This is a genomic window from Chryseobacterium gwangjuense (assembly GCF_021311115.1).
GTDB classification, from domain to species: Bacteria; Bacteroidota; Bacteroidia; order Flavobacteriales; family Weeksellaceae; genus Chryseobacterium; species Chryseobacterium gwangjuense.
Map to the genome: position 1 here is coordinate 1 of NZ_JAJTNP010000002.1, position 230,686 is coordinate 230,686.

General features: G+C 34.6%; 213 protein-coding genes, 2 tRNA genes, 1 pseudogene and 1 riboswitch (1 of these 217 cut by a window edge). Of the genes and pseudogenes, 93 read left to right on the top strand and 123 right to left on the bottom strand.

Going from position 1 to position 230,686, the window contains the following annotated elements; translation table 11 throughout:
* Positions 1 to 413 precede the first annotated feature (413 nt).
* The 18 genes from LV842_RS03415 to LV842_RS03500 form a co-directional block, all read right to left on the bottom strand.
* Complete coding sequence (locus LV842_RS03415) at positions 414 to 1,100, bottom strand: hypothetical protein (RefSeq protein WP_233110061.1); 687 nt, start codon at positions 1,098 to 1,100, stop codon at positions 414 to 416.
* A 6-nt stretch (positions 1,101 to 1,106) separates the two neighbouring features.
* Positions 1,107 to 1,967 carry a dTDP-4-dehydrorhamnose reductase gene (gene rfbD, locus LV842_RS03420; protein ID WP_233110062.1) on the bottom strand — a complete coding sequence of 287 codons (861 nt, stop codon included), beginning with the start codon at positions 1,965 to 1,967 and terminating at the stop codon, positions 1,107 to 1,109.
* Positions 1,968 to 1,974: 7 nt separating this feature from the next.
* Positions 1,975 to 2,460, bottom strand: coding sequence for an acyl-CoA thioesterase (locus LV842_RS03425; protein WP_233110063.1), 486 nt, complete (start codon positions 2,458 to 2,460; stop codon positions 1,975 to 1,977).
* A 69-nt stretch (positions 2,461 to 2,529) separates the two neighbouring features.
* Positions 2,530 to 3,033 (bottom strand): OmpH family outer membrane protein, encoded by a 504-nt coding sequence (locus LV842_RS03430; protein ID WP_233110064.1) that lies wholly within the window; start codon positions 3,031 to 3,033, stop codon positions 2,530 to 2,532.
* Positions 3,034 to 3,124: 91 nt separating this feature from the next.
* Positions 3,125 to 3,664, bottom strand: a complete 540-nt coding sequence (locus LV842_RS03435; protein WP_233110065.1) for an OmpH family outer membrane protein — start codon at positions 3,662 to 3,664, stop codon at positions 3,125 to 3,127.
* A 4-nt stretch (positions 3,665 to 3,668) separates the two neighbouring features.
* The gene (bamA, locus tag LV842_RS03440; RefSeq protein ID WP_233110066.1) at positions 3,669 to 6,206 is read right to left on the bottom strand and encodes an outer membrane protein assembly factor BamA; all 2,538 of its coding nucleotides are present in this window, start codon (positions 6,204 to 6,206) and stop codon (positions 3,669 to 3,671) included.
* Positions 6,207 to 6,236: 30 nt separating this feature from the next.
* Positions 6,237 to 6,986 carry a polyprenyl diphosphate synthase gene (uppS, locus tag LV842_RS03445; RefSeq protein ID WP_233110067.1) on the bottom strand — a complete coding sequence of 250 codons (750 nt, stop codon included), beginning with the start codon at positions 6,984 to 6,986 and terminating at the stop codon, positions 6,237 to 6,239.
* A 7-nt stretch (positions 6,987 to 6,993) separates the two neighbouring features.
* Positions 6,994 to 7,887, bottom strand: a complete 894-nt coding sequence (gene porG, locus LV842_RS03450) for a type IX secretion system protein PorG (RefSeq protein WP_233110068.1) — start codon at positions 7,885 to 7,887, stop codon at positions 6,994 to 6,996.
* A gap of 209 nt (positions 7,888 to 8,096) precedes the next feature.
* On the bottom strand, positions 8,097 to 10,586 hold the full coding sequence (locus LV842_RS03455; protein WP_233110069.1) for a polysaccharide biosynthesis tyrosine autokinase: 2,490 nt from the start codon (positions 10,584 to 10,586) through the stop codon (positions 8,097 to 8,099).
* 2 nt (positions 10,587 to 10,588) lie between these two features.
* Complete coding sequence (locus LV842_RS03460) at positions 10,589 to 11,449, bottom strand: polysaccharide biosynthesis/export family protein (protein ID WP_233110070.1); 861 nt, start codon at positions 11,447 to 11,449, stop codon at positions 10,589 to 10,591.
* 29 nt (positions 11,450 to 11,478) lie between these two features.
* Complete coding sequence (locus LV842_RS03465) at positions 11,479 to 12,606, bottom strand: glycosyltransferase family 4 protein (RefSeq protein WP_233110071.1); 1,128 nt, start codon at positions 12,604 to 12,606, stop codon at positions 11,479 to 11,481.
* A 97-nt stretch (positions 12,607 to 12,703) separates the two neighbouring features.
* Positions 12,704 to 13,705: a glycosyltransferase family 2 protein gene (locus tag LV842_RS03470; protein WP_233110072.1), complete on the bottom strand. Its 1,002-nt coding sequence runs from the start codon at positions 13,703 to 13,705 to the stop codon at positions 12,704 to 12,706.
* Between the two features lie 3 nt (positions 13,706 to 13,708).
* On the bottom strand, positions 13,709 to 14,779 hold the full coding sequence (locus tag LV842_RS03475; protein WP_233110073.1) for a formimidoylglutamase: 1,071 nt from the start codon (positions 14,777 to 14,779) through the stop codon (positions 13,709 to 13,711).
* Between the two features lie 157 nt (positions 14,780 to 14,936).
* Entirely contained in the window at positions 14,937 to 17,498 is a 2,562-nt protein-coding gene (topA, locus tag LV842_RS03480) for a type I DNA topoisomerase (protein ID WP_233110074.1), read from the bottom strand.
* Positions 17,499 to 17,546: 48 nt separating this feature from the next.
* Positions 17,547 to 18,701: a hypothetical protein gene (locus LV842_RS03485; protein WP_233110075.1), complete on the bottom strand. Its 1,155-nt coding sequence runs from the start codon at positions 18,699 to 18,701 to the stop codon at positions 17,547 to 17,549.
* Positions 18,702 to 18,846: 145 nt separating this feature from the next.
* Positions 18,847 to 22,101, bottom strand: coding sequence for a T9SS type A sorting domain-containing protein (locus LV842_RS03490; RefSeq protein ID WP_233110076.1), 3,255 nt, complete (start codon positions 22,099 to 22,101; stop codon positions 18,847 to 18,849).
* A gap of 416 nt (positions 22,102 to 22,517) precedes the next feature.
* Positions 22,518 to 23,657 carry an EpsG family protein gene (locus LV842_RS03495; protein ID WP_233110077.1) on the bottom strand — a complete coding sequence of 380 codons (1,140 nt, stop codon included), beginning with the start codon at positions 23,655 to 23,657 and terminating at the stop codon, positions 22,518 to 22,520.
* The gene (locus LV842_RS03500; RefSeq protein WP_233110078.1) at positions 23,654 to 24,646 is read right to left on the bottom strand and encodes a hypothetical protein; all 993 of its coding nucleotides are present in this window, start codon (positions 24,644 to 24,646) and stop codon (positions 23,654 to 23,656) included. Before LV842_RS03500 ends, LV842_RS03495 begins: the two co-directional genes overlap by 4 nt.
* A 190-nt stretch (positions 24,647 to 24,836) precedes the next feature.
* Between LV842_RS03500 and LV842_RS03505 the strand changes: the two genes are divergently transcribed.
* From LV842_RS03505 to LV842_RS03615, 23 genes are all read left to right on the top strand, one after another.
* Positions 24,837 to 28,490: an MMPL family transporter gene (locus LV842_RS03505; RefSeq protein ID WP_233110079.1), complete on the top strand. Its 3,654-nt coding sequence runs from the start codon at positions 24,837 to 24,839 to the stop codon at positions 28,488 to 28,490.
* 42 nt (positions 28,491 to 28,532) lie between these two features.
* A complete protein-coding gene (locus LV842_RS03510) occupies positions 28,533 to 29,447 on the top strand; it encodes a dialkylrecorsinol condensing enzyme DarA (RefSeq protein WP_233110080.1) in 915 nt (304 codons plus the stop codon).
* Position 29,448: 1 nt separating this feature from the next.
* Entirely contained in the window at positions 29,449 to 30,588 is a 1,140-nt protein-coding gene (locus LV842_RS03515; RefSeq protein WP_233110081.1) for a beta-ketoacyl-ACP synthase III, read from the top strand.
* Positions 30,588 to 31,019: a hypothetical protein gene (locus tag LV842_RS03520; RefSeq protein WP_233110082.1), complete on the top strand. Its 432-nt coding sequence runs from the start codon at positions 30,588 to 30,590 to the stop codon at positions 31,017 to 31,019. Before LV842_RS03515 ends, LV842_RS03520 begins: the two co-directional genes overlap by 1 nt.
* Before the next feature lie 5 nt (positions 31,020 to 31,024).
* On the top strand, positions 31,025 to 31,468 hold the full coding sequence (locus tag LV842_RS03525; protein WP_233110083.1) for an ABC transporter permease: 444 nt from the start codon (positions 31,025 to 31,027) through the stop codon (positions 31,466 to 31,468).
* A gap of 4 nt (positions 31,469 to 31,472) precedes the next feature.
* Complete coding sequence (locus tag LV842_RS03530; protein ID WP_233110084.1) at positions 31,473 to 31,877, top strand: hypothetical protein; 405 nt, start codon at positions 31,473 to 31,475, stop codon at positions 31,875 to 31,877.
* A 103-nt stretch (positions 31,878 to 31,980) separates the two neighbouring features.
* Positions 31,981 to 32,976: a BtrH N-terminal domain-containing protein gene (locus tag LV842_RS03535; protein WP_233110085.1), complete on the top strand. Its 996-nt coding sequence runs from the start codon at positions 31,981 to 31,983 to the stop codon at positions 32,974 to 32,976.
* Positions 32,977 to 33,732 carry an ABC transporter ATP-binding protein gene (locus tag LV842_RS03540; protein WP_233110086.1) on the top strand — a complete coding sequence of 252 codons (756 nt, stop codon included), beginning with the start codon at positions 32,977 to 32,979 and terminating at the stop codon, positions 33,730 to 33,732. It abuts the gene before it with no gap.
* Positions 33,719 to 34,990: an ABC transporter permease gene (locus tag LV842_RS03545; protein WP_233110087.1), complete on the top strand. Its 1,272-nt coding sequence runs from the start codon at positions 33,719 to 33,721 to the stop codon at positions 34,988 to 34,990. Before LV842_RS03540 ends, LV842_RS03545 begins: the two co-directional genes overlap by 14 nt.
* 76 nt (positions 34,991 to 35,066) lie before the next feature.
* Positions 35,067 to 35,489 carry an acyl-CoA thioesterase gene (locus tag LV842_RS03550; protein ID WP_225688151.1) on the top strand — a complete coding sequence of 141 codons (423 nt, stop codon included), beginning with the start codon at positions 35,067 to 35,069 and terminating at the stop codon, positions 35,487 to 35,489.
* The gene (locus tag LV842_RS03555; protein WP_233110088.1) at positions 35,489 to 36,661 is read left to right on the top strand and encodes a beta-ketoacyl synthase N-terminal-like domain-containing protein; all 1,173 of its coding nucleotides are present in this window, start codon (positions 35,489 to 35,491) and stop codon (positions 36,659 to 36,661) included. The genes LV842_RS03550 and LV842_RS03555 overlap by 1 nt, the downstream gene beginning before the upstream one ends.
* Before the next feature lie 10 nt (positions 36,662 to 36,671).
* Positions 36,672 to 37,211, top strand: coding sequence for a 3-oxoacyl-ACP synthase (locus LV842_RS03560; protein WP_233110089.1), 540 nt, complete (start codon positions 36,672 to 36,674; stop codon positions 37,209 to 37,211).
* Between the two features lie 37 nt (positions 37,212 to 37,248).
* A complete protein-coding gene (locus LV842_RS03565) occupies positions 37,249 to 37,809 on the top strand; it encodes a hypothetical protein (RefSeq protein ID WP_233110090.1) in 561 nt (186 codons plus the stop codon).
* Between the two features lie 60 nt (positions 37,810 to 37,869).
* On the top strand, positions 37,870 to 38,127 hold the full coding sequence (locus LV842_RS03570) for a phosphopantetheine-binding protein (RefSeq protein WP_233110091.1): 258 nt from the start codon (positions 37,870 to 37,872) through the stop codon (positions 38,125 to 38,127).
* A gap of 78 nt (positions 38,128 to 38,205) precedes the next feature.
* Complete coding sequence (locus tag LV842_RS03575; protein WP_233110092.1) at positions 38,206 to 39,405, top strand: beta-ketoacyl-[acyl-carrier-protein] synthase family protein; 1,200 nt, start codon at positions 38,206 to 38,208, stop codon at positions 39,403 to 39,405.
* The gene (locus tag LV842_RS03580) at positions 39,402 to 40,463 is read left to right on the top strand and encodes a beta-ketoacyl synthase N-terminal-like domain-containing protein (protein WP_233110093.1); all 1,062 of its coding nucleotides are present in this window, start codon (positions 39,402 to 39,404) and stop codon (positions 40,461 to 40,463) included. The genes LV842_RS03575 and LV842_RS03580 overlap by 4 nt, the downstream gene beginning before the upstream one ends.
* Before the next feature lie 220 nt (positions 40,464 to 40,683).
* A complete protein-coding gene (locus LV842_RS03585; RefSeq protein WP_233110094.1) occupies positions 40,684 to 41,439 on the top strand; it encodes a polysaccharide deacetylase family protein in 756 nt (251 codons plus the stop codon).
* Positions 41,432 to 42,058 carry a LolA family protein gene (locus tag LV842_RS03590; RefSeq protein WP_233110095.1) on the top strand — a complete coding sequence of 209 codons (627 nt, stop codon included), beginning with the start codon at positions 41,432 to 41,434 and terminating at the stop codon, positions 42,056 to 42,058. The genes LV842_RS03585 and LV842_RS03590 overlap by 8 nt, the downstream gene beginning before the upstream one ends.
* Complete coding sequence (locus tag LV842_RS03595; protein WP_233110096.1) at positions 42,024 to 42,659, top strand: hypothetical protein; 636 nt, start codon at positions 42,024 to 42,026, stop codon at positions 42,657 to 42,659. Before LV842_RS03590 ends, LV842_RS03595 begins: the two co-directional genes overlap by 35 nt.
* 6 nt (positions 42,660 to 42,665) lie before the next feature.
* Positions 42,666 to 43,268 carry an outer membrane beta-barrel protein gene (locus LV842_RS03600; RefSeq protein ID WP_233110097.1) on the top strand — a complete coding sequence of 201 codons (603 nt, stop codon included), beginning with the start codon at positions 42,666 to 42,668 and terminating at the stop codon, positions 43,266 to 43,268.
* A gap of 3 nt (positions 43,269 to 43,271) precedes the next feature.
* Complete coding sequence (locus LV842_RS03605; RefSeq protein WP_233110098.1) at positions 43,272 to 43,649, top strand: 3-hydroxyacyl-ACP dehydratase; 378 nt, start codon at positions 43,272 to 43,274, stop codon at positions 43,647 to 43,649.
* Positions 43,649 to 44,125, top strand: coding sequence for a hypothetical protein (locus tag LV842_RS03610; RefSeq protein WP_233110099.1), 477 nt, complete (start codon positions 43,649 to 43,651; stop codon positions 44,123 to 44,125). Before LV842_RS03605 ends, LV842_RS03610 begins: the two co-directional genes overlap by 1 nt.
* Positions 44,126 to 44,129: 4 nt before the next feature.
* The gene (locus LV842_RS03615) at positions 44,130 to 45,302 is read left to right on the top strand and encodes a DUF2062 domain-containing protein (protein WP_233110100.1); all 1,173 of its coding nucleotides are present in this window, start codon (positions 44,130 to 44,132) and stop codon (positions 45,300 to 45,302) included.
* Between the two features lie 66 nt (positions 45,303 to 45,368).
* Here LV842_RS03615 and LV842_RS03620 read toward each other — a convergent pair whose 3' ends face one another.
* From LV842_RS03620 to LV842_RS03650, 7 genes are all read right to left on the bottom strand, one after another.
* The gene (locus tag LV842_RS03620) at positions 45,369 to 47,087 is read right to left on the bottom strand and encodes a C45 family autoproteolytic acyltransferase/hydolase (protein ID WP_233110644.1); all 1,719 of its coding nucleotides are present in this window, start codon (positions 47,085 to 47,087) and stop codon (positions 45,369 to 45,371) included.
* Between the two features lie 37 nt (positions 47,088 to 47,124).
* Positions 47,125 to 48,663, bottom strand: a complete 1,539-nt coding sequence (locus LV842_RS03625; RefSeq protein WP_233110101.1) for a phytoene desaturase family protein — start codon at positions 48,661 to 48,663, stop codon at positions 47,125 to 47,127.
* Between the two features lie 133 nt (positions 48,664 to 48,796).
* Complete coding sequence (locus LV842_RS03630) at positions 48,797 to 49,681, bottom strand: LpxL/LpxP family acyltransferase (protein WP_233110102.1); 885 nt, start codon at positions 49,679 to 49,681, stop codon at positions 48,797 to 48,799.
* A 110-nt stretch (positions 49,682 to 49,791) separates the two neighbouring features.
* Positions 49,792 to 50,046, bottom strand: a complete 255-nt coding sequence (locus LV842_RS03635; protein ID WP_233110103.1) for an acyl carrier protein — start codon at positions 50,044 to 50,046, stop codon at positions 49,792 to 49,794.
* A gap of 4 nt (positions 50,047 to 50,050) precedes the next feature.
* Entirely contained in the window at positions 50,051 to 51,271 is a 1,221-nt protein-coding gene (locus LV842_RS03640) for a beta-ketoacyl-[acyl-carrier-protein] synthase family protein (protein WP_233110104.1), read from the bottom strand.
* A 10-nt stretch (positions 51,272 to 51,281) separates the two neighbouring features.
* Complete coding sequence (fabG, locus tag LV842_RS03645) at positions 51,282 to 52,013, bottom strand: 3-oxoacyl-ACP reductase FabG (protein WP_233110105.1); 732 nt, start codon at positions 52,011 to 52,013, stop codon at positions 51,282 to 51,284.
* A gap of 52 nt (positions 52,014 to 52,065) precedes the next feature.
* On the bottom strand, positions 52,066 to 53,586 hold the full coding sequence (locus LV842_RS03650) for an HAL/PAL/TAL family ammonia-lyase (protein WP_233110106.1): 1,521 nt from the start codon (positions 53,584 to 53,586) through the stop codon (positions 52,066 to 52,068).
* 97 nt (positions 53,587 to 53,683) lie between these two features.
* Here LV842_RS03650 and LV842_RS03655 point away from each other — a divergent pair, with 97 nt between their 5' ends.
* Entirely contained in the window at positions 53,684 to 54,940 is a 1,257-nt protein-coding gene (locus LV842_RS03655) for an NAD(P)/FAD-dependent oxidoreductase (protein ID WP_233110107.1), read from the top strand.
* Positions 54,941 to 54,975: 35 nt separating this feature from the next.
* Here the strand turns inward: LV842_RS03655 and LV842_RS03660 are convergent, their stop codons facing one another.
* Together LV842_RS03660 and LV842_RS03665 are read right to left on the bottom strand one after the other, a co-directional pair.
* A complete protein-coding gene (locus tag LV842_RS03660; RefSeq protein WP_233110108.1) occupies positions 54,976 to 55,587 on the bottom strand; it encodes a hypothetical protein in 612 nt (203 codons plus the stop codon).
* Between the two features lie 92 nt (positions 55,588 to 55,679).
* On the bottom strand, positions 55,680 to 56,972 hold the full coding sequence (locus LV842_RS03665; protein ID WP_233110109.1) for a phenylacetate--CoA ligase family protein: 1,293 nt from the start codon (positions 56,970 to 56,972) through the stop codon (positions 55,680 to 55,682).
* A gap of 257 nt (positions 56,973 to 57,229) precedes the next feature.
* Between LV842_RS03665 and ileS the strand changes: the two genes are divergently transcribed.
* The 7 genes from ileS to trpS all read left to right on the top strand — a co-directional run bounded on the left by ileS (position 57,230) and on the right by trpS (position 64,155).
* A complete protein-coding gene (gene ileS, locus LV842_RS03670; protein ID WP_233110110.1) occupies positions 57,230 to 60,625 on the top strand; it encodes an isoleucine--tRNA ligase in 3,396 nt (1,131 codons plus the stop codon).
* Positions 60,626 to 60,684: 59 nt separating this feature from the next.
* On the top strand, positions 60,685 to 61,065 hold the full coding sequence (locus tag LV842_RS03675; RefSeq protein WP_039369928.1) for a TraR/DksA family transcriptional regulator: 381 nt from the start codon (positions 60,685 to 60,687) through the stop codon (positions 61,063 to 61,065).
* An 81-nt stretch (positions 61,066 to 61,146) separates the two neighbouring features.
* A complete protein-coding gene (locus LV842_RS03680; protein WP_233110111.1) occupies positions 61,147 to 61,392 on the top strand; it encodes a DUF6576 domain-containing protein in 246 nt (81 codons plus the stop codon).
* A 19-nt stretch (positions 61,393 to 61,411) separates the two neighbouring features.
* Positions 61,412 to 61,603, top strand: a complete 192-nt coding sequence (locus LV842_RS03685; RefSeq protein WP_233110112.1) for a DUF2683 family protein — start codon at positions 61,412 to 61,414, stop codon at positions 61,601 to 61,603.
* Complete coding sequence (locus LV842_RS03690) at positions 61,603 to 62,241, top strand: lipoprotein signal peptidase (RefSeq protein ID WP_233110113.1); 639 nt, start codon at positions 61,603 to 61,605, stop codon at positions 62,239 to 62,241. The genes LV842_RS03685 and LV842_RS03690 overlap by 1 nt, the downstream gene beginning before the upstream one ends.
* Positions 62,242 to 62,256: 15 nt before the next feature.
* Positions 62,257 to 62,901, top strand: coding sequence for a SanA/YdcF family protein (locus LV842_RS03695; RefSeq protein ID WP_233110114.1), 645 nt, complete (start codon positions 62,257 to 62,259; stop codon positions 62,899 to 62,901).
* A 285-nt stretch (positions 62,902 to 63,186) separates the two neighbouring features.
* Positions 63,187 to 64,155: a tryptophan--tRNA ligase gene (gene trpS, locus LV842_RS03700; RefSeq protein ID WP_233110115.1), complete on the top strand. Its 969-nt coding sequence runs from the start codon at positions 63,187 to 63,189 to the stop codon at positions 64,153 to 64,155.
* 54 nt (positions 64,156 to 64,209) lie between these two features.
* Here the strand turns inward: trpS and LV842_RS03705 are convergent, their stop codons facing one another.
* The 5 genes from LV842_RS03705 to LV842_RS03725 all read right to left on the bottom strand — a co-directional run bounded on the left by LV842_RS03705 (position 64,210) and on the right by LV842_RS03725 (position 68,928).
* The gene (locus LV842_RS03705) at positions 64,210 to 64,905 is read right to left on the bottom strand and encodes a YjjG family noncanonical pyrimidine nucleotidase (protein WP_233110116.1); all 696 of its coding nucleotides are present in this window, start codon (positions 64,903 to 64,905) and stop codon (positions 64,210 to 64,212) included.
* Between the two features lie 205 nt (positions 64,906 to 65,110).
* Positions 65,111 to 65,701, bottom strand: a complete 591-nt coding sequence (locus LV842_RS03710) for an RNA polymerase sigma factor (RefSeq protein ID WP_233110117.1) — start codon at positions 65,699 to 65,701, stop codon at positions 65,111 to 65,113.
* A 199-nt stretch (positions 65,702 to 65,900) separates the two neighbouring features.
* The gene (locus LV842_RS03715) at positions 65,901 to 66,392 is read right to left on the bottom strand and encodes a hypothetical protein (protein WP_233110118.1); all 492 of its coding nucleotides are present in this window, start codon (positions 66,390 to 66,392) and stop codon (positions 65,901 to 65,903) included.
* A gap of 82 nt (positions 66,393 to 66,474) precedes the next feature.
* Complete coding sequence (gene metK, locus LV842_RS03720; protein WP_233110119.1) at positions 66,475 to 67,755, bottom strand: methionine adenosyltransferase; 1,281 nt, start codon at positions 67,753 to 67,755, stop codon at positions 66,475 to 66,477.
* 222 nt (positions 67,756 to 67,977) lie between these two features.
* Positions 67,978 to 68,928, bottom strand: a complete 951-nt coding sequence (locus LV842_RS03725; RefSeq protein WP_233110120.1) for a LysR substrate-binding domain-containing protein — start codon at positions 68,926 to 68,928, stop codon at positions 67,978 to 67,980.
* Between the two features lie 135 nt (positions 68,929 to 69,063).
* On the opposite strand from LV842_RS03725, the gene LV842_RS03730 reads away from it, so the two are divergent.
* The 5 genes from LV842_RS03730 (at position 69,064) to LV842_RS03750 (ending at position 73,336) form a co-directional block, all read left to right on the top strand.
* A complete protein-coding gene (locus LV842_RS03730) occupies positions 69,064 to 70,551 on the top strand; it encodes a catalase (protein WP_233110121.1) in 1,488 nt (495 codons plus the stop codon).
* Between the two features lie 121 nt (positions 70,552 to 70,672).
* Complete coding sequence (locus LV842_RS03735) at positions 70,673 to 71,440, top strand: enoyl-CoA hydratase/isomerase family protein (RefSeq protein ID WP_233110122.1); 768 nt, start codon at positions 70,673 to 70,675, stop codon at positions 71,438 to 71,440.
* Between the two features lie 39 nt (positions 71,441 to 71,479).
* Positions 71,480 to 71,902: a deoxycytidylate deaminase gene (locus LV842_RS03740; protein ID WP_100377782.1), complete on the top strand. Its 423-nt coding sequence runs from the start codon at positions 71,480 to 71,482 to the stop codon at positions 71,900 to 71,902.
* Between the two features lie 7 nt (positions 71,903 to 71,909).
* Entirely contained in the window at positions 71,910 to 72,824 is a 915-nt protein-coding gene (gene xerD, locus LV842_RS03745; protein ID WP_233110123.1) for a site-specific tyrosine recombinase XerD, read from the top strand.
* On the top strand, positions 72,821 to 73,336 hold the full coding sequence (locus tag LV842_RS03750; RefSeq protein WP_233110124.1) for an NUDIX hydrolase: 516 nt from the start codon (positions 72,821 to 72,823) through the stop codon (positions 73,334 to 73,336). Before xerD ends, LV842_RS03750 begins: the two co-directional genes overlap by 4 nt.
* A 39-nt stretch (positions 73,337 to 73,375) precedes the next feature.
* On the opposite strand, the gene LV842_RS03755 is transcribed toward LV842_RS03750, so the two are convergent.
* The 4 genes from LV842_RS03755 to LV842_RS03770 all read right to left on the bottom strand — a co-directional run bounded on the left by LV842_RS03755 (position 73,376) and on the right by LV842_RS03770 (position 77,915).
* On the bottom strand, positions 73,376 to 73,828 hold the full coding sequence (locus tag LV842_RS03755) for a heme-binding domain-containing protein (RefSeq protein ID WP_317207293.1): 453 nt from the start codon (positions 73,826 to 73,828) through the stop codon (positions 73,376 to 73,378).
* Positions 73,829 to 73,839: 11 nt separating this feature from the next.
* A complete protein-coding gene (locus LV842_RS03760) occupies positions 73,840 to 75,606 on the bottom strand; it encodes an Ig-like domain-containing protein (RefSeq protein ID WP_233110126.1) in 1,767 nt (588 codons plus the stop codon).
* Between the two features lie 25 nt (positions 75,607 to 75,631).
* The gene (locus tag LV842_RS03765) at positions 75,632 to 76,891 is read right to left on the bottom strand and encodes a serine hydrolase domain-containing protein (RefSeq protein ID WP_233110127.1); all 1,260 of its coding nucleotides are present in this window, start codon (positions 76,889 to 76,891) and stop codon (positions 75,632 to 75,634) included.
* Positions 76,892 to 76,985: 94 nt separating this feature from the next.
* Positions 76,986 to 77,915 carry a 2-hydroxyacid dehydrogenase gene (locus LV842_RS03770; protein WP_233110128.1) on the bottom strand — a complete coding sequence of 310 codons (930 nt, stop codon included), beginning with the start codon at positions 77,913 to 77,915 and terminating at the stop codon, positions 76,986 to 76,988.
* 97 nt (positions 77,916 to 78,012) lie between these two features.
* Here LV842_RS03770 and LV842_RS03775 point away from each other — a divergent pair, with 97 nt between their 5' ends.
* Positions 78,013 to 78,369: a hypothetical protein gene (locus LV842_RS03775; protein WP_233110129.1), complete on the top strand. Its 357-nt coding sequence runs from the start codon at positions 78,013 to 78,015 to the stop codon at positions 78,367 to 78,369.
* Here the strand turns inward: LV842_RS03775 and LV842_RS03780 are convergent.
* From LV842_RS03780 to LV842_RS03795, 4 genes are all read right to left on the bottom strand, one after another.
* Positions 78,366 to 78,884, bottom strand: a complete 519-nt coding sequence (locus LV842_RS03780; RefSeq protein WP_233110130.1) for an acyl-CoA thioesterase — start codon at positions 78,882 to 78,884, stop codon at positions 78,366 to 78,368. The two genes, LV842_RS03775 and LV842_RS03780, sit on opposite strands and share 4 nt — an antisense overlap.
* Positions 78,872 to 79,630, bottom strand: coding sequence for an HU domain-containing protein (locus LV842_RS03785; protein ID WP_233110131.1), 759 nt, complete (start codon positions 79,628 to 79,630; stop codon positions 78,872 to 78,874). Before LV842_RS03785 ends, LV842_RS03780 begins: the two co-directional genes overlap by 13 nt.
* Positions 79,631 to 79,941: 311 nt before the next feature.
* On the bottom strand, positions 79,942 to 82,047 hold the full coding sequence (locus LV842_RS03790) for a TonB-dependent receptor (RefSeq protein WP_233110132.1): 2,106 nt from the start codon (positions 82,045 to 82,047) through the stop codon (positions 79,942 to 79,944).
* A gap of 188 nt (positions 82,048 to 82,235) precedes the next feature.
* Complete coding sequence (locus LV842_RS03795; protein WP_233110133.1) at positions 82,236 to 83,027, bottom strand: WG repeat-containing protein; 792 nt, start codon at positions 83,025 to 83,027, stop codon at positions 82,236 to 82,238.
* Positions 83,028 to 83,379: 352 nt separating this feature from the next.
* Between LV842_RS03795 and LV842_RS03800 the strand changes: the two genes are divergently transcribed.
* Together LV842_RS03800 and LV842_RS03805 are read left to right on the top strand one after the other, a co-directional pair.
* The gene (locus LV842_RS03800; RefSeq protein ID WP_233110134.1) at positions 83,380 to 86,163 is read left to right on the top strand and encodes a bifunctional aconitate hydratase 2/2-methylisocitrate dehydratase; all 2,784 of its coding nucleotides are present in this window, start codon (positions 83,380 to 83,382) and stop codon (positions 86,161 to 86,163) included.
* A 307-nt stretch (positions 86,164 to 86,470) separates the two neighbouring features.
* On the top strand, positions 86,471 to 88,741 hold the full coding sequence (locus LV842_RS03805; protein ID WP_233110135.1) for an aconitate hydratase: 2,271 nt from the start codon (positions 86,471 to 86,473) through the stop codon (positions 88,739 to 88,741).
* A gap of 55 nt (positions 88,742 to 88,796) precedes the next feature.
* On the opposite strand, the gene LV842_RS03810 is transcribed toward LV842_RS03805, so the two are convergent.
* Together LV842_RS03810 and LV842_RS03815 are read right to left on the bottom strand one after the other, a co-directional pair.
* Positions 88,797 to 89,483 (bottom strand): LytR/AlgR family response regulator transcription factor, encoded by a 687-nt coding sequence (locus LV842_RS03810; protein WP_233110136.1) that lies wholly within the window; start codon positions 89,481 to 89,483, stop codon positions 88,797 to 88,799.
* Positions 89,476 to 90,486, bottom strand: coding sequence for a sensor histidine kinase (locus tag LV842_RS03815; RefSeq protein ID WP_233110137.1), 1,011 nt, complete (start codon positions 90,484 to 90,486; stop codon positions 89,476 to 89,478). Before LV842_RS03815 ends, LV842_RS03810 begins: the two co-directional genes overlap by 8 nt.
* 160 nt (positions 90,487 to 90,646) lie before the next feature.
* Here LV842_RS03815 and LV842_RS03820 point away from each other — a divergent pair, with 160 nt between their 5' ends.
* Positions 90,647 to 91,486: a DUF5694 domain-containing protein gene (locus tag LV842_RS03820; RefSeq protein WP_233110138.1), complete on the top strand. Its 840-nt coding sequence runs from the start codon at positions 90,647 to 90,649 to the stop codon at positions 91,484 to 91,486.
* Positions 91,487 to 91,552: 66 nt separating this feature from the next.
* On the top strand, positions 91,553 to 93,691 hold the full coding sequence (locus tag LV842_RS03825) for an outer membrane beta-barrel protein (protein ID WP_233110139.1): 2,139 nt from the start codon (positions 91,553 to 91,555) through the stop codon (positions 93,689 to 93,691).
* Positions 93,692 to 93,755: 64 nt separating this feature from the next.
* On the opposite strand, the gene LV842_RS03830 is transcribed toward LV842_RS03825, so the two are convergent.
* From LV842_RS03830 to LV842_RS03890, 13 genes are all read right to left on the bottom strand, one after another.
* Positions 93,756 to 94,466, bottom strand: a complete 711-nt coding sequence (locus tag LV842_RS03830) for a HesA/MoeB/ThiF family protein (protein WP_233110140.1) — start codon at positions 94,464 to 94,466, stop codon at positions 93,756 to 93,758.
* Between the two features lie 146 nt (positions 94,467 to 94,612).
* Positions 94,613 to 95,731, bottom strand: coding sequence for a 2-iminoacetate synthase ThiH (gene thiH, locus LV842_RS03835; protein ID WP_233110141.1), 1,119 nt, complete (start codon positions 95,729 to 95,731; stop codon positions 94,613 to 94,615).
* An 11-nt stretch (positions 95,732 to 95,742) separates the two neighbouring features.
* A complete protein-coding gene (locus tag LV842_RS03840) occupies positions 95,743 to 96,519 on the bottom strand; it encodes a thiazole synthase (protein ID WP_233110142.1) in 777 nt (258 codons plus the stop codon).
* Between the two features lie 43 nt (positions 96,520 to 96,562).
* The gene (locus tag LV842_RS03845) at positions 96,563 to 97,177 is read right to left on the bottom strand and encodes a thiamine phosphate synthase (protein WP_233110143.1); all 615 of its coding nucleotides are present in this window, start codon (positions 97,175 to 97,177) and stop codon (positions 96,563 to 96,565) included.
* Between the two features lie 3 nt (positions 97,178 to 97,180).
* Entirely contained in the window at positions 97,181 to 97,918 is a 738-nt protein-coding gene (locus LV842_RS03850; protein ID WP_233110144.1) for a hydroxymethylpyrimidine/phosphomethylpyrimidine kinase, read from the bottom strand.
* On the bottom strand, positions 97,894 to 98,478 hold the full coding sequence (locus LV842_RS03855; RefSeq protein WP_233110145.1) for a thiamine phosphate synthase: 585 nt from the start codon (positions 98,476 to 98,478) through the stop codon (positions 97,894 to 97,896). Before LV842_RS03855 ends, LV842_RS03850 begins: the two co-directional genes overlap by 25 nt.
* Positions 98,475 to 100,286, bottom strand: coding sequence for a phosphomethylpyrimidine synthase ThiC (gene thiC / locus LV842_RS03860; RefSeq protein WP_233110146.1), 1,812 nt, complete (start codon positions 100,284 to 100,286; stop codon positions 98,475 to 98,477). The genes LV842_RS03855 and thiC overlap by 4 nt, the downstream gene beginning before the upstream one ends.
* Positions 100,287 to 100,311: 25 nt before the next feature.
* On the bottom strand, positions 100,312 to 100,518 hold the full coding sequence (gene thiS / locus LV842_RS03865; RefSeq protein WP_233110147.1) for a sulfur carrier protein ThiS: 207 nt from the start codon (positions 100,516 to 100,518) through the stop codon (positions 100,312 to 100,314).
* 57 nt (positions 100,519 to 100,575) lie between these two features.
* Positions 100,576 to 100,675: riboswitch (TPP riboswitch) on the bottom strand.
* Between the two features lie 104 nt (positions 100,676 to 100,779).
* The gene (locus tag LV842_RS03870) at positions 100,780 to 102,849 is read right to left on the bottom strand and encodes an Ig-like domain-containing protein (RefSeq protein ID WP_233110148.1); all 2,070 of its coding nucleotides are present in this window, start codon (positions 102,847 to 102,849) and stop codon (positions 100,780 to 100,782) included.
* A gap of 118 nt (positions 102,850 to 102,967) precedes the next feature.
* Positions 102,968 to 103,648 (bottom strand): RluA family pseudouridine synthase, encoded by a 681-nt coding sequence (locus LV842_RS03875; protein WP_233110645.1) that lies wholly within the window; start codon positions 103,646 to 103,648, stop codon positions 102,968 to 102,970.
* Entirely contained in the window at positions 103,649 to 103,972 is a 324-nt protein-coding gene (locus LV842_RS03880) for a hypothetical protein (protein WP_233110149.1), read from the bottom strand.
* Between the two features lie 3 nt (positions 103,973 to 103,975).
* On the bottom strand, positions 103,976 to 104,791 hold the full coding sequence (gene panB, locus LV842_RS03885; protein ID WP_233110150.1) for a 3-methyl-2-oxobutanoate hydroxymethyltransferase: 816 nt from the start codon (positions 104,789 to 104,791) through the stop codon (positions 103,976 to 103,978).
* A 63-nt stretch (positions 104,792 to 104,854) separates the two neighbouring features.
* Positions 104,855 to 105,568 (bottom strand): Crp/Fnr family transcriptional regulator, encoded by a 714-nt coding sequence (locus LV842_RS03890; protein ID WP_233110151.1) that lies wholly within the window; start codon positions 105,566 to 105,568, stop codon positions 104,855 to 104,857.
* A gap of 90 nt (positions 105,569 to 105,658) precedes the next feature.
* Between LV842_RS03890 and LV842_RS03895 the strand changes: the two genes are divergently transcribed.
* The 9 genes from LV842_RS03895 to LV842_RS03935 all read left to right on the top strand — a co-directional run bounded on the left by LV842_RS03895 (position 105,659) and on the right by LV842_RS03935 (position 115,310).
* Positions 105,659 to 108,037: a heavy metal translocating P-type ATPase gene (locus tag LV842_RS03895; protein ID WP_233110152.1), complete on the top strand. Its 2,379-nt coding sequence runs from the start codon at positions 105,659 to 105,661 to the stop codon at positions 108,035 to 108,037.
* A 109-nt stretch (positions 108,038 to 108,146) separates the two neighbouring features.
* Positions 108,147 to 108,341, top strand: a complete 195-nt coding sequence (gene ccoS / locus LV842_RS03900) for a cbb3-type cytochrome oxidase assembly protein CcoS (protein ID WP_233110153.1) — start codon at positions 108,147 to 108,149, stop codon at positions 108,339 to 108,341.
* A 30-nt stretch (positions 108,342 to 108,371) separates the two neighbouring features.
* A complete protein-coding gene (ccoN, locus tag LV842_RS03905) occupies positions 108,372 to 110,633 on the top strand; it encodes a cytochrome-c oxidase, cbb3-type subunit I (protein WP_233110154.1) in 2,262 nt (753 codons plus the stop codon).
* Positions 110,634 to 110,650: 17 nt separating this feature from the next.
* A complete protein-coding gene (locus tag LV842_RS03910) occupies positions 110,651 to 110,848 on the top strand; it encodes a cbb3-type cytochrome oxidase subunit 3 (RefSeq protein ID WP_039370054.1) in 198 nt (65 codons plus the stop codon).
* A 10-nt stretch (positions 110,849 to 110,858) separates the two neighbouring features.
* On the top strand, positions 110,859 to 111,740 hold the full coding sequence (locus tag LV842_RS03915; protein ID WP_233110155.1) for a cbb3-type cytochrome c oxidase N-terminal domain-containing protein: 882 nt from the start codon (positions 110,859 to 110,861) through the stop codon (positions 111,738 to 111,740).
* Positions 111,741 to 111,834: 94 nt separating this feature from the next.
* On the top strand, positions 111,835 to 113,289 hold the full coding sequence (gene ccoG / locus LV842_RS03920) for a cytochrome c oxidase accessory protein CcoG (RefSeq protein WP_233110156.1): 1,455 nt from the start codon (positions 111,835 to 111,837) through the stop codon (positions 113,287 to 113,289).
* A gap of 8 nt (positions 113,290 to 113,297) precedes the next feature.
* Complete coding sequence (locus LV842_RS03925) at positions 113,298 to 113,750, top strand: FixH family protein (RefSeq protein WP_233110157.1); 453 nt, start codon at positions 113,298 to 113,300, stop codon at positions 113,748 to 113,750.
* Positions 113,741 to 114,508 carry a sulfite exporter TauE/SafE family protein gene (locus LV842_RS03930; RefSeq protein ID WP_233110158.1) on the top strand — a complete coding sequence of 256 codons (768 nt, stop codon included), beginning with the start codon at positions 113,741 to 113,743 and terminating at the stop codon, positions 114,506 to 114,508. The genes LV842_RS03925 and LV842_RS03930 overlap by 10 nt, the downstream gene beginning before the upstream one ends.
* Positions 114,509 to 114,530: 22 nt before the next feature.
* Entirely contained in the window at positions 114,531 to 115,310 is a 780-nt protein-coding gene (locus tag LV842_RS03935) for a hypothetical protein (protein ID WP_233110159.1), read from the top strand.
* A 56-nt stretch (positions 115,311 to 115,366) separates the two neighbouring features.
* Here LV842_RS03935 and serS read toward each other — a convergent pair whose 3' ends face one another.
* The 11 genes from serS to LV842_RS03990 form a co-directional block, all read right to left on the bottom strand.
* A complete protein-coding gene (gene serS / locus LV842_RS03940; protein WP_233110160.1) occupies positions 115,367 to 116,635 on the bottom strand; it encodes a serine--tRNA ligase in 1,269 nt (422 codons plus the stop codon).
* Between the two features lie 95 nt (positions 116,636 to 116,730).
* A complete protein-coding gene (locus LV842_RS03945) occupies positions 116,731 to 117,237 on the bottom strand; it encodes a hypothetical protein (protein WP_233110161.1) in 507 nt (168 codons plus the stop codon).
* Between the two features lie 33 nt (positions 117,238 to 117,270).
* The gene (asnB, locus tag LV842_RS03950) at positions 117,271 to 119,172 is read right to left on the bottom strand and encodes an asparagine synthase (glutamine-hydrolyzing) (RefSeq protein WP_233110162.1); all 1,902 of its coding nucleotides are present in this window, start codon (positions 119,170 to 119,172) and stop codon (positions 117,271 to 117,273) included.
* Positions 119,173 to 119,235: 63 nt separating this feature from the next.
* Positions 119,236 to 120,489, bottom strand: a complete 1,254-nt coding sequence (locus LV842_RS03955; protein ID WP_233110163.1) for an MATE family efflux transporter — start codon at positions 120,487 to 120,489, stop codon at positions 119,236 to 119,238.
* 5 nt (positions 120,490 to 120,494) lie between these two features.
* Positions 120,495 to 121,625 (bottom strand): glycosyltransferase, encoded by a 1,131-nt coding sequence (locus LV842_RS03960; RefSeq protein WP_233110164.1) that lies wholly within the window; start codon positions 121,623 to 121,625, stop codon positions 120,495 to 120,497.
* A gap of 86 nt (positions 121,626 to 121,711) precedes the next feature.
* Positions 121,712 to 122,200 (bottom strand): hypothetical protein, encoded by a 489-nt coding sequence (locus LV842_RS03965; RefSeq protein WP_233110165.1) that lies wholly within the window; start codon positions 122,198 to 122,200, stop codon positions 121,712 to 121,714.
* A 24-nt stretch (positions 122,201 to 122,224) separates the two neighbouring features.
* Positions 122,225 to 123,385 (bottom strand): hypothetical protein, encoded by a 1,161-nt coding sequence (locus LV842_RS03970; protein WP_233110166.1) that lies wholly within the window; start codon positions 123,383 to 123,385, stop codon positions 122,225 to 122,227.
* A gap of 14 nt (positions 123,386 to 123,399) precedes the next feature.
* On the bottom strand, positions 123,400 to 124,185 hold the full coding sequence (locus LV842_RS03975) for a (Fe-S)-binding protein (protein WP_233110167.1): 786 nt from the start codon (positions 124,183 to 124,185) through the stop codon (positions 123,400 to 123,402).
* Between the two features lie 84 nt (positions 124,186 to 124,269).
* Positions 124,270 to 125,595 (bottom strand): (Fe-S)-binding protein, encoded by a 1,326-nt coding sequence (locus LV842_RS03980; protein ID WP_233110168.1) that lies wholly within the window; start codon positions 125,593 to 125,595, stop codon positions 124,270 to 124,272.
* Between the two features lie 8 nt (positions 125,596 to 125,603).
* Entirely contained in the window at positions 125,604 to 126,554 is a 951-nt protein-coding gene (locus tag LV842_RS03985; RefSeq protein ID WP_233110169.1) for an MlaD family protein, read from the bottom strand.
* Positions 126,555 to 126,681: 127 nt separating this feature from the next.
* Positions 126,682 to 128,823: a peptidylprolyl isomerase gene (locus LV842_RS03990; protein ID WP_233110170.1), complete on the bottom strand. Its 2,142-nt coding sequence runs from the start codon at positions 128,821 to 128,823 to the stop codon at positions 126,682 to 126,684.
* A 259-nt stretch (positions 128,824 to 129,082) separates the two neighbouring features.
* Between LV842_RS03990 and lon the strand changes: the two genes are divergently transcribed.
* The 3 genes from lon (at position 129,083) to LV842_RS04005 (ending at position 133,239) form a co-directional block, all read left to right on the top strand.
* Positions 129,083 to 131,488, top strand: a complete 2,406-nt coding sequence (gene lon, locus LV842_RS03995) for an endopeptidase La (protein WP_233110171.1) — start codon at positions 129,083 to 129,085, stop codon at positions 131,486 to 131,488.
* Between the two features lie 131 nt (positions 131,489 to 131,619).
* Positions 131,620 to 132,726, top strand: a complete 1,107-nt coding sequence (locus LV842_RS04000; protein WP_233110172.1) for an AI-2E family transporter — start codon at positions 131,620 to 131,622, stop codon at positions 132,724 to 132,726.
* 135 nt (positions 132,727 to 132,861) lie between these two features.
* Positions 132,862 to 133,239: a DoxX family protein gene (locus LV842_RS04005; RefSeq protein WP_233110173.1), complete on the top strand. Its 378-nt coding sequence runs from the start codon at positions 132,862 to 132,864 to the stop codon at positions 133,237 to 133,239.
* Between the two features lie 100 nt (positions 133,240 to 133,339).
* Here the strand turns inward: LV842_RS04005 and LV842_RS04010 are convergent, their stop codons facing one another.
* A complete protein-coding gene (locus LV842_RS04010) occupies positions 133,340 to 134,698 on the bottom strand; it encodes an acyl-CoA dehydrogenase family protein (RefSeq protein ID WP_233110174.1) in 1,359 nt (452 codons plus the stop codon).
* Between the two features lie 206 nt (positions 134,699 to 134,904).
* Here LV842_RS04010 and LV842_RS04015 point away from each other — a divergent pair, with 206 nt between their 5' ends.
* From LV842_RS04015 to LV842_RS04065, 11 genes are all read left to right on the top strand, one after another.
* Complete coding sequence (locus LV842_RS04015; RefSeq protein ID WP_233110175.1) at positions 134,905 to 135,813, top strand: DUF4349 domain-containing protein; 909 nt, start codon at positions 134,905 to 134,907, stop codon at positions 135,811 to 135,813.
* A gap of 156 nt (positions 135,814 to 135,969) precedes the next feature.
* On the top strand, positions 135,970 to 136,845 hold the full coding sequence (locus LV842_RS04020; RefSeq protein WP_233110176.1) for a TraB/GumN family protein: 876 nt from the start codon (positions 135,970 to 135,972) through the stop codon (positions 136,843 to 136,845).
* Positions 136,846 to 136,864: 19 nt separating this feature from the next.
* Positions 136,865 to 137,374 carry an RNA polymerase sigma factor gene (locus LV842_RS04025; protein ID WP_233110177.1) on the top strand — a complete coding sequence of 170 codons (510 nt, stop codon included), beginning with the start codon at positions 136,865 to 136,867 and terminating at the stop codon, positions 137,372 to 137,374.
* Positions 137,364 to 137,969: a hypothetical protein gene (locus tag LV842_RS04030; protein WP_233110178.1), complete on the top strand. Its 606-nt coding sequence runs from the start codon at positions 137,364 to 137,366 to the stop codon at positions 137,967 to 137,969. Before LV842_RS04025 ends, LV842_RS04030 begins: the two co-directional genes overlap by 11 nt.
* Before the next feature lie 193 nt (positions 137,970 to 138,162).
* Positions 138,163 to 139,803 carry a glucose-6-phosphate isomerase gene (pgi, locus tag LV842_RS04035; RefSeq protein ID WP_233110179.1) on the top strand — a complete coding sequence of 547 codons (1,641 nt, stop codon included), beginning with the start codon at positions 138,163 to 138,165 and terminating at the stop codon, positions 139,801 to 139,803.
* Positions 139,804 to 139,833: 30 nt separating this feature from the next.
* A complete protein-coding gene (locus tag LV842_RS04040) occupies positions 139,834 to 140,718 on the top strand; it encodes a bifunctional 5,10-methylenetetrahydrofolate dehydrogenase/5,10-methenyltetrahydrofolate cyclohydrolase (RefSeq protein ID WP_233110180.1) in 885 nt (294 codons plus the stop codon).
* Between the two features lie 7 nt (positions 140,719 to 140,725).
* Positions 140,726 to 141,355 (top strand): 7-carboxy-7-deazaguanine synthase QueE, encoded by a 630-nt coding sequence (locus LV842_RS04045; RefSeq protein ID WP_233110181.1) that lies wholly within the window; start codon positions 140,726 to 140,728, stop codon positions 141,353 to 141,355.
* Positions 141,356 to 141,391: 36 nt separating this feature from the next.
* On the top strand, positions 141,392 to 142,762 hold the full coding sequence (locus LV842_RS04050) for an exopolysaccharide biosynthesis polyprenyl glycosylphosphotransferase (protein ID WP_233110182.1): 1,371 nt from the start codon (positions 141,392 to 141,394) through the stop codon (positions 142,760 to 142,762).
* 107 nt (positions 142,763 to 142,869) lie between these two features.
* Positions 142,870 to 143,622: an MlaE family ABC transporter permease gene (locus tag LV842_RS04055; protein ID WP_233110183.1), complete on the top strand. Its 753-nt coding sequence runs from the start codon at positions 142,870 to 142,872 to the stop codon at positions 143,620 to 143,622.
* Positions 143,622 to 144,437, top strand: a complete 816-nt coding sequence (locus tag LV842_RS04060; protein ID WP_233110184.1) for an ABC transporter ATP-binding protein — start codon at positions 143,622 to 143,624, stop codon at positions 144,435 to 144,437. The genes LV842_RS04055 and LV842_RS04060 overlap by 1 nt, the downstream gene beginning before the upstream one ends.
* Positions 144,421 to 145,032 (top strand): outer membrane beta-barrel protein, encoded by a 612-nt coding sequence (locus LV842_RS04065; RefSeq protein ID WP_233110185.1) that lies wholly within the window; start codon positions 144,421 to 144,423, stop codon positions 145,030 to 145,032. The genes LV842_RS04060 and LV842_RS04065 overlap by 17 nt, the downstream gene beginning before the upstream one ends.
* A gap of 39 nt (positions 145,033 to 145,071) precedes the next feature.
* Here LV842_RS04065 and LV842_RS04070 read toward each other — a convergent pair whose 3' ends face one another.
* Together LV842_RS04070 and LV842_RS04075 are read right to left on the bottom strand one after the other, a co-directional pair.
* Positions 145,072 to 145,383 carry a hypothetical protein gene (locus LV842_RS04070; protein WP_233110186.1) on the bottom strand — a complete coding sequence of 104 codons (312 nt, stop codon included), beginning with the start codon at positions 145,381 to 145,383 and terminating at the stop codon, positions 145,072 to 145,074.
* 97 nt (positions 145,384 to 145,480) lie between these two features.
* Complete coding sequence (locus LV842_RS04075; protein WP_233110187.1) at positions 145,481 to 146,287, bottom strand: M48 family metallopeptidase; 807 nt, start codon at positions 146,285 to 146,287, stop codon at positions 145,481 to 145,483.
* A gap of 111 nt (positions 146,288 to 146,398) precedes the next feature.
* Between LV842_RS04075 and LV842_RS04080 the strand changes: the two genes are divergently transcribed.
* Positions 146,399 to 146,950, top strand: a complete 552-nt coding sequence (locus tag LV842_RS04080; RefSeq protein ID WP_233110188.1) for a DUF4251 domain-containing protein — start codon at positions 146,399 to 146,401, stop codon at positions 146,948 to 146,950.
* 42 nt (positions 146,951 to 146,992) lie between these two features.
* Here the strand turns inward: LV842_RS04080 and meaB are convergent, their stop codons facing one another.
* Complete coding sequence (gene meaB, locus LV842_RS04085) at positions 146,993 to 148,006, bottom strand: methylmalonyl Co-A mutase-associated GTPase MeaB (protein WP_233110189.1); 1,014 nt, start codon at positions 148,004 to 148,006, stop codon at positions 146,993 to 146,995.
* Between the two features lie 206 nt (positions 148,007 to 148,212).
* On the opposite strand from meaB, the gene LV842_RS04090 reads away from it, so the two are divergent.
* Together LV842_RS04090 and LV842_RS04095 are read left to right on the top strand one after the other, a co-directional pair.
* Positions 148,213 to 148,506 carry a c-type cytochrome gene (locus tag LV842_RS04090; protein ID WP_233110190.1) on the top strand — a complete coding sequence of 98 codons (294 nt, stop codon included), beginning with the start codon at positions 148,213 to 148,215 and terminating at the stop codon, positions 148,504 to 148,506.
* A 22-nt stretch (positions 148,507 to 148,528) separates the two neighbouring features.
* Positions 148,529 to 148,819: a cytochrome C gene (locus tag LV842_RS04095; protein ID WP_233110191.1), complete on the top strand. Its 291-nt coding sequence runs from the start codon at positions 148,529 to 148,531 to the stop codon at positions 148,817 to 148,819.
* 14 nt (positions 148,820 to 148,833) lie between these two features.
* Here LV842_RS04095 and LV842_RS04100 read toward each other — a convergent pair whose 3' ends face one another.
* The 12 genes from LV842_RS04100 to LV842_RS04155 all read right to left on the bottom strand — a co-directional run bounded on the left by LV842_RS04100 (position 148,834) and on the right by LV842_RS04155 (position 163,575).
* On the bottom strand, positions 148,834 to 149,832 hold the full coding sequence (locus LV842_RS04100; RefSeq protein WP_233110192.1) for an enolase C-terminal domain-like protein: 999 nt from the start codon (positions 149,830 to 149,832) through the stop codon (positions 148,834 to 148,836).
* A 24-nt stretch (positions 149,833 to 149,856) separates the two neighbouring features.
* Entirely contained in the window at positions 149,857 to 150,372 is a 516-nt protein-coding gene (locus LV842_RS04105) for a tetratricopeptide repeat protein (protein WP_233110193.1), read from the bottom strand.
* Complete coding sequence (gene prfH, locus LV842_RS04110; protein WP_233110194.1) at positions 150,359 to 151,057, bottom strand: peptide chain release factor H; 699 nt, start codon at positions 151,055 to 151,057, stop codon at positions 150,359 to 150,361. The genes LV842_RS04105 and prfH overlap by 14 nt, the downstream gene beginning before the upstream one ends.
* Entirely contained in the window at positions 151,036 to 151,623 is a 588-nt protein-coding gene (locus LV842_RS04115; protein ID WP_233110195.1) for a hypothetical protein, read from the bottom strand. Before LV842_RS04115 ends, prfH begins: the two co-directional genes overlap by 22 nt.
* Positions 151,624 to 151,629: 6 nt before the next feature.
* On the bottom strand, positions 151,630 to 152,175 hold the full coding sequence (locus tag LV842_RS04120) for a nucleotidyltransferase domain-containing protein (protein ID WP_233110196.1): 546 nt from the start codon (positions 152,173 to 152,175) through the stop codon (positions 151,630 to 151,632).
* A gap of 187 nt (positions 152,176 to 152,362) precedes the next feature.
* Positions 152,363 to 153,754 carry an RtcB family protein gene (locus LV842_RS04125; protein ID WP_233110197.1) on the bottom strand — a complete coding sequence of 464 codons (1,392 nt, stop codon included), beginning with the start codon at positions 153,752 to 153,754 and terminating at the stop codon, positions 152,363 to 152,365.
* 11 nt (positions 153,755 to 153,765) lie between these two features.
* Positions 153,766 to 154,509, bottom strand: coding sequence for a hypothetical protein (locus tag LV842_RS04130; protein WP_233110198.1), 744 nt, complete (start codon positions 154,507 to 154,509; stop codon positions 153,766 to 153,768).
* A gap of 538 nt (positions 154,510 to 155,047) precedes the next feature.
* Positions 155,048 to 157,168, bottom strand: coding sequence for a methylmalonyl-CoA mutase (gene scpA, locus LV842_RS04135; protein WP_233110199.1), 2,121 nt, complete (start codon positions 157,166 to 157,168; stop codon positions 155,048 to 155,050).
* 125 nt (positions 157,169 to 157,293) lie between these two features.
* Entirely contained in the window at positions 157,294 to 159,405 is a 2,112-nt protein-coding gene (locus tag LV842_RS04140) for a prolyl oligopeptidase family serine peptidase (protein WP_394801197.1), read from the bottom strand.
* A gap of 88 nt (positions 159,406 to 159,493) precedes the next feature.
* A complete protein-coding gene (locus tag LV842_RS04145) occupies positions 159,494 to 160,177 on the bottom strand; it encodes a hypothetical protein (RefSeq protein WP_233110200.1) in 684 nt (227 codons plus the stop codon).
* Positions 160,178 to 160,252: 75 nt separating this feature from the next.
* Positions 160,253 to 161,338, bottom strand: a complete 1,086-nt coding sequence (prfA, locus tag LV842_RS04150) for a peptide chain release factor 1 (protein ID WP_233110201.1) — start codon at positions 161,336 to 161,338, stop codon at positions 160,253 to 160,255.
* Between the two features lie 161 nt (positions 161,339 to 161,499).
* Positions 161,500 to 163,575, bottom strand: a complete 2,076-nt coding sequence (locus LV842_RS04155; RefSeq protein ID WP_233110202.1) for a T9SS type A sorting domain-containing protein — start codon at positions 163,573 to 163,575, stop codon at positions 161,500 to 161,502.
* Positions 163,576 to 163,738: 163 nt separating this feature from the next.
* On the opposite strand from LV842_RS04155, the gene LV842_RS04160 reads away from it, so the two are divergent.
* On the top strand, positions 163,739 to 164,608 hold the full coding sequence (locus tag LV842_RS04160) for a helix-turn-helix domain-containing protein (RefSeq protein ID WP_233110203.1): 870 nt from the start codon (positions 163,739 to 163,741) through the stop codon (positions 164,606 to 164,608).
* 97 nt (positions 164,609 to 164,705) lie between these two features.
* Here LV842_RS04160 and LV842_RS04165 read toward each other — a convergent pair whose 3' ends face one another.
* Together LV842_RS04165 and LV842_RS04170 are read right to left on the bottom strand one after the other, a co-directional pair.
* The gene (locus LV842_RS04165) at positions 164,706 to 164,984 is read right to left on the bottom strand and encodes a hypothetical protein (protein ID WP_233110204.1); all 279 of its coding nucleotides are present in this window, start codon (positions 164,982 to 164,984) and stop codon (positions 164,706 to 164,708) included.
* Between the two features lie 93 nt (positions 164,985 to 165,077).
* Complete coding sequence (locus LV842_RS04170; protein WP_233110205.1) at positions 165,078 to 166,685, bottom strand: fumarate hydratase; 1,608 nt, start codon at positions 166,683 to 166,685, stop codon at positions 165,078 to 165,080.
* Positions 166,686 to 166,896: 211 nt separating this feature from the next.
* On the opposite strand from LV842_RS04170, the gene fumC reads away from it, so the two are divergent.
* Positions 166,897 to 168,291 carry a class II fumarate hydratase gene (gene fumC, locus LV842_RS04175; protein ID WP_233110206.1) on the top strand — a complete coding sequence of 465 codons (1,395 nt, stop codon included), beginning with the start codon at positions 166,897 to 166,899 and terminating at the stop codon, positions 168,289 to 168,291.
* Positions 168,292 to 168,455: 164 nt separating this feature from the next.
* Here fumC and LV842_RS04180 read toward each other — a convergent pair whose 3' ends face one another.
* From LV842_RS04180 to LV842_RS04235, 12 genes are all read right to left on the bottom strand, one after another.
* A complete protein-coding gene (locus tag LV842_RS04180) occupies positions 168,456 to 169,496 on the bottom strand; it encodes a porin family protein (protein ID WP_233110207.1) in 1,041 nt (346 codons plus the stop codon).
* A 29-nt stretch (positions 169,497 to 169,525) separates the two neighbouring features.
* Positions 169,526 to 170,155 (bottom strand): hypothetical protein, encoded by a 630-nt coding sequence (locus tag LV842_RS04185; RefSeq protein WP_233110208.1) that lies wholly within the window; start codon positions 170,153 to 170,155, stop codon positions 169,526 to 169,528.
* On the bottom strand, positions 170,136 to 170,702 hold the full coding sequence (locus tag LV842_RS04190; RefSeq protein ID WP_233110209.1) for an RNA polymerase sigma factor: 567 nt from the start codon (positions 170,700 to 170,702) through the stop codon (positions 170,136 to 170,138). The genes LV842_RS04185 and LV842_RS04190 overlap by 20 nt, the downstream gene beginning before the upstream one ends.
* Before the next feature lie 152 nt (positions 170,703 to 170,854).
* The gene (locus LV842_RS04195; protein WP_233110210.1) at positions 170,855 to 171,793 is read right to left on the bottom strand and encodes a Dyp-type peroxidase; all 939 of its coding nucleotides are present in this window, start codon (positions 171,791 to 171,793) and stop codon (positions 170,855 to 170,857) included.
* Between the two features lie 15 nt (positions 171,794 to 171,808).
* Positions 171,809 to 172,531 (bottom strand): ABC transporter ATP-binding protein, encoded by a 723-nt coding sequence (locus LV842_RS04200; RefSeq protein WP_233110211.1) that lies wholly within the window; start codon positions 172,529 to 172,531, stop codon positions 171,809 to 171,811.
* A 1-nt stretch (position 172,532) separates the two neighbouring features.
* Positions 172,533 to 173,999: a DUF5687 family protein gene (locus LV842_RS04205; protein ID WP_233110212.1), complete on the bottom strand. Its 1,467-nt coding sequence runs from the start codon at positions 173,997 to 173,999 to the stop codon at positions 172,533 to 172,535.
* Positions 174,000 to 174,122: 123 nt separating this feature from the next.
* On the bottom strand, positions 174,123 to 175,772 hold the full coding sequence (locus LV842_RS04210; protein ID WP_233110213.1) for a DNA repair protein RecN: 1,650 nt from the start codon (positions 175,770 to 175,772) through the stop codon (positions 174,123 to 174,125).
* A 70-nt stretch (positions 175,773 to 175,842) separates the two neighbouring features.
* Positions 175,843 to 176,751, bottom strand: a complete 909-nt coding sequence (gene porD / locus LV842_RS04215; RefSeq protein WP_233110214.1) for a type IX secretion system protein PorD — start codon at positions 176,749 to 176,751, stop codon at positions 175,843 to 175,845.
* Positions 176,752 to 176,787: 36 nt separating this feature from the next.
* Positions 176,788 to 177,990 (bottom strand): bifunctional phosphopantothenoylcysteine decarboxylase/phosphopantothenate--cysteine ligase CoaBC, encoded by a 1,203-nt coding sequence (gene coaBC / locus LV842_RS04220; RefSeq protein ID WP_233110215.1) that lies wholly within the window; start codon positions 177,988 to 177,990, stop codon positions 176,788 to 176,790.
* 123 nt (positions 177,991 to 178,113) lie between these two features.
* Complete coding sequence (locus LV842_RS04225; protein WP_039370228.1) at positions 178,114 to 178,437, bottom strand: DNA-directed RNA polymerase subunit omega; 324 nt, start codon at positions 178,435 to 178,437, stop codon at positions 178,114 to 178,116.
* Positions 178,438 to 178,478: 41 nt separating this feature from the next.
* Entirely contained in the window at positions 178,479 to 179,474 is a 996-nt protein-coding gene (locus LV842_RS04230) for an outer membrane protein assembly factor BamD (protein WP_233110216.1), read from the bottom strand.
* A gap of 102 nt (positions 179,475 to 179,576) precedes the next feature.
* A complete protein-coding gene (locus LV842_RS04235; RefSeq protein ID WP_233110217.1) occupies positions 179,577 to 180,206 on the bottom strand; it encodes a TetR/AcrR family transcriptional regulator in 630 nt (209 codons plus the stop codon).
* Between the two features lie 97 nt (positions 180,207 to 180,303).
* Here LV842_RS04235 and LV842_RS04240 point away from each other — a divergent pair, with 97 nt between their 5' ends.
* From LV842_RS04240 to LV842_RS04255, 4 genes are read left to right on the top strand one after another with little or no spacing between them, the layout of a single operon-like run.
* Positions 180,304 to 180,930: a TatD family hydrolase gene (locus tag LV842_RS04240; RefSeq protein WP_233110218.1), complete on the top strand. Its 627-nt coding sequence runs from the start codon at positions 180,304 to 180,306 to the stop codon at positions 180,928 to 180,930.
* Positions 180,923 to 181,648, top strand: a complete 726-nt coding sequence (locus LV842_RS04245) for a tRNA threonylcarbamoyladenosine dehydratase (protein ID WP_233110219.1) — start codon at positions 180,923 to 180,925, stop codon at positions 181,646 to 181,648. The genes LV842_RS04240 and LV842_RS04245 overlap by 8 nt, the downstream gene beginning before the upstream one ends.
* A 51-nt stretch (positions 181,649 to 181,699) precedes the next feature.
* The gene (rnpA, locus tag LV842_RS04250) at positions 181,700 to 182,074 is read left to right on the top strand and encodes a ribonuclease P protein component (protein WP_233110220.1); all 375 of its coding nucleotides are present in this window, start codon (positions 181,700 to 181,702) and stop codon (positions 182,072 to 182,074) included.
* Between the two features lie 53 nt (positions 182,075 to 182,127).
* Positions 182,128 to 182,730: a DUF4126 domain-containing protein gene (locus LV842_RS04255; RefSeq protein WP_233110221.1), complete on the top strand. Its 603-nt coding sequence runs from the start codon at positions 182,128 to 182,130 to the stop codon at positions 182,728 to 182,730.
* 83 nt (positions 182,731 to 182,813) lie between these two features.
* On the opposite strand, the gene LV842_RS04260 is transcribed toward LV842_RS04255, so the two are convergent.
* From LV842_RS04260 to LV842_RS04320, 13 genes are all read right to left on the bottom strand, one after another.
* Positions 182,814 to 183,008, bottom strand: a complete 195-nt coding sequence (locus LV842_RS04260; RefSeq protein ID WP_233110222.1) for a hypothetical protein — start codon at positions 183,006 to 183,008, stop codon at positions 182,814 to 182,816.
* A gap of 8 nt (positions 183,009 to 183,016) precedes the next feature.
* A complete protein-coding gene (locus tag LV842_RS04265) occupies positions 183,017 to 184,972 on the bottom strand; it encodes a tetratricopeptide repeat protein (protein ID WP_233110223.1) in 1,956 nt (651 codons plus the stop codon).
* Position 184,973: 1 nt separating this feature from the next.
* On the bottom strand, positions 184,974 to 185,528 hold the full coding sequence (locus LV842_RS04270; protein WP_233110224.1) for an LptE family protein: 555 nt from the start codon (positions 185,526 to 185,528) through the stop codon (positions 184,974 to 184,976).
* Positions 185,518 to 186,225, bottom strand: a complete 708-nt coding sequence (locus LV842_RS04275) for a hypothetical protein (RefSeq protein WP_233110225.1) — start codon at positions 186,223 to 186,225, stop codon at positions 185,518 to 185,520. The genes LV842_RS04270 and LV842_RS04275 overlap by 11 nt, the downstream gene beginning before the upstream one ends.
* Before the next feature lie 17 nt (positions 186,226 to 186,242).
* Positions 186,243 to 187,526 (bottom strand): sigma-54 interaction domain-containing protein, encoded by a 1,284-nt coding sequence (locus LV842_RS04280; protein ID WP_233110226.1) that lies wholly within the window; start codon positions 187,524 to 187,526, stop codon positions 186,243 to 186,245.
* A gap of 76 nt (positions 187,527 to 187,602) precedes the next feature.
* Positions 187,603 to 188,031 carry a hypothetical protein gene (locus LV842_RS04285; RefSeq protein ID WP_233110227.1) on the bottom strand — a complete coding sequence of 143 codons (429 nt, stop codon included), beginning with the start codon at positions 188,029 to 188,031 and terminating at the stop codon, positions 187,603 to 187,605.
* 62 nt (positions 188,032 to 188,093) lie between these two features.
* The gene (gene miaB / locus LV842_RS04290) at positions 188,094 to 189,530 is read right to left on the bottom strand and encodes a tRNA (N6-isopentenyl adenosine(37)-C2)-methylthiotransferase MiaB (RefSeq protein ID WP_233110647.1); all 1,437 of its coding nucleotides are present in this window, start codon (positions 189,528 to 189,530) and stop codon (positions 188,094 to 188,096) included.
* Positions 189,531 to 189,676: 146 nt separating this feature from the next.
* On the bottom strand, positions 189,677 to 190,402 hold the full coding sequence (locus tag LV842_RS04295) for a hypothetical protein (RefSeq protein ID WP_233110228.1): 726 nt from the start codon (positions 190,400 to 190,402) through the stop codon (positions 189,677 to 189,679).
* A gap of 91 nt (positions 190,403 to 190,493) precedes the next feature.
* On the bottom strand, positions 190,494 to 190,979 hold the full coding sequence (locus LV842_RS04300) for an energy transducer TonB (RefSeq protein ID WP_233110229.1): 486 nt from the start codon (positions 190,977 to 190,979) through the stop codon (positions 190,494 to 190,496).
* A gap of 111 nt (positions 190,980 to 191,090) precedes the next feature.
* Positions 191,091 to 192,290 (bottom strand): diaminopimelate decarboxylase, encoded by a 1,200-nt coding sequence (gene lysA, locus LV842_RS04305; protein ID WP_233110230.1) that lies wholly within the window; start codon positions 192,288 to 192,290, stop codon positions 191,091 to 191,093.
* A gap of 233 nt (positions 192,291 to 192,523) precedes the next feature.
* Complete coding sequence (locus LV842_RS04310) at positions 192,524 to 192,715, bottom strand: DUF5808 domain-containing protein (protein WP_233110231.1); 192 nt, start codon at positions 192,713 to 192,715, stop codon at positions 192,524 to 192,526.
* Positions 192,716 to 192,732: 17 nt separating this feature from the next.
* Positions 192,733 to 193,956 (bottom strand): 3'-5' exonuclease, encoded by a 1,224-nt coding sequence (locus LV842_RS04315; RefSeq protein WP_233110232.1) that lies wholly within the window; start codon positions 193,954 to 193,956, stop codon positions 192,733 to 192,735.
* Positions 193,957 to 194,106: 150 nt separating this feature from the next.
* Positions 194,107 to 195,633, bottom strand: coding sequence for a helicase HerA-like domain-containing protein (locus LV842_RS04320; protein WP_233110233.1), 1,527 nt, complete (start codon positions 195,631 to 195,633; stop codon positions 194,107 to 194,109).
* A gap of 266 nt (positions 195,634 to 195,899) precedes the next feature.
* On the opposite strand from LV842_RS04320, the gene LV842_RS04325 reads away from it, so the two are divergent.
* Together LV842_RS04325 and LV842_RS04330 are read left to right on the top strand one after the other, a co-directional pair.
* A complete protein-coding gene (locus tag LV842_RS04325; protein WP_233110234.1) occupies positions 195,900 to 197,309 on the top strand; it encodes an MBL fold metallo-hydrolase in 1,410 nt (469 codons plus the stop codon).
* A gap of 10 nt (positions 197,310 to 197,319) precedes the next feature.
* A complete protein-coding gene (locus LV842_RS04330; RefSeq protein ID WP_233110235.1) occupies positions 197,320 to 197,619 on the top strand; it encodes a thioredoxin family protein in 300 nt (99 codons plus the stop codon).
* Positions 197,620 to 197,891: 272 nt separating this feature from the next.
* On the opposite strand, the gene LV842_RS04335 is transcribed toward LV842_RS04330, so the two are convergent.
* Complete coding sequence (locus LV842_RS04335) at positions 197,892 to 198,644, bottom strand: nitrilase family protein (RefSeq protein ID WP_233110236.1); 753 nt, start codon at positions 198,642 to 198,644, stop codon at positions 197,892 to 197,894.
* A 102-nt stretch (positions 198,645 to 198,746) separates the two neighbouring features.
* On the opposite strand from LV842_RS04335, the gene LV842_RS04340 reads away from it, so the two are divergent.
* The 5 genes from LV842_RS04340 (at position 198,747) to LV842_RS04360 (ending at position 203,825) form a co-directional block, all read left to right on the top strand.
* Positions 198,747 to 199,187 (top strand): DUF6646 family protein, encoded by a 441-nt coding sequence (locus LV842_RS04340; protein ID WP_233110237.1) that lies wholly within the window; start codon positions 198,747 to 198,749, stop codon positions 199,185 to 199,187.
* Between the two features lie 104 nt (positions 199,188 to 199,291).
* Positions 199,292 to 200,638: an RIP metalloprotease RseP gene (rseP, locus tag LV842_RS04345; RefSeq protein ID WP_233110238.1), complete on the top strand. Its 1,347-nt coding sequence runs from the start codon at positions 199,292 to 199,294 to the stop codon at positions 200,636 to 200,638.
* 81 nt (positions 200,639 to 200,719) lie between these two features.
* Positions 200,720 to 200,796: transfer RNA gene (locus LV842_RS04350), tRNA-Asn, on the top strand.
* Positions 200,797 to 201,001: 205 nt separating this feature from the next.
* Positions 201,002 to 201,078 (top strand) — tRNA-Asn (locus LV842_RS04355).
* A 218-nt stretch (positions 201,079 to 201,296) separates the two neighbouring features.
* Positions 201,297 to 203,825, top strand: coding sequence for a DUF5686 family protein (locus LV842_RS04360; protein WP_233110239.1), 2,529 nt, complete (start codon positions 201,297 to 201,299; stop codon positions 203,823 to 203,825).
* 414 nt (positions 203,826 to 204,239) lie between these two features.
* Here the strand turns inward: LV842_RS04360 and rpmA are convergent, their stop codons facing one another.
* Both rpmA and rplU read right to left on the bottom strand, forming a co-directional pair.
* Positions 204,240 to 204,497: a 50S ribosomal protein L27 gene (gene rpmA, locus LV842_RS04365; RefSeq protein ID WP_027387413.1), complete on the bottom strand. Its 258-nt coding sequence runs from the start codon at positions 204,495 to 204,497 to the stop codon at positions 204,240 to 204,242.
* 33 nt (positions 204,498 to 204,530) lie between these two features.
* Positions 204,531 to 204,902, bottom strand: a pseudogene (gene rplU / locus LV842_RS04370) (50S ribosomal protein L21); the annotation flags it as partial.
* Between the two features lie 181 nt (positions 204,903 to 205,083).
* Between rplU and LV842_RS04375 the strand changes: the two are divergent.
* The 6 genes from LV842_RS04375 (at position 205,084) to LV842_RS04400 (ending at position 210,989) form a co-directional block, all read left to right on the top strand.
* Positions 205,084 to 205,971: a neutral zinc metallopeptidase gene (locus LV842_RS04375; RefSeq protein ID WP_233110240.1), complete on the top strand. Its 888-nt coding sequence runs from the start codon at positions 205,084 to 205,086 to the stop codon at positions 205,969 to 205,971.
* A 110-nt stretch (positions 205,972 to 206,081) separates the two neighbouring features.
* Positions 206,082 to 207,179: an acyltransferase family protein gene (locus LV842_RS04380; RefSeq protein ID WP_233110241.1), complete on the top strand. Its 1,098-nt coding sequence runs from the start codon at positions 206,082 to 206,084 to the stop codon at positions 207,177 to 207,179.
* 68 nt (positions 207,180 to 207,247) lie between these two features.
* On the top strand, positions 207,248 to 207,829 hold the full coding sequence (gene miaE, locus LV842_RS04385; protein WP_233110242.1) for a tRNA-(ms[2]io[6]A)-hydroxylase: 582 nt from the start codon (positions 207,248 to 207,250) through the stop codon (positions 207,827 to 207,829).
* A 10-nt stretch (positions 207,830 to 207,839) separates the two neighbouring features.
* Entirely contained in the window at positions 207,840 to 208,457 is a 618-nt protein-coding gene (locus LV842_RS04390; protein WP_233110243.1) for a DUF502 domain-containing protein, read from the top strand.
* A 287-nt stretch (positions 208,458 to 208,744) separates the two neighbouring features.
* Positions 208,745 to 209,830, top strand: a complete 1,086-nt coding sequence (locus LV842_RS04395) for an FAD-dependent oxidoreductase (RefSeq protein WP_233110244.1) — start codon at positions 208,745 to 208,747, stop codon at positions 209,828 to 209,830.
* A 1-nt stretch (position 209,831) separates the two neighbouring features.
* Complete coding sequence (locus tag LV842_RS04400; protein WP_233110245.1) at positions 209,832 to 210,989, top strand: pyridoxal phosphate-dependent aminotransferase; 1,158 nt, start codon at positions 209,832 to 209,834, stop codon at positions 210,987 to 210,989.
* Between the two features lie 39 nt (positions 210,990 to 211,028).
* Here LV842_RS04400 and LV842_RS04405 read toward each other — a convergent pair whose 3' ends face one another.
* On the bottom strand, positions 211,029 to 212,240 hold the full coding sequence (locus LV842_RS04405) for a PQQ-dependent sugar dehydrogenase (RefSeq protein ID WP_233110246.1): 1,212 nt from the start codon (positions 212,238 to 212,240) through the stop codon (positions 211,029 to 211,031).
* A gap of 112 nt (positions 212,241 to 212,352) precedes the next feature.
* On the opposite strand from LV842_RS04405, the gene LV842_RS04410 reads away from it, so the two are divergent.
* The 3 genes from LV842_RS04410 to uvrB all read left to right on the top strand — a co-directional run bounded on the left by LV842_RS04410 (position 212,353) and on the right by uvrB (position 216,607).
* Complete coding sequence (locus LV842_RS04410) at positions 212,353 to 212,724, top strand: BlaI/MecI/CopY family transcriptional regulator (RefSeq protein ID WP_233110247.1); 372 nt, start codon at positions 212,353 to 212,355, stop codon at positions 212,722 to 212,724.
* Positions 212,725 to 212,726: 2 nt separating this feature from the next.
* Positions 212,727 to 214,550: a M56 family metallopeptidase gene (locus LV842_RS04415; RefSeq protein ID WP_233110248.1), complete on the top strand. Its 1,824-nt coding sequence runs from the start codon at positions 212,727 to 212,729 to the stop codon at positions 214,548 to 214,550.
* A 65-nt stretch (positions 214,551 to 214,615) separates the two neighbouring features.
* Positions 214,616 to 216,607, top strand: coding sequence for an excinuclease ABC subunit UvrB (uvrB, locus tag LV842_RS04420; RefSeq protein ID WP_233110249.1), 1,992 nt, complete (start codon positions 214,616 to 214,618; stop codon positions 216,605 to 216,607).
* A gap of 287 nt (positions 216,608 to 216,894) precedes the next feature.
* On the opposite strand, the gene LV842_RS04425 is transcribed toward uvrB, so the two are convergent.
* The 4 genes from LV842_RS04425 to LV842_RS04440 all read right to left on the bottom strand — a co-directional run bounded on the left by LV842_RS04425 (position 216,895) and on the right by LV842_RS04440 (position 219,776).
* Entirely contained in the window at positions 216,895 to 217,149 is a 255-nt protein-coding gene (locus LV842_RS04425; protein ID WP_233110648.1) for a DUF3820 family protein, read from the bottom strand.
* Between the two features lie 11 nt (positions 217,150 to 217,160).
* The gene (locus LV842_RS04430; RefSeq protein ID WP_233110250.1) at positions 217,161 to 218,249 is read right to left on the bottom strand and encodes an AI-2E family transporter; all 1,089 of its coding nucleotides are present in this window, start codon (positions 218,247 to 218,249) and stop codon (positions 217,161 to 217,163) included.
* Entirely contained in the window at positions 218,249 to 218,986 is a 738-nt protein-coding gene (locus LV842_RS04435; protein WP_233110251.1) for a beta-carotene 15,15'-monooxygenase, read from the bottom strand. The genes LV842_RS04430 and LV842_RS04435 overlap by 1 nt, the downstream gene beginning before the upstream one ends.
* A 67-nt stretch (positions 218,987 to 219,053) precedes the next feature.
* Positions 219,054 to 219,776 carry a hypothetical protein gene (locus tag LV842_RS04440; protein WP_233110252.1) on the bottom strand — a complete coding sequence of 241 codons (723 nt, stop codon included), beginning with the start codon at positions 219,774 to 219,776 and terminating at the stop codon, positions 219,054 to 219,056.
* 47 nt (positions 219,777 to 219,823) lie between these two features.
* Between LV842_RS04440 and LV842_RS04445 the strand changes: the two genes are divergently transcribed.
* Both LV842_RS04445 and LV842_RS04450 read left to right on the top strand, forming a co-directional pair.
* Positions 219,824 to 220,801, top strand: a complete 978-nt coding sequence (locus LV842_RS04445; protein WP_233110253.1) for an aminodeoxychorismate synthase component I — start codon at positions 219,824 to 219,826, stop codon at positions 220,799 to 220,801.
* On the top strand, positions 220,785 to 221,411 hold the full coding sequence (locus tag LV842_RS04450) for an aminotransferase class IV (RefSeq protein WP_233110254.1): 627 nt from the start codon (positions 220,785 to 220,787) through the stop codon (positions 221,409 to 221,411). Before LV842_RS04445 ends, LV842_RS04450 begins: the two co-directional genes overlap by 17 nt.
* 76 nt (positions 221,412 to 221,487) lie before the next feature.
* Here LV842_RS04450 and menD read toward each other — a convergent pair whose 3' ends face one another.
* Positions 221,488 to 223,164, bottom strand: coding sequence for a 2-succinyl-5-enolpyruvyl-6-hydroxy-3-cyclohexene-1-carboxylic-acid synthase (gene menD, locus LV842_RS04455; protein WP_233110255.1), 1,677 nt, complete (start codon positions 223,162 to 223,164; stop codon positions 221,488 to 221,490).
* An 84-nt stretch (positions 223,165 to 223,248) separates the two neighbouring features.
* On the opposite strand from menD, the gene LV842_RS04460 reads away from it, so the two are divergent.
* Positions 223,249 to 224,199 carry an isopenicillin N synthase family dioxygenase gene (locus tag LV842_RS04460; RefSeq protein ID WP_233110256.1) on the top strand — a complete coding sequence of 317 codons (951 nt, stop codon included), beginning with the start codon at positions 223,249 to 223,251 and terminating at the stop codon, positions 224,197 to 224,199.
* A 200-nt stretch (positions 224,200 to 224,399) separates the two neighbouring features.
* The gene (locus LV842_RS04465) at positions 224,400 to 224,567 is read left to right on the top strand and encodes a bacteriocin-like protein (RefSeq protein WP_233110257.1); all 168 of its coding nucleotides are present in this window, start codon (positions 224,400 to 224,402) and stop codon (positions 224,565 to 224,567) included.
* A gap of 187 nt (positions 224,568 to 224,754) precedes the next feature.
* Here the strand turns inward: LV842_RS04465 and LV842_RS04470 are convergent, their stop codons facing one another.
* From LV842_RS04470 to LV842_RS04490, 5 genes are all read right to left on the bottom strand, one after another.
* Positions 224,755 to 226,059, bottom strand: a complete 1,305-nt coding sequence (locus LV842_RS04470; RefSeq protein ID WP_233110258.1) for an HlyD family secretion protein — start codon at positions 226,057 to 226,059, stop codon at positions 224,755 to 224,757.
* On the bottom strand, positions 226,049 to 228,241 hold the full coding sequence (locus tag LV842_RS04475) for a peptidase domain-containing ABC transporter (RefSeq protein ID WP_233110259.1): 2,193 nt from the start codon (positions 228,239 to 228,241) through the stop codon (positions 226,049 to 226,051). The genes LV842_RS04470 and LV842_RS04475 overlap by 11 nt, the downstream gene beginning before the upstream one ends.
* A 96-nt stretch (positions 228,242 to 228,337) precedes the next feature.
* Positions 228,338 to 228,493 carry a bacteriocin-like protein gene (locus LV842_RS04480; protein ID WP_233110260.1) on the bottom strand — a complete coding sequence of 52 codons (156 nt, stop codon included), beginning with the start codon at positions 228,491 to 228,493 and terminating at the stop codon, positions 228,338 to 228,340.
* Positions 228,494 to 228,588: 95 nt separating this feature from the next.
* A complete protein-coding gene (locus LV842_RS04485; RefSeq protein WP_233110261.1) occupies positions 228,589 to 230,100 on the bottom strand; it encodes a vitamin K epoxide reductase family protein in 1,512 nt (503 codons plus the stop codon).
* A 181-nt stretch (positions 230,101 to 230,281) separates the two neighbouring features.
* Positions 230,282 to 230,686, bottom strand: partial view of a PA0069 family radical SAM protein gene (locus LV842_RS04490; RefSeq protein ID WP_233110262.1) — the 3' end only. The gene runs 639 nt beyond the window's last position; 405 of the gene's 1,044 nt are visible here — the last part of the coding sequence; its start codon lies off the right edge, out of view — the gene reads right to left on this strand; its stop codon occupies positions 230,282 to 230,284.

Below are 230,686 nucleotides of genomic sequence, written 5' to 3' on the forward strand. Positions count from 1 at the left end.
GAAAATTTTAAAGTTTTTTTTATTAACCTTAACCCCTCTCTAAACCTTCAATCTCACTCCTGCGCTTCCCGTTTTACCGGACTGCAAAGATACAAAAAATTTTAACTCACGCAACTTTTATTTTAAAAAGTTTTGATTGTTTTTTTCTGTACTTTCAAAAGTGATTTCTTAATCTCTATGCCCATTCAAAGGCTCTTCTGCGCTTACTGAGATACTCTCGTTTTCAGTGGGGCAAAGATAGAACAACTATCCATTACAATCCAAACTTTATTAACCTTTAATTTACTTTTAATTCATATTTAATCCTAACTAACTGAACCTTCGAGTGAAAAATTTTAAAAGATTTTTGGAAAGAGGCTATATATAGAAATAAAGAGACTTTACTACAGTCTATATAAAATAAAAAGCAAAGTTTAATTACTTTGCTTTTGTTCTTGATAGATGGTACTTAAAAATTCTGCGTAAGATTTTTCTAATCCTATAATATCTCCACTTTTTAGATTTAATCCTCCTCTTCCTGATTCGTCAGGTTTTATTTTTGCTGAAGAAATCTGAAAGTATTGATTCCCGTCACCAGATTTAGGTTGTAATTTTATAGTAGAACCTAAAATCTTCTTTGTGGAAATCACGTATACTTCTTCTTGTTTAGGTTTTAAAATGAAAAAACTTCTGGGTGAAAGAATAAAATCTTTTTTATTGATACTTATTTTTTGTTCTTTATCTGATGATGCGAATAAATAAATATTCTCGGTCTGATTTAAAAGCTTATCTCTTGGGATAAAATATAAATTCAGTCTATAATTAGATGGGTTGAATTGCTGAGCAGAACCATCGACATTTTCAAAAGGTTTTAATGAAAAAGCATTGGCCCCAATCTCTTTGGTTTTTTTATACACTGATGAAAATATAACTGCATCATCTTTTGAAAAACCCTGAACTTCTATTTCACCCAAATACACTGCATCCTTTATTTCCTCATTTATTTTAAATAAAAGTTGATCAGTGTTATCGTTCGTTTTCTCAACCTTAGTAAGGAATACATTTTGTGCAACCAAAGATTGGGTTAAAAAAGCAAAAACAAGTATTATTACATTCTTCATTCTATATTATTTTGAAAGAATTTCAACACATTCTTCTAAACTGTTCTCCCAATGTTTAGGCTCAATTCCATATACTCTTTCAATTTTGTCAAGAGACATCGTACTTCTCTTTGGTCTTTTTGCTGGAGTTGGGTATTGTTCGGTTGTAAGCGCATTTAGTTTGATGTTTGATTTTGAAAATTCTGCAATTTTTTTTGCAAAATCAAACCAGGTCGTTTCCGGGTAGTTTGAAAAATGGAAAACTCCAAATGTTTTGTTTGAGGCACCAATAATTGTCATGATTGCTTCAGCCAAATCATTCGCATTCGTTGGCTGACCAAATTGATCTGCAACGATCCCCAATTCGTCTTTTTGAGAAAACAAGTTCAGCATTGTTTTTACAAAGTTTTTATTAAACTCTGAGTACAGCCAAGAAGTTCTTAGAATAATTGTTTTAGGGTTAAGATCCAAAGCCAACTCCTCTCCTTTTAACTTCGATTCTCCATAAACTCCGATAGGATTCGTAAAATCATCTTCAGCATAATCCAAGTTAGTTTCTCCATCGAAGACATAGTCTGTGGAAACATGAATAAGAATGGTCTTAAAGTCAGCACAAACTTCTGCTAAATTTGCAACACCTTCTGCATTTACGGCAAATGCTTTCTCAGGTTCTTTTTCTGCAAGATCTACTGCTGTATATGCGGAAGCATTTATACAAAAATCAGGTTTGTTATCGTAAAAGAAACTCTGTACCTGATCATTGTTTGTAACATCTAAATTTTGTGAATCGGTAAAGATAAATTCGTATTTATTCTCAAAATTCTCTGCAATCTTTTTGATACAGTTTCCTAATTGACCGTTACTTCCTACTACTACTATTTTTTTCATCTTTATATTATGAGTTTTTTGCGTTTTGGGATCTTAGAAATTTAACTCTGGACTGAAAATCTTTTTGTTCCAAATCTACATGGTATTTACTAAACAGATCCACCAGTTCTTGAGGCTGTACCTCTGAACGTCTTGTTTTTACATTAAAATAGATTACGGAAAGCCAGAAAACAGCATAGATTGTTTTTCCGTCTTCACTTTTCATCAACATTTCCACTTTCGAAGTTCTATCTTGAATTTCTATGGTTTTACTTGTAATAACAACAATTGTATTATACTTTACTTCTTTCAAATAGGCGATTTCATTCTGAATTGTAACCCAAGTACAACCTGTTTTCTTAGTATAGTCTTCGTAAGTAAAGCCATAAAAATCCTCAACATGATCTTCTCTTGCATTCAGCATGTAATCTAAGTATCTTACATTATTAAGATGACCAAGAGGATCACAATCTATAAAACGGATTTTAACCGTTTTTGATACTTCTTTTCCCATTGTGCAAAAATAGAAAAACCACCTCGAATAGAGGTGGTTGATTTTATAAATCTTTGTTAATTTCCAAAATTATTTAAGACCTAATTCTTTTTTAACATCAGCAGTGATATCTGGTCCGTTTTTGTAGATAAGAGCAGATGAATTAGCATCTAGTACAAAATCAATTGTGTTTGCTTTTGCTACTTTTTCAATAGCAGCATTCAATTTTTTCTCAATTGGATCATACAATGCATCTTGCTTAGCCTGGCTGTCTTTCATTGCTTTATCCTGCATTTGAGCAATTTCTTCTTGCAATTTCTGTAGTTCTCCCTCTCTTGCTTTGTTTTCTTCAGCCGTTTTTTTAGGAGCTTCTTCTGTATATTGCTTTACTTTTACTTGTCCAGCATCTCCTTTCTTTTTAATTTCAGCTTGTTTAGTATCAATGAATGCTTTTAAATCAGCATCTGCTTTAGTTTTCTCAGGCATCGCATTAAGAACAGCTGCAACATTTAAAGTAGCTGACTTTTGAGCTTTTGCCATACCTACAGACACAACCATCATTATTGCTGCAAATAATACACTTAATTTTTTCATAATTGGTAAATAAATAATTTAATTTTTAAGATTGCAAATTTCTATAAAAGTTAATTTCAAAACAAATTTAATTATACTTTTTAAGGAAATTCTAATTCTTTTTCTCTTTTCCTGTTGTTCCTTTTAATAAAATATCTAAGACTTTATCGGTATAGTCATATCTTTTCTGAAGGAAAATAACGTTAACGTCATTACTTTTATCAAGAACTATGCCCAATCCATTTTTTTCAGACATCGTCTTGATTGCATTCCAAATCTGATCCTGAAAAGGCTGAACAAGACTTGCTCTTAGCTTACTGATCTCTCCGTTAGTACCAAAACGCAAACTGGTTGTTGTTTTAATATTCTTATCAAGATCTGTCACTTCTTTTTCTCTAAGCTTTAATTGATCTCCTATTAGCAAAACTTTTTCGTTTTCAAAAGCAGATCTTTTTTTCTCATACTCTGCCTGTAAGTTTTGAAGATCCGTCTGCCAAGTATCAATTTGTGAATTTAATCTTGCTTCGGCCTCTTTGTATTGAGGAAACTTATCCAAGATAGCTTCTGTATCAACAACACCTACTTTTTGGGCATTTGAGATTCCGAAACATATCAGAAAGAAAATGGTGAAAATTGTCTTAAAGTTCTTCATATTGTTATAAAGATTGGTTCATCAAGAAATGGGTCTTCCAACCGGAAGGTTCTGTAGCATTGATTGTTTTATCAAATCCATAAGCAAAATCAAATCCAATAAGACCAAATGCTCCCATATATACTCTAACACCTACCCCTACTGATCTTTTCAACTGGAAAGGATTATACTTGTTCCAAGAGTTCCATACGTTACCTCCTTCAGCAAAAGTAAGTGCATAGATCTTAGCTGTTTGACTCATTGAAATCGGATATCTCAATTCTAAAGTAAATCTATTGTAGATAGTTCCTCCTCCTCTTTGAGTAATATCTTCGGAAGTACCTCCATAAGTAGATGCATTTTCATATCCTCTTAATGGAATAAGCTCTCTACCATCGTATCTACCTCCGAATAAACCTGTACCTCCTACATAGTATCTTTCGAAAGGCGGTGCTCCAAGTTCTTTGTTATATCCATCCATAAAGCCCATCTCAGCAGAAGATCTTAACACAAGCTTTCCTACAATTTCGTTATAAATATCTGCTTTGAATTTTACTTTATAAAATTCCATCCACTTATATTTATCTACAGGATCCATTGTTGAATAATCTTTATTACTGAACAATGAATAAGGAGGTGTAAATTTCGCCGTAAGTTCTACATTGGAACCTACCGTCGGGAAAATCGGATCAATACCCGCAGAGTTTCTACTTAATCCCAAGTTTATACTAAAGTTATTTGCATTTCCATAGTATTCGGTGCTATCACCAAATTCAAAAGGATAATTGCTAAACTTATATTTTTGAAACTGTAAACCTGTGTACAACGAGAAATAATCATCCGGCCAGTTCAATAATCTATTCAATCCTACTGAAGCAGAGAAAATATTTAATTTCTGATCATTTCCGTAACCATCATTATATTTTACTCTGGAAGTATTCAAACTTACTGAAAGTGCAGTCGGTTTTGTTCCGAATAACCATGGCTCAGTGAATGAAATCCCATAATTCTGGAAGTATTGTCCTGCTTGTGCCTGGATAGACAACGTTTGTCCGTCTCCTTGAGGTACCGGTCTAAAGTCTTTTAACTTAAGGAAATTCTTTAACGAGAAGTTATTGAACGTTAATCCTAATGTTCCGATAAAGCTATTTCCTCCGTATCCGGCTTGTAGCTGAACCTGTGAAGATCCTTTTTCCACAAGTTTCCATCCGATATCAACAGTATTATCCTGTGCATTTGGCTGAATATCTTGTCCTACTTGTTGAGGGTCAAAGAATGACATCCCTGCAAGGTCAAAATAAGTTCTCTTAATATCTGATTTTTTGAAAAGCTCTCCCGGTTTTGTTCTTAATGCTCTAAGAATAACATGGTCATGAGTCGTTACGTTTCCGCTCCAAGTTACTTTATTCCAAGTAGCCTTTTCACCTTCGTTGATACGAATTTCAAGGTTAATTTTGTCTCCATCAACAGATTTTTCCACAGGAGTTACATTTGAGAATAAGTATCCGTTATTCATGTAAATAGACTTGATATCAGAATCATCTTCTTTACCTCCGTCTTCTCCTACTTTTTTGTTGAATCCTACTGCATCGTAAATATCTCCTTTTTTGTAACCTAAAAGCCTCTGTAAATACTCTGTTGCAAATACTGTGTTTCCAGTGAAAGTAATATCTCCAATGTAATATTGTTTACCTTCACTTAGTTTTACGTTAATTTGATAGTTATCTCTTTTGTTTCTCCAAACAGAGTCTGAAACAATGGCAGCATCTCTGTATCCTAGAGAGTTATAATAACTAATAAGATTTTGCTTATCTTCCTGATATTTTTCTTCAACAAATTTTGAAGATTTTAAAATACCTCCAATCCCAAATCTTTTCTGTTTCGTTTCTTTGAATCCTTTGTTTCTTAACTTAGAATCAGTGATATTCTGATTACCTTCAAATTCGATATGATCGATCTTGATTCTTTTGCCTTTATCAACTTCAATCGTCCAGTCTACCAAAGCAGGATCACTTGCATTTACTTTATCCTGAATGGTAATCTTAGCATCTGCAAATCCTTTTTTAACGTAATCTTTCGGAATATTTGTTTTTAAGCTTGAAACCAAATTTTGTGTAATTTTAGTTCCAGGCTTTAAATTATTGTCTTTAGCAAGTTTTTCATTTTTAGACTTACCAATTCCTTTTCCAGTAAATTTTACTTCACCAAGCTCTTTTAAATCCTCCAAGTAAAATTTCAAAACAACTGTTTCTCCTTCAATACTCTCAATATACACTTCTACTTCAGAAAATGATTGAGTATCCCAAAGTTTTTTAACAGCTGTACTGATTTTCTGTCCCGGAATATCTACAGATTCTCCTTTCGTTAAACCCGTAAATCTTAAAATTTGAGCTGGTGTATATTTTTTCACCCCATCAACGACGATATCTTTTAATGTATATGTCCCTGCTTGATTTTCTGCATGTACAGAAGCGTTTACTTTTGTACTATCCTGCGGTGTTACTTGTCCATAAAAATGTGCAGAAGCAGCAAACATTATGATGGGTAATAATCTAAACTTCATTTTATCGTAGTCTTTCTTTTCTTAATTCTTTTACTGAATCTTTATTTGTTCTCCGGTTTTTCCGTACCTCCTTTCTTTGTTTTGGTAATCTAAAATACACTGAAAGAAAATATCTTTTGTGAAGTCTGGCCAAAGTATATTTAAAAACTGTAGCTCTGCATAAGCAATCTGCCACAGTAGAAAATTACTGACTCTAACTTCTCCACTTGTTCTTATCATTAAATCAACCGGGGGAAAATCTTTTGTATATAAATAACTCTCAAATGTTTTTTCATCGATCTTCTCTGCATCCAACTTTCCGTCTTTTACATCTGAGCTGATTTCTTTTACCGCATTCAAAATCTCATTCTGAGAACCGTAACTAATTGCCAGTATCAGATTACCTTTTGAGTTATTTTTGGTGAGTTCCACCACTCTCAGTAATTGATCTTTTACAAGTGACGGCAGTTTTTCTAAATTCCCAATGACATGCATTCTTAACCCTTTGCTAAAAATCTCTTCAGCTTCAAGCAATAAAGTTTCCATAAGTAAATTCATTAATGTATTTACTTCATCATCTGGTCGGTTCCAGTTTTCTGAGGAAAAAGTATAAAGGGTTAAATAAGGAATATTAATTTCGTTACAAGCATTAATAGCATTTCTTACCGCATCAATGGCATTCTTGTGACCAAATGTTCTTTCTTCTCCCCGAGATTTCGCCCATCTTCCGTTTCCATCCATAATGATGGCAACATGTTGTGGCAGATTTTCGGGATCTATTTTATCTTTTAACAACGACATATTTTGATTAATCACAATAACACGGGGGTCTTCCAAAAGAATAGGTAAGTCCTAAACTAAAAGTATTTAACCAATCTCTTGAATCTCCGTCTCCTATATTTCTAGTTCCTTTGTATGCAGCTTCTCTTTCTTTTGAAACAATGTAATAATTCCCAGTTCCTAATAATGAACCTCCACTTGAAGGATCTAAAATATCAGAATTATAAGTTGACTTTACATCTTTCGGTAAAATTTTGCTATAATCTAGCTGGTCTGTTAATGTAAGTCTGAATGTTGCTTCAGCAAAAATAGCCCAGTTGTGATTGAATTTATATTTCAAACCAACCCCAAACGGAACATTCATTGATGTTTTTTTACCTGTAGAGTATACTGCTGTAGTAGTAAAATCTTCTTCATTAATCGGCGCTTGTGCTACTCCGTCTGCATCTCTTTTGAAATCATGTACTAAAGTAGCTTTCGGAGCATTATACATAATTGCTCCAATTCCCGCAAAAATATATGGGCTCAACATTCCCATCTGCTCATTATTCACCGGGAAAAAATTATATTCAAAGCTTAAGCTCGCTTCATAGATATCATTTTTACCGAAGGCATTTCTGTTTCTTCTATATTCTTCCTTAGCAGCTTTATCGCTAAACTGAACCTGATTGTATCCCAAATCTAATCTTACCGTCTGATAAGGGTTAAAATTAAATCTATATAATAAACCACCATAAAACGGAACTCCCCAATCAGAAACTCTATCCATATTCAACGGTTTTTGTAAAATATAATTGGTATTTCCTACATCTCCTACCAGGTTACTCATTCCTAGTCGAATTCCCAATTCATTTCTTTGTGCCTTCATGCTTACCATTGTTCCTATAACGGTAAGAAAGCTAAACAATAATTTTTTATTCATAAAAGAATATGGATTTATGGTTATTTTAAAAATTAATTTTTGCAAATATAAAACATTTTTATATTAATGATATTCTTAATGTTTAGTTAAAAATAAACAAAAAAACATAATTTGTTATAAAGTAAACGGTAAAGTCATTAAAATATTTCTTTTTCTGCATAAACAGGAAATTCATTTCAACAATTTCAGTTTTACAGTTGGCTAAAATATTACTTCTTTCCTAATATTTGTTGAATTTTATTTCTTATTCTTATTAATAGTGGTTCTTTGTAATTTTTATCCTCATCAAAATAGCCGTAACCGTAGCCATAACCATAGCCGTAACCATAGCCATAACCTTGTCTTGGATTATAATCATTATAAACAAGCCCCAGATTTCCAACTTCCTGATTATGGTATTTTTCAGTAATCATCTTGAGCATATATTTTTCGGTGTATTCATGACGAACGACGTAAATATTAGCGTCTGAATGCTTCATCAATTCATAAGAATCGGCCACCAATCCTACCGGTGGAGAATCTATAATGATAAAATCATACATTTCTTTAAGCTTTTCAAGGAATTCTATGTTCTTTGCGCTCATCAGAAGCTCTGAAGGATTGGGAGGTATAGGTCCTGAAGTTGCCACATCTAAATTAGGAATCTTCGTATTATTAATAATCTGATCTATCGAAACCTCTCCAGTAAGATAGTTCGAAATCCCATATTTATTGTCAATGTTGAAATCACCAAAAATCTTAGGTTTTCTCAAATCCATTCCCAATAAAATAGTTTTTTTGTCACTTAACCCTAAAACAGAGGCTAAATTAATTGAAACATAGGTCTTTCCTTCTCCACCAATGGAAGAGGTAATCAAAATAATTTTACTTTTTTCGCCTTCATTCAACAAAAATCTGACATTTGCCCTTATTCCTCTAAATGCTTCTGAAACAGAAGACTTCGGAGACTGCAGAACGGTAAGCATATTCTCGTTATTGTTATTCCCGATTACACCCAGTAACGGTATTTTTGTAACCCCTAAAAGCTCTTTAATATTTCTGACTTTATTATCTAAAACTTCTCCAATAAAAATAAATAACAATGGTAAGAACAATAATCCTCCTATAATTCCGAATTCGGTTCCTTTTTTATTGGGTCCTACCGGTGACTGTCCCAGGTTTTTAGCCGGGTCAATTACCGTAATATCAGACTGGTTGGTCGCCACTTTCATTTGCGCCTCATTTTGTCTTCCCAGCAAGCTATTGTAAGTAGCTTCAATCATGTTATACCCTCTTTCGGCATCAAGATATTTTCTCTGCTTTTCAGGGTACGAAACAAGATCAGTATTAGCTTCTGCTACTTCATTATTAATTTTATTAATTTCATCGTAGTAATGAGTATAATAATTTCTTAACGAGTTTGACGAACCTAATTTAGCTTCATTAATAAGCCTGTTAATTTCTCTCATCGGCTCAGAATTCGGCTTATAAATAGTCGCCATCTCCCTTCTTTTAAGGTATAATGCTTTTAATTCCGATACGGAAGCATTAAAGAATCCATCTTCAAATCCTGCTGCATTGGTACTGATCATCCTTTCAAAATTCTGATTATCGATCGTATTTTTGATAGAATTCAGAGAGTTTACTTTACTTAGAAGATCTGCTTTTTTAGCTTCCAGGTCTTTTATCTTATTCAAAGATTTTTCGTCTCTGTCTTTGATGTCATATAGTTTTTCAGAAGTTTTTAAGTAATTCAGTACTAAAGCACTTGAATCAAGTTTTTTTCTGATCCCGTTTAAGCTATTCTGCAGATATACATCTGTGTTTTTATTAATGATATTTTTATCTGCCAGTCTTTTCTTTTGAAGCTCTGCTACAGATTTATTCAAGAAATTCACGGTTCCATTTAGATTAAACCCTGTTTTTGTAATAATCATAATGGTATTGATTTCTTTATCAAAATCAACATTAATGGTCGAAACGATACCATTTACCGTTTGGTTTACCGTCTCCAAATTTACAATGATGTTATCCAGCTTTATAGTCGGCGTAACAGGATTGGATACTAACTTAAATCTTAAGTTAGGTGTCGTAAACCATTCATTTAATTTTATTGTTTTATTTGCAGGTTTTGGAAATTCTGCAACATTTTGAAATCCTTCTATCTCATAATTATATAAGTTTCCGGAATGTCCTTCTTCAGGCAAAACCACTTCGTATGTGTTATTTCCTTTAGGTAATAAAGTAATTGGATAATTAACCTGCTGCAAATGTTTTTTATCTACCTCTAAAAAAACCGGAGAGTCATTTTTATCCAGATAAGTAGATTTTAAAGTCCCTTTTGTAGAAAAATTTACAAAAAGCCCTAATTCTTTCACCAAAAACTCATTATGAGATCGTGATAAAAGCATTTTTTTCAGATAAATTCCATCCTGATTACCACCTTGTCCCCAGATAAAATTGATCGACTGGTTAGGTGTAAAATAACTTGCCGTATTATTGGAAACACTTAAAGATAAATTGGATGCATAAATATTTTGTGCATAATATTTACTATACACCCAGGAAAGAGTATATCCAAGGAAAAACATCAGGATAAACCAATACCAGTTTTTTATGATTCTTCTTATGAAATTTTCAATATCAAATAAAGAAAAAGCTCCGCTCCTATCTTTCGAGGAATCATTTTTCGCCAGACTAATATATTTTTCAGGAATCATGATTACAGTGTTTTTACAAGTAGGTAGATCGATAAAGCAGTTGTGATAAGAGAAACGCCCGTAGTTAAAGTCTGTACAGGATCTTTTCCAAAGCCATTCAAGCTTTTTGCTCTTGTATTAAGATAAATCTCATCACCATTTTGAACATAATAATAAGGGGAATTCATCACATCTTCACGGGTAAGGTCTATTTTAGCAATTTTGATCCCTTCCGGAAGTTTTCTATGAATGACAATACTTTTTCTGTCAACGGTTCTGTTAAGCCCCCCATTCATAGCAAGAGCTTCGGTAATGGTAAGGGTGTTTTTATGCGCCACTTTCTCTCCTGTAACTCCTGTAGTTTCCACATCTCCAAGAATATAGTAAGTAATACCATCTGTGTTGAGTCGAACTTCAGATTTCCCATCCTGAAAATTTTCATTTACCTTCACCTGAATCTCCTCAGTTACCTCTTCAATCGTTCTTCCTTCCGCTTTTATATAACCAATTCCGAAAATATTGATATCTCCTTTTGAATCTACTTTAAGCCCGTTAAAATAAAAATTCAGGTTACCACCAGTTCTTCCCGCATTACCACTTATGTTCGTCATTGCATTATTGACAACCTGTCCGGAAGTACTGCCACCCGAAGTATTATAGGTCGAGTAAAACTGAGCAGCATCCCCTTTAGGAGTAGTGATAATATTAAGATTAAGGATGTCATTTTTTGTAATTCTATACACCGGTATATTGTATGGAACAAGCCCTTCTTCATTAATGACCAAACTCTCATTTGGCTGCATATATCTTACTTCTTTTGTGGTGATACAAGAAGTCATTACCAGGGATAGTAACAAAAGGAATAAATTTTTATAATTCTTCATCAGATTTAAGTTGTTTGCAAAAATAAAAATTAAAAGTATTGCTTTTTATTATTTCTTAAATAGAATATAAGATTTGGTAAATATGCACCAATAAACCCTAACAACAAAACAATTACCAATAAAAGGTTCACATTTATATGTCTCAAGAAATTAGCTACCACTATTATAAAAAGATAATACGAAATAATATAAAAAGTAGACCTTCGATGAGTAAGACCCAGCTGAATCAGTTTATGATGAATATGGTTCTTATCTGCTTTGAATAAAGATTTCCCATGAATTAATCTTATAATCATCACATTCAAAGTATCTACAATCGGTAAAATAAGGATGGCAACAGCAATAGCCGGAGCTGCAGGCAAATGATAACGGGGAACGTACGGATCCGACTTATCAATAAAAATATCAATAAAACAAACGCTAGTAAAAGCAAGCAAAAAGCCTAACAACATTGACCCTGTATCTCCCATAAATATCTTAGTGGCCCTATAATTTGACAAATTATAATACAAAAATGCCAAAACAGACCCGACAATGACCGCTGAAAACACAACCAAAGGATAATTATATTCCCCCAAACGATAATAACTGATCCCGAAAAGAGCACTGCATATCAAAGAATAGCCTCCCGCTAATCCATCAATTCCGTCTATGAGATTGAATGCATTAATCAGTACAATAAACGTAAGAATGCTGAATACAACACTCACATAATAATTAATTTCATACACTCCACATATCCCGAAAAGGCTTCGGATTCTGATATCCGAACCTATGACTACCAATGATGAAACCACAATTTGTGCAACAAGTTTCTTATAGGCTCTCATCACCACAATATCGTCCATTATCCCTACATAAAGCAGGATCACCAACGATGCAAATAAAAACTTATAGAGTTCAAAAAGTTCATAGGCAAAAATAGAGGCACATACTCCGATAGAATAAAAGATAGCAGCTCCTCCAAGGTTCGGAATCTTTCTCAAATGAGAGCTTCTAACCCCCGGTTCATCCATTAAATTCTTTCTTTTGGAAATTTTTATGATGGTAGGAACGGAAAAAAGTGTGATTAAAAAAGAAAACAAGAAGCCCAATCCTATTTTTATGTAAAAAATAGAAATACCTTTTTCTACTAAGAACAGCTCAAAACTCTGCATTCTTTATTGTTCAGGCATTTAAAGTGCTTTGGAGAAGTTGACAAAAGACACCTTATTACATTCAGGATCTTTCAATTACCTCTACCTGCATTTGTGTTTATATTAATTTTCTTATCAGTTTTTTCTGGTCTGCAAAAAAAAGCAGATAAAAAATTCTCTTCCTTATAGACAAAGATAAAATATAATTCTTATCAAAACGACTGTAAATCAATATATCTTTAATTTTAATGTTCCTTTTTTTCCTGAAAACATCAAGCTTAGCACTCATTTCGTAAAATAACTTTTCATCTTTTACAAAAGCAAGATAGGCTAAGAAGGTATAAACTCCCTCCAAAATCTGAAAGTTTTTGAGTTCTTTACGCATGTGAGAATAAGCAGATCTTTCAAAAGCTACCTCCGCATCTTCAACAGCCTGAAGAATATCCAAGCCTTTTTCATTATGTGTTTTCGAGATGGAATTTTCACGTTCAAGATACTGATAATGGAAATGCTGGGTCTGAGCAATCGTTTTACATTCTAAAAGCAATTGTGGAATCAGTTGAATATCCTCAAAAGAAACTCCTTTTTTAAATCTTTTGGTCGCGAAAAGATCTTTCTTAAATAATTTGTTACAGGCAAAATAACTAATATCCGAAAACACTGAAAAATGAGTTTCAAGATCTATTTTTTCAGGCATATTGGGAATCTGCGTCAGTTTCTGAATAACATTTCCTTTCTCATCTACTTTCTGAATATTACAGATTACCATTTCAGCTTCGTGTTTTTCAGCAAGGCAAAACATTTCTTCAAACATGGTTTCTGAGACAGAATCGTCACTATCCACAAAACCAATATATTCTCCGGTTGCGTTGTCAATTCCGACATTACGTGCATCGCTTAATCCTCCGTTACTTTTATGAAAAGCTTTGATTTTATCCGGGAATTTCTCTGAAAAATCATTAATAATCCTCTCAGAACCATCTTTACTTCCGTCATTCACTACCAGAATTTCAATATTTTGATACGTCTGATTAATCAAAGAATCAAGGCATTTTGTCAAATAATTTTCGACATTATAAACCGGGACAATGATGGAAACTTTTGAGGGAACGCTTCTCATATCTTAAATTTTCGTCAGTCGCTCATTCAGCCAGCCTCTTTTGGCCTCGTCGAAATCTTTTCTCGAGCAAGGAATACAGTTTTCTATATTTTCATCCTCACCGAAATACCAAAGATTGCTAAAAGTATCACGTTTGAAAGCATATTGTCTGTCATCTACCAATACATAAAACACCTCGTAATGCCTTTCTTTTGGATGTGATTTTTGAATATTAATCCCTTCAATCAGATACCAGATCATTTGGGCAAGAAGCTGATGATTCAATTGATTTTCAGAATAAATATTATAATTAAAAATTCCTACGGATTTTAGGTTTTCACTGAGACCTATTTCCTTCATATAAGCGCAAATTTCTCTTCGGTTCAACCCATTGACTTGCGGATTCATAGAAAAAGGTTCGCTGAAACTTTCGATGGCATCACAATTTACCGTTACCAAATCTGCTTTTCTGAAGAAAGGTTCGGTTTTTTCCGTAGAATTCATCATTTCTGCCAAGCGGATGATATCAAACTCCACTTCTTTGATCAGTCTCACAGAATCAACTTCATTCAGATGCTTTTGATAGCCTAAATGATGATAATTTTTAATGGCAAAATTCTTAGCTCCGAACATTTTACTTAAAAAAGTATGTTCATTGATCATTTCTCCTTGCTTCAAAGAAATAATATTGCTGATCTGAGTATAATTAATGCTTTTTGTATGGAAATTTAAAGCCGAAAAAAGCGAAAAAGCAAAATCATTAGAACCACCTACAATAACCGGGATTGCTCTTTTGTAGTGACAAGCCGACAAGACTTCCTGTAAAATATAATGAGAATCCTGAACTGATTTTCCCGAAACCAAATCTCCTAAATCCACAATAGGAATTTCAAAATCCAGTTGTGACAGTTTGTAAAATTCTTTTCTGATTCCTGTGAAATCCTGTACTTCTGCATCTCCATTCGCTCCTCTGTAATCCGAAACAAACAAAATAACAATACTGTCTTCTTTTATTTCTTTTGTGATACGATTTCCGATTTGCCAGCTTTCAGTTTTGAAATTTCTTGGTGAAATGATAAAGTCTTCAAAGTTCATGTATAATCCGCATTAGTTCCACAAACTTACAAAAAACCTCATCAACTTAAAGTCATGTCGTATTTTTATTGTTAAAAACACAGTATTGACTTAAGCTTAAATCAATAATTCATTGCAAATAAAAAAGCACGGATTAAAAAATCCATGCTTTTCAAATTTATTTCTTTTTAGCAACTGTTTTCTTCACCGTTGTCGCCTTTTTAGTTGTTGTAGCTTTTTTTGCAGCCGGTTTCTTTTTCTCTGCAAACGCTTTTGGATCCTGATCGGTAATCCATTTTTTAACCTCATCTAAAGAAAGCTCTTTCAATTCATCTGCTTCATATTTCGTATCATCTGCTTTCTTCGGAATTTTGAACATCGCTTTTCCGAATTTGATGAAAGGACCCCATCTTCCGTTTTCAATAGAAATTTTTTCTTTTTCCCATTGCTGGATATATCTGTTGGCTTCTTTTTCCAGTTTAGCATCGATCAATTCGTTGATATCGCTTTGAGAAAGATTTTCAAAATCATATCTCTTCGGCACATTTACAAAGATGCTTTGATATTTGATAAAAGGTCCGAATCTTCCCGTTCCTTTTGTTACAGGCTCTCCTTTGTACGTAGCAATCGGCGCATCTGCAATTTTCTTTTCATTGATGATTTCTTCTGCACGTTTCTGATCTACTGAAAGCGGATCTTCACCTTTTGGAATACTGATGTACGTTTCACCCCACTTTACATAAGGTCCGAATCTTCCGACACCAACAGCAACTGATTGCCCGTCAACTTCATTTAAATCAAATGGAAGCCTGAACAATTCTAATGCTTCTTCAAAAGTAATGGTTGCAATATTCTGACCAGCCATTAAGGATGCAAAAACCGGCTTTTCTTCATCATCCGTTTCTCCAATCTGGATCATTGCTCCGAATCTTCCAATTCTCGCATGAACATTTTTACCTGTTTTCGGATCAACTCCTAAAAGTCTGTCTCCTGTTGCTCTTTCTGCATGTTCTTCTACCTCTTCAATTCTCGGATGGAATTTTGAGTAGAAACCCGTCATCATTTCTTTCCATTTCTGATCACCATTTGCAATTTCGTCGAAACTTTCTTCAACTCTTGCAGTAAAACCGTAATCTAAGATTTCTTTGAAGTTATCTGTTAAGAAATCACTTACTACTTCACCTGTATCCGTAGGAACAAATTTATTTTTATCCCCTCCGAATTTCTCGTCAAGGATTTCTTTTTTAATTCTATCTTTTGCTAAAGACATTTTCACCACTTCTCTTGTCTGTGGATCGATCTCTCTTTTGTCAACATATTCACGATTCTGGATCGTCTGAATCGTTGGTGCGTAAGTCGATGGACGACCAATTCCCAATTCTTCCAGTTTTCTCACCAAACCAGCTTCCGTATATCTAGCACTTGGTCTTGTGAATTTTTCTGTTGCCGTGATTTTTTTATAGCTTAAAACCTCTCCAACAGTCACTTTCGGAAGTAATTTATCATTGTTCTCCTCATCATCCTCTTCCGTTTTTACGATTCCGTAAGCTTTTAGAAAACCATCAAAAATGATCACTTCACCCTGCGCTTCAAAATGCTGATGAAGTTTTGCATTACCAATTTCAATAACCGTCTTCTCTATTTTAGCATTTGCCATCTGAGAAGCTAAAGTTCTTCTGTAAATTAATTGATATAATCTGTTTAATTGAGCATCTCCGATACTTGTTACCGCAAAATCAGTCGGACGGATCGCTTCGTGAGCTTCCTGTGCCGATGCAGATTTCGTAGTATAGTTTCTTGGTGAAGAATATTCTGCTCCGTATTCTGAAGTAATTTGCTTTTTTGCTCCTTCAATTGCTTCCTGAGATAGGTTTACCGAGTCTGTTCTCATATAGGTAATGTACCCTTCTTCATACAGTCTTTGTGCAAGACGCATTGTATTGGTCACATTATATCCTAATCTTGAAGAAGCTTCCTGCTGTAAAGTCGAAGTTGTAAATGGTGCAGACGCAGAACGTGTTCCTGGTCTTGTTTCAACATTTAAAACTTTGAATTCGGTAGTTTTTGCTAATTCTAAGAATTTTTCTGCCTCTTCTTCTTTTTCGAAGTCTTTTTTAAGTTTTGCAGCAATTTCCTGCTCCGTTTTATTTAAGAAAATCCCATCAAGCTTGAAACTTGCCTTTGGAGTAAACTCACGGATTTCTTTTTCTCTCTCAACAATTAATCTCACTGCAACCGACTGTACTCTTCCAGCTGACAATCCCGGTTTTACTTTTTTCCAAAGAACCGGAGACATTTCAAAACCTACAATTCTATCCAATACTCTTCTTGCCTGCTGTGCATTGACTAAGTTTTGGTCTATGTCTCTAGGATTTTCGATTGATTTTAGAATGGCATTTTTAGTAATTTCGTGAAAAACAATTCTTTTTCTGTTTTCCGGCTTTAGTTTCAGTTCTTCCGCCAAGTGCCATGCAATAGCCTCTCCTTCGCGGTCTTCATCGGAAGCCAGCCAAACCATTTCGGCTTTTTTCACAGCGGCTTTCAATTCTGTTACCAGCTTCTTTTTATCTGCAGAAACTTCGTAATCGGGAGTAAAGGTTCCAAGATCAATCCCCATTCCTTTTTTAGGTAGATCCCGGATATGACCGAAACTTGATTTTACTTCGAAATCTTTACCTAAATATTTCTGAATAGTTTTTGCTTTTGCCGGTGACTCGACGATTACTAAATTTTTCGACATTCTAAAAATTTTTTGCAAAAGTAAAGCTTTTTTATTATATCGGTCAGCTTAGAGCATTTTATTTAATAATTCCAGCGGAGCAATGCAGGTTCTATAGATGAATCCTTCGAACGTAAAACCCCTTCCGGACATTTCAATACGATAGATTAATGAGAAAACAATAATCAGCAGAGTAATGTAAAATTTTTTATTGACAATGATTCCTTCTGAAGCGTATGCAGAATCAGTTTTCTTTAAAAACAGTGTAAAAAGAATGATCATAAAAATCATGTGAATATACATCCATCTTCCCCAATCAATAGCGAGATAAAAAAGAGGTAAAGTGAAAAGAAAAGCACCTGTTAACAAAATAGACAATACCTTTCGTGCTTTTAGATATTTTAAATAAAACGCCAAATGAAAAACGCTGATTCCCAAGCTCAGAAAGTACAATTTATATTCATTAAAATGTGCTGATATATATTGTCTTTCATTTATATGCCAAAAAAAGATGCCTTTGGTAAAAATAACCCCTCTATCTTTCAAAATACTTAATGACTGCCCTTCATTGATTTCTTTTCCAAAAAGTATCAACAAAGCTGCCGGAATAAAAACGGCAAGACAATATTTCAAATATCTTACAGGTTCTATTTTCCCAGTTTTCAGATATAATGTTATCAAAAAATAGGGGATAAAAAATAAGGTAACTTCATGAAACAATGTAGCCACAAAAAGAGCAATACAAAATCCCCACTCCCGGTTTCTCGTAAGCTTTTCATGATCTATCAGATAGACAAAAACGGTAAATAGCAGGAAGATAATAAATTCTTTTTTCCCCACATAGTCTACACAATTAAACAACCCTACAAAACCTATTGAAGACAATAAAAGAGAAAGGTATAAAAAGGTGGTTTCTTTATACTGTATAAGTTTAAAGTAATAATAAAAAAACAATGAGATAATAACCGCCTGAAAGCAATACACTAAAACATTCAACTTTAACCCCGTAATATCCTGCAAAAGGAAAAAGAAACTTCCGGACAAGCCTCTCCTTTTAAACCCTCCATCCTGATAATTAACCAGCCAGTCTCCCAAAATATATCCATCGGAACGAATGTTGTGCAGAAAAGTAAAAACCAACGTATACACCGCTGTTGCAACAACAAGAAAATAAATAAAAATTTTAGTATTGAAATGCGATACGATTTTGTCTAGCTTTATCATGATTCTACATGCTATGGGAATTTCCACAAAAAAAAAGAAACATATAGAATTTTATTTTTTAACCATACATTCCTATCAATCAAAAGTATGAATTTAAAAACATTTTAATACTATATGTTTCTCTCGAAATAGATCAGATGCTAAACTATCTTTTAATAATCTTCGTTATTGTTTCGTCATTATTAATTTTAACTAAATAAACACCAACTGAAAGACCGGAAAGATCTGCTTGATTATTTTTAAACTGACCAGACAGAACCAGCTGTCCCGCTGCATTATATATTTGAAATTGATACAACTTCCCTGAAGTTCCTTTTATATACAAAACATTACGAACAGGATTTGGATACAAAATCGGTTTATCATTTTGCGTATCTACTTCAATTGTTGCTAAGCTTGGAGGATTATTGAGTCCTGCAGTTACAGGATCTTTAGGAATCACTCCTAATTCTTCTCCATTCTGATCATATTTTACTTTCACACATCTGCAATTCATCCCAAAGTAAGGATCATTATTATCATGAAAAGCAATCATACGATTAGCGCTTGATGCTGCATCAAAAAGAATATTAACCGCTCTCCCAATATAGTTTGAATTGAGCACACCCGACCATATTCCCGGATATTGAAAGTTGTTTATATTAAATGTTCCCTGAGCGGTTTGATTCCCCATTACACTTCTAAAACCTCTGGATCCTGAATTTGGATAATTCCCAAGCGGATAATTAGCATCACTATACATATAACCTATGGTAGTAGAAGTACTATTCCTAACCCGAGTTCCTAAATAATCAGTCATCACATTATAACCTGTCGCTACATTTTTATCTTTTTTATACCATGGAGAAATACCAAAATCCTTATTGCTTACTATGGTAACCCCTGTGAAATCCGGAATTCTCCATCCTTCAGGACAAGGGTCAAAAGGGGATTTTTCACCACCTCTACCCCATCGATCTGCCGCAAGATTCGGTTCTGTAGCCAACCAGTCTGTTCCGTTTGTATAGTTCGGTACAGCTGAGTTAAAAGGCGCAAAACTACTCGGAATCATATACACCAAAGGATGTCCCACTGAATAAGAAAGCACTTTTGCAATTTTCTGCGAAGGTCTATCAGCAGGCAAAACATTAGCATTCGATGCATCCGAATAAGTATTATAAGGTACAATATAATTACCGGCAAGATCATTATAAACTGCAGGAGTAAGAGTAGTATAAGCCACACTTCCATTGCTTGCCACATTTCCTAAAAAAACATTATAGTTCGATCTGTTATCGGCATTTTGGAATGAAGGAATCGGATCCTTCCTCCCCCACTGATATTGCAGCCCTGTTGACGCTCTAATTTTTGTAAGTTCGGCTGCAGTTGGAGTAAGAGGGTCTACAACCTGAGGAAACGCTTCAGTCGCTCCCAGATTCCTATCCATAAATTCCGTTTTCAGAATATCACCTTTAGAAACATAGTTTACATAGTTAGTTGCAGTAGCATCCGGCAATTCAGTAGCATAATTATAGCTTCCCACTGCCGTATCTGTCACCCAAATATGCCATGACCAATAAACAGGATTTGTAATACTTCCGTTATGCAATGTTACGACTGCATTACCACTCTGATTGGGGTTAATTTCAACAACAATTTTTGAATTATTCAATCCCGCAACTGATCCCGGAGAAGGGTTCGTTACACTTACCGTATTAATCAGTGAGGTATTGGTTGACCAAAGGACATTCGCTTTTAAATTATTAAAGTTCGCAGCATTTAAAATAGCTTCATTTCCTAATAATTGACTTTGTACAGAGAATGCTTTACTTACAGGGATTTCAATACTAGACGAAGATGTACTCTTTACAATTTGATAGGTATTCGGATTATTTAAACCTTCTCTATATTCTGTAGTTGTACTGAAATACTCCGTTGGAAAATCATAATCATCAATTACATATAAAGGATCTTTTATACATCTACAGGCATTAGCATCTGAGGTTTTTACCGCAGACATCGGCTTATACCAATATCTTCCTTTAATAGTAGGCTTGGAAGGATCTGGAACATCGTTCTGGTATAGATCAGGAACCATAAATAATGATCTCGCACCTACAGCCGGAGTCGTATCAAAATGCCTTACCATTGTTGCTGTCCATAATCCCACCTGATGCTGGTCTGTATATTGACCTCCTTGTAAATCCACTGCCAATTGACCGGTTCCAGGAAAAACACCCATATTAAATCCTCCTACATTAGAGAAATCAAAACCTAAATTGGGATATACTTTTGCCCCTTGTAAAAATGATGGAACATTCACATCAGTAGGCTTAATAATATGATATTCGTTTGATTCGAATATATTTCTCCCTAATGAAGTTCGTACTCCGAAAGGAGAAAAATCTACACGAATATCGTCTACGTAAGATGCAGAAGCCAAATTCGCCGATAGCATTGAAGGGATTCTCCATCCATTCGGACAAGGATCAAATGATGATTTATCTTTATAGACCGCTGCATTATCCGGATTGTTATAATCTGCTATTATTTTCCCTTCAGCATTATCAGACCACAAATTAAGTTCAGGTAGTTTATTATCTGTTATTGTGGAAGATCTCCCAAACCAGTTCACCATTAAGTTCGTATTGTTATTGTAATAAGCAGGTCCGGAATTATCATCCTTATTTACATAGATTAAACTTAACGGATTTTTTACAGCAAGCTGAATATTATTATTTACCGTAGCATTTGAAAACAAAACAAACTGTCGGAAATTGTCAAAATTCGTAGCATTATTAAAGTTTTTCGCTCCTCTGTGTCGAACCCGACCTATCGAACCCGAAACTTCATAAAAATCACCACCTTTCATTACCAAAGGAGGAATAGGATCTTTTCTTCCCCATTGATAAAGTAAGCCTCCGTTTCGATTCCATTCGGTTCCTGTTATAGAACCGCTTATAGCTCCTAAATTCCGATCCATCCATTTCCATTCCGAATCAGGAATTACTTCCACAGTTCCGTCATTTCTTTTTCTTTTAACTCCTGGAAAACTTTTGTACGACGACCCGTTACTAGGATCTTCTGTAACCCAGACATGCCAGGACCAAAAAATCTCCCCATTTATTCTAAATGCAATGACAGCATTTCCTTCTCTTGATTTATTAATCGGAATCTTAATTTTCGCATCTTCTCCAGATCCAATGATTTCCAGACTGTAATTTGTATTTGCTTTTACCAGACCATGAATATCTTCCCACAAAACATCTGCCGTCACAGTACCGGAAGGCAATCCCGTTGCACCCAAAAATCCATTAGTCTGCCAAACAGCATACGCTTTTTTTACAGGAATATAAATACCTTCATAAGAAGAGCGAGGATCAAAAACATAACTATTGGGTGCTTTTGTCCAGTCTTTCAATAAGGTGTTAAAATATTGATTTTTTTGTTGTTTTAATTTTCCTGTTTCCTCCTTAAATTCTTTTGATATTTCAACCTTTAAAGAGTCCTTTTTTACATTAGAAAAACACAAAACAGGTAATAAACACAGTATATGCAGAGACGTTCTCGAACTTATTATTCTCCTAAAAGTGAATTTTACAAAACCGTAAATCATAAATGATAAAAATTATTAATAATTAAAAATTAATACATTTAAATTAAATAAAAAATAAACATATTTAGTTACTAATAAATTATTCATCATTTTTGTGTCGATGCAAAAATATAATAATATTACACAGAAACAATTAATTTATGATTAATTTTAATTCAACTACACAGAATAAAAAAAGCGATGCATTCCGCATCGCCCTATTTAAAGCAAAAAGTATATACTTATGGTAACAAATGATTTCGATACAGATCTATCGTAAATTTACCGTTCACAATATTTTTAAAACTTGAGAATACAATAAAATTAAACATGACTAAAGCAATAATAAAGGTATAGATTGTCTTCTTCGTATTCTCAGAAGCTACATACATTGCATTGGGAATAATGATATACGAAAACCCAATAAATGCACCCGCCAAACGCGAAGAGAAAATAGGGTTGTTTCTAAAAATAAAGTAAAAACAGATTCCGACAACCGCATAGTTTCTATGGTATTCGTAATACGGAAACTTCTCTTTCATGTCAGAATCGAAGAAGAAAAGGAAAAAGGTAAGAATAATCATCATCACCTCTGGAATCCCGAATCCACCATTCAACCTTTGCACAGATTCATCAATATATCCATTGAAACCTTCCACCAGTTCACTTTGAGAAGCAATACTCGTTAAAAAATCCCCGAAAACACGATATACCTCAAAAGGTGAAAGTATTACAGAAACAATAATAAGTATCAACATCCAGGTTTTGTTCAAAGGAACACGAACCAGCCAGTACATTGGCAAGAACAAATAGCAGACATTATGAATTCCCGCTCCTATATAAATAAACAACAGATAGTACAAGAGTTTCCGCTGTTTAATAAACTTAATGGCAAAATAGACAATAAACGAACCTAAACACTGTCTGATCTGTCCACTCTCTCCAATAAAAAAGCCGGGAATGAACATAAACAACATAAAGGTAAACGGATAAAAAGTATTATCCTCAATATAATCGATCTTAAAAATTATCGTAAAGATGGCAATTACAAACGTAAGCATGTAAAAAGGAGCCTCGAAAACATTAAGTAAAATCTTATTAATCAATACAAACAACCATTCCAACTCCATTGGCTGTGGTCCATCCATATTGAGGGCTTTCATAAAAATGCTTATATAATCTTTTGTTCCGGAATAAATATAGATTCCCCGGTAACTTCCATAATCTGGCCCTACCTGATCTCTAAGCCCCGCAACAATCATAAGGTAAACACCCAAAATCCAAAGCCATTTTTTATCAACCCTCTTGGAAAACACTTCCTGAAAGCTGAAAATCATCATATAAATGATCGCAATAATATAATATGGATGCAATAAACTCATGAAGTGGTTTTATAGTTTTTAAACTCATGAGAAGCCATAACAAAGCCGGTCAAGAGTAAGGGTATAAAAAGTCTGGTCTCCCAAAAAATTCCAACAAAAGCAATCATCAATAGATAAGGAGATGAAAAAAGAATATATTTTTTTAAAATAATTTGCTGATCTGAAGTACAAAGTGTGAATGTAAAATACAAACCCAAAACACCGAAGCATAAGCCTAACAAATTAAAAGGACTTGTAAAATTATTGACTAAATAAACTCCTTCCGCAAAAGAAGCATCTTGAGGGATGAAAAACTTCAATCCAAAATAAGGCAGCACAAAGACAATGACAAGAAGTACTATTTCTTTAGCATAAGCAAAATCCAACTTTCTTATATTCATAAAAAGTGCAGTAAAAAACGCAATATTCAAACAAGCTGTTTCTCTTATAAAAGTTGAGATAAAAACCACGGTAAGCAATCCTAAAAAATCAATATTCTTTTTATAATGGAAATATCTTAGACTTAACAAGACTCCGAAAAGATAAAAGAAAAATGCAATAATATCACAATTTGTAGGTACATATTGTGTAATTACGATAAAAAAAACAGCTACCAAATGGACGAGTCTTCTTATTTTACTCTCCTGAAAAAAAGCAACAGGTTTCAATTTAAAAATTAAATGCAAAACAGCAGAAGACAAAATAAAGAACAGACTGTTAATGATAAAAACACTATGATAAAAAAGGCTTCCGTGTTTCAGCAAAAAAGTTTTTAATTCAGGAAAGCCGCTCATGATTCGGGTAAGAATTCCAGCACTATGAACACTCAAATAATTAGGAATCACACGATAAGCATACACCGAAGAAAACATAAAATCCGGTGCTTTTTCCCACATTTTCATATTCACATAAGAAGATTCAAAGCCATAATATGACATGAATAGAAGAAGAAACGGGAAAATTATGACAAATAAAAAGTCATTTACTTTTTCATCAAATAGTTTCTGCATACAAAACAGTTCCTCAAATTAGAATAATTTTGTTTCAAAAAGTCTCTTTACAAAGACATTATTTGCAAAAGTATAAGTTTTTTTCATTCGGGCTAGAAATATTTTATTGATTTTCAAGTCAAAGTTTATCCCTAAATATTTTGAACTCCCCCCTAAAAATTTAAATTTGCAAACTTGATTTTATAATGTAATGCATCGTTTCTTCATATTTTTATATTATCTCATTTCAAAAAATAAGATTCTTTCTGTACTTTTTGCAACAGGAATAGCTGTTTTATGCATTTTCTTTGCCTCAAAAATCAATTTCGAGGAAGACATTAATCAGATAATACCCAAAAATGAGAAGTCGGATCTTACTGCAAAAGTTCTGAAGCAACTCAATTTTTCAGATAAAATCATCGTCATTATTGAAAACAAGTCTAAGGAAGACAGTTTTCAGCTTTCAGAAACAGCAGATACTTTTTTAAATAAAATAGAACCTTTACAAAAATACATTGGTTCGGTCCAGGGGAAAGTAAATGACAATGAAATTTCAGAAACTTTCGATTTCGTCAATCAAAACCTCCCTCTATTCTTAAATGAAAATGACTACAAAGAGATTGAAAGAAAACTTCAGAAAGACAGCATTGCCAAACAGGTTGAAAACAATTATGTCTCTTTAGTTTCGCCTACGAGCTTAGTGACCAAAGAATTCATTAAAAAAGATCCGCTTGGAATCACTTTTCTGGGCATCAAAAAACTCAATGCTTTAAATATCAGTAAAGATTTTAAGCTTGAAGACAGTTATATCGTTACCAAAGACGGAAAAAATCTTCTACTTTTCATCGATCCGAAAAATAAAAGCAATGACACAAAAAACAATGAAGTTTTTATTAATCAGCTGAATGAAATAAAAGACAACCTCAACAAACAATTCAAAGGGAAAACGGAAATCAGCTATTTTGGCTCTCCTGTGATTGCGGTTGCGAACGCCCAACAAATCAAGAAAGACATTCAAAATACGGTCATTATTTCAATGACAGTTCTTTTGCTTTTATTGATTTATTATTTCAGAAACGTTTTCACCCCAATCATTGTTTTTCTGCCCACGGTTTTCTCAGTTTTATTAGCTCTGTTGATTTTATACTTTATTAAAGATAAAATTTCTGCAATATCTTTAAGTGTCGGAGCCATATTAATAGGAATCACCATCGATTATGCGCTCCATATTTTAACGCATTACAAACACAACAATAACATTGAAGAGCTTTACAAAGAAATCACACAACCTATTATTCTGAGTAGCGCTACTACAGCAGTTTCGTTTCTGTGCCTTGTTTTTGTACGTTCGGAAGCTTTGAAAGACTTAGGTCTTTTCGCCGCAATTACAGTTATTTTATCCTCAATCACAGCTTTGATAATTGTTCCTCAATTATACACGCCAAAAACAAAAGAAAAAGCTACAAATACCAACTTCATAGATAAAATCGGGTCTTATCCTTATGAAAAAAACAAACCTCTGATTATCGGATGTTCGATTATTATTTTGGTCTGTCTTTTCGGCTTCAGACATGTTGGTTTTAACGAAGATATTGGCGATCTCAATTATATTCCAAAAGATCTAAAAATAAGTGAAGCGAAACTGGAAAAACTTTCAGACATTACTTCAAAATCAATTTACACGATTTCCTATGGAAATTCTGAGAGTGAAGCATTGACCAGAAACTCACAACTCAGCCAGTTTTTAGAAAAAGAAAAAAAAGACGGGAAAATTTTAAGCTACAATTCTCTTGGAAATGTTGTTTTATCAGAAAAAGATCAGAAGAAAAAAATAGAAGAATGGCAAAAATTCTGGAATACCAACAGAAAAAACCAGACGATTTCCGAATTGGTTAATAATGGAAACAATTTCGGATTCAATAGTTCTGCATTTGATCAGTTTAATGAAAACCTAAACAAAAACTACTCTACTCTAACCTTAAAAGACTACGAAAAAGTAAAAGCATTACAGATCTCCGAGTTTTTAAGCAATGAAAACGGTTTTTACACCGTATCGAATGTCGTAAAAGTTAATGAAAAGAAAAGAGATGCTTTTATTAAAGATGTTGAAAAAAATCATGATGCTTTGGCAATTGACCGTCAACAGATGAATGAAAACTTTTTAGGATTGTTAAAAAAAGATTTTAACACCCTGATTAATTATTCTCTTTTGGCCATTGTTTTAACGATTATTGTTTTCTTCAGAAATTTTGAACTGACTCTTTTAACAATGTTCCCCATTGTTTTAACAGGAGTTGTGACTGCAGGGATTTTGTATTTCTTAGGATTAGAACTCAACATTTTCAGTACGGTTGTTTGCACCTTGGTTTTCGGAGTCGGAGACGACTTCAGTATATTCTTAACGCAAGCCATGCAAAAGGAACATACAACAGGGAAAAATGAGCTCCCTACCTACAGAACATCTATTATTCTAGCGGTTTTCACGACAATTTTATCCATCGGTTCTTTAATTTTCGCAAAACATCCTGCGTTACATTCATTAGCTTTGGTTGCATTAATCGGGATGTTTTCCGTCATTATCATCACCTCAACATTATACCCGTTTTGGTTTAGACTGTTGATCACAAACAGAGCAAAGAAAGGGCTTTCACCAATAACCATCAGATTATTCGTACGTTCGGTATTATCATTTTTATATTACGGATTGGGCGGACTTTTCTTTTCTTTCTTCGGACATTTCTTCGTAAAAAAAGCAAAAGGAAAAACATTAGACAGCATCAAAAAAGTGATTGCTTTATTTTTGAAATCAGTATTGCATGTTACTCCGTTTGTTAAGAAAACGGTCATTAAAAACCCGAATGAGAATTTCAGCAAACCTGCCGTCATCATTGCAAATCATACTTCTTTTCTAGATACATTAGCATTGGCCATGGTCACCCACAAGATTGTTTATTTAGTGAATGACTGGGTTTATGACTCACCGATTTTCGGGAAACTGGTAAAAGCTTTAGGTTTCTTCCCGGTTTCCAGAGGCATTGAAAACGGAATGGATAAACTGAAAGAAAAAATAGATGAAGGATATTCTTTGATGATTTTCCCAGAGGCAGAACGTTCTTATACCAATGATGTGAAAAGATTCCACAAAGGAGCATTTTATATTGCTGAAGAATTTGGGCTAGACGTTGTCCCTGTTTACATCCACGGAAATTCGGAAGTATTGCCAAAAGGAGATTTTGTTATTTATGATGGAGCCATTTCGGTGAAAGTAGGTGAAAGAATTCACAAAGACGATTTCAGTTTTGGGAAAACCTATTCAGAAAGAACAAAAAAAATAAACGCCTATTTCAGAAATGAATTTGCAAAGCTCAGAAACGAACTGGAGGGTGAAAACTATTTCAAAAAGAAATTATTTTTAAGCTTTCTATATAAAGATGCTGAAGTAGTGAAGGAAGTAAAAGAAGATTTTAATAAAAACAAATCGGTTTATTTTGAATTGAATAAACACCTTCCAAGTGATAAAAACATTTTGCATATTTCCGATGATTATGGACAAAAAGATGTTTTACTTGCATTACAACAGGCAGCAAGAAGCATATTCAGTTTTAATACCAATGCAGAGAAACGTGAAGTTGCGAAACATAATTATATTGTAAAACAAAGGAAAATCAAATACATTACCGATTTTTCAGAAATCAATAAAGAAGTTGACACCCTTTTGATCTCCACGGACTCTTTTAACCTCAACAATCTGAAAGTGTTTCCTTCAAAAATCATTTTTATCAATCAAGAAAATATTTCTTTTAACCATACAGATTACATAGTAGAATTCAGCTCACTATCAATAAAAATATATAGACATACATAATATACCATTGAAAAACATATTTTTGTAAATAATAACAAACGCATGAAGAAGAATATACTTGTAATATATTATACTCAGACAGGTCAACTCGAAGATATTGTAAAAAACATAGCCCGTCCTTTTGAAGAAAAAAAAGACGAATACCATGTTACTTATTACAATATCAAAATGAAGGAAGACTTTCCTTTTCCATGGCCAAATGACGTATTTTTCAACACTTTTCCTGAGTCTTATTTACAAATTCCAAGTGAAATCCTTCCTCCCTCTGATGATGTGCTGAATAAAAAATATGATCTTATTATTTTTGGATATCAGGTTTGGTATTTAACGCCTTCCATCCCTATCATTTCATTCTTAAAAAGTGGTTATGCAGAACAAATCCTAAAAGACACTCCCGTTGTTACCGTTTCCGGCACAAGAAATATGTGGATGTTCTCTCAGGAAAAACTGAAAGTATATTTAAAAAATATGAAAGCCAAGTTGGTCGGAAATATTGCTTTGGTAGATAGACATGACAATTATACAAGTGTATTGACCGTTGTTCGATGGATGATCGGCGGACAAAAAGAAAAATCAGGAATACTTCCCGCAGCCGGAGTTTCGGATCAAGAAATAAATGATTCTGTGAAATATGGAAAAATTATTGAAACCCATTTCAGAAATAATGATTTTGAAGGTCTGCAGCCTGATCTTGTGAAAAACGGAGCAATAGAAATAAGACCTTTCTTAGTGCGGGTAGAAAAGGTAGGAAACAAAATTTTCACCATTTGGTCAAACCTTATTATAAAGAAAAAAGAAAAACGACCACTGCTTATCAAATTCTTTAAGGTATATTTGATGGCAGCGATATGGATTATCTCACCCGTCGTTTTAGTGTTACATTTATTAACAACACCCATTTTTTGGTTCAAAAGACAGAAAGAAAAAAAATATTTACAAGGAATTAATTTAAAGTAGAATGTACGACGTATTTATAACAAAAGCATCAAAATACCTACCCAACGAACCCGTTTCAAATGATGAAATGGAAACTTATCTTGGGTATATAAATGGTGCAAAATCTAAAGCAAAAGCAATTATTTTAAGAAATAACAAAATTACCACAAGATATTATGCTTTAGACAAAGAAGGAAACCCTACTCATACGAATGCACAATTGACGGCAAAGGCAATTGAAGGACTTTTTGACGAAAAATTCAAGAAGGAAGACATGAAACTATTATCCGTGGGAACTACTTCTCCGGATCAGATTCAGCCTTCACACGCTTCCATGGTTCACGGTGAACTCAACATCGGAAAATCTATTGAAATTAATACCGCAACAGGACTTTGTAATTCGGGAATGAATGCTTTGAACTACGGATTCCTTTCCATTAAAGCCGGAGTTCAGGAACAAGCCGTTTGTGCAGGTTCTGAAAGAATGTCTTCTTGGATGACCGCAGATAAATTCAACCATGAAGCAGAAAATCTAATTTTATTAGAAGAAAGACCCATCATCGCTTTCAAAAGAGAGTTTTTGAGATGGATGCTTTCCGACGGAGCAGGAGCTTTCTTATTGGAAAACAAACCAAGAGAAAATGAAACCAATCTAAAAGTAGAATGGATCGATTTCTATTCTTACGCTCATGAAATCGAAGCTTGTATGTATGCAGGTTGCGAAAAACAGGAAGACGGAAGCTTACAATCTTGGGCAGATTACCCTTCTGATGAATGGCTGAAACAATCTATTTTTGCTTTAAAACAAGACACAAAAATCTTAGACAAATATATTCTGGTAAAAGGTGCAGAAAGTTTAAGAGCATCTTTTGACAAACATCAGCTGGAACCGGAATCTATTGATCATGTTTTAGCGCACATCTCATCAGGATACTTTAAAGAAGGATTGAAAGACGAGTTTGCAAAAGTAGGATTGGATTTCCCTTGGGAAAAATGGTATTACAACCTTTCAGACATCGGGAACATTGGTGCAGGTTCTATTTTTGTGGCTTTGGAAGAATTAATGAATTCAGGAAAACTGAAAAAAGGAGAAAAAGTACTCCTTTGCGTTCCTGAAAGTGGAAGATTCGCATACTCTTGCGCTTTATTAACGGTTTGCTAATGGAAAACAAATTACCAACAACTGACCAGAATTTCGTGGAGAGCTTAATTCCTCAGCGATTTCCTTTCGTAATGGTAAACAGCATTACAGAATATTCCGAAAATCATTTGATTTCCGGATTTCAGATAAAAGAGGAAAACATTTTTGTTCAGAATGGGGTTTTTCAGGCTTCCGGATTGGTAGAACATCAGGCTCAGAGTGTGGCTTTACACACCGGCTACAAGTTCTATTTATTAGGAAAAGAAGCTCCGACAGGTTATATAGGTGCAATCAAAACCTTTGAAGCAGAAGCCCTGCCAAAAGTTGGAGACACGCTGAAAACAGAAGTGAAGATTCTGAATGAAATAATGGGAGTAACATTAGTAGATATAGTTACAAAGCTTAATGATACACTCATTGCAAGCTCCCAAATGAAAACAGTTGTAAAATAATTGTCATGGAAATCAAGGAAGAAAACATTATCAATATACACAATTTTCTCCCGCATCGCGAACCGATGCTGATGGCAGATTATATTCTGGAATTGACCAAAGAAAAAGTGATTACTTCCTTTGAAATAAAAGAAGACAATGTTTTTGTTCATAACAATGAATTCGTTGAAGCAGGCTTGATTGAAAATTTAGCACAAACCTGTTCATCCATTCTGGGACAAAGTTTCTTCGAAAATCCTGAAGCAGATACAAAAGTAATTGGTTTCATTACCAACATCAAGAAAATTGAAGTTTTTGCATTACCGAAAGTGGGTGATAAAATCATTTCAAAAGCTTCATTGATTTCTCAGTTTGAAAACATCTGTAACATCTTTTGTGAGACATTCAATAATGAAGAACTGCTGATAAGAGCTGAAATTAATTTGTTTATTCAAGAAGTAAAACACTAAACCGATGAAAAAACAAGACCTTCCTCAAGACGAAAGCAATCTAAAATCAGCGAACATGACTGAAGTCTTGTATGTAACTGATGAAAATAACAACTACACGACTGCAAACAGCACTGGTTGGGACGTTAAAAAAGCAGCTTTGGACGAATCTTTAGCCTTGATTAACGAAAGAATTGAAGAAGCCAAACAAAACGTTGCTAATAATATCGTAAGTCCTATTATTTATTTCATGGAACTGAATAAAATGGATCTGCAGGTTTTGGCTGCCTATGTCGGAATGTGGCAATGGCGTGTAAAAAGACACGGAAAACCGAAAATATTTAAAACACTAAGCGAATCCGCTCTGAAAAAATATGCCGATGCTTTCGGAATTTCAGTGGATGAATTAAAAAACTTCGACGGAAAATAATTTATCTTAAAGTAAACGTAAAATTTGTCATTCTGAGGAACGAAGAATCTCTACAACAATTAAGACCTAAATTATCTCCTGAGATAAATAGATAAAAGCTCAAATGGAACTTAATTTTGAACATCACCAAACAGCACATTGCGAAAATGGTGTTGCCTCCAATTTATTATTGAACAAAGGACTAAAACTCAGCGAACCTATGATCTTCGGAATCGGTTCCGGATTGTTCTTTGTCTACTTACCCTTTTTAAAAGTCAATTTTGCTCCGGGGTTTAGTTATCGTCCAATGCCCGGCGCAATTTTCAGCAAAGCAGCAAAAAGACTGGGAATTAAAATCAAAAGAGAAAAATTCTCAAGCCCTGCTGAAGCACAGAAAGCCCTAGAAAGAAATTTAAATCAGAATATACCAACAGGTTTACAGGTGGGAGTTTTTAACCTGACCTACTTCCCTGAAGAATATAAATTTCATTTCAACGCCCACAATTTGGTTGTGTATGGAAAAGAAGACGGAAAATTCCTGATCAGCGATCCTGTGATGGATTATACCACAACCCTTACCGAAGCCGAGCTGGAAAAGGTGAGATATGCGAAAGGTGCCCTTCCTCCAAAAGGTCATATGTACTACCCTACTTACATTCCAGAAAATGTAAACTTAGAAGAAGCTATTAAAAAGGGAATCAAAGATACCTGTAAAAACATGCTAGCTCCTGTCCCTCTAATTGGGGTAAAAGCCATGAGATGGGTGGCAAGAAGTATCCCGAAATGGGCTGAGAAAAAAGGCACGAAAGTAACGAATCATTACCTTGGTCAGTTAATCAGAATGCAGGAAGAAATCGGAACCGGTGGTGGTGGTTTTAGATTTATCTATGGAGCATTTTTACAGGAAGCTGCGGTAATTCTTAAAAATGATCAGCTAAATGAGCTTTCTAAAGAAATTACTGCTATTGGTGATCTTTGGAGAGATTTTGCAGTGGATATTGCAAGAGTTTATAAGAACAGAAACTCAAAAAGTGATATTTACAACCAGCTTTCAAAAACAATGCTTCATATTGCAGATTTGGAAGAAGCTTTCTATAAAAAACTGAGAAAAGCGATCTAAATGGAGAACTTTATTGAGATTAAAAACTTATACAAAAAATATAAAAATGCAGAAGAATTTTCTGTAAATGATATCTCGTTGAATATTGAGAAAGACGAAATTTACGGAATTCTTGGTCCAAACGGAGCAGGAAAAACAACGTTAATTTCTATGCTTTCAGGGTTGATAAAACCCACTTCTGGGAGTTTTAAAATCAATGGACTATCTCCTCAGAAAGATGGTTTTAAACTAAGACAGATCATCGGGATCGTTCCGCAGGAATACGCTTTATATCCTACTTTAACAGCCAAAGAAAACTTAATGTATTTCGGAAGTTTATATGGTTTAAGCCACAAAAAATTAAGAAATACGATTGATGAATCCTTAGAAATTATGGGGTTATCAAAATTCGCAGATAAAAAAGTGGAACAGTTTTCAGGAGGAATGAAGCGTCGTTGCAATTTGATTGCAGGAACCCTTCACAACCCTAAAGTTTTGTTTTTGGATGAACCAACAGTAGGTGTTGATGTTCAGTCTAAAAAAGCAATTATTGACCATCTTTTGGATTTAAATAAAAAAGGAACCTGTATCATTTATACATCCCATCACCTTTCAGAAGCAGAAGAATTCTGTACAAAAATCGCCATTATCGACCATGGAAAAATTCATGCAGTCGGAACTCCCGAAGAATTGGTAAACAGAGTGGCCAATGCTGAAAATTTAGAAGATGTTTTCATTTCATTAACCGGAAAAGAATTAAGAGATGTTGTTGTATAAACTATGGAGAAGCTTCGTTAAAGAAGTCCTTTTACTGAAAAGAGATATCGGAGGAATCGTGATCATTTTCGTGATGCCTTTACTGCTGATCATTACCATTACACTGATTCAGGATTCTACTTTCAAAAATTTGGAAGGCTCAAAAATCCCGATCATTTTCATTGATAACGACAAATCTGAAGTTTCAAAAAATATAAAACAGGAACTGGAAAGCAGTAAAACATTCCAGTTGCTGACCAATTATAATGAAAAATCTGCTCAGAATGCAGTTTTCTCAGGCGATTATCAGATGGCCATTGTCATCCCTCAAAATTTAACGAAAGATTTAAATTCAAATATCGATGCCAAAGTTCAGGCGATTGTAAGTTCATTTGGATTGGAGGAAAATACAGACCAAAAAGTTCCGATGCCTGCTGTAAAAGCAAAGGAAATTCACTTATATTTTGATCCTGCAACCAACGCCGGATTCAAAAACTCTGTAATGAATTCCGTGAACAAAATGGTTTTTGAAATCGAGAACAAAAAGATTTACAAAGCTTTTCAGGATCAATTGGGAACCACAGAAAATCTTGAAGAAAATAAAAATTTAATCAGCTTTAAAGAAATCACTCCAAAAAAAGGAGAAATGGATATAATGCCGAATTCCGTTCAACATAACGTTCCGGCTTGGGCATTATTTGCAATATTTTTTATCGTTGTTCCTTTATCCATTAATTTAGTTAAAGAAAAAAGCCAGGGAACAAGTGTAAGAGCTAGAATCAGCCCTACTCCTTATTTCATCCATATTTTAGGAAAAACATTTACCTATCTTATTATCTGTATCATTCAGTTTTTACTGATGGTCGCAGTAGGAGTTTATCTTTTCCCTTATATGGATTTACCACAGTTTGATGTCACAGGAAAAATGTTCCAGCTTATTGTGGTGACTTTATTCTCCGGTTTGGCCGCGATTGGTTTCGGAGTTCTACTGGGAACCATTGCCGATACACAGGAACAGTCTGCACCGTTTGGAGCAACATCCGTTGTAGTTTTAGCTGCGATTGGTGGAATCTGGGTTCCGGTATTTTTAATGCCTGAATTCATGCAGCATGTTGCCAAATTCTCTCCGATGAATTGGGGGCTTAATGCTTATTACGACATTATTTTAAGAAACAGTGGAATTAGTGGAATTGCAAAAGAATTAACATTCTTATTTTTATTCTATCTTGCCATGGTAGGGATTTCATTAATTTACGAAAGAAAACTCCATAGTGTTTAAGTATTGATGAAAAACATTTATCCTGGGAGTTTCTTGACGTCCTATAAAAACAATAAAAATACCGGAAGAAAACAAAATGCAGTCTAAAGAAAATTTAACTTGTACAGAAGTCGTTCGTGTAAGGTTCAATGAAACAGATCCTTTGGGAATTGTTTGGCATGGACATTATATTGTGTATTTCGAAGACGGTAGAGAAGCTTTCGGCAGACAACATGGTTTAACCTATCTTGATATTCAAAAAGCAGGATTTGTAACTCCGATTGTAAAAAGTACCTGTGAACATTTTCTTCCTTTAAAATATGGTGAAACGTTCAAGATTGTGACCACTTTTGTGAATTCCAATTCAGCAAAATTAATTTACAGATACGAGCTTTTTAACGAAGAAAATAAATTGGTATGCTCAGGAGAAACCATTCAGGTGTTCTTAGATTCAGACAATAATTTATGTTTATATAACCCTGAATTTTTTCAGGCCTGGAAAGATAAAATGGGATTATAATGAAGAGAGAAATTTATATTACAGATTATAACTGCATCACGCCTTTAGGCTTTGATGTTCCTTCAAATTGGAATGCTCTTTTGGATGGAAAATCAGGCGTAGCTTTACATAAAATCATAGAAAATCAGGAGCCATTTTATGCTTCTATGATTGATTCTGAAAAACTGGAAAACGAGTTTAACAAATTCTTCGACTCCACTCAGAATGACAATATGGTTTTCACAAGACTTGAAAAAATGTTTTTATTAAGCCTGAAGCCTTTGATTGAAAGACACGTCATTTCAGATGAAACGGCTTTTATTTTATCTACAACGAAAGGAAATGTCAGCTTATTAAAAAATCAAAAAACTTTGCCGGAAGGAGTTTTCCTTTCCAGTTTAGCTCAAAAGATCGCTGACTTTTTCGGATTTAAAACCAAACCTATTGTGGTTTCCAATGCATGTGTTTCGGGAGTAATGGCAATTGCCGTTGCTAAAAACATGATTCAGGCAGGAAAATATAAAGATGCTTTTGTAATTGCCGGAGATGAAATTTCAGAATTTGTGATTTCAGGGTTCAATTCTTTTCAGGCGATTGGAACAGAGATCTGTAAACCTTACGACAAAACCCGTGACGGAATTAATATCGGTGAAGCAACAGCTGCGGTTTATATTACCCGTCATTACGAGGAACAAAGTGACGAAGCAATCTCACAAAACGAAAAATTTAGTTTTAAAGTATTGGGAGACTCATCAATTAATGATGCCAATCATATTTCCGGCCCGTCAAGAACCGGTGACGGATTATTTGCAAGCATCCAGAATGCAATGATAGAAGCTAATGTTCCGACAGAAAAAATTGACTTTATTTCTGCCCACGGAACAGCAACAATATATAACGACGAAATGGAAGCCATCGCTTTCAACAGAATGGAATTACAGAATGTTCCTTTAAATAGCATGAAAGGTTATTACGGACATTGCTTGGGAGCATCAGGATTGTTGGAAAGTATTATTTCTATGGAAAGCGCAAGAAATAATATGTTAATTCCATCGAAAAATTTCAAAGAAACGGGAACATCTCAACCTTTGAATATTATCAAAGAAAACCAACCGGCAGGAATCAAATATATTTTGAAAACAGCTTCAGGTTTTGGAGGGTGTAATGCAGCAATTGTTTTAGAAAAATGTTAAGATGAAACCGATGAAAAAAACAGACATTTGCACCATAGAAAACTCAAAAATTATTCTCAACAATAAAATTATTTTTGAAACTCAGACCGAAAACTTTTCAGACTTTGCAAAAGAAGCTTATAAAAGTTTAGAGCTAAATTATCCTAAGTTTCACAAAATGGATAGCTTAAGCAAACTTGCTTTTCTTGCCTCTGAAATGATTTTAAAAGATGAAGACCACAGCAGGACAGCTTTGGTTTTCGCCAACAGATCATCAAGTTTAGACACCGACTTTAAGTACCAAGAAAGTATCAATTCTCAGGAAAATTATTTCCCGAGCCCTGCGGTTTTTGTGTACACTTTGCCTAACATTTGTGTAGGTGAAATCAGTATTAAACACAAAATGCAGACAGAGAATGCTTTTTTTGTGTTGGATGAATTTGATGAACAATTTTTAAACGATTACTCAGAACAGATTTTACAGTCAGGAAAGGCTGATAAAGTATTGTGTGGCTGGGTAGAGCTTTATCAAGATAATTATAATGCTTTCGTATATTTGCTAAACAGATAAAAATAAACATTTAAATCTATATAAAATTTCACAAAATATGAAACATCTCTTTTTATTGCTAACTTTTATACTAGGATTTACAAGCTGTGCTCAAAAAGTTAAAATTGAGAATTTCAATTTAATAAGTTATGATATTAACTCATCTAATAAAGTTGAATTTAAATCATATTCTACTATAGATAAAAATGGGAAACTAAATGTTTATATCAATGGTTATAAAGGAGAGACTTACTATTCTTATCAATTGAATGATGAAGAAATTACAATAATAAATCAATTAGATAAAGACAATCTTGAATACTTTATTTCAAAAAAGCAATTGGAACCCAATCATTTTTATGCAGGAGACAGAGATTATATTTCATTTCAAAAAAAGAAAAAGAAAAAAGAAATATGCTTTATCCTTCCTTTAATGAGCCAAGAGTTTCAAGGAATTTTGAAAATGCTTGAAGACAAAATTTACTCGCAGCAAAATACTGCAGAAATTTCAAAATTTAATATTGATTTCAATCAATTAGAAAAAAATATTTTAAAACAAAATCAAATTGACAATTATCTACCACAAAAAACATTACCTCCTCCCCCAATGTCAAGATAATAACTTTTGAATTATGGAAGGATAAGTAATTGTTTTGTGGTAACTATTATAATAAAATTTATGGAAAACTTAAGAGAAGAATTAAAACACAAAATCATCGAAGTTCTTAACCTTGAAGACGTTGCAGTAGAAGAAATCAAAGATACAGATCCTTTATTCGGAGGAGGTCTTGGATTGGATTCTATCGACGCTCTTGAATTGATCGTTCTACTTGATAAAGAATACGGAATCAAATTAGCCGATCCTAAAAAAGGAAAAGAGATTTTCGCTTCTATCGAGACTATGGCGAAATTCATTGAAGAAAACAGAACGAAATAAAATAATTTACCGATGTATCAATGTAACAGTCTAGCAATTGGTAAACTGTTATATTGATACATTGTTACATTTTGCAAAATGGGTCAAAAAATTGCCATAACAGGAATGGGCATCATTTCCTCCATCGGAAACAATGTGGAGGAAAATTTGAGTTCGTTAAAATCCGGAAAACATGGAATTTCAGACATTCAGTTGTTTGAAACACGTCACGCCGGAACTATAAAAACGGGCGAAATCAAATGGTCTAATGAAGAGCTTGTACAGAAACTTCAGTTACATGAAGATAATAATGCTACAAGAACCTCTTTATTAGGAATGGTTGCCGCAAAAGAAGCCGTAGAAAGTGCTGGAATAACCGACATTAATGGATATAAAACAGGTTTGATTTCCTCAACAAGTGTTGGCGGAATGGATATTACCGAAAAATATTTCTACAGCTACGAAGACTTTCCTGAAAAACAAAAATATATTGACGCTCATGATGCAGGAAATTCATCATTGCTGATTGCAGATTATTTGGGTTTAAAAGGAATGGTTTCTACCATCAGTACAGCCTGTTCTTCTGCAGCCAATGCGATTATGATGGGTGCAAAATTGATTAAGAACGGAGTTTTAGACCGTGTAATTGTCGGCGGAACAGATTCTCTTTCAAAATTTACTTTGAATGGTTTCAATACGTTGATGATTCTTACCGACTCATACAACACGCCTTTCGATAACGACAGAAAAGGTTTGAATTTAGGGGAAGCAGCTGCTTTCATTATTTTGGAATCTGATGAAGTCGTGAAAAAGGAAAATAAAAAAGTTCTCGGTTATCTTTCTGGGTATGGAAACGCCAACGATGCTCATCACCAAACCGCTTCTTCAGAAAACGGACAAGGAGCCTATTTAGCGATGGAAAAAGCATTGAAAGTTTCTGGTTTAGATAAAGAAAATATCGATTATATCAATGTTCACGGAACGGCAACTCCCAATAATGATTTATCGGAAGGAATTGCCATGATCAGAATTTTTGGAGAAAACAATGTTCCGGAATTCAGTTCTACGAAAGCATTTACAGGTCATACCTTAGCCGCTGCTGCTGGAATTGAAGCGGTGTATTCTTTATTGGCCATTCAAAACAATCTTATTTTCCCGAATCTGAATTTTAAAACAAAAATGGAGGAATTTGATTTGACGCCGGTAACTGAACTCAAAGAGAAAAACATTAACCACGTTCTTTCCAATTCATTTGGTTTTGGAGGAAACTGTTCAACTTTAATTTTCTCAAAATCATGAGTGTAGTTTACATCAACAGTGCAGCCTGTATCTCGGTTCAGGACACTTTAAATGATAATTTCTTTCAAAATTTACAGCCTATACATTCACCTCAGATTGTAAAAGCTATCGAACCCAATTACAAAGAATTCATCCCTCCTGCAGCCAGCAGAAGAATGTCTAAAACTGTAAAAATGAGTTCTGTGGCTTCGCATTATGCTTTGAAAGAAGCTGGAATCGAAAATCCTGATGCGATTATTGTAGGAACAGGAATGGGATGTTCCCAGGATTCTGAAAAGTTTTTAAAAAATGTGATTGATAACAATGAAGAGTTTTTAACTCCGACTTATTTTATTCAATCTACACACAATACCGTTGCAGGGCAAATTGCTTTAGGTTTGCAATGTCATGCTTACAATTTCACTTATGTAAATACTTCTTCGTCTCTGGAATTCTCTTTTTTAGATGCAAAACTGCAGATTAATGATGACGAAGCAGAAAATGTCTTGGTAGGTTCAACTGACGAACAAACCGACAGAACAATGGAATTGTATCAATTAAACAAAACCATTAAAGAAGAAAAAAATCTTCCCTTTGATTATCTGAACTCAACAACAGACGGTGTAATTTGGGGAGAAGGAGCCAGTTTTTTTGTTTTAGGAAAAGAGAAAACGGAAAGTTCTTATGCTCAACTGAAAGATATTCAAATCAGCAGCAGATTAGATTTAGATGAAACTCAATCATTTGTTGAAGAATTTTTAGCTAAAAATAAGTTAACTGCGAATGATATTGATGCTGTAATTTTAGGTTTCAGCGGAGATGCAAAATCTGATGTGTATTATACAAAAACAATGGATTTATTTCAAAATTCAGCTTTATTGTATTACAAACATTTAAGTGGAGAATTCAATGCAGCGAGTGGTTTTTCAACATTTATGGCTTGTCATATTCTTAAAAACCAGGGAATTCCGGAAGTCATGATGATTAATTCTTTAAAGAAAGAAGAAATTAAAAGCATTCTGCTTTATAATCATTTGGGAGGGAATGATCACAGCTTGGTTTTGTTGGAAAAAGCTTAGTTTGTTTAAAATATTCCAATTGTCATTCTGATGAAGGAAGAATCTCTTAATAATCTTAACTCCTTAAGCTAAAACTTAATGGTTATAATTGAAACATTAAGAGCTATTTAGAGATTAAGAATAGTAAGCTTAGATTCTTCATTTCGCTTCGCTGCATTCAGAATGACAGAATGAAAACATATTGAGAGTAATATAGACCAAAACTCAAAAACAATAAAAGATGAAACATTATTTATTTATCCTATTTTATCTTTTCTGTAACGTTTTTATTTATGCGTTTCACGGTACTTTTTGGGTCTATTTTTTCTGTTTTCTTGGCTTTACTGCCATTCTGACATGGGGTTCATTTGATATTACATTAGGCTATTTTATCAACAGCGTTACTCATAAAAGAACAAGGGTCAAAGAAGTTGCTCTGACTTTCGATGACGGACCGACAGAATTCACTCCGAAGTTTTTAGATCTATTAAAAGAAAACAATGTAAAAGCCACCTTTTTCTGTATTGGCAAACAGATTGAAAAATATCCTGAAACCTTTCAACGAATCATTGCTGAAGGTCATACTATTGGGAATCACACCTATTCACATTCCAACACTACAGGATTTTTATCCGCTTCAAAAGTGGTTGAGGAAATTGAGAAATGTGATGAAGTGATATTGAAACATGGTAATCTAAAAACCGATTTATACCGTCCTCCTTTCGGAGTTACCAATCCAAGTATTGCAAAAGCCATCAAAAAAACTCATAAAAAAAGTATCGGCTGGAATGTCCGTTCTTTAGACACCATTACAGAGGATGAGAAAAAAATTTATAAAAAGGTTACCAAAGGACTCAAAAAGGGGAGCATCATTCTTCTGCACGACACTTCAGAAAAAACGTATAATGTGTTGGTGGATTTATTAGTATTTTTGGAACGTGAAAACTACTCAACGTTTGCGGTTGATTCAATGATTAAAAAACAAAAAAATGATTAAAAATATTGCTTTCCTCGCCTATTTATTGGTTTCAGGTTTCTTTTTTGCACAAAATACGGCAATGTCGGGAGCTGAAGCTAAAGCATTTGTCAATAAGGTCTCATCGGAAACTAAAGAAATAAAAACCTTACAAAGTGATTTTACTCAAACCAAGAAAATGGATTTTTTGGATAAGAGCATTGTAACCTACGGGAAAATGTCCTTAAAAACTCCGAATATCCTGGCTTGGAAATATACAAAACCGTATCAGTACAGCATTGTTTTTAAGGATAATAAAATCTTCATCAACGATCAAGGGAAGAAATCTTCAGTTGATGCTAAAAGCAAAACTTTTGAAAAAATCAATAAACTGATTGTAGGGAGCTCAAACGGACAAATGTTCAACGATCCTGAATTTTCGGTGTCTTATTTGAAAAATGCTAATTTCAACATTGCAAAATTCACCCCAAAATCAGCTCAATTACTGAAATATATCAAGCAAATTGAATTGAGTTTTCCGAAAGGACAATCCACCGTTTCGCAGGTAAATATGACGGAAGCTTCAGGAGATACAACAAATATTGTTTTCAAAAACACAAAAATCAATGCGCCGATCGCTGCTTCAGAATTCAGTTTATAGTCTGATTCTGCTATTGTTTGTATCCTGTAAAACTTACACACTTACAGACGTAAAATCTATTTCCAATTCTGAAAAATCGGTTGAAAATTTATACTTTTCATCCAATGACGATTATGTTTATAAATGTCAAATGGATATTTATAAAAATCACGTCAGCGGAATTTTAATTATTAAAAAAATCAACGAAACGACGCATCGTGTTGTCATGACTTCGGATTTTGGAAACAAACTCATTGATTTTGAAATTTCAGATAATGATTTCAAACTGAATTATGTTCTTCCGGATCTGGATAAAAAAATTGTCATTAATTTCTTAAAAAACGACTTTCAACAACTTTTAAAAAGACAATACCCTGTATCTGAAAGTTTTGAAAATGAAAATTCGAAGATCTACCTTTCTAAAATTGATAAAAAGGGTTATTATTTATTTTTTAACAAAGAAAATGGCTTACTGAAGCAAATCATCTATACGAAAAACAATAAGGAAAAAATCGATTTTACTTTTGATGCAAAAAAACATATCTTCGCGGATAGTTTAAATCTTCAACATAAAGATTTCAAAATCAATATAAAACTATTTCAAATAACCGAAACGGAATAACTTATCATGAAAAAATTATCACTTATACTGATCATTCTTATTTCAAGTTTATCATTTGCACAGGTGACTTTTAACCCTGGAATACGTGCAGGAGCAAATTTTGCAAAATTTACCCAATCTGATAGTGGTATTTATAACTGGTTTGATGAAAATTCCGGATCACATTCTTCAGGTTCCAAAGAAGAAACAGATTTTATTACTGATTTCTATATCGGATTTCAGGGAAATATAAGATTTGCAAAATTTTATGCCTTGCAACCTGAATTGAATTATTCAAGACAAGGAAGTAAAATAAAAGTGGATAATAAAACATATGAACCTAAACTTTCCTATTTCTCTTTCCAGATTGTTAACAAATTTTATTTTGACAACTTCAATATCCACGTTGGTCCATCGATAGACTTTGTATTGGCAAATAAAAATTTTGAACCTTCAAACAATGTAGATTTAGGCTTTTTATTAGGAGCAGGCTATGATATTACTCCTAACTTCGGTATTGAAGCCAGAGTAAAAAAAGGAATTATAGAAGTAGCTTACAGCGGTGATGAAAACAGAACGAATGTTTTGCTTCAGGCAGGAGTTTACTATACATTTAATATGAAAAAATAATTTATGCAGACCATTCTTACAGACTTTTATACCTTAGAATCATACGATAAGACGGAAAACGGAAGTTATACAGCCCATATTAATCTGAATAAGGATCATGACATTTTCAAGGGTCATTTCCCTGGAAATCCTGTAACTCCGGGAGTTTGTATGATGCAGATTGTAAAAGAGCTGACAGAAGAATTCACAGGTAAGAAATTATTTTTAAAGTCAGCTTCCAATGTAAAGTTTATGGCCATTATTAATCCTTTTGAAACTCCTGAATTAACTCTTCAACTTGATATTTCTGAAAACGAGGAGGAAGTAAAAGTGAAAAATACAACTTCTTTTGGCGAGACAATTGCATTAAAAATGTCAGTAAACTATAAAAATCTGATCTAATGAAACTTATCATATCATTGCTAACAGCATTTCTTGTTTTTTTTCAAAGTGATCTTGAAACCTTGAGAAACAGCTATTCTAAAGCTAATTTGTCTACTACCAATTTAGAAGCTTTTGTAAATACTGCTGAAAAACAAACCGGTTCTGATGCTGTAACTAAAGGTTATAAGGCAGCAGCTCAGATCATGGAAGCGAAAATCGCTAAAAAGAATAGAAAATCTCTGGTAAAATCCGGTGCTACCAATTTAGAAAGTATTATAAAGGCTAATCCTAATAATGTTGAACTACGTTTGATCAGACTAAGCGTTCAGGAAAACATTCCGAAAATCGTAGGATACAGAGGTAGTTTAAAAGATGATAAAGCCTTCATCCTCAACAATTATGGTAAGCAAAATATTGCCTTAAAAAACTATATTAAAAATTTTGCATCACAATCTAAAACCATTTCGGCAGAAGAAAGAGCAACTTTAAAATAAAACAATGACCCTCTCTGAAGTACAAAATGCAATTTCCGAAAAGAAAATCTGCGTTTTAATACCTACTTACAACAATGAAAAAACTCTGAAGAGAGTAATTGACGGTGTTTTAGAATACACAGAAAATATCATTGTCGTAAATGATGGCTCTACCGATTCTACCGCTCAGATTTTACAGAATTATCCGACTATTGAAGTTATTTCTTTATCTGAAAATAAAGGAAAAGGAAACGGACTGAAAACAGGATTTAAAAAAGCTAAAAAATCAGGTTTTGATTATGTGATAACGATCGACTCTGACGGACAGCATTATCCGGATGACATTCCTGTTTTTGTAGAAGCTTTATTAAAGGAAAACGAGGATGTTTTACTCATCGGAAACAGAAATATGTCTCAGGACGGAATTCCTAAAAAAAGCAGTTTCGGAAACCGTTTTTCTAATTTCTGGTTCTGGTTTGAAACAGGAATTAAACTTGAAGATACCCAATCCGGGTATAGATTATATCCGTTACACAGAATTCCAAAGAAATATTTCACTCCAAAATTTGAGTTTGAAATCGAAATTATTGTTAGGACAGCTTGGAGACACGTTCCCGTAAAAAACGTTCCGATTAAAGTTTTGTATGACCCTGCGGAAAGGGTTTCTCATTTCAGACCTTTCAAGGATTTCACGAGGATCAGCATTCTGAATACGATTTTGGTGACGATTACCTTGCTGTATATTATTCCGCGAAACTTTATCAATAATTTCAAAAAAAAAAGCTTTAAAAGATTTATAAAAGAAGATGTGTTGGAAAGTGACGGAACCAATCGCACAAAGGCATTTTCCGTTGCTCTCGGTGTTTTTATCGGGTTTTCTCCGTTTTGGGGATTTCAGACTTTATTGGTCATTTCTTTAGCCGTTCTTTTCAAACTTAATAAAGTACTGGCTTTTGTGGCTTCCAATGTGAGTTTACCTCCGTTTATTCCGTTTGTTATTGCTGCTTCCTTGTTTTTAGGAGCTCCTTTTGTGAGCGGAGATAGTAATGTTTTTAGTCAGGATCTGAACTTTGACTTGGTGAAAAACAATCTCCTTCAGTATGTAATCGGAAGTATGATTTTAGCGAGCACAACGTCTTTACTTTCAGGTATTGCTACATTTCTGTTTTTGAATAAAGTAAATCCTGAGAATAACTGATTTTTCTAACTTCGTTACTAGTTTCTAGGATTCGGCGGCGGCAAAGCCGCCGCCGAATCCTAGAAACTACCTCAACTTCTTCAACGTTTTCTTCAAATACTTCTCCACATTTTCTTTATCCGGAACGGTTGTAATTTCTTTAGACAATACCTTTTCAAACTCAACTTTGGCTTTTTGATATTCTTTTTTGTTAAAATAATATTTCCCAGCCTGATAATACACCAGCCAAAAGTCAGGATTTAGAGATTGATAAAAAGGTAAAAAGTCATCAGTAAGAAGAATACCTTTATTATGAATAGCATCATTAATTTTCGAGCTCATATTTTTATAATACTCATAATTTTCATATTCCTCAGAATCCACAAAAGGATCTTTGGTAATATTTAATTCTGATCTTGAAAATGTACCATTCTGTGTTCTTTTTTCCGAGAAGATCTCATTCAGATCATAACAGACAAATTCGCCTAATTGATACGGATTGGAAGATACCCAAACCAATTTTTTCTGAGGCGAAAAAATCACTGCGTGATGTGCCAAAAGCTGATTGATTGCTTTCTCGTTACCATAACCAATACTTTCACCTTTCAACCCGGATTTATCTCTTAAAATCGAAACCATTTTCTCAGGATTCAGCTTCTTATTTTCCTGTAAAAGTTCCTGCAATTTCTCGTACCTATATTCGGAATGGCTGTCTATAATATGTTTCTGGTTTCTTTTATCATCTTTGTAAGCATCAGATTGAAAATGATTGGTACAAAAAACCCGGCTTGTATTTTCCACTTTGTATACCCCAAAATTATTCGGAGATACTTCAATAATCACAGCATTTTTATCATTAGCGCTTCCAACCAAAATTGATTCCGAAACAAAAACTTTTCTCTTTTTAGCAATTGCAATAGCTTCATCTATATTTCTTGCATATTGTAAAATCTCTCGTGTCACCAAAGAAATTGGTGTTTTCGCCGTTAATGGAATTTTAGATTTTCCGGCATTGATGGTCACTGTAATTCCTTCTTTATTCATTCCGGAAACCACTCCGATCATTCCTGGCCAACTTACAGATAAATAGGGAATTCCGACTTCCGGTTCTACAAATTCCACCAGTTTATTTTTAGCAAAATCATCCCCTACGTAAAAGTCAAAATTTCTTCCGATGAGCAAGTCTCCATCTTCCGTATTTTCATTCCAAACGGCAAGAGACGTGCAACCCACCATCATCAAATCCTGCATAGCATGACCAATATCGTGAGCTCCATGCAGATACAAACTTCTCAGATATTTAGGTGCAATAAAATCATATTTATCAGATGAATACTGAGATAATCCGTACAATTCTGCCTGAAAATCATTTCTGACATTCAGATACATTTTCCGGTTGTACCATTTCAGGAAGTTTCTCAACAGGTATTGTTTAAATTTTGAAGGAACAAATCCTTCCACTTTAGAGAAAAAAATTTCTTCCTGTTTCTGCATTAGACTTTGGGTTAAAGCCCCATTATTATAACCCAGCTGCAAAGGATTCCCTTTAATATACAACTCCCAAAGCTGCTGTTTGTTTTTCGTTAAATAATTTTGATTGAAACTAAAAGTAGAATCGTTGATCTTATTCACTTTCGGAATTTCAAGTGAATATTGTTTGACATCTGGAGTATGTTTGATTGATTTTCGAACACCACAAGACGTGAAGCTAGCAATAAAAAGAATACTAAATAAAAATCGCCAAATGTCATTCTGACGATAGGAAGAATCTCTATGAATTAATTTAGATTCTTCACTACATTTCATTCCGCTCAGAATGACAGGTTGCAAAGTTATTTTGCTATTATTCCTCACTTTTATTTTTATTAATCATTTGTGTCAAGCTATTATCAATTCTATCTTTTCCTAAAATTTCAGCACAGGTATTGAATGCACCAATAGTACAGCCTAAAATTCCGTGCATATTAACAGACTGGCCCGTGAGAAAGAGATTATCGATCTTTGTACGGGGGGAAACCATTGTTTTTAAAGGATTTTCGGAGGTTTTGACATATCCGTACATATTTCCGTCAAAACTACCAATATAATCACGGTAAGATAGTGGCGAAGAAGTATACACCTTTTTTATAGACTCTCTCAAACCGGGAATTTTTCGTTCGAGAGCAGCAATCATTTTTTCTGCTTTTTCAAGCTTGAATTGTTCATACAGTTTTCCTCTTTCATGTTCGTCTGCAACTGTATTGAACGTCTTTTCCCATTCTTTTACCTCATCAAAATCCATATAAGAAATCGCGGTTAAACTTTCTGCAAATTCAGGATGATGTTTAGAAGGCGTTGTGGAAAGCATATAGGTTTCCGGCCAGGAATTTTTATCGTAACGATAGGCATTCCAAACCAACTCTTCAGATGAATAATGATAAATATTATAATCATTGTTCGGAACTGAATTCGGTTTCAGCACCAAATACACACTGAAACAAGAAGAAACAGGTTCCCAGCTCAGAACACGATTCAAAAAAGATTTTTTCAGCCTTTCTTTTCCAATTAATGGGATCAGTGATCGAATTTCTATGTTTGAAATAAATTTTTTCGCAGAATATTCTTTTCCTGATCTTGTTTTTACGGAAGTTAATCTATTCTCTTCGTTAAAATTCATTTCAGAAACTTCAGAATGACGATGAATTTCAGCTCCATATTCACGAAGCTTTTTCACCAAAAGTTTTGAAATCTGGCTTCCTCCTTTTGTACATTTATAAGCACTCTGTATATAGGAATTAACCGTCAATGCATGCACATAAAAAGGAGTGTTTTCAGAATCTCCGGCATAAAGAAAATTGGAGCCCAGCAATACCGCCTGCAATTTTTTATTCGAAGTTATGGATTCTATAAATCTTCTTGTATTTAAATGGAGGATTTCTTCGTTGTAATTATCTTTTCCTACGACATTATATCTAGGAAAATAATTGCAAATTTCCTGGATTTCCTGACAATAAATTTCTAAATTCTGTCTTTCTTCAGGAAAATACTGGGCCAGTTGATGGACGAAGTTTTCATAACCTTGCGCATGAGGATATTCTGTTTCATCTTCTCCAAAGGTGATTTTATCATACCCATCTTCATTCATTTTATAGAGCTGAAGTTCATCCATAATTTCCAGATAAGAGAAAAAATGGTTTAGATTCTGACCTTCTGAAAGTCCTCCAATATAATGGACACCGGTATCAAAGATTAATTTATCTCGTGAAAACGTCTGTAAATTCCCTCCAAACTGATTATTTTTTTCCAGCACACACACTTTCTGCCCTTCTTTAGCCAGAATAAGAGCCGAAACAAGACCTCCCAATCCACTTCCGATTACAAGTATGTCAAATTCTTTTTTCAAAGGAGAAAAGCTGTGTTTTTATGATTGGGGAATTATTCTAAAATTAAAAGCTAATTATTTTAAAAATACGGCTTTAATTCCTCAATTATGTTAATGGTTAAGTTTTTAAATTTGTGGAGGTAAAAGTATGGAATTAATCTATATCATCCCAAAAATCAAAGTAATTGAACCATTGCAAAGGATATTTTTCCAGCATAGATTCAAGATTTTGGGTATAAGAGTTTAAAAGTCCTTGTGCATCACGCTTTTTAACATTTTGTGCCACTCTTGCATATAAGTGATAATGAAGATTCTTTTCTTTCATTACATAAACATATACAACCGGAACTCCCAGTCTGGAAGCAATAAGAAACGGACCTGCCGGAAACTTCGCCGTTTTTCCAAGCAACTCCCCTTCCAGATATTTTGAACCTTCAAAATAACGATCTCCGGTAAAACAGATCAGTTCGTTTTTAGATAAGGCTTCATTGATATCGAAAATATGCGACATATCTTCTTTCACATAGATGAACTTGATAGAACTCTTATTAACAGCTACACTTTCAAGATATTCTTTAATAACGGTGACTTCCTGATCTGTAGTCACTAAATTAATCTGACAATCAAAGTCAATATCTGCAAAAAAGCGTTCGGCAATTTCAAAATTTCCGATATGGGCACTTATTAGAACTCCTCCTTTTTTTTCTGCTAAAAGATTTTTAAGATTTTCAACTCCGTCAAATTCGTACGTAAATTTTTCTCTGAGACCTGCAGAAATTGCCGTTTTATCGATCAATACCTTACCAAATGTAAAATAGCTTTTGAAAACAGAAAATTTTGTTTTCCATGAGCTATAATTCAGCCTTTTATGGAAATAATAAGAAATATATCGGTTGCTTTTTTTCAGAAATAAAAAATAGTAGGCAGCAACGAAATATAAAACTAGATATGAACTTCGGATCCCGATATTTCTAATGCACCAAACGAATATTTTATATCCTAAAATAGTGCCTTTAGATTTACCTTTCCATTTGTTCATAGTTCTAATTTAGCAATGCATCAGTCTAACAATGTAACAATATTTTAAACATTGATAAACGGATGCATCGCTATATTGTTACATTGTTAGAGTAGATTTTTAATCGATAGTTATGCGTTTTTTTCAGCGATTTTATTTTCAATTATCGTGTAGAAATCATCAAATGTTACCATCTGCTTAAAGTCTGCTTCCCCTAATTTCACACCGAAATTAGACTCTATAACAACCACAAGATCAATATAATCCAAACTATCTAAGCCAAGGGTTTTCTTAAGATTAGCATCGTTGCTGATCTCATCCCCATCTACTTCAAATTCATTAATCAAAAAATCATTTGCTATAGCAATAATTTTTTCTCTTTCCATGTTTTTAATCAAATTTTTTAACTATTAATGCGGAGTTGGTTCCCCCAAATCCGAAAGAATTCGACAAAAATACATCAATTTTTTGACTTTTTGTTTTTGGGATCAGATTTATCTTTTGAGCGTCTTCGTCTGGAGTTTCCAGATTAATATTCGGAGCGATGAAATCATTCTGCATCATCAGAATGGAGTAAATCACTTCACTTGCACCTGCCATCCAACATTCATGTCCTGTCATCGATTTTGTAGAACTGACCGGAACTTCGCTTCCGAAGATTTCATAAATCGCTCTTGCTTCATTGGTATCTCCGATCGGAGTAGAAGTTGCATGAGCATTAATATAGTCTATATTTTCGGCTTCTAATCCTGATTGTTTCAAAGCTCTGTTCATCGCTAAAGCCGGCCCATCAACATTCGGTGTTGAGATATGACCTCCGTTTGAGGAGAATCCATATCCTACGATCTCTGCCAAGATCGGAACTCCTCTTCTTTGAGCAGATTCTAAACTTTCAACAATTAAAGTCGCTGCTCCTCCGCTCGGAATAAGCCCGTCTCTGGCTGAATCGAAAGGTCTTGACGCTTTTGTCGGTTCATCTTCTCTCACTGAAAAAACGCCTAAGCCGTCAAAACTTGCCATTGAATATTTATTAGTTTCCTGAGCTCCTCCACAAACAATCATATCCTGAAAACCATTCTTAATCATCATATAAGCCAATCCAAGGGAATGTGATCCGCTTGCACAAGCCGCGCTGATGGTAAGATTGATTCCTCTCAACTTAAATATCGTTGAAAGATTCATCGTAACCGTAGAGTTCATCGATTTGAAGATCGCTCCTGAACCCATCAATGTTGTATCTTTCTTTTCTCTGGCAATGTCGATAGATTCTACCACAGCCTGAGAAACACTGTCGTTTCCGTATAAAATCCCAACTTCATTGTCATCTAGGAAATCCTGATCCAGGTTTGCCTGTTTAAGTGCATCAATTGTCGCAAGATAAGCGTATTCGCTTTCTTCTCCCATGCTTACACGTTGCCTTCTGTTCAAAAGATTTTTTAAATCCGGTTTCGGAACGACTCCCGTAAGCCCCGATCTGAACCCAAATTCTTTTCTTTCTTTATCTAAAATAATTCCGGATTTACCTTGATATAGGGATTCTCTGACTTCTTCCAGAGAAGTTCCGATGCAAGAATAAATTCCCATTCCGGTAATTACAACCCTATTTTCCATTTACTGATGATTATGAATAAATTCCACCATTAATATTAATTACTTCTCCCGTAATGTAAGAAGCTTTTCTTGACGCCAGAAATGCAACTAAATCTGCCACTTCTTCGGCTTCTCCAAATCTGTTTGCAGGAATCATGGCTTTTAATTCATCTTCATTAAAATCCTGTGTCATATCTGTTCTGATAAATCCAGGTGCCACTGCATTTACTGTAATATTTCTCTTTGCCACTTCCTGAGCCAACGCTTTTGTAGCTCCAACCAAAGCTCCTTTTGCTGCCGAATAATTGGTTTGTCCAGCTGTTCCTTTCACTCCTGAAACTGAAACCATATTGATAATTCTGCCATATTTGTTACGCAATAATTTCTGAATGAAGAAATTGGTAACGTTATAAAAACCATTTAAACTTGTATTGATCACAGAATTCCAGTCTTCACTCGGCATCCACATAAATAATCCGTCTCTTGTGATTCCCGCATTATTTACAATAACCTCAACCACAAAACTTGGATTTCTTTCCTGCCATTCTGTTAAAACCTTTTGAGTTTCTTCAGCATTTCCGACATCGAATTTCAGAATTTCTCCGGTTGCTCCCAGTTCTTCAATTGTAGTCAAAGTTTGTTTTGCTGCAGCTTCATTAGAAGTGTAGTTGATAAGGATATGATAATTTTTTTCTTCTGCGAGTTTTAAACAGATTGCTCTTCCGATTCCTCTGGAGCCTCCTGTTACAATAGCACATTTCATGGTGTTTTATTTCTTAATTTATATAGTATTGACAAGTAAACCATGTCAATAATTACATGTTTTTAAAATATTTTTTTACTTCTTCCAGATATGGATACATGATCATATCTTCTGAAAAAGCAGGAATGATCTTTCTAATATCATCATACAACGCTTTCGTTGCCGAAGAAACTTTATCCTGATAGCCCAGATATTCAATCGCCTGAACAATTGTGATGGCCTCAATAGAAAGAACTTCAAATGCATTCTCAATCACCTTTCTGCAAATTACCGCCGCATTTGTTCCCATGCTCACAATATCCTGATTGTCATTATTATTAGGAATACTATGAACATACATTGAATTTGACAACATTTGACTTTCTGCCGTAGTAGAAGTTGCTGTAAACTGAACTCCCTGCATCCCGAAATTAAAGCCTAATTTACCTAAATTTACAAAAGGTGGCAAAATCTCATTGATCTTAGCATTCAAAAGATAATTTAGCTGTCTTTCAGCCAACATGGTCAGTTTAGTAACCACAATTTTTAACTTATCCATTTCCAAAGAAATATAGTCTCCGTGGAAATTTCCTCCATGATACACATGCTGATCTTCAACATTAATAATAGGATTATCATTTGCTGAGTTGATCTCATCTTCAAGAACTTTCTCGGTAAATTCCAATGTATCCAAAACAGGCCCTAAGATCTGTGGAACACATCGTATTGAGTAATATTCCTGAACTTTATCTTTAAAAACTTTATCCTGTTCTTCAAAGTGAGTATAAAGATGTTCTTCTCTTTTTCTCACCAATTTACTGTCTGATAAATGATTTCTCATTTTCTCAGCAATTTTTTGCTGACCGGCATGTCTTTTTGTCCCGTTTAACGCTGCTGACAAGTGATCATCATAAGCAAGAACAATTTCGTTAATCGCACAAGAGAGTTTGATCGAAATATCTGTCAATTGATTGGCTTTGTAAGCATTCACAGCACCAATTCCGGACATTACGGAAGTTCCGTTCATTAAAGCCAAACCTTCACGAATCTCTACATGAATAGGTTCAAGCCCTTCGATAGCAAAAATTTCTTTTGTTGATCTTCTTTCTCCTTTATAAAAAACTTCACCTTCCCCGATCAGAACTAAAGCTAGATGAGCCAATTGTACTAAATCTCCACTCGCTCCTACTCCTCCGTGCTCGAAAATAAGTGGTGTAATATTTCTGTTAATAAGTTCTTGAAGCAAGTTCACCACAGAAATATGTACTCCGGAATTTCCCAATGATAAGGTATTCAATCTCGCCAGCATAGCAGCTTTCACCTCATCTTCCGGCAAAGGATTTCCAATTCCTGAAGAATGGCTTCTGATCAAATTATACTGCAATTGATGTGTATCATCATCATTGATTTTGAATTGAGCCATCGGTCCGAAACCGGTATTCACCCCATATATTACTTTATTTTTAGAAAAATCTTTCAGAAACTGAAAGCTTGCTTCAACTCTCTGCAAAACAGTTTCATTAAGCTCTATTGTTTCTTTTTCGATAATAATCTTCTGAAAATCCCTCAGTTCTAAAAAGTTATTTATTTTCATCAATTAAAAGTAATAATATATAATTTTGTAATATGTAATTAATTGTCACTAATTTTGCGGCAAAGATAGAAGTAATTATCAAAATAAAAAATCAAAGATGAACAAAGAATTTGTTGACGTTCTCGTAATCGGAGCTGGACCTTCCGGATGCGTATCTTCTTCATACTTAAAGAAGAACAATGTCAGCGTGAAAGTTGTTGAAAAAACAAAATTTCCCAGACTGGTTGTAGGTGAAAGCTTAATTCCTAGAGTAATGGATCATTTTGATGAGGCCGGACTTTTTCCTGCTTTGGATAAAATGGGATTTGAGAAAAAACTTGGAGCAAGATTTTTAAGAGGTGATGAAGTCTGCATTTTTGATTTTAGTGATAAATTCGGAGAAGGTTGGGATTGGACTTGGCAGGTTCCTAGAGCTGATTTTGATAATACATTGGCACAGGAAGTGATCAACAAAGGTATTGATCTGGAATTTGAAGCTGAAGTTATTGATATTCAATTTAACGGAACAGATTCTATAACCACCGTAAAAAATAAGAACGGAGAAACTAAAGAAATTCATGCAAAATTCGTTATTGATTCCAGTGGTTACGGAAGAGTTCTCCCTAGATTATTAGATTTAGAAAAGCCTTCGAAACTATCTCCACATTCCGCCATTTTCGCTCATGTAGAAGACATCAACAGAGAAGAAGGAGAAGAAGGGACATTGATTTCTTTTGATATTATTGAGACCGAAGTCTGGCTTTGGGTCATTCCTTTCTCAAACGGAAATACAAGCTTAGGAATTGTAGGACCAACTGATTACATTGAGAAATTAATCGAAAACGGAGATGCAACAGAAGCGCTGAGAAAAGCAATTTCTCTTTCCGAATATTATGTAAAACGTTTCGGAAATGTAGATTTCCTTTTTGAACCGAGACATTTGAAAGATTATTCTTGCTCAGTAAAAAGCTTGTTCGGAGACGGATTTGCCTTGACAGGAAATGCTTCAGAATTTCTGGATCCTGTTTTCTCTTCAGGAATGGCATTTGCAACAGAATCCGGAATGTTAGCAGCAAAATTGGCTTTACGACAACTCAATGGAGAAAAAATCGACTGGCAAAAAGAATACACCGATTATATTTTATACGGCGTAGATGTTTTCACTACCTATGTAAAAGAATGGTACACCGGAAATCTTCAGGAACTGTTTTTCCATCAACCGGAAAATCCTGAGGTAAAGAAGAAAATATGCGCTGTTTTAGCAGGATATGTATGGAACAAAGACAATCCTTTTGTAAAAAAACATGATACTGTCATCAAAAATCTAGCGAATCTCATTAAGCTGGAAAAACTTGAACAGCAAAATCAACAATAAAAAAAGCGGTCTGAGATTCAGACCGCTTTTTTTATTTATTTTCTCAAAGCTCTTTTGTATTCTTTTCCCATCAATCTTTTTCCGGTAGCTTCAAATGCTCCTGCGATTCTTCCATACTCCATTACAAAATCTTTATTTTGTGGTTTCCCTAAAATTTTATCCGCTTTTAGTTCTAACACGACTTTTGAAGGATCGTTCGTTTCCACAAATTTCATAATAGATGTCAGTTTTGCTTCCTGCCCCATGATTCCACCGTGCCATCCCGCATAGATCCATTGTGCATCAATTATTAATGTATATTTTGCAGGAAGCTCATTTTCAAAAACTATTTTTGATTTACTGTTTGCACCCTTCATAAAATATTTCAAATATTCTGAACTTTTAAATCTATCCCATTCTTCACTCCATTTCTGCCAATCTGTTTCAGTTTTTCCAGATCTTGCTAAAATATCTTTTTTCCTATTTTGAAGGTATTGCTCCTCTGTTAGATTCTCTACTTGATAAAGAGTATGATCAAATTTTAATTGTACATTAATTTCAGTTTCATCTTTTATAAAGTCAAAACTACCAGAAGTGATAGCCATCTCGTTCTGAGCAAAAGTTATCATCGAAATTGCTGTAAAGAACAATAAAAATAATTTTTTCATATTTTATTTAAATTTCCGCAAATATAAGACACCCCTATCAATAAAGGATTAAATCAACAACAATATTTCCTTTTTTGTTGAATAATTTTAACTTACCTCAAATCAACAAAAGTAATTGGCTTACGACTATTAGGATGAAAAACAGTTTTAGATAAAATATCAAAATTGATTACCTCAATTTTCGGACTTACTCTAAGCTTTGCGCGAAAATGATCTCTGACTTCGTTTACAAAATTCTCATCATTATTTTCTGTGCTCAACTTAATAATAATCTCATCCAAGCCTATCTCGTTAGTCTGAATAACAATCTGATAACATGAAATTCCGTTAAAATCATTCAGAATATCATTCATCGCAGGCGGATACAAAGTTGTTCCTTTATATTTGATCATCTGCTGTTTCCTTCCGATTACAGGACCTAAACGCATTGTATTTCTTCCACATTGGCAAGGTTCATAATGCGCCTTTACAATATCTCCCGTTTTAAATCTCAGTAAAGGAATCGCCTCAACTCCTAAAGTTGTTATCGTTAATTCTCCACTTTCTCCTTCCTGAACAGGCTTTTCTTCATCATCCAGAATTTCCGTAATGATCAGTTCTGGATGATGATGGCCTCCATGCTGAAATTCACATTCGGTAAAAGCGGTACTCATTTCTGTGGAAGCATACGTTGAGAATAATTTAATATTCCACTTTTCTTTAATTTTCTGGGAAAGAATATTATCTGTAAAATCCTGATTTTTGATGCTCTCCCCGATACAAACGGCACCGTAAACACTGGAATTTTTATAATCCAAACCATGCTTTTCAGCATAATCAATCATTTTTAACAAAAATGACGGAACGGTAATCAAATATTTTGGTTTATATCTGAAAATAGAATCCCATTGCAATTCCGGAATTCCAGGCCCCATTCTCACAACACTCGCTCCCATTTTTCTTAAGCCAAGAAAATAAGCAAGCCCAGCCATAAATCTTTTATCGATGGTGGTAATCATCTGCACAACATCTCCTTTTTGAATTCCTGCACACGCAAAAGAAATAGCCTCATTGTAAGCCAACCTTTCCAGATCATGATCAGACAACCCAAACGTTACAGGATCTCCCAATGTTCCTGAAGTTGTGCTGTAGTCAACAATTTTATCGGGAGTGATACAGAAAAAAACATTATTATTCTGCTGAATGTCATTCTTAACCGTTGTCGGAATTTTTTGCAAATCTTCCAAGGTTTGAATCTCAGCAATATTGATCTTATTTTCCTTGAAAAGTTTCTGATAGAAAGGAGAATGAGTTTCAAGATAAACCAACAGCTCCTGAAGTTTTTGCTCCTGAAACGTTTTAATTTCTTTACTCGTTGCTCTTTCGATAGATGGATAGAATTCCAATTGTTTTCTTTTTTAAACAACAAATGTATTTAATTAAATTAAAAGAGTAAAGCATTAAAAAATGTAAAATTCAATTGAATAAAAAGCTTCAAAAACGAATAATTCGAAATACACAATTCATAAAAAATTAATCTTTGCATTTATATTTCTGAAATTGAACTTTTTAATAGATGATATCAAAATAAAACATATATTATAAACCGACAAATTTTAGTAAATTTGCCAACTTAATTAATCAACGATATTGAGATATTACAATGAGCCAATTTAAAGAATACAAAAACCTCAACCTTATTGACGTAGCAGAGAATGTAGCGGAATTCTGGAAACAGAACAAAACTTTCAATAAGAGTGTTGAGATTCGTGAGGGGCAACCTGAGTTTGTTTTTTATGAAGGTCCGCCTTCAGCAAACGGTATGCCTGGAATTCACCACGTAATGGCCAGAGCGTTGAAGGATATTTTCTGTCGTTATCAAACCCAGAACGGAAAGCAGGTTTTCCGTAAAGCGGGTTGGGATACACATGGACTTCCGGTAGAGCTTGGTGTGGAAAAAGAATTAGGAATCACTAAAGAAGATATTGGCAAAAAGATTTCAATTGAAGATTATAACAAAGCATGTCGTGAAGCAGTAATGCGCTACACAGACGTTTGGAACAACCTTACTGAGAAAATCGGGTATTGGGTAGATCTTGACGATCCGTATATCACGTACAAGTCAAAATATATGGAGACGGTTTGGTGGTTGCTAAAGCAATTGTATGATAAAGAGTTATTGTACAAAGGTTATACAATCCAACCTTATTCTCCAAAAGCAGGAACAGGTCTTTCTTCACACGAATTGAATCAGCCGGGAACGTATCGTGATGTTTCGGACACTACGATTGTGGCTCAGTTTAAAGTAAAGAAAGCATCTTCTGAATTATTTAATGATGTTGACGGAGATGTGAGCATCTTGGCTTGGACGACTACGCCTTGGACATTGCCATCAAACACAGCTTTGACGGTTGGAAGAGATATTGAATACGTTTTGGTTAAAACTTTTAATCAATATACATTCGAGCCAGTAACAGTTGTTTTATCAAGCGTTCTTTTACCTAAAGTTTTCGGTAAGAAATATTTTGAAGGAACAGATGAAGATTTTGCGAATTATGCAGCAGAAAATAAAACCATTCCTTTTAAAATTTTAAAAGAATTTACCGGAGAAAAATTAGTTGGAACTCAGTATGAGCAATTAGTTCCTTGGTTTACGCCAAACGACAATCCTGAAAATGCTTTCAGAGTGATTTTAGGAGATTTCGTAACTACAGAAGACGGTACAGGTATCGTTCACACCGCTCCTACTTTTGGTGCTGATGATGCGAGAGTGGCTAAAATGGCTCAGCCTGAGATTCCACCGATGTTGGTAAAAGATGAAAACGACAATCTTGTTCCGCTGGTAGATCTTCAGGGAAGATTCATCAAAGGAGACAATGTTCCTGAATTATTCTCAGGAAAATATATCAAGAACGAATATTACGATGAAGGAACTGCACCTGAAAAATCTTGGGATGTAGAATTGGCTATCTTGTTGAAAACAGAAAACAAAGCCTTTAAAGTAGAGAAATATGTACACAGCTATCCGCACTGTTGGAGAACTGACAAACCAGTATTATACTATCCGTTGGATTCTTGGTTTGTTAAGATGACTGCTGTAAAAGACAGATTGGTGAACCTAAACAAAGACATCAACTGGAAGCCAAAAGCTACAGGTGAAGGACGTTTCGCTAACTGGCTGGAAAATGTAAACGACTGGAACCTTTCCCGTTCAAGATATTGGGGAATTCCTTTGCCAATCTGGAGAACAGACGATCTGAAGGAAGAAAAAATCATCGGTTCTGTAGAAGAATTATACAACGAAATTGAAAAATCGATTGAAGCAGGATTTATGAAAGAAAATCCGTTCAAAGGTTTTGTGATCGGAAATATGTCAGAGCAGAATTACTCTTTGGTTGACTTACACAAAAATGTAGTTGACAAAGTAATCTTGGTTTCAGATTCAGGAAGAGAAATGAAGCGTGAGAGCGACTTGATCGACGTTTGGTTCGATTCAGGTTCTATGCCTTATGCACAGTTACATTATCCTTTCGAGAACAAAGAATTAATCGACAATAATAAAGCATTCCCTGCAGATTTCATCGCGGAAGGAGTAGACCAGACTCGTGGTTGGTTCTACACACTTCACGCAATCGGAACCGCAGTTTTTGATTCGGTTGCTTATAAAAATGTAATGAGTAACGGACTTGTTTTGGATAAAAACGGTCAGAAAATGTCAAAACGTTTAGGAAATGCAGTTGATCCGTTTGAAACGCTTTCAGTGTACGGACCGGATGCAACGCGTTGGTATATGATTTCGAATGCCAATCCTTGGGAAAACCTGAAATTTGACATCGAAGGAATAGATGAAGTAAGAAGAAAATTCTTCGGAACATTGTACAATACGTACTCATTCTTTGCTTTGTATGCGAATGTTGACGGATTCAATTATACTGAAAAAGAAGTAGAAAACAGACCTGAAATCGACCGATGGATCTTATCTGAATTAAATTTATTAATTAAGGAAGTTAAAGCATTCTACGAAGATTACGAACCAACAAGAGTAGCAAGAGCGATCAATACTTTCGTGAATGATAACTTGAGTAACTGGTACGTAAGATTATGCAGAAGACGTTTCTGGAAAGGAGAGTACTCAGATGATAAAATCTCTGCTTACCAGACTTTGTATACTTGTTTGGAAACCGTTGCTAAATTATCAGCACCGATTGCTCCGTTCTTTATGGATCAGTTATATCAGGATTTAAATAGGGTGACTGGTAAAGAAAACTGTGAATCTGTTCACTTAACAGACTTCCCGGTTGCTGATGAAAGCTTGATCGATGCTGATTTGGTTGAAAAAACTCATTTAGCACAGAACATCACAAGTATGGTTTTCTCTTTAAGAAAGAAAGAAAACGTAAAAGTTCGTCAGCCTTTACAAAAAGTATTGGTTCCTGTAATGGATTCTAAAGCAGAAGAGCAAATCCTGGCTGTTGCAGAATTAATCAAACAGGAAGTCAACGTAAAAGAACTACAATTAATCAATGCTGAAGAAGCATCTCACTTAATTGTAAAACAGATAAAACCGAATTTCAAAGCACTTGGTCCTAAATTAGGAAAAGACATGAAAACGGTGGGAGGAGCGATCGCAAATTTTGATGCAGAACAGATTTCAACCCTTGAAAAAGAAGGAAAAATAGACATTCAGGGATACGAAATCACCCTTGATGATGTAGAAATTTCTACAAAAGACATTCCTGGATGGACAGTAACTTCTGACGGAAAAACAACTGTGGCATTAGATTTGACATTAACAGACGAGTTAAAATCTGAAGGTATTGCAAGAGAGTTCATTAACAGAGTCCAAAACTTGAGAAAAGACAAAGATTTTGAACTGACGGACAGAATACAAATTTCGATTGAAGAAAATTCACCATTCTTGGAGGATATCAAGAAAAATGAGGAATATATTTCTGCAGAAGTCTTGTCAAATAAAATAGAAATTGTATCTTCACTTTCAAATTTTAACGAAATCGAAATAGATGAAGTTAATTTCAAAGTAAATGTTGAAAAAAATTAACATATAGTTATTGTTTTTTAAATTCCATTTCATAATTTTATTAAAAAAGAGAAACGAACATGTCAGACGAAAGAGTAAGATACAGTGATGCTGATTTACAAGAATTTAAAGCGGTCATTAAAGAAAAAATAGAAAAAGCAGAGAACGATTTAAAACTAATCAGAGAGAGTTTCATCAATGATCAAAATAACGGAACAGATGATACTTCTCCTACTTTCAAAGCATTTGAAGAAGGTGCAGAAACCTTGAGTAAAGAACAGAATTCTATTTTAGCAGGAAGACAAGAAAAATTCGTGCGTGATCTTAAGAATGCTTTAATAAGAATTGAAAATAAAACATACGGTATTTGCAGAGTGACGGGTAAATTAATTCCTAAAGAAAGACTTTTAGCTGTTCCTCATGCAACACTGAGCATCGAAGCGAAAAATATGCAAAAATAACCATAAAGGTTAGTGAAAATAAATTTGGGTTTATATTGTATTCATAGGATACTTTATAAACCTAATTTTTAATATACACTCATGAGTCAATTATTAGTATTAGGAATTATCTTCATCGGAATCCTTGCTTTTTTCAATCGGGAATGGATTAAAAACAGGTTCTTTCCAGATAAAAAACGAAGTTATACAATTGATGACCAATTCAATTCCGACAAACGTGATCGGGAGAAAGAAATTGACAGCCTTTTGAGTAAAATGGGTAAAAACGGAATCAACGATTTGTCTGCAAAAGACAGAAAACGACTTGACGAATTATCCAAAAAATAAAATTTTAAATTATTACAAAGTGGAATCAATAATCGTACACACCAAAAATGCAATGGAATTGAGCGCACTGAAAAGCGTCTTAAAGGAAATGAATATCAAATTCGAGAAATTCCATACCAAAAATACACACCACAACAACAAGACCATCAAAAACATCGTTGATAAGAAAAACGAAAAAATAGGAAAACCTTTTAAACCCAAAGGACAATAATGAAGAAGATAGCATTTGTAACCTTACTTATTTTATTAATAGATCAGATTTCAAAATTTTATGTAAAAACACATTTTGAATTAAATGACTTTAAAGATGTTTTTCCTGGATTCAAAATAACCTTTGTAGAAAACCCGGGAATGGCTTACGGTTTTCATTTTGGAGGAATTATCGGTAAATATTTTCTGGTTATTGTAAGAATTTGCCTGATTGGAGGAATGGTCTATTTATTCAAAAAATGGCTACAAAAAGGAGAATCCAATTATCTGCTGATTCCAATGGCAATGATTTTTGCAGGCGCCATCGGAAATTTAATTGACGGAATGTTCTATGGAATGATTTTCGACAGCGGTACTGTTTTCGACGAAAGTACAGGAAGATGGATTGGTTATGGCGGAGTTTCTAAATTTGTTCCTTTCGGACATGGGTATTCAACTTTCATGAAAGGTTGTGTGGTAGATATGCTTCATTTTCCTTTAGTAGACTGGAATGTTCCTGAAAGCTGGCCATTGATCGGAGGAAAACATATTGAATTCTTTAAATACATTTTCAATGTTGCAGATTCAGCGATTACAGTAGGAGCAGCTTTGTTATTAATTTTCAGAAAAAAGGCGTTTCCGAATGGTTTAGAATTTTAGAACCGAATACACTCAATGAAAAAAATTATTAAAACAATATTTAAATCTTTCCTGCTTCTTCTTGTCGCAGGAATTATTTTTATCGCCTGGGCGAATTACAGCATCAAAAAAGACAGCGCCACCTTTGTTTCCTACGCCATTGCAGATATTCCACAGACCAAAACAGCCCTTCTTTTGGGAACCGGAAAAAATCTAAGCAACGGAATGCCCAATGCTTATTTCTACAACAGAATACAGGCAACCGCAGATCTATACAAAAGCGGAAAAATACAATATATCATTGTAAGTGGCGACAACGGCACAAAAGATTATAACGAACCGGAAGATATGCAAATGGAGCTTATTAAAAACGGGGTTCCTCAGGACAGAATCATTTTGGATCATGCAGGTTTCAGAACACTGGATTCTGTAGTGAGAGCGAAGGAAATTTTTGGACAAACCAATTTGATTATTGTTTCGCAAAAGTTTCATAATGAAAGAGCTGTTTTCTTGGCTCAACAAAACGGAATCAAAGCTTTTGGATATAACGCCGCAGATGTCAACAAATATGCAGGTTTTAAAACCAATATACGGGAATATTTCGCTAAAGCTAAAGCTTATTGGGATTTGATTTTAGGGGTTCAACCTAAATTTGGAGGAGAGAAAATTTTGATTCCTTAATTTCATATAGACTTTTTCAACGCAAAGTTTTAATTTAACTAATTAAAAACTTTAAGTAAGCAAAGATTGATCAACAAGTTGATTTGATGAAGCTATGTTTCAAGCTTAGTGTAACAAATTGAGTTGTCCTTGTTTTCTAAAAAGAATGAGCTGAAAAATAAAGCCGTTGCATTTAAATTAACCCTTAAATAAGGATAAAACACAATCATCTATTAAAATCCGTGGAATCTGCTGGAGAAATCCCTAAATTTGCAATTCATTAATTTTTAAAATAAATTTTAAACAATGTCAAGAATTCTTACCGGCATTCAAGCCACCGGAACACCACACCTTGGAAACTTGTTGGGTGCAATTATTCCTGCAATTGAACTATCAAAACAGGAAGGAAACGAATCATTTTTATTTATCGCCAATCTGCATTCATTAACGCAGATTAAAGATGCAAAAGTACTTAAACAGAATACCTACGAGATTGCTGCGGCTTGGCTTGCTTGTGGATTAGATACTGAAAAAACATTTTTTTACAGACAGAGTGATATCCCTGAGACCTGTGAACTTTCTTGGCATTTATCATGTTTTTTTCCTTATCAGAGATTAACGTTAGCACATTCATTTAAAGATAAGGCAGACCGACTTCAGGATGTAAATGCAGGTTTGTTTACCTACCCGGTTTTAATGGCTGCAGATATTTTATTGTATGATGCGGAGATTGTACCTGTAGGGAAAGACCAGCTTCAACACTTGGAAATTGCCCGTGATGTCGCTTCAAGATTCAATAATCAGATGGGAGAAGTTTTTGTTCTGCCTCAATCTGAGCTTCAGGAAGACACCAAATATGTTCCCGGAACAGACGGGCGCAAAATGTCTAAATCGATGGGAAATATCATCAATATTTTCTTACCTGAAAAAGAACTGAAAAAGCAGGTCATGAGCATTGAATCAGATTCTAAATCATTGGAAGAACCTAAAGATCCTGAAACTGACAAAACATTTGCGATCTATCAACTGATTGCAACACCAGAACAAACTGAAGAGCTAAGAGCAAAATATTTAGCAGGAAACTTCGGTTACGGTCACGCTAAAAAAGAATTGTTGGATTTAATCCTTGCAAGGTTCGAAAAGGAAAGAGAGTTATTCTCTTACTACATGAACAATCTTGATGAATTGGAAGCCAAACTTCAGAATGGAGCAGAAAAAACAAGAGTCATTGCGACTACTACTATTAAAAGAGTAAGAGAAAGTTTAGGAATTTAGTATTTTTTACTTGTAAATATAGTTTCGGCGGCACCTTTGGTGCCGCCGAAACTCTTATAAATAGTCTTTAATCTGTAAAAGGTGTTTAATTACTTTCAATCCCTCTTCTTCTTTATTTTCATTCAAAACATCAAAGAAAATCACATCCAATCCGAAGTTTTGTGCGCCCACAACATCTGCAATCCAATCATCTCCGATTAAAATACTGTTTTCTTTTGCAGCATCAGAAAGACTTAATGAATATTCAAAAATTTCCGGACGAGGCTTTCTTACACCAACTGTATCTGCACTGGTAATTGTTTGAAAGTATTTATCAATTCCTGATAAAATACACTTTCTTTCCGTCACTTCTTTAAAACCGTTGGAAATAATATGTAAAGTATAATTTTTAGCTTTAAGATACTCTAAAATATATTCTGCACCTTCCACAAGCTCATTATGATTAAGAATTCTATCTAAGAAATGTTCTTCAAAATACATCGCCAATTCTTCATCATCCACATTGAAATGATGAAAGGTATCGTAGAAACGATGATTTCTCAGATATTCCTTATCGATAATTCCATCCCTGATTTTCTCCCAGAGACTTTCATTGATTTCGTGATAAACAGAGTGGAATTCTTCAAAATCTATATTGTATTTTAACGAGATTTCTTCTTTTTCAAAAAGGTCTTTAATTGTTAAATAAGCATTCTTGCGGTGATCCCAAATCGTATTGTCTAGATCAAAAAAAATGTGCTGAATTTTCATACAGCACAAAATTACTTATTTTAATTTTTGGAAATCGGATAATTTTTAGTCTTTGTCTTAACGATTTCCACACTCTTGGAATAGTTAAGCAAAAACTCAATCGTTTCTTTTTTTGGTTTCAAAGCTTTCACTTTTAAGGAATCATTTTTTTTCATAGGCGAACAAAAGTATTTTCCTTAAAACGAGAATTTTATTAAATTATTATCTATCTCGTCAAGATTATGTTATTTTCTTCCATGATTTTTCTCAGGTTAATTAATGCATAACGTACTCTTCCTAATGTTGTATTGATACTCATATCAGTATGATCCGCAATTTCTTTGAAGCTGAGACCGTCAAAAAACCTTAATTTAATGACTTCCTGCTGGTTTTGAGGAAGGAATTGAAGCATTCTTAAAAGATCTTCCTGGATTTGATTGGTCACCAATTGGTCTTCAATATTTTCAGAAGGTTCTCTTAATAAATCAAATATAGAATATTCATCGGTTTCAAAAGTAGTTTCCGAAACTTTGATGTTTTTTGATTTTGCTCTGAAATGATCAATAATAAGATTATGAGCAATTCTTTTTGCCCAAAGAATGAACTTTCCTTCTTCGTTATAGCGTCCTTCCTTCAGCATGACAATAATTTTCATGAAAGTATCCTGAAAAACATCATTGGCTAAATCTTCATCATTAATTTTGTAAAAAATGAATGTATAGAGTTCTCTCTGATGACGATGGATAAGCGTTGATAATGCGCCTTCGTCTCCTTTCTGATAAAGGGAAATTAGTAAACTATCCGATTTTGATTTCATAACTTCTTCTCAATAATAAAAAATTTGTAGACAAGTATATATCCAGATATTTAATCTGGCTTTAACTATAAATACAAAACAGTTTTTTAGAGTAAAGTCGAATCAATAGGCAGTACAATTTTTATATGGTGTAAATATAATAATTTTTTAATAACTGTTAACCTATTATTAATTTTTTATCAAAAAAATTTAAAAATAATCAATTAAACATATCACGAATGAATACAGTAGGGATATTTAGTGTAAAATTAATATTTAACCCCTCCATTTTTTTACCGTTTAATCTTGCATTACCTATAGGAAATGCATACCCTCCTGTAAGATCCAGAATCCCAAAAAGAGAAATTCCAACCTTTGGAGCAAGATATTTATTCGTTCCTTCCGCTCCAATAAGGAAATAATATGAGTGATAAAAATCTACATTTTTTTCAAAATTTAACAAAACATCAGCTGAAAGTTTTGGCATTACAGCAAATTGAGAATTTGCAGAACCCATTAACGCAGAACCTCCCAAACGGTAAATAACATCATCATTCTTCAGAAATAGTAATTTACCTCCTACTTCCCCAAAACTTTGGTTTTGGTAAACATACCCTACATTAATCATCTTATGCATAGTATATTGTGCTTTAGCAAATATGCTTACAAAAAACACCGAAAGTATTGTAATCGCAGTTCTCACATTCATCATCTTAAATCTATTTATGGTGTAAAATTAAAAAAAACTGCCTTACCCGAAGATAAAGCAGCCTATATTATTATTTAAAACAAAATTAAATTCCGAAAGAAGCTTTAATTTCGTCTACTTTGTCTAATTTCTCCCAAGTAAAGAATTCTAAACCTGTAAGAGTCAATTCGTTTTTCTGTCCTTTATTGAAGGTTTTATCAGCTACATAGCTTTCTCTTCCCATGTGTCCGTAAGAAGCAGTATCCTGATAAATCGGGTTTCTTAGCTTTAAGTTCTGTTCGATTGCATAAGGTCTTAAATCGAAGATAGTAGAAACTTTTTTAGCAATATCACCATCATGAAGATCTACTTTTGCAGTTCCGTAAGTATTGATGTATAAACCACAAGGTTCAGCAACACCAATTGCGTAAGAAACCTGTACTAAAACCTCATCAGCAATACCGGCAGCTACTAAGTTTTTAGCGATGTGCCTTGTTGCATAAGCAGCACTTCTGTCTACTTTTGAAGGATCTTTTCCAGAGAAAGCACCACCACCGTGAGCTCCTTTTCCTCCGTAGGTATCAACAATAATTTTTCTTCCTGTAAGACCTGTATCTCCATGAGGACCACCGATTACAAATTTACCCGTCGGGTTGATATGATATTTAATCTGATCGTTGAATAATACTTTAATTTCTTCAGGCTGTTGAGCAACTACTCTCGGAATCAAAATATTTTTGATGTCTTCGCGAATTTTGTTCAACATTTCTTCTTCAGAACCAAAATCATCATGCTGAGTAGAAACTACGATAGAATCTATTCTGATTGGTTTGTGATCATCAGAATATTCAATAGTAACCTGGCTTTTTGCATCAGGACGAAGATATTTGATTTCAGAGTCTTCTCTTCTGATTGTTGAAAGTTCTTTAAGAATAGTATGTGCTAAATCCAGCGCCAAAGGCATATAGTTTGCTGTTTCGTTCGTAGCGTAACCAAACATCATTCCCTGATCTCCTGCACCTTGAGCATTTGCTTTTGCTTCAAAAGATTCATCTACAACAGCTCTGTCAACCCCTTGATTGATATCCGGAGACTGTTCGTGAATTGCAGAAATAACTCCACAAGAATCACCATTGAACATATATTCTCCTTTTGTATACCCAATTCCGTTGATCACTTCTCTTGCAATGGTTTGAACATCAAGATAAGCATCTGATTTTACTTCCCCAGCAAGAACTACCTGCCCGGTTGTAACAAGCGTTTCACAAGCTACTTTTGAGTTTTTATCGTATGCTAAGAAATGATCGATTAATGCATCGGAAATCTGATCGGCAATTTTATCCGGATGTCCTTCTGAAACGGATTCAGATGTAAATAAATAAGACATATTTTTCTATATTGTATTTAGATTAAAAAAATCGAAGAAAAATAAGATGCCCAGAAAGCCTAAAAAAGAATACTGTTTTAGCATTTTTTTATAGAGGTTGCAATCAGGTCAAATTTCTCCTCGTCTGTAAACATTTGCAAATTTAAGCACTATTTTTTTAATACTCAAACCTTTTGTTTATTAATTATAATTTTCTTGAAATTAATGGTTTATCCCGCAAAACTATTGTGGCTTTATGCTTACAAATTCTTTAGGACTTTCATTATAATTCAGCTTTTTCTCTAAAGATGTTTTGATAGAATGTGATAATTCATCAATAATTTTTTGCTTGAATGTCGGTTTATAATAAATAATACTGATTTCTCTGTAAGGGAAAGGCTTTTTGAACCTGAAAACATTCTTTTTCTGTTCTTCAGAAAGCTGGCTTAAAGCCAATTCCGGCAAAATACTGATTCCTCCCACTTTGTCTACCATATGTACCAACGTTTGAATATTGGACGCCAGGAAATCCAGATTTTTAGGTTTCAGGGTATTTTCCTTAAGATGGCAAATATTCTCGAATTGATTTCTCAAACAGTTTCCTTCTTCAAGAAGCCAAACCTTTTCCACATTTAATTCCTCAGGAACTACATATGAATTCTTTTTATTAGCCTCCGTATTCGAGCTGTAAATCATCAACTCTTCATTGAACAGAAAATCCTGATAAAACTCGTCGGCAGAATCGTAAGGTGTCGAAATAATTCCGGCATCAAGCTCTCCTGCTTTCAATGCTTTCACAATATTATCTGTGGTCATTTCTTTTACATTCATCTGGATTTTCGGGTTTTCTTCCAAAAATTTGAAAATCTCAGTAGGTAAAATAAAAGAAGAAACTGTAGGAATAATTCCTAAATTGATCGTTCCTCCTAAAATATTATTTAAAAGATTGGCTTTATTTTTTAATTCATTGACAGATTCTATAATCACCTTTGCCTGATCAATAATCTGAAGTCCCACATCTGTCGTACGAATAGGGTGAGTCGTTCTGTCGAAAACTTTAACATCCAGTTCGTCCTCAAATTTCTGTATCATTGCACTTAACGTCGGCTGTGTAATGAAGCATGCTTGAGCTGCTTTACCAAAATGTTTATACTTATCTACTGCGATAAGATACTCCAGTTGCTGAATGTTCATTGTGATTAATATTATCTATTACAAAGATATAATGTTTTTGCTATTAGCAATTAAAAATTGAAAGTAAATTTGATAATCACTACCTTTACATCTTTCTATTTACAATAAGAAGTTTCTCATTCTAAAGATAAATTTATGGATTCTAAAAAAATAACGTTAAGCAACGGTTCCCCATATTTTGAACATCAAGATTCGCAAACGGTAGGACCTAGAGGACCTGTATTGTTACAAGATTTCATTCTTCAGGAAAACCTTGCTCACTTTGTAAGAGAGAGAATTCCTGAAAGAATAGTTCATGCAAAAGGAAGCGGAGCATATGGAAAATTTACCGTTACTCATGATATCAGCCAATATACTAAAGCAAAGTTATTTTCTGCTGTTGGAAATTCATGCAAAATGTTTGCTCGTTTTTCTACAGTAGGAGGAGAAAAAGGAAGTGCTGATACTGCAAGAGACCCAAGAGGTTTTGCTTTAAAATTTTATACAGAAGACGGAAATTGGGATTTAGTAGGAAATAATACTCCTGTTTTCTTTATAAAGGATGCCAAGAAATTTCCGGACTTCATTCATACTCAAAAAAGAGTTCCCAAAACTAACTTAAAAAGTGCCACAATGATGTGGGATTTCTGGAGTTTAAATCCCGAATCTCTTCATCAGGTTCTTATCTTGATGTCCGACAGAGGAACGCCTTACGGCTACAGACACATGCATGGTTTTGGCTCTCATACTTTCTCTATGATTAATGAGAAAAATGAGCGAGTATGGGTAAAATTCCATTTAAAAACCAAACAAGGAATTAAGAACTTCTCTAATGAAGACACTGTAAGTATGGCCGGCAAAAACCCTGATTTTGCTCAGGAAGATCTTTGCAACGCAATTGAAAATGGTGATTTCCCGAAATGGACGATGTACATACAGGTAATGACTGAAGAACAGGCAAGAGATTTTAGATGGAATCCTTTTGATATCACAAAAGTCTGGTTCCAGAAAGATTTTCCACTTATTGAAGTCGGAGAAATGGAACTGAATGAAATTCCTGTCAATTATTTCGCTCATGTAGAACAGTCTACTTTTTCACCAAGCAATCTGATTAACGGAATCAGTTTTTCCCCTGATAAAATGCTTCAGGGAAGATTATTCTCTTATCCGGATGCTCATAGATACAGAGTCGGCGTAAATGCTCATCAACTGGAAGTAAACAGATGCCCTTTTGCGGTTAATAATTATCAGCGTGACGGCTTCATGGCAGATTCCAGCAACTATCAGGATAGGCCTAATTATTTCCCTAATAGTTTTGATGATAGCAAACCGGATTCATCTTATAAAAATTTCGAATACGAACTGGACAGCGCTCATGTTGCCAGCTACAACAGGAATGAAAATGATGATGATCATTATACACAACCCGGATTATTATATTCAAAAGCGATGTCAGCAGAAGACAGAGAAAATCTAGTCAATAATATTGTTGCCAGCATGAAAGAAATAAGCGGTTCCAAGAAAGACGAGATCATCAATCGACAGTTATGTCATTTTTTCAGAGCCAATATTGAATTAGGCATGAAAGTTGCGTCTCAGTTAAGTGTAAATATCGACGCAAACATGATGAATCATTCCAAATAGATTACCAATAAAAGGTTTTAGATTAAAAATAAATCAACATAAAAGGAAAAAAGTGAATATTTTTTCCTTTTTTCTGCAAAAAAATTATAATTTGCAGGAGATAATATCATAAGGTTAAAAAATGAACTACGAAAACATATTATTACAAGCAGAAGAGAAAATATCAATTATCACTATAAACAGACCTGAAAGTTTAAATGCATTAAATGCAAAAACCATTCAGGAGATTAGTAGTGCATTAGACCAGTTAAATTCTGATGCATCTTGCAGAGCAATTATCATTACCGGAAGTGGAGAAAAATCATTTGTAGCCGGTGCAGATATTAAAGAATTCAGTGATTTCGGACTGGAAAAAGCTGAAGAATTAGCAAGAAACGGACACAATTCATTGTTCAATAAAATAGAAAACTTGTCTAAGCCAGTAATTGCAGCAGTGAATGGATTTGCCTTAGGCGGAGGTCTGGAACTGGCAATGGCTTGTCATATCAGATATGCATCGGAAAATGCAAAATTAGGACTTCCTGAAGTAACGTTAGGATTAATTCCAGGTTACGGGGGAACTCAAAGACTTCCAAAATTAGTAGGAAAAGGTTTAGCTAATGAAATTATTTTCTCTGCTAAAATGATTCCAGCGCAAAGAGCTAAAGAAATAGGACTTGTCAATGAGGTTTTCCCTATTGAAGAGCTTATAACAAAAACCAAAGAATTGGCAAAAACCATTGCTAATAATTCACCAATGGCCATATCAAAAGCAATACACGCAGTAAATTTATCTGACACCGACAAAGGTTTTGAGGCTGAAATCAAATCTTTCGGAGAGCTTTTTGAAATGGAAGATAAAAAAGAAGGCGTTTCTGCTTTTATAGAGAAAAGAAAACCTACCTTTTAATATATAAATAAGATTATTTCGAAAATATAATGTTGATGTATGAATAAGTTTGATAAAGCTTATCTAAAAATGGCTCAGGAATGGGCAAAACTTTCCTACTGCAAAAGAAAGCAGGTAGGTGCTCTTATTGTAAAAGACAGAATGATTATTTCTGATGGATACAACGGTACTCCGTCAGGATTTGAAAACTGCTGTGAAAATGAAGAGGGTAAAACACATTGGTATGTGCTGCATGCTGAAGCTAATGCAATATTAAAATTGGCAGCATCCACACAGTCCGCAAAAGGAGCAACATTATATTTAACCCTTTCACCATGCAAAGAATGTAGTAAACTCATCTTGCAGGCAGGGATTACAAGATTAGTATATATCAATGAATATTCTGATGACGATGGAATATCATTTTTAAAAAACCATAATATTGAGATAGAACAGATATCAGATGTTGAACTAAAAAAATAAAACACAAATGACTTGGCAGGAAAAAATTAAGGATTTTGAAATTTTTCTTCGGTTCGAGAGGAATTTTTCAGAAAACACCCTCGACGCCTATATACGGGACATAAGGAAATTAAAAGAATACAGTGAAGAAAGTCTTGATAATATTGGTCCGGATGTGATCAGCTATGAACATATTCAGCAATATATATTTTTACTTTCAAAACAAAAATTCAGTGAAAGATCTCAAGCAAGATGGATCTCTTCTATTAAAGCATTTTTCAAATATTTAGTTGAAGATGAAATAAGAGAAGATAATCCTGCGACATTACTGGAAGGTCCAAAATTAGGATTATATCTTCCGGATACGCTTAGTCTTCCAGACATCAATAAAATCATTAATGCCATAGAAGTTTCGACAGATCTTGGCAAAAGAAATCAATGCATCATTGAGGTTTTGTATGGTTGTGGATTACGGGTTTCTGAATTGATTGAATTAAAAATTTCCAACATTAATTTTAATGAAAAATTCATCAAGGTAACAGGAAAAGGAGATAAAACCAGGCTTGTTCCATTAGCAGACTATACTTCTGAATTACTAAAAAGCTATATTCAGGACGTACGTTCTAAAAACAAGATCAATAAAAAACATGAAGATTGCCTGTTCTTAAACAGCAGGGGAACTTCTATGTCAAGAGTTATTGTATTTCTTATTATCAAAGAGCTTACGGATAAAGCAGGAGTCAACAAAAAGATCTCTCCTCACACTTTTAGACATTCGTTCGCCACTCATCTTTTGCAAAACGGAGCCGATCTTCGTTATATACAGGAAATGTTGGGACATTCGAGTATTACAACGACTGAGATTTACACTCATTTGAAAACGGAAGAACTTCGTGATGTTATATTAAATTACCATCCAAGAAATATTAATATTACACAATGATGCTATTGAAATATTGTCCTAACTGTGGCAAAGAATCGTTACAATGGGATAATGAAAAAAAATGGAGTTGCCTTGAATGTAATTTCACCTTATACAACAACGTAGCAGGAGCTGTAGCGGTCATTATAAGATGTGGTGATGAAGTCTATCTTACAAGGCGAAACAGAGATCCCAAAAAAGGAAAACTAGATTTGGCTGGAGGATTTGTAGATCCTAAAGAAAGTTCAGAAGAAACCTGTAAAAGAGAGCTTTTTGAGGAATTACAATTAAACATTGATATTTCAAATTTAAAATATCTTACAAGCCTTCCCAATGTTTATCAATACAAAGAGATTGATTACAATACAATCGATCTTTTTTATGAATATAAGGTCTCAGAAAAGTTCGAAGCTAATCTTGAACTATCTGAAATTTCAGAAGCCGTCTGGATTCCTTTGAAAGAATTAAATCTGGAAGACATTGCTTTTGATTCCCAGAAAATATTTTTTGAAAAATATCTACAAACTATTTAAAAAAATAAAATCGCAGAGTTGTCTGCGATTTTTTGTTTATTAATAAGATTTATTTTTAATCATTTCTTCAAAATACCTTACCAGTAACGTTCTTTCTGCTTCCGATAAGTTAGCCTCTTTATGATACACCATATATCCCGGCAAAGGCATTGTTTTACTTTGAATCGTCTGTATTGCTTTATCCAGCATACTTTTTTTCAAGTCTTTATTATAGGTTTCCCAGACAGAAAAATTTAAGTGTTCTCTTCCTTCGTTCACATGGCTTTTAACAGACCACGAAATCGGCGCGAAGTAAGCATATTTAGGATACACCGTTTCGTTAGAGTGGCAATCATAACACGCAGATTTGATAAGGACACTTATTTTAGACGGCGTTTTTTTAACCTCAACAAAATTCATCGAACTTTTTACAGCCACATTTGTTTTATCAATCGGTATAAACTGAATGAGAACAAATACAATCAACAGCCAAAACAATATTTTCTTTACCATTGTCATGCTTCTTATTTTACAGGTGTTAAAATCCCTCTATCAGATTGAATGCTCTTATTAGAATTAGATGGTATTATACTACTATTCGTTCTATTAAGATCAGAATTCTTAGTTTCTGGTGCCCCATTTTTATTGGTAGAGTTTTTAGGAGTATCCAATGTTCTTGTATCTTTCAGGTCCCAATCTTCATTAGAATCCCACAATGGCCTCACCACAGATTGCTTAAAATACACATAAGAATCTTCCGCAAAAATATCTTTATCCAGATCAGCTTCGTCCCAATATTTGTTTCCGTTATTATCTACCAAAATCCTTGTAATATACTCTCCTGGTTTCAAAATATCAAATTTTACAAAATCTCCTTTTGTATATTTTTGATAGACCACCTTATCAGAAGAATCCAACAATTGAATCCAGTAATCAGCAACAGGTGCATTAGTAAGTCTGAATGTTAAGCTTCCATAATTTTCAACCTTATCCGCTTCAAAATCGAAACGGTAGGGATCTGCTATTTTATCATAGTATGAAGAAATCGTTTTACTCGGAACTGTCAGTTGATATTTTTTTCCGGGTTCAAAATTTGAGGTTACTAAAATCTGATACGGATTCGTTTCCGAAATTTTTGCAGTAAATTCCTGAGTGGTTAAACTATCCTTTTTCAACGTCCATTTCTCAGGATTAATTGTATCGATGATATAGTTTGAGGTAATGACAAGATCAGACTTCGGAGCTAGAAGAGCATTTCCGTTAGAAATGGTCATTTTATTTTTTGTATTGTATCTATAGAACAAAGAAGCCGTGAGAGCACTATCTTTGATCCCTGCGTCATAACTGAATTTTAAATTTTCATTGGCAGTCTGTCCAATATCACTTTTCACCGCATCGAACCAAACTTTTGCCGTATCGGATTTTGGAGTGTGAGTAACTTTTATGCCTTTAAGCTTATCATTCAAAGAAAGAATTTTTACGTTTTCAGGATGCCCTTCAAAAGTCATTGTAACTCCACCCGGCATTTCTTTCGTTTCAAGATACTTCAATGTTTTTTTAGAAGGATAAACTTTCATATTCAAACCAGAGATTGATTTTGAAACATCTACAACTTCTTTTTGAAAACCTATTTTTTCTTTACCCTTATCGTAAACCGAATTTCCATTTTCATCTTCAAAAGCTACAATTTTATACTTTCCGGGAGAAAGATAATTAAGCTCGTAATATCCATCATCATCCACTTTAGTGATATAATAAGGCTTTTGTCTGTAGTTCATGGTATCTTTTACCTGAAAAAGACCAACTACCATTTTATTGTCACCATTGCTTTTTTTAGTAGCAAGAGCATCTTTTATCTCACCGCTGATGTATAAATCATCAATCTTTTCTCCGGTTGAAAAAGCAAAATTGTAATATTTTAAAACATTATTTTCATTATTATCTGCAATCGAATTTCCAAAATTGAAATTATACGTTGTATTCGCCTGCAAAGTATCCGTCCACTGAATCAAAAGAAATTTGTTCGCAATATTAGAAGGAATAATTCTCTTAATATTTTTGATGGGCGGCGAAATAATCAGGTTTTTGTTGATGTCCTTTAAAGTAATATATTCATCAAAATCGAGTCTCAGTTCCTTTAAATCTCTAGAAACATTTACTCTTGTTGTATCAATATTTGAACTTAAAAACTTCGGTGCCAAAGAATCTTTCGGACCACCTATAGGAGACCCCAATCTTGCACAAGAATGCAAAAGAAAAGCAGCAACGAACAATAAAAAAATTTTCTTCATGAAGACGTTTGAACAAAAATAAACATTATTCTCCAAAAACCTCATTTCCTCCGTTTAAAGAATCTTTATTCTCATTCATTACCGTATGCAATTTTGCTTTTTGCTGCGGAAAATCTTCAAATAATCCCGATAAAGCCAACGCTGTATATACTCTCCCTGAATACTTATTACCAATCGCTACAATCGTTACTTTAGATTTCAGTAAATGAGCAAAAACAGAATTGGTTCCGTGCCACCAACCGTTGTGATAGGTCAATTTTTCTCCGTTATCAAAAATCTTCATTCTAAACCCTAAGCCGTAATTATTCATCCCGAATTTTTCATTACTGTAAGGTTCAAAAACCATTTTCATCAATTCAGGTTTTAAGAAATTTTTCGAGAACATGGCTTTTGAGAAGTTAAAAAGATCTCTTGGAGTAGTATATACATTTTTATCTCCATAAATAAGATCTAGTCGATCTAAAGGATATAATTTATTTCCTCCGTAATAAAACGACTGAGATGCCGTAGGAATATCTTTCTCCTGAAAAATATACGTATTGTTCATTTTCAACGGAGCAAAGACCATTTCTTTCATTGCCTGAGGAAAAGGCGTTTTAGTTACTTTCTCAACCAGTAATGCCAATAAAGCAAAATTAGTATTACAATACATAAATCCTGTATCCGTATCTCTTGCCAGATCTGGTTTGTATTTAATAAGCATATTCAGCACATCCTGATTCGTAATAAACGTTTTAGAGAGTTCTGCCGGTTCCGGTTTTATTTTTGTGATAAAGTATTCATATTTTGGCAGACCGCTTCTCTGATCCAATAAAGTCTGAACGGTAACATTCGGATATGGAAATCCAGGGAAAAATTGAGTTAAGTGATCTGTCAATTTTATTTTTCCAGCTTCGACCAATTTCATCATTGCCATTGCCGTCAATGTTTTTGAAACCGAAGCAACATGCAAAGGCGTATTTTTATCAATAGGCATTTGATTGCCTTCTCTTCCAAAGCCTCTATAGTTTTCGTAAAGTATATCGTCTCCTTTTGCAACCAAAATTCCTCCGCTCAAATTCCCCTTTTCCCAAACTTTTTGATAGTACTGATCAATATATTGAGTAATTGTATTTTTATCAGAAAGCATACCATCTTCCTTGGTAAAAACGTGATCCAAATCTACCTTTCCATAATTAGGCAGATTGGAAGTATAAACAGCCTCAGATTGGCTTTCTTCTTTCTTTTTACAAGCTGTAATACAAAAAAATACGGTGGAAATAAGTACAAAACTAAGCTTCTTCATGAATTTCTAAAATGAGCGGCAATTTAATAAAACCGTAAGAAAATATTAAATATCAGGTATATATTAAGACTTATTTAACATAATTGAAGATCGGTTATAAAAATGAAGCTACAATTTTATCCACAATTACCTGCGCCAGTTTCTCTTTACTTTGATGCGTCCATCCTGCAATATGTGGCGTCACAATTGCCTTTTCTGAGTCTAATAAATAGTGTAATGTTTCATTTTCAGCTTCTATATTCTCGAAAGAAGATTTTTCGTACTCCAATACATCAAGACAAGCTCCTTTTACTTTCCCTGACTGTATCGCATCAACTAAACTTTTAGTTTCTACATTTTTCCCTCTTGCTGTATTTACAAAATAGAAGTCATTTTTCATTTCGCCAATAAATGCTGAATCAATAAGGTAATGCGTTTCGGAAGTCAATGGAATATGCAAACTTAAAACCTCAGCTTTTTCTTTCAATTCTTCCAAAGAAACCTGAGTTGCATATTCATCAGAAAGACCAGGAAGTATATCATGGAAAATCACTTTACATCCAAAACCGGAAAGTCTTTTTGCCGTTGCTTTCCCCATATTTCCATAACCGATTAAGCCTACCGTTTTACCCAAAAGTTCATCTCCTCTATTCTCTTCACGCAGCCAGATTCCGTTTTTCACTTCTTGTGAAGCAATAAAAAGACGGTTCATTAAAATCAAAAGCATTCCAACAACATGTTCCGCTACAGAATCTCGGTTTCCTTCAGGAGAATTAATCAGTTGTATTCCCAGTTTTTCAGCCACAGGAATATCAATATTTTCCATTCCCGCTCCTACTCTTGCAATGAATTTAAGATTTTTTGCCTTTTCTAAAAAGTTTTTATCTAAAGGAATTCTGCTTCTGATAATCACCCCATCATAATTTTCAATTTTACCGCAAACCTCATCATAAGAGGATGTAAAATCTTCTTCCAGAATACAATTTTTAGCTAAAAGCTGTTCAGTGATAAGCGGATGATTTTTATCGAGGAGCAAAATTCTCATGAAAGACATAATTCTTTTATATTTGTTGATGCAAAGGTAAGTTTCGGAGATTTAGAAACCTCTTTTGTAAGATAGAATTTTTCAATTTTTTCATCTTATGAAGTTACATAAGCTTATTTTCGGGACTTCCGTATTGTTGTTATTAGGTTATAGCATTTTTTTAGCCATTAAATTTCCCTCAATTGAAGAAATCATTCCCATTCACTATTCTTCTGAAGGTGCAGACGGATTTGGAAGTAAGTTGTTTTTATGGCTGGAAGTCGGAATTAATGCAATGATATTATTCTTCATCGGATTAATTATATGGTATCCACAAAAAGCATTTGGAGAAACTGCTGATTATCTGGAAACCTCCAGAGAAGATGCAATAAAAAACCGACAAATTATTTTGTCGGTACTATCTTTAATCATTGTTTTGATTTTATGCGGAGTCTCTTTGAAGCAGATTCTTTAAGATTCCTGAAACAATTTTTTCAATTCTACAGATTCCGCTGGCTTCATTCTTCCGGAAAGAATCAATGAAAGTTCTTTTCTTCTTAATGCTGCTGCAAAACGCTCTTTTTCAAGCTCAGTTTCGGGCTCCATTGCAGGAATTGGAATAGGTCTGTTGAATTCGTCTACAGCAACAAATGTGTAAATCCCTTTATTGGTTTGTATTTTTTTCTGATTGATCGGATCATCCAACCAAACATCAACATAAATCTCCATTGATGTAGAAAAAGCTCTTGAAACTTTCGATTCCATCACAACGATTCCACCTTCCGGAATAGGATAATCAAACGAAACATGGTTTACCGATGCTGTTACTACTCTTCTTTCGCAATGTCTGGTCGCAGAAATTGAAGCACACCTGTCCATTCTTGCCAATAATTCTCCACCAAAAAGATTTCTCAGCTGATTGGTATCATTGGGAAGTACAATATTCGTCATCACTGTCAGAGATTCTGACGCCTTTTTTACTTTTGCCATTTCGATTTATGTTTTGGAGCTGTTGTCTTATTCGGTTTTACAACAGTCGATTTTATGATAGAATCTTTTCTTAAAGAATCCTTTTTTAAGGTATCTGAAACTTTTAACGTCGCAGAATCTTTTTTTACAGGAACTACTTTTTCTATTCTCTTGGTTTTAGTCTGCACAGAAATACTGTCGAACGACTTTTTCCCGAAAATAAGCTCTTGCTGAGAATACCCTGCATAAGCAATTCCCAATACAGGAACAGCGAAAAGGAAAATCCAAAGAATCGATTTATTGAATTTATAATCCTTTTTAGATTCTGTAGGTTTTTCTTTCTTTTCAGAGTTTTTAATATCTGATATTCTGATTTCTTCTAATCCGTAAAAATCCGGGCGATCATTTTCTAAACGGTTTCCGCTAAAAGTAATCTGATCATCATGGATGAAAAGCTTCCCAAGGTTCTGGATTTCCAGCATATGATCTGCCTGAAGTTTTTTCTTCCAAAAATCGGTCTGAATTTTCAAATCGCTCTTGGATGCTCCTAATGGCATTTGTTTCTGAGCAGCAATAAAAGCAGCCAGTTCCTCAGACTGGATTTCATAATCCGGAGTAAAAGCGATCTGACTTGCAGGAGGAAGAATACTTCCGTTATCAGAATTGATAATTGCTTTTGAATTTTCTAAAGAAAACACACCAAAGCCCGGAACAACAACGCTTCCGAACTGTTTTAAATATTCTAAAATGTATGCTGAAATATTCATTTGGTGGCAAATTTATAACTTTTCCCTGACTTCTTGAAGCATTTTTCATTATAAAAAAACTTTCTCAAAAAGCGTATTTTTTTGAATTTACTAATCAATTCTCATCATTACACTTATTATATATCAATTTTAGCTGAAAAATAGCATTTTACACATCGTAAAAACAAAATCCTTTTGAATTTTCAATTTTATGTTTTTCACAATTTTTAAGCATAATATTGATTAAAATAAAAAAAAGACCGCCGAAGCAGTCTTCAAAAATCTAACTTTTACTTTTTACTATATAATGATTTTAAATATAGTCTGATTGATTACTTGATTTTCCAGCTTATCCCAAACATAAAATTGGTTCCTGCCTGTGAAAAATAATACGGACTTCCATCCCAAACTGCACCATTATTCACATATTTTTTATTGAAGATATTATTCACCAATAACTTTAAGGCAACTTCATTATGTGCAATTGTAAATTGATATTGAGCATTGAAATCCGTTAAAAGATAATCTTTCAACTGCAAATTCTTATCTTCGGAATTATCAAGATATTGTTTTCCTACATATTGATTCATTAAAGCAAACTGGAAGTTTTTTGTAGGATTAAATTTCAGCCCCAAGTTTGCAATGATATCCGGAGAGAAAGAAATCTGGGTATTTCCAAGATTTTTTACTTCCGTTTCATTTTCGGTTTTAAAATCTAAATTTCTGTTATTGCTGAAACTTACATTTCCTGTTACCTCCCATTTTTTCGAAAGTTTTGCCAAAGCTCCTAATTCAATTCCGCTTCTGTAGCTTTTCCCTGAATTGGTTCTGATAAAAGCTCCCACGTTATTCAATTCGCCATTCAAGACCAATTGGTTAACGTAGTACATATAATATAAATTCGCTGTAAACGACACAATTCCAAATTGTTTTTCAATACCAGCTTCAAAATCGTGAAGCTTTTCTGCTTTCACATCATTGTTCGCCAACAAATCGTCTCTGTTGGGTTCACGATGCGCATGTGCGTAAGAAGCAAAGATTTTCCCGTTACCGATTTTATAATTAGCTCCAACTTTTGGATTGAAGAATAGCCAGTTTTTATCCAGATTTGCTCCTTCATCGTCCCCAGCTGTGATGATTTTCGTATCATAATCTACATTTCTCAGCTGAAGATCTCCAAAGAATTCAAAATTATGAACTCTTACCAAAGCTTTCGCAAAACCTGAAACTTCACTTTTCACAGAACGGCTTCTGTAATATTCGTGCTCGTCAATCTGAGGAAGAAAAACTCCGGTTACATTTCCGTAATGTCTTCCGTAATATTGATTGGCAACTGCTCCGAAGTTTACATCAACAATTCCCAATTTCCCGTACAATGTGGAAACCATTCCATAAAAATCGTTATTCAACCATTTTTTTCTAATGAAATCCGAATATTGTTCACCTCCAACATCCGGTAAGCTATATCTTGCGAAAGGATCTCCCTGCTTGTAGTTTTCGTAGTACCCTTTACCTTTTGTATAGTGTAAGGTCGTTTCTAAATTCCATTTCTCATTGAACTTTTGTTCCCAAAGCATTTGATAATGGTTTTGTCTGTAATTATCGGTTTCATTATCATAAAACCCGACAATATTTTCCCAGTTTGAATCATAAATAGCTCCAGACGGATTAAATTTAGGATTCGTTTCCCAGGTTGCTCTGTCGATTCCGTTCCAAGCTTGGTATGTTTTCTCTTTTCCACCGAAAGCCATTAAACGAATTCTTGTTTTTCCTTCTTCATACAAAGCCGTGAAATTGTAAGAATTCAGTTTTGAAAACGCCCTGTCAATATATCCGTCAGAATTGATATGAGTATATCTTCCCATCAAAGAAAGCTTATTGCCCCAGAATTTTCCGGAACCGATCTCTGCAGAATATTTATAGGTATTGAATGAACCATAACTATCATCTGTTTTGAAATAGAATTTTTCTTCAGGATCTTTTGAAAGTACATTAATACTTGCTCCAAAAGCTGCAGATCCATTATTAGAAGTTCCAACCCCTCTCTGAATTAAAATTTGCGATGCAGAACTTGTCAAATCCGGAACATTCACAAAAAAAGTTCCCTGACTTTCAGAATCGTTGTACGGAACACCGTTCATCATAACATTGATTGCACTTCCTGAGACACCACGAATTCTAAATCCTGTGTATCCAACACCATTTCCGGCATCCGAAGTAGAGATAATAGACGTTTGATTTTTTAGTAAAATAGGCAGATCCTGACCAAGATTTTTGCTGTCTAAATCTTTCTGAACATTAATAATTTCCTTGGCAACGGGAAGTCTTTTGGTAAAATTAACAGCCTCAATTTCCTTTATTTTCAAGGAATCGGAATTTTGTGCTTGCAAAAAAGCGAAAGAGCCAACAGTAAGCCCTAAAAAAAATAATCCTTTCATTCTATAAATCTTTAAAATTTAATGAATAAAAGGGGATTGATAAGATATTATACAGTTCCGACTCTGAAGTCGAATTCCCTAAACAGCATTACCCGTTCTAGGTTCGTTGGGTATAATCTCAGCCTGTTACAGCACCCCTTTATTTCGACTGCAAAAGTATGGTTTTTTCTGTTTATGAACAGATTATTTCAATATTTTTTGTTTCTGACGTCTACATAGTAATAACTTTTGCCGTCTTTAGACACCTCAAACATCCCTCCCAACTTCCAGCTGTAATTCAGTTTAATATCTTCATATTCAAAAGGAATAATGATTTTATTCTCTTTGTTTATCACTCCGAATTTATTATTGGCAACAGCTACCATCATAGGATTATCAAGATCATTTCCTTCCAGAACATACAGCATTTCATATTGAGGGACAATTTGGAACTTAAACGTAACTTTGGAATTTTTATACAGGTTATTATCTCCCAATCCGAAAAGATATTTGTCTTTATAGACTCCGTATTTTTGTTTTACATACGTATTTTTACATTTTCCTAAATCCAAATCTTTATACTGATATACTTTTTTCCCGAAAACATCTATTCGATAAGCAATTTGTGCTTTTTCTACCGTTGCATATTCATTCGTTCCGTATTTCCTTACTTTTTCATTTGGGGAATTAAGCAGATTACAGTCTTCGGAAAAGAACATTCCGATATAAAATTCTGAAGGAATTACATATTGTCCTTTTTGATTTACATAACCCACTTTGCCATTTTGTTTTTTGGGAATAAGTAACGGAATATCTCCGTACAAGGATACCAAATCAGGTCGGGTCGGGTTCATTCTGGCAAATTGTGCAGTTCCCGGAAATTGCGTTTCATTGTTTGATGCAGCATAATTAGACTGCGAGAAAGCAATACTAAACAGCAATACTGCAAAGAGTTGATAAATATTTTTCATGGTATGTTTTTGTACTACGAAAATACGCATATTTTTTTAACATTCTGATAAAGATTAAAATCCTCAGAATCAAATGAAAGTCAAAATATAATAGATTCTTTAAAAAACATATTTATAAAGAATCTAAATAATTTAATTCTCATAAAATATTAAAAATTCGTAATTTTGGGAACATTTTTAAGTGTTTGATAATATAAAAACGTTATAAAGAAATAATTTTTGACATAAACGTTATAAAAACAATATTCTTTAAGCATGTTTTGATCTAATATTATCCAACTCCTTAATAAAAATAACACAGATTATAACTAGTTCATCGCTAAAAATAAGAGATGAAACTCTGCTATAATCTGACTTTAAGATTGAAAAGACTTCTATTATTATGAATATGTATCAGGATTACATCCAAGAAATTGCAGAAAGAAAAAACCAAGGGCTTCATCCAAAGCCAATTGACAGTGCAGAATTATTAAGTGAAATCATTTCACAAATTAAAGATACAGCTAATGAACACAGGGCTGATTCTCTTAATTTTTTCATTTATAACACATTACCTGGAACTACAAGTGCTGCAGGTGTAAAAGCTCAGTTTTTAAAAGAAATTATTCTTGGTGAATCTGTAGTAGAAGAAATAACGCCTGCTTTTGCCTTTGAATTGTTATCTCACATGAAAGGAGGTAAATCTATTGAGGTATTGCTGGATTTAGCTTTAGGAAATGACATTGCTATTTCTAAAGAAGCGGCGAATGTTCTTAAAACTCAGGTTTTCCTTTATGAAGCGGATACAAACCGTTTGAAGGAAGCATTCAATAGCGGCAACGAAATCGCAAAAGAAATTCTTGAAAGCTATGCAAAAGCTGAATTCTTCACAAAACTTCCTGAAGTGGCTGAAGAAATTAAAGTGGTTACTTTCATCGCTGGTGAAGGAGATATTTCTACGGATTTACTTTCTCCAGGTAATCAGGCTCACTCAAGATCAGACCGTGAATTGCATGGTCAGTGTATGATTACTCCTCAAGCTCAGCAGGAAATCAAAGCACTTCAGGCACAACATCCTGATGCAAGCGTAATGCTTATTGCTGAAAAAGGAACAATGGGTGTAGGTTCATCAAGAATGTCAGGAGTAAACAACGTAGCTCTTTGGACAGGTAAACAAGCAAGCCCATATATTCCATTTGTAAACATTGCTCCAATTGTAGGAGGAACCAACGGTATTTCTCCGATTTTCCTTACGACTGTAGATGTAACGGGAGGAATTGGCGTTGACCTTAAAAACTGGGTTAAAAAACTAGACGAAAACGGAAATCCAATCCGTAACGAAAATGGAGATATTGTTCTTCAAGAAGCTTATTCTGTAGCAACAGGAACCGTTCTTACCATCAATACTAAGACAAAAAAATTATATAACGGAGAAGAAGAGTTAATTGATCTTACGAAATCATTTACTCCTCAAAAAATGGAATTTATCAAAGCTGGAGGATCTTATGCTATTGTATTTGGTAAAAAACTTCAAACATTCGCAGCTCAGCTTTTAGGGATTGAAGCTCCGGTTGTTTTTGCTCCGTCAAAAGAAATTTCTCACGAAGGACAAGGTTTGACTGCCGTTGAAAAAATCTTCAACAGAAATGCAGTAGGAACCACTCCTGGAAAAGTTTTACATGCAGGATCTGACGTTCGTGTACAGGTAAACATTGTTGGTTCTCAGGACACGACAGGTCTAATGACTTCTCAGGAATTGGAATCTATGGCGGCAACAGTAATTTCTCCGATTGTTGATGGTGCTTACCAATCAGGATGTCACACTGCTTCAGTTTGGGATAAAAAAGCTCAGACCAACATTCCTAAATTAATGAAATTCATGAACGATTTCGGTTTGATCACAGCTCGTGATCCGAAAGGTGAATATCACTCAATGACTGACGTTATTCACAAAGTTCTTAACGATATCACAGTAGATGAATGGGCGATCATCATCGGAGGTGACTCTCACACAAGAATGTCTAAAGGAGTTGCTTTCGGAGCAGATTCTGGAACAGTTGCTCTTGCTTTAGCTACAGGGGAAGCATCAATGCCAATCCCTGAATCTGTAAAAGTAACCTTCAAAGGAGAAATGAAAGAACACATGGATTTCCGTGATGTTGTTCATGCAACTCAAGCTCAGATGTTGAAGCAATTCGGAGGAGAAAACGTATTCCAGGGTAGAATCATTGAGGTTCACATCGGAACACTTCCTGCGGATCAGGCATTCACATTTACAGACTGGACAGCCGAAATGAAGGCAAAAGCTTCTATCAATATTTCTGAAGACAATACATTAATTGAATCATTGGAAATTGCAAAAGGTAGAATCCAGATCATGATTGATAAAGGTATGGATAACCACAATCAGGTTCTTCAAGGATTAATTGACAAAGCTAATAAGAGAATTGCAGAAATTAAATCTGGTGAAAAACCGGCTTTAACTCCAGATGCAAATGCTAAATATTATGCTGAAGTAGTTGTAGATCTTGACGTAATCGTTGAACCTATGATTGCTGACCCAGATGTAAATAACGACGATGTTTCTAAGAGATATACTCACGATACCATCAGAGATCTTTCGTATTACGGAGGTGAGAAAAAAGTAGATTTAGGGTTCGTTGGATCTTGTATGGTTCACAAAGGAGACTTAAAAATCGTTTCTCAAATGCTTAGAAATATTGAAAAACAAAATGGTAAAGTAGAATTCAGTGCACCTCTTGTAGTGGCAGCACCTACTTATAACATCATTGATGAGTTAAAAGCAGAAGGAGACTGGGAATTGTTAGAAAAATATTCAGCTTTCGAATTTGATGATAACGCTCCTAAAGGTGAAGCTCGTACAGAATACAAAAACGTAATGTACCTGGAGCGTCCGGGATGTAACCTTTGTATGGGTAACCAGGAAAAAGCTGCAAAAGGAGACACCGTTTTAGCGACTTCTACCCGTCTTTTCCAAGGAAGAGTAGTTGAAGATTCTGAACGTAAAAAAGGAGAATCTCTATTGGCTTCAACTCCGGTTGTTGTACTTTCTGCGATCATTGGAAGAATTCCTAATATCGATGAGTATAAAGCAGCAGTTGAAGGGATCGACCTTACGACTTTTGTACCATCAATTAAGGAATTGACAAGCACAAGTGCTCATTAATTAAAATTCAATAATAAGTCGCAAGACTGTTTTAATTTATAATTGAAAGATTCTAATCCAAATGGATTAGAATCTTTCTTTTTTGTTTAGAACAATTCCATTTAAGGTCTGTAAAGATTATTTTGACATAGATCAACGATCAAAATTTTATTTTTCCTTAACTTCATAGGTATAAAAAATAGCAGTCATTCATTATATTTATCCTTTACATAAAGCATAGGAATAGATTTTGATGTATTCGGTTAGATAAAATTTCCCACTTAAATGATGGGAAAACCTATTAAAAAGAATAAAAACTAAATTAGATATGACTTTTGATATTGATATGATCAAAAAAGTGTACGAGCGTTACCCTGAAAGAATTGCTGCAGCAAGACAAATCGTGGGAAAACCTCTTACCCTTTCAGAAAAAATCCTTTACACTCACCTTTGGGAAGGAAATGCAACACAGGCATATGAAAGAGGAAACTCTTATGTCGATTTCGCTCCGGACAGAGTTGCCATGCAGGATGCAACTGCTCAAATGGCACTTTTACAATTCATGCAGGCCGGAAAAACTAAGGTGGCCGTTCCTTCAACGGCTCATGCCGATCACTTGATTCAAGCAAAGGTAGGAGCTGATAAAGATCTACAGGAAGGTATTAACAAAAACTCGGAAGTGTTCAATTTTTTGAGTTCCGTTTGTGATAAATACGGAATCGGTTTCTGGAAACCGGGAGCCGGAATCATTCACCAGGTTGTGTTAGAAAATTATGCTTTCCCGGGAGGGATGATGATCGGTACAGACTCTCACACGGTAAATGCAGGAGGTTTAGGAATGGTAGCTATCGGTGTAGGTGGTGCTGATGCAGTAGATGTAATGGCAGGAATGGCTTGGGAACTTAAAATGCCTAAACTAATTGGGGTAAAACTAACAGGCAAAATGTCCGGCTGGACTTCTGCAAAAGACGTTATCTTAAAAGTAGCAGGAATTCTTACCGTAAAAGGAGGAACAGGATGTATCGTAGAATATTTCGGAGAAGGGGCACAATCCCTTTCAGCAACCGGTAAAGGAACAATCTGTAATATGGGGGCCGAAATCGGAGCTACAACTTCTACTTTCGGATATGATGATTCTATGAGAAGATATCTGGCCTCAACAGGAAGACAGGATGTGGTAGATGCAGCTGATGTAATTGCCGAGCATTTAACCGGTGATGCTGAAGTATATGCAAACCCGGAACAATATTTCGACCAGGTTATTGAAATCAACCTTTCTGAACTAACTCCTCATTTGAACGGCCCTTTCACTCCGGATTTGGCAACTCCTGTTTCCGAATTCAGAGCTAAAGCTGAAGCCAACGGATGGCCTCTTGAAGTAGAATGGGCATTAATTGGTTCTTGTACGAACTCGTCTTACGAAGATTTATCGAGAGCAGCTTCTATTGTTGAAGATGCCGTTGCTAAAGGAGTTAAACCAAAAGCTATTTTAGGAATCAACCCGGGTTCTGAGCAAGTGAAATTCACTGCAGAAAGAGACGGTTTCTTAAATTCATTCAGAAAATTTGAAAACGCAAGAATATTTACCAATGCTTGTGGACCTTGTATTGGGCAATGGGACAGAGAAGGTGCTGAAAAAGGGGAGAAAAACTCAATTATTCACTCTTTTAACAGAAACTTTGCAAAAAGAGCCGATGGTAACCCAAATACTCATGCATTTGTAGCTTCTCCGGAAATGGTAGCCGCTGTTGCAATTTCAGGAAGATTAGACTTCAACCCAATTACAGATACTTTAACCAACGAAGCCGGAGAGCAGATCAAATTAGATGAACCTAAAGGTTTTGAACTCCCTGCAAAAGGCTTCGCTGTTGGAGATAACGGATATCAAGCTCCATCTGAAGACGGATCAAGCGTGGTAGTAAACGTAAGCCCAACTTCAGACAGACTTCAGTTATTGGAAGAATTCCCTGCTTGGGATGGTAAAAATATTACCGGAGCGAGACTTTTAATTAAAGCATTCGGAAAATGTACCACTGACCATATTTCTATGGCCGGACCGTGGTTGAAATACAGAGGGCACCTTGATAACATTTCAAACAATATGTTGATCGGAGCTGTAAATGCCTTCAACATGGAAACGAACAACGTGAAAAATGTATTAACCGGAGAACACGGAGAAGTTCCTGCTGTACAAAGAAATTATAAAGCTGCAGGAGTACCTTCCATCGTTGTCGGAGATCAAAATTACGGTGAAGGTTCTTCGAGAGAGCACGCTGCAATGGAGCCGAGACACCTTGGTGTAAAAGCAGTATTGGTAAAATCATTCGCCAGAATCCATGAAACTAACCTTAAAAAACAAGGGATGTTGGGATTAACTTTCGCTAATGAAGCAGATTATGATAAAATTCAGGAAGACGATGTCATCAACTTCTTAGATCTTGATCAGTTTGCTCCCGGAAAGCAATTGACTTTAGAGTTCATTCATTCGGATGGAACTAAAGACATCATCATGGCAAACCACACCTACAACGATCAGCAAATTGACTGGTTCAAGGCGGGTTCTGCTCTGAATTTAATCAAACAACAAGAGAAAAATTAATTGTTAGATTTAATTAATCATAGAAAAAAAGCAACTTCGAACTGAAGTTGCTTTTTTATTTTATTTTGGTCATGAGATTGATTCGATAGCTCTCTCCTATCGGAATATCCTGTTCCGAAACTAAAGTCACTTTTTTTGCTCCTAAACTTTTAATTTGATCTAAATTAATAATAAAAGATTTATGGATTCTCACAAAAGAATTCCCCGAAAGTTGCTGTTCCATAGACTTCAATGTATCTAAAACAATGTATTCCTGATCATTTGTCCTGATGTTTACATAGTCTTTGATGCTTTCCACAAACAAAATATCCGTAAAATTGATTTTATGCTGCTGCCCTGAAGATTTTACAAAAAAATAGGAATCCTCCTGGCTTTCATTCACGGAAAAACGTTCCTGAGCTTTTAAAGCACTTTTATAAAAACGTTCAAAAGAAATCGGTTTCAAAAGATAATCAACAATATTATGATCATAGCCTTCCAAAGCATATTCGGAATAAGCAGTTGTTAAAATATACTTCTGTTTATCCCCTAAAATTTTCATAAAATTAATTCCCGTCAGTTCCGGCATTTGAATATCAAGAAAAACCAGATCAGATTCATTATTTTGAATAAATTCTAATGCTTCAATCGGATTTTCAGTGGAAAAAACCAGTTCAAGAAAAGGAACTTTCTGTACATAATTTTCCAACAGTGAAATCGCCAACGGTTCATCATCTACAACAATGCATTTAATTTTATTCATTTCTCAAATCAATCTTTAAATCTACGACAAATTCTGTTTGCGAATCTTTGATGTTCAGTTCATATTTTTTAGGATAAAGAATTTCCAGTCTCTTCTTTACATTCTCAATTCCAATTCCTGAAACCGAATCTTTCATTCTTTCTTTTTTATAGTTTAAAAGATAGAAACGAAGGATGTTCTGCTCATCTGAAACTTTCATTTGAAAGCCTTTGTCACGGAAATCACCGTGTTTAAAAGCATTCTCTACAAAAGGGACTAAAATCATCGGCGAAATATTCAATTTGGGATAATTGATATTTTTTTCAAAAACCAATAATTCAGGATTTTTGATTCTTAATTTTTCAAGAGCAGTCAAACTGTCAATATATCCAATTTCTTTGTCTAAACTGATAAAATCTTTTTCTAAATCCTTTGTGCTGTATCTTAACAACTGGCTCAATTCCTCAAGTGCAGGTAAAGCCTGCTCCGATTTCTGATACACCAAAGAATAGATATTATTTAAAGAATTAAAAATGAAATGCGGATTGATTTGTGTTTTTAAAGCCTTTAATTCTGCATTTTTCTTTGCTTCCATCAAGGCCGTTTTTTCCTGCTCACTAAGGATAGAGTATTTTAAAAACCAAAAAGTAGTACTGATAAAAATAGTAGTACTGCTGTAGAAAATATTATCAAAGAAGTAAAACATGAACGGCGTTTCTTCCGCATAGTTCCTGATTCCAAAAAAAAGAGGCAAAAACCATTCCTCTACACCATAGCGCACTCCTACAAAACAACATGCACTCAGAAAGAAAACAATGACTGATTTATAAATTTTATTGCTTTCATAAAACGTTGGAACAACTATAAAATAATTGACATAAAAACAAATAATACTCGTGAAAAAAAACGTGACATTAAAGATATTATGTTTACTGTCAAAAGCTAAATACGGAAGAACGACCGATCCGGTTAGGTAGATCGTCCAAAAGAAAAGATGGAGATAAAAAAGCTTATTTATTTTCATACAACAAAAATATATTTTATTACAAATTCACATCCTATTTTTCGACGAACAATTCATTTTATCCGATGAAAATAGTTTTATCCCGGTTCATTCTGCATTGGTCGAAACATCATTTCATGGCATTCTTCATCCCTATAAATTTGTCAAAAAAATCAATCTCATGAAAACATTATTATATGCAGTTTTAATTTGCTTATCAACATTCATTTCCGCACAGAAGAAACCATCAGAATATTTTCCTGATCCTAAAACCAAAGTTTTAGTTGTAGGTTCATTTCATTTTGATTATCCTAATTTGGATGCTCATAAAACAGAAAAAAGTGACCAGGTAGATGTTTTGTCACCCAAAACTTCAAAAGAAGTAACGGAACTCATTAATTATATCAAGAAATTTAAACCAACCAAAATAGCCATTGAAGCATGGCCAAACTGGAATGCCAATCAAAAATTAAAAGAATACAAAGAAGGTAAACACACAAATAAAAAAGATGAACGGTACCAGCTTGCCATGCGTTTGGCGAAAGAATTAAATCTAAATGAATTATATAGTATTGATGCTGGCTCCGTATTGGATGATTTCGCAGAGACATTTGGCAAAACAGACTCCTTATATTTCAAAAACCTTGTTAAAGATTATGATTTTTTAAACGATGACCGTATTTCTAAGCAGTATAATACTTTTATTAAAAGTACTGAGCCAAAAAACTTCAAATCTCTTCTTGAAATGTTCAAATATATGAACAGCAAGGAATATCACCAATACGAATACGGAGCGTATTTAACAGGGGATTTTAAACTGAGAGAACACGACGGAGCCGATATGCTTGCTTTGTACTGGTACAACAGAAATCTTAGAATGTTTAGAAAGATTCAGGAGATTCCCAAAAATTCAGACGACAGACTTCTAGTGATTGCAGGAAACGGTCATGCAACAGTTTTTAGACAGCTTTTCACAATTTCGCCGGAATATGACTATGTAGAATTTGATTCGTTACAATAAGCGGCTATATATTTTTTGTAACAAAACTCTTCTTTCTGCGTCTAACCCAGTAACAGAAAAAACATTATGAAAAAAGCGATTATTTCGTTATCTCTTTTGGGTGCTACATTTACTTTTGCCCAGGAACAAAACAATGACCGACCGACCCAAGAAAAAAAGATCGAAGCAGTCACCATTACCAAAACTAAAAAAGCCGTTGAACAAAAAGCAGACAGAACTATTTTTGATTTTTCGGAACAGCCAAGCCTTAATTCCGGCTCATTAATGGAAGGACTCAAAAAGCTTCCCGGTTTAGTAGCTTCTGAAATGGTTGGAATAATGTATCAGGGAAAACCTTTGGATGTGTACATGGACGGAAGACCTCTGAACATTTCCAGCAATGAACTGAATGCCTTCATGGAAGGAATGCCTGCCAATTCTGTAGAAAGAATAGAAATTATTACTCAGCCCGGTGCAGAATTCCCCGCAACTTCCGGAGGTGCCATTTTAAATATCATCACCAGCAAATCAGCAAAAAATTACCTTACAGCCGTATATAACGGAGGCTATCGTTTTTCAAACTATGATAAATACAGAAGTAGATTTAATAATTCCCTTGCATTAAACTCGAGAAACAAGTGGTTTGGATGGCAGGTAAATTTAGGACAATACTACCGTGAAAGTTTATCTGATTCAGAATTTGATGCATTAAGTAAAAACCATTCCAATTCTTTAGGAAGGACATATTATATGAATTCTGCCTTTACTTTTGAACTTGGAAAAGACAGGTTATTGTTAAATTATGATATTAGCCACAACAACAATGGCTCATCTATTACATCAGATGAATTTTTGAACGGAGTTACAAGAAGTAATTTTACAAGTGATACAAAAGGGCTAAGACAGGAAGCTGCCGCAACATATCAGAAAAAGTTTGAGGATAAGAATAAAAAACTGGATTTCAAATTCGTTTATACAAATAGTAATTCTGAGTTTAATCAGCAAAGCAGTAACAATTCTAACCTCCTGGACAATTCATCAAAGTTCAATGTGTATAATTTCAAAATAGACTATTCACAGCCTTTGAAAATTCTGGATGAAGGAAAAGTAAGTTTTGGGGGATTATTCGATCAGCAGGATTTTGAAACCAAGGACAGAAGTATTGTCAATTTAGATTATACAAGGCAAACAACTTCCGGTTATGTAGAGTTTCAGACAAAACTGAAAAAGTTTGATTTCATTGCAGGAGTAAGAGCTGAAAATTATAATATTACCGGAATTACGAGAATGTTTAATGACAATAATGAATTAGAGCAGAAAGATCTTAATGCATTTAAAAAATTCAAGGTATTTCCAAATGCGAGCATACAGTATAATCTGATGAAGCAGCTTTTTGTAAATCTGAATTATAATAAAAAAATCAGTTTACCGAGCGTATCATTATTGAATCCAAACAATACGACTTTACAAAACAACACCGTTACTTCAAATGGAAATCCGAATCTGCAACCTACAATTTATGACAATGCAGAATTCAAAATCAGTGCATTTGACTATGCCTATATCAGCTATAATACGAGTTGGGTAAAAGATCAAATTGTTCAGAGGGTTTCGAGAGAAAATAATCTGATCAAAAATGAACAGGTACAGGTGAACAATTTAAGAACCCATAATTTCAGTTTCGGAATGCCAATTCCTTTTATGTTGTTCACGACCCCTTTCAGCGAATTGATGAAGTTCAATGTAAATCCTGATAAAATGAATCTTTTATACATTTATACAGGATATCAGCTTCAGGAAATGCCCGATATCAAAACTAAAGGTTTTTGGATTTTCAGTGTAATGGGACAGTTTATTTTACCTAAAGACATCAGACTTCAGGCAAATTACAACGTCATTCCTGCTAGAGGAAATTTTTATTATTTTGAACTTGAAAAACCTCTTAACAATGCTCTTGATATAACGATATCAAAGAAATTCATGTCAGACAGGCTTAATCTTTCTTTGTATGCGAGAGACATTTTCAATCAGAACAAAAGTGTCATTATGGCCCGTTCAACCGGAGGAAGTGTTTATACATCTAATAAATTTGACAGCAGAAGCTTTGGGATTTCTGTAAACTATAAAATCCCTACCAAAAACAAGCTGGCAAAAGAAGATCCAAATATGATCAAAACCACTACACAAAGTGAAAGCAATGGCGGAGTAATGAATCAAGGACAGTAATACACCAATAAAAAATGAGTCAGCAAAATGTTTGCTGACTCGTTTTCTTTTAAAATAATATCATTTAAAAATCAATTGTCTGAAATCTCCATTCCAGCGTATCAATTAATGTAATTTGATTTAATTGTAAAGGCAGACCTGTCATTATTTTCAATGTCAGGTTCGCCATCATACTTCCCACAATTCCCGGCAATGCTCCTAAAACACCCAAACTATCACAGTCTGAAAGGTCTTCATCAAAAGGCGGTTCAGGAAAAATATCTCTTAAATTTTTGCTTCCGTTATAATTAAAAATAGCAACCTGACCTGAAAAACCGAGAATACTTCCATAAACCAAAGGCTTATTTAATTTTACACAGACATCATTAACTAAATATCTTGTTTTAAAATTGTCTGAACCATCAACGATAATATCAAATTGAGAAATCATTTCTTCCGCATTCGACTCATCGATTTTTTGTTCAATGGAGATAAATTCTACCTGATGATTCAGATTTTTAACAAATTCTTTAGCACTTTTTACTTTACAAATCCCAACAGAATGTTCATTATGAATGGTTTGTCGGTTTAAATTATGCAATTCAACCTCATCAAAGTCTACAACTCCCAAAGTACCAACTCCTGCTGCTGCCAAATACTGAATAACAGGACTTCCCAAACCTCCGGCTCCAATTATTAAAACTTTAGCGTTTATGATTTTTCGCTGTCCTTCCAAACCGATTTCCTCAATAAAAATCTGTCGACTGTATCGTGCAAAAACATCTTCGTTTTTCATTACAATTTTTATTTTTTGAACCCTTAAGAGCAATTTAGGAGTTAAGAAATAATAAGCATCCGTAAGCGAATAAAATAAGCCAAACTCTGATATTTTCTTAATTAAACTTAACTTCTTAATACATCTTAATGGTTCAAATTTTAAGTTTAAATTCCACTATAGACAGCATCCCAATCTTTCATGATCGGGTCATAACCTGCCTTTTTAATAATATTTTTAATCTCCTCCATACTTCTTTCATCGCTGGTTTCAAATTGTTCTAAAGACTCTTTATCCACCGCATAACCTCCCGGATTGGTTTTAGAAGCCGCACTCATCGCTGTTGCTCCCAATGAAACAATATGATTTCTGAATTTTTCATTTTCTCTGGTAGAAATTGAAATTTCCAGATCTTCATTCCAGATTCTGTAAGCACAAATTAATTGTAGCAAATCTCTATCTGACATCACAAAGTTCGGTTCAATAATTCCTTCTGCAGGTCGAAGCCTTGGAAACGAAACCGAATATTTGCTTTTCCAATACTGTTTTTGAAGGTAATCAATGTGTAGAGCATTGAAAAAACTGTCAACTCTCCAATCTTCCAGACCTAATAAAACACCTAATCCCATTTTATGAATTCCGGCTTTTCCGATTCTATCGGGAGTTTCTAAACGAAAATTGAAATTAGATTTTTTTCCTTTCGGATGATATTCTTTATAAACTTCTTGGTGATAGGTTTCCTGATAAACCAAAACCGCATTCACACCTGCATCATGCAACTGCTGATACTCTTCTTCCGACAAAGGCTGAACTTCAATGGAAATATTAGCAAAATGAGGTTTTAATATGGTAACAGCATTCAAAAAATACTCAATTCCTACTGTTTTATTTGCTTCTCCGCTTACCAATAGTACATGGTTCACTCCCATTGATTTTAAAACCGTAGCTTCAATCATCAATTCTGTTTCCGTCAGTGTTTTTCTTTTAATGGAATTATCTAAACTAAAACCACAATAAGTGCAGATATTCTGACATTCATTACTCAGATACAACGGAGCATACAACTGAATGGTTTTCCCAAAACGTTTTTGGGTAAGTTGTTGCGTCATTTTCGCCATCAGTTCCAGCTTTTGAGCTGCAACCGGTGAAAGAAAATTCAGAAAATCCTCAATTGTTTTACTGTTTTTTTGAAGACTTCTTTCTACATCGGATAGCGTCACTTTTTCAAGTCTTGCTTTCACCTCATCCCATTGATAATTTTCAAAAAAATCTTTAAAACTCTGCATAAAAATTAATTTTAATCAAACAAAAAAGAAGTCAGCGGACTTGATGCTTCCGCATGTTGTGAAATGGCTCCCAAACCGGATTCAAATGCTCTTCTTCCAGCAATTACTCCTTCTTTAAAAGCCAACGCCATATTTACAGGGTTTCTCGCAACCGCAATCGCAGTATTTACCAAAACCGCATCAGCACCCATTTCCATTGCTTTTGCAGCATCAGAAGGAGCTCCAATTCCGGCATCCACAACCACAGGAACATTACTTTGGCTAATAATAATTTCTAGAAAATCCAACGTTCTCAGTCCTTTATTGGTTCCAATCGGTGCCCCCAAAGGCATTACTACTGCCGTTCCAACATCTTCAAGACGCTTACATAAAACCGGATCGGCATGAATATAAGGCATCACAATGAATCCTAATTTCGCCAATTCTTCGGTAGCATACAACGTTTCTATTGGATCAGGTAATAAGTATTTCGGATCTGGATGAATTTCCAGCTTTACCCAGTTTGTTTCTAACGCTTCTCTTGCCAATTGAGCTGCCAAAACCGCTTCTTTAGCTGTTCTTGCTCCGGAAGTATTGGGTAAAAGGTGAGATTTTGTTGGTTTTAAAGCATTTAAAATATCATCTTCCGAAGAATGTGCATCAATTCTTTTTAAAGCCATCGTTACCAATTCACTTTCTGAGGCAATAATGGAATTGGTCATTTCTTCCAGGTTACCGAATTTTCCTGTTCCTAAAAACAATCTCGACTCGAAAGTTCTGTCTGCTATAATTAAGGGTTGATTTTTCATATGCTAATTTCTATTTTTTTAAGGCCATATGGAATCTCTGATTTCATTTCATTACTGTTTTAAATTCGTTGATAATTGAAGGCTGATTGGTAATTTGCCCTGAAACGGCGACTCCGTAAATTCCGATTTGCTGTAATTGTTTAATATCTTCTAAAATAACTCCGCCAATAGCGAAAATTTTGGGGATTTCTAGAGATTTTTCCTTTACACTTCTGATGATATTCTGATAGCCTTCAAAGCCTAAAATCGGGCTCAACTGTTCTTTAGTTGAAGTAAATCGTAAAGGTCCCAAACCAATATAATCGCATGGCTCATTCATTCTTTGAAGAACATCTGAAATCGTATTTGCGGTTCCTCCAATCATTTTATTTTCTCCTAAAATCTGTCTTGCAATTTCAATAGAAGTATCTTTTAATCCCAGATGAACACCATCTGCATCAATATCTTTTGCTATCTGAACGTGGTCATTAATAATACAAACCGCCTGATGGTCTGAACATAGTTTTTTTGAAATTTCACAAAGCTTAATGAATTCCTGTTCCGGAGCATTCTTCCAGCGAACCTGAATCCATTTTACACCATTGTCTAAGGCTTTTCTAATATTCAGCTCCTGATCTTCTATGGTAAATCCTTGAGAGATATATTGTAATTTTTCCATTTTTTAATTTGAATGAAATCCCAGCAAAGTAGGATTGCTTGTTAAAAATTCTTCAATGTATAATTTTCCGTTTCGACAGGCATTTTCTATATTTTCTCCTTTCGCTAAATATCCTGTAATCGCAGACGAAAGCACACAACCTGAACCATGTTTTGGATAATAAACAAAAGCAATATCACTCGGCAGAATTGAGACTTCTTTGCCCTTCTCAATTAAAAAGTCCGTCCCGGTTCTATATTCTCTATGTCCTCCTTTTATTAACACTGAACATGAGTTTTCAAAAAGATCAAATTCCTGCAAAACCTTATATTCGTTATAATTTGGCGTGATTAAATCAATCTGCTTCAATGCATTTTTTAATTGCGAAATTGTATTTACATCAAAAAAAGAAAACTCGGAAGTACTTTTCAACACAGGATCCCAAACAATTTTAGCTTCGGCATTATTCAATTTAATCCTCTTAATGATTTCATTTAAAAATTCCGCATCTTTTACGACTCCAATTTTCACTGCTTCCACAAAATATTTTTTCATTAAAGCATCAATCGCTGATACAATTCCATCTATGGACTCCCATTGAATACTGAAAAACTCAGATTCCGTTTGCAAAGTCATTGCCGTACAAATTCCCAATCCTTGAACTTGTAATTGCTCAAAAGTTTTTATATCCGCCAATAGACCGGCTCCTCCACTTGGATCAAAGCCTGCGACACTCATTACGAAAGGACGTTCTGTCTGCATTTTTTGAAATTTTGTATCGGTTCGTTACTTTCCCAGATTGCGCCTAATAAAGCCACTCCGTCAATATTTTTGTCGAAAACATTATGGATATTATTTTCATTAATTCCTCCCAAAGCAATCAGTTTCACATCAGAATTCCTTCTTTTTTTAATATCATTTAAAGTGTTCGAGTTTTCGCCATATCCTTTTTTAGAAATACTCGGAAAAACCGGACTGATGAATGCATATTCCCAATCTTCATTTAATTCGTTGAAAACTTCAATATCATGAACAGAGGTAGAAATTGTTCTATCTATAAAAGATGCATACAAATTATTTTGTCTGTCAATTTCTCTGAAATGAAATCTTGAGATACTAAAATTTTCAGCCAATCCGTAATGACTATGCAAAACCAATTGAGGATGAAATTCCGGATTTATCTTTTGAATAAAACCAGCCATTTCTTCTGAATTGATAAAAGGTTTTCTGATATGAAGCAAATCCAATCCTTCCTGAAACAATTCATTAATGACTTCAGTTTCGTTTTGAACTAATTCTTCGGGAGTGATTACGATGGTCATATATAAATTTCCTTCCCTTTTTCAATAAATTCCTGGGACTTATCGAACATTCCTTTTTCAGCAGATTCACGGATTTCCTGTGTAATTTTCATGGAACAGAATTTTGGTCCGCACATTGAGCAAAAATGTGCAATCTTTGCTCCATCAGCAGGAAGTGTTTCATCATGATAAGATCTTGCCGTATCAGGATCCAGAGAAAGGTTGAACTGGTCTTCCCAACGGAATTCAAATCTTGCCTTACTCAATGCATTGTCTCTGTATTGTGCTCCAGGATGTCCTTTTGCTAAATCTGCAGCATGAGCAGCCAGCTTATAGGTAATCACCCCAACTTTTACGTCTTCTTTATTCGGAAGACCTAAATGTTCTTTCGGTGTTACATAACATAACATGGCACAACCGAACCAACCAATCATTGCCGCTCCGATTCCTGACGTGATATGATCGTAACCCGGTGCAATATCCGTAGTCAATGGACCTAAAGTGTAAAACGGAGCTTCATCACATACTTCCAACTGCTTCTCCATGTTTTCTTTTATCATATGCATAGGAACGTGACCAGGACCTTCGATCATTACCTGAACGTTATGTTTCCAGGCAATTTTTGTCAGTTCTCCTAAAGTTTCCAATTCTGCAAACTGTGCTTCATCATTCGCATCGGCAATCGAACCCGGACGAAGTCCATCTCCCAAAGAGAAAGCAACATCATATTTTTTCATGATCTCGCAGATCTCGTCAAAATGTGTATATAAAAAATTTTCTTTATGATGAAACAAACACCATTTCGCCATAATAGAACCTCCTCTGGAAACAATTCCTGTCACACGTTTTGCTGTCAGATGAATATATCTTAGTAAAACACCTGCGTGAATGGTGAAGTATGAAACTCCCTGTTCTGCCTGTTCAATCAGAGTATCTTTGAAAATCTCCCAGGTAAGATCTTCTGCAACTCCTTTTACTTTTTCCAATGCCTGATAAATCGGCACCGTACCAATAGGAACTGGACTGTTTCTGATAATCCATTCTCTGGTTTCGTGAATATTTTTTCCGGTTGATAAGTCCATGATCGTATCCGCTCCCCAACGACAAGCCCAGACTGCTTTTTCAACTTCTTCCTCGATACTTGATGAAACCGCACTGTTTCCAATGTTGGCATTAATTTTAACCAAGAAATTTCTTCCGATGATCATCGGTTCGCTTTCGGGATGATTGATATTGTTTGGAATGATCGCTCTTCCTGCTGCAATTTCGTCTCTTACAAATTCGGGAGTGATCTTAGTTTTCGGAGTTTTAGCACCAAAACTGTTTCCCTGATGCTGAAAAGCCATGTCTTTGGAAACAGAATCCAACTGCTCGATTCTTTGGTTTTCTCTGATCGCAATATATTCCATTTCAGGAGTAATAATCCCCTGTTTTGCGTAGTATAATTGAGTAACTTCCTGTCCTTCTTTCGCCACTTTCGGTTTGTGATTGTAAGAAAAACGCAATTCATCCAGTTTTGAATCAGCAAGACGGGCTTTTCCGTATTCTGAAGTGATTCCGTCAAGAATTTCTACATCATTTCTATCTAAAATCCATTGTTCTCTGATTCTCGGAAGACCTTTTTCGATATTAATTTCAGAATTTTCATCTGTGTAAGGTCCTGAAGTATCGTAAACGGTAACAGGTGGATTATGTTCTAATGTTCCGTTAGATAATTTTGTCGGACTTAGTTCTATTTCACGCATTGCTACATTGATCGGGTGAATTTTCCCTTCAACATAGATTTTCTTTGAGTTCGGAAACGGCGAACGTGTAATGTTATGAGCCATATAATGATTGTTTTATTTAAGAGAATTAACCGCCCTGAGTGGCTGTGATAATTAAAATTGAATCTTTGTTGTTGAGAAATGTTTCCGCCCAGAATGACTGCGGAATAATGCGGTTGTTGAGTGCTACCGCAATACCTTTTCGTTTTTGAGGTATTTCAATAGCCATTAATGCTTCCAGTGTTTCGGGAAGTACATCAAAAGTTCTTAGTGAGTGATTGATTGTGAGCTCCATTCCTAAATTTTTAAATACACTTTAGGAATGCCCATCATTGTACAATAGATTGTACAGCAAAGTCATTTCACTTTTCCCTACGCTAGTATGATCTAGAAATCAGGTTCAAAGGGTAAAATCTCAGCCTGTTTGTGAACAGACACCCCTAAAGTCGGGACGAAGGTAGACATTTTTTTGAAATTCGCAAAATTTTGTTTTTTCTGAAAAATAAAAGAGCGATGAATTACACCGCTCTTTATTTAAGATATTTTGTTTTGTTTTTTATTTTTTAATAACCTTAATGGACTGTTGAGTTCCATCTTTCATTTCCAAAGCTAAAATATAAAGTCCTTGTGAAAGATCCTGTAAATTTATTGTAGACTGAGGGTTATTAATTGTTTTAATTAATTTACCTGAAACATCAATTACTTTAACTGTTCTTACCGATTCAGCCTTGTTAATATTGATAATTTCAGTGAATGGATTGGGATGAACTTTTACATTTTCTTTAGCTTCAGCTTCGGAAGTCCCCAGACAAGCCGCTGCATCTACAGTTGCAGTAACTTGCTGACGGGCAGATTCACATCTCGTTAGAATTCCCCATTTATAAAAGAAGTAATAATATGGGGTTGTTAAGCTACCACCAGTAATATCCACTACACCTGCATAAGAATATGGAAACGCTAAATTAGCACTATCTCTGTACATATTTGTGATCCCAGTCCATGCACCAACACCTAATCGATAGTTACTTCCCGGAGGTATAACAAAGTCTAAAACTACTGTTTGCGGCATAGAATTAGCCGTTGAATTATGTCCTGTTACATTTACTATTTTAGATGCAATTACAGTTCCTGATGAGTTTCTTAATTCTATGGTAACAGTTCCTGCTGTACCATCAGTTGCGGAATAAGGAAATAAATCTACTGTTTGTAGTGTAAAAGTTGAAGATACAGAAAATATCATATATGAGGTTAAACCTCCTCCCGTTGTCGCTCCACTTTCAATCGTCTGTTTCCCAACAAACCCTTGCGATTCTCTCGCTGCACTTGCCCAATAATTCGTTGTCGTTGTAAGTGTTGGTGTAGTATAGGAATTTCCACTTGCTATTGAAGTTCCTCCTGTTGCCACATCATACCATTTTACTATTGCTCCTGCATCAGCTGTAGCATTCAAAGTTGCAGTTGCTCCGGGACAAATTGTTGCTCCTGTTGTAGAAATTAAACCCGGAGGCAAGCAAGGTGTAATCACTACTATTGGCTCTGCAGACCAAGCGCTATAATTTCCAGATCCACAATTAGATCTTACCCACACATAATAGGCGGTTATTGGAGCTAAGGACGGGATTGTCGCTGTAGTACCCGTAATATTCGTTTGTGTCGGTGTCGTAGTGCTTGTTGGAGCTATATTGGTAGTATTATAATAAACATCATAATTCCCCGGTGTCGGAGTCGGAGCCGCCCAATTCACTGTAACAGAATTTGGAGTTGACGAACCTGTTGTTAAAGTTGGGGCAAAACACGTAGGAGGAGTCCATGTATAAGTAAATCCAGCAGGAGGCATTCCTGACGCAGAAGTCGATACTGTACTTGTATATTGTGTACTTGCATTGTCTGTTCCCGGGGTAGAGCTGGTAAATGCTAATGTACTAGCATTTAAACGATTATTAAAATCAGAACTTGATGCACCACGAAGTCCGATTTGAGCAGTTCCGGTAACACTAGTAGAGCCGATAGCAAAAGCTCCAGTATTGTAGACCATATTAATGACATTAGTTGTTTCTTTCAACCTGATTTGAAAAGAAAATGCATAAGCAGAGGTAGTAGAAGTACTGTATGCCGGTCTGAAATTCGTCCATTGAACAACCATTTCTCTGTTAGGAGCTGTTCCTACAACATCCGTTCTGATGTCTCCGGTAATTCCTCCTAAACTAGCAAATGTATTCAAGCTTTTACCAAATACTGAGACTGCTCCGTTATAAGTCTCTGTTGATGATATTGGTGTAGAATTAGATGTTCCCGGTGCCGTTGTTCCAAAAGTAATATATCCATTTGAAGATACCTTAATACTTGAATAAACTGTACCATTATAATTAAAATTAAAAGGTAAAGTGACATCATAAGGAGTTACCTGATACAAACTTGCTGTCCCTGAAGTTCCTGTTGCTGTTGCTAAAACTGTTCCCGCTGTAAGAGCGGTAAAAGTACCCGTAGATTGGGCAAACGAATAAGCTTTTGCCTGGGCATTCACAAATGAGTGTGAGCCTAATAAAAATAAAGAGCAAAGTGCTATTGCTCTTAAATTCCTTTTGGGGGAATTTTTAAAGATTTTTAGGTTGTAAAAATGTTTCATTGGAATTGGATTAAATTAAAACTGCTCTAATTTAATAAAAAAACCAACAAAACAATGTTTATATTAATTTAAAAATAAAAAATAAACATTTACATTAAATAATCATCAAGAATAACGTTTAATCTTCACAAACCTTCCAAATAACATCGTTTTGTGGAACAGGTCCTACAATTTCAATAGTCTCTTTAGTCACAGGATGAATAAATTCCAGTTTTCTGGCGTGAAGATTGATTCCACCGTCAGAATTTGAGCGGGGTGAACCATATTTTAAATCACCTTTAATCGGAACTCCTGTTTTTGATAACTGAGCTCTGATCTGATGATGTCTTCCGGTTTCCAGATCGATTTCCAGCAAAAGATAGTTATCTAATGTTTTAATGACATTATAAGTCAGGATCGCCTCTTTTGCTCCATCAGTAGCTTTTGGAAAAACAATGGCTTTATTATTTTTTTCGTTTTTCTTTAAATAATGAACCAGTCTTTGTGTTTTTGGAATCATTTCTTTGGCAACTACAGCCCAATATGTTTTCTTTACCTCACGGTTTTTAACCATTTGAGTTAAACGCGAAAGAGCTTTGGAGGTTTTGGCGTAAATCACCAAACCTGAAGTTGGTCTGTCGATACGATGAACTAAACCAAGGAAAACATTCCCCGGTTTGTTATCTCTTTTTTTTATAAAATCTTTGATTAATTCTAATAATGATTCATCACCGGTTTTATCACCCTGAACAAGCTGACCGACTTTTTTATTAATCACCAAAAGATGGTTGTCCTCATAAACAATCTGCTCCTCCATGATTTACTGACGATAAGTAGGTCTGTTTGAAAATGAAAGAATGATCCCGGCTAAAAGACCTATCGTTTTAATTCCCGATATTTTCCATCCTAAAGGAAAAAAAGCTCCTATCACGCATAATGCAGCTGCTCCGTACATTGCATATACAAAATTCTTGTTGGTAAGTGTAGGTGCCTGAAGAAAAAAGCTGATTCCTATTAAAACATAAAAAACTTTTCGGGAAAGTAAGTTATTGATTTCCGGAGAAAAGAAATTAAACCATCCCGCTGCAAGACAAACCAGAGCAATAATTGATAAAACTCCTTGGGTAGATTGTTGATTTTTCATGAATTAATAACTTTCATTTTCGTTCGGGAAATCCTGACCTTTTACATCTTTTACATATTGAGCAACCGCTCCTGTAATTTCTGTATACAAATCAAGGTATCTTCTTAAAAATTTCGGACTAAACCCTTTGTTCATTCCAACCATATCGTGATACACCAAAACCTGCCCATCACAATGAGGACCTGCTCCGATTCCGATTGTTGGAATAGAAATAGCTTCTGTTACTTTTTTAGCCAAATCTGCCGGAATTTTCTCCAAAACAACAGCAAAACATCCCAGTTCTTCCAAAAGTTGAGCATCAGCAATTAATTTTTCAGCTTCAGCTTCTTCTTTAGCTCTTACTTTGTAGGTTCCGAATTTATAAATAGATTGTGGCGTTAATCCCAAATGCCCCATTACAGGAATTCCTGCATTGATAATTTTTTTAATAGATTTTGAGATTTCCTTTCCTCCTTCAATTTTCACGGCATGAGCACCTCCTTCCTTCATCATTCTTACCGCAGATTCCAGGGCCTTTTCAGGATTACTTTGGTACGTTCCAAAAGGTAAATCAGCAACCACTAAAGCTCTGTCGGTTCCTCTTACCACACTCTGAGAGTGATAAATCATCTGATCCAAAGTAATAGGCAACGTCGTCTCAAAACCCGCCATTACATTCGCTGCAGAATCTCCTATCAAAACTGCATCAATTCCTCCTGCATCTACCATTTTCGCCGTAGTAAAATCGTATGCCGTAAGCATCGTTATTTTTTCTTTGTCGAATTTCATTTTACGCAAAGTTTCGGTAGTAACTTTTTTAATTTCAGAATGAACAGACATAATGTATCTATTTTTTAAAGTTAAAAAGTCGGCATGTAGCCGACTCAAAGTTTTGTATGATTTTTATAAAACTACGTGACCTAGTTTCATTAATTTGTCGTGGTTGAGAATTTTGATATTTCGACCGTCTACTTCAATGAGACTGTCTTGTTTAAATTCGGAAATCAGACGGATTGCACTTTCTGTAGCTGTTCCAATAATGTTTGCAATTTCTTCTCTCGTTAAAGAAATCTTGATGAAACCTTCCGGATCAACTCCTAATTTCTGCTCCAGAAGCAATAATATTTCAGCTAATCTTTCTCTTACAGTTTTTTGCGCCAAGAAAGTAATGGTATTGGAAGACTCTCCTAGTTCGTAGGAAATTTTCTGAAGCATTACAAATGAAAGTTGGGGATCTACTTCTAACAAATGCATAAACACATCCGAAGGAAGAAAAGTACATTCAACATCCGTCATCGCTTCAGCTTTCGCCTGAAAATTTTCACCGCAAAGCAGTGCACGATACCCAATGATATCGCCTTCTTTGATAAACCTTAAAATCTGATCTTTTCCAAAAGCTCCTGACTTTGATAGTTTAGCGGCACCTTTTTCCAAAACATATACTCCTTTCGGAATTTCTCCGTCTTCGAAAATGATGTCATGCTTTTGAAAACTCATTTTTTTCTTTACGCTAATGTATTTCTCAAAATCTGCATTAGATAGTCTTTCTTTGAATGATTTATCATTAAAAACTTTGGCAAATCTTTCTTCAATAGCGAGCTGTTGTTCCTGCGGCATCTTAATATGACATTTATCACAAAAATAGAACTTTTTAACTCGATAAACAAAAAAAATTGTTATAATTTTGTGCTTCAATAATTTATGAAGGTGAGCGAGAACTGTTTTCATTGTGGCCAAGGGATAGAAAAGGAGCAAATTCTGTTTGACGAAAAAGTTTTTTGTTGCAACGGCTGCAAGTCTGTTTACGAAATTCTGAATACCAATAATCTAAGTAATTTTTACGAACTCAATAAAAGAGCAGGAATTCGTCCGAGTGATGAAAATTCTACTCAGTTTGATTATTTAGACACTCCTGAAATTTTTGAAAAGATTACAGATTTCTCAGAAGGAGGCACGAGTTTAGTTACTTTCAAAATCCCTGTAATTCATTGTTCATCTTGCATTTGGCTTCTGGAAAGTCTTCATACTTTAAATAAAGATATTAAATATTCTCAGGTCAACTTCACAAGAAAGACCTTACAGATTTCTTTCAACCATAATGATTTAAAATTAAGCGAATTAGCTAATTTCTTAACCAATTTAGGATACAAACCTGTTATCAGTCTTGAAACTGCGGACAAAAACGTAGATCATCTTGACAAATCTCTTTTGGTAAAATTTGCCATTGCAGCTTTTGCTTTTGGTAACGGAATGTTTTTGGCTTTTCCGGAATATGTAGGAGGCGAAGATTATTGGATGGAACACTATAAAGGGCTTTTCAGAACCTTGATGTGCCTTTTAGCCGTTCCCGTTGTATTTTATTCAGCATCAGATTATTACAAATCCGCTTGGTATGGTTTAAAAAATAAAATTGTTAACATTGACGTTCCGATTGTTTTAGGAATTATTGTTCTTTTTGGGCGAAGTGTTTACGAGATCGTGACAGATTACGGTCCGGGATATTTCGATACCCTATGCGGACTTTTATTCTTTATGCTTTTAGGAAAAATCTTCCAAAAAAGAACTTACAATGCCCTTTCTTACGACAGAGATTACAAATCTTTTTATCCAATTGCCGTAACGAAGGTTGACTTTGAAGGGAAACAAGATAATATCTTACTTTCTGAAATTAAAATTGGGGATAGAATTTTAGTTAGAAACCAGGAAATCATTCCTGTTGATGCTATTTTGATCAACGGTGAAGGAAATATTGACAACAGCTTCATCACAGGAGAAAGCGCTACCATCAACAAACAACCGGGAGACAAAATTTTCGCAGGAGGAAAACAGATTGGCTCTTCTCTGGAACTGGAAGTTATAAAAGATGTTGACCAAAGCTACCTGACCCAACTTTGGAACAAAGAGGCCTTTAAAAAACATGAAACAGGTCTTGACACGCTAACCAACAACATCAGCAAGTATTTCACATTCATTATTTTAGGGATTGCTTTACTTTCAGGAATTTATTGGGCAACCGTAGATTTAGAAAAGATGTTCCAGGTGATTTCTGCTATTTTGATTATTGCCTGTCCTTGCGCTCTTGCATTGTCTGCTCCGTTTACTTTCGGACACATTATGAGAATTTTAGGTCGAAATAAATTTTACGTAAAAGACACTTTAACGATCGAGAAAATCGCAAAACTGGACACGATTGTTTTTGATAAAACAGGAACCATTACCCACAGAAAAAAATCAAACATCAGATACGAAGGTTCAGAGATCAAAGAATTTGATTTATTGAATATTAAAACATTATTAAAGAACTCAAATCACCCTCTTTCAAAGAGCTTGTATGATTTCATTGATGCAAATGACGATTATTATCCGGTTGAGAATTTCCAGGAAATTTCAGGAAAAGGATACGAAGCGAATGTAAGAGGAAATATTTATAAAATCGGCTCTGCAAAATACAACAATCAAGAATCTAAAAACCTGGAAACCGCTGTTTACATCAGTAAAAACAATGAATTCTTAGGAAAATTCATCTTCAAAAACGAATATCGTCCAAGTCTTAGCAATCTATTTAAAAAGCTTACCGACTATAAGATTTTCATCCTGAGTGGTGATAATTCTTCTGAAGAAAAGCAGCTGAAAGAATTAATTCCGAATTACCAGGGAATGGCATTCAACCAAAACCCTGAAGACAAATTGAATTACATCCAAAATCTTCAGCATCAAAACATGAAAGTAGCCATGTTGGGAGACGGTCTGAATGACGCAGGAGCATTAAAACAGAGTAATGTAGGAATTGCTATTGCTGACGATTCCAACAGCTTCACCCCTTCTTCCGATGTGATCATGAATGGAGAAAAAGTTGTGACTTTAGACAATTACCTTAACGTCTGCAAAGGGTCTATCACTATCGTAAAAATGACATTTGCCATTAGTTTCCTTTATAACATTGTTGGTTTAAGCTACGCAGTTACAGGACATATGCATCCGCTTTTTGCTGCAATCATCATGCCAATAAGTTCTATCACAGTGGTTACCTTCACTACCGTTTCGACATGGATTTTAGGTCGCAAATACTTTAAGAAACAGCCTTAAACCATCTTATTTAGACTGATTTTAAATTAGCCAAAACCTGTATTTCGTGATGAATGTCATTATTTTTCACTAAATTTGAACCCCGAAAATAGGTTAATTTTGTTGTCAAATGGATATTCTATATTTAATGATCCTATGCAGTGTTTCTTTAGCTGCGATTTTCTTGGTCGTATTTATAGTGTATGCCAAAAAAGGACAGTTTGAAGATGATGAATCTCCGGCTGTCAGGATTCTTTTCGATGATGAGATCAAAGAAAAAGAAGTTGGCAACAAAGAAGTAGACAAAAAAGAAATAGGAAAATAATAAAATTGAAGAAAAAAGTGAATAGTTGATATGGAGACACAAAAGTTTAGTTATGACAACAGCATTGTTCGTGCATTCCTCTACGCGACCATAGTATTTGGTCTTATTGGGTTCACGTTCGGGCTTACGGCAGCATTAATGCTTTTCTACCCTGAACTTCCCGAATTTTTATTCGGAACTGATGATACAACAATTAAAAGTTTGGCATCAGGAAACATTCAAGGTTTAATAAACACTCATGGTGCGTTCGGATTTGGTAGAATCAGAATGTTGCACACAAACACCGTAATCTTTGCATTTGTATGTAATATCGTTTATACAGGTATTTATTACTCATTACAGAGATTATTAAAAACAAGAATGTACAGTGATACATTATCTTGGTTACATTTCTGGACTTGGCAGTTTATGATTGTTGCTACGTTCGTTACATTCTTTATGGGTATTAATACTTCTAAAGAATATGCAGAACACGAATGGCCAATCGATATATTAATTGCGTTCTCTTGGATTATTTTCGGAGCAAACATGTTCTTAACTATTGCAAAAAGAAGAGTAAGACATTTATATGTAGCTATTTGGTTCTACATCGGTACTTGGATTGCAGTAGCTATGCTTCACATCTTCAATAACCTGGAAGTTCCACTATCTTTCACAGGATGGAAATCATATTCAGCTTATGCAGGGGTAAAAGATGCTATCGTACAATGGTGGTATGGTCACAATGCAGTAGCATTCGTATTAACGACTCCAGTATTAGGTTTGATGTATTATTTCTTACCAAAAGCTGCAGACAGACCAGTTTTCTCTTATAAACTGTCTATCATTCACTTCTGGTCATTAATTTTCGTATATATTTGGGCGGGACCTCACCACCTTCAGTATACAGCACTTCCGGCTTGGGCTCAGGCGGTGGGAACAGGTTTCTCAATCATGCTTATTGCACCATCTTGGGGAGGTATGCTAAACGGGCTTCTTACCTTAAGAGGAGCTTGGGATAAAGTGAGAGAAAACCCGATTCTTAAATTCTTCGTTGTAGCTGTTACTTGTTATGGTATGGCAACATTTGAAGGACCGCTTTTAGCAACTAAAAACATTAACAAAATTGGTCACTTCACAGACTGGGTTATCGGTCACGTACACTTAGGAGCTCTTGGATGGAATGGTTTCATGGCATTCGGAGTTATCTACTACTTGATCCCGATCATGTGGAGAACAAAAATTTGGTCTGTAAAATTAGCTAACTGGCATTTCTGGTTAGGGACTTTAGGAATTATTTTCTATGCAGTACCAATGTATATTTCAGGATTTACTCAAGGGTTAATGTGGAAACAATTCAACCCGGACGGAACGTTATTGTGGAAAAACTGGTTAGATACCGTAACTGCAATTATTCCTTACTTTAAAATGAGATTCTTAGGAGGAGCATTCTATATTTCAGGAGCTATCCTAATGATTATAAACGTTGTTGCAACTGTAAGAAAAGGATCATTCCAGAAAGAAGTTCCTGCAGAAGCACCAGCTTTGGCAAACATCAGCAAAAACAGAAAAGAAGGAGAAGGAACTCACCTTTGGTTAGAAAGAACACCGGTATTATTAGGTATTCTATCTTTCTTCACTATTTCAATTGGTAGTTCGGTAGAAATTATCCCTACTCTATCACTTAAGAAAAGTGTACCTACCATTTCTGCTGTAAAGCCATATTCGCCACTAGAATTAGAAGGTAGAGATATTTATATCAGAGAAGGATGTAACGCTTGTCACTCACAGATGGTAAGACCATTCAGAGATGAGATTACAAGATTCAACGGTAAAAACGGACAGTACTCAAAAGCTGGAGAGTTTGTATATGACAGACCATTCCTTTGGGGATCTAAAAGAACAGGACCGGATTTACATAGAGAAGGAGGTAAAAACCCAAGTTCTTGGCACTATAAGCATATGTATAACCCGAGATCTACTTCTGCCGGTTCTATCATGCCTCGTTACCCTTGGTTAATTGCTACAGATCTAGACAGATCTAAAATGGTAGACAAAATGAAGCTTATGAAAGGAACATTTGATGTACCTTATACAAAAGCTGAAATCGATTCTGCAAACTCTTGGGCAGATAACCAGGCTAAGAAAATTGTAAAAGATATCTTCTCTGAAGCAAATGACTTGAAACAGGAATATGCAAAGAGACCTGATGTAAAATTAGAGACAAAAGAAGTTGTAGCTCTTATCTCTTATTTACAAAGATTAGGTACAGATATTAAAACAACTGAAATTAAAACAGCAAGTAATAACTAAAAAACGTTAAAAGGTCTATGATTCCTCAGAACTTTAAAGATATATTATCCAATACAGAAAATGCTGGTTTTTACCAGACATTGGCTCTGATTTTCTTTATCCTGTTCTTCGTAGCTTTGATAATCTATGTTTTTAGCAGACCTAAAAAATATTACAAAGAAGAAGAAGAGGCTCCTCTGCAGGATGATGAAGATGATTTTAATTTAAAAAATTAAACTATTTATTATGAAACAAAGAACACCGGTTGTTGTAAACATTTTAATAATAATTGGACTTTTAATAGTTTTTTATTATTTGTTTGTACAAAGCTACTCGTTTTTAACGTCTCCATATTTCTGGGGAACTGTAGTGATCAGTGCAATCTTGGCTTACATCCACAGTGCAATTGGAGATTTAATTGAAAATAATAAATTCAAAAAACTAACTGCAGAAGAAAAAGCAGCATACTTAGCAGAAAAGAAAATTCCTTTCTTAAGAAGAATGTATGATGCAGCTTTCAAAAAGCAATCTGATACAGAAGAAAAAGATATCCTTATCGACCACGGTTTCGATGGAATTATGGAATTGGATAACCAATTACCAAAATGGTGGGTAGGTTTATTCTATTTTGGGACTGCTTTTTGTATTGTATATGTTGCAGCATTCTCTTTCACAGATTTCGCTCACCCATTAAGCGAATATGAAAAAGAATATAAAGAGCAAATGGCAGCTATTGAAATCTACAACGCAAGCCAGCCTCCTGTAACGATTGAAACAGCTAAATATTCAGCTGATAACATTGCAGAAGGTAAAGAATTATTTAAAACAAACTGTGCATCTTGCCACAAAGAAGATGGTAGTGGTGGTATCGGACCAAACTTGACAGACAATTTCTGGATCAACCAGCCAGAGAAAACATTATTCAAAAACGTTTTCCATATGGACTGGAATGGTTCTCCTACAAACCCAGCAATGAGACCATTCGGGAAAAACGGAGAAGTTTCGGGTGCTGAGATTGAGAAGATTGCAGCGTATGTATATCACATCAACCAAGAGCAACCTCCAGTAACACCTGCTCAAGGTGGAGCTGCTCCTCAAGGAACAGAAGCACACTGGGAAAAAGAATAATTTTTAAAAAAAATTAAAATATATGAAAAGCATAATTGGTTATTAGAATAAAATAGTAACGAATTATGCTTTTCTTTTTTAAACACATTACAAAATGTCAGACATAGAAGAAATAGAAGCAAGAGGAGGACAAGGACAGGTACTTGATCCCGAAACTTATAGAGACTCTATTGGCACAATGGAACAATCGGGAAAAAGAAAATGGGTCTTCCCGAGAAAGCCAAAAGGTAAGTATACCAACTATAGAAATATTGTAAGTTATATTTTACTGATTATTTATTTTGCATTACCCTTTATTAAGATTAATGGAAATCCTTTAATCCTATTTAATGTTATTGATAGAGAGTTTTTCATTTTCGGACAGCCTTTCTATCCTCAAGACTTTTTCATCCTTACTTTAGGAGCTATTGCGTCACTTATTTTTATTATTGTTTTTACGATTGCATTCGGAAGAATTTTCTGCGGTTGGATATGCCCTCAGACAATTTTTATGGAATCTATATTTCGTAAAATAGATTATCTTATTGAAGGTGACAGAAATAAGCAAATGAAACTGGACCGACAGGAATGGAATGCCGAGAAAATCTGGAAAAGAAGCTTAAAATGGACAGTCTTTATTGTGATCTCTTTAATTATTACCCACTTTATGTTTATGTACATCGTAGGGTATGAAGAAGTAATTAAAATCGTATCACAGGGTCCGTTTGCAAACCCTACCAACTTTATGGTAATGATTCTGTTTACCGCAGCATTTTATTTTGTTTTTGCATGGTTCAGAGAACAGGTTTGTACATTGGTTTGTCCTTACGGAAGACTTCAAGGAGTTTTAATTGATAAAGACACCATCAATGTCTTCTACGATTTCAAACGTGGAGAAAACAGATCTAAATGGAGAAAAGGAGAAGACAGAAAAGCTGCAGGAAAAGGAGACTGTATAGACTGTCATCAATGCGTTGTTGTTTGTCCTACAGGAATTGATATCAGAGACGGTCAACAATTGGAATGCGTAAACTGTACAGCTTGTATCGATGCTTGTGATGAAGTTATGGAAAAAGTTGGTCTGCCGAAAGGGTTGATCAGATATGCATCCGAAAACGAAATCGAAAAAGAAATCCCATTCAAGTTTACAGGAAGAATGAAAGGCTTTGCTGTTCTTCTTTTAGCACTTGTCGGATTCTTGGGTTATCTGTTATCCAGCCGTGGAGAAATGGAAGCTAAATTCATCAAACCTGCAGGAAGCACATTCTTTGTAAGAGATGGCAAAATTACCAATACTTATAATTATACATTCTTAAATAAAACGAATGATAAAAAAGTAGTAACGATAAAAGTAATTGAGCCTAAACACGGAGAAATTATTTACAGTGCATCAAGTAAGATCAGTGTAGATAGAGATAAGATCACAAAAGGGACTATCAATATCAGCTTCCCGGAAAATGAAATGAAATTATCAAAACAAAATATTACCATAGGCGTTTATGATATGAAAGGTAAGCTTGTTGATTCTTACCAGACGTATTTTGAAGGACCTTTTAAATTACAATTTTAATTTTGAGTATGAAAAACTTTAGTTGGGGACACGGTATTGTAATTGCACTAGCTGCATTCATCATTTTTATTTTATCGATGATGTTTCTTTTCACAAACGGACAGAAAAATTCTGAAATGGTAACTGATAATTATTATGAAGAAGAGCTGAAATACCAAGATGTAATTGATGCTAAAAAAAGAGCCGATGATTTACAGGAAAAACCTGTATACAAGCAAGATAAATCCGGAATTATAATTTCTTTCCCTAAAGATTACGACAATTCCAACACTACGGTAAAATTTGTTTTAAACAGAACCGACGACCAGAATTTAGATATACATAAAACTGTGCAGCTTGATGCCAATAAATCTTTTACAATTCCTACTCAGGTCTTAAAAGTGGGAAATTATACGTTGAGATTGACTTGGACTAAAGACAAAACAGACTACAGAATGGACTATGATGTGATATGGAAATAGCACTTATTGTATCGGCAATTGGCTTAGGCTTCGCATCCGGCTTTCACTGTATCGGAATGTGCGGCCCTATTGCTCTGTCGATGGGATTAACTAAAAAACAGGCAACCAATTATTATCTTCAAAATCTAACGTATCAGTTCGGAAGAATATTTACTTACTCTCTCTTGGGAGCCATCTTAGGAATTATTGGTGAAGGATTTGAAATGGCCGGTTTTCAAAAATACCTAACTATTTTAGTCGGAGTTCTTTTGATTATCATGGCTTTATTTTCTTTTGGGGGAAAAGATTTTGCTTCAAAGATTCCTTTCTTTTCTAAATTTTTGTTTTCCGTAAAATCAAACTTAGGAAAACTTCTTCAGAAAGCCGATTACCGTTCCAGATTTACAACAGGAATCCTTAACGGATTTTTACCTTGCGGAATGGTTTATATGGCATTAACAGCAAGCTTGGCAAGCGGAGGAATCTGGCAAGGAGCTTTATATATGTCTCTATTCGGATTAGGAACACTTCCATTTATGTTTGCAGTCGTTTTGGTAGGCAATCTCATGAATCAAGCTTTTAGAGTTAAAGTTTTAAAAGTAATTCCTGTAGTGATGATTGTTTTGGGAGGATTATTCATTCTTCGCGGTTTAGAACTCGGAATTCCTTATATCTCTCCACCTGCAGAAGCAATGTCGGTTTCCAAGGATAATCAGGGAGACTGCCATTTACCAGGAGACCACAGCACACACAAACACAACAATGCCAATTGTCATTAATCTATAAATCAAATACACACCTATGAAAAAGATTTTATTTTTACTTGTAATCACTCTTATTACTCTGCAATCCTGTACGGTAAACTCAGAAATCGTGTATCATAAAGATGCAGCATCTACAACATTAATGGATGTTGATATGAAGGAAGCGATGATGATGTTCAAATCCATGATGCCCGATTCTTTAAAAAATGATAAAAAAGAACTTGCCGAATTGGAAAAACTTCCAAAAACATGGACGAGTCTTTACGACATGGAGAAAAAAGAAGGGAAATTAAAAACTACCAACCCGGATTCCATTAAAATCATGAAAAAAGTATTCATGAAGTCCAATTTTGATAAAGAAGATCTTGTCGGTTTTTCCATGAAAATGGATCATTTTACAAAAACAGATTATGGTACAATCGGGAGTATGTCCAAAAAAGATAAACTTCCTGTTGATAACATGGCATTCAATGTTTGGGACGGGAAAACGCTTACCATAGATACTGAAAATTTAAATATCAATAGTTTTAAAGATATTCTTTCAGGAAAAGGGTTTCCCGGAGAAGAAAGCCTTGATTTAGATGACACTGCTGATAATAACCAGTCTGCCTCATCCATGATGAAAATGATGCTCAAAAAAATGAGTACGACTTTAAAATTTGAAAATAAAATAAAGTCGATTACCGGCAAACATGACTGGATTACTAAAGTAGATGATCATACCATAAGAGTCGATTACAATCTGGATGAAATGTTTGGTGACTCAAAAAAAGCACTTAAAAATTCAGATAAGAAGATAGTTATCGTAACTGAATAAAAAAACAAACCCACCAGAAAATTCCGGTGGGTTTTTATTTAGAATATAATTTAATATTAGTTAATCAAATCGAATCTTGCATATTCAGCAATCTTCTTAGGAAGTTTAATTCCTTCTGCAGTCTGGTTGTTCTCAAGCAAAGCTGCCATTATTCTTGGCAACGCCATTGCAGAACCATTTAATGTATGGACCAGCTGAGATTTACCATCCGCTTTATAACGGCATTTCAATCTGTTGGCCTGGAAAGTTTCAAAGTTAGAAACAGAACTTACTTCCAGCCACATTTCCTGAGCAGCACTCCATACTTCAAAATCATACGTCATTGCAGAAGCAAAACCAGTATCTCCACCACAAAGTCTCAGTACTCTGTAAGGAAGTTCAAGATCTGTTAAAATCTCTTTGATATGCTCTACCATTTCTTCCAAAACAGCATAAGAATTCTCTGGTTTTTCAATTCTTACGATTTCCACCTTTTCAAACTGATGAAGACGGTTCAATCCTCTTACATGAGCTCCGTAACTTCCCGCTTCTCTTCTGTAGCACTGAGAGAAAGCCGTATTTTTAATCGGAAGATCTTTTTCATCCAACAAAACATCACGGTATAAATTCGTCACGGGAACTTCCGCTGTTGGAATTAAATACAAATCATCAGCACCAACATGATACATCTGACCTTCTTTATCCGGCAACTGTCCTGTTCCATATCCTGAAGCTTCATTCACAACGTGAGGAGGATTGACTTCCATATATCCTTTCTCCACATTTTTATCTAAGAAATACTGAACCAAAGCTCTCTGCAATCTTGCTCCTTTTCCTAAATAAACAGGAAAACCGGCTCCGGCAATTTTTACTCCTAATTCAAAATCGATAAGGTTATATTTTTTTGCCAACTCCCAGTGAGGAATTGCTCCTTCTCCTAATCCTTCCACATCATGAGACTGATAAATGATTTCATTATCATCCGCAGAAGCTCCACTTTTCACCAATTCATTCGGAATATTAGGAAGCTGATACAAAATATCCAGTAAAGCTTTTTCTTTTACATCCAATTGAGATTTCAATTCCGACGTCGACTCTTTGTATTGTGCTGTTTTAGATTTTGCAGATTCAGCTTCTTCTTTTTTCCCTTCTTTCATCAACATTCCAATTTCTTTGGAGATTTTGTTAATTTCGGAAAGCTGGGAATCTAATTCAAACTGAATTTTTTTTCTTTCTTCGTCAGTAGCAATCGCTTCGTCTACCAACTCAAGATTTTTGAATTGTCTTTTTTTAAGACCTTCTAAAACGCGTTCTTTATTGTCGCGCAAAAAATTGACTTGTAACATAAAAGTTTAAAGTTTAAGGTTCAATAGTAGATACATTAAATCTGAAATAATTGGTTTCAAACTTAAAACATTGAACAGTTTATGCAAATTTAAGATTATTTTATGATTGTAACCACATTCGGTTCATTAGGTACTTTCGAGAATTTCAAAACTTTATTGTAATACACTTTCGAAACCTCAAAAACTGAAGGATTAATTCTGTAGAAAATTTCTAAAGTATCAATATCTACGGGAGCCGTTGTTGTTGCTGATGTTTTTTTAGTCAGAGAAACCCGAATTTCCGATCGATAAATTTTATTCTCAGGATCAGTATCATTATAAAGTTGTCTCTTTGCACCTGCAATATATTCTATATAATAAGTGGAATCAGCAAGCATTTTGCGTCCGAAAGAAACGTTAGCAACATTATTATCTGCCAGTTGATCATTCAGAGAAACTCCTGTATAAGAGCCTATTTTTGTAGGATTTAATAAATCTTTACCCGAAGCATCTTTTATGTACAGATTAAAGATCTGATCAATTTTCTGCAAAGAATCATCGTCACTTCTACAGCTTAGAAGTGTTACCAAACCAATTAGTATTCCCCAAAAAGATTTCTTCATATGACAAAGGTAAAATATTAATTTCTAGTCTGCTTACTGATTTTCAAAATATTTCTGATACCACAATTCAAAAGTTACAAGTTGCCAGATTTTTACACTTGCATATACTTCATTCTGATTTACCCACCATTCGTCTATAACATCAGCATTGAAAAAGTTTCTTTTTTTAAGATTTTCCAGATTATCTTTGATAAAATCTCTTATCTTTTCTTCACTTTTAATAAAATAACTTAAAGGAAAAGAAAATCCTTTTTTCGGCATCTTCAAAACTTCTTCTGGAAGATATTTTTCAGCAACTTTTCGCAATAACGGTTTATTCTGAATCCCATTATATCTGAGGTTTTCAGGAAGTGAAGATACAAAGTCTATTAACTCATTACTTAAATAAGGATAGCGAAATTCTACCCCATATTTCATAGCGCTTAAATCATCTCTGAAAACATGATGCGACGAAAGTGAATATTTCATATCATATTCAAAATACCCAACGTAATCTTTAGTTTCACTAAGATGATATTGTTTAAGATCCGGATTAATATGTTTAAAAATATTAGCTTTAAAAACTGACTTTGCCTCAGCAGGTTTCATCCCGACCTGACTTTGTCTGAAAAAATCGAACATCGTATCCTGGGAAAAATAATTTTTAACTTTTTTCGAAAATTGATCCTTTGTAAAAATAAAATATCTTATCCCATTAAAATTCTTCAGAAAAAGCCATTTTTTAAGTTTTAAAGAATGAGAATATCCCGCAAAAAGTTCATCCGCACCATTTCCGCTTAATACCACTTTAAATCCCAAATTTTTAGCATATTCAGCTGCATTCATCAATACTTCAAGACTGCTGTAAGGCTCCTCAAAATGCTGAATATTTTCTGTAAGCTGCGCTAAAACCTCTTCATCATTTACTTTTTTTACATGATGATCAATGTTAAGTTTTTGTGCAACAAGTGATGCGTTTTCCACTTCCTCTTCCGAGAATTGATAAGAAATCGTAAACGCATTAATATCTTTTTTAAAAGGTTTTGATTTTGAAGTAATCAAAGTAGAATCAATTCCTCCGCTCATCATACTTGCGACAGGAACATCGGCATGAAGCTGCTCAGAAACACTTTCAGCAAGCAGAGCATCAATTTTTTGAATAGCTTCGTTTTCTGAAATAGAAGAATCAGTTTTTAAAGACAGTTCCCAAAATTTTTCTTTTACAATTTCCTGATTCCTGAGATCAACACTCATAAAAGAACCCGGTTCCAATGAAAAAATATGCTGAAAACAGGTTTCAGGAGCTAAAGTCGTCTGGAAAAGAAAATTGGTATACACTCCGTTCCAGTTGATTTCAGGTTTTATAAATTCATTTTTCAGCAGTGCTTTTATTTCTGACGCCCAGATTAATCCATTTTTATTTTTAGAATAAAATAATGGTTTCAATCCTACCCGATCTCTCCCCAAAAGAATTTTTTGTTGTTCAAGATCCACAATGCAGATCGCAAACATTCCATCAAGTTTTGCAAACATTGAAGTTCCCCATTCTATATATGATTTGAGAATAACTTCTGTATCGGAATGGCTTTCAAAATGATAGTTTAAAGCCTTAAGTTCTTCTCTGAGTTTTTTAAAATTGTAAATTTCTCCATTGAAGGCAATAACTACTTTTTCATCTTCGGAAAGCATCGGTTGATGCCCTTTTTCTGAAAGGTCCAGAATCGAAAGTCTTCTGAAACCTAAAGCAATTTTTGAGCTTTCTTCTTGTAAAATAGGAAATTGTGTTTTAATCTTTTCCGTAGAATCATTTCCCGAGAAATTTTTGCTTTCAAAACCATCAGATATCCAAAACCCTTCATCATCGGGACCGCGATGTCTGATCGACAGATTCATCTCCGTAATATTTTTAGATGAAATATTTTTATGAAATGAATAATAACCGCAAATTCCGCACATAATTCTGATTTTGAAAAGTAAAAATAAGCAAAAGGCTTGATTTTCTAAAAATTGAATGATGATTTACTTCCTTATCAATTTTTCTTTAGCTAAACGAAAATCTTCTTTGGTAATCAGATAATCCTGAATTCTGAAATCTGTAGAACGATAAAATTTCACAAATAAAAGTAAAGCCGAAACTGAATATGATAAGGCAGTCACCATACAAGCACCGAAAATTCCGTATTTAGGGATCAAAAAGAAAGAAAAAACAAGAGTTACAATCAATCCGACTATTGATTTTATATTGAGAATTTTTAATTCTTTAATTCCTGAAAAATAATAGCCTATCATATCACTAATTCCAATGGCAAGAATTCCCGGAGATAAAAGCAACATAATGTCTTTTGTTCCCCTGAATCCTTTTCCGAAAATCATTTCATACACCGAACCGGGAATGATAATAATTCCCAATAAAAAAATCAGCATCAATAAAAATGAAAGCTTTAATGAAGATTTTGTTTTAAGAATTGATTCTTCCCTGCTTTTGCTGTTAACGACATCTGAATATAGAATTACGGCAATACTTCTTGTAATCGTCCAAATGGCTTCTGAAAAGGTAATTCCTATTGAAAAAATACCTACACTTCCGATTCCTTCAAAATGTTCAAGAAAATAAAAGGAAAGTCGGTAATTCAAAAACTGAACAAAAGCACTGAGTTGGGTTTTCCAGCCATATTCGAACATGCTTTTAAACACTTTTTTTGACAAAGAAATGTCCGAGATGTTACATTTTCTGATCACCTGAAAAAAACTCGTGAAAAATAAAAACGCCAGACAACAAATCTGCGCTCCAAAATATACTGAAACATCTTTCAGTTTTAAAATATAAATAAAGATTCCGAGAAAAATAATATGTACAAGCTGCTGTAAAACCGTATACACATTAAACAATCTGATGTTCTGAGTTCCTACAAAAAGATTGACATTGACGGATAATAATGCTGAAAAAACTGAAATTCCGATCAAATAAAGTAAATAATCAGCCTGAATATCTGCAAAACTGAATACAACAGGAATTAGAATCCCCATAACAACCGACCAGATATAAGAATATACTAAGATCTGTTCTGTTTTAAATTTTGATGCGAAATAAGAAGTACTGCTTCCTGCGAAAATACTGCTGAAAAAACTTACGATCGCCGCATTGGCGATCACAATCGAAATGGTTCCTTTTCCTTCACTTCCCCACATATTGGTAGAAAAAATCACCAACCCGAAACTTAGGATCAGAATGAGAAAACGCGAAATAAAAGTTTTGACAACAGTGAGTTGCATGGCAGTTATTTAATAGATTTTTTCACAAAATCAACGAAAGAATTCCGGATTACTTTCCAATTGTATTTTTCTTCAAATGCTTTTCTGGCATTAAGAACATGGGCATAATAATGTTCCGGATTCCGGATGTAATTTACGATTAAATCAGAAATGATTTCAGCATTTCTGGGATTAACAAGTTGTCCAAAGCCTGAGACATCCATATGCTCACGAATTCCTTTAAGGTTTGAGTATATTATAGGTTTTCCGGCTCCGATATAATAGAATAATTTGATCGGCAAAGAGTGGTTATTTTCAAAATTAAGTTCCCGAAGATCGAAACAAAGGTCGGCATCGGCAAAAGTTTCTGTAAAATGTTCAAATGATGTAGGTTTCCGGATCTCGATATTTTCAAATTGATATTGAGAAAGTAGATTTTTGAAGTAATTTTCGTCACTTTCTTTTCTCGCAGCACCGACGATGAGAAGTTTGATCTTAGTTTCGGGTACTTTTTTTCTTAAAAGATCAACCGCTTTGAAAAAGTTCCCAATTCCTTTATCTTGTGAAATGGCTCCGGTATAGCAGAGTTTTATTTCATTTGGAGTAAGTCTTTTAGTATTCGACACAACATATTTTTCATCCGGGTAATAAGGAAGAATCATATTTTTCTTCAACGGAAAAAAATAAGCCAGAGGAAATTTCTTTGTGCTTTCCCCAAAAATAAAATGGGTACTTAGAAAGCCTGCATATAACTGAATCAGAAAAAACTTTATCGCATGAAATATTTTTACGGGATATGTATAATTTTCAAGCATTGACATAGCAGGATACCATTCTGTTATATCATAAACAATACTTGTTTTTTTCTCTTTCTGATATTTTTTTGCAGCAAAAACGGCAACAGGTTCTGAACAAATGATACAATCCGGCTGAAACGAACTGCAGATCTTTTTAAAGGTTTCAAATTTTTCCTTTACCGATTTTTCTAAGATAGAATACGATTCGATCTGAATTCCATCTACATTTTCCTGAATGTCTGAACAAAGACTGCTTATTTTAACTTCAAATCCTTCTTCAACAAGCGTTTTGGCCTGATGAAAAAAAATCCTGTCGTCATTGGAATGATGAGCGGTCGTTAAAAAAAGTACTTTTTGCATTCAGAAAATATATTAACTAACAAAATTTCCTCAGAAGTTTCAAAGTAAAAGAAACCTCGGAGGAAATTCAAATATATTTAAAAAAATTATTTTATAGAAGCTGCCCAACTTTTCTCAAGTGGCAATAAAAAGTGGCTTAAAAAATCAAGATAGGTGTTTTTAGAGAAATCAAAAACCTGGATATCTTTAGAAATTTCGTTATTTCTCAGCTTCGATTTAAAATCAATCAATTTCAAAGTTTTCACTTCTCCATTTTCAACAAAGCTTGCTTTCATTCTGTCGAACAGACCTAATTGATATTCTTCATCAATTTCTCTCATGATCTTTCCTAAAGCATCGATACTGCATCCTGAAGCCATTTCTTTTTCTTCATCTACACAAATGATAATAAATTGATTTTTTTCAATTTTAAAAGATGAAGAAAGCGCTTTTCCGTGTGCAGCCCAAGTTGCCAGAAAATCGTATAGTTTTTCTGTAATTGTTTTGGCTTCTTTTGTTGTAAAGGGTCTTGATGCCGGATATATAATAACTCTATAGTCGCTGGTTTCTACGATAGAAGATTCTTCAATTTTCATTTCCAATAAATTTAAAGAGTAAAATTACGCAATTTTCCCGAGTTGAAAATTTTTATACTTTTTGCTTACTACATATAGCATCATCAATAAAAGTAAAATAATAAAGGATATATAGAATCTTAATTCAGCAGACTGAGGGAAAAACACAAATTTTATATAGATATTGACAAAAATAAATACCGAAATCATTCTTATATACAGGTCTTTCGAAAGATAGAAAATCACAAAAAGCATGCTTACAGATGCTAATGTTACTTTTTTAAAATACAGTAATCTGGAGAAAAGGATTTCAAAATATTTACCCACGGTAAAATCAGCAACTTCTGTGCTGATAAACGGTCTTCTGTATATAAAGGTATCATAAAATAGCGCTTTCCATCCCGGATAGTTATAATATTTCATGATTATAAAATAAAGGAATAACAGCAAAGCTGCCTGTAGACCATATGAAAGTTTTATCTTCTTTTCTTTGTAAAAAATATAAAGAAGCAAAGTAAAAAGATAAGTAAGGGTAAATGTAATATAATCCGGTCTTACAAAAGTAATGAGAAACAAAATTAAAAACATGCTCCAATCATTCCATTTACGCAGAAATCCTAACATAAAAATCAGCATAAACTGAAAAACAAACATATCGGGTGTAGATATTCTGGAGATGAATGCAACCGGAGGAAGCAAACAGATGATTATACACAAAACACCACTTATAAAAGGTTTATCCGGAAATATATTTTTCAGGACATAAAACAGCAATAATCCGGAAATAAAGTAAGAAATAATACTGAGCATTGTTACCGACATCGGACCGGTAAAACCCAGTTTATATAATACAAGTAAAGCAAGATTGTATCCTACTTTGATTTGAAAATAAGGAAGTTGTTCTGTAAAAGACTGTGTATTTTTAGTGAAATACTGCCTTGTTCTGTCATACTTTTTTATGCCGATAATATCGTTGTATTCGTAATCCGGCGCTTCTTTTTTTATTTCATCATAAATACGATGATGCACTTTTTCAGGATTATCGGGCATAATCATGGTATAAAAACATCCCATATAACCGGGCATATCCCAGTCATACATTCTGTTTTTATAATTCCATATACTTAAGAGAAAAACAAGAATTAAGGTAATTAGGAAAGAAATTTTCCATTTAAAATTTACACTTTTCTCTCCTAAAAACCTCACTTAGATTGTATTAATTAAAGATCTTCCGCTTCAGCCAGAAGTTCTACAATATCTTTAACGGCAACTTCTTCATTTTTATTGAAGTGCTTTACACCGTCTGTCATCATAGTATTACAGAAAGGACAGCCTGTTGCAATTACTTTTGGTGACGATGCCAAAGCTTCTTCCGTTCTTTCTATATTGATGTCTTTATTTCCTTTTTCCGGCTCTTTAAACATCTGTGCACCTCCTGCTCCACAGCATAATCCATTGGTTTTGCAACGCTTCATTTCTACAAGCTCTGCATCCAACTTTTCTAAAAGCATTCTTGGTGCTTCATATTCGTCATTTGCTCTTCCTAAATAGCAAGGATCATGAAACGTAATCTTCTTGCCTTTGAAAGCACCGCCTTCAATCTTTAAACGACCTTCTTCCATTAATGTTTTAAGGAATTGCGTGTGGTGTACCACCTCATAATTTCCTCCTAAACTAGGATATTCATTTTTCAAAGTATTGAAACAGTGCGGACAAGCCGTTACAATTTTCTTTACTTCATAAGCATTCAGAACTTCAATGTTCGTTAATGCCATCATCTGAAAAATGAACTCATTTCCGGCACGTTTTGCAGGATCACCTGTACAGCTTTCCTCTTGCCCTAAAACCGCAAACTCTACTCCTATTTTATTTAGGATTTTACAGAATGCTTTTGTTATCTTTTTGGCTCTGTCATCAAAACTTCCGGCACATCCTACCCAGAAAAGAACTTCCGGAGATTTGCCTTCCATTGCGTATTCGGCCATTGTTTTTATCGTGAAATCCATAGTAGTTTTCAAATTTATCAATATAACAGTGCAACAGTTTACCAATGATTGTTACATCGTTACATTTTTACATTGTTAAATTAATTAATCATTTGCCCAGTTCAGACGATCTGCTTGATTGTATTGCCAAGGAGCTGCATTGTTTTCTACATTCGTCATCATCAGATTCAATTCCTGTGGTGCTGCAGATTGCTCCATTACCAAGAATCTTCTCATTTCAAAAATAATGGAAAGCGGATCTAATAACACAGGACATGCGTCTGTACAAGCATTACATGTAGTACAAGCCCAAAGCTCTTCCTTGGTAATATAATCGTTCAACAATTTTTTACCATCGTCTACAAAACTTCCGTTCTTATCGATATTTCTCCCTACTTCTTCCAAACGATCTCTCGTTTTCATTAAAATCAATCTCGGAGACAATTTTTTACCTGTAATATTTGCAGGACAAACTGAAGTACAACGGCCACATTCCGTACAAGAATAGGCGTTCAATAGCTGAACCTGATTTAAATCAAAAACATCTTCTGCTCCAAATTTTGAAGGAACTTCTGCTTCCCCTTCAGCCGGAGCTGCGTATGGATCTGCATTCGGATCCATCATTAATTTAATTTCTTTGGTAACAGATTCTAAATTATTGAATTGTCCTTTCTTCTCTAAATTCGCATACCAAGTACTTGGGAAAGCTAAAATAATATGCAAATGCTTAGAATAATAAAGGTAGTTCATAAAGAATAAAATTCCTACAAAGTGAAACCACCAAGCTGCTTTTTCTGTAAAGAATAAGAATCCATCACCGAAATTGTTAAAGATAGGCGCTAAAAGTGTAGAACTGATAGGGAAACTTCCATGTTCAGGAAGCAATCCTCTTTGTTGAAGAACCCAATCCGCTGTATTCATCTTGAAGAAAGCCATCATTAGGGCAAACTCAATAATCAAAATCCAGTTGGCATCTTGCTTTGGCCATCCGAAAAGTTCTTTCATCGTTAGTCTTTTCACTCCGTAAAAGTTTCTACGGATAAAGAACACAACCACTCCAATCACTACTAAAAGTGCTAACACTTCTAAAGTAGCCGTAAAGAAATTATAAAGACCATGTCCGAATATGGATGATAAAAATCGATGTGTCCCGAATATCCCGTCAACAACAATTTCAACAAGTTCAATATTAATAATGACAAAACCTACATAAACAAAAAGGTGTAAAATACCTGCAACAGGACGTTTTACCATTTTACTCTGTCCCATCGCTACGCGAGCCATGGTTTCCCAGCGTTCCCCCTTTCGGTCACTTCTGTTGATCTCTTTTCCTAATCTGATGTTTCTATATATCTTTTGCAGACTTTTCGCAAATAGTCCGAAACCTGCAATTAATAAAATCAGAAAAATAATATTATCGATATATTGCATGGTAAGTTTTAGTTTTTATTATTCTTTCCGAAAACAGAGAAGTTAATATATCTTTTCGGGTTTGCTTTCATATCTTCTATTAAAGCATTCAGGTTAGTAGAAGCAGAATTCAGATTGTTGTACAACTGCTCGTCTTTCATTAATTTACCTAAACTTCCTTGCCCTTTATCAATACCTCCGATTACTTGGTTCAACTGTCCAACTGTTGCATCCAAATTTGCAATCGTTGCGTTCAGTTTTTTAGTATCAATGCTTTCTGCTAGATTCCCGTATTTATCTAAAGTCGTTTTACCACTTTTCATGGTAACGCTTGCTTCATCTAATACTTTCTGAAGTTTCGGATCATTGTTTCCAACAAGAGTATTTACACTTCCTGCTGTTGTTTGCAATGCACCAACTGTTTTATTAAGATTTGCCAATAATGCTCTGATTTCGGCTCTGTTTTGGTCATCAACAATTTTATTTGCATTTGACATTAAAGAATCAACTCTGTACAAAACAGTCTGCAGCTGATCTTTTACAGGTCCTACCTGAGAAGAAAGACTTCCCATCATTCCCAGTTTGAAAGCTCCTTTCAAGGTATCTCCATCTTTTGCAGTAGGTCCACCATACATTAAATTCACTCTCATTTCTTTTCCTGACATTAAACCCGGTTCAAAAATCTCCAGTGTTGAGTTTTTTGAAAATTCAAAACTATTATCAACCGTAATTTTAACGATGAAATTAATTTGTCCTGTTTTCGTTGTTTGAGGAATGATTTTATCGACCTGTCCCACTTTCAAACCATTAATGGAAACTGGCGAAGATTGAGCTAAACCTTCTACATTATCATATTTTGCGTAAAATATATTATCGGTAGTAAAAAGACTTCTGCCTTTCATGAATTGAAATAATACGACAAAGCCTACGATAGCTAAAAGCGCGATAACACCTGCTTTTAATTCTTTACTGAACTTCACTTGCTAATTTTTTCTAATGAGCAAATATACTACATTTTAAATTAATGTTTTCGTTTATTGCTCTGCTTTAAATACAAAAAAGACGGCAATTGTTATTGCCGTCTTTATATTTTTTATTGAGGAGTTTTTATTGTTGAGTTCCTACTTTATTCCAGATTTCGATTCTGTAATCTTCGATATCTGCATTATCTTGTAAGCTCTTCATCCAACCTTGTCCAAACATTCCTGCATTTCTTTGAGTTACAGACTCTGTGAACTGCTTCACGTCTCCAGGTTGTTTGTTTACTGTTTCGTTCTTTTTAATCAAAACATAAACTCCCGTTCCTCCTTCAATTGGATTAGAGATTTTTCCTTTAGCAACACCAAATGCAGCTCCTGCAACTTTAGGCTCCATAGCTCCTGCAACAGAAGGGCTTAAAAGGTTCACCTGAGCAGACTGTTTTGTTGTTCCAAATTGTTTAGCAATCTGATCCAAATTACCTGCTTTACCGATTTTCTCAGCAATTTGTTTTGCAGCCAATTTGTTTTTAACAACCACTTCGATCTGATCTCTTACCGACTCAGCATCAGCAAGACCTTTCTCTTGTTTTCCGTTTAAGTAAACAACAATTTTATCTCCTGTTCCGTCTACTGTAAAGAATTCAGTATCTCCTTTCTCTCTTTTCTTATCAAAAGCCCAAGCCAAAATCTCTCCGTCTTTATCTGTTCCTAATCCTTGAAGCTGACCGTCAAATCTTTTCGCTTGTTTAGGATTGGAGAATTGATAGTTTCCTTTCTTAGCAATATTCACGAAATCGTTGAAAGACTTCCCTTGAACTTGCTGAATAAATCTTCTTGCTTTTTTATCTGTTTCTGCTTCTGTAGCATCAGAAGGCTTAATCGCTTTTACTAAATGAGCCACTTTATAACCCATTGCTCCTGATTTTTTATCATCTACACTGATAATATGGAAACCGAAAGATGTTTCAGCTAAACCGATATCTCCTTTTGCGTGAGATGCCAAAAAGCTTAAATATCCTGGAGCAAATGGAGAAGTTGGTGTTGTCCAACCCACACTTCCGCCTCTTTCAGCAGCACCCGGTTCGTCAGAAAGTTTTAAATCTTCTTTAAATTTCGCAGGGTTTCCTTTTACTTCTGCTAAAATCTTTTCTGCAATACTTTTAGCTTCTTCTTTTGTTCTTGTAGCTGTAGATCTTTCTGCACCTTTATAAGCGATCAAAATATGACTAGACATTGTAGAGTCTGAAGCTTTTTTATCTAAAAGTTTAGAAGCTACGTATACATTTTGCTCTTTGTAAGGCCCGAAAGTCTGTCCAACAGCAGCAGTTGCTACTTGACCCTGAATAGCTTGTGGCAACTGATTTGCCGGCACATATTGGTTATTGAATGGCATATCAGAGTTTGCCATTACAAACATAGAGTCATTCTTTGTATTCTGGAAGTTTTCAGTTCCTCCGCTTGCATCAGTACCTGCTGAGAATAATTTTGTAATCTCTTTCTGAACAGCTGCATCATCAGCCGCACTTGGCTGTGAAGGGAAATACACAACTCCTAAGTTTCTGCTAGCTTCCGCTTTGAACATTACAGGGTGTTGTTTGATATAATTCGCTAAATCTTCTGTACTTACGTTAATTTTAGTTTTTTGAAGATAAGCAGTATAATCAACCTTTACAAAATCAATATCTGCAAGCTGATCTCTTTCCTTCATCAATTCTTCAGCTTCTTTTTTACCTGTAGTAATACCTGCTGAAACATTTGCGAACACTTGTCTGGCCATTAGTCTATACTCAATAGCTTTTCTTGTTTTCAACCATTGATTATAACCTTCCGGGCTCATGTTTTTCATGTCCTCTATTTGTTTTTTAAGCTCCTGAGTCTTAAAATTACCTTTCTCATCAAAGAATTGCTGATTTTGAGCAAACATTTGATCATACTGAAGCTGATTCCAGAAATACTCTTCTGTCATCGAGAAACCTAGCTTCTCAAATTGCTGCTTAATCAATTTAGACTGAACCAACAATTGCCAAGCCTGCTCTTCAAGACCATTTTTTGGCTGACCTTGTTGCTCCGCCTGCTGTTGTAATACAAAAAGCTGGTCATTAAACTCTTCACGAGTTATTTTTTCACCATTTACTTTTCCTAAAACATCCGGATTTTTACCAAACACCTTATCAATACTGTCCGGGTTTACCAAAAACGCCAAAAGCGCCAATGCAATTACTCCCATCAAAAGCCAAGGTCTACTCCTAATCTGTCCTAAAATTGCCATTTTATATATTATAGTTTTTTATCAGTTTGCGAAAATACACATTTTTAAGAAATTACAGAAATCTAAGTTCTTTTTTTAATTTTTAAAATGAAAATTTTACAAAAAAGGAAATTTTGACCGCATTTTTTCACAAAAAACAAATGGCATAAGTATTGTGCCTTTTACAGTAACGTCCTATATTATATGTTTTCAAAGTATATTACAGGATATTAGTTTAACGATTTAACATAAAAATGACAATTTGTCATTCAATATAATTATGATAGAATTCGAAGATATGAGTTTAGAAGAAATGATCGGTGATGGATTTGATATTGTAGCTGAAGAGATCAATCTTTCTGATCTTTCTGAGACAGAAAAAAATTCCGGACAAAAAATATTCCCTATACTTCCCGTAAGAAACATGGTGATGTTCCCTAATGTTGTAATTCCTATTACAGCAGGAAGAAAAACATCTATCCAGCTTCTTGAAGAAGCACAAAAAAACGGAGATTTTATCGGGATTGTAAGTCAAAAAAATTCGGAACTTGAATCGCCGACTGAAAAGGATTTTTATCATACAGGTACATTAGCGAAAATCATTAAAATCATAAAGCTTCCCGAAGGTAATATTACAGCAATTACCAAAGGATTCCACAGATTTAAGATAAAAAAAATGATTGAGGCTCAACCTTATTTCAAAGCTGAAATTTCTAAATTAAAGGATTCAAAACCTAAAAACAAGGAAGAATATGAGGCATTGCTGGAAAACGTTAAAGATCTTGCTTTAAAAATCATTGAGCTGGATCCTAATATTCCGAATGCGGCGAATTTTGCGATAAAAAACATTGGAAACAATGATGATCTGTTAAATTTCATTTGCACCAACGCTAGTTTTCCATCTGTTGAAAAGCAAAAACTGCTTGAAGAGAAAAATCTGATGGCAAGAGCCAACAAGTGCTATGAATTGATGCATGAAGATTTCAGAAAACTGGAATTGAGAAATCAGATTCATCAAAAAACTTCAAAAGATCTTGACAAACAACAGAGAGAATACTTTCTAAATCAACAAATTAGAACCATTCAGGAAGAATTGGGTGGCGGTCCGGAAAGTGATGTTGAAGATCTTATCGCGAAAGCAAGAAAGAAAACATGGAGCATAGAGGTTGAAGAGCATTTCCAAAAGGAAATCAGCCGATTGCAGCGCCAGAATCCTAATTCACCTGATTATAATGTTCAGAGAAATTATCTGGATTTCTTCACAGATCTTCCCTGGGAAACCTACACCAAAGATGTTTTTGATATTGCCAAAGCTGAGAAAATTTTAGATAAGGCTCACTTCGGACTGGAAGATATCAAAAAAAGAATTTTGGAGCACATGGCTGTTTTAAAACTCAAAAACAACATGAAATCTCCTATTCTATTATTGGTAGGACCTCCGGGAGTAGGTAAAACCTCTTTAGGAAAATCTATTGCAGATGCATTGGGAAGAAAATACGTAAGACTTTCTTTAGGCGGGCTTCACGACGAAAGTGAAATCCGTGGACACAGAAAAACCTATATCGGTGCGATGGCGGGAAGAATCCTGCAATCGATCAAGAAATCAGGAACTTCCAATCCTGTAATTGTTTTGGATGAGATGGATAAAATCGGACAGGGTTTACACGGTGACCCAAGTTCAGCGCTTTTAGAAGTCCTTGATCCTGAACAAAATAAATCTTTCTATGATAATTTCTTAGAAATGGGTTATGATTTGTCTAAAGTAATGTTCATTGCAACCGCAAACTCATTATCAAGCATTCAAACGCCACTATTGGACAGAACTGAAATCATCCAGATTGCAGGGTATACCTTGGAGGAAAAAATCGAGATTGCTAAAAGACATTTAATCAAGAAGCAACAAGACGAAAACGGTTTGGATTCAAAATCATTCAAACTTGGAAATGCGGAATTAAAACATATTATAGAAGCTCACACTTCAGAAAGCGGTGTAAGAACTTTAGAAAAAAGAATTGCTTCTATTGCACGTTGGGTTGCTTTACAAACCGCTTTGGCAAAAGAATATGATTCTAAAATCTCTCTTGAAAAAGTAGACGAAATTTTAGGAGTTCCAAGACCAAAAAGTTTATCGGAAATCACTGGGGTTCCTGGAGTTGTAACAGGACTGGCGTGGACAAGTGTTGGCGGAGATATTTTATTCATTGAAAGTATTTTAAGTAACGGAAAAGGAGCTTTAACCATGACCGGAAACTTAGGAACAGTCATGAAAGAATCTGCAACAATTGCTTTGGAATATATTAAAGCAAAACATGATGAATTAGGAATTTCTCAGGAAGATATTGAAAAGCATAACATTCACGTTCACGTTCCGGAAGGTGCCACTCCAAAAGACGGACCTTCTGCCGGTATCGCGATGCTGACTTCAATGGTTTCGTCATTTAAAAATAAAAAAGTAAAACCTCATCTTGCAATGACGGGTGAAATTACTTTAAGAGGAAAAGTACTTCCTGTTGGAGGAATTAAAGAAAAACTTCTTGCTGCAACAAGAGCGGGAATTAAAGATGTGATTCTTTGTGAAGCCAACAGAAAAGATGTTGAGGAAATCAAAAAAGATTATCTAAAAAATCTTAAAGTCCACTATGTCAACAGAATGGAAGAGGTAATCGATATTGCAATCGAAAAATAATCAGCATACATATTAACATTCTCAATACAAAGAAAACACGTTTCAGATTTCTGGGACGTGTTTTTGATTTATATGCAAATCGTTCATTATTCAAAGTGTTTTCTTAACTTTATACAGCAGATTTTGAAATTATGAACTTTCTCAGACTTCCATTTCTTATTAAATTCACTCTTGTAATCATTTCCTTGATCGGAATTGGCTACATTTTAGCTTTAGGACAGAGCATTTTAGCTCCATTTTTTTTAGCATTTTTAATGGCAATGCTGTTTTTACCCTTTGCCACTTTTTTAGAAAGGAAGCTCCGATTTCCCAGATCACTTTCCACAATGACCTCAGTATTCATCATGTTGATTTTCTTAAGTGGAATGATTTATTTTTTCGGATCGCAATTATCCACTTTCAGTAAAGACATTCCTCATCTTAGAGATCAGTTCATTAGTGTTTTTGACAATCTTCAGCATTGGGTTTCAAGAACTTTCAACATCAAAATCAACGATCAGCTCGATTATATTGATCAGGGATTAAGTAAACTTCTTTCTTCTTCAGGATTGATTTTAGGATTCACTTTGAGTGTGTTCTCAACAGGGTTTGCCTTTATTCTGTTCTTCGTATTATTTTTCATTTTCATTTTGAACTACAGAAGGATTTTAAACAACTTCATCGTAGCGGTTTTTAGTGAAAAACATAAAACAAGTGTTCAGGAAGTGGTAACACAAGTAAGAATAATGACCAAAAAATACATTATTGGGCTATGTCTTCAGGTATTTATTGTTTCTATCCTTACTTCCATTGTTCTTGCTGTCTTAGGTGTAAAATATGCTGTTCTTCTTGCCGTTCTTACCGGATTACTCAATGTAATTCCTTATCTGGGAATTTGTATTTCCTTGGTAATTTCCTGTTTCATTGCATTTGCAACCGGAACACCATCTACCTGTATTTATGTCATAATCGGCTATATTGCCGTTCATATTATTGATGGAAATATTGTTTTGCCGTTTGTAGTAGGTTCAAAAGTGAAGATCAACGCCCTATTTTCATTTTTAGGAATTATCATCGGAGAACATCTTTGGGGAATTGCCGGAATGTTTTTGTGTATTCCTGCCATCGCCATCATAAAAATAATCTTTGAGAGAGTGGATGGTCTTCAACCTTGGGGAAAATTGCTCGGAGAAGAGCAAAGACCTCATAAAAAGAAATATAAAATTTCGAAAAACATCACACTGGAAGAAAAGGATTGACGTGTCATGAGTAATGGGTAATCGGCAATGAGTAATAAGTCAAATCCCTCAATAATTTTTTATTAAGTTTAAAAACTATCTTATTTTTAATCAATAGATTACAATTTTATTTAACTTTAATAAAAATAAAAACTCATGAAAGTTATAAAATTCATTCTGTCTTTACTTTTCGGATTAATGTTCATTAATGCCGGATTAAACAAATTCTTCAATTATATACCCATGGAAAAACCAACTCCTGAGCAAATGAAACTTTTTGCCGCATTCGGAGAAATTCATTGGCTGATGCCATTGGTAGGATTGGTAGAGGTTGTTGGAGGATTATTATTTATTTTTCCAAAAACAAGAGCATTAGGCGCTATTGTCATACTTCCTGTAATGGTAGGAATCGTTGTTCATGTTTTCACAATGGATAAATCTCCAATGGGAATGTCAATTGCCGGAGTTCTTTTCCTGATCAATCTTTGGATGATTATTGATAACAAAGAAAAATATAAAGCTTTAGTAAGCTGATCAAAAAGTGAATGGTCAATTCTGAATTCGCTTTGCTTGTCAATTTTTAAATTCACTTGCGTAGCAAAATTCACAATTGACCATTGACAATAAATTAAAATTATATAAACGCACTGAACCCCGTAATCGATCTTCCCACAATCAGTGAATTGATCTCTTTTGTTCCTTCATAGGAATAAATTGCTTCTGCATCTGCAACAAATCTTGCGACGTCATATTCAAGCAAAATTCCGTTTCCACCCATTACTTCTCTAGCTCTGGAAACAATATCCCGGGTTCTTAATGTACAAAAAACTTTGGCTAAGGAAGCATGTTCATCTTTTAGAATCCCTTCGTCCTGCATTTCAGAAAGCCTGAAAACCATGGTCTGCATTGCCGTCAAATTCGACAACATTTCCACCAAGTGTCCTTGAATCATCTGAAAAGACGCGATCGGTTTTCCGAACTGTTCTCTTTTTCTGGTATAATCTAAAGCACTTTCATAAGCTCCTCTTGCACAACCTGTCGCCATCCAGGCAACTCCCGCTCTGGTCATCCTCAGTACTTTTGCTGTATCCTTAAATGAATTGGCGTTTTGCAAACGGTTTTCTTCTGTTACTAAACAATCTTTCAATGTAATTAATCCGTTTTGAACGATTCTCAGCGCCATTTTTCCTTTAATTTTCTCAACAGAATACCCTGGATTATCTTTTTCAACAATAAAACCCTTTACTTCCCCATCGTCTAAATCTCTTGCCCAAATAATAATTACATCTGCAAATGTTGCGTTTCCGATCCATTTTTTCTGACCATTGAGAATCCAGCCTTCCGATGTTTTTTTACATGTTACCGTTAAACCTCCTGCAGCTCCGGAACCTACTTCGGGTTCTGTAAGACCAAACGCTCCTATTTTTTCAAATTTCTGCATCTGAGGAAGCCATTTCTGTTTTTGCTCTTCCGAACCACAAATATAAATGGAACCCATCGACAAACCCGACTGCACACCAAAAAATGTAGCAATTGAAGCATCAACCCTCGCCATTTCCATGGCTAAAACTCCTTCCATCAAAAAAGGCATTCCCGGACAGCCGTATCCTTCATACGTTACTCCACAAATATTTAGTTTTTGAAATTTCGGGATTAATTCAAATGGAAATTCATCACGCAACCAATAATGATTCACCAGAGGTTTTACTTCTTTTTCCATGAAAGCTCTTACCTGAAGCTGAACTTCCCGTTGTTCCGAGCTCAACGTATGGTAAATATCATAGAAATCCCCATCAATTGGAGGCAGCTCTTTCTTCTTTTTATTCGGATCGAGCATTTTCATCAACCCTCCAAGTTGCTTATCATCGAGTTTTGAGAAATTTTGCATCAGTTTTGGCAGGTCAACCTTTTGAGAAATGGCACTTAACTGATCAAAATCTATGGCTCTGAATAATTCTATCGCGTTTCTGATTTTAGAAAAGGTATTTGACATAGTAATTGATGTGTGTTTGATTTGTAAAAGTGAAGCAAAAATCACTCCGAAAACAACATCCCTCGTTCAAATATATTTTACAAAAACTTGATTTTTAAATATTTAAAAATCATTTTCTCTTTACAAAATCTTTACCCTCGCTTTTCAAACTTTACAAATGATTCCGCCTGAACTTTGGAATAAGCAAAACATTAAAAATCACCGCAATGAAAACTACTTACATCAGATTATCCATCGCTACAGCAATTTTATTAGGCATTTATTCATGTAAAAAAGGAGAAGCCACAGCTTCAGATTTAGAAACTTATGCAGCAACAGATTCTGCAACGGCAATTATTTCAGACAGTATTTCTTCTGCCGCCACCATGAAAGTAAAAGACAAACAATTCATCAAAACCGCAGATGTGAATATGGAAGTAAAAGATGTTTATGACGCTACTATTTCCATTGAAAAATCGGTTCAGGAATTGGGCGGATTTGTAACTCATAGTGATTTAAAAAGCAATGTTATTTCGGAAGACACTTACAATACTTCGAATGAAGAAGCCATGCTGGTGAAAAAATACCAATCAGAGAATACAATGCAAGTGAGAGTTCCAACAGCAAGACTGGGCGAATTATTAACTATCATTAATGATAAAAAACTGTTTCTGAACTCAAGATCTATTAATGCGGAAGATGTGACTTCCAGCATAAAATATGCAGAATTGGAAGGAAAAAGAATCAAAAAAACGGGTGAAAATATTTCTCAGCTGAAGACCAATAAAGACAAAGTACAATTGGATAACGAAAATATGTCTGAAAACAATCAGCAGCAATTGGCAAATATGGACGTAACTGATAATTTGAAATACAGCACGGTTGATATTTACATCAAAGAACCTAAAATAAGAATTGCTGAAATCGCTATTACCAATACAAAAAGTATTGATGATAAGTATAAATTCAGTTTCATCTACGGTGCAAAATCAGCTTTTGTAGAAGGATATTATTTAATCCAAAGAATTCTTGTCGGATTAATCACGATCTGGCCAATATTATTAATCGGGGCTGTCGCTTTATTTCTTTACAAAAAAAGAAAATCAGCAAAACCACAACAAAACATTTCAGAGTAAAGCTTCCCTAATCACTATGATTATCAACATATTTTATTTTTTACTGACCTTCGGATTTCCGGAGGTTTTTTATTTTTTTCAAAAAAACTGTAACGATTGTAACCGCACTTTTACCTACTGTTTAAAAGAATAAAAAATCAATTAAAAAATAACAGTATGAAAAATTTAGTAAAACTAGGAATCGCTGCATTAATGGCAAGTGCTTCTATAAATGTCACCGCACAAAACAAAAATGCAGATCGTGAAAACAGCATTCTTTGGGAAGTGACAGGAAACGGACTTTCAAAACCCTCTTATATCACAGGAACCTGTCACATTATGTGCAGCAAAGATTTTGAAATAAAACCTAAAGTATTAAAAGCCCTTGAAAAGTCAGATAGTTTTGTGATGGAGATTAATTATACGGATCCTGCAGAAATGATCGCATTACAAAGAATGTTTCAAACCGATAAAAAAATATCGGATCAACTTACTGGTGAGGAAGCAAAAGAGCTTGATCAAATCCTTACAGAATATGGAACCAGTTTGAAAAATATGGACACTTCTTCTTCTCAAGCTTTATATGCATTAATTTCTATGAAAGCTGTTCCATGTCCTCAAACTGAAATAAAAGCTTACGAGATAGAACTTATGCAAGCAGCTCTTAAACAGAAAAAGAGCATCAACGGACTTGAAAAAGTAGAAGATCAACTCACTTCCATCAATAAAGCATATGATCTGAAGGAAGTCATCAAACAGTTGAAAATGGGTAAAGAATATGAAGCACTTCTGCAAGGAATGGTGAATGCATTTAAAAAAGAAGATGTAGAGTCTGTTTATAATCTTTTTAAAAATGATAAATTTATGAACGACAAACAGGAAAAAGCCATGCTTACCGACCGAAATAAAAACTGGGCAGAGAAGATGCCGGAAATGATGAAAAAAGAAAGTTCTCTTTTTGCTGTTGGAGGCGCTCATCTTATGGGAGAAAACGGAATCATTAAACTATTGAGATCAAAAGGATATACTGTAAAGCCAATAAGCAGCCTGTAATCTAAACCGTGAAAACATCGTGAGCAATTCAATCGAAGCTACTTTCTTACAACTCATCAATCAGCATAAGGGTATTTTGTATAAAGCCTCCCGTATCTATGCCGATTCCACAGAAGACCGGGAAGATCTGCAACAGGAAATCCTGATTCAATTGTGGAAATCTTACCAGAATTTCAAAGGGAACAGTGAATTTTCTACATGGATGTACCGTGTAGCCATTAATACAGCCATTACTTTTTTAAAAAAGGAAAAACAAAGAGTAACGCATCATACAGACAGTCCACATCATTTTGAATTTCAAAGCGAGGAGTACAATCCTTCAAAAGATAAACAACTCGAGGTTTTTTACAAAGCCGTACAGGAATTAAAACCTCTTGAAAAAGCCATCATCTTCTATTTTATGGAAGGGCTCTCTCACAAGGAAATCGGAAACAATATGGGATTGAGTGAAGGCAATGCTCGTGTAAAACTGAACAGAACTAAAGAAAAAATACAACACATCATAAAAAAATCAGGTTATGAATTTTGATCAATTAAAATCAGAATGGAATAATGAAAATACAGATATCAATATTCCAGACACAATACATCAGCTCAAAGAAAGCAAACATCCGATCGAAAGAATCCAGAAAAACATGAAAAAGGAATTTGTAATGCAGATCATTGCTATTATTTTAATTGCATTTTTCCCTTTACAATTTAAATTTCCTTCTTCACAATATATTATTTACTACACTTCCTATGTAATGTTAGTCGTTATCTCCTCGTACTATCTCTTCGGTTTTTACAAGTTCTACAGACAAACCGAATTTTATACAGGAAATACTAAAAACAGCTTATGGAAAATCTATCATGAATTAAAACTAAATCTGGAACGTTACCAGTCTTTCGGATTTCTTCTTCTTCCTCATTTTCTATTGACAATCGGTCTTGTTATTTACAATACCCTTTTAGAAACTGGAAAAATATTCTCCGATCTTACCAATAAACATGTTACAGCATTAATTATAACTGTTTTAATAGGAACAATAGCCGTTGTAGCAAGTATTGTTCTGTGGACGAAATATCTATACGGACGTGACGCCAAAAAACTCGAAAACATTCTAAATGATATGGAGGAATAAATACAACTCATCCTCAAAACAGAGCCTTAAATTTCTACTTTAAGGCTTTTTTGTTAAAAAATTATTATTTACAGCTCTCAAATTCATTTGAATTTTTATTTTCCGTAAATTTGCAAATCAATAATTTTGCACGAGGATCTGGTATTCAACAATCCTAAGCCCAAATCCTTAAAACCTTAATTTCTGAATACATATGCTATCAAAAATAAATCCTTTACACACGGAAAGCTGGAAAGCTCTATATGATCATTTCGGTGACAATGACTTTGATTTAAGGGATCTTTTTCATGAGAATTCCAATCGTTTTGAGGAATTTTCTTTACAAAGAGAGAATTTTCTTTTCGATTACTCAAAAAACCTGATTGATTCAAGCACAAAAGAACTTTTATTGAGTCTTGCAGAAGAATGTCAATTGAAAGACGCTATCTCTAAAATGTTTTCAGGAGATAAAATCAACGAAACAGAAGGAAGAGCAGTTCTGCATACCGCTTTAAGAGATTTTTCCGATAAAGAAATTTTGGTAGACGGAGAAAACATCAAACCTCAAATCAAAAGGGTCTTGGATCACATGAAATCTTTTTCCGAAAGTGTTATTTCAGGAAATCACAAAGGTTTCAGCGGAAAGGAAATTACAGATGTTGTGAATATCGGAATCGGAGGTTCAGATTTGGGACCTGTAATGGTGGTTTCGGCTTTAAAACACTTTAAAACCAGATTAAACGTTCATTTTGTTTCTAATGTGGACGGAAATCATATTGCAGAAGTTGTAAAGAATTTAAATCCTGAAACAACTTTATTTATCATTGCTTCCAAAACATTTACGACTCAGGAAACAATGACCAATGCCAATTCGGCAAAAGACTGGTTCTTACAGGCTGGAAAACAAGAAGATGTGGCAAAACACTTTGTAGCTTTATCAACTAACATTCAAGCAGTTAAAGACTTCGGAATTGCGGAAGAAAACATCTTCGAATTCTGGGATTGGGTTGGCGGAAGATATTCATTGTGGAGTGCGATCGGTTTAAGTATCGTCTTGGCAGTAGGTTATGAAAACTTCGAGCAATTATTGAAAGGAGCTTTTGATACGGATCAGCATTTCCAGACAGCAGAATTCTCTGAGAATGTACCTGTTTTGATGGGGCTTTTAGGAATTTGGTATCGTAATTTTTATGCTGCAACAAGCTACGCTATTCTTCCCTATTCACAATATTTAGACAGATTTGCAGCCTATCTTCAGCAAGGAGATATGGAAAGTAATGGAAAATATGTGGACAGAAACGGTGAATTCGTAGAATATGAGACCGGACCGATTATTTGGGGAGAACCGGGAACAAACGGGCAACACGCGTTTTATCAATTGATTCACCAGGGAACAGAATTGATTCCTGCAGATTTTATTGCCTATGCAAAAAGTCCTAACAAAGTTTCCGATCATCAGGATAAATTATTGGCTAACTTTTTCGCTCAGACTGAGGCACTTGCCTTTGGAAAAACTGAAGAAGAAGTTGAGGCAGAATTAAAAACTTCAGGGAAGTCTGACGAAGAAATTACAAAGCTTTTAAATTATAAAGTCTTCCAAGGAAACACTCCCACTAACTCCATATTATTCAAAGAATTAACTCCATTTTCATTAGGACAGTTAATTGCAATGTATGAGCATAAAATTTTTGTTCAGGGAGTGATCTGGAATATTTTCAGCTTCGATCAGTTCGGGGTGGAATTAGGAAAAGTTTTAGCAAACAAAATCCTCCCGGAACTAGAAAGCAATGAGACGATTAGCTCTCATGATAGCTCAACAAACGGGCTGATCAATTATTACAAAGGAAATAAGTAAAAGAAAGTAAATATCTAATAAAAGTAAAAAATGGCAGAAATTCTTGACGGATTAAAAGTATCCAAAGAAATAAAACAGGAAATCAAGGCTGAAGTTGAAAAAATTGTTGCCGGAAAAAGAAGAGCTCCGCATTTGGTAGCAATTCTTGTTGGAAACAACGGAGCAAGTAAGGCTTACGTAAATGCTAAAGTGAAAGACTGTGAAGAAGTTGGTTTCCAGTCTAGCTTAGTTAAATTTCCAAGTACAGTTTCTGAATCTGAATTATTGGAAAAAATTGATGAGTTGAATAAATCTAAATCTGTTGACGGATTTATCGTTCAGTTGCCTTTACCTGACCAAATCGATCAGGAGAAAATCATCAATGCGATTGACCCAAGAAAAGATGTAGATGGTTTCCACCCGGAAAACTTCGGAAAAATGGCTTTGGAGATGGATACTTTCTTACCTGCAACTCCATTTGGAATCTTAACATTATTGGAAAGATATAATATTGAAACGAAAGGTAAAGACTGTGTAATCATCGGAAGAAGTAAAATCGTAGGAAGACCAATGAGTATTTTGATGGGAAGAAAAGATTTCCCAGGAAACTCTACGGTAACGCTTACACACTCTTACACAAAAGATATCGAAGAATATACTAAAAAAGCAGACATCGTAATCACAGCTTTAGGTGATCCGCATTTCTTAAAAGGTGAAATGATCAAGGACGGAGCAGTGATTGTTGACGTAGGAATTACAAGAGTAGACAACGATTCTCCAAAAGGATATTATTTGGCAGGTGATGTAGACTTTGACAGCTGTGCTGCAAAAGCAAGCTGGATTACACCTGTACCGGGAGGAGTTGGTCCTATGACAAGAGCGATGTTGATGAAAAATACCATCATTGCTTACAAAACTTCGGTCTATAACGACTAATTTTAAAATGAATAAAGAAGAAGATATTTTATTAAAAGAAGGTAAAATGCTCCCTGTAATGGAGCATTTTTACACTCTTCAGGGAGAAGGAGCGCACACCGGAAAAGCAGCCTATTTCATCAGATTAGGAGGTTGCGATGTCGGTTGCCACTGGTGCGATGTAAAGGAAAGCTGGGATCCGAATTTACATCCATTAATGAATGCAGAAGAAATTGCAGAAACTGCAGCAAAACACTGTAAAACTATTGTTTTAACAGGTGGTGAGCCATTGATGTGGAATCTTGATATTTTAACCTCTAAATTAAAAGAATTAGGATGCATCGTTCATATTGAAACTTCCGGAGCTTATCCAATGAGCGGGCAAATCGACTGGATTACCCTTTCGCCCAAGAAAACAGGGCTTCCAAAAGAGGAGATTTATACAAAAGCGCATGAACTTAAAATGATTATTTTCAATAATAATGATTTTAAATTTGCTCAGGAACAGGCTGCAAAAGTGTCGGAGAACTGCACCTTATATCTTCAGAGCGAATGGAGCAAACGTGATGAAATGTATCCGAAGATTACAGATTTCATTCTGGAAAATCCTGAATGGCGTGCATCAGTTCAAACCCATAAGTATCTGAATATTCCATAAATTGCTTATCTTAGCCTTTCAGTTATTCTGTGACCCATGCAGAGAATAAGATACTCCAGATATTTAAAATCTATTATTATTTTGCTTGACCTTTTGGTTATTGCAAGTGTATTTATATTCTTTTTTATCAATGGGAATGCAGACTTGATACAGAACAAAGAGATTTGGTATCAAAATTCATTTCCTCTGCTATTGCTTATATCCTTTTGGATTTTACTAAGCGGAAGAACCCGAATTTACAATATCCGGAGAAATATCACTTATACAACTTTTATAGAGCGAATCATTACTCACTTTATATTATTTGTTATTGGGTTGGTACTGATAAGAAAAGTAAGCAATAATCAGTTTTTTGGTTCTGAATTGTCATGGCTCTCTCTTTACCTTTTCTTTTTCATTGTTTTGACAAGATCCATTATTTATTTCACAATTAAATATTTGCGTTCTCTGGGGATAAACAACAGAAATGTAATGTTCCTTAATGAAAACAGCTCTACCATCGTTCTTAAAAATACATTGAAAGAGAGAAAAGACTATGGTTACAAAATTTTTGAATTTCAACATGAGTCCATTACTATTGAAGAACTTCAGCTTTTTTGGAAAAAGAACGGCATACACACCTTGTTCTTACCTTTAGAAACAACATTTGATAAAAAAACGGAAGACGATATTTTTAGACTTGCGGAAGCGAATAAGGTTCACATCTCACTTATTCCCAATATTTCACAAAGTGATTTATTTATGTACGACCTGGGATACATTCAGACACAACCTGTTTTAGATCAGACGACATATCCGTTAGATAATTATTCTAATTTTTTATTGAAAAGAACATTTGATATTCTTTTTTCAATAATCGTTTTAGTAGGTATTTGCTCCTGGCTTTTCCCCATTATAGCCATTATCATTAAAGCAACCTCAAAAGGACCTGTATTCTTTGTACAGAGAAGATATGGTTTCCATGAAGAAGTTTTTAACTGTCTCAAGTTCCGTACAATGGTTGTAAATGATGACTCCGCTACAAAAACCACTGCGGAAAACGATTCCAGAATTACAAGATTTGGAAAGTTCTTAAGGAAAACAAGCCTGGATGAGATGCCCCAGTTTTTGAATGTTCTGAAAGGTGAGATGTCTATTGTTGGACCTCGACCACATATGTTGGCGGTGGATGATTATTATAAACCAAAAATCGGAAGGTATAGTTTAAGAAGTATGGCAAATCCGGGAATCACAGGTTTGGCACAGGTAAACGGCTTAAGAGGAGATTCGGGAGACATAGAAGTGGAAATGAAAAAACGGGCTTTGGCAGATGCTTATTATGTCAGAAACTGGAGTTTTGTTTTAGATTTGGTCATTATATTAAAAACCATTATCCTGGTAATCGCCGGAGATAAAAAAGCGAAATAAGGTCTAGCTTAACAATAAGATTTAGATAATAAAATATTAACATTAAACTAAGTCAACCCTGGCTATAACCTTAAACTAATTAAATAAAAAAAGTCTAATTTAGCAGAATGTTAAAAACGTTTTTTACAGCAGTAGGAGAATACATCATCCTTCTAGGTAAATCTATCCAGAAACCTCAGAAAATGAGAGTTTTTTGGAAGCTGTTCATGAGAGAGATCAATGATTTGGGAGTCAACTCATTCGGGTTGGTTATCTTTACTTCTATATTTGTTGGAGCAGTTGTTGCCATTCAGATGTTTAATAACTTTGATGCTTCTTCCTTTCCAATTCCCCCATCATTTGTAGGATATGCAACAAAAGCAGTTTTAATCTTAGAATTTGCCCCTACTATTATCAGTTTGATTTTGGCAGGAAAAGTGGGTTCATATATTGCCTCAAGTATTGGGACGATGAGAGTTTCTGAACAAATAGATGCACTCGATATTATGGGAGTAAACTCACCCAACTTCCTAATTTTACCCAAAATTATTGCATGTGTAATTTTTAATCCTTTATTAATTGCCATTAGTATTGTTTTTGGTATCGGAGGAGGATATATCGCAGGAATCTTAACCGGAAACTGGACAACAAACGACTACATGATTGGTATTCAAATGTATATGCCCAATCTTTTTATTTATTATGCATTTGCTAAAACTACTGTTTTTGCCTTTATTATAGCAACTGTACCAGCTTATTTCGGGTATAATGTGAAAGGAGGTTCATTAGAAGTAGGTAGAGCGAGTACACAAGCAGTAGTTTGGACGATGGTATTCATTATCATTTCCGAATTGCTTTTAACCCAGTTAATATTAAGCTAATGATTGAGGTAAAAAATTTAAAGAAAAGTTTTGATGAAGTTGAAGTACTTAAAGGAATTTCAACAACCTTTGAGAAAGGGAAAGTAAATCTTATCATCGGGCAAAGTGGTTCAGGAAAAACTGTTTTTCTTAAAAGTTTATTGAATGTTTATCAACCTTCATCTGGAGAAATTCTTTTTGATGGCAGAGATATCAATGTTATGAACAGAGATGAAAAGCAGCATTTGCGTTCAGAGATCGGAACTTTATTTCAGGGAAGTGCGTTGTTTGACTCTTTAACTGTGGAAGAAAATATTATGTTTCCTTTGGACATGTTTACCAATTTAACTTTCAGAGAGAAAAAAAGAAGGGTTTTTGAAGTAATAGGAAGAGTACATTTAGATAAGGCCAACAGAAAATTTCCATCTGAAATTTCCGGAGGAATGCAAAAACGTGTTGCCATTGCAAGGGCTATTGTAAACCATCCGAAATATCTTTTCTGTGATGAACCCAACTCAGGATTAGACCCTTATACATCTAATGTAATTGATGATCTTTTGCTGGAAATCACAAAAGAATATAACACCACAACCATCATCAACACCCACGATATGAACTCGGTAATGACGATTGGCGAGAAAATTGTATATCTGAGATTAGGAATTAAAGAATGGGAAGGTAACAAAGACATCTTGATTACTGCAGGCAATAAAAATCTGATCGATTTCGTTTATTCATCAGAACTGTTTAAAGAATTAAGAGAATATTTATTGGAGAATAATAAAACTATTGAGAATACAATCACAAAAATAGACGATAATGAAACAAATATTTAGTATCGCACTTTTAGGGTTTTCTATGCTCGCTTCGGCACAGATCTCTCTTGCGGGTAAAGCTAACTTAATTTTTCCAACAGGTTCACCTTCTTGGAAAAATATTAAAGGAACTGTAAATGAAGCTATAGATGGCGAAGGTAAAAACAATGTAGGGTATAATTTTGGACTTTCCTTAAAAGTAGGTCTTCCAGCGGCATTGTATGTAATGCCCGAATTATATTACACTTCATTTAAAAACGAATTCACAACGGAAAATACCACTTTTGATATTAAAAGCAATCGTATAGATATGCCTGTCCTTTTAGGTTACAATCTTTTAGGAAATACATTGAGTGCTTTTGTAGGTCCTGTTGCAAGCTACAACCTGAGCAAAGAAGACACTTTCAATGATTTTAAAGAGAATGCAAGAGATAATTTCACCGTAGGTTATCAGTTTGGTGCTCAGCTTGAAATCAAAAAGTTAATCTTAAATGCGAGATATGAAGGTGCTTTCAGTAAAGATGAAAGAAAATTCATCAGCAGTGTATCAGGAGAAGAAATCAGATATGACAACCGCCCCAATCTATTTATGGTAGGAGTTGGTTACAAATTCTAAATTCATCGAAAATAACAATTATAAAAAAATCCTCAAGTCTTAGATTTGAGGATTTTGATTTTGAGAATGGAACTCAGCTTCTCGCTTTGCAATAATAGCGGCCTGTTTTTCCAGCTCTTCTTTATCTTTCTGTAATTGTTTGAATTCTTTTCTTTTTTGTTCTGCCTTTAAAGCACTTCCTTTGCTTACATAGCCTACCATTCCGCCAATAATCAATCCTATTCCTATTCCCGCCATGATTCCCATAATATGAGGCAATCCAATTTTCTCAGCCGTAAAATCAGTTGTAAGGTAAAAGAGTAATGCAGAAACTGCCAAAAGTATAAGTCCAGTAATAGATAAGCTTTTCATAGTATTCGTGTGTTAAAATAGATCCTGTAAATAAAAAAGTCTTATCAAATTTACTAAAATTCAATAAGACTTTATCAAGATTAAAATTCCATATTAGTTATATTTTTCCACCAGCAGCTTTATAATATTCTAAAGCTTTTGGTAAGTCTTTATTGATGTCCGAAATTCTTGTCTCAGGATTCGGGTGAGTAGAAAGGAACTCAGGTTGTCTTGCTCCGGTAGAAGCCGCTTCCATTCTATTCCAGAAAGGAATTGCTTCTCTCGGATCGTAACCTGCCATACCCATTAAATATAGTCCCATTTTATCTGCCTCAGATTCCTGGTTTCTGCCATATTTCAACAGAGCAACTTGCGAACCAATAGGATATGCTTTTTCAAAAATACTCGCCCACTGTGCATTAGAAATTGTTGTTCCTAAAATCTGACCACCATATTGCGCTACCATTGCCTGAGAAATTCTCTCATTTCCGTGCCCTGCCAATGCGTGAGAAACTTCATGCCCCATCACTACTGCAAGACCATTATCATTTTTGGTAACAGGCAAAATCCCTGTATATACAGCTACTTTTCCGCCGGGCATACACCAAGCATTCAACTCACTGCTTTGTAAAAGATTAAATTCCCAGTTATAACTCGCTAAATCTGCACTTCTTCCAATACTTGCATAGTATTTTTCTGCAGCAGCCTTAATTCTTGTCCCTACATTTACCACTTTTTTTGCGTCTGCCGTTCCTGTAATTACCTTAGATTTACCCAATGTCGTTTTGTATTCTTGTGCAGACATGGTCATAATTTCTGAATTATTGGCTAATTGTAATGATGATCTTCCCGTAATAGGGTTTGTTGTACATGCTATAGTCGACAGAGCAACTGCTCCTATTCCTAATAATTGTGTTATTTTCATAGTTTCGAGTGTTAAATAATTCAACCTTAACAATTTTTATTCCAAAAAGTTTTTAGAAGGAATATATTTGCATACATTTTGCTATTTAAATTTAATAATTATTTTGCTATCATGAAAAAGTATATTTCAATCCTCTATATTTTAGGGTTTTTATTTGTTTTTCAAAGCTGTTCTTCCCAGACAGGAATCGATTCTCAGACTGTGACAGCACTTGTTAACTCTCAGGACTTTTCATTTCATGCAGAAAGAGCAACACCTACAAATTACGATGTAATTAACATCATGAACTCACTGCCCAACACAACTTCGACAAGGATGTTAGATCTTTCAGGAGGCAATTACTCTATTGACGTAAAAGGAGATAAACTTGAAGTTGTTTTACCTTATTTTGGCAGGATTTTTAATCCAACTTTTGGAAATAATGATAAAAACGGTTATAGATTCACATCAAAAGATTTTACCGTAAACAAGTCTCAAAATAAAAAAGGAACCTGGATTGTAAAAATTAAACCAAAGGATGTAAGTAATGTAGATGAAATTATCATGGAAATTTTTAAAAATGGAAAAGCATTTACATCAATCAGAAGTAATGACAGACAACCAATTTCTTATGATGGATATATTTCTAAAAATGAGGAACCTCAGGAAAAAGAAAAACCTTAGTTAAGTTTTTGGATACATGATACGAGATAAAAGAAACAGAACTTAAATATTCTCAGAATCTCGAAACTCGGATCTCGAATCCCTTAAAAACTTTTCAACAAATAATTTCGCTTCGGTACTTGGATTTGAAACCATAGCTGAAGCATTTTTTTTATGTTCCGTATATGCTTCTTCTACAGAATTATTTCTCTTCATCATTGCCAAAATATATTCCTGAACCCAATATTCAAAACGTTTTTCTGCCTGTTGAGTCCTTACTGCTTCAAATCTGTTGTTTTTCTTTTTAAGGTTTATAAACTCATCAATTTTTTCAAAGATTTCATGCAAACCTTCATTATATAAAGCAGATCCCAGAAGAACCGGAATCTTCCAGTTTTTTTCTTTTGGAGGAATAAAATCCAATGCTCTTTTTAATTCTAATTTGGTGTTTTTTGCTTTTTGAAGATTATCAGCATCGACTTTGTTAATGAAAATCACATCAACCATTTCCATAATCCCTCGTTTAATGCCTTGAAGTTCATCTCCCCCACCAATTATTTTTAAGAATAAAAAAACATCGGTAATATCTGCAACTAAAACTTCAGATTGCCCCACACCAACCGTTTCAATTAAAATATAATCGTAGCCCGCCGCTTCACAAATCATCATCGTTTCAAAAGTTGTATTGGCAACCCCTCCCAAAAACCCGGAGCTCGGAGAAGGACGAATGAAAGCATTTTCTTCTTTTGCCAATTCTTCCATTCTGGTTTTATCCCCTAAAATACTTCCTTTATTAATAGCAGAACTTGGATCAATGGCTAAAACAGCTACTTTTTTACCATTCGCAATGGCCAATCTCCCGAAATTCTCTATAAATGTTGACTTTCCGGCACCCGGAACACCTGTAACACCCACTCTGATTGAGTTTCCTGTAAAAGGCATTATTTTTTTCAATAATTCTTCTGCCTGTACTCTGTGTTCAGATTTCTTGCTTTCAACCAATGTAATAGCTTTTGCAATCAGGCGTTTATTTCCTGATCGTATTCCGTCAAAAAGCTCTTCTGTAGAAAATTTCATCGATTCAAAATTAAGAATTAAAGAGTGAATGGTCAATAGGTAATTTGCTTTGTTCATCAAATTCTGATGAACTGATCTGTTAATTCAATGATTAGCCAGCATTCTTGTTATTTTATAATTTTTATTTCTTCTAAATTAAAACTACAGAACTCGTTATCAACCCAAAACGAAATTAATTACATTTGTTATTATTCAAAGATAAACATATGAAAAACATCATCGCTGTAGCGTCATTTGCTGCTATATTATTAGTTTCTTGTACATCAAAAGCGCCTGTTGCTACTGCAACTCCAGCAACCTCGACTTCTACACCGGAACAAATTGCTCAAGGAAAAACAATTTTTGAAAACTCTTGCGGAAGATGCCACAAATTGCCTGATCCAACATCACACAACTCTGTACAATGGGTAGGAATTATGAATTCGATGGCTCCAAAAGCGAAACTTACAGATGATCAGCATCAATGGGTTTACGATTACATCGTATCTGTGAAGAAATAATTCACTTCAAACAAATAGTATTATGAAAAAACTAATTTTGGGTATGATCCTTTGTTCTGCAACGATAGTAGTATCGTGCGGACCGAAAAGTGTAGCCGTAACCGGACCAAAATACACTTCATCTGAACAATTGGCTCAGGGAAAAACCATCTTCGAAAGCTCGTGCAACAGATGCCACAAATTACCTGACCCGGCAAAACACGACGATCAAGGATGGATAAAAACCTTAAGCAGAATGGCTCCAAAAGCCAAGTTGAGTGACGATCAGCACCAAATGGTTTATGATTATCTAATATCTGAAAATAAAAAATAGGCTTCTTTTGAAGTCTATTTTTGTTTTAATTCTATCCCCAAACCTGGTGTTGAGGATAAAATTATGTTACCATTTTCAACAAAACTTCCGGTTGCATAATCGTTGGAAATAAGATTTGCACCATCCAGGTCAACATAATCAACCAATCCTGCTAAAACACATCCTGCAGAAATTCCTATAGAAGATTCGGTCATGCAACCTATCATGATTTTGTAATTTAATTCTTTTGCTCTTTTTATCATTTCCAAAGCCGGAGTCAACCCGCCACATTTCATTAATTTGATATTAATACTTTTGTAGTAGGGAAACAACTCTTCGAGAACATCGATACTCTGACAATCTTCATCCGCCATCCAATTTGCAAAACTTTCTTTTTTTAAAATCTTATAATTATCAATCGGACGAGGTTGCTCCAAATATGAAAATTTTTGAACTTCAACATTTTCCTGCAGCCAAATACAATCTTCATCGGTAAAACTTGAATTGGAATCTAAAGCAATATTTTCATTTAACTGCAAAAATTTTTCAACATTAGTCTTGTTTAAACCTTTGCATTTTACTTTGAATCTATTCCAATTGCTTTTACTTATTTTTTCAATCTGATGATCGATTTCTGCCACAGAAATAGTAATTGAGCTTTCCATTAAATTTTCTGAGGGAAGGTTATTTAATGCTGTAAAGCTTTTATTTTCAAGTTTCCCAAAAAGATCCCAATACGCACAATCCAATGCCGAAAGTAAAAACGGATGTAAATTTAATCGTACTAAAAATGTAAAAAAATCCTTCGGGTGAATGATTTTCTGCAACTCAATCTGACTTTGAATTTCTTTTAGTTTTAAAACAAAACCTTGAAGATTGATTTGGTAATAATCAATCGCCACACATTCGCCATAACCTTTACAATTTTGATGAGACAATTCTATACATAAAGCATCTCGCTTGTCATAATTCCCATAAGCAATTGCAAATGTTTCTTTTAATTGAAGTTGCTTTGATTCAAACCTTAATTCCATAATTAAAGCTACAAAAAAGGAGACTTATTTCGTCTCCCTCTTCTTTTTAATTTTGCTTTTCTTCGGCATTTTTGATTTGATAAATTTCTTACGGTCCTTAATTACATTCCAGCTATACTCGGTAAAGCAATATTTTTCTGCCTCCTCCAGAAATTTCAAAGCATTGGCAAAGCTTCCCCGCTTTTCGGAAAGTAAAGATCTATAAAACCATAATGTCGATTTATCAATCCCTTTGATCTTCAATGAATATCCAATCAGTTTTTCGGCTTCCTGAAAATCTTCATTATCCAGAAGACATTTTATATAATATTGAGGAACATTCAGATTTGTCACATCACATTGCATCGCCTCTTCAAAATATAACTTGGCTTTTTCATAATCACATAACATTTCACTGTAAATTCTTCCCATCAAACACAAGCTGTCTGCATCTTCAGGATCATAAGACAGTGCATAGTTCAAAGCTTCCAGACAATCCGGCAAACTGTACGGATAATTATCCAAAGCCTCGAAGTAATATTTATTTTTAGTTAAGGTCATTTTTGTAGTTTTTTAGTTCGTTTTTCAGGTGATTTCTTTGTTTTTTGAAAGATTTTTCCTGATAATTCTTTTTAAAATCTGTCCCGGAAAATGTGCGGACCGGATTTCCTCTTTGCACCTGCAAATGATTATTCCAGGTTTCCTGCATTCTTTTTTGAAGCTGAAGAATATTCTGTTCCAATACCTTTTCTTTCAATCTCGTAATGGATAGTTTCTTATTCTCCAGTTGCGAACGGGAATCCTGCACGAAAACACTCTGTCCGGTCGGAATATGAGTGGTACGAACAGCTGTGTTCACTTTATTTACGTTTTGACCACCACTTCCCTGACTTCTCGTCGTCTGAAACTGAATATCTTTTTCATTAAAATTAATTTTCTCCAACCCTTCCAATTCAAAAACACCGATGAACCAATTGCTTCTTTTATGTAGTTTCCGAAACGTACTTTTACCCGTCCAGCAAATACTTCCTAACCAGTTTTTTAAAAATTCATTTACATTTTTTGATTTTAAAAGTAGGGTTACAGATTTTAACGTCAGGTTTTCATCTCCATTCTCCCGATGAATGATTTCGTAGTCTATTGTATTATCTTTTACTTCCTCAAGAAAAACCTTCAGAACTTTTGCAACCACCCATTGACATTCCAAAGGTCCTCTTCCTGAAGTTATTTGTATAAGTTTTTCCATTTTTGTAAAATTTTTAAAAGAGCTTCTCTGTTTTTAGCTTCTTTAATAAATGTCGGCAGTCTTTCCACCATTCGCATTCTGTAAGGCAATCTTGTCCTCAGATCCGATGAAACATAGTTTTCCATTTCCAACAGATGTTCCTTGTTTTTTGCCCAGAATAGTTTTCCTTTAAAATCCGTCTGAAAATAATAAGGACAGCCGAAAATCGGATCATGAATCAACCCTTCTTCTTTGATGCAAGAATTCAAATATTTTTCACTTCTTGCCTGAACCTGAAAACCGGATTCACATTCGTCGCACTTTACGTTTACATTCTTAGGTTTTTCCTTTAAATTTTCTTGTTCATAGTGAATCGAATGTGCACAAATCGGACAATTTAATTTTACAAAAGCCTTATAAACAATCAGATTCAATCCACTTTTTCGCAAATCACAATGGCTGCATTCCAGCGTTGCCTGTTTATAATTATATTCATTTTTCACAACAGCATCTTTTCCGCAATCCGGACAGACAACGAGAATGCTATCATGATAATTAAAATATTCTTGTTTGTATCTTTTTTTCATTTCCGTCTATTTTGGCATTTCACTTAATTTCGGATGACCAACAGGATTAATTCCTTTTTCCAATAAATCTTTTGCAGCCATCACTGCCCAACATTTATCACTGGAATGAATGTTTCTGTAAAATGAAAGAAGAATGTCCGGTTTCACAACTGTAAATCCATTGGCTTCAATAGTTTCCAAATCATTTCTTTCAAAGAAATCAATGGTAATTCTGTGGAATTTTCCGTTTTCCATTTCTATTGTTTTCTCATATCTGCGGAAATTTTCTTCACTAGGCAAATGATCATACCTTGTCCAGACTTTCTGAAAACCTTCCTGCTGAAGAATGATAACCGTTTCAGCTACGTTTTCTTTCTTTACAAAAACATCAATATCCTTATGGTCATGAGCATGTTTATATTCTATATGTCCGGTTTCAGACATAAAATGCCATGCCCAACCTCCTGAAATAATGACTTTATGTTTTAATTTCTCTAAAATTTCAAGTCCGCTTTTAATTCTAAATTCCGGCCAGACTTCACCGTATCTTTTTATATTATGTGGTGCTCCCATTTTTTTAATTTTTTTGTTGATTTGAATTTGTCATTTCAAACGAAACAAAGTGTAGTGAGAAATCTTTTTTGCAGATTCTTCATTTCACTCCGTTCCATTCTGAATGACAATCATTCTTTAAATATTACTGGCTATTATTAGTATCAGTCAAAATCCATCAACTAACAACCACAACCTATCAACCTATTTATCGATCCATTCTCACAATTCGAGGCTGGAAAGTTCCCAGAATATCAACTAATTCACTTTGTGCATTCATCACTTCATTGATGTCTTTGTAAGCCATTGGAGCTTCTTCTGCATTTCCGCCCATCAATATGACATTTTTGAGTTTCAATTCTTTCTTGATGTCATTTTGAGTGAAAAGACTTCTGCATTCTCCTCTCGAATGTGCTCTCCCAGCTCCGTGAGAAGCGGAATTCAAAGAATCTGGATTTCCTTTTCCACGAACGATAAAGCCTTTTGCCGTCATCGAGCCGGGAATCATTCCCAATTCATTTTCGTTCGCCGGAGTTGCTCCTTTTCTGTGAACAATCACTTCTTTTCCATTGTGAATTTCCTTCCATGCAAAATTGTGATGGTTTTCAATTCTCGCCTTTACTCTTCCGCCGACAGCTTTTACCAATCTTCTGTGAATATCGTCATGACAAGCCGAAGCATAATCTCCTGCCAAATTCATTGCTGTCCAATATTCCAATCCGAGGTGCGTACTCAAATCCAGCCAAGCAAATTGTTGTGCTTCTTTTGGTAACGGACATTGTTCTACTGCCACTCTCGAATAATATTGAGCAATTTCAGCGCCCAAACCGCGCGAACCACTATGTGAAAGAATTCCAAGATATTTTCCTTTAGGAAGTCCGATTTGTTCGTCTTCTTCCGTAATTTCAACCTCTCCGAATTCTACAAAGTGATTTCCGCCTCCGGAACTTCCCATTTGCTTGATGGCTTTTCCTTTTAGTCTTCTTAAAACCGGAATCATATCAAACGTATCTCTGTCGAAAATTTCATACTCGACGTGAGATTTATGTGTTTCATACATCCCGAATTTCGTATGCTCGGCAAGAGCTTTCTCGTATTTATCTCTTGCTCCGTCAAGATATGAAATAGGAGTATCCAAAATACTCAGGCTCATTCTGCAACCGATATCCATCCCGACTCCATAAGGAATTACGGCATTTTCTACGGCAAGAACTCCTCCGATCGGAAGTCCGTAACCGCTATGTGCATCAGGCATTAAAGCGCCCTGCATTGAAATTGGAAGTTTCAATGCGGTATACAGCTGGTTTTTTGCTTCTTCCGAAATATTGTTTCCGAAAATCTGAAAAGAAGCACGATTGGTATTCAACATTCTTTTTTCAGTTTTTTTCGATGAAAGCAAAGCTTCTGCGATTTGTCCGAACGTTAAATCTTTCTCGAAGTTTTCCGGATTTTGCAGAATTTCCTTTAAAAGAGATTTCACATGATGAATATTTTTTGTTGCAAAATTTCTTTTCATGACTTCCAAAGCGATGTTGACACTCTGATTGTTCGGATAGCCTATTTTTAATATATCTTTTCCTTTAAGTTTTAAATTTCCCATTGTTTTTTGTTTTACAATTTCAGGACATTTTCGTCCTCTAATTTTTCTGCAATCTCTATTGCAGAGATGTTGTAGTGAAAGTTTTTTAAGCTTTTCATTTGATCACGTCTGTACTTATCTTTCCATAGAGTGGGTTTTCCATAGATCTTTTTATGAACAATTCCCGCAATTTTATGCTGACCTAAATAAGAATCGAGCTTGTCAATTTCCTTCTCTAAATCTGAATCTAAAGGTTTACAATGAGTAATCATATTGGGTTGTACTCTCAATACAAATCTCCATGGTTCGATAAATTCGTAGTAAATGTTATCCCTTTTTCTGAACGGATTGTATTCTTCTCTTTTTAAGAAATACTGTTTTTCTCTTGTCGTTAATCCTAATTTATTCCATTGACAGGCTGAAAGCTGAACCAGCTTTTGTTCTCTGTCAACATAGATTCTTCGTCCGAATTTTCTTTTCTTTTTTAAGAATTTCCGGGTTTCGGAATACATCTTTGTATTGATTTTACTCAGAATTCCTACGAAGAAATCGCCGTCTTTGGAACGTTTTACATCATCTCTTACGACAAAAAATCTTACAAATCCCTTCTGATAAGGTTTTTCCAAAGGAACTAGTGGAATTTCTCTTCTTATTTTCCAAAGTTCTTTACTCCATTTATACTTTTTTCTGATCTGTTTTTCTACATCTTTTTTAACTATTCTTTTTTTGCTTCTCAGACTTCGCAATCTGGAAAACATAAGGTGATCTTTTTCCATTAATTTTTAGAAATTAGAGGTGAAATATTAGAAGCTAAACTTTAATACATCACATTAAATCTTAACCAACTAAATTTTTAGTTGAAATATTCTGTCATTTTGAAATGGAAATTTTCCTATTTTCAGAATGACATTATGGTAACCTTTTCTTAGCCCCGATTGCAGCGACATCCTTTTTTGTTGCGGCCGCAGCGAAGCGGAGGCCGTAATGAAAAAGATATAGCGGAAAGCGGGAAATAGCTCCTAAAAACTATTTGAAAAGATTCCTAAATTTTATAAAAAAAGATTTCGGGGAAACTGATTTAAGTTTGAAATATTGCGCAATAAAAAACCCGAAAATCTTACGACTTCGGGTTTTGATATTTCAATATACTGTTATTCTATGAGTGTACCAAACCACGAAGCCTTGCCTTTGCAAAAGGCAATCCTACTGTTGAATGTAAGTTGAATTTGAACATTGCTTCGTTGTTTTTTATAATGGTTAAACTTGATTTTCAGATGCAAAGATATACATTTTTCTGAAATACAAAATAAATTTTTACTTTTCTAAAAACTTTTCCAAAATATCTACTGCACATTTTGGAAGGTTGGTTCCGGGACCGAAAATAAAGTCAGCACCGTTAGCATAAAGGAATTCATAGTCTTGTTGAGGAATAACACCACCTACAACAATCGTAATATCATCCGCTCCTAATTTTTTCAACTCTTCTACAACTTGCGGAACTAACGTTTTGTGACCTGCGGCTAATGATGAAACTCCCAAAATGTGAATATCATTTTCAACTGCCTGTTTTGCCACTTCTTCCGGCGTCTGGAATAACGGTGCCACATCGACATCAAATCCCATATCTGCAAATGCCGTTGCTACTACTTTTGCTCCTCTGTCATGACCATCCTGTCCCATTTTAGCAACCATTAGCCTTGGACGACGACCTTCTTCTTCTTCAAATTTCTGAGTAAGGTTCAGGGCTTTTTCAAAATATTCGTTCTTTCCTGCATTCATGGCATAAACTCCTGAGATTGTTCTGATGTTTGCTTTATATCTTCCGAAACTTTCTTCCATCGCATCACTCATTTCGCCAAGAGTTACTCTTCTACGGGCAGCTTCAATACATAATGCCAGAAGGTTTCCTTTTCCTGTTTTTGCAGATTCTCTGATCTCATTTAAAATCTGTTCAACCGCTTCTGAGTTTCTGCTTAGTTTTATTGAATCTAATCTTTCGATCTGTTTTCTACGAACTTCCGTATTATCAATGTCTAAGATTTCGATTTCGTCTTGTTTCAGGTCAGATTTGAATGAATTTACCCCAATGATAAATTCTTCTCCGCTATCGATTTTTGCTTGTTTTCTCGCAGCAGCTTCCTCGATTCTCATTTTTGGAATTCCGGCTTCGATCGCTTTTGTCATTCCACCTTCCTGCTCAACCTCATCGATGTATTTCATGGCTTCTTCAATCATCTGCTGAGTAAGACTTTCCACTAAGTTACTTCCTCCCATCGGATCTACCACATCGCAGATTCCGCTTTCCTGTTGAAGAATAATCTGAGTATTTCTTGCAATTTTTGCAGAATAATCTGTAGGAAGTGCAATCGCTTCATCCAAAGCATTTGTGTGAAGAGACTGAGTTCCTCCCAAAGCTGAAGATAAGGCTTCAATTGCCGTTCTTGTAATATTATTGAAAGGCTCCTGCTCCGTTAAAGACCAACCTGAAGTTTGTGAATGTGTTCTTAATGCTAAAGATTTCGGATTCTGAGGATTGAATTGCTGTAACAAATTTGCCCAAATATATCTTGCAGCACGCATTTTTGCGATTTCCATGAAGTGATTCATTCCGATTGCCCAAAAGAAAGATAATCGTGGGGCGAAATCATCAACATTCATTCCTGCTTTTATTCCTGTTCTTACATATTCCAAGCCATCTGCAAGGGTATAAGCCATTTCAAGAACCGGCGTAGCTCCCGCTTCCTGCATATGATATCCTGAAATAGATATTGAGTTAAACTTTGGAATATTTTTAGAAGTATATTCAAAAATATCTGCAATGATCTTCATAGAAGGAGCAGGCGGATAAATGTAAGTATTTCTCACCATGAATTCCTTCAAAATATCATTCTGAATGGTTCCTGAAAGTAATTCCTGAGAAACTCCCTGTTCTTCTGCCGCTACAATATAGAAAGATAAAATTGGTAAAACCGCTCCGTTCATCGTCATAGAAACTGAAATCTGATCTAATGGAATTTCATTAAACAGAATCTTCATATCTTCCACAGAGTCGATTGCCACTCCTGCTTTTCCAACGTCACCTACCACTCTCGCATGATCTGAGTCATATCCTCTGTGCGTCGCCAAATCGAAAGCCACCGATAGTCCTTTTTGTCCTGCCGCTAAATTTCTTCTGTAAAAAGCATTTGATTCTTCAGCTGTTGAGAAACCTGCATACTGACGAATCGTCCAAGGTTTCTGAACATACATGGTAGAATATGGTCCTCTTAAGTAAGGAGCAATTCCCGGAGAAGTTTCTGTTAGTTCTTGATTTTTAACATCTTCTGCTTTATAAGAAGATTTTAACTGCAATCCATCTTTTTCGAATGGATAGATTTCCGATTTTTTTTCGGTTATATTAAATTGAGGAGTTTTGTTTTGAACTTCCCGTCTCATACTTTCAGATTTATTACCGGCTAAAATTACGGATTTTTGAAATAATAATTTTGTCTTAATTTTTAATATAAAAAGGCGATTTTACAATGCTGTAAAATCGCCTTTGTTTTTATATAAGCTCTTAATTATTTTCCAAGCGTCTTAATTCCCATTTCGTACAATGCGAAAGAAATCAGATCAGCATTTTCACCAATTACCTGCTCTGTAGAACGACCTGCTCCATGACCTGCATTTTTTTCAATTCTTAATAAAATCGGGTTTTTACACGTCTGTTTTTCCTGCAATTCTGCTCCGAATTTGAAAGAATGTGCAGGAACTACTCTGTCATCGTGATCACTTGTAATGATCATCGTTGAAGGATAACAAGTTCCTGATTTTACATTGTGAACGGGTGAGTAAGATTTTAAGTATTCAAACATTTCCTTATTATCTTCTGCTGTTCCGTAATCGTAAGACCATCCTGCTCCTGCTGTGAATTTATTGTACCTCAACATATCCAACACTCCAACTCCCGGGAAAGCCACTCTTGCCAGATCAGGACGCATCGTCATCGTTGCTCCTACCAGCAAACCTCCATTTGATCTTCCTGAAAGCGCCATGAATTCTTTTGAAGTATAGCCTTTAGCTTGTAAATATTCTCCGGCTGCAATGAAGTCTTCAAAAACATTTTTCTTTTGCTGTTTCGTTCCTGCATCATGCCATTTTTTTCCATATTCTCCACCACCACGAATGTTCGGAACGGCATAAATCCCTCCGTTTTCCATCCAGATTGCATTAACAACAGAAAAGGCTGGCTGTAAGCTGATATTGAAACCTCCGTAAGAATAGAGAATTGTAGGGTTTTTACCATTAAGCTTCGTCCCTTTTTTATAATTAATCATCATCGGAATCTTCGTTCCGTCTTTTGAAGTGTAGAAGACTTGTTCGGAAACATAATCTTCCGGATTGAATTTTACTTTCGGCTTCTGATAAATTTCAGAGGAACCCGAATCTGCATTAAATTTATAGGTAGTTCCAGGGGTGATGTAGTTGCTGAATGAAAAATATAATTCTTTTTCTTCTTTTTTACCTCCGAAACCTCCAACGTTCCCTTTTCCCGGTAAGGTAATTTCTCTGATCAGTTTTCCTGTTGTATCAAACTGCTTTACCTGATCAATAGCATCAATCATATAAGTGGCGAAGAAATACCCTCCTCCTGTGGAAATTCCTAATACATTTTCTGTTTGGGGAATAACATCCTTCCATGTTTCCGGTGAAGGGTTTTTGATGGTAGTTTTCACCAAACGCATATTCGGAGCGTCTTTATCTGTAAAAATGAAAAGATCGTCACCTTGGGTATCTACAATACTTACATTGATATCGAATCCTTTATTAATTTGTACAAAATCGCCTCCTTTTTTCAGGTCTTTGATGTATAATTCATTTCCGTTTGTCGCATTAGCCGCAGAAATGATCAAATATCTCTGATCTTCAGAAACACCCGCTCCCAAATATCTTCTTGGTGTTTTATCGCCTCCGAAAATTAGTTTATCTGCAGATTGTTTTGTCCCTAATTTATGAAAGTATACTTTGTGTTTATCTGTCATTCCGGAAAGCACTGTGCCCTCTTTCGGCTTGTCATAGCTTGAATAGTAAAAGCCTTCATCTCCCTGCCACGAAATACCGCTAAACTTTACATCAACCAATGTTTCATCGATCTGTTTTTTGGTAATGGCATCAATGATTATAATTTTATTCCAGTCACTCCCTCCTTCTGAGATTGAATAGGCTGCTAAATTTCCTTTTTTATTGAAAGATAACTGAGCCAGAGATGTTGTTCCTTTTTCTGAAAATTTATTAGGGTCTAAGAAAACTTCTGTTGATTTGGTTTTATTATCGGTTCTGTACAACACCGACTGCGCCTGAAGTCCATCGTTTTTATAATAGTAAGTATAGTCTCCTTCTTTGAAAGGTGCTGATATTTTTTCATAGTTCCAGATATCTCTAAGCTGATCTTTAATTTGATCTCTGAAAGGAATTTTTGAAAGATAATTCTGGCTGTGCGCTACTTCTTCATCCACCCATTTTTTCGTTGCTTCAGAGTCATTTTCCAGGTCTCTGAACGGATCTGCCACTGCAGTTCCAAAATATGCATCTGTCTGACTTCTTTTTAATGCTTTGGGATAAATCATTTTTTGAGAATAAAAAGTTGCTGAAAATAATACTCCAGCTGTTAGTAAAATAGGTTTAAAATTCATTGTGAAGGTTTTCTCAAAAATACGGAATGTGTTTTAAATAAAAAAAGCTTCCGAATCGACAGCTTTTACTATTTAATAAAAATTTTTATTATTTCTTTGCAATATCTATTAAGCTCATAAAATATGACTTAATGATATCCGACCTCAGCTCTTCCGAGGAAGATGTAGTATAGTAGATTTTGTCGTCTTTAATTATCTGCCTTAATGTAAAATCCATCTTTACTTCAACTTTTTTATCTGCTTTCTTTAATTCGTTAATAGTCTGAAGAAGAAATTTTTTAAATTCGGCCGGCGTTACATTTTTTATTTCAGAACGCTCCATATCTTCTAATCTTTGAGGAACTATAAAATTTGCCAAATATGTAATTTCTACCATTTTACCTGGTAAGTTATACTCATCGGGAATAGTCTTTTTACTTATAATCGTTATTGCCGTATTAGCAAGAGCATTGTTTATTACTGCATTAAGATCAATTATTTCCTTTTTACATATATCTAATGCCTCTTTAGAAACTCCATCAAATGCACCACGACTCGCAATATTAAAATCATCGTTATCGATTTTATAATCATCTACTATTCTTGGGGTATAATTATTTAGGGTGTTCAATAACGTTTTATCCTTCTTCATCGCAACATTAAAGATCATCGTAAATACCTCTTCCGGTTTCTTTACTTCCGTCTGAGCATGAAGATTCTGAGTTGAAATTAAAAAGATTGATATAATAATTAATATTTTTTTCATGATAAGTTTCAATAACTTTTTGCCCAAAAATAGAGAATCTGTTCAAATAAAAAAAGACCTCTGAGAAATCAGAAGTCTTTATATTTAGTAAAAAGAAAGGTTTTAATAATTATCCTCTTCACCTTTCATTTTTTCAGCATTTTCAGCCATGATTACCGCATCTATCATTTCAGAGATATCCCCATTCATATACGCGTCAAGGTTGTACATTGATTTGTTGATTCTGTGATCAGTAACTCTTCCTTGCGGATAGTTGTACGTTTTAATTTTTGCAGAACGGTCACCTGTAGAAACCATTGATTTACGTTGTGCTGCAATATCTCCCTGTACTTTTTGCAATTCGATGTCGTATAATTTGGTACGAAGCATTTCCATTGCCAATTCACGGTTTGCCAGCTGAGAACGTGCCTGCTGACAAACAACCACCATTCCTGAAGGTTTGTGTGTCAACTGAACTTTAGTTTCAACCTTGTTTACGTTCTGACCTCCTGCTCCTCCTGAACGTGAAGTCTGCATTTCAATATCTGCAGGATTCAGTTCAAAATCCACTTCTTCAGCTTCCGGTAAAACTGCAATTGTGATAGCAGAAGTATGAACTCTTCCTTGAGATTCTGTTTCAGGAACACGCTGTACACGGTGAACTCCTGATTCGAATTTCATAACTCCGTAAACACCTTCTCCTTCCACTTTCATGATGAGTTCTTTATACCCTTTTGCAGCTTCATTAGAATCGGTTACTTCATGTCTCCATCCTTTTGATTTAAAGTACATGGTATACATTCTGTAAACATCTTCTACGAAAATCGCAGCTTCATCTCCTCCAGTTCCAGCACGAAGTTCCACAATTACGTTTTTATCATCCGCAGGATCTTTAGGAATCAAAAGAACTTTAAGCTCTTCTTCCAACCCGGGAATTTTTTCTAACGCTTCGTTTTTTTCGATTTTTGCCAATTCGACAAAATCTTTATCTGAACCATCTGCAATAATCTCATCAGATTCTTCAATGGTATCTAACGCCCCTTTATATAGATCGTAAACTCTTACAATTTTCCCCAAATCACTATATTCTTTGTTTAAAGAAGAATATCTTTTCTGATCTGAAATAACATCAGGCTGAATAATAAGGTCTGCAACCTCATTGTATCTTTGTTTTATAGCTTCCAGTTTCGGAATTAAACTTTTAGACATAGTGAAAATTTAGTTTGCAAAGATACGGAATTGATTACGAACAAAAAAAGCCCATTTTGATAAGCTTACTGAATAAGCAATTGTATATCTTCAAAAAAATGATTATAAAAAACAAAAGGCCTAAAAAAAGCCTTTTGTCTATCAATCTAATATGAACGGAATTAGTTTTTAATCACTTTTTTAGAAATTGTCTGCCCGTTTTTTAATTTTAATTCTACAATGTACATCCCGTTTGGAAAGCCTTGCAGATTAATTTGATTATTAGTGAACTGAACATTTAGTCTTTGACCAACCATATTTGTAACATTAACTGTATCAATTAATGAATCAACTTTAATGTTCAGAATATCTTTTGTAGGATTTGGATAAATTCCGAAATTGATTCGTCTGATATCTGATGTTCCTAATGCAGACGTTTCTTTAATACATCTCAATGACTGACCTTGTGCTCTGGGACCTCCTGAAGCCGCATTCGCAATGGTTGTACCAATATAAAGATATTTCCCTCCTGAACCTGACACATCGGAACTCCAGTAATATCCTCTTTGTCCCTCATAAGTAAAACTAGCATCACTAGGACTTCTGTTACCTGCTGCAGGAAGTTTAAGTTTGCTGTTATATGCTGTCGAAGGGTTTGAAATACCTTCTGAACTCACTGCTGTTGTCCAATCTGCTTGAGTTGGTAATCTCCAACCCTGCCCAATTGCTCTGCATGGATCGACTCCGGTTTCTGAAGTAATTGCAGCAGTATTTTCTCCTGACCATTTATCAGTTAATGCATTTGTATTCCACCAATACGCACCAGTTCCGGAACCAACGATAAATGCAGTAATACCTGCTAAACCCGAAGGATTATTGACAGAAGGCATAGCAGTTGTCAGTGAATTTCTCAACTGATGTCCGTCATCCCACCTTCCCCACTGAAAAAGATCTCCATAAGAATTTGTATCTGTTTGTGAAGTTGCCACTTGTGTACTTCCTAAATTCTGCTGCAACCAAACTTTACCATCCTGACCTCTTACCGTGGTATAAGAAACGGGTTGACCTTTGTATGTAAAACTTACACAGCCTATATCTCCCGGAGTTGTTCCCGGATCTGTATTATTACAAGCAGGTGTAAGTGAAATCCTTTTTACTTTTACTCCGCTTTGAGAATAGGTAAGAACCAATGAATTATTGAAAGTATCATATTGTAAATCATTATATAAAGCAGTTCCATCGGATACGAAGTCTCCTCCAAATGTTACCCAAGTGTTGGTTGTTGCATCAAATTCATAAACCGTATTTTTTCCTCCATTAACTGACCAACCACTTGCAACAGCATATAATTTTCCGGCAGGTGTAACTGCAATAGATACATTGTATAAATCATTAGAAATTCCAAAATTGGCATTTCCGACTTGTTCCCAATCTGTCCCGTTAAATTTTTTTACGTTCAGTTTTCTATTGTTCGCAGCATTTGAAGAATATACTACATACAATTTATTATCTGCTCCGATAGCGATATCTGATGTAGCATTCACTCCTTCTGTAAATGTACTTCCTACCGAAGTTCCTCCAACGAGAGTCCATACATCTGTAGAAGAAGCTGAGAGAGAGTTTTCATATACTTTTACTCCGGATGCATTATGGCAAACATAGACTTTTCCGTTCGTACCTATTACCATTTCAGCATTATAAGGCACTCCTACTGCAATTCCCGTTGCTCCAACCTGTTCCCAAGCTCCGTTTACAAAACGTTTCACAGTCCCGGAATCCACAGATCCATATACGAAAAGAGTTCCATTTGGTGCTACTGTTGATGCCTGATAATTTGTAGTTGCAGTAAATGCATTGGGAAGCTGGCTCCATGAAGTTCCGTCAAATTTTCTAACTTCCATTCCCGCATTCGGATAGGCCCATTGATTGGTATAATATAATTTTCCGGAAGAATCTAAAGATAATGAACTGTAGGTTGTACTTGCCGTTGTTATTCCTGCCGAACCTCCTACATAAGACCATGATGTTCCGTTAAATTTTTGTACCGAACCTTTTCCTATCGCTACGTCGTAATATGAAACATAATAATTTCCCTGTCCATCAATCGATAAATTATTATAGCTCGATGTACCGGAAGAAAGATTTCCTGATCCTCCAACATCCTGCCATTGTTGAGCAGATAAATTTCCCGCAGCAACGGATAAAATTCCTAAACTTAAGCCAATTTTGGCTGTTATAGAATATAAACTTTTAAACATTTGAATATTTATTTTTATTTATTCTAAATTAATTATACTAAATTTGCGCAAAATTAATTGTATCGGATTAAGTATTGTTATCATTTTCAAACAATTAATAATCATACGGATCATTGGAAGATAAAAAATTGATTTACAAATAACTCGTTGAAGAAAAAGCCACATGAAGAACAAGAACCGGGAAGGGCAAATATATAATTCGGAGGAAATTTCTATTGTACATCACACAGATTCAAATAGAGAAAAATCTCTTTCCTCCAACTTTATTGAAGGTAAGCACAGTTTCAACCTTCTCTTTCTTTTAAGTCCTGATATTCATTTGGAAGCTAATGATTGCGGAACTCAATTTTTATTTAAAAAAAACGAATACATCCTACATTATTCTTCTGAAGAAAGCAAAGCAAAATTATGGAGTGACCACCAGGAACATTTAAAATACTTACAGATACAAATCAGGTATCAATATATTTTCAATCTTTTCAATCCTCAAAAAAACAAGGAGAGCTCTGAAATGCTGGAACAAATGACAAAAAATAATTTCATTTTCTTACACGAGCAAACTCCTCCTTTAATGACTGTGGAAATGCATATCATTCTGCAAGAAATTATTGAGTCCTCAAAAAAAGGGATGATGCAAAAGCTCTTTGTAGAAGCAAAGATTATGAAGCTTTTACTATTAATTTTTGAGCAGTTTACTGAAAAAGATCATTCAGAAAATCATTCAAGACAGCATATTCTTATCAAAAAATACATTGATGAAAATTACAATAAAAATCTAAAAATCAATGACCTGAGTAGAGAACTGGGAATTAATGAAAATAAAATCAGGAAAGAATTTAAGAAATATTACCATTCAACAATAGTTGACTATATATTGGAGCTTAGAATGTTGAAAGCCAAAAAACTAATTATTAATAAGAACATTATGATTAAAGAAATAGCCATAGACTGTGGATATGACTACGTTCAAAATTTCTCCAGAGCATTCAAAAAAAGGTTTGGGTTATCTCCGGAAAAGCTCAGAAATGGATAAAATAAAAAAACCACTAATAAATTAGTGGTTTAATATATGTTGTTTTGCTTTGATATTGCTTTTTCAGAATTCAGGTGAAAAAGCAATGACATACAAATTAATGATGTCCGTGACTATCGTGAATAAAAGGACCGTGACCTTTAGGTGAGTTATAGATAACTTCTACACCTTCTTGCTCGTAAACCATTTTACTTCTAATTTCTTCCGGATCAAAAGGAGCTACTTTACCAAAGTATTCTTTCAAACCTTCAGTCAACCACATTGGAATCACCAATCCGAAAAACATAAAAATACACCAGAATCCTACCAAGAACATGGTAATGAAATACACTGTCCAAAGGAACTGATAAAACGGCCAAAATGCTGATAACATCATTTTACTTAATATTTTAGGCAAAAATAGAACTTTTTTCCTTTTTACACAAAAGATACAAGCCTATTTTTATTATTTATTTTGATTTTAATCTAATTAATGAGCAAGAGCTGCAAAGAAATCATTTCCTTTATCATCTGTAATAATGAATGCAGGGAAATCTTTTACTTCAATTTTTCTTACCGCTTCCATTCCTAATTCCGGGAAATCAACAACCTCAACAGACAGGATATTGTCTTTTGCTAAAATTGCAGCAGGACCTCCGATTGAACCTAAATAGAAACCTCCATATTTTCCGCAAGCATTGGTTACATCTGCAGTTCTGTTACCTTTTGCCAACATTACCATGCTTCCACCATGGCTCTGGAATTCATCAACATACACGTCCATTCTTCCTGCAGTGGTAGGACCAAAACTTCCTGAAGCCATTCCTTCCGGAGTTTTTGCCGGACCAGCATAATAGATTGGGTGATTTTTGAAATATTCAGGCATCGGTTTTCCGCTGTCTAGAATTTCTTTGATTTTTGCGTGAGCAATATCTCTTGCAACGATTAATGTTCCGTTTAGCTTTAATCTTGTTTTGATTGGATATTTTGAAAGTTCTGCTAAGATTTCCGGCATTGGCTTATTCAAATTAACTTCAACAGCTTCTTCCAAATGTGGTGGTGTGTCCGGCAAAAATCTCTTAGGATCTTGCTCTAATTGCTCTAGGAAAATACCTTCTTTTGTAATTTTCCCTTTGATGTTTCTGTCCGCAGAACAAGAAACTCCCATTCCAACCGGGCAAGATGCTGCGTGACGAGGAAGTCTGATCACTCTAACATCATGCGTTAAATATTTTCCTCCAAACTGAGCTCCGATTTCACTTTCCTGACAGATTTTCTGCACTTTTGCTTCCCATTCCAAATCTCTGAAAGCCTGCCCTGCTTCATTTCCTTCAGTTGGAAGGTTGTCGTAATATTTCGCAGATGCCTTTTTCACAGCAGCTAAATTCGCTTCAGCAGAAGTTCCACCAATTACCAACGCTAGGTGGTAAGGCGGACAAGCCGCTGTTCCTAAATCTGAAATTCTCTCCTTTACGAAAGCTTCCAAAGATTTTTCGTTTAGTAAAGATTTTGTCTTTTGATACAAGAAAGTTTTGTTGGCAGAACCTCCTCCTTTTGTTAAGAATAAAAATTCGTAATAATCTCCTTTTTTAGCATAAATATCAATCTGTGCCGGAAGATTGGAACCAGAGTTCTTTTCATCAAACATCGTTAAAGGAACAACCTGAGAATATCTTAAGTTTCTTTTTTGGTACGTATTGTAAATTCCCTTGCTTAAATATTCACCATCATCAACTCCCGTGTAAACATTTTCTCCTTTTTTACCCATCACAATCGCCGTTCCTGTATCTTGGCAAGAAGGTAAAGCTCCTTCTACCGCAACAGCAGCATTTTGCAATAAGTTATAAGCAACGAATCTATCGTTATCAGTAGCTTCAGGATCGTCAATAATTCTTCTCAAACTTTCCAAATGTGAAGAACGAAGCATGAAAGAAACATCTGCCATAGCCTCTTCAGCCAATAGTTCAAGACCTTTCGGATCTATTGTCAAAATTTCTCTCTCTCCTAATTTTTCAACTTTTACATAGTCTGATGTAAGCTTCTTATACACCGTATCATCTTTCTGAATCGGATACGGATCCTGATATCTAAATTCCATTTCAATTTTTTATTGAGTACAAAAATACGGCTTACCAAAAAAACATGAGTAAAATCAGTGACTTAGATTGATATTTATAATGATTATAAATTGCGAGGTTTTTCATTATTCAGTAATTTTATAATCTAAGGTTGAGGCTAAGATTCAGGTTGAGATATGCCTTAAACTAAACCTCAGTCTTAGGCTAAACAGAAATAAAATCTCAATCACAATGAATTACAGAATAGAAAAAGACACCATGGGTGAAGTGCAGGTTCCTGCCGATAAGTTTTGGGGGGCACAAACCGAACGATCAAGAAATAATTTCAAAATAGGTCCTGAAGGCTCTATGCCACACGAAATCATCGAAGCTTTTGCTTATTTAAAAAAAGCAGCAGCATTCACCAATACCGACTTGGGAGTTCTTCCTGCTGAGAAAAGGGATATGATTGCCAAAGTTTGTGACGAAATTTTGGAAGGGAAACTCAATGATCAATTTCCTTTGGTTATCTGGCAGACAGGTTCCGGAACACAATCGAATATGAATGTGAATGAAGTTGTTTCGAACAGAGCTCATGTAAATAATGGCGGAATCCTAGGTGAAAAGTCAGAAATACATCCCAATGATGATGTGAATAAATCTCAGTCTTCAAACGACACTTACCCAACAGCAATGCACATTGCTGCCTATAAAAAAGTAGTTGAAACAACGATTCCCGCTGTTGAAAAACTAAAAATTACGTTGAAAGAAAAATCAGAAGCATTTAAAGACATTGTTAAAATCGGAAGAACGCATTTAATGGATGCGACTCCGCTTACTTTAGGTCAGGAATTTTCAGGATATGTTGCTCAGCTTGAGTTTGGTTTAAGAGCTTTAAAAAATACATTACCTCATCTTTCTGAATTGGCTTTAGGAGGAACAGCTGTAGGAACCGGATTAAACACACCCAAAGGTTATGATGTGAAAGTTGCGGAATATATTTCAAAGTTCACGAATCTTCCGTTTGTAACGGCAGAAAATAAATTTGAAGCATTGGCCGCTCATGATGCTATTGTAGAATCGCACGGAGCTTTAAAACAATTAGCCGTTTCTTTATATAAAATTGCTCAGGATGTAAGATTATTGGCATCAGGACCACGTTCGGGAATCGGAGAAATTCATATTCCTGAAAATGAACCGGGTTCTTCTATCATGCCGGGAAAAGTAAATCCTACCCAAAATGAAGCGATGACAATGGTTTGCGCACAGGTTTTAGGAAATGACACTACTATTTCTTTTGCAGGAACACAAGGGAATTACGAATTGAATGTTTTCAAACCGGTAATGGCTTATAATTTCTTACAATCCGCTCAGTTAATTGCTGATGCCTGCATTTCATTTAACGATCATTGCGCAGTCGGAATCGAACCGAATCATGAGAGAATCAAAGAATTGGTTGATAAATCTTTGATGTTAGTCACTGCTTTAAATCCCCATATCGGTTATGAAAATGCTGCAAAAATTGCAAAAACGGCTCATAAAAACGGAACTACTTTGAAAGAAGAGGCTATTAATCTTGGACTTTTAACTTCTGAACTGTTTGACGAGTGGGTAAAACCTGAAGATATGGTAGGAAGCCTGAAATAAATATTTTAAGACACTACCAACTGATTATAATATCAGCAAAAACAACAACACTCCCCAGAAATCCTGTGGAGTGTTGTTGTTTGTTAATGTGAATGTTGTTCTTTTATTATTCAATTCTTATACCAAAGATGAATGTTTTGTTGTTTTATTTTTTCTAAAGCTTTTTACCATCCTAGAGCGACACCAACAACTAAAGCTTTATCATTCTCAAATTTGTTGTCTTTAAAAAAATTGCTGAAATCTTTTTTCACAAAAATACTGAAGTCATTATACGAGACCGTGAATTGGGCACCATAAACAAAAGGATTGACCTGATAATTCCCTCTTTCTCTCTGGCTTATTCCTTCTCCTTTAATGATATTATTGGTTGCCATTTTTACCCCTCCGTAAATATTCGCTCCCACTTTAAATCCATTATGATAATCTCTGTACTGAATATCCATTCCTGCATTTTTAAGCTTTGAGAAATTATATTGTACGCCTAGCGGTACCATAACATACCCTGTTCTTAATTTACTTTTACTAAGACCTTTATTATAGTTATCTAAATAAATATCAGCATTAGTATCCTTTGCAATAAACATATTATTGTCAAAATTCAGCGTTCTCCAAGAAAAACCAATTCCGGAAATTAATCCCCAAGGACTTGTTCTGCCAAACTGATAGTTAAATTTAAATCCAAATTCAAAATTCCCGGCATATCCTAAATTCTTATCCAGTTCATTATCTGCTTTACTGTTTGTAAGATTCATAATTCCGTAAGAAATGTATCCTTCTAAATTTTTCACCGGTCGGAATTTTTTCAAAAGCTTTGCCTTTAGCTCTTCATTAGAGGTAACATCGGAGCTAAGAAGCGAATACCTTACCTGCTTTTGAATCACTGTATCCAAATCGAATCCTAATGCTTCTATTCTTTGGTCAATTTTTTCCGAAAAACGATCCGCAATAATTGATTTTTGCTTGTCAAATTCAGTTTTATCAAGATTTTTTGCCTGAAGTATAAGCAATTCTGCTTCCATCAGCTTTTTCTCTTCCTGGATAATTGCATCAATGCTTTTAGCATATTCGTCTACTTTTTCCTTTACGATTGGGCTTACTTCTGTATTTTCTTTGGACTGCAGATTCAATCCCAATGATTTTCTTTGTGAATATCCTGTGCCAGATAAAAGGCATAAGAATCCCATGATGATAAATTTCTTGATCATATTATTAATTTTAAATTGTTAAAAAGTTGTTATTTCCCGTTCAGATCTATGGTTGCCACATTACTCTCTTTCGTTTTCTCTATGATGTCTTTATGCTCTACCGAGAAAAGTAAAGTTGCCGGGTCTACATATTTTTTCTTTTTCACGGGAGATTTCGAAGCTTCTTCCGATTGAGCCATCACCTTATTAGCAGGAGCAGGAATTTTAGAAATTTCCGGGACAATCATCTGTACTTCTTCTTTTTGAGGAGCTTTTTCCATCTGCTCTGCTAAGATAGGAGCTTGCAGAGTTTTCTCAATGGCGTTAATTGGAGTTACCTTATTTTCCTGAATAACTTTTTTCTCCACATAAACAGGTTCAGAAACTACATTTTCGTTATTCTTTTCAGTCCCTTTCTCTTGAGGAGATGTATTCTTTACTTTAGCAATTTCAGTTTTCTGAATATTTTTTTCTCCGGAAGGATTTGAAAAAAGCACAAACCCCAACCCAAAAACAAGTACAACACACGCTGCAGCCAATACCCAGTTCATACGGAATTTAGAATGTGCAGTTCCTTTTTGTACTTCTATTTCAGACCAAAGATCTCTTGAAGGAGCAATTTCTCTTTCCTCGATCTGTTTTTTTATCTGATGTTCTAAATTATCTCTGAATGTGTTCATTTTTCATTGTTTTTTGTTGTTGAAGATAAAGCACTCTCAACTTCTCTTTTGCACGAAACAGCTGTGTTTTACTTACTGCTGTGGAGATTTTCAAGGTATCAGAAATTTCCTGATGCGAATATCCTTCCAATACGTAGAGGTTGAAAACCATTCTGTAAGCATCCGGAAGCTGATCTAAAAGTTCCTGAGCGTTGAAATCAAAAACGACTTCCTCTTCCGGAGCATCAATCATAAAAGAAGGATTGATATCATCAATATAAAAAACGGTTTTATGGCTTTTTATAAAGTTGAGACATTCGTTAACGACAATTCTTCTCGCCCATCCTTCCAGATTACCTTCTCCCCGAAAGCTTTCGATGTGCTTAAAGATTTTACAAAAAGCTTTGATGACACAGTCTTCCGCCTGATACAAATCACTGATATAGCTTTTGCCTACACTCAGAAATTTTTTGACGTTCTGTTCATAAAAAACTTTTTGTGCAGCCGGATCTTGTTTTTTAAGCCGGCTGAGCAAATCTTCTTTTTTATTTCCGAACAAAATTTTCATTCTCATCTGTTTCTACTCTAAAGACAACAAAACTTTGAAAAGGTTACACAAAAAAAATATTTTTTTGAAAAATTTATTCCTGATGTCATTCTAAAAGGAAAAACATCGATTATTTATAGTAAAAAAGACAGAAAGATTCTGCCCCTTATATTCTATCCTGAAAATTCATCCAGCATATTTCTTGTCGGAACAAAGAAAAGTGTTCCTGTAACGGCCGTACTGAAATCTAAAATCCGGTCATAATTTCCCGGAGGATCTCCGATAAACATATTCGTCAGCATTTTTTTTGTGGTAGAAAATGTATTGGCATAAGAAATAAAGTAGGTTCCAAACTCACCTGTGGAAGGATTACCAAAAGGCATATTGTCTCTTACAATCTTTAGTTCTTCTCCATTTTCGTTTTCAATATTTGTTAATGCAATATGGGAATTTTCAGGTTTTACATCGTCTGACATCTCAATATCATTCTCTTTTGATCTTCCGATCACTTTTTCCTGTTCTTCTGTCGAAAGATTGCTCCATGCATTCATGTTATGAAGATATTTTTGAGTGAAAAGATAACTTCCCCCTTTGTATTGTATATCTTCATCTCCAACTTTCGCAAAAAGATCCCGGTCTTCATTGTGCGGATTTTCTGTTCCGTCTACAAAGCCGAGAATCGAACGAGCATCCCAATATTTAAACCCATGAATTTCCAGAATACTTTCTGCAACAGGAGTCAGTAGTTTTGAAATCTCAATTGCCATATCAAAGATGATGCTTTTATCGTCGGCTCTCAGGTGAAAATGCAAATCTCCCGGCGTAGACACCGCAGTATGTTTTTCGCCTTTTATTTCTTCAAAATTGACTAATTCTTTCGGAAGCGGAGTCGGAAGTTCAAGAATATTCCAGGCGTTATAGCCAATCCCCATCACACAGCTTGCTCTACTATCCGGAAATCTGTTGAAAACAGAATTATTAAGATTCAGCACCAAAGCACACAATTGTTGAAAGGTTTCTTTCAGTTTCGGGTCATCTACCAATCTCCAAACCATGAAAATCGTATTGCTATTCGGATAATCGGTTACGTTTTGAGATTCAATATTCGGCATTATTTATTTTTTAAATTAAATCATTTCAACAGGCTTAGAAACCTGATCAGCAAAATATTGCTCCAGATCTCTAAGAGTCTCAGGATCCGTCTGAATATCTTTTACCAGTTTTCCTTTATTCACAACTACAATTCTGTTACACACTTCGGTAGTATGTGAAAGATCGTGACTTGAAATAAGGAAAGTGACTCCGTCCTGTTTTGATAATTCTTTAATTAAATTTTTCAGTTTAATCTGAGTAGAAGGATCCAAATTAGCAAAAGGTTCGTCCAGAATAATGATTTCAGGATTTCCGATCATTGCTCCTACAATCCCTACTTTTTTCTGGTTTCCTTTTGATAAATCACGAACGTACTTCCCTGAATTTAAAATTTCTCCATTAAAAAGATCATGAAACTGTTTTAAAAACTCATCAACAGAAGCCTTATTCTGTCCTCTCAATTCTCCGATGAAATAAAAATATTCTTCAGGGGTAAGATAACCGATAAGAAAACTTTCGTCAACGAATGCAGAAACTTTATTCTTCCATGCTTCAGATTCGTTGACTTTAATATCATCTACACTTACAAAACCCGTTGTAGGCTGAATAAGATCAAGCATTAAACTGAACAATGTCGTTTTTCCTGCTCCGTTATTCCCTACCAGTCCGAAGGTTTCTCCACTCGGAATTTCCAAATTCTCGATATTAAGCACGGTTGCTTTACCGTATGTTTTTGATAAATTATGTATTGTGATCATATTAATCTTTGTTTTTGAATGCTTCTAATGTGCTGTATTTTTCTACTTTATAATGCTTTACAATAATATCGAAGATTTTTTCTCTGAATAAAAAACCTGCCAATCCCATAATAGCCACACTTACAACCCCTGCTCCAATTCCGAAAAAGTGCTGTACTCCTCCGAAAACAGCCATTGGTAAAAACATTTTTGGGATTAACAACAGCAATGCTTTCAGATTAAAACTATTTTTTTGCCCGAATCTTTTTTCTTTAGCATTAAGATCAATTTGTGTTTTATTGAAAGCTCCCGCCCAAAGCGTGAATTGAGAATTGACCCCAATATTATAAATTCCGGCAGCGAAAAAAGTAACATACATTTCCCAGCCAAAATAGGCATATCCCACCGCAAGAAGTATAGAAACTCCCGTCATAATATTCATCAGCCACCATTTTGCTTTTAAATATTCTTTATACGGAACATTGGAAGTCATCATCAAAGGATAATAAGAACTGTCAAAAGCCGGAACTCTCTGTCCAAACAGAAACTGGAAACCTCCTGTTACGAATAGCCCCATAAACATCGTCATTGCCGGAGTTTTATATAATGGAGAAGAAAACATGAGCATTCCGTAGAAAAGAAATAAAAAGCTTCCTATCAAAATTCCTTTGGTTACTTTATTCCTTCTCAGCATTTTTATATCATTATTAATAAAAGTACCGATAGCTCCGTATTTGTTTAAAAAAGCAATATTTTCTGTCTTTCCGATTGTTTTTTTGGCTTCAAGACCTTCATCCAAATAAAATGCTTTGTGAATGTAATTAAAGCTAATCTTCCATAACGCTGTAAATAACAAGATTGAAATTATCGCAAAATAAGGTCGTTCATAAAAATTAAAGAAAAACTTTTCCGAATAAGAAAGAACTGGAACGATATTATAATACGCTAAGCCTGCAACCGCTGCAAAAACACATCCCACAACAATGGCAATCGTTTCTTTATCATTGAAAAGAATATTGATAAAGTTGTTAAGATAGAACAATAAAGAAACCCCAATCAACCAAGATAAAACACCTACAAAACCATATCCATTGAACAATGCAATGGCACTAAATGTGATAAAAAAGAATGAATTGAGCCAGCTTAAAGGAGTAAAGAATGTTTTAACCAAGGTATAGTTCACAACTGTTTTCTTCGGAATATTAAGCGTAAGAAAAGGCTTGATATTCTGAGTAGACATTTCCTGCAACATGTATTTGAAGATTAAATCAGCCGCCCAAGCAATAATTAAAAATCTGGAAACAATCTTTAACGGGTCTTCATGCATCTCTTCTTTGATGTAGAAAAATGCAATAAATGCACCTCCTACCAAACAACCCATGAAATAAAGAATTCCGATAAAACGGAAAATCTTCATCGCTAAATTGATCCCCAAAGATGTACCACGAAAAAAACTTTTGAACTCTAATCTCAGGAATTTAAAAAACATAGTTACTTTTTTTACATTAGTAAATATAATGCAAAATATGTTACAGACTTTTCAATTTAAATCCTATAAATGGGAGGTTGTATGAATAATTAAGTCGCATCAGCTTCTTAATCCAAGCTAAAATTATCCTATCAATTCTTTCGCCTGTGTCATGGCTGCTTCCGTGATCTTACTTCCGGAAAGCAATTGGGCAATTTCGTTAAGTTTTTCTTCATCACTTAAAGAAATTATAGTGGATTGAGTTTTTCCGGAAACATCCTGTTTTACAACTTTATAGTTATTATTCCCTTTTGCAGCAACCTGCGCCAAGTGAGAAATAACGATAAGCTGCATATCTTCGGACATTTCGCGCATGAGATTTCCTATTTCTTCCGCTACTTTTCCTGAAACTCCGGTGTCTATTTCGTCTAAAATTAATGTTGGAAGCTCGTCACTTTCTGCAATGATTTTCTTTACCGCTAGCATGACACGTGATCTTTCACCACCTGAAATAGCCGTTTGAATCGGTTTTAAAGGAAAGCCTGAGTTTGCCTGGAATAATAACTGAATATTTTCTTTGCCAAATTGATTAAAATCCAGAGAATCTTTCAATTCAATATCAACTTTTGCTTTTTCTAAGCCTAATTTTTTAAGCAAATCTTCCGCTTTTTTAATGAAAATAGGAATACTTTTCTTTCTGTTTTTTGAAAGTTTTTCAGCTAGATTTTGAAGCGTTTTTTCTTTTTTAACGATATTTTCAGAAATTTCTGCAATATTAGCTTCCAGTTCAGAAGCTCCTTGTTGTTCGCCTGATAACTGATCTCTGATTTCTTTAAGCTCATCCATTCCGGAAACATTATGCTTCAGAAATAATGAATTAATTTTATTGTTCAGTTCGGAAAGTAACGCAAGGTTTTCAGGATTGATTTCAATTTTTTCGGCTTCATGTTCCAGTTCGGAAATAATATCTTTTATTTCTACAAAAGATGTTTCAAGCCTTTCATCAAGGTCTGAAAAACTGTTTGAAACTTCTGAAATCTTGGAAAGTTTATTTTTAGCTTCATTAAAAAAAGAAAGAATTCCCACTTCTTCCTGATGAAATCTTGACAGAATCTGCGCAAGATTTTCAGAAATCATCTCTGCATTTTCTTGTATTGACAATTGGTTCTGAAGGTCTCCATAGTCTACATCATCCAATTTCAGTTCTTCAAGTTCGTTCAGTAAAAATTCTTTATAATCACTTTCCTTATTTGTTTCTGCAAGCTGCGTTTGGAGTTTTTTCAGTTGAATTTTTAAGCTTTGAAAATCTGAAAACTCAAATTGATATTCCTCAATCATTTTTTTATTTTCAGAAAGCCCGTCAATAATCTTGAACTGATATTCTGCTGTAAAAAGATTGGAGGTTTCAAACTGTGAATGAATATCAATCAGTTGAGAAGACAACTTTTTAAGAATATCCAGTGTTACCGGAACATCATTGATAAAAGCTCTCGATTTTCCGGAAGGAAGAATTTCTCTTCTTATAATCGTCTGTTGATCATAATCGAGATCATTTTCTATAAAAAATTTCTTAAACCGGTTATTCAATGAGAATTCGGTTTCTACAATACTTTTTTCGTCTGTGTTAGAGATCGACTTTACATCTGCTCTTTCTCCTAAAATAAGGCGAAGTGCACCCAGAATAATTGATTTCCCGGCTCCTGTTTCTCCGGTAATTACCTGTAGCCCTTTATGTAAGGACACATCAAGTACATCAATAAGTGCAAAGTTTTTTATATAGATTCTCGAAAGCATAAATCAGTAGCAGATTACGATTGTTACTGCAAATATAAAATTTCCAATTCAGAAATTGTGAATCAGATTTTTATTTCCATTTATTCCACTTAGTATCAGTATGCTTCGGAGCAAAAGTAATCATAAGCTGTTTTAAATCACCCAAAATAATTCCACCGTTGTTATTCGAATTGAAAATATTGAAAATTTCATCACTTTTTGCTTCAATAAAAAGATTGAATGCATAATTCTGCTGGAAATTGTTTTCGTAAATTTTCAACTGCATTAAAGCATCAAAAATAGCTTTTTTAGAAGCGGTCTGATCCTGATTGTAAAGACCATCTAACCCGATTCTGTGATATGTATAAAAAGTCGTTCTTAACTGATTCGTATTAGAATTCAGCAATGTACTAATTAAATTCCCTCTAGTTCTAGGACCTTCCGTTCCCAGCTGAGCCCAACCTTCATAGTTTCTGTTTTGAGAATTCTGAGCAATCTGCTGAGCTTTTGTAAACCACGGTGTTCCGCCCATCGATTGAAAGCTATCTGCATCGTATCCCAAAATTAAATACACATAAAAGCTGATCACATCAATCAAGTTTTTTCCTGAAAACTGTCTCTCATTGAAAATTAGATTTTCATTCTCTACATATTCAAATCCGAATTTTGTATCCTGAATATTAATCAACGGAGATTCGTAATTGGTACTAAATACGGGACGAACTGCCTGTACAACAATACTTCCTTTATAATTATTCCCGTCTTTCTCGCTGATAATGATAGCAAAATTTGACTTGATTTTTTCAAAATTTTGTAATTTTTTCCCAGTCCAGCTCGTATTGTTAATAAAGTCTCTAAGATTTTTCTCCAGTGTTTTATAAACCTGCTGATTACTTCCTCCCATTTGTTGCGCATTGATCTGAACAGTCGACAGCAACTCTTGAGAGAAACTCAATTGATATAAGAAAAATACAAAAAATATGCTTAAGATTCTTTTCATTGTTTATTTAAAATTGAGAACGGAAATTTATAAAAATTATTTTAATAGCTGATTTTCAACAAAATTGAGAATATCTTTGGCCACCTCATCTTTAGATTTCAAATTGAACTCGGTTTTCTCTGTTTTTGTGAAAATTTTTATTTTGTTGGTATCGTTTTTAAAACCGGCTCCTTCGTCTCTCAAAGAATTCAGAACAATCATGTCTAAATTTTTCTTTTCTAATTTTCCTTTGGCATTTTCTTCTTCATTCTGGGTTTCCAGAGCAAATCCTACCAAAAACTGATGATTCTTTCTCTCGCCCATCGTTTTCAGAATATCCGGATTTTTAACGAGCTCTATGGTTAAATTATCATCATTTTTTTTAATTTTCTCTGTCGCTACTTCTTTGGGAGCATAATCTGCAACAGCTGCGCTTGCAATAGCAATATCTACATTTTCATAAAACTGAAACACTTTTTCAAACATTTCCTTTGCCGACGTTACTCTCTGAACCTCAACATTCTGCTCAGTTATTTTTTCAGCACTCGGTCCGGAAATTAAAATAACTTTCGCCCCTCTTTTAGCAGCTTCTTCCGCTAAGGAAAACCCCATTTTCCCTGAAGAATGATTCCCGATAAAACGCACCGGATCAATAGCTTCATAAGTTGGACCCGCAGTAATAAGAACTGTTTTCCCTTCTAATTTTCTATTTTGAGTTGAGTTAAAAAAATCTTCAATATTGTTTACAATGGTTTCAGGCTCTGCCATTCTTCCCGGTCCTATTAATCCACTCGCCAGTTCTCCGTTTTCAGCCGGAATGATGTGGTGTCCGTAGCTTTCAGCTAATTCTAAATTTTTCTTTGTAGAAGGATGTTGATACATGTCCAAATCCATTGCAGGAGCAATAAATACAGGACATTTCGCTGACATGTAGGTAGCAATCACTAAATTATCACATATTCCGTGAACCATTTTTGCCAACGTATTGGATGTACAGGGAGCAACAATCATTACATCTGCCCACAATGCCAGTTCTACATGGCTGTTCCATGTTCCGTTATCTCCATAGAAATCTGTATAAACCGGTTTTTTTGATAAAGTGGAAATACTAAGCTTCGTTACAAAATTTTCTGCATCAGGAGTCATAATGACCTGAACTTCCGCCCCGCTTTTCACAAAATCTCTTATTAAGAAATGAATTTTGTAGGCTGCAATTCCTCCAGAAACGGCTATCAGTATCTTTTTGCCGGAAACGCTCATTGAGTTTTATTTTTTTGAATCACTAAATTACTTATTTTTCCCCTAACTGCCATTATATAAAATAGCAAAGGTCATAAAGAAACTATTTTCCTTATGACCTTTGTATATTTAAAACACAGATGATTACTTTCTGTCTTCTGTTTTTCTGAAATACACATCATCATTCAACCATTCTTCAATTGCAATTGAAGTTGGCTTTGGAAGCTTTTCATAATGTTTAGAGATTTCTATCTGCTCTCTGTTTTCAAAAACTTCTTCTAATGTAGAGTTGTGAACAGCAAATTCGTCTAATTTATTATGCAATTCAGTACGGATTTCCGCATTGATCTGCTCTGCTCTTTTTCCCATGATAACAATAGCTTCATAGATTGAACCTACTTTATCTTCAATCTTATCTTTGTCATAAGTAATTGTATTTACTTCGGCTTTTGTATCTTTTACGCTCATTTTGAGAAATTTATTTTATTTTAAGATGGCAAATTTACGAATTATCTTTGAATTTTGAAAGTCGCTGCAGGTGGAGGTGTTTGAAGCGCCGCACTATCCCTCTGAATCTGCATTGCTTTCTTCTCAGCAGACTCTTGATCCTTTAGTTGTTGCTCAGTTTTTTCTTTCTCCGCAAGCTTAGCTGCTGCTTTCTTTTGTCTGTCGGTAAGGACAGCAATTCTTGCTTCCGTATCTTTCTTTACAACTGCAAAGTTTTTCTTTTCTCTCTCCAGTTTTTGTCTTAAATCCAAGGCAGTTTTTGAATATTCTGTATTAGGAAGTTCTTTTTCAACCTGTTTTGTAAAAGAAAGTGCGCTTTCAATACGCTCCTCTTTCAATTCATATACAGATTTCGCCGCCAATTCGTAACGAGACTTCATGATAAAATCATAAATTTTCGGACGAAGTTTTGTACTTGGGAAGTCATCTAAAACATTTTCCAACGCAACATTGGCAGATTTGTAATCTCCCATTTTAAAATACTGTCTTGCGTTTTCGTAAGCTTTAAATTCTAATTTATAAGAAAGCTCATCAATAAGAGTATTGATGTTTTTTGATCTTTCAGAGTTCGGATAATTATTTAAGAAATCCTGAAGCTCATTAATAGCCAATTCTGTACTAGACTGATCTAAGTTATAATCCATAGATCCTTCATAATAACACAATGCAGACATATAAGCCGCCTCCTCCGCTCTTGGGTCTTTAGGAAAACTTACTGCAAAATTTTTAAACTGATGTCCTGCAAGTTTATAGCTTTTATCGTAATAGTTTGCATAAGCCGTATTGAAACCTACATTAGGAAAATCATCCGTACCTGCTACCAAATTAGTAAGCCTATCGTAAAGCGCCAAAGCATTTTTCCACTTCTTTTTCGCAAAATTTTCGTTTGCAGCCTTTAAAATGAAGTTTTTATCAGCACTTTTTAATGCTCTCTCCTGCTGGCTTACACATGACATAACTACCGTTAGTGCAAAAAGACCTAAAATATATTTTTTCATATAAAAATTCAACAGTTTTCGGATTTTATAGCCGATTTACTAATTTGCAAAAATATAACTTTTTTGCCAAAAGATTTTTTTTTATGATTATTTAACGTAATTTTAGTCTGCGGCGTATCCTAAAATTGCAAAAACACTTAATAAAAGATTCATTCTGATCTTTTTCTCCGCTTCTTTTACATACGTTTCGTCATTTTTATGAGGAACATAGAGTTCATAAAAATTTCTATTTCTAATCACAAATAAAGTAGACCCAATAATGGTTGTCAGGATATCTTCAGGTTTGGGTGTAAAAGTAAATACCCCTGAAGCCACTCCTTTTTTAATGACTTCATCTATTTTTTTCACAAAAAGCTGATAGAAATCCAGCAGTTCATCTTTTAAATTCTCCGTATGCCTAAGCTCCTGAGTAACAAAACCGTGGAAGTAATTATATTTAAAAAGCTGGGTTACGATAAATTTAATCATTTCTTTCATCTGCATTTCCGGCTTTCCGTCCTTGATGGTATCTGCAAATTCTGAAAAATTTTCTCTTGTTTTCAACACTCTGTATTGATAGAGATAGGACATCATTTTTTCCTTAGATCCAAAATAATATGAGATCATCGCCACATTGATATTCGCTTTCGAACAAATATCTCTTACAGAAGTCCCTTCATATCCTTTTTTTGCGATCAGCTCTTCAGCAATATCTAAAATATGAATCTGTTTTTCGGTAAACTTTTTTCTCATGAGGATTGAGTTTGAGTAAAGTTAAGAAATTTTTAACATATTTATAAACGTTTGTTTAGTATTTTTATCTGAGTCTTAAATAATCGTATTTTTGACTATGAATTATTTTGATTTTCATCATCATAAGAAAAACCTTCCTTTCGGAATTTATAATATGGAACTCACAGATGGAATTCCGGATTCTTTATATTCTGTCGGAATTCATCCTAAAGATATTCTTTACGATAAGATAACAGATCAGCTAAATTGGCTGCTTGAAAATATCAGCAAAAACTGTTTTGCGATTGGTGAATGCGGTCTGGATTCTTTTGTGCCTATTGATCAGAAAATTCAAGAAGATGTTTTTTTGAAACAAATAGAAATATCCAACGAGGCAAAAAAACCTCTTATCATTCATTGTGTAAGGAAATTCTATGAGGTAATTTCTTTCAGAAAGAAGGCAAATCAGGCAATGATTATTCACGGATTTAACAAAAAAGAAAATATTGCCCATGATCTTCTTAAAAATAATTTTTATCTGAGTTTTGGAAAAGCCGTTTTGTATAATTTATCTTTGCAAAATACTTTGAAAAGTATCCCTTTAGACAAAATCTTTTTGGAAACCGACAACGAAGATTTTGAAATTGCCACATTATATCAAAAAGTTGCAGATATAAAAGGAATTTCTCCGGATACATTGAATGAACAGATTTTAGAAAACTTAGAGACAATACAACATGGATAAATACTGGTTGGAAAGAACGGAACTTCTCATCAAAGAAGAAGGATTGGAAAAGCTGAAAAACGCTAGCGTTTTGGTTGTGGGATTAGGCGGAGTAGGTTCTTTTGCTGCAGAATTTCTTGCAAGAGCCGGAGTGGGAAACATGACGATCGTAGACGGCGATACTGTAGATATCACCAATATCAACCGACAGCTTCCTGCACTTCATTCAACTATTGGAAAACATAAAGTGGAAGTGGTTGCAGAAAGACTTTTAGATATCAACCCTAACCTTAATTTAATTAAAATCAACGAGTTTCTGAATCCTGAAAGAATGGATCAGGTGCTTGATGAAGGAAAATTTAATTACATCCTTGATTGTATCGACAGCGTGACTCCTAAACTTAAATTATTGATTGCAGCGAGAAGAAGAAAGATAAAAGTAGTAAGTTCGATGGGAGCCGGCGGAAAAGCTGATCCAAGCAAAGTAATGGTGAGAGACATCAGCAAAAGTCACAATTGTCATTTAGCAAGACAGATCAGAAAAAGACTGAAAAAAGAGAAAATAAATAAAGGAATCCGTTGCGTGTTTTCTAATGAGATTCAAAATGAGGAAAGCTTAAAAATGACTGACGGTACCAACTATAAAAGATCTTTTTACGGAACAATCAGCTATATTCCTGCCATTTTCGGATTATATGCTGCAGCGGAAGTCATCAATCATTTGATAAAGAAAGATTAACTTATATTAAAATCAAAAAAGAGAAAATTCCACTATATTTACATTCCGTAAATGACAAACTTCACCTATTCCAAAGCCGAAAAACTTAAAAAAGATACAGAAATTGCTTTACTTTTTGAAAAAGGTAAATGGAAGACTTGTGGAAATTTAAGAATCATTGTCCTGAAAGAAAAACCTACTGTACCTATCGAGCAAGCAAAGTTCGGGGTTTCGGTTTCTAAACGATATTTCAAAAAAGCGGTTCACAGAAATCGTATAAAAAGGCTTTTAAGGGAAGCTTTTCGTTTAAATAAAGAAGCTTTTAAAGAAGCTTTTGGAGAGAAAACATTTGCCATGTTATTTTGGGTTTCTTCAGAAATTCCTGCAAAATTTCAGGATGTAGAGGAACAATTTTTAAAACTTTGCACCTCCCAAAAAAGTAAATAAACATTTATCTATTTTTTGTACCTTTAAAAGGAACTATTAATCTGAAAAAGAAAATGTTAGATAATATTCCTTATTTTCCTTATATATTAAGTGCTTTTATTGGCATTGGTCTGGCTGCAGCCAGCGGATTTCGGGTTTTCCTTCCTCTTTTTGCGGTAAGCTTAGCTTCTTATTTTCACTGGATTCCTATGAGTGAAAGCTTTGAATGGCTTGCTGGTCTGCCAACACTTATTACTACCGGAGTAGCAACTGTTTTTGAAATTTTAGCGTATTATATTCCTTTCTTAGATCATCTGCTGGATACCATTTCTATTCCTATGGCTACCATTGCCGGTTCTATTTTATTTGCCTCTCAGTTTGCAGATTTAGGGACATTTCCTCAATGGGCTTTAGCCTTGATTGCAGGCGGAGGAACAGCTGCCACAATTAGTACAGGATTTGCAGGAATTCGTGCAGCATCTACGGCAACAACAGGAGGATTAGGAAACTCTGTAGTAGGGACTACTGAAACTGCAGGAGCAGGGCTTATGTCTGTTTTAGCAATGGCAGCTCCAATTATCGCAGGAATACTTGCCATTATTTTTATCTTTCTAGCGCTGTCCGTAGGGCGAAAAGCATGGAGAAAATTGAGACGAAGTAAAAATGAAGCTCCATAATTGAAATTTTATTTCTCCTAAATAAAAAACTATATTGTATAAAAGTTCGGCGGCTGAAAATGAATTTTCAGCCGCCGAACTTTTTATTTTATTTTCTTCATACGGTAATTTCCAAAGACAATTCCTAAAGGACCTACTATTGGAAACAGAATAAGCGCCAAATAAGGCAAAATTCCGGATTTGTTTTTAAACAATGTTGAAATTGCTACAATGTATAACACCACAACTGCAGTAACAATAAGTAAAATCTCAAATGGATTAATTACAAGTAAGTTCATATAAATATTTAGTTTTTACTTCGGAAATCTTTTATTTCCTGAATTTTATCTTTGAAATAGTCTCCTTTTTCCGGATGCTTTTTAACCAATATCTCAAATGCTTTTATCGCTTTTGTATATAGTTTTTGTTCAAAATACAATGTTGCCAATGTTTCTGTCATCAAGTGAGAAATATCGTCATTTTTTTCTTTTATAACATACGTACTTTCCTCTCTTAACTGACTAATTTTCGGATTGTTTTCAATAAAGTTTTCGATTGCTTTGGTCTTTATTTCAATTTTCTCCTTCTCAACTTCTTCAGTTCTGTCAATTTTCAGCCAGCTTTGCCAAGTATTAATAAACCCGGGAACATTACTATCAACAGGACTTGTCTTAGGTATTTCAATCGGAACTTCTTCTATCTTTTCAACCTGAGTTTCTTCCTGAGTTTTTTCTTTCTCAGGCTGAGCAATTGTCCAACTTGAGCTAAAGAAAGACACATTCATGACAGGAACGTCTTCTTTGTTTTCTTCTATTATTTCCGGAGCTTCTTCAGCCACCTTAAGCTCTTCAACAGGCTCGTTTATCTGCTCAGTCTGATCTTCAATTATCTCAGAAATTTTTTCTCTATTTACTACAGCCTCTTCTTGTTTTGGAGTTTCTTCTTTGAGGATTTCTACTTTTGGTTGAGGAACTTCTACAGATTTATTAAGTAAAGAATCAGGAAGATTTGATTCAAAAGACATTGGTTTCCAAACAGATTTCACTTCTTCTGATGTTTCCTCAACAGCTTCTTTTGGTAATTCTTCAATAGCTTCAGACTGATTTTCTGAGATTGCATTTTCCGGCTTAATCTCTTCTTCACCCTTCGGTTCAACAGAGGTCACTTCAAAACTTTGAGTTTCAGCAAAGCTAATTTCGTGACTTGTAGTTTCCTGTTCTTCTTCTTTTTTTATTTCCTCAGAAATCGCCTTTTCTTTCATCTTTTTCTCCACTTCCTCTATCAGACGGCGCATTTCGTCTTCATGTTTATTAGAATTGGATGGAGAAATATCTGTAATGATTTCTTCTGAATTGTTAGTCTGAATTTTTACGTCCGGCAAGAAAGATTCCATGCCGTGGAAGCTTAATTCTTCTTTACTATGAACGATTTCCTGCTCTTCTTCAGACGAAATTTTATCTTCATTAATGATTTTTTCAGGAGTAAATTCCGAAGTTTCTACGGCTTTGTTTTCTTCTTTTACTTCTTCAACAATCGCTTCGACTTCTTTCACCTCTTCTGCTTCATTAGCCTGAATTTGAACATCCGGAAGGAAAGATTCAGTTTCATGGAAGCTTACTTCAGAAGCAGTTAAAACTTCTTCTTTTTCCTGTTCAGTATTAATTTTTTCTTCTTCAATAATGATTTCAGGCTCAAACTCTTCAATTTCTTCAAAAACTTCCTTATTTGGTGCTATCAAAGATTCTGAGCTAAGAGAGATTGTCTGTGTATTTTCTTCTGTAAGGAAATTCTCTTCTCCCTCAAATAATATTCGATTTCTCTCTCCGTTCACATAAACATAGGTAACTTCTTGTGCCGTCGATTGAAAAGCGCAAGAAATAGTATCGTTAGTATCGGAAACCTCCTCGTTTTCTCTTCTCAGAGGGAAACTGCTATTTTGATAAAACTGTGGTTTAGGAGCGTTTTTAATATCTAACTCTGTTTTGTTATCCTGAACAACAGATGGTTGAATCTTCGGTTTAGGCTTCTGTTGGATTTTACCATTGATAAGCTGATACAAAATCTTTTTATCTGTGGTATATGCAGCGGTAGTAGAAAGCTCTTTCTGATAATTTTCTTTTTCATACAGATGCACTCCATATAAATGTAATGCTCTAATGTTTTGAATATAAGGAAAAGCATCAATTTCTCCTTTCAAAAGATGTACATCTTCCGGCTGAATGTTTTTCGGATTTTTTAATAGCTCTAAAACTCTAGGATTCATCTTACCAGTTTGCTACAATATCGTTAAATATTTTATTAATAATTCTTTCGTTTACAATTTTTACCTGAGAAGCTTCTATATCGCTTTGAGATAAGTTGCTATTGAAAGTCACTTCATCGGTATACGCTCTGTCGAAGCTCAATTCCGAATGCAGTTTGTTTTCATAATGAACCTTCACCGTAATTGTTAATTTATTCTGGGAATCCTGAATAACTCCTCCTGCATTATTCTGAATGGTGTTTGAACTAATAGTAGTCGGTGTAATTGCATAATCTGTAATTTCTCCTTCTACTAAAATATCAGGATTTTGTTTTGTTCCCTTCAAAGTAGTCCTCTGTAAAAACCTGTTTTGAATTTCGGTAGAAAACTGCTGAGATAAAGCAGGGTTTACCAATGCCGCGTTATTCGGAAATTCATTGATTTGAATGGTTTTCTCATCCTTCAACGAACCTGCACCAGTAAAGTTATAACAAGACTGTAAAACTCCTAAACAAAGAAGCAAAAGCCAAAACATTTTTGGCTGAGTAATTTTGATATTGTTAATTTTAAAATTCATTTTTAGATCCAATTTCAGTAATTTCATCATGTTCAATTTGTTGAATAGCATCTTCATAGGCAAAATAATTGGCAGCATATATAAACGGAATAGTAAGAAAAACACCTATAACACATGCTAAAATTCCAATTTGAGATAGAATACTGGCAACAAGTGAGAACAGGAAAATATTCAAAAGATTGTCTTTAGTCATTGTTTTTGAAATATCCCAAGCAGTTTTTATATCTGTAATTCCTTTAAAACTAATCAACGCAGGTATATAAAATCCTTTCAGTAAGAAATAGTACACCGTAGCAACTATTAAAAAAATATAAGGAACCATAAAAATCATCATTCCAGGATTGGGTTCACCACTGCTATTTGCAGTTAATCCTCCCAAAACAGCCAAAATTATCATTGGAATGTACAGTACCATAACTCCTGCAAAAAGAATTAGCTGTAAAATTAAATACGGCATAAAGTCTTTAAAGTCGAAGATTTCACCCGCACTTACAGGCTGATTTTTAGTTAGTTTTCTAAGATATTTATAATAATTTCCAACCGCCAAGATTCCACAAAACGGAATGATAGACATCAGGAAAGTTACCAAAAAGCCAACGAAAACGCTTCCAAAATCTTTTTTCAAAAGCTCAAAGCCTTTATTGATATACTCACCAAATTTAAAGTTAATCGGTTTAGGTACTAAATTTACATTCATAATTTTGTGTTGTGATGTTAGTCTTCTAAATTATATTGCTTTATTTTTCTATATAACGTTCTTTGTGAAATACCCAGTTCATCTGCCGCTTTGTTTCTGCGTCCATTATGTTTTTCCAATGCCTTCACAATCAAATCCTTTTCATTATTCTGAAGCGACAAAGACTCCGGCTTATTTTCTTCTATTTCTATATCTTCAAAATCTTCAAAGTTATCGTCTGAATTAGAAATTATGGTAGGATTCTGAACTACAGTTTTATCATTCTCAAAATACAGTAAAGAATTAGGCGCTACATTCTGCTGTGTTTCAGGTGTATAAATTCTGTTGATTAAATTTTTCTCCTGATTGCTTAAATCTGTCGTTCCGCGGTTCTTTATTAATTCCGAAGTTAAGGATTTTAAATCATTTATATCATTTCGCATATCAAAGAGAATTTTGTACATAATTTCTCTTTCACTACCGAAATCGCTTTGTTTTGGAGAGTTTGGAGTATTTACCACCATTGGAAGATGAGACTCCATCGGAATATATTCTGCCAGTTTCTCTACCGTAACATGTCTGTTCCTTTCCACCACCGTCATTTGTTCAACCAAGTTTCTCAACTGTCGAACATTCCCTGGAAATGTATAGTTTTCAATATAATGAACAGCACTTGGTTCCAATTCCAGTTCCGGCATTCTGTATTTTTCTGCAAAATCTATTGCAAATTTTCTGAACAGCAAATGAATGTCTCCTTTTCTTTCTCTTAAAGCAGGCATATCGATCTGTACAGTATTCAGACGGTAATATAAATCTTCACGGAATCTGCCATCCTGAATAGCCTTCATCATATTCACATTGGTAGCTGCCACAATTCTTACATTCGTTTTCTGAACCTGTGAGGACCCCACTTTCATGAATTCACCACTTTCCAAAACTCTCAGCAAACGAACCTGTGTTTGTAATGGTAGTTCACCCACCTCATCAAGGAAAATGGTTCCACCGTCTGCAACCTCAAAATATCCTTTTCTGGTCGCTGTAGCTCCTGTAAATGCTCCTTTTTCGTGCCCGAATAATTCGGAGTCAATCGTTCCTTCCGGAATGGCTCCACAGTTTACGACAATGTATGGCTGATGTTTTCTTTTTGATTCTGAATGAATAATTTTTGGAATAAATTCTTTTCCGACCCCACTTTCTCCGATTACCAACACAGAAATATCTGTTGGCGCCACCTGAATTGATTTTTCCAAAGCGCGGTTTAAAGCCGGAAAATTACCGATAATTCCGAAGCGGTTTTTTATATTTTGTAACTCGTTACTCATAAATAGATTTTAGATTATTGATTGAAATTGATCTTCTGATCAGTAAATTTTAATTAGTTTAAAAACGGATGAAATTTTAACTAATCAAATTCAAATAATCTTTATTTCTGACTTTGGTAACTTTAGTTTTAAAATATGAAATTTCAGCAAGAAGGTTTTCTTTACTGCTTTTTTCAAAGTTTTTTAAGAGAAGATTGTGCTTCTCTTTTTCAGAGGAATCTGCCTCTTTTTTATTTTTATAAGAATAATTCTGTCCTTTTTCAGGAAAAATTTTTCCAATACTATCAATTGCATTCTGCTTCTGATGAATTGCAAAATTAGGTCTGGCTTTTTCCTTTACACAAAACTTCTGTGAAGCTTCGCATTCATGATTTAAAAATTGATTGTAAATCTCGTACAGCCTGCAATCATCACTTTCAACAGAGCCATTGCCGGTTTGTGCCGAAATATTACTGCAAATTATTACCAATAAAACACTGAGGCAATATTTCTGAAATTTTTCCATTGTCTGAGTTTTAAAAGTTAATAATGATAATAATTTGTTCTAATATAATTTTTGAGAAAAGATTACTTTACCGTTTCCCCCAAAAGCGTGCCTTGCGTATTATCAAATACAAAAACATTCACAATGTCACCAATTTTCTGCCCTTCTAGCATATCGAATACACAAACCGCATTCTGAGAATTTCTTCCCTTCCACTGGTTTTTGTTCTTTTTGGAAATCCCTTCAATTAAGATCTGGTGTGTTTTTCCGACATAAGATTTCATACGATTTCTTGATAGCTCACCCTGTAAAGCAATTACCTCTGCTAAACGTCTTTGTTTTACATCTGCAGGAATATTGTCTTCCATTTTTTTATGAGCCGGAGTTCCGGGTCTTTCTGAGTAAGCAAACATATAACCGTAGTCATATTCCACTTCTCTCATCAAGCTTAGTGTATCTTGGTGATCTTCCTCAGTTTCGTTACAGAAACCAACGATCATATCCTGAGAAAACGCAACATCCGGAACAATTTCTTTAGCTTTTTTAATTAAATCTAAATATTCTTCACGGGTATGTTGTCTGTTCATTGCTTCCAGCATATTGTTACTTCCACTTTGAACCGGCAAATGCACATAATTACAGATATTTTCGTGCTTCGCCATCATTTTGAAAACATCAAGACTCATATCCTGAGGATTTGAAGTCGAAAACCTGATTCTCATTTCCGGAACAGCTTTAGCTACTAAATCCAGCAATTGAGCAAAATCCACGGCTGTTGCCTTCTGCATTTCGGATGCTTTAGCAAAATCTTTTTTAGGACCTCCTCCGTACCAAAGATAAGAGTCAACATTTTGACCTAATAATGTAATTTCTTTATACCCATTGTTCCAAAGATCTTTACATTCATCCAAAATAGAATGTGGATCACGGCTTCTTTCTCTACCTCTCGTGAACGGAACTACACAAAATGTACACATATTATCACATCCTCTCGTAATCGTAACGAAAGCGGTAACACCATTTCCACCTAAACGAACCGGATTAATATCTGCATAGGTTTCTTCTTTTGAAAGAATTACATTGATTGCATCTCTACCATCTTCAGTTTCTTTCAACAAGTTTGGTAAATCTCTGTATGCATCGGGACCAACTACAAGGTCAACTAATTGTTCTTCTTCTAAAAATTTGGTTTTCAACCTTTCAGCCATACATCCCAAAACACCCACCGTCATATTCGGTCTTTCTTTTTTCAGGTTTTTGAACTGAGAAAGACGCATTCTTACTGTTTGCTCCGCTTTTTCACGGATTGAACATGTATTTAAAAGAATAAGGTCTGCTTCTTCTACTTTAAGAGTGGTATTGTATCCCTGTTCATTAAGAATAGATGCAACAATTTCAGAGTCAGAGAAATTCATCTGACAGCCATAGCTCTCCAAGAATAATTTCTTTGAGTTACCGTCTCTTTCTGCAATAGCAAATGCCTCACCTTGTTTTGTTTCGTCTATATATTTTTCTTGCACAATCGTCTGTTTAAGGTTCAATATTTAAAGTTCAAGGTTGTACGACTTTGATTTTTTAAACGTTGAACTTTTGAATTAATTTGCAAAGATACAAAATATTGTGACAGAATGTCAGGAGTAAAATTTAGTTTAAAGAGATTTTAAAATTAATTGGCCGCAAACTTAATTGGCATTTTAAAAACCTGTTTTATAGGTACACTTTTATAATACCCCGGCTTCCAATATGCCTTCTTGCTATTGGTAGCACATCTCACCACCATTTCATTAAATTTATCTAGTGTAGACTGATTTTCAATATAGAAAAATCCAGCCTCTCCATTTGTATCTATATCAAAATTTATTGTAAATGAATAATCTCCAATCGGTCGATAGCCATTAGTATCAAAACATTTAGCAAAGTTTTCTCTAAACTTCATTATATTACTTTCTTTATCTTTGTATATATAAATCGGCATCGAAAACGCGTCATCACTTACACGGTTATTAAAAAGTAAATCATCATGAAAAAGCATAGTAACCATTGCTGCATTTTTTTGCCCATTTACTTCAGCAGGTTTCCAATTTTTCACGTCCTTCAAAACATCTAAAACTTTCTCTTTTAAACATTTATTATTCTCTTCTGCATTTTTATCAGAGTCGGAAACATATTTTATTGTTGCATCAGGATAAACAACAAACCTCATTAAAAGCGCCTCTGTTTTTTCACATGACCTCATCTGTTTTTTCACAACAATCTGCTGTACTTCACTATATAGCCCTTGCCTACCTCCTTTATAAAAATCTTGACCTTTGGGATATTCGTACAAAACTTGTGCGTATAACAGATTAGAAATAATTACAAGCACTAGAATAAAAAATTTATATTTCATCATTATAATAATTAAACACCTAACTCAAGTATAGTTTTCGTGAAAACAAATAAAAGTTGATATCATTGTTCAAAAGATTAATTTAATCACTTTTTTACATATCCGCAGACATAGATGAGAATCTCATCTTAAGCTTCATTTCAGATTTTATCGGTTGTCCGTTACAGGTCGCTGGAGACCAGTTTTTCTTAATTCTTCTTACCACATACTGCATATCATCAAAGAAAACTTCACTATGCAATACTTTCGGATCTCCTGAAATATCAGTTACTTTTCCGGTAGCATCAATGGTTAATGTAAAGGTAAAGTCTCCCGACAATGTATAGAAATCAGAATTAAGATAGGTATACATATATTTTTTCAGCACTTCTTTATAAGCCGCCGCTCCTCCTTCATAGCTTGCTGCTTTGAAATCATTGCAATTCTTGGCTGCAATCTGCAGAAAAGGTTCTTTAATGTCTATTTTCAAAAGATTTTTATTGTTTTCTACAATAAAAGATTCATCTCTATCTTCTAAATCTGTTTGTGCAAAAGTAAAGTTTGCTACAAAAAGCCCTATAAATAATGCTATTGCTTTCATACTCTCTTTTTTTCGGTTATCATTTATAAACACCAAAATTACACCAAAAAAAAGAAACTTCACCAGACAGCGAAGTTTCCCTTTTATATTTTTTGAATTTGTCTTTTTGAGTTACAAAACCTCAATCTGATTTTTCAACAAATCTTCAAATTCATCTCTTTTTCTAATTAAATGAGCCTTTCCGTCTAAGAAAAGAACTTCTGCAGGCTTTAGTCTTGAATTAAAGTTCGAACTCATTTCAAAACCGTAAGCTCCTGCATTGTGGAATACTAAAATATCGCCTTCTCTTACTTCATTCAGCTTTCTATCCCATGCAAAAGTATCTGTTTCACAAATATTTCCAACCACTGTATAGATTCTTTCCGCTCCTTTTGGATTCGATAGATTTTCAATCTGGTGATAAGAATCATAGAACATCGGACGAATCAAATGATTAAATCCTGAATTTACTCCAACAAAAACGGTAGCAGTTGTTTGCTTAATTACATTAGCTTTTACTAATAAATAGCCGCTTTTTCCCACAAGAAATTTCCCCGGTTCAAACCATAATTCAAACTTCTTTCCTGTAGATTTTGAAAATTCAGAGATTACTTTTTCTACTTTTTTGCCTAATGTTTTCACATCGGTTTCTTCCTCACTATCCTGATAAGGAATTTTGAAACCGCTTCCCATATCCAGATATTTAAGGTTCGGGAAATGTTCTGAAAGTTCCAACATAATATCTAAGGCCTGCAAGAAAACATCCGGATCTTTGATCTCACTTCCTGTATGCATATGAAGACCTTCTACATTCAGATTGGTAGACTTCATCACTCTTTCGATGTGACGAACCTGATGAATGGAAATACCAAATTTACTATCGATGTGACCTGTGGAAATTTTATAGTTTCCTCCGGCAAAAATATGCGGGTTGATTCTTACTAAAATAGGGTACGAATTTCCGTATTTATTCCCGAATTGTTCAAGAATGGAGATATTATCAATATTAATATGCACTCCAAACGTCATTGCTTCTTCAATTTCGGCAAGATCTACACAATTGGGAGTAAATAATATTTTTTCTTTCGGGAAACCTGCTTTTAACCCAAGTTTCACTTCGTTAATTGATACACAATCCAAAGAAGCACCCAGGTTCTTGACATACTTAAGGATATTGATGTTTGTCAACGCCTTTGCCGCGTAGAAGAACTTTGTGTGTTTTAAAAAAGAAGATGTAAGTTTTTCGTATTGCGTTTTAATAGATTCTGCATCGTAAACGTACACCGGTGTGCCAAACTCATTGGCGATCTTTAATAATTCTTTAGGATTCATAATTTCATTTTAACATAAAAAAAGGCAGATTCTTCGAAAAGAGTCTGCCGCAATAATTATTTTTATGCAAGACAACTCTTTTAAATATTCCAAACCTTAGAGAACTTTACAGCTCCCTTTTTTCCAGTTTTAATTTGTTTAAAATTTTGCATTGCTTTTACTTAATTTTTTGCAAAAATACTATTTATTTTGAGAAAATAACCCCGAATTTTTATAAAATGTAAAATTCTAATTTATTTCAGCAATTGTGAAATAAGACCGATTATAATCAGGATCAATAAAAATGCAGAGACAGATAGTGGATTGGCAAAATTGATTGTCCAGCCCAATCCGAACCTTTTTGGAGAAAATATTCTTTTATCTTCTTTGTTATAATAAAAAAGTCCGAATTTCCAATGAGAAGATTCTTTATCTGCACTATTCATTATTTCTTTATTTTAAATTACTTTGGCAACGGCAACGTTTCAAAATCACCTCGAAGTAAAGCCAATTGTAGTTCATTCGTAAGATCGGATGTCGGTAAAGGCAAATCGATCTTGAGCTTTGAAATTTTACTCATGGTCTGAATTTGGGTAAACAGTTCGTAAAAACCGTAAGAAACTGCTTTTCCGTTTTCAATGATGAGGAATAATTTTTCTCCTAACTTTCGCCCTTGTCCTAGCCAAAGCTCGTTTCTTTTTTTAAATTCAATCTTATTTTTAAAAGCATCAATATCTTTATATTCTTCAATCTTTTCAATAAACTGAACCGCTTTTGTCCCTTGCGTGAAAGACCTGAATTTCAGAATTGGTTTTTCGATTTTATTCAGTTTATTTTTTTCAACAACATATTTATCATTCCTGCAATACAGTCCAAACGGAAGCGTATCTCTTTTCTTAATTCCTTTAGAGTTTAAAATCAGCTTAGCTATAATATCTGTTCCGGTAAGTTCGTAATTAATTTGTTCAACATCATTCTGAATGGTTTCCCACTTTTTAGATTTTGAATTAAAAACTTTCTTTGAGAACTTGTTGATATCCTGAACATGATCTGAAAAAATGATTTTCCCAGCTTCATTCTGGAAGTAAACAAACCCTTTTTCATTAGGAAGATCCTGTGTCAGTTCTTTGATTTTATTGATATACGTTTTCGCATTCGTTTCTTCGTGCTGCTTTTGAATAATTTCGTTTTCAGTATCTTTTGATACTAAAAGTTTGAATAATTCCAACGTTGCTCTTGCGTCTCCCTCTGCTCTGTGATGATTCGTTAAGGGAATACCGAGAGATTTCACCAATTTTCCGAGAGAATAGCTTACCTCATCAGGAATCAGCTTTTTCGCCAACGGAATGGTATCTAATGTATTGATTTTAAAATCATACCCTAATCTTTGGAAAGACTGACGAAGCATTCTGTAATCAAAATCAATATTATGCCCTACTAAAGTTGTGTTCTGTGTAATTTCAATAATTCTTCGGGCAATTTCATGAAATTTCGGGGCAGTTTTAACCATTTTTGGAGTAATACTGGTCAATTTCTGCACAAAAGGTGTGATATCGCTTTCCGGATTTACAAGCGAAATGAACTGGTCAACAATCTTCTGACCATCATACCTGTAAACAGCAATATCTATAATGCATTCTTTTCTGTAACCTGCACCATTGCTTTCTATATCAATTATCGAATACATTTAATTTTTGCGAATTTCTTCTAAATTACTATTATTTTTTTCATCAAAGTTCAAAACCTGCTGATAACAAGCTAATAACATAACTTATGCCAAATATCTCTGTGAAGCATAAAAGGAGAATCCTGCTAAAATAATAAAAATTATATAATTCTACCTTCTTCTTCCTCCCAATCCAAGCATTCCTAAAATAGCTTTAGCTCCTTCTCTCAGTAATGTATTGGTAAATGTTCTGCCTTGTCTGCTGTTCAGAACCTGCTCAAACATTCCCGGTTCTTCTTTTACCGGTTTTGTTTTTTGTGTTGGGGCTGCATTCTGTACCGCCTGTTCCATTCTGCTAGTTAACATTTCATAAGCAGAGTCACTGTTTACAGGATTCTGATATTTAGCGACCAATGCCGAACTATTTGTCAGTTCAGAAATTTCTGCATCATTCAGGACATCCATTCTCGATTCAGGTGAAATCAAATAGGTATGAATCAATGGTGTAGGAATCCCTTTTTCGTCCAAAGCAGTAACAAAAGCTTCTCCAATTCCTAAATTTTGGATCAAAGTAGATGCATCATAAAACTCCGTTGTCGGATAGTTTTCAACTGCTTTTGTGATTTCCTTTTTATCTTTTGCTGTAAAGCCTCTCAAAGCATGCTGAATTTTTAATCCTAACTGAGAAAGAACCGCTTCCGGAACATCTCCGGGAATCTGGGTGATGAAATAAATTCCTACCCCTTTTGAACGAATCAATTTTACCATAGTTTCAATTTGTGAAACCAATGCTTTTGAGGATTCATCAAAAATCAAATGCGCTTCGTCGATAAAAAGAACCAGTTTCGGTTTTCCGCTGTCTCCTTCTTCCGGGAACGTCATGTAAATTTCCGCAAAAAGCGAAAGCATAAAAGTAGAAAACAGCTGCGGTTTACTCTGAATATCTGCCACTCTTAAAATATTGACAACTCCTTTTCCGTCTCTGGTTTCCAGTAAATCGTGAACATCAAAACTTAATTCCCCAAAGAAATCTGAAGCTCCCTGCTGCTCCAAAGCCACAATAGATCTTAAAATAGCACCTAAAGAAGCTGAAGCGATTGAACCATAATTGGCAGCCAATTCTGCTTTACCTTGTGCATTATCCGTCACATACTGCAATACTTTTTTCAAATCATTAAGATCAATTAAAGGCAGTCCTTTATCGTCAGAATATTTGAAGACAATTGCCATGATGCTCTGCTGTGTTTCATTCAGTTGTAAGATTTTACTCAATAAAACCGGTCCGAATTCCGTAACCGTAGCTCTTAGCTTCACTCCTTTTTCTCCTGAAATCGTCATCAATTCTACAGGAAAAGCTTGCGGATTGTAAGGAAGCTGGGTTTTAGCATATCTTTCTTCGATGATCGGATTCATCGCTCCGGCTTCTGCAATTCCGGAAAAATCTCCTTTTATATCTAATACCAAAGAAGGAATTCCCTGATGAGAAAGTTGCTCGGCAAAAACCTGTAATGTTTTGGTTTTTCCTGTTCCCGTTGCTCCAGCAATCAGTCCGTGACGGTTGATTGTTTTCAGAGGAATGGTAACATTCACTTCAGGAACCACTTCTCCGCTCAACATTCCTTTTCCTAATATAATATGCTCTCCTTTCGGAGTATATCTTGCATTTTGTTCTTCAATAAATTGTGCTTTGTCTGCCATTTGATCTTTTTATCTTATAAATATAAAATTTTTTGGAAAACATTGAAGCATAGAATATGAATCATGATTAATTTCAGTTCATCAATTTCAAAAAGCTTATTTTAGCAATAAAAATCTGATTATTCGAATTTTAAGAATAGAAAACAACACAAAAAAACAACTTTATAGATTTATTCTATCGGGATAGATTCTTTATTTTTGACAAGTATTAAAAAATAAACCCGATTTTTGTACTAAATAAACATTAAAGCTTTTACAATCAAATAATGAAAGTTGAACAAATATATACAGGATGTCTCGCTCAAGGTGCATATTATATTGTATCTGAAAATGAAGCAGCAATTATTGATCCTTTGAGAGAGATAAAACCTTATCTTGATCGTTTAGAAAAAGACGGCGTTACATTAAAATATATTTTTGAAACCCATTTCCACGCCGATTTTGTTTCGGGACATCTGGATTTAAGCAAAAAAACAGGGGCTTCCATCGTTTATGGTCCTACTGCACAACCTCAGTTTGAAACCATCATCGCAGAAGACAACCAGATTTTTGATATCGGGAAAGTAAAAATAAAAACCTTACATACTCCCGGTCATACGATGGAAAGTACAACGTACCTTCTGATTGACGAAAATGGTGTAGAAACTGCAATTTTTACAGGAGACACCTTATTTTTAGGAGATGTCGGAAGACCTGATCTTGCTCAAAAAGCAGGAAGTGTTACTCAGGAAGATCTTGCCGGGATTTTATATGACAGTCTTCAAACGAAAATCATGCCTTTGGATGACAGCATTACAGTTTATCCGGCTCATGGTGCAGGTTCTGCATGTGGAAAAAATATGCAGAAAGAAACGGTTGATATTTTAGGAAATCAAAAAAGAACAAACTACGCTCTTAATCAGCCTGATAAAGAATCATTTATCAGAGAAGTTTTAGACGGATTAACTGCTCCACCTAAATATTTCGGAATGAACGTAGCCATGAACAAAGGAGGCTATCAAAGTTTTGAAACGGTAATGGATAAAGGATTAACTCCAATTTCTGTTGAAGATTTCGAAGCTTATGCAGAAGAAACGGGTGCGTTGATTTTAGACACCAGAGGAGCTGCAGACTTCCATAAAGGATTTGTTCCTAATTCTGTAAACATTGGTCTAAAAGGCGATTTTGCTCCTTGGGTAGGAACTTTAATTGTTGATGTAAAACACCCTATTTTATTGATAGCAGAAGCAGGAACTGAAGAAGAAGCGATCACAAGACTAAGCCGAGTTGGTTTCGATAATGTAGTAGGATATTTAAAAGGAGGTTTTGAAGCTTGGAAAAATACAGGAAAAGAGACCGATGAAGTGAAAAGAATTTCACCGACCGAATTTGCAGAGCAATTCAAAGAAGATTCTAAAGTGATTGACGTAAGAAAACTGACAGAATATTCTGCAGAACATATTGACAATGCATATAATAAACCTTTAGATACGATCAGCGATTGGGTAACTTCTGTTGATGATTCTGAACACTTCTTCTTACATTGTGCGGGAGGATACAGAAGCATGATTGCCGCAAGCATCCTTAATTCTCACGGAATCAGAAACTTTACTGAAGTAGAAGGAGGTTTCAACGGCATTAAAAAAACAGAAAAACTTCCGACAACAGATTTTGTTTGTCAGTCGAAAACTTTGTAAAAAATCAGCTATGTCACAAAAATTCCAGGAAATTATAGATTCCGAAAGACCGGTTCTGATTGATTTTTTTGCAACGTGGTGTCAACCTTGCAAAGTACAGTCTTCGGTTTTAAATACGGTAAAAGAAAACATAGGCGAAGGAGCAAGAATCATCAAAGTAGATATTGACCAATATCCCGCTCTTGCAGCTCAATACGGAGTTCGCGGTGTTCCAACCTTAGCGATCTTCAAAAAAGGAGAAATGCTTTGGAAAGAAAGCGGCGTTCATGACGTCAATACATTGACCCAACTTTTAAAAGAATATGCTTAAAACTGTGATTTTTCACAGTTTTTTTATTTTTAATTACAGCAGATTCATACAGGTATTTAAGTGGTTTTTACGCGAAGTTTCATTTTAATACTGATTAATATTAAGTGAGCCAAGAGGAATCAACAAGTTGATTTTAAAAAGCTTTCGTTTCAGCTTCGCACAGCAAATTTATTTGCCTTTGTTTTCTAAAATCAAAAGTTTAAATCATTAATTCTTTGCGTTTAAATTTATTTTTAACTCAAAAAAGTATCTTTGAAATTATACGACAAGAATTATAATTCAATCGAAAAAGAATCACGATCATTTAAAAACTGAAAATGATTTCTGAAGCTTTTCAATTCTTCCGCATCCAATTCCGCAGAAACAATATTTCCTTGTTTTTGGGAAATTTCTTTTCCGTCTGCGAAGAAGCAATGTGAGCTTTCCTGATAAAATAAATTATTTCCGTCTGTTCCAATTCTATTCAATCCAAAAACAAAAGACAGGTTTTCAATAGCTCTGGCTTTCAGCAAATGTTCCCAGGCTCCTACTCTTTTTTCGGGCCAGTTGGCTACATATAAAACAGCATCATAATCATCATTATTTCTGGCAAAAACAGGGAAACGAAGATCATAACAAACCTGCAATAGAATTCTGAAACCTTTGTAATTCACGATTACCCTTTCCTTTCCCGGAGTGTATACTTTATCTTCTCCTGAAAAAGAAAACAGATGTCTTTTATCATAGAACTCAACCTGAGAATCCGGCTGTACAAAATACATCCTGTTGTAAAATTTCCCATTTTCTTCTACGGGAGCACTTCCACAGAACGCAGCATTTTTCTCCTTCGACATTTTTTTTAAAAACTCCAGAGATTCCTGATTTCTATCTGAAACCTCAGAAGCATCCATACAAAACCCTGTTGAAAACATTTCCGGAAGAAGAAATAAATCCGCTTCCTGATCTTGTAATTCTTTTTCTATGGATTGAAAATTTGCCGTTTTATTTTTCCAGATGATATCTAAATTCAGTCCTGTGATCTTCATAAACTTTGTTAAAAAACTTCAATAAAAATACGATTTTCCAATGATTTCGGTTCTATTTTTGATACGGATTGTTTTTAATACTACTATAAAATTGTAAAATTTATGAAGAAATTGGTTTTTATGTTCGCACTGATCTTTGCGGGAGCTACTGCAAATGCACAGGCGTGGAACGGGAAAGGAGATCAGAAAATCAACGCTGGATTAAGTGTTTGGGGATACGGAACAGGGGTTACCGGAACTTATGATTATGGTTTAAATAATTTAATCTCCATAGGAGCCGGTTTGAACGGTTATTTCGACAATTATAAGGATAATGACAACGACAACAATGTTTTCATATTCGGAAGACTGAATTTTCATTTGAAAGATGCCTTACAGTTACCTGAAAAATTAGATATTTATCCGGGTGTAGATGTAGGAGTTCTGGGCAAAGATTTCGGAATCGGAGCTCATATTGGCGCAAGATACTTTTTCACCGAAAGAATCGGAGTTTTTGCAGAGATCGGAAACAATGGCAGTTTGGGAGTTTCCTTTAATTTGTAAAAAATCATCCTATTATATGACAAAGCTTCTCGTTTCGGGGAGCTTTTTTATTTGGCATAGTTTTGATAATTGTTACCTTTGCAAACTAAACATAAAAAGCATTAATGGAAATAGCAATCAAACTGTTTCAATTTATATTGAGCATTTCTATCTTGGTAATCCTTCACGAACTTGGGCATTTCTTACCCGCAAAATGGTTTAAGACCAAAGTTGAAAAATTCTATCTTTTCTTCGATCCATGGTTCTCTATCGCTAAGAAAAAAATCGGTGAAACAGAGTACGGTATCGGTTGGCTTCCTTTCGGTGGATATGTAAAAATTGCCGGAATGGTAGACGAAAGCATGGATACCGAGCAATTGAAACAACCTGCTCAACCTTGGGAATTCAGAGCAAAACCGGCTTGGCAGAGACTGATTATCATGTTAGGAGGGGTTACTGTAAACTTTTTCCTGGCTTGGCTTATTTATGGATGTTTATCTTTCTTTAACGGGGAAACAACGTTTGACACAACGAAAGTTGACACGCCAATGCATTACACCAATGTTGCTAAAGCAATGGGCTTTAAGGATGGTGATAAAATCTTAAAAGTAGACGGAAAAACACAGAATAATTTAGATAAATTGTCTCTGGATATTTTATTAAGTGATCAGGTAACTGTTTTAAGAGACGGCAAAGAAACAACTTTCAATACAAATGATGACGGAAAAGCTCTTGCTTTTAAAGATGAAAACCCTAAAGGATTCCTTACTCCAAGATATGCTGCCGTAATTGATACAATCGTTAATCCTAAAACAGCAGAAGCAGGATTAAAAGTTGGTGATCAGGTAATTGCTGCAAACGGTCAGAAAATCAATTATTATGATGAGTTTCAGGCTGCCGTAGGAAAAAGCGCAGGAAAACCTATTAATATTGAAGTTCTTAGAAACGGAACTCCACAACCTTTGAGCATTCCTGTATCTAAAGAAGGAACGATCGGTATTGCCTCTTACAAGCAATTGGAGAAATATGCGAATACTCAGCATTTCACTTTTGGGCAATCTATCGGAAGAGGATTTACAAGAAGTATTGAAAGCTTAACGTATCAGGTAAAACAGTTCAAATTAATCTTCAACAAAAAAGTACAGGGATATAAGAAAGTAGGAGGACCTCTCGCTATTATTAAAAACATGCCTGTAAACCAATCAAAAGACGGAAGCGTTTCCATCAACTGGACTGCTTTCTGGAGTTTTACGGCAATGTTTTCAGTTTGGTTGGCATTTTTGAACTTAATTCCAATCCCAGGATTAGATGGCGGACACGTTATTTTCACATTATATGAAATGATTGTAGGGAAACCTGTTCCTCAAAAAGTATTGGAAAACGCACAGATGGTAGGGGTTATCTTCCTGTTAGGATTGATGTTACTGATTTTCGGAAGCGATATTTTCAAAGCCTTAACCGGAAGCTTATAATATTTTTTTAATTTTTTAATAAAAATATTTGTAGGGTATAAATATTCGTCCTATATTTGCACCACTTAAAACAAAGGACATTCCTCCTTAGCTCAGTTGGTTAGAGCATCTGACTGTTAATCAGAGGGTCGCTGGTTCGAGCCCAGCAGGAGGAGCCAAAAAGACTTACAGAAATGTAGGTCTTTTTTTATGCTTATTTTTTAAAATCTTCATTAAACCTTTGCTTCAACTTAATGTATTGAAAAATAATTAAATAGCCTTTAAAACCCCATGAGTAAAGGAAATTTTTCAATATTTTTAAAATAAAAATTTGTATAATATTAATATTCATATTATATTTGCACCACTAAAACAAAGGAACATTCCTCCTTAGCTCAGTTGGTTAGAGCATCTGACTGTTAATCAGAGGGTCGCTGGTTCGAGCCCAGCAGGAGGAGCCAAAAAGACTTACAGAAATGTAGGTCTTTTTTTATTCCCAAATTCTTTTTAAACTTTTCCCAAATCGTTATTTTATTTCATTGAAGAAACCTTCTATCTATCACAATATTAGTCGTGTTATTTTCGTTACCTTTGCAGTTTTACAAAACAATCGCAAAACCTTTTAAACACTTTGCAAAACAGCACAGTTTTTGATTATGCTAAATGCTTGAAGAAACGAATGATGTCAACTAATAATTTTAAATATTATCTTTCTTGTTTTTCCATTATTTTTTTCGGCTTTTTACAGGCCCAAAATTCCGTCAACGGAAAAATTATTGATGAAAAAACTAATACCCCCATTTCTGGCGTAGACATATTTATCAACGACAGCAATACTCCTTATACAACCACTTCATCGTCAAATTTCAGCGTGAAGTCTGATTCTGTGATTTACAAACTTAAATTTCAGAAAAAAAACTACGCTTTAGAAAGCATAAATATCACCGCTGAAAGTTTCCAGGATCTGATCATAAAAATGTCTTCAGAAAAAGTAAGCAATATCGAAGCGGTTGTCATTCACAACGAACGTCCAAAGTTCAAGAATAAAAAAGAAAACCCTGCTTATGCCATTATGCAGAAAGTATGGGAAAGAAAAAGAAACAATGGGTTAGATAAATTCGACACCTACACTTACAAAGAATACGAGAAGATTCAGTTTGACGCCAATAATCTGGACAGTGCGTTCATGAAGAAAAAGATCTTCAATAAGCTTGAATTCATCTTCGACTACAAAGATTCTACCGCAAGCGGAAAAATCGGACTTCCTGTTTTCTTAAATGAAGCCATTTATGAAAATTACGGAGAAAATAAGCCTTCAAAAAGAACAAAAAGACTATTAGTTGCTCAGAAGACTTCAGGCTTTCAGGATAATCAAATTATTACTTTAACGGCAAAAAATCTTTATCGTGATATCAACATTTACGATAACACATTAAACTATTTCGATATTGGATTTCCCAGCCCGGCCGGAGGAACAGGTTTTAGTACCTACGATTATAATTTAGTTGATACCATTTCCATTCATGGAGAAAATGCTTTCAAAATCCGTTATCAACCTAAAAGAAGTGATGTTTTAGCATTTCAAGGATATCTTTATATCGACACAGATAGCTATGCTGTTTTAGGAGCTACTTTAAAATCAACACAGAAAATCAATGTTAATTTTATTAACGGGATCTCGACAGAACTAGAATACGACAATCCGGACGAAAATACTTTCTTACCAAGAAAATTCGTTACGGAAATTGAAATGACTCCGTTTTCAAAAAAGAAAACCTCAAAAAGCATTGTTGCCAAACGATCTGTTGATTATACGGAATATGAATTCAACAAACCTCTCGAAGACAAACTGTTCAAAAGAAAAGAAGAGGAATATGATGATAAATTCGTTGATAAAGACGATGCCTATTGGTTAAAAGCAAGACCTGATTCGTTATCAAAAAGTGAACAGGGAATTTACGATATGCTTGACAAGCTTCAGCAAACTCCTAAATTCAACAGAATCGTGAAGTTGTATGAAACTTTAGGATCAGGATATTATAATATTACCAAAGGAATAGATTTAGGTCCTATTTTCTCTATCTATGGGAAAAATGAGATAGAAGGTGACAGAATCCGATTGGGAGCAAGAACTTACTTCACCAGAAACGACCCTTGGAGAGTTCAGTTTTATACCGCTTATGGCTTCAAAGATCAGCAAGTGAAATACGGTGCCGAAGCGAGATTTATGTTTAACAGAGTTAACAGATTCACCGTTGGAGCAGGAACCAGAAGAGACATCTTACAATTAGGAGTTCAATTAACCAATGACGACGGAATTATGGCAAGAACCTTCGCTTCTTCAACTCTTTTTGCCAGAGGTGAAAATGCTTCATTAAGCTCCGTAAATCAAACGAATGTTTTCACCTCTATTGAGCCTTGGAAAAACTTCCAGATCAGACTGGACGGAACCATGCAAAGCATTAAATCTGCCAATCCACAAGGCTTTAATTTAATGTATTATAAAGATGGAAACCTGAGACAAACCACAAACGATTCTCACTTAACACTGAGCTTAATTGCCAGACCGGGAGCAAAATTCTCTCAAACGGGGATCGACAGATATGAACATGGAACACTAGCTCCGACCATTGTTTTGAAATATACAAGAGGTATCGAAGGATTATTTGGATCTGACTTTAATTATAATAAATTACAGTTCATGTTCTACAAACCTGTTTTAATTGGAAGCTGGGGAAAAACTTTGATTAATTTTGAAGCAGGAAAAAATTTCGACACCGTTCCATTAGCCTTACAGAATGTAATTCCGGGGAACCAGTCTTACAGTTTAGCCCAGAATACTTTTGCTCAGCTTAATTATTATGAATTTGTTGCAGACACCTATACAACGCTTCATTTAGAGCATCATTTTAATGGAAAAATCCTTTCTTACATCCCTTTGATCAAAAAACTAAAATTAAGAGAAGTTGCATTCCTTAGGGGAGCTTACGGAACATTGAGCGATGCATCAAAAGCAATCAATGTTGCCGGATTTAAATATTCAGCACCAAGCGAACATGTTTACTACGAATATGGTGTCGGAATTGAAAATATTGGTTTTGGAAATCTTAGAATCTTCAGAGTAGATTTCAACTGGAGAGGAAACTATCTTGACAGACCGGATATTTCAACATTTGGCATTAAAGCCGGCTTCCAGGTAGGATTTTAAAAACTCAAATATGTATTTCTTCAACGAACCGGCAGAACCGTTTACATCGTTTAACTATTATGATTTGTCATTCTTTTTTATAATCCTGGTCATTAATATTTATATATTCAAGAGAAAATCGAATATTAGAATAAACCGTTTTGTAAAGATTATCGTATTTATTCTTTTCTTTATATTAATTCCCTATGTATCAAACATAATTGAAACCAGAAACATTTATAAAAAATTTACAATCGTTGACAGTTTCAATCTTTGGTATCTACTCTTTAAATATCCCGTTTGGTGGACAATAGGAGTTTTAGAAATTCTATTTCTATCTAAAATTCAAAGAAAAACAGCCTAAATCAAATTTTTAAAGCATAAAAAAATCCCCAACAAATTGTTGAGGATTTTAATTTTTATAAAACGCTTAGATTATGCGTTTGCTTCTACAGATACAAAAGATCTGTTGTTTGCTTTCTTTCTGAAAACTACTTTACCGTCTATTAGAGCAAACAAAGTGTGGTCTTTACCGATCCCTACGTTTGCACCTGGGTGGTGTTGAGTACCTCTTTGTCTAACAATAATATTTCCAGCAATAGCTTCCTGGCCTCCGAAAATCTTTACACCTAATCTTTTAGAGTGAGATTCTCTACCGTTTTTGGAACTACCAACTCCTTTCTTATGTGCCATTTTATTTTAAGGTTTTGTGTGGTTTAACAATTATTCTGCGCTAACCTCCTCAGTCTTAGGAGCTTTTTTAGCTTTAGTTTCTTTTTTAGCTCCGTCAAATCCTGTAATACCAGTGATTTTGATCTGAGTTAATGACTGTCTGTGACCGTTTTTCACTTTGTAACCTTTTCTTCTTTTCTTTTTGAAAACGATTACTTTATCAGCTTTTACGTGATCTAAGATCTCTGCTTCCACAGTGATACCGCTTACAGCTGGGGCGCCTACAGTGATTGCTCCGTTTACAGTAAGAAGTACTTTATCGAAAGATACTTTACCTCCTTTGTCTCCTGCTAAACGGTTCACAAACAACTTCTGGTCTTGCTCAACTTTGTATTGAAGCCCTGCTATTTCTACAATTGCAAACATTGTTTATAAATTTTTAGTTATTTCGAGGTGCAAATATAAGAAATATTTTCTAATCCGCTCAAATTCAACCCAATCTTTTTTTAAATAATTTTTTAACTATGTTTTGAATAATTTTTCACAATAAAGTGATAATGTTTTTCGTTTAAATTAATAACTTCGTTTACACCAAATATTCATATATATGAAAAAAAACTTCCACTTCCCAATAGTATTGGGAGCAATTGCTGCACTCTCATTATCAGCATGTAACGACGACACTCTGGAAGCTCCTATTCAACAGGAGCAGAAAACAGAAAGCTTAAAGATCGACCAACCGAACGAATTGGAAAAAGTTTGTTATTATGTAGATCAATACTGGAGTTCCTCATCTGTTTTATCGACCTCACTGCAAAACTCTACAGACACCAATTTTATGAATTCTCAGATGACAAAAATTGCAAGTATGTGGGGAAGAAGCAATCCTACATTAAGATTCGTGAATGATCCTTCGAATTTTAATTCCACTTACAATGCGATTTCTTATTCGACAGGGAAAATCTATTACGGTTACGCTATTTATTATGACGCAAAATCGAAAGGCGGAGACATTGTGAATGCAATGATTTTGGCCCATGAATATGGTCATCAATTGCAGTACATATTCGGATTACCTTCCGTAAGTGAGTCTACTGCGAGACCAAACGAACTGGAAGCTGATGGTTTTGCCGGATATTATCTGAGAAGACCAAACGGCTACAATCAGACCAGTTTTGCACAAATTGCAGCGGCTTATGAATTTGCACAAAGCATCGGAGACTATCAAACAACAAGTGCAGGACATCACGGAACTCCACCACAAAGAAGATCTGCGGTTCGTCTGGGATTCTTGTTGGGCCAATATAATCTTTCCGCTTCTGCTTTTGATTATAACTTCTTTTATTATTATCAGGGCGTTTTGAACGGAACTTATAAAATGGCAAAAAATTCTCAATATCCGGAGCTTGATAATTATATGAAGCAATATCTGGAGGAGTTGAAACAAATTCAGAATGGAGAAATTTCTGCGGAAGAATTTAAAAATTTAAAGTAACATCCTTTTTTGAAATATCTTTCTTAAGAGGCAGGCATTGTTCCTGTCTCTTTTTCTTTGTCAAAAAAATTCATAAAGTTTATTTACTTTTGAGCTCAGATTACATCATCATGAACAGAGATCTTTATATAGACTTTGCTAAAGGACTAGCAACACTTTCGATTATTTTCATTCATACCGCATTTTGGTCCGGTCAGTTTTATATCGCACCGGAAGTGAGGGTCTTTTCATTGGTTTTTGATGTGGCACTATTCTATGCTTTAAGCGGATTAACTTCCGGCTCAAACGTAGAAAAAACGTTTTACAGGCTTTTAAAGTTGCAAATCACTTATATGATCTTCGTAACCCTTCTTTTCTTTTTAGATTATTTCTTTAAAGTTTTCGGACTCGCTTTTTTCTCTCTGGAATGGCTTCATAACTTCTACTCTACTTTCGGATCAAAATATGCCGCAATAGATATTTCAACGCAACCTCAATGGCAAAATCTCGGAAACTGGTATCTTCATCAGTACACCAATGCAGATACATTTCCTGTCGTAATGGGTAGTTTCTGGTATCTTAAAGTGTATTTTATATTAAGTGTATTCGGAGTTTTAATTTTAAAATTTTTCCCGAAGCATATCAATTGGTTCTTGGGAATCTGTATTGCACTGACAGTAATTTTCAACATTTTCCCTGAATATTACCCGTCCGGACAGGTAGGATATGTTGCTTTTTATATGACCGTTTTTCTGGTTGCCCATCAAATGAAAGGCAAAAAAATTCCAACAAAATGGATTCCTATACTGTACGGATTGGTTGCTTTAGCTTTAATCTGGATGTTTTCTTATTACGGAAATGAAGTTTTCTATAAAATCAACAAGAATAAATTTCCTCCCACTGTTATCTATATCATCTGGACTTTCTTTTCTCTTACCACCTTATTTGTTTTTTACAACAGACTTAAAGTTTCAAAAGAAAGTTTCGTTACTTATATCGGTAAAAACGCAATCTTCTTTTACTTTGCCCAGGGAATCAGCTCTTCTTTGGTTTATTTCTTAGTAGTTCCATTAAAAGAAAATATGTCTTGGTGGGTTTTAATGATTTTAATTTACCTCATCAATATTGTTTTAGCATTTATTATTGCGGCAGGATTAAAGAAATTTGACGGTTTCGGATGGAAAGTCTTGGAATTTTTAAGAAAGAAAACAGCTTCTCAATCTGCCTAAAACTCAATTTGAAATAAAATAATATTCTTATTGTAAATTATTTTAATTTTACAAAAATTTTTTAAGTCATGTTTAAGTTGAAGCTTACTACCGATCCGAGGTGGGCAAATATTGCAGAAGGAAACCTTCAGGAAATTTTGACCGATCATGCTTGGTGTGAACAAAAAGCAGCAACCAACGCAATTGGGCTCATTACCATGCTTCCGGAATATCCAGAAATCGTGACCGAGCTTCTAGCAATTGCTCAGGAAGAACTGGATCATTTTAATCAGGTTCATGAAATCATAAAAAAAAGAGGCTATACTTTCGGACGTACCAGAAAAGATGACTATGTCAACGAATTGGTCAATTTTATTCAGAAAGGAGGTAACAGAGACGACTTAATCGTTGACAAAATGCTTTTTGCAGCCATGATCGAAGCAAGAAGCTGTGAAAGATTTAAAGTTTTAACAGAAAACATACAGGACGAAGAGTTAAAAACGTTCTATAGAGATCTGATGATTTCGGAAGCCAATCATTATACTACGTTTATCGGATTTGCAAGACAGCTTGGAGATCCTGAAAAAGTAAACCAGCGTTGGGAAGAATGGCTGGAATATGAGGCAAAAATTATACAATCTTACGGAAACAAAGAAAGCATCCACGGATAAAAAATAACAATTGAAGAAGCCAACTTTTGAAAACCTTACCAGTTATTTCCTGAAGAATTTTTTTCAGGGTTTAATTATTATTGGCCCCATTGGTCTTACGGTTTTTGTAATTTGGTATATTGTAACTTCCATAGACAATATTGTACCATCAATTGCCAAAGAAGCTCCTGGTTTGGTGTTTATCTCCATATTATTGAGTACGGCAATACTGGGTTACTTAGGAAACAAATTTGTAGTCGGACGATTTTTTGTAGATGCCATAGATCGTCTTTTAGAAAAAACTCCGGGTATAAAACATATTTATTCTCCTACAAAAGACGTGATGTCTTCATTTGTAGGGGACACAAAAAAATTCAATGATCCGGTTTGGGTAAAAACCAATGAGAATCCTGAAATATGGAGAATCGGTTTTTTAACCCAGAAAGAAATGGCAGATGTCAATAAGCACAACTATGTTGCCGTTTACCTTCCTCATTCTTATGCGATTTCCGGCTGGGTAATTGTAACTGAAGAAAAAAACATAAAACCTGTAGTGGGTATGACTGCTGCTTCGGCAATGAAGTTTGCGGTAAGTGGCGGTGTTGCAGGATTCCATTCTGACGACAATATTTTCAAAGCACCGGAATAAATTTTTACTTTTAAAATAATATCAGATCAGATATTATTAAACCTCACGATTCAAAGTTTTTTAACCACAAAAGATACAAAAGACAAACTTTAGGTTTTTAAAGTTTTCCATTTTGGAAATAAAAGTTCACAAAAGAAGAAAATAAAAAACATCTTCAAAACTATGTGTTCTTATCGAATTAGGAGTATAAATCTTAAAGCATTCATAGATCTTAAGTTTTTGTGCTTTTCTGGTTAAAAATTACCGATTTTTACAAACAAAACTAACAATACGATTAAATTAAAAGGATGAGCAAAGTTGCAATCATAGGAGCCGGAGTTTCCGGATTGAGTATGGCCAATTATTTAGAAAAAAATAATATTGACTACCACATCTATGAAAGAAGAACCCCAAACGACCTGAAAGGACACGGATTTATTCTTCCGAAAGAAGGAATAGAGCACCTTTCAAGCATTATTAATATTGACGACCTTTATACGAAAGGAAGTTTCCTGAAAAAATACCTTCATTACGGACAAGACGGAGAGGTGATCTCAGAAAAAGATCTTGATGATGTATTTGTGGTTTCCAGAAGTGCATTAATAGAAATTCTGGCAAAAGGAATTCCTGCAGAAAAGATTTCTTATAATACAACAGTTACCCTAAACGGATTTTCCAATGGAAAAGCTGATATTACGCTTGATGAAAACACTCCACTAGATGCAGATATTGTTGTTGCTTCTGACGGATCAAGAAGCAGAATCAGAAGAACAATTTTCGAGCATGAAACGATGAAAGCTGTTCTTGAAAATGAAGTGGTAAACATTATCGAAAACGAAGAATTAGCCAGCCAGATTGAAAGCAACTTCCTGAAGTTTCACCACGAAAACGGAGGTCTTACTTTTGGAGTATTAAAACTTTCTCCTTCAAAAATCCTTTGGTATTGCCAATTCGATATCAGTAAGTTCTTTATTAATGAAGATTATACTCCGGATTGCATCAAACAATTCATGCAGGATCATTTTGGAGACTGGAACCCTCTGATTTCATCAATTATTGAAGGTTCGAGCTATGAAAATGCTCATATTTGGAGAGTTTATGAATTGGAAGAACTTAACCCTTTCTATCATGAAAACGTAGTGTTCATAGGAGATTCTGCACATCCACTGATTCCTTTTACAAGCCAGGGAGTGACTTCTGCTTTAAAGGATTCTTACACATTAACTCAGCTTTTATTGGAAGGAAACAACCTTCAGGAAACATTCAAAAAGTATGAAGAAGACAGAAAACCGGAAATTGAGATTCACATCAAAAACGGAAGAGCATTATTGAATCAATTCCTTTTACCATTAAGCGAACAACCGAAAAATACATTACCCATTTCATATAAATAATATGTTTACAAATAACGATATTAATTTCGAAGCCCTGAAAAGAAAAGCCTATAACGGAAGATGGGCAACATTAGAAGACGGAATCATTCCTCTTACAGCAGCAGATCCGGATTTCAGAATGTCATCAGAAATCGAAAACGGAATTATTGAATACATCAAAGACGGATATCTTAGCTACGGTCCTTTTTCAGGAATTCCTGAGTTCAAAAAAAGTGTTGCAGAGCATTTTAACACCGGAAAAAACGGAAGCTTTACTCCTGAGAATGTTTTAGCCGTAAACAGTGCTGCAATGGGAATGTTCATGGTAGCGAAATACGTTCTGAATCCGGGTGATGAAGCCATTATTTTTGATCCGGTTGATTTCCTGTTCAAAAAAACAGTGGATGCTGTTGGCGGAAACATCAAATTATGTGCGGTTGACTCTAAAACGGGAGATATCGATTTTGAGATGCTGGTTTCTTTAATTGGTCCGAAAACCAAGCTTATCAGTATTTGCAACCCGCACAATCCTGTCGGAAGAGTATATTCCAAAGAAGTTTTAAAGAAAATTTCAGAGATTGCTGCTGCTCATGATCTTTGGGTAATGAGTGACGAGATCTGGAGTGATATTGTGTACGACAAGAGAGAGTTCAATACCTATTCTTCTGTTTCTGAAGAAGCCAAGAAGAAAAGCTTTACGGTGTTCGGGTTCTCAAAGTCTTTTGGGATTGCTGGGTTAAGAATTGGAGCCGTTTTATGTAATGATCAGAATCTTTTGGATGATTTTACAGAAAAATCAAACTTTAATTCTACCATTGAAGGAGTTTCTACGCTGTCACAAATTGCTGCAAGTGTAGCTATTGACAAAGCAAAACCTTGGTTTAATGATTTCCTGACACATTTACAGCACAACAGAGATCTTGCGCACAGCATGCTAAGCAATTCAGGAATTTTAACACCTAATTTCCCGGAAGCAACCTTCGTAATTTTCCCTAAGATTGAAAACGGAATGTCGAGTGAAGCTTTTGCACAACATGTTTTACAGCAAGGAAAAGTAGCGATTGTTCCCGGTTCTGAAAGATGGTTCGGAAAAGGAGCGGAAGGACACGTTAGAATTTGTTTCTCAACGTCTCAGGAAATTCTTACTGAAGGATTAAATAGACTGATTAACAGTTTTTAAATAAAAAAACGCCTGAGATGTTCAGGCGTTTTTCTTTTATTATTTTTTCGAAATTTTATACAGTTTTCCACTATCGGTTACTGCATACAGATTTCCATCCATTCCGTTCAATACATCCCGGAATCTTTCTTTCTGATCTAAAAGCAATCGTTCTTCGCCTACCACTTTATTATTTTTCATCACAATTCTGTTGATGTGTTCTCCACTCAGACAACCGATGAATAAATTATTTTTCCATTCTTCAATATTTCCCGTATAAAAAGTAATTCCACTTGGAGATACTACCGGATCCCAATAATAAACAGGTTGTTCCGTTCCTGTTTTCTGAGTTGTTCCTCCATTTATCTTTTCACCTGAATATTCAATTCCGTATGTTACATCACCCCATCCATAATTTTTCCCGGGTTGAATTAAATTAATTTCATCCCCTCCTCTCGGTCCCATTTCCACATCCCAAAGATTCCCATTCGGATCTATTGCCAAACCTTGTGGATTTCTGATGCCATAAGCATAGATTTCAGGTTTAAATCCATCTTTTCCGATAAAAGGATTTCCCGGCGCAGGTTTTCCCTCCTTTGTTATTTTTAAGATTTTTCCCAGATAATTATCCGTTTTCTGAGCATATGCTCTCGTTTGCTTATCTGATCGTTCTCCTGTACTGACAAACAGATTTCTTTCTTTATCAAAAACCAATCTGCTTCCGTAATGTTTATCACCATCATAAGAAGGTTCTGCACGGAAAATCACCTGTACTCCGGAAATAGTTTTTAAATCCTGAGATAATTTTCCTTTTGCAACAGATGTTAAATTCCCTTTACCAAATGGTTCTGAAAAACTGAAATAAATGATATTATTGGATTTGAAGTCAGGGTCAAGAGCTACATCCAGCATTCCACCCTGTCCTTTTGCATCTACTTTTGGAAATCCTTCAATTTTTGAAATTTGCTTTCCGTCTGCCGAAACAACATTCATATAGCCTGTTTTTTCGGTGATTAAAAATCGTCCATCCGGTAAATTTATAATCCCCCATGGTCTACCTAAACTTTTAGTTAAAACTTCCGTTTTATACGGGGTTTTAGTGGTTACTGCTTTAATTCTTGTTTGTCCTTCAAAAGCAGGTTTATAAGAAGTATTAGGTTCAAGCGTTTCCGCACTTCCGTCCGGCTTTATTTGCTGGGCAATTGTCTTTTTACATGATGATAAAAAAACTAGAATACAAAATATTCCTGAGAGATAATTACTAATTTTCATAATTGGTATTTGAGAGGTTATCAAAATGAGTGGAAAAATAATGCCATAAAAAAATTTGCATAATTAAATTTTTATTCTACATTTGTAGAAACAAATAACAAAACGTAGAAAAATGAAAGAAATAAAATTGACAGGTTCTGAAAAAATACTCATGGAAATCTTATGGGAAAAAGAAAAGATTTTTATGAAAGAAATTTTAGAATCTTATCCGGAACCAAAACCAGCCCCCACAACAGTTGCTACGTTACTAAAACGTATGCAGAATAAAGATTTAGTTGGCTTCACGCTTTATGGTAATTCACGTGAATATTATCCAAAAGTGGCAAAAGGAGAATACTTCAAAGAAGAAATGACTTCAATGATCGATCGTTTTTTCAACAGCTCGGTTACACAATTTGCTTCGTTTTTTACATCCAATTCAAAACTGACACAGAAAGAACTTAAAGAACTTCGCGATATTATAGATCAACAGATAAAGGAATAAAGATGGAAACTATTATTTTAAAAATTATTATCTGTTCGGGAATTTTACTCGGATGCTATTATCTGTTTCTGGCAAAAGAAAGAACGTTCATTTTCAACCGTTTTTTTCTGATTTTTGCCCTTGTCTTTTCTTATGTTATTCCTTTCATAACGATCAAAACACAAGAAAAAGCACCTACAGAAAAAATACTTTTCCAAAAAGAAGAAATTCAACAGACAATTTCTTATGCACCGACCGCTACACCACAGGAAGGGTTTGATTATACCTCTTTAATTCTTCCCGTTTATCTTTTGGTATCAGGATTCTTTTTGTGCAAACTTCTTCTTTCAATTTATAAAATTAAAAAGCTGAAAGGAAGTAAAATGATGTATCGAGATAGGGCAATAAAAGTACTCGAAGACAATACTCCTCCATTTAGTTTTATGAACACCATTTATATTTCTAAAGACTACTTTAAAGATGGTAATATTGAAGACAACATATTTCTTCATGAAGAAATCCACGTGAAACAGAAGCACACGATAGATGTTCTCTTGGTAGAAGCTTTCAAAATAGTATTATGGGTTAATCCATTTATTTACTTCTATAAAAAAGCAATGATCACTAATCACGAATTCATTGCAGACGGAGAAGTAATTCATAAAAATAAAAACATCAAAAATTATCAGGAACTCATCCTACAGGAAATTCTTAAACAACAGGATTTGAAACTGATACATCAATTCAATTTCAACAACACCAAAAAACGATTTATTATGATGACAAGTAAAAATTCAAGATTTGTAAAAACAAAAAAGTTTTTAACAATCCCTGCATTCACTGCCTTGACTTTAATTTTTGCAGAAAGGGCTTATGCTAATAATACACCTGAAATAGAAAACAAGAATTCGACTTCATTGCAAATTACCAACAATGGCATAAAAGGCCACTCTGAAGCTTATCGTGAGTTTATAAAAATTGCAGAAAAATATAATAAAATTATAGAGAACAAAGATTTTGAGAGGTTCAAAAAAGAAGTTCCAAGAGAGGATCAGGTTAAACTTGCAGATCTATTTCAAAAATTCAATTTTGAAGACTTAAAAGAAACCCCGGTTACAGTAACTTACTCTACGATCAACAGAGAAATACCCTCTCAGAGCCAATTAAACCAATTTATCAATCCTAAGTACAATATAGAACTTGATGGAAAGGTTGTAAGTAATAATGAACTAAAAAAATATAAGAGCTCCAATTTCTTTAGCGTATACATAGTGAAAGTACTCCCTAAAAATCCGGATTTTGGAAAATATGAATATGGTGTAGTTTTGTATACAAAATCTTACGCTAAGGAATATAATGCTCAGAAAAATATAAGTGTCGGTTTTAAAGTAAAGCAAGACGAAATTTCAAACGATTTAAAGAGAGACACAATTACTCCTAAAACAAAAGTAACTGCAAAACTTAAAGAAGGTAAGCCGGCAAGCTCTAATGACAATACCGTTACGGATCTAGCAATTCCAGCACCACCTTCACCTGCTGAAAATTTAGTTCAGGCAGAATTTCCAGGAGGTTACAATGAATTAAGAAAGCAGTTTGCCAATACTTTTGACTCTTCAGCTCTTGGAAAAGACGTAAAAGGGACAATGAAAGCTGATCTTTACATCTCCATAGACGAAAACGGAAAAGCTACTAATGTAAAAGCCGACGGAAAAACCCAAAATCTAAACAATGAAGCAGTACGTGCTTTGAAAAATGCGCTTGCTGATAAGACATGGAAGCCCGCCACACAAAACAACAAGCCTATTCCAACTGTTTTCAAATTGCCTATTACATTTAATATACAATAAAAATACAAATGATGATTAAGACCGTTCAGAAGTTTCTGAACGGTTTTATTTTGTAATTTTGTTAGATGCAATTCAAACTTCAATCAGAATATCAACCAACCGGAGACCAGCCAAAAGCAATAGAAAAACTTACCGGCGGAATAGAAATCGGTGAGAAATATCAAACGTTGTTAGGGGTAACCGGATCAGGAAAAACTTTTACAGTTGCCAATGTTGTCAATAATGTTCAAAGACCTACGTTGGTTTTAGCACATAATAAAACATTGGCCGCTCAGCTTTTCATGGAATTCAAAGAATTCTTCCCGGAAAATGCGGTAGAATATTTTGTGAGTTATTACGATTATTATCAACCTGAAGCCTATATTGCCAGCTCCGGAACCTATATTGAAAAAGATTTAAGTATTAATGAGGAAGTAGAAAAGCTTCGTCTTTCGGCAACAGCGAGTTTGCTTTCCGGAAGAAGAGATGTTTTGATCGTTGCTTCTGTGTCTTGTATTTATGGTATCGGAAACCCGAATGAATTTCATAAATCTCTTATTTCTCTTGAATTAGGAGAAAAAACAACAAGAACCGCGTTACTCCATTCGCTTGTTAATGCATTATATTCAAGAACCTTAAGTGAATTCCAAAGAGGAACATTCCGTGTAAAAGGGGATGTGATTGATGTATTTCCTGCCTATGCAGACAACGCCATAAGAATTCAGTTTTTTGGTGATGAAATTGAAAAAATACAAAGTTTCGATCCTGTTTCCGGAAATGTAACCTCAAGTTTTGAGCAGATACAAATTTATCCCGCCAATTTGTTCGTAACCTCAAAGGAAACATTGAACGGAGCGATTCGAGAGATTCAGGATGATATGGTAAAACAAGTTGATTTCTTTAATTCTGTCGAAAAGCCTTTAGAAGCAAAAAGATTACAGGAAAGAACTGAACTTGATTTAGAAATGATTAAAGAGCTGGGTTATTGCTCCGGAATTGAGAATTATTCAAGATATCTGGATGGAAGAGAACCAGGAACCAGGCCTTTCTGCCTGATTGATTATTTTCCAAAAGATTTTTTGATGGTTATTGATGAAAGTCACGTTACCATTCCGCAAGTTCATGCGATGTATGGAGGTGACCGAAGCAGAAAGGAGGCTTTAGTAGAATACGGCTTCAGACTTCCTGCTGCAATGGATAACCGACCATTAAAGTTTCAGGAGTTTGAAAGCATGCAAAATCAGGTAATCTATGTTTCTGCAACTCCTGCCGATTATGAACTGGAAAGAACAGGAGGAGAGTATATTGAACAGATTATCCGACCAACCGGACTTTTAGATCCTATTATCGAAGTAAGGCCTTCATTAAATCAAATTGACGATTTAATGGAAGAAATCCAGAAGAGAGCAGATGTCGATGAAAGAGTTTTAGTAACGACATTGACAAAAAAAATGGCAGAAGAGCTTACAAAATACTTTGTGAAGTTCGGAATACGAACAAGATATATTCATTCTGATGTAGAAACATTAGAGCGTATTCAGATTATGCATGATTTACGTATTGGTCTTTTTGATGTTTTAATTGGAGTAAATTTACTTCGAGAAGGGTTAGATTTACCTGAAGTTTCATTGGTTGCCATTCTTGATGCCGATAAAGAAGGAATGCTACGAAGCAGAAGATCTATGATTCAAACTGTAGGTCGTGCCGCAAGAAACGTCAATGGAAAAGCCATAATGTATGCCGATAAAATTACAAAATCGATGCAGGCCACTCTTGATGAAACCGAATATCGTCGTGCCAAACAGATGCAATACAACGAAGAACACGGAAAAGTACCGCAAGCCCTTAACAAAAAAATATCTGAAAATTTAGTAGGGCGAAGCAAGGATTTCCCTGACGAAAAATATACCCAAAAGGAAATTTTACAGAAAGTTGCAGAAACAAAAGCTTCTTACACTTCGGAAGATGTAGAAAAAATCATCGCTCAAAAACAGAAAGAAATGGAGGCTGCAGCGAAAAGTCTTGATTTCATAAAAGCCGCGAAATTAAGAGATGAAATCGCAGCTTTAAAGGATTAAAGGTAAGCTTTAATTAAAGTGTAAAAAACGAGAAAAAAGTTTATTATACCCAAGAACATCAGTATAACTCCCAGAAATCTCAGAGATGAGGGCTTATATAAGAAAAGGAATTTTTGCCTTAACCAGCTTATTGCTTTATCATATTCTTCATAATAAATTTCGTTGGCATTGTTATAATAACTTCTTCCTTGAAAAAAAGCTATTAATCCAGTAATAAGAAAGTAAATTGAATCAGCAATCATTAGATTATTTTTCGGCGGCATCTTCGATGCCGCCGAAACTTATTTTTAGAATTTAAAAGTTTTTGGGGTTAGTTTTTGATAGTTCACAGATCCTCCACGAAGAGGAATCAGCAAATCCATCAAACCGTTCAATTTAATTTCATAAATCGTTGAGAGCTGCATTCCCAGCTTTCCTTTTGGCATCCCTTTACGGTAAAACCATTCGAGATAGCTTATTGGCAAATCCGCAAGAATGGTCCCTTCGTATTTTCCGAAAGGCATTTTAACGACACAAATTTCTTTTAATATTTCAGGGTTTATTCCTTCCACTTTTATACTATTATATCAATTTTATTATCTGTTTCTTCATCACTATCCGGAAGCTTAAGATCCGGAGCACTTTCTTCTGAAAATTCGTTTCTGTACACCTGGATGAGAAGAAGCGTTAAAGAGATCAGAATCGGACCAAAAATAAGCCCCATAAATCCAAATAAGTTCATCCCCATGATAATTCCGAAAACAGTATTTAGAGGATGAATATCTTCCAGTTTTTTCAATAAAGTAAATCGCAAAAGATTGTCTGTTAAGCCTACAACAACAATACAATAAATAGCCAGTCCGATTCCTGGTCCTGTATTTCCTTCTGCAATCATAAAAATACAGATCGGAACATACACAATTGCAGCTCCTACTACAGGAATCATGGATGCTGCTGCCGTAAGCGCAAAAAGCAGAACAGGACTTGGAGCACCAAAAATGAAATACCCCACCAAAGCAACAACACCTTGTCCCATCGCAACGACAGGAATTCCAATAGCATTTGCGATAATCAGTTTTCTCATTTTATCTCCGATCAACGACACATTGGCTCTTTTAAGAGGTGCCGAAGAAGATATTATTCTTTCAAAAAACCTAGGCCTTTCCAACATGAAGTAAAGAATAAAATACATGGACATAACCACTGTTAGGGTATTGAAAGTACCACTCAATGCTTTTGTAGAAAACTGACCAACATTGCTCTTCAGTTTATCCATGTTTTCTTTACTTAAAATATCAAACCCAGTTTTTGAATAAATATAGGAGTGTATTTTTTCCAGAAACACATTAAACTTATCCATATAAGCCTGCGCATTTCCTAATTTTTCAATTAAAAGATCGGCGATGAAATAAATCGGCAGAATCAGAATAATCAAACTGGCCAACATCAAAACAAATGATGACAACCAAGGTTTCCACTTTTTCTCTTCCTGAAGGTAAAAATTATATTTCCGACAAACTACATAAATGGTAATTGCTCCCAGAACTGAAGGAATAAATAAGGAAAGATTAAAACAAATTAACCCCGTTAAAATTAGAATGATAGCAAGCAAGGAAACCTGCTTGATGGCAACGCTGCTGATTTGTTTATCTTTATTCATCATTATTTATTATATGTTATCTGCCTTGGTTTTCCTAAATAGGCACAATAAGAGGAATACATTACAGTAGTCATGAAAGACCCCGTTAAAAGTACTCCGATGCAACAAGCAAGAAGTCCGGAAAAACTTAATACTAATCCTAAAAGGGAAACAACAAAGAATGTTCCGTAATTATCTTTTGCAATATTGTATGCTTTTCCCATGGCATCCGTAGCTGTTGCGTTTTCAAAAAGCAGTATAGGATAACCCAGCAAGAAAAAAGGAAAAACTAAAAAGAACGGAATTCCACACATTGCCAAAGCAATTCTTAATACAACATGAGTAATTAAACTATAAATAAGAATATTCACAAAGTTTTGCCTGTAACCAATGAACAGGTCTGAGAACTCTATTGCTGCTTTATTATTATACTTATTGGTCATATAAATTAATCCTACGTATATTGGAGACAATAAAGCTCCTAAAACACCGGAAAAAGAGTAATACAAAGAAAACCCGGGTGAATAATTGTAATTATGACTGGAAAAATCTCCGTCGGCATCTCTAATATTTTCGCCAAAGCTCCAAAGATTAAACCCTACAAGAGATTCTAAAATAGAATCTGCAATCACATAAATGATCATGCTTACAATTGCATAGAGAAAAACACCTTTATACATTTCGAAGGCGTGCGAAATAATAGATCCGGTATCCCGATTTGGGACTGAACCTTGTTGGTCAAATTCGTTAAATTCAGACATGGTTAATATTTTATGGTTTATCAAATTTAATTTTTTTTGATAAAACAATGGCTAAGTCTCTGAAAATTTAACTTTTATCCATAAAAACGCCTTTATAAAGTGAATAAATCATAGCATTCCAGAATGGAAAAGTAAATAGTCCTCCAATAAAAAATACTGCAAAACCGACATATTTAAACAAAAAAGCCACAAGAACGCAAACAAAAATTTCTACAAAATGACTTTTTAATACTTTGAAGTTTAAAGATATTGCTTCAAAGCTTCTTGCATTATTAAAAAACATCAGTGGCGCAACAAAAAACGTTACCAACACCCAAATAATCGGTAAAATAATCGTTTGGGCAACCATAAAATAAATTAAAATCCAAAATAGAAAATATCCTACGTACTTAAAAAAATTAAGTCCATTGTACCCAACAAACAAATCGCCAAGTACAATTTTTTCGTTCAAATCAATTTTTTTAAAAATCTGAAAAAAACCAATATTTAAAGGGTATAGAAAAACACTGGTCGCCAAAATTGCATAGCTGAAATAATGAGAATTTTCTGTATTTCCTAACTCAGCAGCTTTTTTAATATACGCATCGGTACTCACTTTAAAAGCTTCTATCAATTCCTGCTGCTGATCCCAAATTCCGTATCTGGAAGCAAAAAAGACGAGCGATGTAAAAAAAACGGCAAAATAAATAATTGAAAACATCAGTTGAAAAACCAATGTCTTATTCCAATAGAAAAAAGCCTGCTTCAAGATAAAATCAATTCCCGGTTTCTGTGGATATTTGTTCTGCATCAAAAAATTTTTGTGCAAAAGTAAACATCAATAATTACTTTTGTCGAATGTTTTCAATGAATCATCAAAAATTTATGGAAATGGACGAACTTTCTCTCCAGAAGGTTCCCTATTTCTTCATCATCGATTTTCTTGGAGAGAATGTGGAAGTCTTTAAAGAAAATGAAATTGAAAAATCAGGATTACTTATTGATTTTCAAAACTTTTCAACAGCAAAGAGTACATTAGCATTAAATAAAAAAATCGAATGGAAATCATTTCCTGAGACTCAGGAAAGCTTTGAAAAAGGGTTTAATGAAGTTCAGAAAAATATTCGTTTCGGAAACTCATATCTTGTAAATTATACCCGAAAGACCAAAATTGAAACGAATTTAACACTTGAAGAGGTTTTTTATCATTCAACAGCAAAATACAAGGTTTTTTATAAAGATTTTTTTGTATTTTTTTCTCCTGAAACTTTTGTGAAGATCATTGACGGAAAAATTCTGACTTACCCAATGAAAGGAACTATTGATGCTTCTTTGGACAATGCTGCAGAAATTTTGAAGAATGATAAGAAAGAAAAAGCTGAGCATTATACGGTAGTGGATTTACTTCGAAATGATTTGAGTATGGTAGCAGATGATGTGAAAGTGGATAAGTTCCAACACATCGACTTCATCAAAACACAACAAAAAGATTTATTTGCCATGAGCTCTGAAATTTCAGGATTTTTAAAACCTGAATTTGACGGAAAAGTAGGAAGCATTATGAAAAAATTGCTTCCTGCCGGTTCCATTTTAGGTGCTCCAAAACCTAAAACTTTGGAAATCATCCTTAATGCAGAAGGATACGAAAGAGGATATTACACAGGAGTTTGTGGCTGGTTTGACGGCAAAAACCTTGACAGCTGTGTAATGATACGTTTTATAGAAAAAGAAGGTGACCATCTTTATTTCAAAAGCGGAGGCGGAATAACGCATATGAGTAAATTAGAAGACGAGTATCAGGAAATGAAAAATAAAATATATGTCCCAATTTATTGAGAGCATTAAAGTAGAAGATCAGAAAATTTTCCTTCTGGAGCTTCATCAAAAACGTATTAATCAAACTTTTTCACATTTTGGAAAAGAGGGTTCTGTTGATCTGAAAAAAATATATGATCATCTTGAACATGATGAAGACGGTCTTTTTAAACTTAGATTGGTGTATGATCTTGACAAAAAGATTCGTACCCAAATGATTCCTTATGCTATTCCCGAAATACAGGACTTTCAATTGGTAGAAAACAACAGCTTCGATTATTCTTTCAAGTTTGAAGACAGAAAAGAGCTTGACAAGATGAAAATGAAAGCCAAAGCTGAAGAAATCATTATTGTAAAAAATAATCACATTACAGATACTTCTTTCTCCAACATCCTATTTTTGAAAGGTAAAGACTGGTTTACTCCTTCTACTTATCTTCTGAATGGAGTACAAAGACAAAATTTGTTGAAGCAAAAGAAAATAAAAGAAACCGAAATCACGTTACAAAACATCAAACAGTTTTCACATTTTCAATTGATTAATGCTTTGAATGATTTTGATGACATGTTCGTTTATCCTATCGACAGAATTATCAACCTACCGGATAATGAAGAATATCTCGATATTTAAATAGAAAATAATTTATAATGCAATAAAAAAGCATCCGGATCTTAAGATTCGGATGCTTTTTATTTATGTGTAAAGTTTAACCTTCTTTCATAAAGTCAAAATAGGCTTTCAGAACATCTGCACTATTTTTCCCGTAAGTATTTATTTCCAGAATCTTTGGTTGTGTATCGGCTTTGAAGAAGTTCTCCATCACTCTGTCAAGGGTAAGTTCATCCTCTACTTTGATATAAGAAAAACCAAAATGTTTCGCTAAATGCTCTGCATTTTTATGATGTTTCGTAGCAATAAATTCATCCAGCGTATTTGGGTTTGCATTTCCAGGTCCCGGAATGATTTTAAAGATATTTCCTTCTCCGTTATTAAAAATAATCACTCTTACAAACGGAGGAATATATTGATTCCAAAGTCCATTTATATCATAGAAAAAACTTAAATCTCCTGTAATCAGCAAAGTCGGATTCGCATTTTTAATGGCAAATCCCATCGCCGTAGAAGTAGAACCATCTATTCCGCTCGTTCCTCTGTTGCAGTAGATCCTACTTTTACCAAAATCAAATAATTGGGCATATCTGATTGCCGAACTATTACTGAAATGAATATTATAATGCTCAGGAATCGTCTGAGAAGCTTTGTTAAAGAAATAAAAATCTGAGAAATCAATCTTATTCAGGAACAATTCGTGTTTTGCATCTTTTTTATCTCTTAAAACATCCCAAAGATTGAAATAAGGCTTAGGTTCAAGGCTTACAAATTTCAATAATTTCGCAAAAAAGACTTCAGGTTTCACTTCAACCTTCTCCGTTAGAGAAAAATAGGTGTCAGGTTGCCAAACCTCATCCAAATGCCAATGTTGTTTTGGACGAGCGCTTCTTAAGAATTGTTTTACTTTTTTCGATACTACATTCTGACCTACCGTAATCAATAAGTCCGGAGCATAGGTTTTATAATCTTCTTCCGTAAAATTATAGATATAACGATCGATGTGTTTGAAGAATTTTTCGTGATGCAGGTTAGAGTTCGCCTCGCTTAGCACTACTACAGAATGATTTTTAACCAATTGTGTCAACTGGTTTTCCAATTCTGGGCTGTAATCACGCGTTCCTACCAAAAGCATAATTCTTTGAGAGGTATTCCAGTCCGCAACCAAATTGGATGGAATCTCGTATTCTTTATGTTTGATGGTCTTTTCAACCGTCGGAAAAGTCGGAAGCTCAGACACTAATTCATACAATGGCTCCTCTAAAGGAATATTGATATGAACCGGACCTTGTTTTTCAAAACAAAGCTCTATTGCTTTTTTTATGGTTTCAAAATTCAGGTCTTCTGCATTTTCCTTACTGTCTTCCAGAAGCTGAAAATCTCCGTACGAATGTTGATGAAAAATATTGTTCTGTCTGATGGTCTGTCCGTCAAAAAGATCTACGAAATCCATAGGACGATCAGCCGTTAAAATCAATAGAGGAATATTCTGATAAAAAGCTTCTGTAACTGCAGGATAATAATTTGCCGCAGCAGATCCGCTTGTACAGGTAATTGCAACCGGTTTTTTCTCACTTTTCGCCATTCCCATTCCTACAAAAGCTGCACTTCTTTCGTCTACAATACTATAACAATGAAAATTATCCATTTCCGAAAAATGAATCGCCAAAGGAGCATTTCTTGATCCCGGTGAGATGATAATATCTGAAATTCCGTACTGTTGAAGAAGATGTGCTAGTATCTGAATACTTCTCTTAGAAGAATATTTTTTCATACGACAAATTTAACTTATAAATAATGATTTTAAAATCATTTAATTTAAAAAAAATGTAATTTAGCATTTCGTAAATTTCTAAAAATGGATAAAATACCTAGTGTAGACCTGCGTGATTTCCTTTCGGGTGAACCGGAACGCAAACAGAAATTTGTAAATGAAATCGGAAAAGCTTATGAAGAAATCGGATTTGTCGCTTTAAAAGGACACTTCTTGGATGATAAGCTAGTAAGTGAATTGTATGGAGAGGTGAAAAACTTTTTTGAACTTCCAACGGAAACAAAACAGAAGTATGAGATTCCGGGAATTGGTGGACAAAGAGGTTATGTAGGATTCGGAAAAGAAACCGCAAAAGGTTTCAAAAAAGGAGACTTGAAAGAGTTTTGGCATTTCGGACAATATGTTTCGGATGATTCAAAATACAAAAGCGAGTATCCGGACAATGTAAACGTTGAAGAACTTCCAAAATTCAACGATGTGGGTAAAGAAACTTACCAGATGCTTGAAAAAACAGGACAATATGTTTTGAGAGCTTTAGCCATTTATCTTGGCTTGGATGAGTTTTATTTTGACGATAAAATCGCAGAAGGGAATTCAATTTTAAGACCTATTCATTATCCTCCAATCACAGAAGAACCAAATGATGCGGTAAGAGCGGCCGCTCACGGAGATATTAACCTGATTACTCTTTTAATGGGTTCACAAGGAAAAGGTCTTCAGGTTCAAAACCATAAAGGAGAATGGATTGATGCTATCGCAGAACCGGACGAATTGATGATTAACGTTGGAGATATGCTTTCAAGACATACCAACAACAAATTGAAGTCTACGATTCACAGAGTGGTAAACCCACCAAGAGAATTATGGGGAACTTCAAGATATTCAATTCCATTCTTTATGCATCCAGTGAGCGAAATGTCTTTAAATGCTCTTGAAAATTGTGTAGACGAAAACAACCCTAAATTGTACGAAGATACCACAGCAGGAGATTTTTTACATGAAAGACTAATTGAATTAGGATTAATTAAGAAATAAAAACAATGAAACCGGGTGCTTTTACCCGGTTTTTTTTATTTAAATTAAAGTTCTGCGTGAAATCTTTCTCTTTAAAATCAAATTCACAAATTAATTTTAATTATTGAACATAATTTAATTATAAAAATATTCCACATTTGTTTGAGTTATTCGTTTTTTGATTACCTTTACGTTAGTATCAAACTTTTAACTAAAACAATATGAAAAATTTAAAAAAATTAAACAAAAGTCAATTAAAAACTATTTCCGGAGCAGGAGGAATCAAAACACTTCCAGAACCTGAATTTTGCATGTATGCATGTCCAGATGGAACAATCGTTTGTGCAGCATGCAGCGACGACTTCAAATGTCCGGACAATTCAATCTAATTGAAATTCAATACACTTTATAAAAAGAAACCGTTCCTTGGGAGCGGTTTTTTATATTATTACCTAAGCATATTTGAAGAAAATTGTACAAAAAACAAAATCAGAATAGGAAAATTCCTACTCTGACTTAAATATATTTGAATTGTTAAACCAATCAACCCATTTTAGGACCAGCCAACTCTATTTTTTAGCTTTGATAGCCTAATAATTTTCTAAGCTGATAAAAAACCCTCTCAATCAATCGTAAATCTTTCGTTACGATTTCAGCATTTCCTCTTAATTCTTTATCAAATTTCAAGGTTTTGTTGTAAGATGTTTTTAATCCTTTAGAAAGAATAACATCTACATAATAGCTTCCCTGAGCGTCCGGAATAAGCGAAATATTCTGAACCTTACCCTCAATAATACCGAATTCTTGGTAAGGGTAATTATCTAATTTTATTAATACTTTTTCTCCTGTCATAATTTTCCCGGAATTTACCGTTGGAACAGACATCCTTCCTACTAAAGCCTCTTTTTCGTCCGGCAAAATAGAAACGAGAGGATCTCCTGCTTTTACAAACTGATTGACCCCGAAAAACTGTTGAAAACTTGCTACGCCATTGGTAGAAGAAGCAATAAGATAAGTTTGCTCCCATTGTTTTAACGACTTTCTAAGCTGTTCGAATAATTGTAAAGTCTGGGAAGAGTAACTTATTTTGTCTTTTTCGGTATTAATAGCTGTTCCGCTTTTCGTTTTATTCAGATTAGAAATACTTTCCTCCATCTGAGATAAGGAAATATTGATATTTTCCAGGTTTTGCTGAGCCTGAAGATATTTTATTTTTTCGTTTTCCAATTCTACCGCAGCAATAACTCCCTGTTTAAACAGTTTTTGAGATCTCTGATAATTTTTCTTTGTCAGTGTATATTTTAAAGCCTCAAGATTTTTTTGCTGTTTTAATGTCGAAATCCTGCTTCTCGACTCTGCAATACTTTGGTTTGCAGCTAAGTTTTCCGGAGCATACGGCTGAAGTTTGGTAAATAAATGCTCATCCTGAAGCGCTTTTGCAAAATTGTTGTAATCTCCCTGAAGCTCTCCCAATTTGAAGTAAGAGCCATCACGCATCGGAAAAGACGACAAATGATTGGATGCAATAGTATCTACAATATTTTTAAGTTTCAGAATATCCTCATAATTTGCAGCGGATTGCAATACCATAAGAACATCTCCTTTTTTAACTTTTTGATGGTCTTTGATAAATATTTTTTCAATTTTCGAGCTGCTTCTTGCTTCAATTTTCTCCGGTGGGTTTTGAGACGTTACAATAATCGGTGCAGGAACAAATTCGGGATATTTAATGACATAGCTCATCATTAATATCATCACCAAAATGATCAATATAATCGTATTTCCCCAACGAATCATCCAATGCGGAGGTTGGGTAAGAATATCCTGAACGCTTTCTGAGCGCAATTCTATACTGTCTAAAATATCTTTATTAGTTTCCAAGTTCCAACTGATTTTTTACAAGTCTGTAATATTCTCCTTTTAAAGCCACCAATTCTGCATGATTTCCCTCTTCCACCACTTTTCCTTTATCCAAGACAATTATTTTATCGGCATGCTTTACCGTAGATAATCTATGTGCAATAACCACCGCTGTTTTGCCTTCGAAAAACTGTTCAAGGTTTTCCATAATTATTTTCTCATTATTGGCATCTAATGCACTTGTAGCTTCGTCAAAGAAAATATAGTCAGGAGATTTATATACCGCTCTGGCAATAAATAACCTTTGTCTTTGTCCGCCACTCACCCCAACTCCTTCGTTTCCTATTTTGGTATTATAACTTAAAGGTAAACTTTCTATGAATTCTTTAATATTAGCAATTTCTACAGATTTTCTCAGCTTTGTTTTGTCTACATAGTCTTCTCCTACGGCAATATTATTGGAAATCGTATCATTAAATACATAACCTTCCTGCATTACCACTCCACAACGGTCTCTCCAAAATCTTGGAGAAATATTTTTCATTTGAGTATGTCCTATTTTTATTTCTCCTTCATTAGGTTCATAGAATTTCATTAATAATTTCAGCAGGGTAGTTTTTCCGCTTCCACTGGCTCCAACAATCGCTGTTGTTTTTTGGTAAGGAATAGTCAAATTTAGATTTTCAAAAACATTTTGATCTGTCCCGATATATCTGAACGACATATTCGTGATCTCAATATCCTGTTGAGGAATTTCCGTTGCATATTGCTCATCCTTATTTTCTTCGTCCTCTTTATCATGAATCTCACCCAATCTTTCTAATGAAATCTTAGCATCCTGTGTTTGTCTGATAAAATCGATAAGCTGCATCAAAGGACTATTAAGCTGTCCAATAATATACTGCACAGAAAGCATCATCCCCAGCGTAAGATTTCCGCTTAGGACCAGTTTGGCAGATAAAAAACTTATCAGAATATCTTTCATCTGGTTGATAAAATTACCTCCGACGGATTGCCACTGTTCCAATGATAAAGATTTGATCCTAAGTTTAAACAGCTTTACCTGTAAAAACTCCCAATCCCAACGTTTTTGCTTTTCGGCATTGTGCATTTTTATCTCCTGCATCCCGTTGATGAGCTCTATTACCTTACTCTGTTCCTGGGAAACCTGGGAAAATCTTTTATAATCGAGTTCTTTTCTTTTTTTAAGGAAGAAAGTGATCCAACCAATATACAATGCGGCTCCAATAAAGTACACCACAAACAATCTATAGTCATAAAATAATAGTACAATACTGAAAATAATAAGGTTAACCAAAGAGAAGAGCGTATTCAGTGAAGAACTGGTCAACAACTGTTCAATTCTGTGGTGGTCATTGATTCTCTGCATGATATCTCCGGTCATTCTCGTATCAAAGAAACTGATGGGAAGTTTCATTAATTTGATAAAGAAATCTGAAATGATAGAGATATTTATTCTTGTTGAAAGGTGAAGCAAAATCCAGCTTCTGATAATATCAATCCCCATTCTTCCCAGGAAAAGCATAATCTGAGCCAGTAATATGATATAAATAAAGCTCAGATCCTGATTCTGAATCCCGACATCTACGATACTTTGAGTAAGGAACGGAAGAATAAGAGAAAGTAAACTTCCTGCCAATAATCCCATCGCCAACTGTATGATTAGCGATTTGTATTTTAGAAGGTATTTTGAAAGAAATGAAAAACTCGCTTTACTTTCCTGATCATCAAATTCGGTTTGAAAAAATGCAGGCGTCGTTTCAAGAATAAGAGCGATCCCTTCTTCTGTTTTTTCATTGGCATTTTCTCCGATCCATCGTTTGATAAACTCTTCAGACGTATAGGTAATCAATCCATAACTGGGATCAGAAATATATACCTGTTTATTTTTGTCGATTTTATAAACTACAACAAAATGGTTTTTATTCCAGTGAACGATACAAGGAAAGGGAACTTCTGTTGTAAGGGTTTCAAAATCCACCTGAACCCCCAAAGAACGAAATCCCATATCTTCAGCAGCATCACTCAATCCTAATAAACTACTGCCATCCCGCGTTGTTTCAGACAAATTACGGATTTGCTGTAAGGAAATGCTTTTGCCATAATGCTTACTGATAATCCTGAGACAGGTAGGTCCGCAATCTTTAGAATCTGGCTGAAGGTAAAAAGGGAATTTTTTCAAAATTTGATTCAAAATTTATGATAAGAAAGAGGCAATTTATTCAGCCTCTTTCTTTAAATGAATGTTAGATTTTCTGTTGATAATTTTAAGAAAAACTTATACATACTGAGGACAAACAACAGCCGGACAGTACATTTTCGGACATCTTGGTCTGCCATCTGTTGGACAACAACTGTTTGAGCAACCAATGATTGGTCCTGCTCCCAAAATGTCTTTCATTTCGTTTCTTGCTAATTTTTTTAAATTTTTCATAATACTTGAATTTGGTAATTCCCTACTCTTTTTAAGCTTTTCGGTTCCGCTTTTAATTCATTTAAAATTAATGAATTTTGATTCACGAAAATGATTTAAGCCGAAAAATCCTCGTCCTCAATCAATTCGCCAATAAAATAATAAATATCTTCACGGTCGTATTTATCCGGGAACTGATAACCATTGATTAAAATGATAGGCGTAAAATTAATGCCTGCATTTTTATTTTCTATCCCCATATTGATGACAGGAGTAAGATTTTCATTGCTGGATGTAATTCCTGCCTTTTGTCTTACTTTACTTTCATCTCTGGTTTCAAACCAATATTCAACAAGGTCTATAAACTCTCTTTCAAATTTATTTTTATAGGTATACATGAAATCAGAGATCAGGTGGGTGAATTTTTCATTCTGTTGATCCGGAGAATAATTAAACCTCATCTGAACCGAAATCTCATTAGGATATTGGTGTAACAGATTTTCTGCAATTTTGTGTGCCTCTTTACAAAATCCGCAATAAGGATTAGAAACTATTGAAAGATGTAGTTTTGCATTTTTACTTCCAACAAAAAAGGTATTGTTGTCTGAAAATTCAATTTTTTCGTTGTCTAAAAGTTCTCTTTTGAAAAGATCATAATTTCTTTTAAATCTAAGGTTCTTAGCATTTGATCTTTTAAGTTCTTCTTGTTGATTCAATAAATTATTAAAAAAAGCTATTGTGAAAAACAAAGAAGCAAATATGATAATACTGATAAAAACAATTGCCAGAGAGCCTCCCCAGCTAAAATACACTTCACTTATTCCGATCTGTGACAACAAAATAAGGATAATAAGCAAGCATACTCTGCAAAAAGATTTTTCTACAAAAAACTGAACATACAAAGAATACACAATTACCAGAGTGGAAACCAAAGCTGTTATTCTTAAAATAAACTGTGCATCCGGAAAAATAAGTCCCATAAAGGTTATTCCTAAGAAATACACCAAGCTAAAATCTGACAATTTCAGTCCTAAAACATTTGTTTTATCGGAAGAAAAAATCTTTGAACATGAACTCTGAATTGTATTTTTTGCGGCTCCTCCACAAATATTATTAACCACCGCAGACTCCTGTCCGAATTTTTGGTTAAAAAGCTCTAACGAAATATAAACTCCAGCTAACGATAAAATATTAAAAACACTTTCGTACCAGCTGAACTGAAACAGAGAATACAGAATAATCAATCCAAAAACTGAATAAATAATGGGTTTATAACTGAAAGAGGAAGTTGTTTTTATGGCTTCTGTTTTTTCAAAAAGCAATACAAATTCACTTGAATTTTTATAAAGCTCTTCTTTGGTTATATTTTTTATTTTGTCAGAATAAGTGGTGAATTGATCTCCCTTTTTTTTCACCAACGAAAACGAATTGTCAACCACTGCAATATATTCTCCCGGTAATTCGTCCCAAAATTCTTTATCTAGCTCATAAGCATCATTCTTTAACCCCAAAAAATTGAGAGTATCACTAAAAGCTAATGCCGACGGATAATTAGGATGTGAACTAAACTGAAAATAAAATTCCTGTTTATCGAGTTTAAAATAGTCTATAAGTTTTTCAAAATTCATAAATAATTCCAAATTTTTTATGATGGTGTAATAGTTGAATGGTTGTTACTTCCCCGTTAATTACCTACTAAGAAGTAAATCGGATAAATATACTGCTTTCATTCAAAATATTTCTAAAATAAAGGAATTATTCTGTGTTAATTTTAAGAAACTTAATTAAATAATTGATTTCTAATAAATTTTAAAACAATCTCAGTTGTTGTTCTTTCGTTCCGGTAAAATTTTCTGTGGATAATTTCGGAAACTCTTTTCCTGCAAAGAACTTTTTTCTGCCTATTTTAAAGGTATTGTGAATCATTTCTGCAATATTACCATCGCCTTTCTGGCGATCAAAATATCTTTTTTCACCTAACTTTCCTCCTCTCATGGAACGGATCAGATTTAACACTTTCTGGGCGCGATCTGGAAAGCTCGCCTCGATCCACTGTACAAAAACAGGTTCTACAGTATCATTGAGTCTGACCAAAGTATATCCAAAACTTTTAGCCCCGGCTTCTGAAATACTTTTTAGAATATTCAATGGTTCATCACTATTCAATCCTGGAATTATAGGAGCTACCATAACATGTACAGGAATATTATTTTC

What these genes read in the sequence shown, in the direction of transcription:
- LV842_RS04045 (WP_233110181.1), top strand. Translation starts at nt 140,726, where the DNA reads ATGAATAAAGAAGAAGATATTTTATTAAAAGAAGGTAAAATGCTCCCT.
- LV842_RS03510 (WP_233110080.1), top strand. Translation starts at nt 28,533, where the DNA reads ATGAAGAAGAATATACTTGTAATATATTATACTCAGACAGGTCAACTC.
- LV842_RS03800 (WP_233110134.1), top strand. Translation starts at nt 83,380, where the DNA reads ATGAATATGTATCAGGATTACATCCAAGAAATTGCAGAAAGAAAAAAC.
- LV842_RS04295 (WP_233110228.1), bottom strand. Translation starts at nt 190,402, where the DNA reads ATGATGAAATATAAATTTTTTATTCTAGTGCTTGTAATTATTTCTAAT.
- LV842_RS04100 (WP_233110192.1), bottom strand. Translation starts at nt 149,832, where the DNA reads ATGGAATTAAGGTTTGAATCAAAGCAACTTCAATTAAAAGAAACATTT.
- LV842_RS04445 (WP_233110253.1), top strand. Translation starts at nt 219,824, where the DNA reads ATGTTTTCAATGAATCATCAAAAATTTATGGAAATGGACGAACTTTCT.
- rpmA (WP_027387413.1), bottom strand. Translation starts at nt 204,497, where the DNA reads ATGGCACATAAGAAAGGAGTTGGTAGTTCCAAAAACGGTAGAGAATCT.
- LV842_RS04015 (WP_233110175.1), top strand. Translation starts at nt 134,905, where the DNA reads ATGAAAACTACTTACATCAGATTATCCATCGCTACAGCAATTTTATTA.
- LV842_RS03545 (WP_233110087.1), top strand. Translation starts at nt 33,719, where the DNA reads ATGTTGTTGTATAAACTATGGAGAAGCTTCGTTAAAGAAGTCCTTTTA.
- LV842_RS03425 (WP_233110063.1), bottom strand. Translation starts at nt 2,460, where the DNA reads ATGGGAAAAGAAGTATCAAAAACGGTTAAAATCCGTTTTATAGATTGT.
- LV842_RS04380 (WP_233110241.1), top strand. Translation starts at nt 206,082, where the DNA reads ATGAACAGAGATCTTTATATAGACTTTGCTAAAGGACTAGCAACACTT.
- LV842_RS03990 (WP_233110170.1), bottom strand. Translation starts at nt 128,823, where the DNA reads ATGGCAATTTTAGGACAGATTAGGAGTAGACCTTGGCTTTTGATGGGA.
- porG (WP_233110068.1), bottom strand. Translation starts at nt 7,887, where the DNA reads ATGAATAAAAAATTATTGTTTAGCTTTCTTACCGTTATAGGAACAATG.
- LV842_RS03770 (WP_233110128.1), bottom strand. Translation starts at nt 77,915, where the DNA reads ATGAGAATTTTGCTCCTCGATAAAAATCATCCGCTTATCACTGAACAG.
- LV842_RS03765 (WP_233110127.1), bottom strand. Translation starts at nt 76,891, where the DNA reads ATGAAGAAGCTTAGTTTTGTACTTATTTCCACCGTATTTTTTTGTATT.
- LV842_RS03530 (WP_233110084.1), top strand. Translation starts at nt 31,473, where the DNA reads ATGAAAAAACAAGACCTTCCTCAAGACGAAAGCAATCTAAAATCAGCG.
- LV842_RS04010 (WP_233110174.1), bottom strand. Translation starts at nt 134,698, where the DNA reads ATGTCAAATACCTTTTCTAAAATCAGAAACGCGATAGAATTATTCAGA.
- LV842_RS03845 (WP_233110143.1), bottom strand. Translation starts at nt 97,177, where the DNA reads ATGGAAAAATTACAATATATCTCTCAAGGATTTACCATAGAAGATCAG.
- LV842_RS03910 (WP_039370054.1), top strand. Translation starts at nt 110,651, where the DNA reads ATGATTCCTCAGAACTTTAAAGATATATTATCCAATACAGAAAATGCT.
- LV842_RS04320 (WP_233110233.1), bottom strand. Translation starts at nt 195,633, where the DNA reads ATGGCAGACAAAGCACAATTTATTGAAGAACAAAATGCAAGATATACT.
- LV842_RS04180 (WP_233110207.1), bottom strand. Translation starts at nt 169,496, where the DNA reads ATGATCAAGAAATTTATCATCATGGGATTCTTATGCCTTTTATCTGGC.
- LV842_RS04050 (WP_233110182.1), top strand. Translation starts at nt 141,392, where the DNA reads ATGCAGAGAATAAGATACTCCAGATATTTAAAATCTATTATTATTTTG.
- LV842_RS03850 (WP_233110144.1), bottom strand. Translation starts at nt 97,918, where the DNA reads ATGCAGACAGAACGTCCTTTCGTAATGAGTGTCGCAGGCTTTGATCCA.
- LV842_RS04340 (WP_233110237.1), top strand. Translation starts at nt 198,747, where the DNA reads ATGAAGAAATTGGTTTTTATGTTCGCACTGATCTTTGCGGGAGCTACT.
- LV842_RS03495 (WP_233110077.1), bottom strand. Translation starts at nt 23,657, where the DNA reads ATGAGTTTATTGCATCCATATTATATTATTGCGATCATTTATATGATG.
- topA (WP_233110074.1), bottom strand. Translation starts at nt 17,498, where the DNA reads ATGTCGAAAAATTTAGTAATCGTCGAGTCACCGGCAAAAGCAAAAACT.
- LV842_RS04485 (WP_233110261.1), bottom strand. Translation starts at nt 230,100, where the DNA reads ATGAATTTTGAAAAACTTATAGACTATTTTAAACTCGATAAACAGGAA.
- metK (WP_233110119.1), bottom strand. Translation starts at nt 67,755, where the DNA reads ATGTCTTATTTATTTACATCTGAATCCGTTTCAGAAGGACATCCGGAT.
- LV842_RS04465 (WP_233110257.1), top strand. Translation starts at nt 224,400, where the DNA reads ATGAAAAATTTAAAAAAATTAAACAAAAGTCAATTAAAAACTATTTCC.
- LV842_RS04315 (WP_233110232.1), bottom strand. Translation starts at nt 193,956, where the DNA reads ATGTATTCGATAATTGATATAGAAAGCAATGGTGCAGGTTACAGAAAA.
- LV842_RS03635 (WP_233110103.1), bottom strand. Translation starts at nt 50,046, where the DNA reads ATGGAAAGAGAAAAAATTATTGCTATAGCAAATGATTTTTTGATTAAT.
- LV842_RS03555 (WP_233110088.1), top strand. Translation starts at nt 35,489, where the DNA reads ATGAAGAGAGAAATTTATATTACAGATTATAACTGCATCACGCCTTTA.
- LV842_RS04375 (WP_233110240.1), top strand. Translation starts at nt 205,084, where the DNA reads ATGAAAAAAAACTTCCACTTCCCAATAGTATTGGGAGCAATTGCTGCA.
- LV842_RS04275 (WP_233110225.1), bottom strand. Translation starts at nt 186,225, where the DNA reads ATGAATGTAAATTTAGTACCTAAACCGATTAACTTTAAATTTGGTGAG.
- LV842_RS04190 (WP_233110209.1), bottom strand. Translation starts at nt 170,702, where the DNA reads ATGAAAATTTTGTTCGGAAATAAAAAAGAAGATTTGCTCAGCCGGCTT.
- LV842_RS03435 (WP_233110065.1), bottom strand. Translation starts at nt 3,664, where the DNA reads ATGAAGAACTTTAAGACAATTTTCACCATTTTCTTTCTGATATGTTTC.
- LV842_RS04055 (WP_233110183.1), top strand. Translation starts at nt 142,870, where the DNA reads ATGTTAAAAACGTTTTTTACAGCAGTAGGAGAATACATCATCCTTCTA.
- LV842_RS03935 (WP_233110159.1), top strand. Translation starts at nt 114,531, where the DNA reads ATGAAAAAGATTTTATTTTTACTTGTAATCACTCTTATTACTCTGCAA.
- LV842_RS04140 (WP_394801197.1), bottom strand. Translation starts at nt 159,405, where the DNA reads ATGAATTTTAAACCTATTTTACTAACAGCTGGAGTATTATTTTCAGCA.
- LV842_RS04000 (WP_233110172.1), top strand. Translation starts at nt 131,620, where the DNA reads ATGAACTTTCTCAGACTTCCATTTCTTATTAAATTCACTCTTGTAATC.
- LV842_RS04060 (WP_233110184.1), top strand. Translation starts at nt 143,622, where the DNA reads ATGATTGAGGTAAAAAATTTAAAGAAAAGTTTTGATGAAGTTGAAGTA.
- LV842_RS03520 (WP_233110082.1), top strand. Translation starts at nt 30,588, where the DNA reads ATGGAAAACAAATTACCAACAACTGACCAGAATTTCGTGGAGAGCTTA.
- LV842_RS04450 (WP_233110254.1), top strand. Translation starts at nt 220,785, where the DNA reads ATGTCCCAATTTATTGAGAGCATTAAAGTAGAAGATCAGAAAATTTTC.
- prfH (WP_233110194.1), bottom strand. Translation starts at nt 151,057, where the DNA reads ATGGAAAAACTTATACAAATAACTTCAGGAAGAGGACCTTTGGAATGT.
- LV842_RS04440 (WP_233110252.1), bottom strand. Translation starts at nt 219,776, where the DNA reads ATGCAGAACAAATATCCACAGAAACCGGGAATTGATTTTATCTTGAAG.
- LV842_RS03710 (WP_233110117.1), bottom strand. Translation starts at nt 65,701, where the DNA reads ATGAAATCAAAATCGGATAGTTTACTAATTTCCCTTTATCAGAAAGGA.
- LV842_RS04225 (WP_039370228.1), bottom strand. Translation starts at nt 178,437, where the DNA reads ATGAGCGTAAAAGATACAAAAGCCGAAGTAAATACAATTACTTATGAC.
- LV842_RS03945 (WP_233110161.1), bottom strand. Translation starts at nt 117,237, where the DNA reads ATGAAGAAATCTTTTTGGGGAATACTAATTGGTTTGGTAACACTTCTA.
- LV842_RS03505 (WP_233110079.1), top strand. Translation starts at nt 24,837, where the DNA reads ATGCATCGTTTCTTCATATTTTTATATTATCTCATTTCAAAAAATAAG.
- LV842_RS04170 (WP_233110205.1), bottom strand. Translation starts at nt 166,685, where the DNA reads ATGGAATTTAGATATCAGGATCCGTATCCGATTCAGAAAGATGATACG.
- LV842_RS04070 (WP_233110186.1), bottom strand. Translation starts at nt 145,383, where the DNA reads ATGAAAAGCTTATCTATTACTGGACTTATACTTTTGGCAGTTTCTGCA.
- ccoG (WP_233110156.1), top strand. Translation starts at nt 111,835, where the DNA reads ATGTCAGACATAGAAGAAATAGAAGCAAGAGGAGGACAAGGACAGGTA.
- LV842_RS04280 (WP_233110226.1), bottom strand. Translation starts at nt 187,526, where the DNA reads ATGAGTAACGAGTTACAAAATATAAAAAACCGCTTCGGAATTATCGGT.
- LV842_RS03580 (WP_233110093.1), top strand. Translation starts at nt 39,402, where the DNA reads ATGAGTGTAGTTTACATCAACAGTGCAGCCTGTATCTCGGTTCAGGAC.
- panB (WP_233110150.1), bottom strand. Translation starts at nt 104,791, where the DNA reads ATGTCTGTTCATTCTGAAATTAAAAAAGTTACTACCGAAACTTTGCGT.
- uvrB (WP_233110249.1), top strand. Translation starts at nt 214,616, where the DNA reads ATGCAATTCAAACTTCAATCAGAATATCAACCAACCGGAGACCAGCCA.
- LV842_RS03965 (WP_233110165.1), bottom strand. Translation starts at nt 122,200, where the DNA reads ATGAAAATTGAAGAATCTTCTATCGTAGAAACCAGCGACTATAGAGTT.
- menD (WP_233110255.1), bottom strand. Translation starts at nt 223,164, where the DNA reads ATGAAAAAATATTCTTCTAAGAGAAGTATTCAGATACTAGCACATCTT.
- miaE (WP_233110242.1), top strand. Translation starts at nt 207,248, where the DNA reads ATGTTTAAGTTGAAGCTTACTACCGATCCGAGGTGGGCAAATATTGCA.
- LV842_RS03955 (WP_233110163.1), bottom strand. Translation starts at nt 120,489, where the DNA reads ATGCAACTCACTGTTGTCAAAACTTTTATTTCGCGTTTTCTCATTCTG.
- LV842_RS03795 (WP_233110133.1), bottom strand. Translation starts at nt 83,027, where the DNA reads ATGCGTATTTTCGTAGTACAAAAACATACCATGAAAAATATTTATCAA.
- LV842_RS03680 (WP_233110111.1), top strand. Translation starts at nt 61,147, where the DNA reads ATGAGTCAATTATTAGTATTAGGAATTATCTTCATCGGAATCCTTGCT.
- LV842_RS04360 (WP_233110239.1), top strand. Translation starts at nt 201,297, where the DNA reads ATGATGTCAACTAATAATTTTAAATATTATCTTTCTTGTTTTTCCATT.
- LV842_RS04195 (WP_233110210.1), bottom strand. Translation starts at nt 171,793, where the DNA reads ATGCCGAATATTGAATCTCAAAACGTAACCGATTATCCGAATAGCAAT.
- LV842_RS03550 (WP_225688151.1), top strand. Translation starts at nt 35,067, where the DNA reads ATGCAGTCTAAAGAAAATTTAACTTGTACAGAAGTCGTTCGTGTAAGG.
- LV842_RS04460 (WP_233110256.1), top strand. Translation starts at nt 223,249, where the DNA reads ATGGATAAAATACCTAGTGTAGACCTGCGTGATTTCCTTTCGGGTGAA.
- LV842_RS03615 (WP_233110100.1), top strand. Translation starts at nt 44,130, where the DNA reads ATGACCCTCTCTGAAGTACAAAATGCAATTTCCGAAAAGAAAATCTGC.
- LV842_RS03415 (WP_233110061.1), bottom strand. Translation starts at nt 1,100, where the DNA reads ATGAAGAATGTAATAATACTTGTTTTTGCTTTTTTAACCCAATCTTTG.
- LV842_RS04335 (WP_233110236.1), bottom strand. Translation starts at nt 198,644, where the DNA reads ATGAAGATCACAGGACTGAATTTAGATATCATCTGGAAAAATAAAACG.
- LV842_RS03715 (WP_233110118.1), bottom strand. Translation starts at nt 66,392, where the DNA reads ATGATGAATGTGAGAACTGCGATTACAATACTTTCGGTGTTTTTTGTA.
- LV842_RS04240 (WP_233110218.1), top strand. Translation starts at nt 180,304, where the DNA reads ATGAATTATTTTGATTTTCATCATCATAAGAAAAACCTTCCTTTCGGA.
- LV842_RS04020 (WP_233110176.1), top strand. Translation starts at nt 135,970, where the DNA reads ATGAAAAATTTAGTAAAACTAGGAATCGCTGCATTAATGGCAAGTGCT.
- LV842_RS03805 (WP_233110135.1), top strand. Translation starts at nt 86,471, where the DNA reads ATGACTTTTGATATTGATATGATCAAAAAAGTGTACGAGCGTTACCCT.
- LV842_RS03930 (WP_233110158.1), top strand. Translation starts at nt 113,741, where the DNA reads ATGGAAATAGCACTTATTGTATCGGCAATTGGCTTAGGCTTCGCATCC.
- xerD (WP_233110123.1), top strand. Translation starts at nt 71,910, where the DNA reads ATGACTTGGCAGGAAAAAATTAAGGATTTTGAAATTTTTCTTCGGTTC.
- thiH (WP_233110141.1), bottom strand. Translation starts at nt 95,731, where the DNA reads ATGCAGAGTTTTAAAGATTTTTTTGAAAATTATCAATGGGATGAGGTG.
- LV842_RS03485 (WP_233110075.1), bottom strand. Translation starts at nt 18,701, where the DNA reads ATGATAAAGCTAGACAAAATCGTATCGCATTTCAATACTAAAATTTTT.
- LV842_RS04400 (WP_233110245.1), top strand. Translation starts at nt 209,832, where the DNA reads ATGTTTACAAATAACGATATTAATTTCGAAGCCCTGAAAAGAAAAGCC.
- LV842_RS03810 (WP_233110136.1), bottom strand. Translation starts at nt 89,483, where the DNA reads ATGAATAAAATTAAATGCATTGTTGTAGATGATGAACCGTTGGCGATT.
- LV842_RS03500 (WP_233110078.1), bottom strand. Translation starts at nt 24,646, where the DNA reads ATGCAGAAACTATTTGATGAAAAAGTAAATGACTTTTTATTTGTCATA.
- LV842_RS04230 (WP_233110216.1), bottom strand. Translation starts at nt 179,474, where the DNA reads ATGAAAAAATATATTTTAGGTCTTTTTGCACTAACGGTAGTTATGTCA.
- LV842_RS04245 (WP_233110219.1), top strand. Translation starts at nt 180,923, where the DNA reads ATGGATAAATACTGGTTGGAAAGAACGGAACTTCTCATCAAAGAAGAA.
- LV842_RS04185 (WP_233110208.1), bottom strand. Translation starts at nt 170,155, where the DNA reads ATGAACACATTCAGAGATAATTTAGAACATCAGATAAAAAAACAGATC.
- LV842_RS04300 (WP_233110229.1), bottom strand. Translation starts at nt 190,979, where the DNA reads ATGAAAGCAATAGCATTATTTATAGGGCTTTTTGTAGCAAACTTTACT.
- LV842_RS04285 (WP_233110227.1), bottom strand. Translation starts at nt 188,031, where the DNA reads ATGGAAAAATTTCAGAAATATTGCCTCAGTGTTTTATTGGTAATAATT.
- LV842_RS03925 (WP_233110157.1), top strand. Translation starts at nt 113,298, where the DNA reads ATGAAAAACTTTAGTTGGGGACACGGTATTGTAATTGCACTAGCTGCA.
- LV842_RS03565 (WP_233110090.1), top strand. Translation starts at nt 37,249, where the DNA reads ATGAAACATCTCTTTTTATTGCTAACTTTTATACTAGGATTTACAAGC.
- LV842_RS03620 (WP_233110644.1), bottom strand. Translation starts at nt 47,087, where the DNA reads ATGAAATGTAGTGAAGAATCTAAATTAATTCATAGAGATTCTTCCTAT.
- LV842_RS03760 (WP_233110126.1), bottom strand. Translation starts at nt 75,606, where the DNA reads ATGAAGAAAATTTTTTTATTGTTCGTTGCTGCTTTTCTTTTGCATTCT.
- lysA (WP_233110230.1), bottom strand. Translation starts at nt 192,290, where the DNA reads ATGAATCCTAAAGAATTATTAAAGATCGCCAATGAGTTTGGCACACCG.
- bamA (WP_233110066.1), bottom strand. Translation starts at nt 6,206, where the DNA reads ATGAAGTTTAGATTATTACCCATCATAATGTTTGCTGCTTCTGCACAT.
- LV842_RS03570 (WP_233110091.1), top strand. Translation starts at nt 37,870, where the DNA reads ATGGAAAACTTAAGAGAAGAATTAAAACACAAAATCATCGAAGTTCTT.
- LV842_RS03960 (WP_233110164.1), bottom strand. Translation starts at nt 121,625, where the DNA reads ATGCAAAAAGTACTTTTTTTAACGACCGCTCATCATTCCAATGACGAC.
- LV842_RS03590 (WP_233110095.1), top strand. Translation starts at nt 41,432, where the DNA reads ATGATTAAAAATATTGCTTTCCTCGCCTATTTATTGGTTTCAGGTTTC.
- LV842_RS03830 (WP_233110140.1), bottom strand. Translation starts at nt 94,466, where the DNA reads ATGAAAAACGAAGATGTTTTTGCACGATACAGTCGACAGATTTTTATT.
- LV842_RS04430 (WP_233110250.1), bottom strand. Translation starts at nt 218,249, where the DNA reads ATGATGAATAAAGATAAACAAATCAGCAGCGTTGCCATCAAGCAGGTT.
- scpA (WP_233110199.1), bottom strand. Translation starts at nt 157,168, where the DNA reads ATGAGACGGGAAGTTCAAAACAAAACTCCTCAATTTAATATAACCGAA.
- LV842_RS03600 (WP_233110097.1), top strand. Translation starts at nt 42,666, where the DNA reads ATGAAAAAATTATCACTTATACTGATCATTCTTATTTCAAGTTTATCA.
- LV842_RS04075 (WP_233110187.1), bottom strand. Translation starts at nt 146,287, where the DNA reads ATGAAAATAACACAATTATTAGGAATAGGAGCAGTTGCTCTGTCGACT.
- LV842_RS03980 (WP_233110168.1), bottom strand. Translation starts at nt 125,595, where the DNA reads ATGCAATATATCGATAATATTATTTTTCTGATTTTATTAATTGCAGGT.
- LV842_RS03855 (WP_233110145.1), bottom strand. Translation starts at nt 98,478, where the DNA reads ATGACCATCGTAATCACTCCCGAAGAATTAGTTCAAAACGAAACTGAA.
- ccoN (WP_233110154.1), top strand. Translation starts at nt 108,372, where the DNA reads ATGGAGACACAAAAGTTTAGTTATGACAACAGCATTGTTCGTGCATTC.
- rfbD (WP_233110062.1), bottom strand. Translation starts at nt 1,967, where the DNA reads ATGAAAAAAATAGTAGTAGTAGGAAGTAACGGTCAATTAGGAAACTGT.
- LV842_RS04310 (WP_233110231.1), bottom strand. Translation starts at nt 192,715, where the DNA reads ATGAATAGTGCAGATAAAGAATCTTCTCATTGGAAATTCGGACTTTTT.
- LV842_RS04200 (WP_233110211.1), bottom strand. Translation starts at nt 172,531, where the DNA reads ATGATCACAATACATAATTTATCAAAAACATACGGTAAAGCAACCGTG.
- LV842_RS04235 (WP_233110217.1), bottom strand. Translation starts at nt 180,206, where the DNA reads ATGAGAAAAAAGTTTACCGAAAAACAGATTCATATTTTAGATATTGCT.
- LV842_RS03705 (WP_233110116.1), bottom strand. Translation starts at nt 64,905, where the DNA reads ATGAAAATTCAGCACATTTTTTTTGATCTAGACAATACGATTTGGGAT.
- LV842_RS03660 (WP_233110108.1), bottom strand. Translation starts at nt 55,587, where the DNA reads ATGAAAAAATTATTTTTATTGTTCTTTACAGCAATTTCGATGATAACT.
- LV842_RS03735 (WP_233110122.1), top strand. Translation starts at nt 70,673, where the DNA reads ATGAACTACGAAAACATATTATTACAAGCAGAAGAGAAAATATCAATT.
- LV842_RS04105 (WP_233110193.1), bottom strand. Translation starts at nt 150,372, where the DNA reads ATGACCTTAACTAAAAATAAATATTACTTCGAGGCTTTGGATAATTAT.
- LV842_RS04330 (WP_233110235.1), top strand. Translation starts at nt 197,320, where the DNA reads ATGTCACAAAAATTCCAGGAAATTATAGATTCCGAAAGACCGGTTCTG.
- thiC (WP_233110146.1), bottom strand. Translation starts at nt 100,286, where the DNA reads ATGGCTCATAACATTACACGTTCGCCGTTTCCGAACTCAAAGAAAATC.
- LV842_RS03825 (WP_233110139.1), top strand. Translation starts at nt 91,553, where the DNA reads ATGAAAAAAGCGATTATTTCGTTATCTCTTTTGGGTGCTACATTTACT.
- LV842_RS03880 (WP_233110149.1), bottom strand. Translation starts at nt 103,972, where the DNA reads ATGAAAAATCAACAATCTACCCAAGGAGTTTTATCAATTATTGCTCTG.
- LV842_RS03515 (WP_233110081.1), top strand. Translation starts at nt 29,449, where the DNA reads ATGTACGACGTATTTATAACAAAAGCATCAAAATACCTACCCAACGAA.
- LV842_RS04405 (WP_233110246.1), bottom strand. Translation starts at nt 212,240, where the DNA reads ATGAAAATTAGTAATTATCTCTCAGGAATATTTTGTATTCTAGTTTTT.
- LV842_RS03610 (WP_233110099.1), top strand. Translation starts at nt 43,649, where the DNA reads ATGAAACTTATCATATCATTGCTAACAGCATTTCTTGTTTTTTTTCAA.
- LV842_RS03780 (WP_233110130.1), bottom strand. Translation starts at nt 78,884, where the DNA reads ATGGCAAAAGTAAAAAAGGCGTCAGAATCTCTGACAGTGATGACGAAT.
- LV842_RS04115 (WP_233110195.1), bottom strand. Translation starts at nt 151,623, where the DNA reads ATGAAAAAAAGATACAAACAAGAATATTTTAATTATCATGATAGCATT.
- meaB (WP_233110189.1), bottom strand. Translation starts at nt 148,006, where the DNA reads ATGAAATTTTCTACAGAAGAGCTTTTTGACGGAATACGATCAGGAAAT.
- LV842_RS03465 (WP_233110071.1), bottom strand. Translation starts at nt 12,606, where the DNA reads ATGCAGAGTTTTGAGCTGTTCTTAGTAGAAAAAGGTATTTCTATTTTT.
- LV842_RS03655 (WP_233110107.1), top strand. Translation starts at nt 53,684, where the DNA reads ATGAACAAAGAATTTGTTGACGTTCTCGTAATCGGAGCTGGACCTTCC.
- LV842_RS04435 (WP_233110251.1), bottom strand. Translation starts at nt 218,986, where the DNA reads ATGTCTGAATTTAACGAATTTGACCAACAAGGTTCAGTCCCAAATCGG.
- LV842_RS04210 (WP_233110213.1), bottom strand. Translation starts at nt 175,772, where the DNA reads ATGCTTTCGAGAATCTATATAAAAAACTTTGCACTTATTGATGTACTT.
- LV842_RS03560 (WP_233110089.1), top strand. Translation starts at nt 36,672, where the DNA reads ATGAAAAAAACAGACATTTGCACCATAGAAAACTCAAAAATTATTCTC.
- LV842_RS03750 (WP_233110124.1), top strand. Translation starts at nt 72,821, where the DNA reads ATGATGCTATTGAAATATTGTCCTAACTGTGGCAAAGAATCGTTACAA.
- prfA (WP_233110201.1), bottom strand. Translation starts at nt 161,338, where the DNA reads ATGTCTAAAAGTTTAATTCCGAAACTGGAAGCTATAAAACAAAGATAC.
- thiS (WP_233110147.1), bottom strand. Translation starts at nt 100,518, where the DNA reads ATGGAGCTCACAATCAATCACTCACTAAGAACTTTTGATGTACTTCCC.
- LV842_RS04125 (WP_233110197.1), bottom strand. Translation starts at nt 153,754, where the DNA reads ATGGGAAATTTAAAACTTAAAGGAAAAGATATATTAAAAATAGGCTAT.
- LV842_RS04030 (WP_233110178.1), top strand. Translation starts at nt 137,364, where the DNA reads ATGAATTTTGATCAATTAAAATCAGAATGGAATAATGAAAATACAGAT.
- fumC (WP_233110206.1), top strand. Translation starts at nt 166,897, where the DNA reads ATGAATTACAGAATAGAAAAAGACACCATGGGTGAAGTGCAGGTTCCT.
- trpS (WP_233110115.1), top strand. Translation starts at nt 63,187, where the DNA reads ATGTCAAGAATTCTTACCGGCATTCAAGCCACCGGAACACCACACCTT.
- LV842_RS03815 (WP_233110137.1), bottom strand. Translation starts at nt 90,486, where the DNA reads ATGAAAATAAATAAGCTTTTTTATCTCCATCTTTTCTTTTGGACGATC.
- LV842_RS04040 (WP_233110180.1), top strand. Translation starts at nt 139,834, where the DNA reads ATGGCAGAAATTCTTGACGGATTAAAAGTATCCAAAGAAATAAAACAG.
- LV842_RS03430 (WP_233110064.1), bottom strand. Translation starts at nt 3,033, where the DNA reads ATGAAAAAATTAAGTGTATTATTTGCAGCAATAATGATGGTTGTGTCT.
- LV842_RS04065 (WP_233110185.1), top strand. Translation starts at nt 144,421, where the DNA reads ATGAAACAAATATTTAGTATCGCACTTTTAGGGTTTTCTATGCTCGCT.
- LV842_RS03455 (WP_233110069.1), bottom strand. Translation starts at nt 10,586, where the DNA reads ATGATTCCTGAAAAATATATTAGTCTGGCGAAAAATGATTCCTCGAAA.
- serS (WP_233110160.1), bottom strand. Translation starts at nt 116,635, where the DNA reads ATGTTACAAGTCAATTTTTTGCGCGACAATAAAGAACGCGTTTTAGAA.
- LV842_RS03690 (WP_233110113.1), top strand. Translation starts at nt 61,603, where the DNA reads ATGAAGAAGATAGCATTTGTAACCTTACTTATTTTATTAATAGATCAG.
- LV842_RS03775 (WP_233110129.1), top strand. Translation starts at nt 78,013, where the DNA reads ATGAAGTTACATAAGCTTATTTTCGGGACTTCCGTATTGTTGTTATTA.
- LV842_RS03525 (WP_233110083.1), top strand. Translation starts at nt 31,025, where the DNA reads ATGGAAATCAAGGAAGAAAACATTATCAATATACACAATTTTCTCCCG.
- LV842_RS03595 (WP_233110096.1), top strand. Translation starts at nt 42,024, where the DNA reads ATGCGCCGATCGCTGCTTCAGAATTCAGTTTATAGTCTGATTCTGCTA.
- LV842_RS03755 (WP_317207293.1), bottom strand. Translation starts at nt 73,828, where the DNA reads ATGGTAAAGAAAATATTGTTTTGGCTGTTGATTGTATTTGTTCTCATT.
- LV842_RS04120 (WP_233110196.1), bottom strand. Translation starts at nt 152,175, where the DNA reads ATGGGAGCACCACATAATATAAAAAGATACGGTGAAGTCTGGCCGGAA.
- LV842_RS04260 (WP_233110222.1), bottom strand. Translation starts at nt 183,008, where the DNA reads ATGAACTTACTTGTAATTAATCCATTTGAGATTTTACTTATTGTTACT.
- LV842_RS03535 (WP_233110085.1), top strand. Translation starts at nt 31,981, where the DNA reads ATGGAACTTAATTTTGAACATCACCAAACAGCACATTGCGAAAATGGT.
- LV842_RS03650 (WP_233110106.1), bottom strand. Translation starts at nt 53,586, where the DNA reads ATGAAAATAAATAACTTTTTAGAACTGAGGGATTTTCAGAAGATTATT.
- LV842_RS03740 (WP_100377782.1), top strand. Translation starts at nt 71,480, where the DNA reads ATGAATAAGTTTGATAAAGCTTATCTAAAAATGGCTCAGGAATGGGCA.
- ileS (WP_233110110.1), top strand. Translation starts at nt 57,230, where the DNA reads ATGAGCCAATTTAAAGAATACAAAAACCTCAACCTTATTGACGTAGCA.
- LV842_RS04270 (WP_233110224.1), bottom strand. Translation starts at nt 185,528, where the DNA reads ATGAATTTTAAAATTAACAATATCAAAATTACTCAGCCAAAAATGTTT.
- LV842_RS03790 (WP_233110132.1), bottom strand. Translation starts at nt 82,047, where the DNA reads ATGAAAGGATTATTTTTTTTAGGGCTTACTGTTGGCTCTTTCGCTTTT.
- LV842_RS03870 (WP_233110148.1), bottom strand. Translation starts at nt 102,849, where the DNA reads ATGAAACATTTTTACAACCTAAAAATCTTTAAAAATTCCCCCAAAAGG.
- LV842_RS04090 (WP_233110190.1), top strand. Translation starts at nt 148,213, where the DNA reads ATGAAAAACATCATCGCTGTAGCGTCATTTGCTGCTATATTATTAGTT.
- LV842_RS03785 (WP_233110131.1), bottom strand. Translation starts at nt 79,630, where the DNA reads ATGAATATTTCAGCATACATTTTAGAATATTTAAAACAGTTCGGAAGC.
- coaBC (WP_233110215.1), bottom strand. Translation starts at nt 177,990, where the DNA reads ATGAGCGTTTCCGGCAAAAAGATACTGATAGCCGTTTCTGGAGGAATT.
- LV842_RS04205 (WP_233110212.1), bottom strand. Translation starts at nt 173,999, where the DNA reads ATGTTTTTTAAATTCCTGAGATTAGAGTTCAAAAGTTTTTTTCGTGGT.
- LV842_RS03975 (WP_233110167.1), bottom strand. Translation starts at nt 124,185, where the DNA reads ATGGATTTCACGATAAAAACAATGGCCGAATACGCAATGGAAGGCAAA.
- fabG (WP_233110105.1), bottom strand. Translation starts at nt 52,013, where the DNA reads ATGAAATGTGCTATTGTAACAGGAGGCTCCAGAGGAATCGGAAGAGCA.
- LV842_RS04395 (WP_233110244.1), top strand. Translation starts at nt 208,745, where the DNA reads ATGAGCAAAGTTGCAATCATAGGAGCCGGAGTTTCCGGATTGAGTATG.
- LV842_RS04095 (WP_233110191.1), top strand. Translation starts at nt 148,529, where the DNA reads ATGAAAAAACTAATTTTGGGTATGATCCTTTGTTCTGCAACGATAGTA.
- uppS (WP_233110067.1), bottom strand. Translation starts at nt 6,986, where the DNA reads ATGTCGTTGTTAAAAGATAAAATAGATCCCGAAAATCTGCCACAACAT.
- asnB (WP_233110162.1), bottom strand. Translation starts at nt 119,172, where the DNA reads ATGTGCGGAATTTGCGGTTATTATTCATTTCATAAAAATATTTCATCT.
- LV842_RS04005 (WP_233110173.1), top strand. Translation starts at nt 132,862, where the DNA reads ATGAAAGTTATAAAATTCATTCTGTCTTTACTTTTCGGATTAATGTTC.
- LV842_RS03640 (WP_233110104.1), bottom strand. Translation starts at nt 51,271, where the DNA reads ATGGAAAATAGGGTTGTAATTACCGGAATGGGAATTTATTCTTGCATC.
- LV842_RS04255 (WP_233110221.1), top strand. Translation starts at nt 182,128, where the DNA reads ATGTTAGATAATATTCCTTATTTTCCTTATATATTAAGTGCTTTTATT.
- LV842_RS04410 (WP_233110247.1), top strand. Translation starts at nt 212,353, where the DNA reads ATGAAAGAAATAAAATTGACAGGTTCTGAAAAAATACTCATGGAAATC.
- LV842_RS03840 (WP_233110142.1), bottom strand. Translation starts at nt 96,519, where the DNA reads ATGAAAAATCAACCCTTAATTATAGCAGACAGAACTTTCGAGTCGAGA.
- LV842_RS03575 (WP_233110092.1), top strand. Translation starts at nt 38,206, where the DNA reads ATGGGTCAAAAAATTGCCATAACAGGAATGGGCATCATTTCCTCCATC.
- LV842_RS03630 (WP_233110102.1), bottom strand. Translation starts at nt 49,681, where the DNA reads ATGAACAAATGGAAAGGTAAATCTAAAGGCACTATTTTAGGATATAAA.
- LV842_RS04155 (WP_233110202.1), bottom strand. Translation starts at nt 163,575, where the DNA reads ATGTTTAAAAGTTTATATTCTATAACAGCCAAAATTGGCTTAAGTTTA.
- LV842_RS04130 (WP_233110198.1), bottom strand. Translation starts at nt 154,509, where the DNA reads ATGGAAAAAGATCACCTTATGTTTTCCAGATTGCGAAGTCTGAGAAGC.
- LV842_RS03695 (WP_233110114.1), top strand. Translation starts at nt 62,257, where the DNA reads ATGAAAAAAATTATTAAAACAATATTTAAATCTTTCCTGCTTCTTCTT.
- LV842_RS04080 (WP_233110188.1), top strand. Translation starts at nt 146,399, where the DNA reads ATGAAAAAGTATATTTCAATCCTCTATATTTTAGGGTTTTTATTTGTT.
- pgi (WP_233110179.1), top strand. Translation starts at nt 138,163, where the DNA reads ATGCTATCAAAAATAAATCCTTTACACACGGAAAGCTGGAAAGCTCTA.
- LV842_RS04165 (WP_233110204.1), bottom strand. Translation starts at nt 164,984, where the DNA reads ATGATGTTATCAGCATTTTGGCCGTTTTATCAGTTCCTTTGGACAGTG.
- LV842_RS03915 (WP_233110155.1), top strand. Translation starts at nt 110,859, where the DNA reads ATGAAACAAAGAACACCGGTTGTTGTAAACATTTTAATAATAATTGGA.
- LV842_RS04415 (WP_233110248.1), top strand. Translation starts at nt 212,727, where the DNA reads ATGGAAACTATTATTTTAAAAATTATTATCTGTTCGGGAATTTTACTC.
- LV842_RS04480 (WP_233110260.1), bottom strand. Translation starts at nt 228,493, where the DNA reads ATGAAAAATTTAAAAAAATTAGCAAGAAACGAAATGAAAGACATTTTG.
- LV842_RS03730 (WP_233110121.1), top strand. Translation starts at nt 69,064, where the DNA reads ATGGATTCTAAAAAAATAACGTTAAGCAACGGTTCCCCATATTTTGAA.
- LV842_RS03725 (WP_233110120.1), bottom strand. Translation starts at nt 68,928, where the DNA reads ATGAACATTCAGCAACTGGAGTATCTTATCGCAGTAGATAAGTATAAA.
- LV842_RS03675 (WP_039369928.1), top strand. Translation starts at nt 60,685, where the DNA reads ATGTCAGACGAAAGAGTAAGATACAGTGATGCTGATTTACAAGAATTT.
- LV842_RS04160 (WP_233110203.1), top strand. Translation starts at nt 163,739, where the DNA reads ATGAAGAACAAGAACCGGGAAGGGCAAATATATAATTCGGAGGAAATT.
- LV842_RS03475 (WP_233110073.1), bottom strand. Translation starts at nt 14,779, where the DNA reads ATGAACTTTGAAGACTTTATCATTTCACCAAGAAATTTCAAAACTGAA.
- LV842_RS03470 (WP_233110072.1), bottom strand. Translation starts at nt 13,705, where the DNA reads ATGAGAAGCGTTCCCTCAAAAGTTTCCATCATTGTCCCGGTTTATAAT.
- rnpA (WP_233110220.1), top strand. Translation starts at nt 181,700, where the DNA reads ATGACAAACTTCACCTATTCCAAAGCCGAAAAACTTAAAAAAGATACA.
- LV842_RS03585 (WP_233110094.1), top strand. Translation starts at nt 40,684, where the DNA reads ATGAAACATTATTTATTTATCCTATTTTATCTTTTCTGTAACGTTTTT.
- LV842_RS03460 (WP_233110070.1), bottom strand. Translation starts at nt 11,449, where the DNA reads ATGAAGAATTATAAAAATTTATTCCTTTTGTTACTATCCCTGGTAATG.
- LV842_RS03820 (WP_233110138.1), top strand. Translation starts at nt 90,647, where the DNA reads ATGAAAACATTATTATATGCAGTTTTAATTTGCTTATCAACATTCATT.
- LV842_RS04265 (WP_233110223.1), bottom strand. Translation starts at nt 184,972, where the DNA reads ATGAATCCTAGAGTTTTAGAGCTATTAAAAAATCCGAAAAACATTCAG.
- lon (WP_233110171.1), top strand. Translation starts at nt 129,083, where the DNA reads ATGATAGAATTCGAAGATATGAGTTTAGAAGAAATGATCGGTGATGGA.
- porD (WP_233110214.1), bottom strand. Translation starts at nt 176,751, where the DNA reads ATGAAAAGAATCTTAAGCATATTTTTTGTATTTTTCTTATATCAATTG.
- LV842_RS03540 (WP_233110086.1), top strand. Translation starts at nt 32,977, where the DNA reads ATGGAGAACTTTATTGAGATTAAAAACTTATACAAAAAATATAAAAAT.
- LV842_RS03890 (WP_233110151.1), bottom strand. Translation starts at nt 105,568, where the DNA reads ATGCCGCAGGAACAACAGCTCGCTATTGAAGAAAGATTTGCCAAAGTT.
- LV842_RS04325 (WP_233110234.1), top strand. Translation starts at nt 195,900, where the DNA reads ATGAAAGTTGAACAAATATATACAGGATGTCTCGCTCAAGGTGCATAT.
- LV842_RS03605 (WP_233110098.1), top strand. Translation starts at nt 43,272, where the DNA reads ATGCAGACCATTCTTACAGACTTTTATACCTTAGAATCATACGATAAG.
- ccoS (WP_233110153.1), top strand. Translation starts at nt 108,147, where the DNA reads ATGGATATTCTATATTTAATGATCCTATGCAGTGTTTCTTTAGCTGCG.
- rseP (WP_233110238.1), top strand. Translation starts at nt 199,292, where the DNA reads ATGGAAATAGCAATCAAACTGTTTCAATTTATATTGAGCATTTCTATC.